Here is a 190,052-nt window from a genome sequence, read left to right on the forward strand (position 1 = left end):
CGGAGCACCCCTGGTCGAGCCCGAGGCCCCCGACCTGGCCGCCCGGGTGGGTCTGGCCACCACGCCGACGGCCGACTTCTACGACCTCGTCGTCATCGGCGGCGGCCCGGCCGGGCTCGGTTCGGCCGTCTACGGGGCCTCGGAAGGGCTGCGGACCGTACTGGTGGAGCGGTCGGCGACCGGCGGGCAGGCCGGGCAGAGCTCCCGCATCGAGAACTACCTCGGCTTCCCCGACGGCGTGTCCGGCGCCCAGCTCACCGACCGCGCCCGGCGGCAGGCCACCAAGTTCGGCGCCGAGATCCTCACCGCCCGCGAGGTGTCGGGGCTGGAGGCCAACGGCTCCGCGCGGATCGTACGGTTCTCCGACGGCTCGGCGATCGCGGCGCACAGCGTGATCCTGGCGACCGGTGTGTCGTACCGGCAGCTCGACGCGCCGGGCACCTCGGACCTGACCGGCTGCGGGGTGTTCTACGGTTCGGCGCTGACCGAGGCGGCCTCCTGCCAGGGCCACGACGTGTACATCGTCGGCGGCGCCAACTCGGCCGGACAAGCGGCGATGTACCTGTCCCGGGGCGCCAAGTCGGTCACCCTGCTGGTGCGCGGGGAATCGCTGGCGGCCTCGATGTCGCACTACCTGATCCAGCAGATCGAGGAGTCGCCCAACATCTCGGTGCGCTGCGGCACCGTCGTGGAGGCCGCGCACGGCTCGGAGCACCTGGAGCAGCTGACGCTGCGGGACGTGGCGAGCGGGCGGACCGAACTCGTCGACGCGCAGTGGCTGTTCGTGTTCATCGGCGCGGCCCCGCTGACCGGCTGGCTGGACGGCACGGTCCTGCGGGACGAGCACGGGTTCATCCTCGCCGGACCGGACCTGACCCCGGACGGGCGACCGCCCGCGGACTGGGAGCTGGACCGGCCGCCGTACCACCTGGAGACCAACATCCCCGGCGTGTTCGTCGCCGGGGACGCGCGCGCGGAGTCCGCGAAGCGGGTCGCGTCCGCCGTCGGAGAGGGAGCCATGGCCGTGATGCTCGTCCACCGGTATCTGGAGCAGTCGTGAGCGGGCAGCCGATGCCGTGCAGCCCCGCGGAGATCGGGTCGCTGTTCCTCTTCGAGAAGCTGTCGGACGAACAGCTCGGGCAGCTGTGCGCGGCGGGGCGGGTGGAGCGGTTCGAGCCCGGCCCGGTGTACGCCGAGGGCGAGCCCGCCACCTGCTTCTACGTGATGTGCGAGGGCACGGTCGTGCTGTCGCGCCGGGTCGGCGGCGACGACGTGGAGGTCAGCCGGACCTCGCAGCGCGGGGTGTACGCGGGCTCCATGCAGGCGTTTCTCGGCGACCGGGTGCGGCAGGTCTACAACAACTCCTTGCGGGTCACGGAGCCCTCGCGGTTCTTCGTGCTGCCCGCCGAGATGTTCTCGGCCTTCATGCAGGAGTGGTTCCCGATGGCGGTCCACCTGCTGGAGGGGCTGTTCTTCGGTTCGAAGAACGCGCAGCGGGCCATCGGACAGCGTGAACGGCTGCTGGCGCTGGGCTCGTTGTCCGCCGGTCTCACGCACGAGCTCAACAACCCCGCCGCGGCGGCCGTCCGGGCGACCGCGACCCTGCGGGAGCGGGTGGGCAAGATGCGGCACAAGCTCGCGCTCATCGCCCAGGGCTCCTACTCTCCCGAGGTCATCGCGAACCTGATCGACATCCAGGAACGCACCGCCGAACGCGTCGCCAAGGCGCCCGCCCTGAGCCCGCTGGAGGCCTCCGACCGCGAGGACGTCCTCAGCGACTGGCTCGACGACCACGACATCCCCGACGGCTGGCGGATCGCTCCGACCTTCGTGCAGGCCGGTCTCGACGCGGACTGGCTCGACCAGGTGGCGGCCGCCGTGGACGAGGAGATCCTGCCCAGCGCGATCGGCTGGCTCAACTACACCGTCGAGACCGAGCTGTTGATGGACGAGATCAACGACTCCACCAACCGCATCTCGCACCTCGTCGACGCCGCCAAGCAGTACTCGCAGCTCGACCGGGCGCCGTACCAGGTCGCCGACGTGCACGAACTCCTCGACAGCACCCTGCTGATGCTCTCGGGCAAGATCGGCCGGAGGATCAAGGTCGTCAAGGAGTACGACCGTACGGTGCCGAGGGTTCCGGCGTACCCGGCGGAGCTCAACCAGGTGTGGACCAACCTGATCGACAACGCCGTCCACGCCATGAACAGCACGGGCGGGGAGGGCACGCTGACCGTGCGGACGGCGCTCGACCACGACCGGCTGCTGGTGGAGTTCCGCGACACGGGGCCCGGCGTGCCGCGGGAGATCCGCGACCGGATCTTCGATCCGTTCTTCACCACCAAGCCGGTGGGCGAGGGCACGGGGCTCGGACTCGACATCTCCTGGCGGATCGTCGTCAACAAGCACCACGGGAGTCTTCAGGTCGAGTCGGAGCCGGGGGACACGCGTTTCCAGGTCCTGCTTCCGCTGACGGCGGCGGAACCCGAGGCGTCACTTGAGGAGACGGAATGACCAGCGACAGTGGAATCGACGGCCTCGACGCCGAGGCCGCCCCGAGCGGCGCCGGGTGCGTGGAGTGCGACGTGGACGGCGGGTGGTGGTTCCATCTGCGGCGCTGCGCGCAGTGCGGGCATGTGGGGTGTTGCGACTCCTCTCCGGCCAAGCACGCGACGGGGCATTTCCGGGAGACCGGGCATCCGTTGGTGCAGAGCTTCGAGCCGGGCGAGGGCTGGTACTGGAACTACGCGACGAACGAGATGTACGAGTCGGGGCCGGAGTTGGCGCCGCCGACGAGCCATCCGGTGGACCAGCCCGCGCCGGGCCCGGCGGGGCGCGTGCCGTCCGACTGGGCCCGGGTGTTGCGGGGGTGAGTGGCCAGGAGAAGCCCGGCTGCCCCGCGCTCCTCGGGTGAGGCCCCTCGCCCCTGTGGCGAAGGACTGTCGGTCTCACGTGCCAGGATGGATCCGTGCCGCAGATCTCCCGCTCCGCCCCGCTCATCGGCCGCGATGACGAACTCGTCCGTCTCACCGGTGTGCTGGAGCGTGCCCGGGACGGGGTGGCGCGGGCCGTCCTGGTCGCCGGGGACGCCGGCGTCGGGAAGACCCGGGTGCTGGACGAGGTGGCGGGGGTGGCGTCGCGGGCCGGGATGACCGTGCTCGCCGGGCACTGCGTCGATCTGGGCGACGTGGGTCTGCCCTATCTCCCGTTCACCGAGGCCTTGGGGGTGCTCGCGGCCGACGGCCGGTTCGCGCAGGTGCTGGCCGCGCATCCGGTGGTGGAGCGGCTGTTGGGCGGCGGTACCGACGCGACGCGGGACGTGGGTGGGCGGCTGCGGTTGTTCGAGGGGATGGCGGGGCTGCTGGCCGACATCGCCGACATCGCGCCCCTGCTGCTGGTCCTGGAGGATCTGCACTGGGCGGACCAGTCCTCCCGCGATCTGCTGCGGTTCCTGCTCAGCCGGGGAATCCTCCAGCGGCCCGCCGGCGGGGCACCGACGCATCCGCTCGCGGTGTTCGCCTCCTACCGGGCGGACGACCTGCACCGCCGCCATCCCCTGCGCCCGCTGCTGGCCGAGCTGGTGCGGCTGCCCTCGGTGGAACGGCTGGAGCTGCGGCCCATGGCCGACCCGGAGGTGGCCCGCCTGGTGCGGGCCCTGGGCGGCGCTCCCCTGCCGGACACCACGGTCCGGCGGATCGTGGAGCGGGCGGAGGGCAACGCCTTCTACGCGGAAGAACTGCTGGCGGCCACGGACACCGAGGCGGGAGGCGTGCCCAGCGGCCTGGCCGACGTGCTGCTGATCCGTTTCGAGCAACTGTCGGACACCGCTCAGCAGGTGCTGCGCACGGCCGCCGTCGCCGGACGCCGGGTGGAGCACGACCTGCTGCGGGACGCGGTCGGGATCCCCGAGGACGAACTGGAGTCGGCGCTGCGCGAGGCCGTGGGGCGGCAGTTGCTCGTCCCGGGCGACGGCGACACGTACGCCTTCCGGCACGCCCTGGCCCGTGAGGCGGTGTACGCCGATCTGCTCCCGGGTGAACGGGCCCGACTGCACGGCGCGTTCGCACGGCTGCTCGACGGGCGGGGCCATCGGGCCGAGGGCGCGGCGGAGCGGGCGCACCACTACCGGGAGAGCCATGACCTGGCCGAGGCGCTCGCCGCCTCGCTGGAGGCCGCGGACCACGCCCACCGGGTGGGCGCGCCGGCCGAGGAGCTACGGCATCTCGAAGCGGCCCTCGATCTGTGGTCGGCGGTGGAGTCCGCGGCGCGTCCCGCCGGCGAGGGCGTCGACCAGGTGACGCTCACCCTGCGGGCCTCGGCCGCCGCCGCGCACGCCGGGGAGGCGCACCGGGCCGTCTCCCTCGCCCGGGCCGCGCTCGCGGGGGTCGGCCAGGACGCGGACTCGGAGCTGGCCGCCCGGGTGCGGTACACGCTCGCCGGGAACCTGCTGGGCGTCGACAACCTGATGGCCGCGTTCTCCTACAGCAGCGAGGCGCTCGCCATGATCCCGGCCGAGCCCGCGTCGCGTACATGGGTGTGGGCGGCGGCCACCCACGTCCTGACGGCGCGCCAGGTCGGCGAGAACGCCACCGCGCTCAAGGTCGCCCGGCAGGCCCTGCGCGTCGCCGAGCAGCTGGAGGTGCCCGACGCCCGGGCCGACCTCCTCGTCTCGCTGGCCACCCTCGAAGGGGGCGGCCGTCGGACGACCGAGGGGCGCAAGCGGCTGCAGGAGGCCCGCGAGATCGCGCGTGGCGCGGGCAACGCCCTGGTGGAGCTGCGCGCCCTGTTCAACCTGGCCATCGGCTGCTACGAGTCCGGCCGCCTGGACGAGTGCCTACCCTGGCTCACCGAGGGTCTGGACCGGGCGCGTCGCGCGGGACTGCTGTCGTCGCTGTATCCGCTGGAGATGCGCTACCTGCGGCTGCTGGTGCTGTACACGCTGGGCCGCTGGGACGAGTGCCTGCACGCGGCGCGAGCCGATGCCGACGTGCTGCCCGTGGCCGGCGGATACACGGCGGCACCGGCGTGGTACGCGCAGCTGGCGCGCGGTGACCTCACGGCGGCCGACCGTGCCGCGGCCTTGCTGGAGAAGCCGTTCGACTGGATGGCCACGCTCGTGGCGGGTGTCGTGCTGACCGACGCGGCGGCGCAGCGGGGTGAGCCGGAGGCCGCCGTGGCGCGGGTGCGGTCCACCGTCGCGGCCCTCACCGACGAGGCCGGTCTGGTCCCGGACATCACGGTCCGGCTGGCCGCTCTGGCGCTGGCCCCCGTCGCCGACCGGGCCGTCGAACGCCGTCTCGTCGGCGACGAGGCCGAGGCCGGCCGCTGGGCGCGGACCGCGACCGAACTGCGGGACCTGGCCCGGGCCACCGCCGCGCACGGCGAGAGCGGCGTGCCGCAGGGGCCCGAGGGCCAGGCGTGGCTGGCGCGGGCCGAGGCGGAGTGGGTGCGAGCCGTGTCGGGGCCGGACGCGGAGGCCTGGGGCCGCACGGTCGCCGCGTTCGACTTCGGTGACGTGTACGAGCGGGCGCGCTGCCGACTGCGTTTCGCGGAGGCCCTGTTGGCGGCCGACCGGCGCAAGGAGGCCGCCGCCGAGGCCCGCGCCGCCCGGGAGACGGCCGCCGGGCTCGCCGCCACACCCCTGCTGGAGCAGATCGACGCCCTGATCCGCCGCGGCCGCCTGGCCGACACCGCGCCCTCCGATCCCCGCCCCACCGTCCTCACCGCCCGTGAGCAGGAGGTCCTGCGCCTGCTCGCCCTCGGCCGCAGCAACCGGCAGATCGGCGAGGAACTCTTCATCACCGGCAAGACGGCCAGCGTCCACGTCTCCAACATCCTCGCCAAACTGTCCGCCACCAGCCGCACCGAAGCGGTGGCCATCGCCTACCGCCAGGGCCTGATCACCACCGGGCAGAACGGCTCGGGCGTCGGCTGAGCCGTCCGGACCCGGGCTCGGAGCGTCAAGGAGACGGCGGACCCGCGCAGTCCAGGCTCTTCAGGTCGACGGCGTCGGCCATGGCCTGCATGCCCTTGTCGTTGGGGTGGAGGTGGTCGCCCCCGTCGAAGACGGGGAGGATGCGGGCGGGGTCGTAGGGGCTGCGGAGGATGCGGTCGAAGTCGGTGACGGCGTCGAATTCGCCGCTGTCGCGGATGAAGGCGTTGACGTCCTGGCGGACGGCTTCGGCGGCCGGGCTCCACTCGGACCAGCCCTTGAAGGGGGCGACGGTGGCCGCGACGACGCACTTGCCGGCGGCGTGGGCGCGTTCGGCGATCCTCCGGTAGCCGTCGATGAGGTCCTCGGCGGTGATGCCGGGGGCGGCCTTGATGTCGTTCACGCCCTCGAAGAGGAAGACCGTGCGCAGGCCAGGCTGGGAGAGGACATCGCGGTCGAGGCGGTTCAGGGCGCTCTGCCCGCCGCCGTCGGTGAGGACCTTGTTGCTGGAGATGCCGGCGTTGGCGACGCCCTTGATGTCGGTGTCCGCGCGCTTCAGGCGCCGGGCGAGATAGTCGGGCCAACGGCGGTTGGTGTCGGTGGTGGACTGCCAGCCGTCCGTGATGGAGTCGCCGAGGGCGACGACCGCGCCGGTGCCGGGTTCCGCCCGGACGGAGACCGCGTCGAGGTAGAACCAGGACCCCGTGGTCCGCGTCCAGGCCGCGGCGCCCTCCTCGGCGGTGTGGCCCACCTCGCCGAGGTACGAGGTCTGCATGGCCATCCAGTGGCCGGAGACCGGGCCGGTCGCCTCCGGAGTGTCGAAGCTGATCACCAGGTCGGTCGCGGCGGGCAGCCGGCCGGGCAGCGGATCGCTGAGGACGGTCCGCCCGGCGGGGACGGTGACGGAGCGGGCGCCGTCGAAGGTCAGCGGCCGATTGCTGCCGGGCATCAGAGCGGCTCCCTCCTTCCGGAGTCCGGCGTGGACCCCGTCGAAGGTCACGGCCCGGTCCCCGAAGGCGTTGGTCAGCCGGATCCGCAGATCGCTGCCGCCGACGCTGGTGCGCACGACGAGCCGGTGGCCGCGCTCGGATGCCTCCTCGTCCATGCGGGCGGCGCTCGCTGCCCAGGTGACGACTCCGTCGGGTCGGGTGGGCGCCTCGGCCGGTGCGGCCGGGGACCTGGTCTGGCAGGCGGGGAGTGCCGCCAGCACCACGGCGGCCACCGGGGCCGCGAGCGCCGTCCGCGCCCTCACCGGGTGAAGTCCTTCAGCGTCACGGACTCGCCGGGCGTCAGGCGCACGGTCCGGGTCGTACCGCCGTACGCGACCGTCGTGGTCCGGCCGCCCACGCTGCGGATCCGTGCCCGGGTGGGCCGGCCGTCCTGCCAGTGCAGGTCCACGACGAAGCCGCCGCGGGCACCGGCCCCGGTGAGAAACCCGGAGTGGGCCCAGGCCTCGGGGAGAGCGGGGAGGAGTTCGACATGGCCGGGGCGGGAGTACAGGAGCATCTCGATCGCCGCGGCGGGGGTGCCGAAGTTGGCGTCGATCTGGAAGACGCCGTTGCCCTCGCCCAGTTCGTAGATGTCGAACAGGTTGAAGGCGGTGCCGTTGCCGCCGTCGGTGGAGGGGCGCAGGTTGTTCACGATCAACTGGTAGGCCTTCTCCGGGTTCTTCAGACGGGCCCAGCACAGACTGCGCCAGGCGTTGGCCCAGCCGAAGCTCTCCGTGCCGCGGGCGGTCAGGAGGGCGGTGGCGCCGGCGACGACGTCGGCGGGGGTGGAGCCGTCGGGCCGGATGCGGTCTCCGGGGAAGAGGCCGACGAGCGGGGACAGGTGCCGGTGGGTGGTCTCGCCGAGGTTGTCCGGGGACATCCACTCCTCCAGCCAGCCGGTCGTCGGGCTCACCCGCGGCAGGTGGAGCTTCTTGCGCAGGGCGGCGACGGTGTCGGCGTAGGCGCTGTCCCGCTTCAGCTCCGCCGCGGCTACGCAGTAGTTGCCGAAGAGCGTCCACACCAGCTCCTGGGCGTAGGTGATGCCCTTGGCGTCGAGCGGGCCGTGCTCGGGCGACCAGTCGCTGTCGGCGATCAGGACCTCCCGCGTGGTGCCCGGCAGCGTGGTGGTGAGCAACCGCGCCTCCCAGAACTCGCACGCGCCCTTCAGCAGCGGGTAGATCCTCTCCAGGTGGGATGACGACCGGGTGAACTCGTAGTGTTCCCACAGCGTGTTGCACATCCAGGCATTGCCCGCGGGGTGCCACCACCAGCCGTTGCCGCCGTGCGGGTTGGTGGAGATGGCGAGGGTCCATCCGGCGTTCCCGCCGCTGGAGTTGCGGTAGCGGTTGCGGGGGTCGTTGAAGAGTCTGCGGGTGAGGTCCGTCCAGGACGGCAGTTGGGCGAGGCAGTAGTCGGTGAGGGTGTCGAAGCAGGCGGACAGGCCCGCGCGGTCGGCCATCCAGTAGTTCATCTGGATGTTGATGTCGGTGTGGTAATCACCCATCCAGGCCGGGTCGTTGCCGTCGAGCCACAGTCCCTGGAGGTTGAGCGGCAGGCTGCCCCGGGAGCCGGCGATCATCAGGTAGCGGCCGAACTGGAGGTAGGCGGCCTCCAGTTCGGGATCGGGTACGCCGTCCCGGGAGCGTGCCTTGAGCCGCTCCCAGGTGTCCAGGGAGCGCTGTTCGTCGGTGGACTCGCCCAGGGAGAGGTCCAGTTGCCCGAACAGGGCGCGGTGGTCGGCGACATGGGTGCGCAGGAGGGTCGCCGCCGGGTGCGCGGCGGCGGCTCGGACCTTGGCGCGGGCCAGCCGTTCGGGGTCGAGGGACGGGTCGCGGTAGCCGGTCGAGGCATCGGGGGCGTAGTTGGTGCCGCCGCTGACCACGACGGTGAGTTCGGCGCATCCGGCGAAGGAGATCCGCGGGCCGTCCACCGCGACCCGGCCGCCCTCGCCGCGCGCGGTGACCGCGGCGCCGTAGCGCAGTCCGTTGGGGAAGGCGGCGCCGAAGGAGACCGCGGGATCCTCGCCGTGGGTGCCGGCCAGGGTGACGGTGCCGGTGTACCGGCCGCCGCCGCTCTGGGTGAAGTGCAGCACGATGACGTCGTCGGGGTGGCTGGCGAACATCCGGCGTCGGTACGTCACCCCGGAGCGGACGTACGACGTCGTCACCACGCCCCGGTCGAGGTCGAGGGTGCGGCGGTAGCCGGAGACGGCCGACAGGTCGTGGTCGGGGAGGTCGACGGTGAGGCGGGAGAGCAGGGTGAAGGAGCCGAAGTCGTCGCGGCCGTAGGGGAACTGGCCGTCGGCGTCCAGGGAGTCGTTCGGGCCGCCGGTCCACATCGTGGCGTCGGTGATCAGCAGGACCTCGCGGCCGGGGTCGTTGCCCGCGAGGGCGCCGAGCCGGCCGTTGCCGAGGGGCAGGCCCTGTTCGATCATCGACCGGTCGTCGGCGGGGGCCTGCCACCACAGTCGGTGGCGGGGCTCGCCGGTGGACTCGGCTCCGGCGTCGGGCCGTCGAGGTGCGGCGGTGGCCGTGAACGCCGGCAGACCGGCGAGGGCTCCGGTGGTCGCCGCGAGGGCGAGGAGGCGGCGTCTGTCGATCCGGGCTGCGGGGTCAGTGGCCATGGCGGGCTCCGGGGGCTCGGTCGGTCAGGACGACTTCAGGACCGGGGGACGTCGATGCGGTCGATGTCGGGGGCGTAGCCCGTGCCGCTGTCGAAGGTGATCGTGTTGGCGCCCTTCCTCAAGGTGACCGGAATGCTGACCGTCCCGACGGTTCCCCAGTCCCCGGTGGCGGGGAACTTGTGGCGCTCGGGGCCACCGGAGTTGGCGAGGACGTCGACGGAGCGGGCGTCGCCGCTGACGTAGGCGACCTTGATCCAGTGGGTGCCCGCCCTGGTCGCGGTGATGTCGTTGAAGCGGAGCTTGCCGCCGAGGTAGAGGTTGCCGACCTTCCTGCCCTCGGAGCAGGCCGGGCAGTCGGCGACGGAGGCGTTGCCGTAGAGGGTGTTCGTGGCGGACTCCGCCTCGTGGGCGGTCCAGTCGAGGGCGGCGCCGCGCGGGGTGACGGTGAACAGGCGGGAGCCGTGGGCCGGCAGGGCCTGTGTGATGCCGTTGCGGTGGGTGCCGAGGTTCTCGTGGTTCCACAGGTCCCGCACGGCCGCCGCGCCGGTGAAGCCGAGCGTGGACCAGTCGGCGGTGACGGCGGCGGGGGCGTCGGCGAGGTTGAACAGGGCGACGGTGTAGGTGCCGTCGGGGTTCTTCGCGGCCCACACCTGCTGGGGGTCGGAGGCGGTGACGGGGCGTGCGGGCGGGGTGTCGCCCTGGTTGAGGGCGATGACCTCGCGGTTGGTCAGCAGGGACAGGCCGTAGGAGTCGAGGCGGGTGAGGTCGTCGCCGGTGTAGAGCGGGGACTTGGCGATGGCCCACAAGGTGGCGTAGCTCTGCCGCTCGGCCTTGGTGAGGCCGTCCATCTCACCGTTGCCGACATCGAGGGAGTCGAGGTCGTTCCAGCCGCCGGGGCCGGCGTGCCGGGTCCAGGCGGGGGTGTCGTCCCAGCGGTCGTCGACGGAGTTCTCCCAGCTGACGAGGGTGTTGCAGTAGCACTCGACGTCGGTGTCGACGCGCCAGCCCTGGGAGTACCTCTTCCAGTCGGCGGCATGCCCGATGTCGAGGGACCAGGACAGTTCGAGATGGATGGGGCGGCCGGTGGCGGCGATCGCGCGGTTCCAGGCGGCCACATCCGCGACGTTGTCGTACTGGTCGCCGTTCTTGCCCGAGCCGGGGCCGACGCCGTCGAGCTTGAGGAAGTCATAGCCCCAGTCGGCGATCAGCCGGGCCTGGGAGTCGATGTACCGGGCGGTGCAGGGGCGGGAGAAGTCGAGCTTGTAGGCGCTGTCCCAGCCGTTGGTGGTACGCAGGTCGTCGTGGACGATGTCGGCGGTGGTGCAGCCGTCGGCGTCCAGGATCGGCGAGCGGCCGTCGTTGTACGCCTCCTTCTCCAGGCCCGCGGGCAGGTAGATGCCGGCCTTGAGGCCCTTGGCGTGAATGCGGTCGGCGACGGCCTTCATGCCGCTGGGGAAGCGGGCCGGGTCGGCCTTCTGGCGGGCGTACCGGTCGAACCCGGGCTTCCAGGCGTGGTCGCGCCACCAGCCGGCGTCGATGTTGACGTACTCGTAGCCGTATTTCTTGAGCTTGGCGGCCATCGCGTCGGCCTGCTTGAGGACGTTCGCCTCGGTCAGGTAGCTGTAGTCGCCGTCGGGATTGAGGCCCGGGTACTTGGACGACTGCATGCTCCAGCTCGACCAGCCCATGTAGGGCTTCGCCGCGAGAGCCGGGGTGGCGGCCCCAGCAGAGACGGCGGCGGTCTCGGTGCGGGCGGCGGGAACAGAGGGTGCGGTGTCGCTGTGGGCGGCCGGGCCGAGCGTGGCGAACCCGGCGGTGAGGGCCAGGACCACCACGGCTCCGAGGGAGCGTGCGGGCAGGACGGAGTACGAGGATGACCGCATGGGTCGTACCTCCTGGGGTCGGCTCTGCGGGCGGGATGGCTAAGTGGTGTCGGCTCGAATGAAGGACTGGATGGCGGTGGCGGCGGCGCCGCGGGCCCATTCGGTGAAGGGCAGCGGCCGGGTGCGGACGTCGCAGCGGGCGGCGGAGCCGAAGGCGGCCGCGGTGAAGGCGTCACGGATCTGCTCGGCGAAGAGGTCGTGGGCGGCGAGCCCCTCACCGGAGATGATCACGAGTTCGGGCCCGAGCAGGTTGGCCACGGTGGCGATGCCCCGCCCGATGGCCTCGCCCGCCCGCGCGTACGCCTCGCGTGCTCCGCTCACCCCGTTGTGGGCGAGGCGGACGGCCTCCGCGGAGTCGGTGACCTCCAGGCCCGTGGTCTCGCGGATCCGCCGGAGGATCGCGGCGTCCCCCGCGATCGCCTCGACGCAGCCGCGGTTGCCGCAGTGGCAGGGCGGTCCGGCCGGGTCGACGGTGACATGGCCGATCTCGCCGGCCACCCCGTGCGCGCCGGAGACCACCCGGCCGTGCACGACGAGACCGCAGCCGATGCCCGCGCCGACGGTCACCACGGCGAAGTCGGACAGGCCCGCGCCGGCGCCGAACCACTGCTCGGCCACGGTCAGGGCGCGCACGTCGTTGTCCACGGTGACCGGCAATCCCGTGGCGGTGGCCGCGAGTTCGGCCAGTGGTACGTCGCGCCACTCCAGGAAGGGCGAGTAGCGGACGATGCCCTCGGCCCGGTCGACGTCACCGGAGACGGCGATGCCGAGGCCGTGCACACCGGCTCCTGCCTCGTCGGCCTCGGCGCGGAGTGCGTGCACCAGGTCCGCGACGGCCGTGAGCACCGCCCCGAGGTCACGGTCCGTCAGCGGCACATGGCGGACGAGACGGATCCGGCAGCACAGGTCGGTGACCACGCCGATGATCTCGTCGCCGGTCACCTTGACGCCGACGAACAGCGCCCGCCCGCCGTCGACCCGTACGAGCGTCGCCGGCCGGCCGAGTGCGGGACGCGCCTCCTCGTCCGCGCCCTCCACCAGATATCCGGCCTCGATCAGCGGCCGGACCGCCTTGGTGACGGCGGCCGGGGACAGCCCGGCGCGCCGGGCCACCTCCAGACGGGTGAGAGGGCCCTGCGACAGCACGGTGGTGAAGATCTGCGAGGCGGCAGGCGTGTTGACCGGGAACCGCTCGGTCCGTGGCGTCGGGAGCATGGTCGGGAACCTAGGGCTCTTCTTTTCCGCCGTCAATAAAAGAAACAGGATTCGCGTGACGGGCTCACAGGCGACTCGGGTGACCCACCGTCACGGACGGCCGAAATAACCAGATTTGAGGAATTTCGCCGCCATACTGTCCGGATCCGCGACAGAACAGGAGAAGAGCCGGATGGTCTCAGCAACGGCACGCAGAGGGACGGTGGTCGGGGCGGTGCTGCTGTCCCTGCTGGCGGTACCGGCGCACGCGGCGGCACCCAGGGACTCGACACTCGCCACGGGCGAGGTGGCACTGCCGAAACCCGACCTGGACGGACTGCGCGCCGACCTGCGCACCGCACGGCGGCAGGGAGCGCCCGGCGCGGCGGCACGGATCGACGCCCAGGGCAGCACCTTCCGTACGGCCACGGGCGTCGCCGACCGGGCGACGGGCCGGGCGCTCGGCAACGCCGACCGCTTCCGCGTCGGCAGCGTCACCAAGATCTTCACGGCCACGGTGCTGCTGCAGCTGGTGGACGAGAGGAAGCTGAGGCTCGACGCGCCGGTCAACCGCTATCTGCCGGGGCTGCTGCCCGACGGCCGGATCACGGTGCGGCACGTGCTCAGCCACCGCAGCGGGCTGTACGACTACACCAACGACATGTTCGCCAGGACGGTTCCCGGCTTCGAGGCGGTCCGCGACAAGGTCTTCACCTACCGCCAGCTGGTCGACCGCTCGCTGCGGCGGCCGCGCACCAACACGCCGGGGGCCGTCTACGCGTACTCCAACACCAACTTCGTGGTCGCGGGGATGCTGGTGGAGAAGCTGACCGGCCACTCGGTACGGACCGAGTACCAGGACCGCATCATCGAGCCGCTCAAACTGCGCGACACCTTCTACGTGCATCCCTCGACGCGGATTCCCGGCCGCCACGCCAGCGGCTACCTCACCCCCGACCGGGCGGGGGCCCCGCTGGTCGACGCCACCCGGCAGACGGCGTCCTGGGCGCAGAGCGCAGGCGCGATCGTCTCCACCACCCGTGACCTCAACACCTTCCTCCGCGCACTGCTCGGCGGCCGGCTGACCTCGGCCGCGCAGCTCGCGCAGATGCGGCGCTGGGTGCCCGCGGGCGCCAACCAGGCGTACGGCCTCGGCCTGCGCCGCCGCGACCTGTCCTGCGGTGTCTCCGTGTACGGGCACACCGGCGCCGTGCAGGGCTACTACACGTACGCTTTCGCCTCGAAGAGCGGCGGGCGCAGCCTCGCCGCGTTCGTCAACACCTCCAACAACGGCACGGTCCACGCCACGATGCTGGGCACCCTGGAGTCCGCGTTCTGCGGGAAGCGCGCGAAGGCGCCGCGCGGCCGGACCGCCCTTGCCGAACGGCACGAGGACATCGCCGCGGGGGCCGCCCGGGACTGAGCCCGCGCAGCTGCTCCTCCTGGGGCCCTGTCCCGTTCGGGAACCCGTGCGCCCTGGTGGACGTTGTCCGGACGACCCCGCGGGGTCCCGTACGACGACATCAGGGCGGCGCGATGAGCGAGTTGGTCCCCGGGGGCAATCTGCCCCTCCCGGGCGGTGCGGTGGCTGTCCGGGTCCCCGGCCCGTTCGACGTGTCGGCCCTCATCACGGACGACGGCGGCAAGGTGCGGGGGGACGCCGACTTCGTCTTCTACAACCAGCCGGACGCGCCGGGCGCCCGTCTGCACGGCGACACGCTCACCGTCGATCCGGTACGCCTGCGCGCGGGAGCGGCCCGTGTGACGGTGGTGGTCAGCGCCTCCGACCCCACCACTCCCCTGGGCCGACTGCCCGCGCCCACCCTGCATGTCACCGGTGCGGGCGGCCGCGCCCTCGCCCGGTTCGCCCCGCCCCGGCCCCGGCAGGAGACCGTACTGCTCCTCGCGGAGATCTACCGGCGCGGCGACGGCTGGAAACTCCGGGCCCTGGGCCAGGGGTACGCGGACGGGCTGGCGGGGCTGGCCCGCGACTTCGGGGTGGAGGTCCTCGACGAACCGGCGGTACCGGCACCGGCGTGGGCACCGGGTACGGCCTCTCCCCCACGCTCCGCGCCGCGCATCCCGTCACCGGCGCCCGCCTCGGCCCCGCTTCCGTCCCCCGACCCCGACGGTTTCCTCGGGCTGGTCAACCCCGCCCGCGCCACGGCCGGTTCACCCCCGGTCGCGCTCGACGCGCGCCTGTCCGCCGCGGCGCGCGCCCACGCGTCCGCCATGGCCTCGGCGGGGCGCCTGGACGCGGAGGGCGGGGACGGTGTCTCCGCCTACCAACGGGTCACGGCCACCGGGTTCTCGTACATCACCGTCGACCTCCACCTGGTCTCCGGGCCGCGCACGCCCGGGCAGTTCGTGGACTACTGCCTGAGCTCCGAGCAGCCCCGGCGGACCCTGCGTGACCCGGCCTTCACCCACGTCGGCCTCGCGCACGTCCCCGACGGCCGCTCGGGGCAGACGTACTGGACTGCTGTGTGGGCCAGACCCTTCAGCCCTGCCGAACTGGAGCGGACACAGTCCGACGTCGTCGGCCTGACCAACGGGGAGCGCGCCCGGGCGGGGCTGCCGCCGCTCACCGTGGATCCGCTGCTCACCCGGGCCGCGCAGACGTACAGCACGGACATGGCGGCGCGCGCGTTCTACTCGCACACCTCGCCCGAGGGCACCCAGCCCTGGGACCGGGCCGCCGCCGCGGGTTCCCGTCACCGTTCGATCGGCGAGAACATCGCCTGCGGCCAGCGCTCCCCCGCCGAGGTCGTGGAGGGCTGGATGAACAGCCCCGGTCACCGCGCCAACATCCTCAAGCCCGGCTTCACGCACATCGGCATCGGCTTCGCGGGCGGCGGCCCCAGAGGGACGTACTGGACCCAGCTCTTCGGCGCCTGAAGAAGGCCGAGATGAGCTGGGAGCGTCCTGCGCGGGGGCAGGGGGCAGGAAGTCGGCGCCACGCGTCGCGCGATCTTGGCGGAGGGCATCGCTCCGGGCCACGATGCCTGCATGAAGGGTGACCTCTTTTCCAGCGAGCACATGGTCCAGCCGGCCACACAGGCGGGCATGACGGTCGAGAACGCCAAGTGCATCAGGTACACGGTCAACGGCGAGATGCTCGCCCGACAGGGAGCGATGGTCGCCTACCGCGGCGATCTCCAGTTCGAGCGCAAGGGCCAGGGCGTCGGGGGCATGCTCAAGCGGGCGGTCACCGGCGAGGGTCTGCCGTTGATGGCGGTGCGCGGGCAGGGCGACGCCTGGTTCGCGCACGAGGCGCAGAACTGTTTCATCGTGGACGTCGACCCGGGCGACGAGTTCACCGTCAACGGCCGCAACGTCCTGTGTTTCGACGCCTCGTTGGCGTACCGGATCTCGACCGTCAAGGGCGCGGGCATCGCCGGGGGCGGGCTGTTCAACAGCGTGTTCACCGGGCAGGGCCGGCTGGGCCTGGTCTGCGACGGCAACCCGCTGGTCATTCCGGTCTCGCCGCAGTATCCGGTGTACGTCGACACGGACGCGATCGTCGGCTGGACGGCGGGCCTGTCGACCTCGCTGCACCGTTCGCAGTCCATCGGCTCGATGCTGCGCGGCGGCTCCGGTGAGGCCGTCCAACTGATGCTCCAGGGCGAGGGATACGCCGTCGTACGGCCGAGCGAGGTGACTCCGCAGAAGGCGCAGCAGCACTGAGACGCCCCGTGAAGTGATCTGCGCCTCACGGGCAACCCGATCGGTTCCGTCGACGTCTTGACCAGCAACAGGTGACGCCCCGGCCCTGTGGGCCGGGGCCAGTTTTCGACGCACTATACACAGCGCGTATACATGCCATGTATACGCAACATGTATAGATGGCGTGCATACGGACCGAAAGGCATGCATGTACGGCAAGGCATTCGCCCCGGAGTACCAGGGCGCCCTCACCACCCTGTCCGTGAACTCCTCGCTGACCGAGGTACTGGCCGCCGGTACCGAGCAGTTGAGGACCGCCGAGCGGGCCGGCCGGCACGGGGAGGCGGCCCGTTCCGGGCTCGCCGTCGCCGAGGCGCACCGGCGGCTGGGCAGCATCGCGGAGGCGGACCGGGCATGGAAGGCGAGCTATCGCGCGGCCCGGCAGGCCGGGGACACCGCGGCGATGGCCTGGGCGCTGTGGAGCGGCGGCACCCTGGCCCGGCAGCGTGGCGCCTTCGCCCTGGCCCGGCGGCTGCTGGAACTCGCCGCCGACCTCGGTGAGCGCGGCGGGGATGTCGTCGTCCGCGGCTACTCCCTGGCGGGCCTGGCCGAGACCGGCCGTATCCAGGGCGACTACGAGGCCGTCGGCCGGCTGCACGAGCAACTGCTCGCCGAGGCCCGGCGACGCGGCGAGGCCCGCCACACCGTGTGGGCCCTGGAGGGCATCGCGCAGATGCACCGCAACACCGGCCGCCACGACACGGCGTACGCCCTGTTCGAGGAGGCGGCGGAGATAGCCGCGCGGGCCGACGACCGGCGTGGGCACGCCTGGGCGCTGCGCGGGCTCGCGGACGTCGTCTCCGTGCGCGACGGCGACACCGGCCGGGCGCTCGCGCTGCTGTCGCAGGCGGAGGAGTCCTGCCGCGCGATGAAACTCTCCAGCGCGCTGGCCTACAACCACAAGATGCGCGGCAACGTCCTCTACCGCGCGGGCCGTTACGAGGAGGCCCGGGGACTGTACGAGCAGGCGCTCGCGGAGTTCCGCACCATGAGCGAGCCGCGCGGCGAGGCGCTCGCCCGGCTGGGCCTGGCCAAGTCCCTGGCCCGGCTGGGCCGCGACCGCGCGGAGACCGAGGCCGAACTCGCCGATCTGGCCCGCACGCTGGAGCGGCTCGGGCTGCGGCACGCGCGCGAGATGGTGTCGCGCGCCCAGCAGGAGCTCGGCACGCGGGCGGAGGCCGTACGGTGACGGCGCTGACGTCGGCCCTCGCCGCCCCCGAAGTCCTGGACCGCTGCCGGACGTTGGTGCGGCCCGCGCTGGAGGAGGCGGTGGGGCGGCTGCATCCGTGGGTGGGCGAGATGGCCGGGTACGCGTTCGGCTGGTGCGAGGTGGGCGGCGCGCCCGCCACGGCGTCCGGCGGGAAGGGCGTCCGGCAGGCGCTGGCCGTGCTCGGCGCCGAGGCGGCCGGTGCCCCCGGGCGGGCCGGTGTGCCCGCGGCGGTCGCGGTCGAGCTGGTGCACACCTTCTCCCTGCTGCACGACGACATCATGGACGGCGATCCGGCCCGGCGCCGTCGGCCCACCGTGTGGAAGGCGTACGGCACGGGTCCGGCGGTCCTGGCGGGCGACGGCCTGTTCGCGCTGGCCGTGCAGACCCTCGCCGTCCCGTCGGCGGGCCCCGAGGCCCTGCGCCTGCTGTCCGTGGCGCTCGGCGATCTGGTGCGAGGCCAGGCGGACGACCTGCTGTACGCCGGACGGCCGTGGACGGGGCCGGGGCGGGTGCGGCCCGGCGAGTACCGTGCGCTGGCCGAACACAAGACCGGGGCCCTGCTGGGCTGCGCGGCCGCGCTCGGCGCCCGGCTCGGCGGCGCGCCGCACGCCACGGTCAGCGCGCTGGACCGCGCCGGACGCCATCTGGGGATCGCGTTCCAGGTCGTCGACGACGTGCTGGGCATCTGGGGCGATCCCGCCGTCACCGGCAAGCCCGTGCACGGCGATCTGCGGGAGCGCAAGAAGACGTTCCCGGTCCTGGCGGCCCTCGACTCCCCCAGTCCCGCGGCCGGGCGACTCGCCGTGGTCCTGGAATCCGGCGGGGCGCCCGAGGAGGCGGCCGCGCTGATCGAGCGGGCCGGGGGGCGAGAGGCCGCGCTCGCCGAGGCGCGCCGGCACATCGCCGCCGTGGAGGCCGTGCTCACCGACGTACCGTTGGCGGCAGGGGCGTCCGACGAGCTGCGCTCGCTGCTGGACTTCCTCGTCCGGCGGGATCTTTGACGTCTCGCGGCGCGTTCACCGGCACCGTGTTGACCTGCGTCGCGCCGCACGTCAGGGTGCGAGACGGCACGGATCACCGCCCCGTGCCGGAAAGGGTGAACACCTTGATCGGGATCACGGACATCGAGCAGGCCGCCGAACTCGTCGCCGGACATGTCGTCCGCACTCCGACCGTGCCGAGCCCCGGCCTGTCCACGCTGCTCGGTGTGCCGGTCACCGTGAAGCTGGAACTCCTCCAGCGCACCGGCTCGTTCAAGGTGCGCGGGGCGACGGCCCGGCTGCTGTCGCTCACCGAGGCCGAGCGGGCCGCGGGGGTGGCGGCGGTCAGCGGCGGCAACCACGGCATCGCCCTCGCGGTCATGGCCGCGGCCCTGGACGTGAAGGCCACGGTGGTCATGCCGCGTTCGGCGCCCGCCCGGTCCGTGGAGATCGTCGAGTCGGCCGGTGCCGCCCTGCGGCTGACCGACGACATGGACGGCGCGTTCGCTCTCGTGAACCGTCTGCGGGACGAGGGGCTGACGCTGGTCCATCCGTTCGACGACCCCGTGGTGGTCGCCGGACAGGGCACCGTGGGCCTGGAGTTCGCCGAGGACGCCGATGATCTCACCGACGTCCTCGTCAGCGTCGGGGGCGGCGGACTGATCGCCGGGGTGGCGGCCGCGCTGCGCGCCCGCCGGCCGGACCTGCGGATCTGGGGTGTGGAGACCGAGGGCGCCGAGGCCATGTCCCGGGCGCTGGCGGCGGGCGGCCCGGTGCCGGTCGAGCTCTCCTCGATCGTGTCCACCCTGAGCGCGCCGTCCGTCTCGCGGCTGACGTACGCCCCTGTGTCCGCGCTGGTCACCGAGGTGCTCGTGGTCTCCGACCGGGAGGCCGTCCGGGGCACGCTGGACCTCGCCGACCATGCCAAGGTGTGGACCGAACCGGCCGCCGGCTGTCTGCTCCCCGCGGCCCGCCGGGTCCTGGAGCGGGTCGGCGACGGGGCCCGGCTGGGACTGGTGGTGTGCGGGGGCAACGCGACGACCGCCGACGTCATGGCCTGGTCGCAGCGGTTCGGTCTGCGCTGATGCGGGTCAACTCCGGTCGGAGGTCGGACAGTTGGTGCCGACCCGTCGTACAGCGGATGAACAAGGGAAAACAGGCGCTCTTCAGTTGAGGATTCATTGAACATTTCCCGCTGTGGGCCCCGTACCTCTGTGAAAGGTGAGAGCCAGGGGTTCAGCGAGGGATGACCATGGTCAAGGCGCACGTCTCCACACACGAGTTGGTCGCCGGAAGGTACCGGCTCCTGGAGGTCCTCCATCGCGAGACGAACCGCGTCTGCTGGTACGCCGAGGACGTGGCGGCCGGTCGCCCGCGCCTGATCACCCAGATCGGGCTGCCGGACGACCCGGGCGGGGAGACCGCGCGTCGGGCCACCGCCCGGGTCCTGCGGATGGCCGAGACGATGGGGCTGCTCTGTCCGGGCCGGGTCGCCACAGTTCTCGACGCCGCCGTGGAGTCCGGCACCCTGTGGGTCGTCACCGAGTGGATCGACGGCACCCCCCTGGGCGAACTCCTCACCCATCAGGGCGCGTTCAACTATGTGCGGGCGGCCCGCATCGGCCTGGAGGTGCTCGACATCCTGGAGGCCGCGCACGGCGAGGGGATCACCCACGGCGAGCTCAGTCCCGGTCAGGTGTTCGTGCGGGACCAGGGCTCCGTCGTCCTGACCGGGTTCGGACTCACCGGCACCACCCTCGTGCCCCGGGTCACCGCCCCGTCGTACGCCTCCCCCGAACAGGCACGGGACGAGCGGATCGGGCCGGCCGCCGACCTGTGGGCGCTGGGGGCGATCCTGTACACGATGGTCGAGGGCCGTCCGCCGTTCCGGGACCGGGACCGTCCGGAGTCCACCCTGCGGGGCGTGGACCGACTGCCCCTGCGTACACCCGTGCACGCCGGACCGCTCGCCCAGACCATCCAGGGGCTGCTCCGCAAGAACTCCGTCGAGCGGCTGACCCGGCCGGTGGTCCGCGAATCGCTCGTCCGAGTCCTGAGAGAGGACCCGGACCAGGCCCTGCGCGCCCTGCCCACGCCCCGGCTGCGCGGCCTGTACCAGTCGGGCCCGAAGTGGAGCAGACGCACCATGGTCGTCGGGACCGCCCTGGCGGTCGTCACGGTGTCGGTCGCCGTCCTGGCCGTGACCCGGCAGCTGCCGGGCACCGAGGACACCGCCGGCGGCGAGCCGGAACCCCGGCCGAGCGCCTCCGCCCCGGCCACCGACGACGGCATCGGCGGACAGCCCGCCGCCCCGCCGCAGTCACCGTCGCCCGCCCCGACGACCCCCGCGGCGCCGACGCCCACTCCTACCCCGACCCCGACTCCCACGCCGACGACGAGTGCTCCCGCCGGCAAGGGGCTGCCCTCCGGATTCCGCACCTACCACTCGCCGGAGGGCTTCTCCGTCGCCCTCCCCGACGGCTGGAAGCCACTGCGCACCACGCGCGCGAGCGACCTCGCCTACCGGGTGATCCTCGGCAACGAGGACGACCCGCGCACGCTCGCCGTCACCTACAGCGAGCGCGTGGGCCCGGACCCCGTCGCCGTCTGGCGCGACGACGTCGAGCCGAACCTGAAGCAGGGTCCGGGCGACTACCAGCGGATCGGCGAGATCCGCGCCACGACGTATCAGGGAGGCAAGGCCGCCGACATCGAGTGGCTCGTCGACGATTCCCACGGCACCCGGGTGCGCACCTTCGGCCGCGGTTTCCTCATCGGGGAGGGCCGCAGTTTCTCGCTGCGCTGGACGACACCGGCCGAGGACTGGGACAAGACCGCGAACAAGGAGGCGCTGGAGACCTTCCTGAAGACGTTCCGGCGGCCCTCAGACTGATCCACGGGGCGCGCGCAGCGATCCGAGCGACCGGGCGTGCAGCGGCCGGGTGCTCCAGCGCGCCGAGAAGGTGGCGTCCGGAAGCGAGCAGGTCACCACCAGGTGGTGGGGCGTCTCCAGGCAGGCCACGTCCACGACGAGGGTGTCCGGGTCCGTCCATCCCCCGCTCACCGCGACGGGCATGGGCTCCTCGACGACGGTCCAACCGCCCTGCCCCAGCGGCAGTTCCAGTCGCAGATCGTCCTCCACGAGCGTCACGTGCCAGGTCTCCCCGGTCACCGAGACCCGGACCGCGGTCGCGGCCGGACGGTCCTCGGGCATCGTCGGGTCCGGCGCGAACTCCGCTCCGGCCCAGGCTTCCGCGTGCTCGGGCGGGGCGGCCTTGCCCGGGGCCGCCGGCAGGGTGAGCCGCACCAGCCGCTCGGCGAGGGCCGCGTCGTCGTCCTCCCGCCCGGGGAGCGGCCGCGGCCCGAAGGCCGGCAGCACATGCTCCCACGCCAGGTCCAGCACCTTCTGCATGTTCTCGGTCTGCGCGGTTATCGCGATCACGGCGTCGTGCTCGGGCAGCACCAGGCAGAACTGGCCGTACGCCCCGTCCCCGCGGTAGCCGTGCCGGGACATCCAGAACTGGAAGCCGTAGCCCTGCTGCCAGTCGGACCACGCCGCGTCGGGAGCGCCGCTCGCGGTCTCGACGTGCGCGCGGCCGGCCTCGGCGACCCATCCCTCGGGCAGCAGCCGCTCGCCTTCCCACACCCCGTCCCGCAGATGGAGCTGACCCAGCCGCGCCACGGCGTCGGTAGCGGCGTGCAGCCCGCTGAAGCCCAGCTCGCCGCCCGTCCGGTAGCGGATCCACGCCGTCTCGCCGATGCCGAGGGGGTCCAGCAGGCGCGGGCGCAGGTACTCGGTGAGGGTCTGGCCGGTGACCTTCTGGAGGATCGCGGCCAGCGTGTACGTGGCGAGCTGGTCGTACGCGAAGACGGTGCCCGGATCCCGCTCCGGTGGCAGCAGCAGGAAGCCGCGGACCAGGTTCTCGGCGTCGAGCGCGCGGGCCCGGTCGAAGGTCTCCTCCAGGTGTCCGCTGGACATGGACGCCACGTGCCGCACCAGCATCGCGCGGCTGCGCGGGTCGGTGATGTCGGCCTCGAACTCCGGGAAGTACGAGATCACCGGGTCGTCGAGCCGGATCAGCCCCTCGGCGACGGCGATACCCGCGGCCGTCGCGGTGAAGCTCTTGCTGAGCGAGTACAGAAGGTGAATGCGCTGCGGGCTGTACGGCGCCCACCAGCCGGACACCACGACGTGGTCGTGCCGGAGGATCATCAGGCTGTGCGGTTCGATGTCGGCGGCGGCTTCGAGGCCGTCGAGGAAGGCGTGCACGCCCGACGCGGCGACGCCCTGGGCGGCGGGGGAACTCATGGGCAAGGCGGTCATGGGGGCATCCTGCCCCGGATCTCCGCCGTGATCGAGAGGACGCCGATCGGGCCGTTTTCCCTCCCGTCGACCGGGGACTCGACGTTTATGGTGCAAATCGGATACACAATGATGACCGAGCAGGCCGGCCCCCGCGAGCTCGTCGACCATGTGGTCCAGGCCGAGGAGGCAGGCTTCGACTTCTCGGTGACCTCCGACCACTACTTTCCCTGGCTGCGCGCGCAGGGCCACTCGCCCTACGCGTGGAGCGTGCTGGGCGCGGCCGCCCAGGCGACGTCGCGGATTCCGCTGATGACGTACGTGACGTGTCCGACGTTCCGCTACCACCCGGCGATCGTCGCGCAGAAGGCGGCGACCCTGCAGCTGCTGTCCGAGGGGCGGTTCCGGCTCGGGCTCGGCTCCGGCGAGAACCTCAACGAGCATGTGGTGGGCGGCGGCTGGCCGTCCGTGGACGTCCGGCACGAGATGCTCGAAGAGGCGGTGGAGATCATCCGGGCGCTCTTCGAGGGCGGCCATGTGAACCACCGCGGCACGCACTTCGACGTCGAGTCGGCCCGTCTGTGGGACCTTCCGGACCAGCCGCCGCCCATCGGGATCGCCGTCTCCGGCGAGCGGTCCTGCTCCCTGGCGGGCCGACTCGCCGACCTGGCGATCGCCACCGAACCCAAGGCCGGCCTCCTCGACGCCTTCGACCGCCACGGCGGCGCGGGCAAGCCGCGGGTGGGCCAGCTCCCGGTCTGCTACGACCCGGACCGGGACACCGCGATCAAGCGCGCCCACTCCCAGTTCCGCTGGTTCGGCAGCGGCTGGAAGGTCAACTCCGAGCTGCCGCACCCGGATTCCTTCGAGGGCGCCACCCAGTTCGTCACGCCGGACGACGTCGCCGACTCCATCCCGTGCGGCGACGACCCGGAGGAGTTCGTCGAGGCGGTACGGCCGTACGCCGAGGCGGGGTTCACCGAGATCGCCCTGGTGCAGATCGGCGGGGAGTCCCAGCCCGCGTACCTGGACTGGTCGGAGAAGACCCTGCTGCCGGCGCTGCGCGACGCGCTGGACTGACACCGCCGCGGGCGCGCCGCGGGGGCTGCCGGAGCGGTGCCCCAGGGTGCAATAGGCTTCCGACCTGCACATAGTGCGGTCCGACCAGCCTGCCCAGGAGAAGCACCCGTGACCCTAGCGATCGCTCCGTCCGAGACGTCCCCCGTGCCCCTGTCCGACCTCGTGGCGCGGGACGCGCGCGAGTTCGGCGTCTATGCCCGGACCGGCGGCTGGACCTTCGGCCTGATGGTGGCGCGCAGCGTCCGGCCCGGCGGCCAGAGCGCGGACGAGACCCCGAAGGTGTCCGCCAAGGAGTTCGCCGACCTGGCCGGGTGCTCGCCCGAGCGCGTCATGCGCTACTACAAGGCCTGGGACCGGGCCGCCGACGACGGTCTCGTCCCGCAGTTCGAGGCGCTCGCACCCGGCCAGGAGGTGGAGCTGCCGGACGCCGACGTGTGGCTCACCTACTACGTCTCGCGCAGCAGCGCCGCCTCCGAGCGCGGCACCGCCATCGCGGAGGCCGCCGAGGCCGAGGGCATCCGCCCGACCAAGGCGCTGGAGGTCGCGGAGAACCCAACCGCGCTGCGCGCCGCGATCCTCGCCGACCCCTCCACCGCCCGCGCGGCCCGCCAGGCGCTCCTGGACCGCGTGCGCGAGGACCCGGAGCTCCAGGCCGAGTTGGCCCGGGACGTCGTACGCACCGACGATCTGAAGAAGGCCGTCGCCACTGAGAGCCGCTCGGCCGACCGCATCGGCTACGTCCGTCAGATCGCCGAGTCCGGCCAGATCAAGACGCCCGCCGGGCAGATGCTCGACGCGCCCGTCGACATCCGCCAGGAGGCCGAACGGCACCTGTCGCTCCTGGACGAGCTGGAGGAGGACGAGGACACCGGCGAGTGGGCCTCGGAGGCCTACGACACCATGAAGTCCCTCGTCGTCGAGGCCGTGGAGGCCGATCCCGACCTGCGCGTGCAGGAACGGCGGACGAAGTTCTACAGCAGCCTCCAGAGGGCCACGAAGGTCTTCGAGGAACTCACCTTCGACGACGTCGATCCCCAGGAGTTCTACGAGGACGACATGGTCCAGCGGCTGGAGGAGCTGCAGAGCGCGATCGCCTCGTGCATCACGGCGCTGCGCGGAGCACGCGGGAATCACCCGGAGGGCTGAGCATCTTGCGCGTGACAGGGGTACTAGAGGTCTCTACGCCTGTTCTCCCCGGAGGCCCTCTCGTGAACTCCTTCGTGCACAAGACCTTGGTCGTGCAACTCCAGTCGGGTGCCGTGGACCGCTGTCCGGTACTCGCCCATCTGAGCTACGACCCGACGGACCCCTTCGCCGTCACCGCGGTGTTCAGCCATGACGGCCGGGTGCTCGCGCGATGGCGGCTGGACCGCGAGATGCTCACGCTCGGACTGGAACGCCGGGTGGGGGTGGGGGACGTCCGTATGCAGCCGGTGTCCACGGGCATGTGGGAGGAACTGCGGATCGAGTTCTACGGCGACGCCCGCCCCGACGGGGGCCGCCAGCGGGCCGTGGTGTTCGCCTGGGCCCCGGCGCTCGCGGCCTTCCTGCGGGAGACGCGGGAGGCCGTGCCGCCGGGGCGGGAGGAACTGCGGATCGACGACTTCCTGCAGGAGGTCATCGCCGGAGGCTGACACCCGGCCGGGTCCACCGGCCGACCGCCTTCGGGTGGCCGGCCGGTGGACCCGGCCGGTGCTATGTCGTCCGGTGCTATGTCGTCCGGTGCTATTTCGTCGTGTGACGGATCCGCACGAGCATCGGCACGAGGAACCAGCACAGCAGGTACCAGCCGACCACTCCGGCGACCAGCCAGGGCACGTAGCCGTCGTGGGTGGCGACCCGCAGGATCAGCAGCAGCGCGGCCGTCATGGTGGCGAGCAGTAGCACCAGTCCCACGAAGGTCAGCCGGGAGGCCCATTCGACCGCCTGGGGCTTGACCCGCCGGCCGGAGACCAGGCGGTGCAGGGACACCGGGCCGATCAGCGCGCCGGTGGCGGCGGCGCCCAGCACGACGGTCACGATGTAGATGGTCCTGTCGGTGTCGCCCAGATCCGCGTAGCGGGGCGTGAACACGACGGTGAGCAGGAAGCCGAACAGGATCTGTACGCCGGTCTGGGCGACCCTGACCTCCTGGATGAGTTCGTTCCACTTGCGGTCGGCTCTCTCCTCCTCGGTCTCGTTGCGTCCGTTGCTGGTCGTCTCCGCCGCGGTGTGGTTGACCGTCAAGGTTCTTCCCTGCCTCTCGACCCCGTTGTCCCTTTCTGCCCGTGTTCCCCGATTTCCGCGAACGGAGCGGTCGTGACGGTGACGGACACGCGGATGACACCGCGTGTTTGCGAGCCGGTCGAGCGGCAAACCGGATCCCATGACGGAATCGGACAAGGAAACGAACAAGAACACAGCAGCAGCCTCGGCCGCGGGGTCGAAGGCACGGCAGAACGTGGACCGGGCGACCGCCCCGGCGGGGCGGACCGCGCGGGCGGCGGCCTCGAAGACCGAGGAGACGGCGCAGGCCGCCAAGGCGGGCGCGGAGCGGGCGGCCGACACGACGAGCCAGGCCGCGCACACCGCGGCCAGGAGCGTCGAGGCGGGCCGTCAGGCGATCGCCTCGGCCTCGGGTCAGGTCGCGGCCGGCGCGAAGACCGCGTGGACCGTACTCAGCCACCGCAAGCTCGTGGCCGCGGGCGTCGGGGCGGGCCTGACCGCGCTGGGCGCCGCCTCCTACGCGGCGGGCCGCCGGGCCGAGCGTCACACCCAGGGGCCGATCACCCGGATGATCGGCGGCCGCATCTGACCCTGCCCGCCCGGACCGGCCGTTTCAGCGATCACCGGACGGTTACACGGAGCGGACAGACCTACGGCGTGGCGGCCGCGGACGTCACGCCGTACCCGAAGACGTCGTCCACCGAGGAGTCCCGTTGACCATGTCCGGCACCGAGCTCACCATCACGCTCAGCGGCGGCAGCGCCACCGACGCCCTGAAGGTCGTACGGGCACTCGAGCCCGTCTTCGGCGCCGCGGACGGGCTGCCCGCCGACGACCGGGCCACCGTGCACACGGCCACGTTCACCGGGGCCGGCTCCGCACTGCCGGAGCGGCTGCCGCAGCACGCCGTCGGACATCTGTCCGCGCCGGTCTCCGTCACCGTGCAGGGCACACCGGAGAGCGTTGAGAAGGCGAGCGACACCTTGGCGCTCGCCTTCTCCGCGCACGACCGGGGCGCCGCGTCCGGTGACCAGGAACGGGAACGTCAGCTGATCCTGGGACCCTGACGGATCCGGAGCGCTACCAGCGGCTCTCCACCTGCTCCTTGATCCGCCGGTCGTACAGGTCACGGATCGCGGTGAGCGTCTGCTCGGAGAGCTCCGGCAGCGTGGCGGCGGCCGCGTTGGCGCGGGCCTGCTCGGGCGAGCGGGCGCCGGGGATCACGGAGGTCACACCGGGCTGCTGGACGATCCAGCGCAGGGCGAGCTGGGCCGGGGTGTACCCCTCGGGGGCGAGCGCGGCGAACTCGGCGGCGGCCTCGACGCCGGTCGTGTAGTCGACGCCGGAGAAGGTCTCGCCGACGTCGAAGGACTCGCCGTGCCGGTTGTAGGTGCGGTGGTCGTTCTCGGGGAAGACCGTGTCCTTGGTGTACTTGCCCGACAGCAGGCCGGAGGCGAGCGGGACCCGGGCGATGATGCCGACCCCGGCCTCGCGGGCCGCGGGGAGCACCTCGCGCAGGGGCTTCATGCGGAACGGGTTGAGGATGATCTGGACACTCGCCACCCCGGGGCGGGCGATCGCGGTCAGCGCCTCCTGGCAGGTCTCCACGCTGACGCCGTAGGCGGCGATGCGCTCCTCCTCGACCAGGGTGTCGAGGGCGTCGAACACCTCGTCCGTGGAGTACACGGGCGTGGGCGGGCAGTGCAGCTGGACCAGGTCGATGCGGTCGACGCCGAGGTTGCGGCGCGAACGGTCGTTCCAGGCACGGAAGTTGTCCAGGACGTAGTTCTCCGGGATCTGGTCCACCCGGCGGCCCATCTTCGTGGCGACCAGTACATGCAGGTCGGGGCGGCCGCTGAGGAAGGCGGCGATGGTCTGTTCGCTGCGTCCGTCGCCGTACACGTCGGCCGTGTCGAAGAAGGTGACCCCCGATTCGGCCGCGGCCTCCAGCACGGCCAGGGCTTCCTTGTCGTCGACGTCTCCCCAGTCGGCACCCAGCTGCCAGGTGCCGAGTCCGACGACGGATGCGTGCTGCTGAGACCTGTCGAATGTGCGCTCGTCCATGGCGTCAGTCTGTCATCCGTCACGCCCCTGCGCGGAACCGATTGCTCCGGTGGGCGATCCGTCAATCGTTCACTCACACGAGTGAACGATGTCGACAGCCAGCATGCACGTGTCAACGAGGCCCCTAGCGTGAGCCCGTGACTGATCGTTCTGTGCACAACTCCCGTCCCCAGGACCCCTCAGACCCCTCGGACCTCTCGGGCTCCTCGGGCTCCTCGGGTTCCTCCTGGAGCCGTCGCGGCTTCCTCCGCTCCGCCGCCGCGCTGGCCGCCGTACCCGTGCTGCTGCCGGCGGATCCGGCGCAGGCCGCCGAGGAGCTGCCGGAGTTCCCGGCGGGGGTCGCCCTGTACCGCTCGGCGTACCGCAACTGGGTCGGCGAGATCACCGCCGACGGGTTGTGGGCCTGTGCGCCCGCGGACACCGGTGAGACGGTCGACGTCGTCAACTGGGCCCGGCGGCACGGGTGGCGGGTGCGGCCGCGGGGCTCCTCGCACGGCTGGTCACCGCTGACCATCACGGAGGGGACGCCGTCCGGCGCGCCCGTGCTCCTGGTGGACACCGCCGCCCATCTCACCGGCCTGGCCCTGGAGTCCGACACATCGGTCCGGGCCGGCACCGGCGTCACCCTGGAGGCGCTGCTCACCTACCTGGAGGGGCACGGTCTCGGGGTGACGGCGGCCCCCGCCCCCGGCGTCCTCACCCTCGGCGGCGCCCTCGCGATCGACGCGCACGGCACCGCCGTACCGGCCGAGGGGGAACGGCGGCTGCCCGGTCAGACGTACGGCTCGCTCAGCAATCGCGTCCAGTCGCTCACCGCGGTCGTATGGGACGAGGACGCCGGTGCCTACGTGGCACGGACCTTCCGGCGCGACGAGGCGGACTGCGCCGCGCTCCTGACCCATCTGGGGCGGGCCCTGGTCACCGAGGTCGTGCTGCGTGTCGGGGCGAACGGCAACCTGCGGTGCGTGAGCCGGGTGGACATCCCGGCGGGCGAACTGTTCGCGGCGCCCGGTACGGACGGGCGGACCTTCGCGAGCTTCCTGGAGGAGTCCGGGCGGGTCGAGGCTATCTGGTTCCCCTTCACCGAGTTCCCGTGGCTGAAGGTGTGGAGCGTCTCCCCCACCAAACCGCTGACCTCGCGGCGCGTGACGGGGCCGTACAACTACCCCTTCTCCGACAACGTCCCGACCCTGGTGGCGGACCTGGCCGGGCGGATGGTCTCGGACGCCGCCTGGTACCTGGCGCCGGTGCTGGGCAACGCCCAGTACGACACGGCCGCGCTCGGGCTGGTGGCGACGCTGTCCGCCGACATCTGGGGGCCGTCCAAGAACACCCTGCTCTACATCAAGCCGACCACCCTGCGGCTCGCCGCGAACGGCTACGCGGTGCACACCAGCCGGGACCGGGCGCAGCGCGTGGTCGCCGAGTTCGCCGCCTTCTACCGGGAGCGGCTCACGGTGTACGCGGCCCGGGGCCGTTTCCCGGTCAACGGCTCGGTCGAGATCCGGGTGACCGGCCTCGACGACCCGGCCCACGCGGAGCTGGACGGCGCCCGCACCCCGCTGTTGTCGGCACTGCGGCCGAGCGCGGAACACCCCGAGTGGGACACGGCGGTGTGGCTGGACATCCTCACGCTGCCCGGCACACCGCACGCGGAGACGTTCCTGCGCGAGATCGAGCGGTTCCTGCTGGACACCTACGACGGCACCCACGCGCTGACCCGGGTCGAGTGGTCCAAGGGCTGGGCGTACACGGAGGAAGCGGTGTGGGAGGACGAGGAGGTGATCGGTACGGCGGTGCCCGCCTCGTTCGGTGAGGCGGTGTGGGGGCAGGCGGCCGGGACCTTCGACCGGCTGGACCCCCACCGCGTCTTCGGGAACGGCTTCCTCGACCGGCTGTTCGGATGAGGACGTGCCGTCACGTTCGACCGGTGGCATGTCATCCCGTTCGGCCGGTGATGTGCCGCCGGGGGCCTACTTGCGGGAGGCCAGCGCCCTCGCGTGCACGGTCCTGGCCACCTTCGGGCCCAGCCAGCGCTTGAGCCTGCGCAGCGCCTCCAGTTGCCCGGCCGCCTTGTCGACGCGGTAGTACACCTGGGGCGGGACGTACGGCAGCAGGGGCGAGTGCCGCTGGCCGAGGAGGGCGAACATCTGCTCCGGGGGGAGGTCGATGTAGCGGGGCAGGTTCTCGTACCACCGGGCGCTGTAGCGGGCCGCGCTCTGGATGGACAACAGCTCCCGCCTGCGCCGCTGTTCGTAGCGGGCGAGTGCCTCCGGGAGGCTCGTGTGCCCGTGCAGCGCGTCGGCCAGGGCCATCGTGTCCTCCAGGGCGAGGGTGGTGCCGGCGCCGATGGAGTAGTGGGTGGTGTGCGCGGCGTCGCCGAGCAGGACGAGGTTGCCGCGGTGCCAGGTGCGGTTGGTGAGGGTGCGGAAGTTCAGCCAGGGGGCGCCGACCTGGGCCGAGGTGCGGCCGATGAGGGCGTGGCCGTCGAGCACCTCCGCGAAGAGCTTCTCCAGCAGGGCCGTTCCGTCGGCCTCGTTCGCCCGGTCCAGGCCGAGCCCGGTCCAGGTCTCGGGGGCGCACTCGACGACACAGGTGCTGCGCTCGGGGCTGAAGGGATAGCCGTAGCACCAGATCCAGCCGTGGTCGGTCTCGACGAAGGCGAAGGTGAAGGCGTCGAAGACCTTGGTGGTGCCGAGCCAGACGTAGTGGTTGCGGCCCGCCCGGATCTCCTCTCCGAAGTGGTCGGCGTGCCGGCCGCGCAGGCTGCTGTGCACTCCGTCCGCCGCGACGACCAGGTCGGCCTCGGGCGGGTTCTCGCCCGTGATCTCCCGCTCGAACTCCAGGCGTACGTCGAGGGAGCGGGCGCGGGCGGCGAGGATCTCCAGCAACCGGTGGCGGCCGATGCCGAAGCCCTGGTCGCCGGGGCGCCGGGTGGCCCGGTCCCGGACCAGCGCGACGCCCTCGTTCCAGGTGACCGAGTGTTCCTCGACGGCACGGGCCGACTCGGGGTCGTGCTCATGGAGTCTGTCGAGCAGGCCGCGCCAGTAGGTGACGCCCCAGCCGTAGGTCGAGCCCTCCGGATTGCGCTCATGAACGGTGATCTCGTGGGACGGGTCCTGTCGTTTCAGCAGGATCGAGAGATACAGGCCGGCGGGCCCGCCACCGACGCAGGCGACCTTCACGCACACTCCTGGGGATTACTTATCGCGGTCAATTGGCAACGCAGGGTAGCAGGCGAAGGGGTGGCCTCTCGGTGATCTCCCGGGCCGTTCGAATCGCGTCACTTTCCGCAGGTGGAGTGGGCCACACGAAGCGGGCCCGGCCGTGAGAGAGCGCCCCAAATTGGGCCGCCGCGAGAAGGAATTCCTCCTTCCGGGCCCTTACCGCATCCCGCACAGCAAGATCAACTTCGTTCAACACTGTACGACATCTCAGTAATTGTCCCGATCGGAGCCAACCGCTCTCGGGCGATTTCTCCCGCTCTCCTCCGGACGGATAGGCATGCGGAGGCGTCAACCCGACGCCCACGCCAGACGATCCCGAACGATCCGGAGGATCCCCCGTGCCAGGACTCACCCGACGCCACACCCTCACGGCCGCGGCCGCCCTCGCCGCGGGAGCCGGCACCCAGGCGGTCACCGCATCGGGCACCGCCGCCGGCCACGACTCCCCGGTTCCCCAGGCCGCCGCTCCCGCCGCCCCCGCCTCCTTCGACGAGGTCTACAAGGGCCGCCGGATACAGGGCCGCCCGTCGGCCGGGGGCGGCCACCACCACGGCGTCGGCTACACGGTGTTCGTCGACGGCATGGAACTGCACGTGATGCGCAACGCCGACGGCAGCTGGATCAGCGTCGTCAACCACTACGCCCCCGTGCCCACCCCGCGCGCCGCCGCACGCGCCGCGGTCGACGAGCTCCAGGGCGCCACGCTCGTCCCGTTCCCCGCCAACTGAACCACCCCGCACGCCACTTGGGAGATCCGCACATGACCGTCCGCAAGAACCAGGCGAACCTGACCGCCGACGAGAAGCGGCGCTTCGTCTCCGCCGTCCTGGAGCTCAAGCGCAGCGGCCGCTACGACGCCTTCGTCACCACGCACAACGCGTTCATCGTCGGCGACACCGACAACGGCGAACGCACCGGCCATCGTTCGCCCTCGTTCCTGCCCTGGCACCGCAGATTCCTGCTGGAGTTCGAACGCGCCCTGCAGTCGGTGGACGCCTCGGTGGCGCTGCCGTACTGGGACTGGAGCACCGACCGCTCGCCGCGCTCCCCGCTGTGGGCGCCGGACTTCCTCGGCGGTACGGGGCGCAGCCGGGACGGCCGGGTGACGGACGGGCCGTTCGCCGCCGACACCGGCGCCTGGCCGATCACCGTGCGTCTGGACGGGCGTACGTATCTGCGGCGGGCACTGGGCGGCGCCGGGCGGGAGCTGCCGACCCGGGCGGAGGTCGACTCGGTGCTGTCCATACCGACGTACGACATGGCTCCGTGGAACAGCGCCTCGGACGGTTTCCGCAATCATCTGGAGGGCTGGCGGGGCGTCAACCTGCACAACAGGGTGCATGTCTGGGTCGGCGGGCAGATGGCCACCGGGGTCTCGCCGAACGACCCGGTGTTCTGGCTGCACCACGCGTACGTCGACAAGCTGTGGGCCGAGTGGCAGCGGCGGCACCCTGCCTCCGGCTATGTGCCGGCCGCCGGGACGCCGGACGTGGTGGACCTCGACGAGACGATGAAGCCGTGGCGCGACACCCGCCCCTCGGACCTGCTGGACCACACCCGCCACTACACCTTCGACACCGACTGACGACCGGACCGGCGGCCGCCGGCCACGGTTTGTCCCGCAGGTCAGGGGTACCCGCGCCGGACACGCTCGAGAAGACGAAGGAGGGATTCACCCGTGTCCAAGGTCGAGGAATCCATCGAGGTCGGCGTGCCGGTGCACACCGCCTACAACCAGTGGACGCAGTTCGAGACCTTCCCCCAGTTCATGAGCGGGGTGGAGCGCATCGAACAGCGCACGGACACGCTGACCCACTGGGTGACCAGTGTGAACGGCGTGCACAAGGAGTTCGACGCCGAGATCACGGAACAGATCCCGGACGAGCGGGTCGCGTGGACCACGGTCGCCGGTGAGGCGGAGCAGGCGGGTGTCGTCACCTTCCACCGGCTCGACGACGACCACACCAAGGTGATGCTCCAGATGGACTTCCATCCGGACAGCATCACCGAGAAGGTCGGCGACAAGCTCGGCTTCGTGAAGCGTCAGACCAAGGGTGACCTGGAGCGCTTCAAGAAGTTCATCGAGGAGCGCGGCCAGGAGACCGGTGGCTGGCGCGGCGCGGTGACCTGACGCCGTATCCCGTCCCGGGGCTCGTCCGGACGACTATCCGGCCGCTTCCGTCCGGCACTCCGGATGGCCCCACCCGTGCCCGTTCTTGGTGATGGGCTCCCCCGCCGCGTAGGCGCGCCCGCACAGGCAACGGCCGGGGAACTTCGCCTTGATGGTCCGGGCCGAGCCGCCGCGTCCGCCGGACGCCTTGGTCCCGTTGGCCCCGCCCGAGCGCTTGCGCGGGGCGCGGGCCGACGGGGCGTCCGGTGCGGGCGGCGGCTCCGGTGAACCGAGACCGCTGCCCGCGGGCTCCTGGACGATCGCGGCCTGGCTGGCGGCCCGGTCGGCGAAGTCGTTGAGCCGGTCGCCGTCCACCTGGTGGGCGGGCACGTAGCGGAACTCCACCGAGCGGCCGTCGAGCAGTTCGTCGATACGGACGACCAGGTCCTGGTTGGCGACCGGCTTGCCGGCCGCCGTCTTCCAGCCGTTGCGCTTCCAGCCGGGCAGCCAGGTGGTCACGGCCTTCATGGCGTACTGGGAGTCCATCCGGATCTCCAGCGGTACGTCCGGGTCGGTCGAGGCCAACAGGCGTTCCAGCGCGGTCAGTTCGGCCACGTTGTTGGTGGCCTTTCCGAGCGGCCCCGCCTCCCAGCGGGTCGGAGTCTCCGTATCGTCCGCGACCACCCAGGCCCAGCCCGCCGGTCCGGGGTTTCCCTTCGAAGCCCCGTCGCACGCGGCCACCACACGTTCACGCATGCGCCCGATCATGCCATGGCCGCGCGGGGCGTTCGGCCACCCGTCAGGGGACGTCCGTGACCTGCGGCATCTCGCCCGCGGTCGTGGTGACGTCGATCACCGAGAAGCTGGCGCCCTGCGGGTCACTGAGGGCCGCGAAGCGACCGAAGGGCGTGTCCATCGGCCCGAACCGGAGGGTTCCGCCGAGCTTGGTGGCCCGGGCGACGGCGTCGTCGCAGTCGGCGACGGTGAAGTAGACGTTGATGTACGGCGGCACCTCGGGCGGGAACTCCTCGCCCATCTTCATCCGGCCGAGGACGGTCTCGCCGCCGACCTCGAAGAGCCGGAAGTCGACCGCGTCGTCCTGCATCTGCTTGGCGGTGTAGCCGAAGACGGCCGGGAAGAAGGTGTCCGACTTCTCGGCCTCACGGGTGAAGACCTCGGCCCAGCAGAACGCGCCGACCTGCTCGGGCGGCGCCTCGAACCCCTCGTGGACGCCCGCCTGCCACACGCCGAAGACGACGCCGGCGGGGTCGCGTGCCAGGCACATGGTGCCGAAGTCGCCGACCTGCATCGGCTCCATCACCACCTCGCCGCCGTTCTCGCGGATCTTGGCGGCGGTGGCCGCGGCGTCCGGGGAGGCGAGGTACAGGCACCACTGCGACTGTCCCTCCTGGCCGGGCATCGGCGGGACCACGGCGGCGACGGCCTTGCCGTCCGCGTACGCCTGGGTGTAGTTGCCGTACTCCGACGACGCCTCGCCGAAGGTCCAGCCGAGGACGTCACCGTAGAAGCTCTTGGCTCCCTCGACGTCACTGAACATCGCATCGGCCCAACAGGGGGTTCCCTCAGGTTGCACGGCCATGACTGCGGCCCTCTCCGAATCGGTGGATTGGTGGGACGGTCCGCTTCCTCACGCTAGTCACCGGTGCGCCGGACCGCGCGTCGAACGGCTCGCTCCGTACCAGACTGGTCGCGAGACGTCGGCGTTCTTCGGAACGGAGGGTGACATGGCGGACAGGACGATGCTCGCGTGGTCCGTGGTGGCGCCGGGCCCTCTGTCCGGCCTCGCGGTACACCGGCTGGGACGCGGACGGCGGCTACGCGCGGTACGCGACCGTGCCCGCCGCGTTCGCCCACCGGCTGCCCGACGGACTCGACGACGTCCGCGCCGCCCCGCTGCTGTGCGCGGGCATCATCGGTTTCCGCGCGCTGCGCCGGGCCGCCCTGCCGCCGGGCGGCCGGCTGAGGCTGCACGGCTTCGGAGGCAGCGCCCACCTGTGCGCGCAGGTCGCGCTCACCGGGGGGCCACCGTGCACGTCATGACGCGGGGCGCCCGGGCATCCATCTGAGCGACACGCCCCCGCTGCGCTACGAGAGCGAGCCGTTCTACGAAAAAGAGCTGCGCAGTGTCACCTCCAGCACCCGTGAGGACGCCCGCGAGTTCCTCGCCCTGGCCGGCCGGTACGGCGTGCGCGCCACCACGCACACCTACCCGCCGGCCCGGGCGGACGAGGCCCTGCGGGATCTGAAGGCGGGACGCTTCGAGGGGGCGGCGGTACTGGTGGACGACGCGGACTGATCCGCACGGCCCGTGCGACGGCCGGGCGCTCCCCGCGCCGGGAGCGCGGGCCGTGGGACCGGAGTGCGGTCACCCACCCGTCTGCCCCGACCCTCCTTCGGGTGTTTACACCTCTTGGCCCCCGTAACCGCCCCGTTCGCGCGGTTACCGGCCGCCACGCCGGCTGTTTGGCTTGGTCCTGCGACGCGCACGGCTCATCCGCCACGGCGTCGCCGCCACGAGGCTGTCGTCAGCACCGACCACTCCACTCGCCCCTGTTCACCCTCAGGGAGGGAATGTGTCCGCCCCCGAAAGCGCCAGCGGCCCCACCACCGACGACCCCGCCCCCGAACCCGTCACCCACTCCGTCTCGGACGCCGAGCTCACCAGTCTCAGTACGCGGGCCGCCCGCCAGCTCGCCACGACCACCAAGTCCGAACCGCAGATGCAGGCCATCACCTCACGATGGCTGCTGAGGATGCTGCCGTGGGTGGACGTCCGGGGCGGCTCCTACCGCGTCAACCGGCGCCTCCAGCTGAAGGTGGGCCGGGGCCGGGTGCAGTTCGACCAGAACGGCGCCGACGACGTGAAGGTCATCCCCCGGACGCTCACCGAACTCCCCGCCCTGCGCGGTTACTCCGACACCGAGGCGCTCAGGGAGATCGCCTCCCGGTTCCGGGTACGGGAGGTGCGCGCCGGGCAGATCCTCTTCGAGGCCGGCCAGCCCGTGACGGAGGCCTATCTGATCGTCCACGGCAGGTTCACCCGGTTCGCCGTCGGCAAGTACGGCGAGGAGGAGGTCATCGGGGTCGTCACCGACGGCGAGGGTCTGGGTGACGAGGCCGTCGGCCGCGCCGATCCGCTGTGGCTGACCTCGGTGCGGGCCGAGACCCCCGGGGTGGTGCTGGCGCTGTCCTGGGACACCCTGACCGAGTTCACCGGGCGCACGCCGTCGCTGGCGGCCCATCTGGAGGCCTATGCCGCCCGGCAGAGCAGGCCCATGAACCGCAAGGGCGAGGCCGATGTCCCGGTGCAGGCCGGCCATGTGGGCGAGCCGGTGCTGCCCGGCGGCTTCGTCGACTACGAACTCGCCCCGCGCGAGTACGAGTTGTCGCTCACCCAGACGGTGCTGCGGGTCCACAGCCGGGTCGCCGACCTCTACAACGACCCGATGGACCAGACCGAGCAGCAACTCCGGCTGACCATCGAGGAGATCCGCGAACGCCAGGAGTGGGAGCTCGTCAACAACCGCGAGTTCGGTCTGCTCCACAACATCGACCACGGCCAGCGCATCAGCACCTTCTCCGGGCCGCCGACCCCGGACGACCTCGACGAACTGCTCTCCATGCGCCGCAGGACCCGGCTCTTCCTCGCCCACCCGAAGGCCATCGCGGCCTTCTTCCGCCAGTGCAACCGGCGCGGCCTGGTGCCCGGCACGGTGTCCGTGGAGGGGCACGAGGTCCCCGGCTGGCGCGGCGTGCCGATCTTCCCGTGCAGCAAGATCCCGGTCGGTCCGCAGCACACCAGCAGCATCATCGCGCTGCGCACCGGCGAGGCGGACCAGGGGGTGGTGGGCCTCTTCCAGACCGGCATCCCCGAGGAGTACCAACCGGGCCTGAACGTGCGGTTCATGGGCATCGACGGCACCGCGATCATCCGCTACCTGGTCACCGCCTACTACTCGATGGCCATCCTGGTGCCCGACGCGGCGGGAATCCTGGAGAACGTCCAGATCGGCCGGACGGCCGACTGAGGAGTACGTCGATGAGCGCACCCCCCGAATCCGGCACGACCTCATCCACCGCGACCGCAGCTGCCACGACCGCATCCGCCGCGACGGCATCCACCCCTCCCCGTCGTCTGCCCGGCCCGCCGAGTCCCGTCCGTACGGTCCGGGCCCGGCGGGGCGGCCCGATCCCCGGCATCCGGTACCGGCCCGCCGTGCCCGCCGATCCCGAGAAGGTGCGGGAGGTAGACGCGCGGCTGGAGGCCTGGGCCCGCGGGCTCGACCTGTTCCCGCCGGCCTGGTCGGGGGACTTCTCGGGGTTCCAGTTCGGCCGGGCCGTGGTGCTCCAGCATCCGGGCGCGGCCGACCTGGACCGCCTCACCGCGGCCGGTGAACTACTGCTCGCCGAGAACCTGGTCGACAGCTGCTACTGCGAGGAGGACGAGGGCAGGGGCGCCTCCTCGCGCGGTCTGGGCGGCCGGCTGATCCTGGCCCAGGCGGCGCTCGACCCGTTCCACGCCACCCCCGAGCTGGAGGCCGAGTGGCGGGAGGGCGTACAGGCCGACGGGCCGCTGCGCTCCTACCACTGGGCGCTGAAGGACTACGCCGCCTTCGCCACACCCAGCCAGACGGACCGTTTCGTCCACGACATCGCCCGTCTGCACCTCGGCTATCTCGCCGAGGCGGCCTGGTCGGAGATCCGGTACACGCCCCGGGTGTGGGAGTACCTGGTGATGCGGCAGTTCAACAACTTCCGGCCCTGTCTGTCGATCGTCGACGCCGTGGACGGCTACGAACTGCCCGAGGCGCTCTACGCCCGTCCCGAGATCCAGCGGCTGACCGCCCTGGCCTGCAACGCCACCACGATCGTCAACGACCTCTACTCCTTCACCAAGGAACTCGCGAGCGATCCGACCCATCTCAACCTGCCCGTGGTCGTCGCCGCGAACGACCGGCGCGGTCTCAAGGCCGCCTATCTGCGGTCCGTGGAGATCCACAACCGGATCATGGACACCTTCGAGGAGGAGGCCGCGACCCTCTCGGCCACCTCCCCGCTCGTCGAGCGCTACGCCCGGGGCCTGGCGGCCTGGGTGTCCGGCAACCACGAATGGCACGCCACCAACACCCACCGCTACCACCTGCCGAACTACTGGTGACACAGCCCATCCTGACGTCACGTCAGACGCCCCACGAGGAGCCCCCGTTGACGACCGCCGACGCCGTCACCACGACCGCACCGGTGCCGACCCAGTCGACGTACCAGAACCGCGTCGCGGACTACTGGAACGCCGAGGAGAACCCGGTCAACCTCGAACTCGGAAAGCTCGACGACCTCTACCACCATCACTACGGCATCGGGGACGCGGACCTGGCCGTCCTCGACGAGCCCGAGCCGGTCCGCCGCCGCGAGCGGATCACCGCGGAACTGCACCGTCTGGAACACGCGCAGGCCGAGCTCCTCGCCTCCCGGCTCGGGCCCCTCTCCCCCGATGACCGCGTCTTCGACGCCGGCTGCGGGCGGGGCGGCGGCAGTGTGGTCGCGCACCTGCGGTACGGCTGCGAGGCCGACGGGGTCACGATCTCCGCCAAGCAGGCCGAGTTCGCCAACGCGCAGGCCCGCAAGCGGGGTATCGACGACCTGGTCCGCTACCACCACCGGAACATGCTGGACACCGGGTTGCCGTCCGGGGCGTTCGCCGCGTCCTGGAACAACGAGTCCACCATGTACGTCGAACTCGACCTGCTGTTCGCCGAGCACGCCCGGCTGCTGCGCCGCGGCGGCCGCTACACCGTCATCACCGGCTGCTACAACGACACCTACGGGCAGGCCTCCCGCGAGGTCTCCCTGATCAACGCCCACTACATCTGCGACATCCACCCCCGCTCGGCGTACTTCCGGGCCATGGCCAGAAACCGGCTGGTCCCCGTCCATGTGGAGGACCTCACCGCGGCGACGATCCCCTACTGGGAGTTGCGCAGGCAGGCCGACCACCTGGTCACGGGCATCGAGGACACCTTCCTGAGCGCCTATCGCAACGGCAGCTTCCAGTACCTGCTGATCGCCGCCGACCGCGTGTGAGACGGGTTCGCGGCGGGCGGCGCGCCGCGCGTCTTCCCCCTTGTGCCCGGCTGTGCTTGCCTGGGGAACCGTTTCGGGCGCCGGGGCGGGAGAGGTCGTATGCGCAGAACGTGGGTCGTGGGAGTGCTGCTCGCCGGGCTGCTGCTCGGCGCGTGCACGGATCCGGCGTCCGGCCCGGAGGCGCCGCCGCCCTCGCCGGACGTGACGGACCCGTCGGCGGCCGCCACCGAGCACCGGAGGGCGGCCGCCTCCCCGCCCGCGCCCGCGAAGGCGCCCACGATCCTGTACCTGGGGGACTCCCTGGCGATGGAGAACCAGCGGGTGCTGGGCCAGGAGCTCCGCCGGGACCTGGGCGCCCGGTACACCGCCGCCCCCTATTCGGGGACCACCCTGTGCGACTACCTGGAGGGCACCGGGGCGCGCTCGCTGGTGCCGGACCGGGACAAGGCGGCCGCGCTGGTGCGGTCGCTGCGTCCGGACGTCGTGGTCCTCCAGTTCTGGGGCAACGCATGGGGCTACACCTGGTGCATGGACGGCATCACCTACGCCGGTTCCCGCGCCCAGTACTTCCGCCGGTACACCGCCGACGCCGAGCGGCTCACCGAGCAGATCGCCGTGGCGGGCGGGGCGAAGCGCCCGCGGATCGTATGGGTGTCGCAGGGCCCGGACCCGATGACCCCGGACCGGGTCCGGTGGGTGAACGGGCTCTACGCGAAGCAGGCCGCCGCCTCGGGCGACCTCGTGGCCGACGCGGGCCGGACGGTGAGCCCCGCCGGGGCCCGGCAGACCTGGGTGCAGCACCTGCCCTGCACCTCCTACGAGCGCGAACACCCCGACTACTGCACCGACCCAGGCCGTGACCGCACCGCCCTCCACATCGACAAGGACTACCTGCACTTCTGCCTGGTGCCCACCACGTCCACGCCCCGGCCCTGCCCGGTCCGCTCCCCCGGCATCCTGCGCATGGCCCGCGAGATCACCCGCGTGATCGCCGAGGAGACGCGACGCGGGACGCCGTAGCGTCAAATTCGGCCGCAGCGTCAAATTCGATCGACAGGCGGGGCGTCAACCGCCGAAGTAGGGCAAACGCGATGTTCCGGCTCGGCGCGGACCTGCTGGTGCGGCTGCCCCGGCATCCCGGTGCGGTCGGGGACGTGGAGCACGAGCAGGTCTGGCTGCCCCGGCTGGGTCCACAGCTGCCCGTCGCCACGCCCGAGCCGGCCGGTGTCGGCGTGCCCGGCACGGGATTCGCGTGGCCCTGGTCCGTGTACCGGTGGCTGGACGGCCGCAATCCGGTCGACGGCGCCCTGGCGGAGCCCGAACTGCTCGCCGAGGACCTCGCGGAGTTCATCGGCGCCCTGCGCCGGATCGAGCCCGGCGACGGGCCGACCGGATACCGAGGGGTGCCGCTGGTGGACCGCGACCCCTACCTGCGCGAGGCCCTCGCCCGGTTGGCGGGACGGGCGGACACCACGGCGATCACGGCCGTCTGGGAACAGGCGCTGGGCCTGCCCGCGTACGGCGGGCCGCCCGTGTGGGCGCACGGTGATCTCATGGCGGGCAATCTGCTGGTGGACGGCGGGCGGCTCAGCGGGGTGATCGACTTCGGGACCGTCGGTGTGGGCGATCCGGCCGTCGATCTGATCGTCGCCTGGTGCGCGCTGCCCGCGGAGGTCCGTGACGTCTTTCGCGAGGCGGTGGGTGCCGATGCGGCCGAGTGGGCGCGCGGCCGGGCGTGGGCGCTGTCGATCGCGGTCGTCGCGCTGCCGTTCTACTGGCACACCAATCAGCCGGTCGCGGAGAACTCACGCCATGTGATCGCGGAGATCCTGGCGGAGACGCGATGACGGCGGGGGCCACGGTGCCTGTGGTGGACCGTGGCCGGCCGCCGCACACGCGGGTCATTCGCCGGCGTAGGCCTTCTCCAGGGCCGCGATGTCGAACTTGCCCATCGCCATGAAGGCCTTGGTCACGCGGGCCACCTTCGCCGGGTCCGGGTCGGAGATCATGTCGTCGAGCCGGGCGGGGTTGACCTGCCAGGAGAGCCCGTACTTGTCCTTGAGCCAGCCGCAGGGGCCGGGCTCGCCGCCGTTCTCGGTGAGCTTGGTCCAGTAGTAGTCGATCTCCTCCTGGTTCTCGCAGGAGATCATGAAGGAGACGGCCTCGGTGAACTTGAACTGCGGGCCGCCGTTGAGCCCGACGAACTTGTGACCGTTGGCCGTGAACTCGACGGTCATCACCCCGCCGGCGGGCTGCATCGCCCCCTCCGGGTAGCGCACGACCTTGCCGACGCTGGAGTTCTTGAAGATCGAGACGTAGAAGTGGGCCGCCTCCTCGGCCTGACCGTCGAACCAGAGACACGTGGTGAAACCGTCGGACGCCATGGGTACCTCCTGGGCTTGCCTGGGCTTGCGGAACGCTGTCATCTGTGTCGACCGATCCTCGCCGCGAAACTCATCGCTCGCACGGCCGCTTAATCCAGGTGGCCGCTACACCCTTCGGAACTAGCATCGCGGTCATGACGTCTCCGCCCGCCGACCGCGGCCTTCATCCCTTCCGCATCGACGTACCGCAGAGTGACCTGGACGACCTCCACGACCGTCTCGACCGCATCCGCTGGCCCGACGAACTGCCCGGGGTCGGCTGGGCGTACGGCGTGCCGTCGGCGTACCTGCGCGAGCTGGTGCGGTACTGGCGGCACGAGTACGACTGGCGGGCGGCCGAGGCACGGCTGAACGCCTGGCCGCAGTTCACGACCGAGATCGACGGCGCGCGCGTGCACTTCGCGCACATCCGCTCTCCCGAGCCCGACGCCACCCCGCTGATCGTCACCCACGGCTGGCCGGGCTCGATCGTCGAATTCCTCGACGTCGTCGGGCCGTTGACGGACCCGGCCGCTCACGGCGGGGATCCCGCCGACGCCTTCCACGTCGTGCTGCCGAGCATTCCCGGCTTCGGGTTCTCCGGGCCCACCCGGGAGACCGGCTGGGAGGCCCGCCGGATCGCCGACGCCTGGGTGGAGCTGATGACACGCCTCGGCTACGACCGGTTCGGCGCCCAGGGCGGCGACTGGGGCGCGGGCATCTCCCGGGAGCTGGGCCGCGTCCATCCTGGCCGGGCCATCGGCATCCACCTCAACCTGCTGCCCGGCGGTATCGCGACCACCGAGCCGACCGCCGAGGAGCTGGCGGCGCTCAGTCCTGAAGAGCGGGAGCGCGCGCGGATCTCCTGGCACCGGTGGGCCGAGTGGTCCCGCGACGGGACGGGCTACTTCCACATCCAGTCCACCCGGCCGCAGACCCTGTCGTACGCGCTGACCGACTCGCCCGTCGGCCAACTCGCCTGGATCGTCGAGAAGTTCCAGGAGTGGACGGACTCCGAGCTGCTGCCCGAGGAGGCCGTCGACCGGGACCTGATGCTCACGAACGTGATGCTGTACTGGCTGACGGGCACGGCGGGTTCGTCCGCCCGGGTCTACTACGAGCGCGCCCACGCCCGGGGGGACCGGATCGCCGCTCCGCGCGAGCCCTCGGCCGCCCCGACCGCGGTGGCGTCGTTCTTCGGCGACGTGCAGATCCCGCTGCGCCACAAGGCGGAGCGGACGGAGAACATCGTGCGCTGGACGGAGTTCGACCGGGGCGGGCACTTCGCGGCGATGGAGCAGCCCGAGCTGCTGGTGGCCGACGTGCGGGCGTTCTTCCGGCAGCTGCGCGAGAAGGCCTGACCACCCCCTCCCCGCGTCCTCTCTGCCCGTGGCGAATCTGCCACGGGCAGAGAAACGACATGCGGGCGTCGTCCGGGGCCAAGAGTGGAGTCGACGGCACCACCTCCGTGACGAGGAGAACCCATGACTGCATTCACCCCGCTGCTGCCGCGGGCCGAGGACGGCGACACCCCGCCCGGCCGCCTCGACGACCATCTGGCCGCCCAACTGCTCGACCAGCGCATCGTCCTGCTGGGCACCCAGGTCGACGAGGTCTCCGCGAACCGGGTCTGCACCCAGCTGCTGATCCTGTCCGCGGCGGACCCGCGCACCGACATCAGCCTGTACATCAACAGCCCCGGCGGCTCGGTGCACGCGGGCCTGGCGATCTACGACACGATGCGGCTCATCCCGAACGACGTCTCGACACTCGCCATGGGCTTCGCGGCCAGCATGGGCCAGTTCCTGCTCTGCGGCGGCACACCCGGCAAGCGGTACGCCCTGCCCAACGCGCGCATCATGATGCACCAGGGGTCGGCGGGCATCGGCGGAACCACCGCCGACATCGAGATCCAGGCGGAGAACCTGGAGCACACCAAGCGGACCATGGAGCGGCTCATCGCCGAGAACACGGGCCAGAGTCCGGAGACCATCGCCCGGGACGGCGACCGCGACCGCTGGTTCACGGCCGAGGAGGCCAGGGAGTACGGCATGGTGGACCGGGTGCTGGAGTCGCTCGCCGACGTCCGCCCGGCCGCGTCGAAGCGACGGATGGGGCTGTGACATGGCGAACTACACGATTCCGTACGTCGTCGAGCGGACCGCGCACGGCGAGCGGTCCTCCGACGTGTTCAGCCGGCTGCTCTCCGAACGGATCATCTTCCTCGGCACCGAGATCGACGACGGGGTGGCCAACGTCGTGATCGCGCAACTGCTGCATCTGGAGTCGTCGGCGCCGGAGAGCGAGATCTCGGTGTACATCAACTCCCCCGGCGGCTCGTTCACCTCGCTGATGGCGATCTACGACACGATGTCGTACGTGAAGGCGCCGATCTCGACGTGCTGCGTCGGCCAGGCGGCCTCCACGGCGGCCGTCCTGCTGGCCGGCGGGGATCCGGGGCGGCGGTTCGTCCTGGAACACGCGCGGGTGCTGCTCGGCCAGCCGGCCAGCGGCGGCAGCCGCGGCATGATCTCCGACCTCGCCCTCCAGGCCAAGGAGATGGTGCGGATCCGCGGTCAGGTCGAGGAGGTGCTCGCCCGCCACACCCACCACGACATCGCCACGCTGCGCGCGGACATGGACCGCGACAAGGTGTTCACCGCGCAGGACGCGGTGGCGTACGGGCTGGCCGACGAGGTGCTCAGCCGGCGCCTGGTGATGGTCTGAGGCGCCGGCCGGGCGGGGCTCGTCAGGCGGCGACCAGGCAGAGTCCGTTGTACGGCGCCGTGGACCGGCCGCGGCTGACGGTGGCCCGGCGGGTGAGCTCACCCTGGGCCAGCGACAGCAGCTCTCCCAGTCCCAGGCCGAGGGCGTGGGCGGCGGCCGCGAGCACCTCGGACGAGGCCTCCTTGCGGCCGCGCTCCACCTCCGACAGATACGGCATGGAGATCCGGGCCGCGTCGGCGACCTCCTTCAACGTGCGCTCCTGGGCGAGGCGTTCGCGCCGCAGGACGTCTCCGACCAGGTCCCGCCAGAGGGGTTCCTTCGGCGCGCGCGGCTCGCCGGGAGCGGGGGCCGCGGGCACCGGGCGGGGCGGAGCGGTGGTGGGGCGTTCGGACGCTGGGCGGGCGGTCCCCGGGCGGCCGGCGGGCGGGCGCAGGGGGATGACGCGGGCTTCGTTCGGCGCTTGGCTGCTCACCCCCTCAGACTAAATTCCCTGGACCGCAGGGGAAGGGCTCGGCATTCTGCCCTCGGTGGAATCACGATCGCGAAGGGGTGCGTGAACGATGTTGCGCGAGACGTTCGACGAGGTCGCCGAGTTGTACGACCGGGTGCGTCCGCGCTACCCCGACGCCCTGGTCCGGGACCTGGCGCGGGTGGCCGGCCTCGGCCCGGACAGCCAGGTCCTGGAAGTGGCCCCCGGGACCGGCCAACTCACCGTCCCGCTGGCCGGGTTCGGCTGCCGGGTCACCGCCGTGGAGCTGGGACCCGCCATGGCGGCCGTGGCCCGGCGGCGACTGCGACGGTTTCCGCTGGTGGACGTGGAGGTCGCGGACTTCGAGCGGTGGCCGCTGCCGGACGAGCCGTTCGACCTGGTCGTGTGCGCCACCGCGTTCCACTGGCTGGATCCGGTCGTGCGGGTGACCAAGACGGCGCAGACGCTGCGCCCGGGCGGCCGTCTCGCCGTCGTCACCACGGACCATGTGGCGGGCGGCACCACCGAGTTCTTCCATCGCTCCCAGCCGTACTACCGGCGTTGGGATCCGGCCACACCGCCCGGCCTGATGCTGCGGGACGAGTCGGAGGTTCACGCGGACACCGGTGATCTGGAGCGGGCCGAGGCCTTCCGGGACGTCGCGGTCACCAGGTACTTCCAGGACGTCACCTACACCGCCGACGAGTACATCGACGTACTGCTCACGTACTCGGGCCATCGCGCCCTCGACGACGGCGCCCGGCACGGACTGCTGGGCGATCTGCGCGGACTGATCGAGTCGGACTTCGGGGGCACGGTCACCAAGCGCTACCTGCACGAGGTGATCGTCGCCACGCGCGGCTGAGCGTCCGGCGATTTTGCGCCGCGCCGCCACCCGACGGGCATGCTCAGTCACCGTGCGGGTACGCGCTGAGCAGGAGGGTCCGGGGGCAGCTCGCTGCTCGGTGGGCGACGTGCATACGTCGCCGCCGTCCGGGTACTCGCAGGCCGCACACGTGGAGCAGGACCCGAAGAACAACCGAGGCCGAAGAGGCAGACGTCGCGCCGTGACTTTCGTGGGAGAGGTAATGGACACCGCCGTGATCCGGTCGGAGGCACAGGTCGTCGCGCAGACCGCCGGGACCAGGACGACGGGTGACGGACCGCTGCCCGGAGTCGGGGACCCGAAGACCGTGGCCCCCAGGGACGCCCGTGAGCTGTCCCGTCAGTTCTTCCAGCGCATGGCCGTACTCGAGGAAGGCACGCACGAGTACCAGTACGCCCGCAACACGCTCATCGAGATGAACATGTCCCTCGTGCGGTTCGCGGCAGGCCGGTTCCGCGGCCGCGGCGACGACATGGAGGACATCGTCCAGACCGGGATGATCGGCCTGATCAAGGCCATCGACCGCTTCGAGCTGGCACGCGAGGTCGAGTTCACCTCGTTCGCGCTGCCCTACATCGTCGGCGAGATCAAGCGGTTCTTCCGGGACACCACCTGGGCCGTGCACGTGCCGCGCCGGCTCCAGGAGTTGCGTGTGGAGCTGGCCAAGGCCCGTGAGGAGCTGGCCAGCCGGCTGGACCGGGAGCCGACGGTCGCCGAGCTCGCCACGCTGATGAACATCTCCGAGAACGAGGTGATCGAGGCGCAGATCGCCTCCAACGGCTACAACTCCTCGTCCCTGGACGCCGCGCTCACCGGTGACGGCCCCGAGGGCGGCGAGGCGGTCCTCGCCGACTTCATCGGCGTCGAGGAGGACGGGCTGCGGCTCGTGGAGGACTTCCAGTCCCTCGCCCCGCTCATGGCGGAGCTGAGCGACCGCGACCGGCAGATCATCCATATGCGGTTCGTGGAGGAGGCCACCCAGGCGGAGATCGGTGAGCGGCTCGGCTGCTCGCAGATGCATGTCTCCCGGCTGATCAAGCGGATCATCACACGGCTGCGCGAGGGGATGCTGGGCGAGCTGGGCTGCGCCTGAGCCGGCCGGGGCCGCACAGGGGCCACACAGGCGGGTGCCGCCCCGCGGTCCGATCCGGGACACGGTCGGATCCGGGACGGCGCCCGCGCCTCGTCACTCCCCTGCGCCGGCGGTCCGCGCACGCGGCGCACTCGGTCCGGGCGCGCGGCTCACCGGCCGCCGGTCAGGCCCACGACGGCGCGGACCCGCTTGCCGACCGGTACGCGCTCCACGGCGACCTCGGCGGCCAGCGCGTGGACGATCTCCAGTCCGTGCCGGCCGACCCGCTCGGGATCACGCGGGAAGCGCCGGGGCAGGGCGGCGCTGCTGTCGTAGACGACGACGGCCACGGCGAGGTCCGTGCCCTCCAGCTCCAGGATGTACGGCCCGTTGCTGTGCCGGTCGGCGTTGGTGACCAGTTCGCTGACCACCAGGAGGACCTCGTCCTGGGCACGGCGGCCCACCTCGGCGCACCACTCGGTCCTGAGCTGGTCCAGAAAACCCGCGGCGAAGGCTCTCGCCTCGGCGATGCATCCCGGGTCACCGGTGTAGTGCTCCGCCCGCCGGAGCGGTTCCACGGGCACGTCGAAACCAGTCGGTACCACTGCCCCGTCCAGGTGCTCGATCATGCGTTTCTCTCTCGGAAGCCGGACTGGCCGGACGCTGTTGCACCAGTGCTCGTACCCCGAGCCGCGCCCCGCAGTCCCCGGGCCTTCGTGACGGCCCTTACGTCGTCAGCGGGCCCGGGGTTCCCGGCGTGGACGCCGACTGTGTGGTTCCCGTTTCCGTGGTGTCCGATGCCAGTGGGGGCGACGGGGCCGACGATTCGGGCGAATCCGGCTCCGTGGTCCCCGGGTCGGAGCTGTCGGGGGAGGGCGATTCCGGGCTGACGAGCGGCGCGGAGGGGGCGGTGGAGGTCGGCGGGCACGGGGAGGCCGATCCGGTGGGCGTCTCCGTGACACCGGGCGTGAGACCGGGTGTGGCGTCCTCGCTCGTGGAGACGCACGGCACGGGAGAGCTCGGCGGGGGCGATGTCGGCGTGGACACGCTCACCGACGGGGAGGGGTGGTGCTTGGGCGGGTCGGTCTTGTGGTCCTTGCCCCCGGTGTCCCCGCGGTGCCGGCCGATCCAGTGGTCGCCGTCGGGGTCGTAGATGACGAAGATGTTGATCACCGTCGTCGAGGGCGCGACCACCACGACGTTCGCGGGGCGGTACGACGACCAGGTGTCGCCGGTGTGCCTCGGGGTGGTCTGCTGGGCGACCGGCGGGGTCAGCGGGTTGCCGCAGGCGCAGCGCACCCGGGGCACTCCGCGCTCGTCGACCAGGACCGCGGTCCCGGACTGGAGAACGGCCTGGTAGCTGGTGGCGGACCCGTCGCGGTAGCCGTGGTTGGTGACGCGGGTGTCCATGCGCAGCTGCACCGGAGTCAGCGCGCGCAGGTGGGCGGGGACCTGGGACGGGGCGATGCCGGCGACCGAGGCGAACGCCCGGTTCTTCGCGGGGGCCGCCTTCAGGGCCGTGATCTGCTTCTCCACGTCGCAACTGGCAATGTTGCGTGTGCCGCCGTAGAGGCCGGGGGCGCCGCCGTCGACGCCGCGCACCGCGTTCGTGGGTGCCTCGGAGGTCGGGGAGGCCGAGATCGGCGGGGCGGAGCTGTCCGTCGCCGTGGACTCCGTGAAGGGGTCGGGTCCCGCCTTGCCCGCGGCCTGGAGGAAGACCTCGCCGCCCGAGCCCGCGCCCGAGCCGCCTCCGCCGTCGGAGCGGGTGAAGACGACCGCCAGGACCACGGCGGCCACCACCGCGGTGGCCACCACCGCGATCCGGGGGACGGACCGCCACCACGGGCGGTGCGGCTCGGGCGGGGGTGCGCCGCCGCCGCTCGGGGGCTGTGAGGGCGGGCCGTCGCCGCCCGGAGGCGGCTGCGAGGGGCCCGACAGGGGGCCGGAGGGCGGTCCGGTGGGGCGGCCGGAGGACGGAGGTTCGGCGCTCACGAGGCCCTTCTTCCCGGCGCGGGGAGCCCTCGCGCCTTTTACTCCATTTAGCCGCTTATGTCCACGACCTTCTCATTGTGTGCTCCGGTCCCGCCCCGCCCGCAAGCCGAATCGGACGGACCTCCCGGCGGGCGCCCGGCCCGCAGGCTGCTTAGCGTGGCAGCGTGAGTGTCCGAACCCCCTCCGACCAGGCCGTCGTCGCCCGTCACGGCTGGCTGCACGCCCTGGCGACCGTGCTGGCCGCGCTGATCGCCATGGGGGTGTCCGCCGCGCTGGGACTGTGGGCGGCGGGCGCGGCAGACCTGCCGGACAACGCCTTTCCCCGGGTGGTCGCGGCGACCGTCGTCACCGCCGTCGGCGGCACGGTCGAGCTGGCGGGGGACGCCGGAGCGCTGGCCGACACCCGGGGCGGACTCACGGTGATCCCACTGTCGGTCACGCTCGCGGGTGCGCTGGCGCTCGCCGCGGGTTTCCTGCGCCCGCTGCGGCACCGGGCCGTCGCCGGCGCCTCGGAGCTGGCGGGCTGGGCCGCCCGTATCCTCGTGCTCTGGCTGCTCGCGCTGCTCGCCCTGGCCTACGCGTCCCGGAAGATGTTCACGCTCTCGGTCGGGGACTCCTCGCTCGGCGACATCACGGACCTGTTCGGGGTCACGCCGAGGGTGGGCTTCACCACCGACGTGCCCTCGACCCTGCTGTTCGGCCTGTTCTGGGCGGCCGGGGTGCTGGTGCTGGCCCTGCTGGTGTCGCGCGGGGCGCCGCTGCCGGCCGGGCTGCTGCGGTTCCAGGAGTCGGTACGGCCCGCCGCCTACGCCATGGTCGTCCTGCTGCTCGCCTGGGTCACCCTCGGCACGCTCGTCGCGCTCGTGGTCGCGGCGACCCGCGGCCACGCGGCCGAGACCCTGGCGGTGGTGCTGCTCGGCATGCCGAACCTCGTGTGGCTCACGCTCACCGTCGGTCTCGGGGCGACCTGGAACGGCCGCGTGGAGGGACCGTTCGGGCTGCCCATGCCGCATGTGCTGGACCAGGTGCTGCGTTCCTCGGACACCGCCGCGCTCGATCTGGGCAGCCTGGCCGAGTACGACGGCCGGGTGTGGTGGCTGGTGGTCGTCGACGCGCTCCTGCTGCTCGCGGCCGCGTTCGTGATGGCGGCCCGCTCGCCCGCCCGGATGCGCGCCTGGCAGCACGCGGTGCACATGGCGGTCGCCCTCGCCCTCACGGTGCTCATGGTCTGCCTGGTCGGCCGCATCTCCGCCCGCTACGGCCTGTCGGTGCTCGGCATCGGCGACCTGGGCGGCCTCGGCGGGCAGTTGTTCCTGAAGCCGGAGCTGTGGACCGCGGTGGGCCTGGCCGTGCCGTGGGGGCTGGTCACCGGCTTTCTCGGGGCGCTGCTGGCACGGCCGGTGCGACGGCGGGGTGCGGCCGGAAACGGCTGGAAACGGTGACCTCGATCATGGGAGGGTGCCTCCGGTCGAGGAAGGGGCAGCAGATGGCGTTGGCACTCGAAGACCGGCTGGCCGTCACGGAGTTGATCGCGTTGCACGGGCACCTGGTCGACGGCGGCGAGCTGGAGCGCTCGGGCGAGGTCTTCACTCCGGACGTCGTGTACGACCTGTCCGATTTCGGCCAGGGCGAGATCACCGGGCTCGACGCGCTCACCGCGGCGGCCCTCGCCCTGGGGGCGGCGAACCCCGTCGCCCACCACGTGACCAACGTGGTCGTCGAGGAGGTGGCCGAGGACGAGGTGCGGGCCCGTTCCAAGGGCCTGGGAGTCATGGCGGACGGCTCGTGCGGGTCCGTGACGTACGAGGACACCGTGGTGCGGACCGCCGACGGCTGGCGCGTCTCCCACCGCAGGGTGCTGGTCCGGCGGGTGCCCCTGGGCGGCCTCGGCCAGGGCTGACGGCTCAATGCTCCCGGAGGCTGACGGCTCAGCGTTCCCGGAAGACCGGCTCGGCCCACCGCGGTGGCGGTTTCGCCCGCCCCTCCCCCGCCGCCACGACGTCCAGGGCGACCTCGGTGGCCGGGTGACCACCCGCCGGGGCGCCGCGCAGGGCGGCGACGAACGCGAGGCAGGAGTCGTACCGGTCGTCGGGGCTCTTGGCGAGGGCCCGGGCGAAGACCGCGTCGAGGTGCGGGGCGAGGCCGGGGCGGGACTCGGACAGGGGCGGCGGCTCGTCGTACTGGTGGGCCCACAGCAGGGCCATGTCGTCGTCGCGGCGGAAGGGCGGGCGGCCCGCCAGGACCTCGTAGACGACGCAGGCGAAGCCGTAGACGTCGCAGCGGCCGTCGACCGGGCGGCCGGAGATCTGCTCGGGGGCCACGTAGTCGAGGGTGCCGACGAACTGGCCGACCGTCGTGAAGCCGGTCAGGGACAGGGACTTCTTCGTCAGGCCGAAGTCGGTGAGGTAGACGTGCTCGGGGTGGTCGCTGTCGGTGCCGCGGGCCACCAGGATGTTGCCGGGCTTGACGTCCCGGTGGACCAGGCCGTGCTCGTGGGCCGCGTCCAGCGCGGAACCGACCTGGGCGGCGATCCGGACCGCGGTCGCCAGGGGCAGGGGGCCGTCGCGGTCCAGGAGGTGGCGCAGGTCGCTGCCGGGGACGTAGCGCATCGCGATGTACAGGACGCCGTCCGTCTCGCCCGCCTCGAAGACCGGCACGATGTTGGGGTGGTCGATCGCGGCGGCCACATGGGACTCGTGGGTGAAGCGGCGGCGGAAGGTGTCGTTGCGGGCGAGTTCCGGCGCGAGCAGCTTGAGCGCGACGGCGCGGTCCAGGCGCAGGTCCCGGGCCCGGTAGACGACGGCCATGCCGCCGCGGCCGATCTCGCGCTCGATGCGGTAGCCGGCGACCTGCTGCCCGACCAGTTCGGAGGGGCGGCCCGAGAACAGGCTCGTCTCACGCGCCATCGGGCGTCACGACCTGGGTCGGCGGGTGGCCGGGAGCCGCGGGGGCCGGTGCGGCGGTGCGCGGGCCGTCGTCGCGGCCGGGATCCGCGGTGGCGCGGGGTGCCTCGTCGGTGGCGTAGGTGCTCAGCCGGGTGCCGTCCGCGTACACCCAGCGGGCCTGGTCGGTGTCGTAGAGCCACAGGGACTCCCCGTCCACGACGACACCGATCCGCAGGCCCCGGGTGCGGACGTGGAAGGCCTCGCCCTCCAGGGTGCCGGTCATGAGTTGCTCGACCGCGGCCCGGTAGCGGGCCAGGGTCTGTTCGGTGCGGACGAGCAGGGGGCGGGGGTCGGCGGCGTGGGTGAGAGGGGCGCCGGTGAGCGGCGGGTCCTGGGGGACGGTGACCAGGTGGCGGCCGTCGACCCAGGCGGACCAGCCGTTGGCGCACAGGACACGGGCCCAGTCGCCGAGCCGCTCGACGAGCTGGACCGGCAGCAGGGCGTCGAGGGGGACGGTGGGCCGGGCGGGGTCGGGCGCCTCCCAGGCGGGCATGCCGTGCTGGGGGACGACGTGGGTGGGCCGGAAGCCGGGGGTCGTCATCGCGGCCCTACTTCCGCATCACGGCGGGCTCGTGCCGGCGCAGCAGCCGGGCGACGACGTAGCCGAAGACCGCCGAGAGCACGATCAGCATGGCGATGTTCAGCAGCCACACCCCGGCCGAGTGCCGGAAGAGGGGATCGCCGGTCAGTTCGCCGGGGACGATCCGGGCCAGGCCGATGGTGCCGGCCATCGCGCCGAGCGCCCACCGCGAGGGCACCAGCCAGGACAGCTGCTCAAGACCCGGCACGCCGTCGAGCTTCAACAGGGCGCCGCAGAACACCACTTGGACGATGGCGAGGAGCACCAGCAGCGGCATCGTCACCTCCTCCTTGCGCACCAGCGCGGAGACCAGCAGGCCGAGCATCATCGCCGTGAACGCCAGCAGGGCGACGCCGACGGTGATCTCGGCAAGGGGCGGCATCACCACGCCCTCGCCGCCGGGCGCGTTGAGATCGACGCCCAGGAGCGCGACCAGGGTGAGCACCACGGCCTGCACCACGGTGATCGTGCCGAGGACCACGACCTTGGACATCAGGTACGCCGATCTGGACAGCCCGACGGCCCGTTCACGCCGGTAGATCACCCGTTCCTTGACCAGTTCGCGTACGGCGTTGGCCGCGCCGGTGAGGACTCCGCCGACGCACAGGATGAGCAGCGCGTTCATCGCCGTCTCCTGGGTCAGCCTGCTGCCGGCCAGGGCGCGGGCCATGGCGCCCATCACGAACGGCAGTGCGATCATGATGGCGAGGAAGGTGCGGTCGGCGCTCAGCGCGGCCGCGTACCTCCGGACCAGCGTGCGGAGCTGGGCGGAGCGGCTGCGGGGGCGGGCCGGGGGTGTGATGACCACCGGTCCCTCGCGCGGCCGGCGGGGCTGGGCGGTGGCGTCCTGGACGTAGCGGCGGCGGGCGGCGGAGGTGTGGAACTCCCCCGCCCAGTCCCGGTCGCGGTCCCGTTCGAAGGCCTCGAAGGCCTCCGGCCACTCGGTGAAGCCGAAGTAGGACAGGGCGTCCTCGGGCGGTCCGTAGTAGGCGATCCGCCCGCCGGGGGCGAGGACCAGGAGCCGGTCGCAGACGTCGAGGCTCATGACGCTGTGGGTGACGACGATGACCGTGCGGCCGTCGTCGGCGAGGCCGCGCAGCATGTGCATCACCGAGCGGTCCATGCCGGGGTCCAGGCCGGAGGTCGGCTCGTCGAGGAAGAGCAGGGACGGTTTCGTCAGCAGCTCCAGGGCCACGCTGACCCGCTTGCGCTGTCCGCCCGACAGGCTGTGCACGGGCTGTCCGGCGCGCTGCTCCAGGCCGAGTTCCCCGATCACCTCGTCGACCCTGGCCCGGCGCTCGGCCTTGGCGGTGTCCTGCGGGAAGCGCAGTTCGGCGGCGTAGGACAGGGCGCTGCGGACGGTCAGCTGGGCGTGCAGGATGTCGTCCTGGGGGACCAGGCCGATGCGCTGGCGCAGCTCGGCGTAGTCGCGGTAGAGGTCGCGGCCGTCGTAGAGGACCGTGCCGTGGTCGGCGGGGCGCTGGCCGGTGAGGGCGTTGAGGAGCGTGGACTTGCCCGCGCCGCTCGGGCCGACGACCGCGAGCAGGCACTTCTCCCCCACCGGGAACGACACACCGTCGAGCAGCGTCTTGCGGCCGTGGTCGACGGCGACGGTGAGGTCCTGCACGTCGAGGGAGACCTCGCCGGTGTCGACGTACTCCTGCAGCTGGTCGCCGACCAGGCTGAACGCGGAGTGGCCGATGCCGACGATGTCGCCGGGGCCGACCGGGGCGCGGGTGACGGACAGGCCGTTGAGGAAGGTGCCGTTGTGGCTGCCGAGGTCGACGATCTCGTACGTCCCGTCGGGCAGGGCGCGCAGTTCCGCGTGCCGGCGGGAGACCACCAGGTCGTCGATGACCAGGTCGTTGTCGTCGGCCCGGCCGATGCGGACGGTCCGGGTGGGCAGCGGGCGTACGGTCGTGGGCTGCCGGAAGGTACCGGTCAGGCCGGGCATCGAGACCGCCGAGGGGCGTTCCGGGGCCGGGGGCGGGAGGTTCGCCAGGACGGCGCACGGGCCGTCGGCGGGGCTGCCGAAGCGGATCACGCTGCCGGGTCCGACGTCCCACTCGTGGACGCGGCGGCCGTCGGCGTAGGTGCCGTTGGTGCTGTTCTCGTCCTCCAGCGTCCAGTGGTCGGCCTCGGGTCGCAGCACCGCGTGGTGCCACGAGACCCGGACATCGTCGATGACGATGTCGCTCGAGGGGTCGCGCCCCACGTGGTAGTCGTGGCCCGGGCTCATCACCGTGGAGCCGGAATCGGTCTCCAGGACGAGTTCGGGCGCCGTGGGTGCGACCGGCCGCTCCGCCATGCCAGAATTCTACCGATTAGTCCATATGTGCGCCTGGTGCGGCGCTTCCGAACCGGTCAGGCGACGGGGGTGAAGAGGGCCGAGGCCATCCGCTGCATCCGCAGCGCGTCCACGGACTCGGCCAACAGCTCGTACTCGGTGGTGTCGTCGCACGCGGCGATCCGCACCAGCCGACCGGCGGCCAACTCGTCGGCCACCAGCTCCTGTTGGGCCATGTCGGCGCACCAGACGCGCAGTACGGCGGGCACGTCGAGCACGGTGTCGGCCACCGGGACGAGGGCTCCGGCCGGGTAGTGCGGAGCCTCGGGCAGGGGGTCCAGGCGGTCGGCGATCCACGAGGCCCGGTCACGCAGCCACCACAGGGCGAGGGCGAGGGTCGGGGCCCGGTACGTGCCGAGGGGGACACCGATGCGCCGGCCGTCGCAGGTGCCGTACCCCGTGACGTGGCATAAGAACTCGTCGTGCACGATCCACTCCCCCGTTGCTCCGCCGGCCGGTCGGCCGGGCCTCGCTTTCGGTGCGGCTCGTCTGCTGTGCGCGCGGCTCATGCGCTGTGGGTGACGGAGCCTTCGCCGGCAGTGAAGGCCCTAGCAGACGAGTATGTTCACTACTGAAACACTGTCACCACATCTTTCCGGCCAGTCTCCTGGCATATTCACCACCAGGCTTGGCCGAAAAATGGCGAGAGCATGTCACCACCGTCATTACCTGAGCGGTAATCGACCGTCCGGGGCGCCGCGGGCATGGTTGCGGTACCGGGTCGCCAAAAGCACGGATCCGGGGTCCGACCAGCAGTTGTGTCCTCGATGGAGGTTGATCGCCCATGCCCGCGAACACCGATCGTTACGACAGTGCCGTCGCCCGCTACTTCGAGGCGTGGAACGCCCGGGAGCCCCAGGCGCGGGCCAAGGCGGTCGCGGCGGCCTGGACCATGGACGGCACCTACACCGACCCCCTGGCCGACGTCACCGGCCATGACGGGCTCGCCGCCGTGATCGCCGCCGCTCACGAGCAGTTCCCGGGCTTCGTCTTCCGGCTCGCCGGCCGGGTCGACGGCCACCACGACACGGCCCGCTTCTCCTGGGAACTGGTGAACGAAACCGACGGATCGGCGCCGGTGGCCGGCTCCGACGTGATCACGCTGGACGCGGACGGCCGGATCGTGACCGTGCTCGGCTTCCTGGACCGGGTCCCGGCCGGGGCCGCCTGAGCGGTGGGGCCCGGCGATGAGTTCCGCCGCTCGCGGCGGTCTCTTGAGCAGGGGGACCACCACGAGCGGAGGACGTCATGGCTACGACCGGAGAACAGCACGCGCCCGGAGAAGTGGACGCGGAGTTCACCGCGGTCCTGAGCAAGAACGAAGGCAAGGGCGGCTGGACCTGTGTCCGCTGGCCGGCCTCCGTGGAGTACTTCGGCACCCGGGGACTGGTCAAGGTCCGCGGGACGATCGACGGGCACCCCTTCCAGAGCTCCTTCATGGCTCTCGGAGACGGCACCCACATGCTGCCGGTGAAGGCGGAGGTGCGCCGGGCCATCGGCAAGGAGGCCGGCGACGAGGTGACCGTGCGGCTCCAGGAGCGGATCGGCTGACGCACCGCGGCGGGGCCGCCGAGCGCAGTGCTCGGCGGCCCCGCCGCGGTCGTCCGTGGGCCGGGGAGCCCCCGTGGATCAGACCCTGACGATCGCGTCGATCCGGGCCAGCTCCTCCTCGTCGAAGTCCAGGTTGCGGGTGGCGCCGACGCTGTCCTCGATCTGCTGCGCGCTGCTCGCGCCGACCAGCGCGGAGGTCACGCGGCCGCCGCGGAGCACCCACGCCAGCGCCAGCTGGGCCAGCGTCTGCCCGCGGGACTTGGCGATGTCGTCCAGGGAGCGCAGCCGGCCCACCAGTTCCTCGGTGACGGCCTCCGAGTTCAGGAAGGGGCTGTCGCTCGCCGCCCGGGAGTCCTCCGGGATGCCGTCGAGGTAGCGGCCGGTCAGCAGACCCTGCTCCAGCGGGGAGAAGACGATGGAGCCGGCCTGGAGCTCGTCCAGCGCGTCCAGCAGGCCCTCGTCCTCGGGACGGCGGTCGAGCATCGAGTAGCGCGGCTGGTGGATGAGCAGCGGGGTGCCCAGCTCGCCGAGGATGCGGGCGGCCTCACGGGTCTGCTCGGCGGAGTAGTTGGAGATGCCGACGTAGAGCGCCTTGCCCTGCTGGACCGCGGAGTGCAGGGCACCCATCGTCTCCTCCAGCGGAGTCTCCGGGTCGGGGCGGTGCGAGTAGAAGATGTCGACGTAGTCCAGGCCCATGCGGGTGAGGCTCTGGTCCAACGAGGACAGCAGGTACTTGCGGGAGCCCCACTCGCCGTACGGGCCGGGCCACATCAGGTAGCCGGCCTTGGACGAGATGATCAGCTCGTCGCGGTACGGCGCGAAGTCGGCCTTCAGGGCCTCGCCGAGCGCGGACTCGGCGGCGCCGGGGGGCGGGCCGTAGTTGTTGGCGAGGTCGAAGTGGGTGACACCGAGGTCGAAGGCGCGGCGCAGGATGGCCCGCTGGGTCTCGACGGTACGGTCCGCCGGGCCGAAGTTGTGCCACAGGCCGAGCGAGATCGCGGGAAGTTTCAGGCCGCTGCGTCCGGTGCGCCGGTAGGGCATGTCCGCGTAGCGGTCGGTGTGTGCGGTGTACAACGCGACTCCAGAGGGGTTGACACGATTGGTGCCCACTCTTTCGCGACCTGGGGGCATTGGTCCAACAGAAGAATCCGATGGAATTGAGCGGATAAGCTTCTCAATCATGGAACTGCGCCATCTTCAGCACTTCGTGGCGGTCGCCGAGGACCAGCACTTCACCCGGGCCGCCGAGCGGCTGATGGTGTCCCAGTCCGGTCTGTCCGCCTCCATCCGGGCCTTGGAGCGGGAGCTCCAGACGCCCCTGTTCGTACGGACCACCCGCCGGGTGACGCTCACCCCGGCCGGCCGGGCCCTGCTGACCGAGGCGGAACGGATCCTCGCACAGGTGCGCTCGGCCCACGAGGCGGTGGCCGCGGTGCAGGGGGTGCTGCGGGGCATGCTCGCCGTCGGGTCCGAGCAGTGCATCGCCGGGGTGCACGTGGCGGGGCTGCTGGCCGCGTTCCGGCGACAGCACCCCGACGTGGAGATCTGTCTGCGGCAGGCGGGCTCGGGCGCGCTCGCGGAGGAGGTCGCGGCCGGCCGCCTCGACCTGGCCTTCGCCGTGCGGGGGGCCCGGGAGAACGCCGACCAGCTGCGCGCCGTACCGCTGAGCAGCGAGCCGATGACCGTGCTGTGCCATCCCAGCCACCGGCTCGCGGCGGCCGGGGCCGCCGTGACGCCCGAGGACCTGGGCGACGAGGTGTTCGTCGACTTCCACCCCGACTGGGGGCCGCGCCGCACCACGGACGCCGCCTTCGCCGTGGCGGGCGTGCACCGCGGTGTGGCCCTGGAGGTCAACGACGTGCACAGTCTGCTGGACCTGGTGGACGAGAACCTCGGCATCGCCGTCGTACCGCGGCACTTCAGGGACAAGCGGCGGTCGCTGACCGCCCTCCCGGTCAAGGGCACCGGCGAGACCGTGTACGAGACGGTCGCCCTGCTGCCGCCCGCCCAGGCCACCAGCCCGGCGGCGCGGGCGCTCATGGCGCTTCTGGAGACGGAGGGCGCATAACCGGCCCGGATGCGCGAAGGTGGGGTGCATGCATGCCAAGGACATCCTCATCGACGCGTACAACCGCATCCAGGAAGAGGTCCACGCCACCGTCGAGGGCCTGGACCCCGACGGCCTCAACGCCCGGCCCGAGAGCGACGCCAACTCCATCGCCTGGCTGGTCTGGCACCTCACCCGGATCCAGGACGACCACGTGGCCGACGCCTCCGGGCTCGACCAGGTGTGGCTGTCCCAGGGCTGGGAGAAGCGCTTCGGCCTCGACCTGCCCGCCCGGGACACCGGCTACGGACACACCGCGGCGCAGGTCGCCAAGGTGCGGGTCGACTCCGGGGACCTGCTGACCGGGTACTACGACGCGGTGCACGAGCAGACCCTCGGGTATCTGCGCGGGCTGACCGCGAAGGACTACGAGCGCATCGTCGACGAGGGCTGGGATCCGCCGGTCAGCCTCGGCGTCCGGCTGGTCAGCGTCCTGTCCGACGATCTTGAGCACATCGGACAGGCCGCCTATGTCCGGGGGCTGCTTCAGAGCGCGTAGCCCGGCAGGACGACGTCCTTGATGAGGGCCTTGCGCTCGTCGTACGGGAGGAAGGCGCTCTTGAGGGCGTTCACCGTGACCGTGCGCAGGTCCTCGACGGTCCAGCCCGCCTCCTGAACCAGCAGGGACATCTCCCGGGTCATCGTGGTGCCCGACACCAGCCGGTTGTCGGTGTTGAGGGTGACCCGGAAGCCCAGGTCCTTCAGGGCGGTGATCGGGTGCTCGGCGATCGAAGTGGCCGCACCCGTCTGGAGGTTGGAGGTCGGGCACATCTCCAGCGCGACACGGTGGTCGCGCACCCAGCCCGCCAGCCGGCCGAGCTTGCCCGCCGCGAGGTCGGGGATGTCCTCGGTGATGCGGACCCCGTGGCCGATGCGCTGGGCGCCGCACACCTGGAGGGCCTGGTGGATGCTGGGCAGACCGTGCGCCTCGCCGGCGTGGATGGTGAACGGCACGTTCTCGCGGCGCAGGTGCTCGAAGGCGGCGAGGTGGTCGGCGGGCGGGAAGCCGTCCTCGGCGCCGGCGATGTCGAAGCCGACGACACCGGCGTCGCGGAAGGCGACGGCGAGGTCGGCGGCCTCGCGCACCCGGTCGAACATCCGCATGCCGCACAGCAGGGTGCCGACCCGGACCGGGGTGCCCGCGGCCGCCGCCTTCGCCATACCGGCGGCGAGGCCCTCCTGCACGGTCTCCACGACCTCGCTCATGGTCAGCCCGCCCCGGGTGTTCAGCTCGGGGGCGTAGCGCACCTCGCCGTAGACGACACCGTCGGCGGCCAGGTCCAGGACGTACTCCTCGGCCGCGCGCAGCAGGCCCTCGCGGGTCTGCAGCACGGCGAGGGTGTGCTCGAAGGTGGCTATGTAGCGCACCAGGTCGCCGGAGTTCGCGGCCTCCACGTACCAGGCGGCGAGCTCGTCCGGGTCGGTGGTGGGCAGGGGGTGGCCGACCGCGTCCGCGAGGTCCACCAGGGTGGCGGGGCGCAGACCGCCGTCGAGGTGGTCGTGCAGGACGGCCTTGGGGAGGCGGCGGATCACATCGGCGTCTACGCGCGTAGCAGTCATGGGTGGAGCTTTCCTTGGACGGGTGGTTCGGAGCGGGAGGGTCAGTCTGCGGGCTGGAGCAGGTCCCAGCGGTTGCCGTACAGGTCCTGGAAGACGGCGACCGAGCCGTAGGGCTCGTGACGGGGCTCCTCCAGGAAGGTCACACCGGCGGCGAGCATGCGGGCGTGGTCGCGGGCGAAGTCGTCGGTGTGCAGGAAGAAGCCGACGCGCCCGCCGGTCTGGTCGCCGACGCGGGTCCGCTGGTCCTCGTCCTTGGCGCGGGCCAGCAGCAGGTCGGTGCCGGCCCGACGGGCGTCCGGGCGGACCACGACCCAGCGGGAGCCGTCGGGGCGCGGGGCATCCTCGACCAGGTGGAAACCGAGGGCTTCGGTGTAGAAGCGGATCGCCTCGTCGTAGTCGTCGACGACAAGGGTGACCAGGGCGAGGCGTCTCATCGAAACCTTTCGGACCGGGTGGTTGACGGGAGAGGTTATACGTAAAACTTCGGGGGCGCCAGTCCGGGGCGGGAGGTGTCCTCGGGGGTGCCGTCGGCGGCGCGCGCGGGGCGTGACAGGGTGGTGATCACTGCCGGGGTCCCGGCCCCGGCGCACCCATCACCGGACTGCCGCACAGGAGTCGAGCGCCATGACCGAACGGCCGAAGTCGACCGGAGCCCCCGCCCACCAGAACGTCACCTTCCCCAGCGGCGGAACCACCGCCCACGGCTATCTGGCGCTGCCGCCCTCGGGACGCGGTCCGGGTGTCATCGTCATCCAGGAGTGGTGGGGTCTGACCGACCACATCGCCGACGTCGCCGACCGGCTCGCGCGGGAGGGCTTCGTCGCCCTCGCCCCCGACCTCTACGGCGGCAACGTGGCCCACGAGAGCCAGGAGGCCCTGCGGATGATGCGGGACCTGCCGGTGGCCCGCGGGGTCGAGCTGCTCTCCGGCGCCGTCGACCATCTGCTGTCGCTGCCCGAGGTCACCTCGGAGACCGTCGGCGCGGTGGGCTTCTGCATGGGCGGCGGCTTCGTCCTGTACCTCGCCGCGGCCGACCCCCGGGTGAGCGCCGCCGTGCCCTTCTACGGCGTGATCCAGGGCGAGGCGCCCGACTTCTCGGGGCTGAAGGCCCAGGTCCTGGGGCACTTCGGCGAGCTCGACCAGAGCATCCCGAAGGAGACCGTGGAGCAGCTGGCCGAGACGATCGAGCGGCAGTCGGGCATCGCCCCGGACTTCCGCCTCTACCCGGCCGACCACGCCTTCTTCAACGACGGCCGCCCGGTCTACCACGCCGAGTCGGCCGCCCGCGCCTGGGAGAGCACCGTGCCCTTCCTGCGCGAGCGGCTGGCCTGAACCGTCCCTGGGCCTAAGCGAGCGTTCCGTCGCGGAGTACGGCGAACACCTCGCGCTCGCGGGTGCCGTCCGGTGCGTCCCAGGCTCCGGAGACCTGTCCGGTGGTGCCGGGCGTGGTGTCCGGGGCGGGGCGCAGAACGCGGTGCACGCGGAGCGTCGTGCCCTGCGGGAAGGACAGCTCGGTGGTCTTCTCGTCGTCGGTGACCGCGGCGGGGAGGCCGGAGGGGGCGGGGCCGTCGCAGGAGTGGGTGACCTCCCGGTCGGGGGTGTCGGTGATGCTCTGGGCCTGCGCCTCGGCCCGGCCCTCGAACAGGGCGAGCAGCTGGGCCACCAGCACCGGGTCGTGGCAGCCGTCGTAGACCCAGCGCGGGCCGAGCACCCCGTGCTCCATGGTGCCGATCAGGGCGTGCTCGGCTCCCTCCAGCGGGGCGCCGCGATAGGTGAGCGGCACCAGGTGGGCGGACGGCCCGGTGCCGGAGGTGTCGGTGCCGGAGGTGTCGGTGACCACCATGAACTCGATCCCCACCTCGCCCTCCGGGTCGTCCAGCCGGAAGCCGCCGGCCTTGTTCAACTCGGGGGTGGCGCCGCCGGAGTACCAGGAGCGGGTGGGCAGCCAGGGGGTGAGCAGTTCGAGCTTGGTGGGCTTGAGGGTGGTGCGGTAGATGAAGGCCATGGGGGCGATTCTCCTTCCTCGGGCGGACGCGGGCGCCGGGTTCGCGCGGCTCAGCCCGCCTGCCCGTGCAGGGTGTTGAGCGTGTCCAGTTCCTCGTCGGTGAGCCGGACGGCGCCCGCGGCGACGTTCTCGACGAGGTGGTCGGGGTTGCCCGTGCCCGGGATGGCCAGGACGTGGGGGCCCTGGTGGAGGGTCCAGGCGAGGCGGATCTGGGCGGGGCTCGCGTCGTGCGCCCGGGCCACGGCGAGGACCGCGTCGTCATGGGTGCCGGTGGCGCCCTGGGCGGCGCCCTCCCCGGCGATGGCGTAGAACGGCACGAAGGCGATGCCCTGTTCGCCGCAGATCCGCAGGAGTTCGTCGGTGGCGGGGTCCCGGCGGTCGAGCCCGAACCGGTTCTGCACGCACACCACCGGCGCGATGGCCTGCGCCTCCTCCAGGTGGCGGGGTTCGACGTCGGAGAGGCCGAGGTGCCGGATCAGGCCCTCCTCGCGCAGCTCCGCCAGGGCGCCGAAGTGCTCGGCGATCGAGTCCTGCCGCATCCGGCGGAGGTTGACGACGTCGAGGTGGTCGCGGCCGAGCTGGCGCAGGTTCTCCTCGACGTGGCCGCGCAGGTCGTCGGGGCGGGCGGAGGCGCCCCAGTCCCCGGAGTAGTTCCGGAAGGGGCCGACCTTGGTGACGATCAGGAGGTCGTCGGGGTACGGGGCCAGCGCACTGTTGATGATCTCGTTGGCGGAGCGCAGCGAGGAGAAGTAGAAGGCGGCCGTGTCGATGTGGTTGACGCCGAGTTCGATCGCCCTGCGCAGTACGGCGATCGACCGTTCCCGGTCGCTCGCGGTGCCGAGGTGGAAGGCGGCACTGCCCGTCAGCCGCATCGCGCCGAAGCCGATACGGCTGACGGTGTGGTCGCCGAGTTTGAAGGTGCCCGCGGCGTCCGCGGTGATCGTTTCGGAGCTCATCGGCGGAGTCTGACACATGCCCGACCTGCCGCTGAACGCCTTTTGCGAACTTCTGTACGGCCGTCAGCAGTACAGGTTGGCCCCGGTGCTCGTCCCGAGTATCTGGGTGAAGCGGCGGTAGGCGTCCACACGGCTCTGGACCTGTGCCGGGTTCTTGCCGTCGCACTCCAGGGAGCCGTTGATGGAGCGGATGGTCTGTCCGAAGCCGGCCTGGTTCACCATCGCGTTGTGCGGGGTCATCGTGCCGGGCCCGCTCTGGGTGTTCCAGTACCACAGGGCCGTCTTCCAGGCCACGGCCGCGTCGTTCTGCACCAGCCACGGGTTGTTCAGGAGGTCGATGCCGAGGGCGTCGCCCGCGGCCTTGTAGTTGAAGTTCCAGCTGAGCTGGATCGGTCCGCGCCCGTAGTAGGCGGCCTGTCCGGCCGGGCAGCCGTACCACTGGCTCCAGTCGCAGTAGTGCGGGTAGTTGGCGGTGTTCTGCTCGACCACGTGGACCAGTCCGCCGGTCTCGTGGCTGACGTTGGCGAGGAAGGCGGCCGCCTCCTGCTTCTTCACGGTGTCGCTTCCGGTGGTGGCGAAGCCGGGGTAGGCGCCGAGCGCGGCGGTGAGACCGCGGTAGGTGTAGAAGGAATTCCGGTTCGGGAACATCTGGTTGAACTGCGCCTCGGTGACCACGAAGCTCGCGGCGGGCGCCACGGCGGCGGACGCGGGAGGGGCGGCCGGCAGCAGCACCGGCGCGGCGGCGCCGAGGAGGAGAGCGGTGACCACGGCGGAGATACGGCGTCTCGACACAGGATCAACTCCTTTGTGGAGCACGGCCGCACCCGGGGCAGGGCAGGGCTGAGCCGGGCCTGGTCCGCACGTGCCGGCGGGGCCGGTCACGGCGTGGGCGCGGCCGTGGTGGGGGGTGGTGCCGCACACTCAACTCTTTTGGTCTGTACCAGTCAAGGGTGTAGACCAGTCAACTCCCTCGGGCCCGGGGAATTGCGGGCACCGAGGGGGTCGGGGAAGGTGACGTGGTGACCGAGAAGCACTTCGACGTGTGGTCGGCCGGCGACGCCTACGAGCGCTACATGGGCCGGTGGAGCCGTCTCGTCGCGGACGGTTTCGTGTCGTGGCTCGACTGCGGGGCCGGTGCGCGCTGGCTGGACGTGGGCTGCGGCCCGGGGGCGCTGACCTCGGCCGTGGCCGCCCGGTGCCGCCCCCGGACGCTGCTCGGTGTGGAGCGGTCTCCCGGGTTCGCGGCCACCGCTCACGCCTCGGCTCCTGCCCCGGCGCGCTTCGTCGTGGCCGACGCGCAGGCCCTGCCGGTGCCCGACGCCGCCTTCGACGTGGCCGTCGGCGGGCTCGTCGTGAACTTCCTGCCCGAGCCGGGTGTCGCGGTGGCCGAGTGGGCGCGCGCGGTGCGGCCGGGCGGGCTGGTCGCGGCCTATGTGTGGGACTACGCCGGGGGCATGGGGTTCCTGCGCCACTTCTGGGACGCGGCGGTCGAGGTGGATCCCGCGTCGGCGGCGCTGGACGAGGGCGGCCGGTTCCCGCTGTGCGCCCCGGAGCCCCTGCGTGCGCTCTGGGAGGGGGCGGGGCTCGTGGAGACGGCCGTCGCCCCGCTCACGGTCCCGACCCTCTTCGCCGACTTCGACGACCTGTGGGAGCCGTTCCTGGCGGGCCAGGGCCCGGCTCCCGCATATGCGGCGGCACTGCCCTCGGCCGTACGGGCCCGGTTGCGGGAGACGCTGCGGGCGGCGGTGCCGACCCGGCCGGACGGCACGATCGCGCTCGCGGCGCGCGCCTGGGCCGTGCGGGGTCGCAGGCCCACCGCGGCGGCATGAGCCCGTCACCGTGAGCCCGACGGCGTGAGTCCGACACCGTGAGCCCGACGGCGTGGGTCCAGGGCGTCCTCTCAGCCGAGCGGCTTCTCCAGGACCGCCTTGCGGTGGCTGAACGTCTCGATCGAGTAGCGGCCGTGGTAGCTGCCCATGCCGCTCTCCCCCACCCCGCCGAACGGCAGGTCGGAGACGGTGAGATGGGCGAGGGGCAGGCCGTACCCGATCGCGCCGGAGGACGTCTCGGCGGCGATCCGCGCCCGGGCGCCGTCGGACTCGGTGAAGACGTACAGGGCGAGCGGCTTGTCGCGGTCGTTGATGAAGTCGATCGCCTCGTCCAGGCCGGGGACGGTCACGATCGGCAGGATCGGCCCGAAGATCTCCTCCCGCATGACGGGCGACTCGGGGGCGACGTCGGCGAGGACGGTGGGCGCGAGGTACTTCACCGTACGGTCGCTGTCGCCGCCCACGACCGTGCGGCCGGAGTCGAGGAGCCCGGTCAGCCGGTCGAAGTGCCGCTCGTTGACGATGCGGCCGTACTCGCCGGACGCCGACGGGTCGGTGCCGAAGACCGCCTCGACCGCGCGGACGAGGGCGGGTTCGAGGGCCGCGGCGGTGGCGGGGTCGGTCAGGACGTAGTCGGGGGCGACGCAGGTCTGCCCGGCGTTGAGGAACTTGCCGCGGACCAGCCGGTCCGCGACGACGTCGAGGTCGGTGTCGCGGTCCACGAACGCCGGGGACTTGCCGCCCAGTTCGAGGGCGACCGGCGTGAGGTGCTCGGCGGCGGCGCGCATGACGATGCGGCCCACGGTGCCGTTGCCGGTGTAGAAGATGTGGTCGAAGCGCTCGGCCAGCAGGGCCGTGGTCTCGGGGATGCCGCCCTCGACGACGGCGACCGCGTCGGTGTCCAGGTAGGAGGGCAGCAGGCGGGCCACGGCGGCGGAGGTGGCGGGGGCCAGCTCGCTCGGCTTGGCGACCACGGCGTTGCCCGAGGCCAGGGCGCCGACCACGGGGGCCAGCAGGAGCTGGAGGGGGTAGTTCCAGGGGGCGATCACGAGCACGACGCCGAGCGGATCGTACTGCGTCCAGGCCCGCGCGTCGCCCCCGAGGTGGGCCGGGACCGGGGCGGACTCGGGGCGCAGCCAGTCGGCGAGGTGGTCCAGGGTGTGGTCGATCTCGCGGACGGTGAAGTCGATCTCGGTGCGGAAGGCCTCGGCGGAGCTCTTCCCCAGGTCGGCGTGGAGGGCGGCGGCCAGGTCCGCGCCGTTCTCCGTGAGCATCTCGCGGAGCCTGCGCAGTTGGGTCGTACGCCACTCGACGGGCTTGGTGCGGCCGGTGCGGAAGGTGGCGCGCAGCCGGGCGACGACGTCGGCGGGCTGCTCGGGGCCGGGGTGGTTCACGGTGCCTCACTGGGAGAAGCGCGGGCCTGTCGGCCGGCGGGCGGGTCTCGGGTCTCGCTCTCGGGTCTGACGATCGGAGCAGATGTATATTGCAACCTTTCAGGTGCCAAAACAAATTCCGCCGCGCCCGAACTACTTTCCGTGGCCGGTCCGTCACAGAGGTGCCGCCTTCCCCACCCCGGCCCGTGCTCTCGCGAGAATCACCCTCATGACCAGCGCTCGCCACCCCCTCGTCGCCCGCGCCCGCCGCCTCGCCGACGATCTGCTCGCCCCGCACTCCGAACGCGTCGACCAGGAGGGAGTCCCCGTCGGTCACATCGACGCGGTGAAACGGTCCGGGCTGCTCGCGGTGAGCGCGCCCGAGGAGTACGGCGGCGTCCCTGCCGCGGTCGCGCGGGAGACCGCGGAGATCCTGGCCGGGGCGTGCTGCTCGACCTGGTTCGTGCAGACCCAGCACCACACACCGGTGGCGATGCTGGCGAAGAGCGGGTCCCCGGCCCGGGACCGGCTGCTGGGCCCGCTGACCCGCGGCGAGCTGCTCGCCGGGGTGGCCTACGCCCATCTGCGGGCCCACCCGCGCATCCCCGTGCGTGCCGTCCGGACCCGCGACGGTTGGCGCTTCGAGGGGACGGTGCCCTGGTTCACCGGCTGGGGCCTCAACGACGTGATGCTGCTCGCCGGTGTCACCGAGTCCGACGAGGTCCTCTTCGCCTTCACCGAGGCCCGCGAACAGCCCGGCCTGCGCGCGTCCCCGCCGATGCGCCTGGCCGCCCTGACCGCCGCCCGCACGGTCTCCCTGGAGCTGGACGGGCTGTGGCTGCCGGAGGAGGCGGTCATCCTCCGGCAGCCGTACGAGGAGTGGGCCGCGGCGGACGGGCCGAAGACGGTGAACGCCTCCCCGGCGGTCTTCGGAGTCGCCGAGGCGGCGCTCGCCCTCCTGGACGACGCGACGGCCGGACCCTTCCGCGCCCGCCTCACCGCCGTGCGCGACCAGGCGTACGCCCTCGCCGACCACTGCGCCCCGCACGAGCGCCTGGAGGACCGCCTGGCCCTGCGCACCCAGTCCTACACGGTCCTCCAAGCGGCCACCACCGCGGCGGTGGTGGCCGGGGGCGGCCGCGCGATGAGTCTCACCGGCAAGCCCCAACGCCTGGCCAGGGAAGCCCTGTTCCTCATGGTCCAGGGCCAGACGAAGGAGTCACGCGAGGCCCATCTGCGGGCTCTGGGAGGCGGCCTCGCCCAGCTCGGACACTCGCGCGGCGCCTGACCGCCGGGCTCAGGGCGGAATCCCGCCATGCCCCGGCAGCCGTTTCATATCCGACATGCCCATGCCATAAAGGTGCTGAGCGACCGGTGAAGTGAAGACGTGCCGCTCCGGTTCCTCACAGACGGTCGACCATCCGGCGCCGGCTCGACATCAGTTGGCTGCCGGTCGCCGTACCGTCGGGAAAACTCCCTGCTCGGATACCCGCGACACCGTTACCGGTCAGGCGTAGCGGAGCGTCACCTCCCAGTCCCGCATTGGCGCGTACATGACTAACTGGGCCGACTCGTGCCCGTTAGCGTCTTTCACGCTGGATATCCCAGCAGAACAACTGCAACAGGGGGACTCATCTCGTGCATATGAGAGCCAAGGTCATCACGACGATCGCGGCAGGGCTGCTGGCCGCCGCGGGGATGTCCGCGCCCGCCGCGGCGGCAGCGCCCACCGACCGGGGCGCCCGGGCAGCGGACTCCGACCGGATCGCCGCCAACACCTGGGTCTATACATGGACCACCGCGAACGTCCGCAGTTGTGCGTCCACCCAGTGCGACATCAACTACACGGTTGGCCCCGACTACCGGTTCAGCGCCATCTGCTGGGACTACGGCGAGACGGTGAGCCAGCATGGCTACACCCACAACAAGTGGGTACTTCTCGGCTCGGGTTCGAGCTGGGTGTGGGGCGGCCTGCTGAAGGGGAGCCAGACGGGCAACGTGCCCAACAAGTGCTGAACTCCGTCTGAGTCATGAAGGCCACCAGCTGCGCCCGCGCCCGAGGGGGCTTGGCTGGTGGCCTCTCCCCTCTCACCTCGCGAACGGCACCAGCACGGACCCATCAGCCAGGGCATCGTGGGGATGCCGCCACAGCCCGTCCGCGGCGAGCCTCGGCAGCACCCCTTCCCCGAACCAGTACGCCTCCTCCAGGTGCGGATAGCCGGAGAACACGAACTCCTCGATGCCCAGGGCCGCGTACTCCTTGATCCGCTCGGCGACCTCCTCGTGGCTGCCGACGAGCGCGGTTCCCGCGCCGCCCCGCACCAGTCCGATCCCGGCCCACAGGTTCGGGTGGATCTCCAGCCCGTCGCGGCTGCCGCCCCCGTGCAGGGCGAGCATCCGCCGCTGCCCCTCGGACTCGCTGCGGGCGAGCCCCGCCTGTACGGACTTCACGGTCTCGGGGTCGAAGCCCTTCAGGAGCCGCTCCGCCTCGGCCCACGCCTGCGCGGAGGTGTCCCGGGTGATCACGTGCAGCCGGATGCCGAACCGCAGCCTCCGCCCCTGCCGCGCGGCGAGCCCCCGCACCCAGTCGATCTTCTCGGCGACCTGGGCCGGCGGCTCCCCCCAGGTGAGGTACACGTCGACGTGCCGCGCGGCGATCTCCCCGGCGATCGGCGAGGACCCGCCGAAGTACACCTCGGGCACCGGCTCGGGCACCCGGGCCAGTTCGGCGCCCTCGACCCGGAGGTGTTCGCCGTGCAGGTCGACGGTCTTGCCCTCCCACAACCCCCGTACGATCTCCAGGAATTCACCGGTACGGCGGTAGCGGTCGTCCTTGCCGAGGAAGTCGCCGTAGGCGCGCTGCTCCTGGCCCTCGCCGCCGGTCACCACGTTCAGGAGCAGCCGTCCGCCGGTCTGCCGCTGGAAGGTGGAGGCCATCTGCGCGGCGAGGGTCGGGGAGACTGAGCCGGGCCGGAAGGCGACCAGGAACTTCAGCCGCTCGCTGTGCTGGGCGACCATCGCGGTGGTCAGCCAGGCGTCCTCGCACCAGGCGCCGGTGGGGGTGAGCGCGCCCACGAAGCCAAGGTCCTCCGCGGCGCGGGCGATCTGGCTCAGATAGGCGACCGTCGGCGGCCGGTCCCGTCCCGAGGCGGTGGCGGGGGTGCCGTGACCGCCGCCGACGACATGGCGGCTGTCGCCGTTGGTGGGCAGGAACCAGTGGAAGGTGAGGGACATGGGGTGCTCCGATCCGGTGGTGGGGTGCTGTCAGAGGAGGCCGTGGCGGGGCGGCCTGGTGCCGCTCAGGACGTAGCGGCCGATGTGCTGGACCTTCCAGCGGGCCGGGTCGTGCAGGGTGTGGGTGCGGGCGTCGCGCCAGTGGCGGTGCAGGTTGAGGGAGGCGAGCGCGGAACGGGTGCCCGCGACCTCGAACAGCGCGCCCGCGACCTCCACGGCCGTCCGCGCCGCGTGCGCCTTGGCCGCGGCGACCGCGACGGAGGCCTCGGCGGCGGACTCGTCGGTGAGGTCGGCGCGGGCCGCGTCGACGGACCGGGCCGCCTCGCGCAGCAGCGCCTCGGACGCCTTCGTCTCGACGGCGAGTTCACCGAACCGCTGGATCAGCAGCGGGTCCTCGGCGGCGGTCTCGAAGCCGCTCTCGAACCACGGGCGGCTCTTGGTGCGCACGAACTCCGCGGCCTCCGCCAGCGCTCCGCCGGCGATGCCGGTGTCGATGGCGGCGTGCAGCAACTGGGCGACGGCTCCGTGGAGTTGCGGTCCCCGGAAGGTGAGGTGGTGCGGCAGGACCCGGTCGGCGGGGACGGGGACGCCGTCCAGGCGGACGGTGCCGCTGGCCGTGGTCCGCTGCCCCATGCCGTCCCAGTCGTCGATCACCGTCAGGCCCGGGGCGTCCCGGGGTACGTAGGCGACGTGCAGGGTGTCGTCCCCGGCGCGGGCCAGCACCGGGATCCAGTCGGCGAAGAGGGCGCCGGTGGCGTAGTGCTTGACGCCGGTCAGCGTGTACGAGCCGTCGGGGCGGGGTTCCAGGCGGGTGCGGATGTCCTGCACGTGCCGGGTGCCCGCCTCCGACTGGGCGTTGCCGAAGCGGCGCCCGGCGAGCACCTCGCCGTGGAAGAACTCCCGCTGTTCCGCGGTGCCCTGACGGCGGATCACATTGACGTAGACGAAGTGGCTCTGCGGGATCTGGGCGAGGCTCGCGTCGGCGGTGGCGAGCAGGCGGAAGATCTCGGCGAGGGTCTCCTGGCGTACGTCGGCGCCGCCGTGCTCGGCGGGCACGGTGACGGCGAGGAGCCCGGAGGCGGACAGGCGCTCCACCTCCTCGCGGGGCAGCCTGCGTTCGGCGTCGCGCTCGGGCGCGCCGGCGCGGAACTCGGCGGCGAGGGCCTCGGCCACGGTCAGGGCCTCGACGTCGTCGGCGATGACTTTCGCGGTCATGTGTCTCAGCCCGCCGCGGCCAGCAGAGGCGTGCGGCCCAGGGCCGTGGAGAACTGGTCGAGGACGTGGGTGAGGTTCTCGGCCGCGGTCGGGGCGATGCCGATCGTGCCGTCCTCGTGGGCGGTGATGTCCTTGTCGAGGGTGAACCAGCCCTGCACGATGTGGGCCGCGCCCATCGAGCTCAGGACGGGGCGCAGGGCGTAGTCGATGGCGAGGACATGGGCGGTGGTGCCGCCGGTGGCCAGCGGCAGGACGGTCTTGCCGGCGAGGGCGTACTGCGGGAGCAGGTCCAGGAGGGCCTTGAGGACGCCGGAGTAGGCGGCCTTGTAGACGGGGGTGCCGATCACCACACCGTCGGCGCGCTCGAACAACTCGGTGGCCTCGACGATCGCGGGGTGACGGAAGTCGGCGCCGAGCAGCGCCTCGGCCGGGATCGTGCGCACGTCGAGCGGGACGACCTCGTGGCCCTGGGCGGCCAGGCGGGCGTCGAGGTGGCGCAGGAGCCTGCCGGTGCGGGAGGAGGCGGAGGGACTGCCGGAGACGGACAGGACGGTGGCCATGCGGTCCTCTTTCCGAGAGGGGAGGCGGGGCGCCCCCTGTTCAGGAGGGGGCGCCCCGGGGGAAGCGGTCAGGAGTACCAGGTGGGTTCGGGCAGGTCGCCTTCGAGGACCCAGCGGCCGACCTCGCGCCGCTTGTAGGAGACGGGGTCGTGGAGGGTGTGGGTGCGGACGTTGCGCCAGAAGCGGTCCAGGCCCTCGGCGGTGGCGGTGGAGCGGGCGCCGGTGACCTCGAAGATCCGCTGGGAGATCTCCAGGGAGACGTCGGTGGCGCGGGCCTTGACCGCGGCCACGCGGACCTCGAAGTCGCCGCGGGCCTGTTCGGTGACCGCGTCGGGGTCGTCGTGCAGTGCCTGGCCCTCGGCGGCGACGGCGTCGGCGAGGGCCTCGACCGCCCAGAGCTTGGCGGTGAGGTCGCCGTAGGTGTCGATGACGTACGGCTCGTCGACGGCGCGCTCGTGGCCGCCGTGCAGCCAGGAGCGGGACTTCTCGCGGGTGTAGACGGCGGCCGTCTCCAGGGCGCCGCCCGCGATGCCGAGGTAGAAGTTGACGAAGACCAGCTGGATGGTGGGGACGTTGAGGGTGTTGTAGACGCGCGGCCGGAACACCTTGTCGACGTAGCCGGCCGCCGACGACCAGGGGGTGCGGACGCCGTCGAGGGTGACGCCACCGCTCTCGGTGAGCCGCTGGCCGATGTTGTCCCAGTCGTCGTGGAAGGTCAGCCCCTCGGAGTCGGAGGGCACGATCGCGAAGACGTGGTCGTCGGTGCCTTCGAGGACGCCCTCCAGGACGGTGACGTCACTGACCTTGCTGCCGGTGGAGAAGGACTTGCGGCCGGTGAAGACGAGGTCGTCGCCGTCCTCGGTGACCACGACGTCCTTGTCGCGCGGGTTGACCGCGCCGCCGAAGAACCAGCGGTTGCGGGCGGCCTCGGCCTCGACGCGCTCCCACTGCTCGCGGGTGCCGACCAGGCGGGCGGCCCAGTTCCACAGGTAGTGGTAGCCGAGCAGCTGGCCGATGGAGCCGTCGGCCTTGGCGACCTCGCGGACCACCCGGTAGGCGGTGGTCCAGTCCTGGCCCGCGCCGCCGTGCTCCGTGGGGCCGAGCAGGGTGACGAGGCCGGAGTCCTTCAGCAGCCGGACCTCGGCGTGGGGGGTGGCGCCGGCGCGGTCGCGGGCGGCGGCGTCGGTGGCGAGGACGGCGGCGACCTCGGCGGCGCGGGCGATCCAGTCCTGGGCGGTGCGCGGGGCGGGGCGGGTCTGCCAGTCGGTGTGCGTGGCGATGCTCATGCGGATGGCCTCTTTCGCGGGTGGGGGGTCAGGCGTCGGAGTCGGGGAGTCGGGCTTCCAGCTCCCGCACGAGCGGCAGCACACGGGTGCCGAAGTACTCGACCTCCTCGTGGTAGTGCAGGAAGCCGAGCAGGAGGAGGTCCACGCCGAGCTTCTTGTAGGCGACGATCCGCTCCGCGATCTGCTCCGGGGTGCCGATCAGGCCGGTGCGGAAGCCGTCGTTGTACTGGACGAGGTCCTCGAAGGAGGAGTCCTGCCACATGCCCTTCTTGTCGCCGGTGGACTGGCCCGCCTGCTTCACCGCGGCACCGAATCCCTCGACGGCCTCGGTGTCGGCCCTGGCGACGATCTCGCGGAGCGTCTCGCGGGCCTCGGCCTCGGTGTCCCGGGCGATGAGGAAGCCGTTGAGGCCGAACTTCGGGGCCCTGCGGCCGACTTCGGCGGCGGACTTGCGGACGTCGGTGAGCTGCTCGACGACTCCGTCGAAGTCCTTGCCGTTGGAGAAGTACCAGTCGGAGACCCGGCCGGCCATGGCGCGCGCGGCGGTGGAGTTGCCGCCCTGGAAGATCTCCGGGTGCGGCCGCTCGGGGGTGTTGAGCGGCTTGGGCTTCAGCGAGAAGTCACGCAACCGGTAGAAGTCACCGGCGAGTTCGGCGTGGTCCTCGGTCCAGATCCGGCGCAGGGCGGTGATGAACTCCTCGGAGCGGCGGTAGCGCTCGTCGTGCTCCAGCCAGGGCTCGCCGAGGGCGGTGAACTCGCCCTTGAACCAGCCCGACACGACGTTCACGGCGAACCGGCCGCCCGAGAGGTGGTCGGCGGTGGCGCCGAGCTTGGCGAGGACACCGGGGTGCCACAGGCCGGGGTGGACGGCGGCGATGACCTTCAGGCGCTGGGTGGCGAGCAGCAGGGCGAGACTGAAGCTGGTCGACTCGTGCTGGTACTCGGCGCCGTAGCTGGCCATGTAGCGGACCTGGCTGAGGGCGTACTCGAAGCCGTTGTTCTCGGCGAGGACGGCGAGTTCGCGGTTGTAGTCGTAGCCCCAGTCGGTGCGCTGCTCGATCGTGCTGGTGACGAGACCGCCACTGACGTTGGGCACCCAGTAGGCGAATTTCACGGGCTTCGCGGGATGGGCGGGGTTCGCGGGCATGCGGAACTCCTGTTGCGGAGAATGTTTTCGGGCGCGCCGAATTCAGGGGTGTGCGCGGGCTCTCAGAGGGAGCGCGGGCGCGGTGAATTCAGGCGGGAAAAGGGAAAATCGCGGCGGATCGTGGAGTGGTGATCAGGCCGCGGGGCAACAGGAGGCGCTGGAGACGCGCGCGAGGTCGACATGGCGTCGCCGCGTGAGGTCCAGTCGCATCTTCATGCCGTCGATGGTGGCAGTCGGCCGCGAGAACCGTCAAGGAAAACCCGACCGGTCTCGCATCGCGGACCATTGAATTTCACGAACGTGTGACAGGGAAACCCTTGAACGGGCCAAGAATCCGCCCGCATTCTGCTGGGCGTGCGAACCGAACAGCTGGAATACATCGCCGCGGTCACGCGCCTGGGATCCCTGCGCCGGGCCGCGGAGGAACTGCGCCTGTCGCAGCCCGCGTTGAGCGAGACCGTGCGCAATCTGGAGCGCGAACTGGGGGTGGATCTCCTGGAGCGCAAGCGGACCGGGGCGACGATGAGCGCCGAGGGCCGCGATCTGCTGCCGTACATCGTCCATGTGCTGGAGGCGGTGGACCGGCTGCGGTCGGCGGCGGGTGAACGGCACCGCGTCAGCCGCATGGTACGGGTGGGTACGGTGAACGCGGCGACGGTGCCGCTGCTGGTCCCGGCCGTGCGGGACTTCCGGGCGGCGCACGCCCGTACCCAGGTCGAGGTGGTGGGCGCGCGGCAGAGCGAGATCCACCGGGCGCTGTCCGAGGGCGGTCTCGACCTCGGTCTGGTCAACCATCTGGACGGCGACGACCCGCCGGCCGGCTTCGACTCCGTACAACTGCTGCACGGGCGGCCGGTGGTGTGCCTGCGCCCGGACAGCCCGCTCGCCTCACGGCCGTACGTCTCGGCGGACGATCTGCTCGGCGAGCCGCTGATCGCGATGCGCACCGGCTATGTCATGCACCGCTATGTGCACCGGCTCCTGGCGGGCCGGGAGGCGTCGTTCGCGTACTCCACCGACGGTGCCGAGATGGGGAAGCTGATGGTCGCCGAGGGGCTGGGGGTGACCGTGCTGCCCGACTTCAGTGTGGTCGGGGATCCGCTGGAGCGGCTGGGCACGATCACCCACCGGCCGATCGCGGGGGACGCGACCCGGGTGCTGCTGACGCTGCGGCGCCGCAGGGCCGAGTCGGTCCCGCAGGCGGCCCGGCATCTGCACGAGGCGTTCGTGCGCCGGGCCAGCGAGCTGGGCGGGACGCTCACCGTGTCCCGTTGAGAGGGCGGGTCAGTCCTCGTCGACCGGGCGGGTCAGTCCTCGTCGCGTGCCGGGACCACCACGAGGAACGCGTCCGACTTGAGATCCATCACGACGGTCGCCGGCTCACCCTCGGCGCGCCGCCTCGCCGCGTACTCCTCCGCCGGCCACGATCCGCGCGGAGCCCCCGCAGGAAACCGCTCCAACACCTTCGCGCCCATAGCGGCAGACACCTCCACCATCGTTCGTCCACTCGGCCTGTCTCGTATCTGTCCGCCTGCCCGCGAATGGTCAGGTCATGTCCACGTCTTCGGGTGCTCGCCGACGGATGCCGGCCACCACACCTGTGCGCCGATGTCCCGCGCAGAAGCGCCACCTCCCGAAGAACCCCGCCGCATCCGAAGCGGCCCCGACGGTGGAAGTGATCACAGGGGGCCGACAGAAAGGACCGGGTTGGGATGGACCACGACGACACACGGACGGGGCTGCGCTGCCTGGTGACCGGGGCCACCGGCTATGTCGGCGGCCGCCTCGTCCCCGAGCTGCTCGCCGCGGGACACCGGGTGCGGTGCCTGGCCCGCTCCCCCGAGCGGCTGCGCGACCACCCATGGGCCGGCGAGGCCGACGTGGTGCGCGGCGACGTCACCGACGCGGACTCCGTCGCCCGCGCCCTGGAGGGCGTCGACGTCGCGTACTACCTGGTGCACGCGCTGCATTCCGGCAAGGGCTTCGAGGCGAGCGACCGGCAGGCCGCGCGTGTCTTCGCCGGGGCGGCCCGGTCCGCGGGCGTGCGGCGCATCGTCTATCTGGGCGGCCTCACCCCGGCGGGCGTGCCCGAGGCGGAGCTCTCGCCGCATCTGCGCTCGCGCGCCGAGGTGGGCCGCATCCTGCTGGACTCGGGCGTGCCGACCACCGTCCTGCGGGCCGCCGTCGTCATCGGCTCGGGCTCCGCCTCCTTCGAGATGCTGCGCTACCTCACCGAGCGCCTGCCGGTGATGGTCACCCCGAGCTGGGTGCACACCCGTATCCAGCCCGTGGCGATCCGGGACGTGCTGCGCGCCCTCGTGGGCAGCGCCCGGATGCCCGACGAGGTCAACCGCGCCTTCGACCTCGGGGGCCCCGAGGTGCTGACGTACCGGCAGATGATGCTCCGGTACGCGGCGGTCGCCGGACTGCCCCGCCGGGTCATCCTCCCGGTGCCGGTCCTCACCCCCGGTCTGTCCAGCCACTGGGTCGGTCTGGTGACACCGGTGCCCGCCTCCATCGCCCGGCCCCTCGCCGAGTCGCTGCGCCACGAAGTGGTCTGCCACGAACACGACATCGCCCGCCACGTGCCCGACCCGCCGGGACATCCCCTCGGTTTCGACGAGGCCCTACGCCTGGCGCTGCGGCGGGTGCGGGAGGCCCGGGTGACGACCCGGTGGTCCTCGGCCTCGGTGCCGGGCGCGCCCAGCGACCCGCTGCCCACCGACCCCGACTGGGCCGGCGGCAGCCTCTACACCGACCACCGGGAGCTGACCGTCGACGCCACGCCCGAGGCGCTGTGGCGGGTCGTCGAGGGCATCGGAGGCGAGAACGGCTGGTACTCCTTCCCGCTCGCCTGGGCGGTGCGCGGGTGGCTGGACCGGCTGGTGGGCGGGGTGGGGCTGCGGCGGGGCCGCCGGGACACCGAACGGCTGCGGGTCGGCGACTCGCTGGACTTCTGGCGGGTCGAGGAGATCGAGCCGGGCCGGCTGCTGCGGCTGCGGGCCGAGATGCGGCTGCCGGGCCTGGCCTGGCTGGAGATGCGGGCCGAAACCGACGAGGAGGGCCGCACCCGCTACCGGCAGCGGGCCCTGTTCCATCCGCACGGGCTGCTGGGCCAGGCCTACTGGTGGGGCGTCACGCCCTTCCACGCCGTCGTGTTCGGCGGCATGGCCCGCAACATCGCACGGGCCGCGGCGGGTGCCTCCGCCGACCCCTCGCACCCCGACCCTTTCACTGGAGCGGCACGATGACCATCTCCGTCGTCCTGTTCACGTGCGACCTGCGGCTGCACGACCATCCGCCGCTCCGTGCGGCGCTCGACGGTACCGACCGGGTGGTCCCGCTGTTCGTGCGGGACCGGGCCGTGGACGACGCCGGTTTCGCCGTGCCCAACCGGCTCGCCTTCCTCGCCGACTGCCTGCGCGATCTGGACGCCGGACTGCGCGCCCGGGGCGGCCGGCTGATCGTGCGCGGCGGCGATCTCGTCGACCAGGTGTGCAAGGTGGCCGCCGAGGCGGACGCCGACGAGGTGCACATGGCGGCCGACGTCAGCGCCCACGCGCGCCGACGGGAGGACCGGCTGCGCCGGGCCCTGGAGGCGGAGGGGGTACGGCTGCACGTGCACGACACGGTGACCACGGCCGTCGCGCCCGGTGCCGTGCTCCCGGCCTCCTCGGACCACTTCGCCGTCTTCACGCCGTACTTCCGGCACTGGTCGCGGCAGCCGTTGCGCCCGCCGCTCGGTGCCCCGCGCGTGGTGCGGGTCCCCGACGCGGTGGGGTCCGAACCGCTGCCCTCGCGCGAGGGCCTGTCCGGGATCTCCGAAGGGCTCGCCGACGGGGGTGAGACGGTGGGCCGCGAGCGGCTGGCCTCATGGCTGCGCGGCGGCCTGCCCGCCTACGCGGACCGGCACGACGATCTGGCGGGCGACGCCACCTCCCGCCTCTCTCCCCACCTGCACTTCGGCACCCTCTCCCCCGTCGAACTCGTCCACCGGGCCCGCCGCGCGGGCGGCCCGGGAGCGGAGGCGTTCGTACGGCAGCTCGCCTGGCGCGACTTCCACCGCCAGGTCCTCGCCGCGCGCCCGACGGCGGCCCGCGCCGACTACCGCCCCCGGCACGACCGTTGGCGGTCCGGGCGGGCCGCGGACGAGGACGCGGCGGCGTGGCGGGAGGGCCGCACCGGCTATCCGGTCGTCGACGCGGCCATGCGCCAGCTGCGCCACGAGGGCTGGATGCACAACCGCGGGCGCCTGCTGACCGCGAGCTTCCTCGCCAAGACGCTGTACGTCGACTGGCGCGTCGGCGCCCGCCACTTCCTGGACCTGCTGGTGGACGGCGACGTCGCCAACAACCAGCTCAACTGGCAGTGGACGGCCGGCACCGGCACCGACACCCGCCCCCACCGGGTCCTCAATCCCGTCACCCAGGCCAAGCGGTACGACCCCGACGGCGCCTACGTCCGCCGCTGGGTACCGGAGCTGCGGGAGCTGGCGGGTCCCGCGGTGCACGAGCCGTGGAAGCTCCAGGGGCTGGACCGGGCGGGGATCGACTATCCGGACCCGATCGTCGATCTGTCCGACGGGCTCGCCCGTTTCCGGCGGGCCCGGGGCCGCGACTGACGTACGGAGGCCGGGGCACACAACGTGCGCCGACCGGGCGGGGCGGATCAGGGGCCGCGGCGGGACGTCAGAGGTGTCCGGCCGCGGCCTCGCCGGCCGGTCCGGTCAGCAGGTCCAGGGCGTCCTGGAGGGTGGCCGGCCGGGGCATTCCCCGGCCGGAGTGCCCGATCCAGCCCGGGCCGCCGAGCATCACGACCGGCTGGTGGCGGGCGCCCTTCACGCCCCACCGGGCGCCGGCCACGTGCCGGGCCAGCGGCAGGCTCGCCGAGGAACGCGTCTGGGCCCACAGGAAGACCACGGACGGGCCGATCCGGTCCACCGCGGCGACGAGGGCCTCGGCGGGCACGGCGGCGCCGAACATCCTGGTGGGCAGGCCCCGTTCGCCCAGCGCGGCGTTGAGCGCCTCCAGCGGCAGGGTGTGCTGCTCCCCGGGGACGCAGGCCAGCACCGTCGGCCCAGGCGCCGGGGCGTCGCCATGGGCGACCGGAGGAGGGGTGAGGCGTCGGAGTGCGGTGGACACGTGCCAGGACAGCAGGTGCTCGACCTCGACGTAACGGTCGCCCGACGAGGCCCACTTGCGGCCGACCGCGTGCAGGGTGGGCACCATGACCTCCTGCCAGGCGACGGTGAGGCCGTGGGTCTCCACGGCGGCGGCCAGCTGTGCCTCGACCGCCGGCGCGTCGAGGCGGACCGCGGCGCGGGCGAGGCCGCGGCACTCCTGGCGGACGTCGCCCAGCGGGAGGGTTCCGGCCGCCCGGGACCGCGCCGTGGGCGCGGGCTCGGGAGCGGCGCGCGGCCCCCGCTCGCTCTCCGAGGTCTCCCGTGCCACCCGGGCGGCCTCGGCGGGCGGCACTCCGGCGGACGTCAGACGGCACATCGTCTCCAGCACGGCGACGTCCCGCGGGGTCCAGCGGCGGTGCCGTCCGTCGGTGCGGACCGCGGGACCGATGCCGTAGCGGCGGTCCCAGGAGCGCAGCGTGGTGGGCGACACGCCGAGCCGGCGGGCCAGCGCGCCGGTGGTGAGGCTCGTCGCGGTGTCCCGGGGGGCCTGTCCCCGCCCGGCCTCCTCGCCCGCTCCGGCGTCCGGTGTCCCCGTCATGGTTCGACCATACGATGCACAACCGATGCGAGTTGATCGCTCTGCCGCCCGGCTCGGAGGATGACCGCACCGGCCGACACGGTCCCCGGCAGCACCGAGCCCGGCCGCCGGACCCACCGCACGTGAGGAACCGCCGCCATGAACTCCTTGCCGAGCACACGCACGCACCGCCGGGCGAACAACGTGCGCGACCGGGTTCCCGCCGGGGACCGGCTGACCGAGGAGGAGCTCGCCCGCGGGCTGGTGGCCGGGGACGAGGCCTGCCTGACAGCCGCGTACCGCCGCTGGTCCGCCCTCGTGCACACGCTGGCCTGGCGCTCCCTGGGCGATCCCAGGGAGGCGGAGGACGTCACGCAGCAGGTCTTCCTCGGGGTGTGGTGCGGGCGGCAGGGCTATCGGCCCGAGCGCGGCACGCTCGCCGGCTGGATCGTGGGCATCACCCGCCGCAAGACCGCCGACGCGCTCGCCGCGCGCAGCCGCCGCGCCGACCTGGTCGCCCGCGCGGGCGCCCGTCTCGCGCGGACCGAGCCCTTCGGTGACCGTACGGACACCACCCTGGACCAGGTGGTGGTCCGCGCCGAACTCGCCAGACTGCCCTCCGCGCAGCAGCGGGTGCTGCGTCTGACGTTCTACGAGGATTTGAGCCAGACCCAGATCGCCGAGCGGACGGGGTGGCCGCTGGGCACGGTCAAGAGCCACGCGCGACGCGGACTGCACCGGCTCCACCGCAGCCTCGCGTTCGTTTTCGATGCGGGTGCATCCGCGACAGCGCCTCCGTCGGAAGTGATGGGCACGGCGCACACGCACGCGCCGTAAAGGGGAGTCCCCTCGCTCCCTGTCCGCTCCTCGGGGAGAGTCGGTGCTCCCCGAGGGGCGGACCTGAGCCGTCGCCGGGCCACGGGCGCCTCCCTGCCCCCTACGCACACCTCCCTGACCACTACACATAAGGGAGAAATAAGCGCAGAATGGACCTGCGCGGCGCTAACCGCACACCGCACCAGACGCGGTCAGGCCAGCAAGTCAAAGGAGACGAGTCATGGCCAATGTCTCGCCCACCCGAGGTGACATCTCCAGCCACCCCGACGTCAACGAAATGCGGGACCGCTACGCCCGCATGCTCGGCGGTCGCGATGTGGCGCTCGTGGACGGACCGGTGTTCCTTCTCGGTCTGTACTGTGCCGCATCCCCGTGGATAGTCCACTACACGACGAGCCAGCCCGACCTCGTGGTCCACAACCTCATCGTGGGCATCGCGATCGGTCTGCTCGCCCTCGGGTTCACCCGGGCTCCGGAGCGCATGTACGGCCTGAGCTGGGCCATGTGCGCGCTGGGCGTGTGGATGATCGTCTCGCCGTGGATCGTCGGCGAGAGCCCGGACGCGGGAGTCGTGTGGAACAACATCATCATCGGCGCCCTGGCTCTGATCCTGGGGCTGCTGTGCATCGGTACGGCGGCGAAGAGCGCCCCCAAGCCATAGGCGACCCCGCCTGAAGGGAACACCGGCACGCCCTGCCCGAAGGGAACAGGCACGAGGGCCGGCCCGCTCTATCGCGGACCGGCCCCCGCACGTCCGTCGCCCCGTCGGCAGGCCGGCACCCCCACGGCTCCTGCCGCAGCGGACTGCCGGTCTCCGCCCACCGTCACCGCAACAGGGCCCCCAGCTCCCGCCGGTGACCGGCCACCCACTCCCGGGCCGCCCGTACCTCGTCGACGGCGCCCGATGCGCGCAGACCGACCATGGCCGGTTCGCCGCGTGCCGCCCCGGCCTCGATCCCGCGCCGACAGCGGTCCTGCCACCACAGGATCGTGTCGATGAGATCCTCACGCCCGTCGAGGCCGTAGGCGTCGCAGACCAGACGGATCCGGCGCGCCGCCTCGGACACGTCGCTCACTCCCGGTCCCAGATCGAGGTACTGCCAGCACAGGTGGGCGAGGTCGTGCACCCGCTCCCCGGGGGCGGCCAGATCCCAGTCGACGAAGGCGAGCGGGTGCCAGTGCTCGCCCCGGACGGCGTACACGGTGTTCTTCGGGGCGAGGTCGTTGTGGCACACGACGTCCCGGCCGCCGGCCGACGGTGTGCCGTGGGTGAGGTCGTGGAAGGCGCGGACGAGCCGGGCCACCTGTTCGAGAGCGGTGTCGGTACGGGCGGCGACCCGCTCGTCCGGCGTCAGGGCCGCCCGGCCCTCGATGTACCCGAACGTCTCCCTGCCCCGCTCGTCCGTCCCGAGGAACCGCGGCGCGCCCGGCCAGCCGCTCCGCTCGAACAGCGCGAGCAGGTCCCGTACGTAGTCCGACCGCGGTGACGCGGTTCGCCGTACGGTCGCGCCGACCCGCACGACCTCGTTGACCGCGCCCCCGCCGAGCACCGATTCCTCCACCTGGGATCCGCCTTCCCTCGCCCGTCCCTCGCCGCCGAGAGAGGCAGGGTACGCGAGGGAAATCCGGTCGCCCGCCGCGGTGCGCGACTGGCACGCTGACGCCATGGCTGACGCGGAAGCACTGCTCATCGGTGGCCGGGCCGGGGTCGGGAAGACGACGGTGGGGTGGGAGGTCTCGGCCCGCCTGCGGGCGGCCGAGGTCGGGCACGCCGTGATCGACGGGGACTTCATGGGGCAGGTGCATCCGGCGCCGGAGGGCGATCCGCACCGGGCCGCCATCACCGAGCGCAATCTGACCGCCGTCTGGGGCAACTACGCCGCCCTGGGCTGTCGACGCCTGGTGTACGTGAACACCGTGAGCGTCCTGGCGGAGGCGGAGGGCATCTTCCGCGGGGCGATGGGCGACGGCGTACGGCTGGTACGGGTGCTGCTCACCGCCACCGACCGGACGGCGGAACTCCGGCTGCGCGGGCGGGAGATCGGCTCCGAGTTCGAGCACGAGCTGCGGGGCAGCGCCCGCAAGGCCCGGATGCTGGACGAGCGGGCATCCGCGGACACCCTGCGGGTCGCGACCGACGGACGCACCGTGATCGACATCGCGGACGAGGTGGTCCGCGCCACCGGCTGGACCGCCTCGTGAACCGTCGGACGGGCCCGCCGTGACCCGGCTCCGGCCGACGGTTGCGGCCGGAGCGGACTGTCCGCGCCTCCTGGGGGCACACGCACTGGTGCGGGGGTCTTGACAGAAGAGGGGCGGAGATGGAAGTCGACGGCATCATCAGTGCCATCGTGATCGGCATCGTCATCGGTGTCCTGGGCCGGCTCGTGGTCCCGGGGCGCCAGCGCATCGGGATCCTGTGGACGATCCTCGTCGGCATCGTTGCCGCGCTGATCGGCTCGGCGATCGCCGGCGCCTTCGACGTGGCCGACACCAAGGGCGTGGACTGGGTCGAGTGGCTCATCCAGATCGGTCTCGCCGCACTGGGCGTGGCCGCGCTGGACCGGTCGAAGGCACGCCGCTGACGGCGGGCTGACAGCATTCCGGGTGGCCCTCGGCGAGGGCCGACCCACGCACGTGCGCGGCGCGTCGACAGGGGTCGGCGCGCCGTGCGCATACGCCGGCACCGGCAGGGCGGCGCGCCGTGCCCGTACGGCGGCCCGGCGCAGGGCTACGGCACGTACACGTACGGCGTCGTCGTGGTCAGCGCCTCGAAGCCCAGGCGTTCGAGGACCGGGCGGCTCGTGCTCAGGGCGTCGACCTGGAGATAGCGGTAACCGCGGTCCACGGCGGCGCGGGCCCGGTGGGCGACGAGCGCACGGTAGATGCCACGGCCGCGCCACTCCTCCAGCGTGCCGCCGCCCCACAGTCCGGCGAAGCGGGTACCGGGGACCATTTCCATCCGGGCCGCGCTGACCGGGGTGTCGCCGGCGAGCGCGACGACGGCGACGACGCTGTCCGGGTCGTCCGTCAGCCGGGCCAGGAGCTGGTGCCGCAGCCGTGAGCCGTCGGTGCCGAACGCCTTCTCGTGCACGTCCGCGACGAGGTCCACGCCCGCGCGGTCGGTGACGGGCAGGACACGGATCCCCTCCGGTGGATCGGCGTCCAGGGTGAGATCGGCGACCTCGCCGATCATCAGCGTCTCCTCGGGTTGGGGCGTGAACCCGGCGGCCCTGAGCCGCTTGCCCAGGTCCACCGGCAGGTCGTGGCCGTAGACCTTCCACTCGAACTCGCGGCCTAGCGCCGTGAAGTGGGCGATCTGTTCGGCGATCGCCGCGTCCGCGCCCGCCGCGTCCAGGTCGGACCACACGACGCCGTTCCAGCCGTGGGCCGAGGAGACCTGGCGGACCACGCCCCCGGTCCGCTCGACGCGGGCGTCGGGGCCGTCCGGCTGTGCGCCCTCGCGCATGTCCCGGTCGAACAGGGCGAGTACCGCGGCATGATCCATGCGCTCACTTCACCACCCGCACGCCCCCGAGGGCAACGGCGTTTACGGTGTTCACCGCGTTCTACGACGTTTGTGGCCGTCCGGTGTCCGGCCGGACCGCGGCGAGGTACGCGCTGAGCCGGTCGCGGTTGCGGGCCAGGCAGTCGATACGGGCCTGGATGCGGTCGAGGTGGGCGCTCAGCAGGGCGGCCGTCTCCGGGGTGAGGTGCTCCGGGGGCAGCAGGATCTCCTCGGGTCCGGAGAGGTAGGGCAGGATCGCCCGGATCATCTCCGTGGTCAGGCCGGAGTCGAGCAGGCCGCGGATCTGCTGGACGTCCCGGACGGCGGCCTCGTCGTAGTCGCGGTAGCCGTTCCCGGTCCGGGCCGGGTGCAGCAGGTCCTGTTCCTCGTAGTACCGCAGCAGACGGGTGGGGACGCCGGTCCGGTGGGACAGTTCGCCGATCTTCATCAGGCCGCCTCGCCGATCGTCGTGACGTGCTCCGGGTCACCCTTGCCTTCACACTGATGTGAGGGTCCGAGCATGGTCGCATGTCCACCGCATCCCAGGTCAAGGGCACTGCCCTGCCCACGTCCCTGCCGTGGTCGGGGCTGCTCGCCCTGTCCACGGCCGCCTTCACCGCCGTGATGACCGAGCTGCTCCCGGCGGGCCTGCTCCCGCGCATGGCGCCGGCGCTGGGCGTCTCCGAGGCGCGCGTCGGCTTTCTGGTGACCGGGTACGCGCTCGCCTCCTTCGTGGCGGCCATCCCGCTGACGGCGTTGCTGCGCGGGCTGCCGCGTCGGCCGGTGCTGGTCGGGGCGCTGCTCGGGTTCGCGGTGAGCAATCTGGTGGTCGCGCTGTCGTCGTCGTACCCGCTCACCTTCGCCGCCCGGCTGGTCGCCGGGGGCATGGGCGGCACGCTGTGGGCGATGCTCGTCGGGTACGCGGCCCGGATGGTGCCCGCCGAGCGGCGCGGGCGGGCCATCGCGATCGTCCTCGCGGGGATCACGCTCGCGCTGTCCCTGGGGGTGCCGGCCGGGACCGCGCTGGCCGGGGTGCTCGGCTGGCGCGCGGTCTTCGGCGTGCTGGCCGGGCTCGCGGTGCTGCTGGTGGTCTGGGTACTCCGGTGGGTTCCCGGCTTCCCCGGCGAGCCGGCCGGAGCGCGGGTGCCGCTCGGCCGGGTGGCGACCCTGCCGGGCATCCCGGTGGTCCTGTCGGTGACGCTGTTCCTGCTGCTGGGGCATCAGGTGATGTACACGTACGTGGCCCCGTTCGCGGCGCACTCCGGGTTCGGACGTACGGGCCTGGTGCTGCTGGTGTTCGGGACGGCCACGGTCGCCGGGATCTGGATCACGGGCGCACTGGTCGACCGACGGCTGCGGCCCACGCTGCTCGGCGCGCTCGGCCTGTGCACGGTGGTCATGCTCGCGCTCGGCCTCTCCGCCCGCTCTCCGGCGGTGCTGGTCGTGGCGGTCGCGCTGTGGGGCCTGGCCTTCGGCGGGGCGCCGACGCTGATCCAGACCGCGCTGGTCGACGCTTCGGGTCCGGCCGCGGCGGACGTGGCCACGTCCTTGCAGACCACCGTCTACAACGCGGGGATCGCGGCGGGCTCGCTCACCGGCGGGCTCGCCCTGGACCACCTGGGCGCCGGGGCGCTGCCCTGGACCGCGTTCCCGCTGATCGCGGCCGCGCTCGTCACGGTGGCCGTCGGCCGACGGCACGCCTTCCCGGCCGGCCGGACACGCGTCTAGGGGGTGTGGTGGTGGGTTGCGGTGCGCGATGCCTGCGGCGCGCTGTGCGGCTTCGGTGGGGGCGTGCGTAGCGCCTGCGGTCCGGTGGGTGGGTCGGGGCCGGGGCGGGGGGTCTCCGTCCTCGGTCCGGCGGAACTGTGTCTCCGGGTTGTGCTGCGTGTCGGACGCCGGCCGCTGCGGGCGGACACCCCCCGCCCCGTCCCCTTCCCGCCGTGGGCGGCTACGACGCCAACGGCCGACGGTGCTTCACGTCCCAGGGCGACTGCAGGTGCTTTTAGGGGCGCGGGGAACTGCGCGATCAGCCACAACGCACCCGCAGCCGCCCCACGACCGCACCCGGCACCCCCGCTCCTCAGGCGTCTCCGCCGCCTTGACGTACGGGAACGAGAGGCGCAGAGTCGTACATATACGTCGTAAACATACGAAGTCCGTGTACAGCGCACTGCACCCCACGGTGGGAGCGTCGCCCATGACGCACAGCGAGTCGGTCCGCACTCCGGCGGATCCGGTCCAGGTGGAACGCCCTCTGGCGGCCGTCCCGGACGGCACGGTCGTCCGGGTGACCGCGAGCGGTCCGCTGTTGCAGCTCACTGCCGAGCGGACACAGGGGCCGCGGCCGCCGCTCGCACGGCTGATCCTCCCGTTCGCGGCGATCGCCGCGGCCCTCTCCGGTGTCGCCCTCGTGCTGGGCCGGTGAGCACCATGGACACCAGGTCGCCGTACCCCAGGCCACCCTCCACGGTCCTGGTGACCGGCGGGGCCGGCTTCATCGGCAGCCACGCCTGCGTGGAACTCCTCGACCACGGCTACGAGGTGATCGTCGTCGACGACTACTCCAACAGCGCACCCCAGGTCCTGTCCCGGGTGGAACGGATCGCCGGCCGTTTCGTCGGCGCCGTCTACGAGCTGGACATCCGTGATCGGCGCGCCCTCTCGGCCGTCTTCGACCGACACCCCGTGGACGCCGTCGTGCACTTCGCCGCGCACAAGGCCGTGGGCGAGTCGACACGGATGCCCGTGCGGTACTACGACACCAATGTCGGCGGCACCACCTCCCTGCTGTCCGCCATGCAGGAACACCAGGTCCAGCGGCTGGTGTTCTCCTCCTCCTGCTCCGTCTACGGCAGCGCGGGCACCGGCCTGCTCGACGAGTCGACGCCGGCCTCGCCCACCAACCCGTACGCGTCCTCGAAGTGGATGTGCGAGAAGATCCTCGACGACGTCTGTCTGCGCCTGCCGCAGCTCTCCGTGCTGTGCCTGCGCTACTTCAACCCCACCGGCGCCCACCCGAGCGGACTGCTCGGCGAGGACCCGAGCGGGGAACCCGACAACCTCATGCCCTACGTCGCCCAGGTCGCCGTCGGCCGCCGGGAGCGTCTGCGAGTCTTCGGCGGCGACTATCCGACCACCGACGGCACCGCGGTCCGCGACTACCTCCATGTGATGGACACCGTGGAGGCGCACCGCGTGGCGCTGGACCACTTCGGCGACGCGCCGGGCATGCGGGTCTTCAATCTCGGGACCGGAAGCGGCAGTTCGGTCCTGGACGTGGTCACCGCGTTCGGCAGAGCCTGCGGCCGGACGATCCCGTACGAGATCGTCGCGCGCCGGCCAGGGGACGTGCCGGCACTGGTCGCGGACGCGAGCGCGGTGGCCCGGGCCTGGGGCTGGCGCCCCACCCGGGACCTGGCCGCGATGTGCCGGGACGCCTGGCACTTCCAGCAGCTCAACCCGCACGGCTACGCCGGATCGGCCCGGCGGTCGGGCACGAAGGAGTGACGGTCCGATCCCGGCCGCGCCGCACGCCCGAGATGCAGGCGGTGACCCGTGATGCCTAGGATCGATGTGGATCCGGACCAGGTGGACGGCCCGGTCTCCTCCAGCGGGAGGAGGCGCTCGCCCTTGGCGCCCGCACATCGGCTCATGGCCGCTCACATCGCGCTGGTCACGGCCGCCACGAGCCTGTACATGACGGTGCCCGCCACGCGCACCCCGCTGTGGGCGGTCATCGGACTCGCGGGTGTGGCCGCCGTCCTGACGGGTGTTCAGCTGCACCGGCCCGCACACCGCCTGCCCTGGTGGCTCCTGGCGGCCGGACTGCTCACCTTCATCGCGGGCGACACCTACTACAACGTGATGGAGGAGTACTTCCACGCCTCCAACCCCTTCCCCTCCCCCGCGGACGCCAGCTATCTGGCCACGTATCCGCTGTTCGCCGCCGGGCTCTACGGCCTGGTCCGGTACCGCTGGGCGGCGCACGACCTGCCCAGCCTGCTCGACGCGCTGATCGTCACCGCCGGTCTGGCGCTGCCGGTGTGGGTGTACCTGGTGCATCCGCTCACCGAGGTCGAGGGGCTGACCTGGCAGCAACGGGCCATCAGCATCGCCTACCCGCTCGGTGACGTGCTCGTCCTCGCGCTGCTGGCCCGGCTGCTGACGCCGAGACCGCTGGACGGGCACAACCGGTCCGTGCGGCTGCTGGTGCTCGGCACGGTGACCCTGCTCGTCTTCGACATCGCGTACGGCATCCTCCAGCTCAACGAGATGTGGCAGGCGGGCACGCTGCTGGACGCCGGGTGGATCGTCTTCTACACGGCCTGGGGCCTGGCCGCGCTGCACCCCTCGATGGTGGAGCTGACGGCCTCCGTACCGGTGCGGGGCTCCCTGCTCCCGCCGCCGCGCCGCCTGGTCGTGCTGGCCGCGGCCACGCTCATCGCCCCGGGGATCCTGCTGTACGAGGGGCTGACCCGCGCCGCGCACGACGCCCCGGTGATCGCCGCCTTCTCGGCCGGGCTCTTCCTGCTGGTCATCCTGCGGCTGACGGGCATGGTGGTGGCCCATCGCCGGGCGGTCACCCGGGAGCTGGCCCTGCGCGAGGTGGCGGCCTCGCTGGTGTCGGCCCTCCGGCGGGAGGAGGTGGCCGCGTCGTGCGAGGCGGCCGTGGACACACTGCTCGGGCCCGGTGTCCCGCACCGCACGGTGCTGCTGTCGGCCGAGCGGGCGGCCGACCTGTCCCCGGCCCGGTGCCGGCTCATGGCCGCCGACTCCCTGGGCCCCGATCTCGCGGCCGAGGTGGCGGGGGTGGACGGGTCGCCGTCCGTCCTGCTGTGTCCCATGACGCGTCCCGACCACCCCGCCACGGAGGTACCGGGCGTCCTGCTGGTCGCCGGTCCGGCCGGGGCGCTCTCCGAGACCTTCGGCTCCCTGGAGATCCTCGCCTCGCACGCGGGACTCGCGCTGGACCGCATCGCGCTGCGCCAGAAGGTCGTGCGCCGGGAGAGCGAGGCCTACTTCGGCACCCTCGTGCGCAACGCCTCGGACGTCATCCTGATCCTGGAGGACGACGACACGATCCGGTACGCGAGCCCGTCCGCGGCCACCGTGTTCGGCACCGCCGATCTGGTCGGGGTTCCGCTGCCGGACCTGGTGGACCCGCGCGACCGGCAGCGGGCCGCCCGTGAGCTGACCGCCGTACGGGACCACGGGCCGCGGGCGACCCACGACCACTGGTGGGTGCGCCGCCGGGACGGGCGGGCGGAGGTGGACGTGCGGTGCAGCGACTTCCGCGACGAGCCCACGGTGGGTGGGCTGGTGATCACCCTGCGGGACGTGACCGAGCAACGGCGGCTGGAGCACGAACTGACCCAGCGGGCGTTCCACGACTCGCTGACCGGGCTGCCCAACCGGACCCTGCTGCTGGAACGGATCGAGCGCGCCCTGCTGCGCGGCCGGCGCGAGTCGTCGCTGACGTGTCTGCTCTTCATCGACCTGGACGACTTCAAGCTGGTCAACGACACGCTGGGGCACTCGACGGGCGACCATCTGCTGACGGCCGTGGGCCGGCGCCTGTCCGGGGCGCTGCGGCGCACCGACACCGCGGCCCGGCTGGGCGGCGACGAGTTCGCCGTCCTGATGGAGGACGCGCGGGAACCGTTGGACGCCGAACTGCTCGCGGCGCAGGTGATCCAGACGCTGACCAGGCCGTTCGGCCTGGGGGACGAGGCGGTGACGGTGACCGCCAGCGTGGGGGTGGCCACCGCGCGCGACAGTGCGAACGCCGAGGAGCTGCTGAGCCATGCCGACCTCGCGCTGTACGCGGCGAAGGCGGCCGGCAAGCGGCAGTGGCGGCGGTTCCGGCCGCTGCTGCACGAGCGGGTGGTGGAGCGGCACGATCTCCAGACCCGGCTGGCGCGGGCGGTCGCCGGGCGGGAGTTCACGCTGCGCTACCAGCCGGTGGTGGACATCACCGCCGGCGAGATCGTCGGGTTCGAGGCGCTGGTGCGCTGGCCGCACGCCCCGCTCCAGGCGGTGCCGCCGGAGCAGTTCATCTCGCTGGCCGAGGAGACCGGGCACATCGCGCCGCTGGGGTCGTGGGTCCTGCACCACGCGACCCACGACATGGCGGAGCTGCAGCGGCTGCCCGAGGCGGGCGGGCCGCCGTACGTCAGTGTGAACGTGTCCGCCCGCCAGTTCCGGGACGTCGGGTTCGTGGACCAGGTCGGCCAGGCGCTGCGGACCCCGGGGCTGGCTCCCGGTTCGCTGCAGCTGGAGCTGACGGAGACGGTGCTGCTGCGGCGGGACGAGGGGATCGAGGAGGTGCTGCGTGCCCTCAAGGACCTGGGGGTGCACATCGCCGTCGACGACTTCGGCACGGGCTTCTCCTCGCTGCGCTATCTGCGGGACTTCCCGATCGACGTGCTGAAGATCGACAAGACCTTCATCGACGACATCCCCCACGACCCGCGGCAGGTGGCGCTGGTCGAGGGCATCGTGCACATCGCCGAGACCCTGGGGCTGCAGGTGATCGCCGAGGGGATCGAGGAGCCGGCCCAGCGGGATCTGCTGGCGGGCATGGGCTGTCGGTTCGGGCAGGGCTATCTGTTCGCCCGGCCGATGACGGTGGAACAGAGTGGGCAGGTGCTGCGGAACGGCCATGGGAAGGGCGGAAGGGCGCTGGGGCCGCGCTCCGGAAACGGCCGGCCGGTGCCGGCCGTCCCCCGCGCGGACCGCTGGGCCGACCTGGAGCACCTGCGCCGCACCAGTCCGATGAGCGACGCGGTGTTCGACGAGGTGCGCGGCCGGCGTGTCCGCAGCCGCGGGCACTGGCTGATCGACTTCGCGTCCTGCAACTACCTGGGGTTCGACTGGGATCCGGAGATCGCCGCCCGGATCGAGCCCGCGGTCCGCCGCTGGGGCACGCACCCGAGCTGGTCACGGCTGCTGGGCAGTCCGGCGCTGTACCCCGAGATCGAGGAACGGCTCGCCGCCCTGCTGGGCGCTCCCGACACGCTGCTGCTGCCGACACTGACCCTCATCCACGCCTCGGTGATCCCGGTCCTCGCGGCCGGCGGTCAGGTCTTCGTCGAGGCCAGGGCGCATCGCACGGTCTACGACGGCTGCGTCGTCGCCCGCGGCCAGGGCGCCACCCTGCGCCGCTTCCACGCGGAACGGCCCGAGGAACTCGCCGCGTTGCTGGCCTCGGCACCCACGACGGCGCCCCGCCTGGTCTGTCTGGACGGCGTCGACAGCATGAGCGGCAACATCCCCGACCTGGCCGCGCTGGCCCTGGTCTGCCGGGAGCACGGTGCGACGCTGTACGTGGACGACGCGCACGGCTTCGGCGTACTCGGGGAGCGCGGCCCGCACGAACTCTGCCCGTACGGCTCGCGCGGCAACGGCGCGGTGCGGCACACCGGGCAGAGCTACGACGGGATCGTCGTCGCCGCCGGTTTCTCCAAGGCGTACTCGTCGCTGCTGGCGTTCCTGGCGCTGCCCACCGAGCTGAAGAACCGGCTGAAGACGGCGGCGGCGCCCTACCTGTACTCCGGGCCGTCCCCCACCGCCTCGCTGGCCACCGCGCTGGCCGGCCTGGACGTCAACGAGCGGCGCGGCGACGTCCTGCGCGCCGACCTGTACCGCAAGACGGTCCGGGTGCTGGACCATCTGGAGGGACTGGACGTGGACACTCTCAACACCGACCGGCTGCCCATCGTGGAGATCCCGCTGAAGAACCCGGACGACCTCGACGCCGTCGCCGCGTTCCTGTGGGAAGAGGGCATCCATGTGACGCTGGCCGCCTATCCCCTCGTCCCGCGCGACCGGGTGGGCTTCCGGATCCAGATCACGGCGCTGAACTCCGACGAGGAGATCGAGCGGCTGACCGGCACGCTGACCCGGCTGGCGGCCCGGTTCCCGTTGCGGCAGCGGAGCTGAGCGGCGATGACCACGCACAACGACGACGTGGACTGGGACCGCTGGCCGGTCGCCGACTACCTCGCGGAGAACTACCGGGAGGTGCATCCCTCGGACGCCGCGGTCATCGCCCACCACTCGGCGTTCTACCGCCGGCTCGCTCCGGGAGGCGTCGGCCGCTCGGTGGAGTTCGGGGCCGGACCGAACCTGTACCCGCTGATCCTGGCGTCCGCGGCGAGCCGCCACATCGACGCCGTGGAGGCGGGCCGGAGCAATGTCGCCTATCTGGAACGGCAGATCGTGTGCGGGCCCGAGGCCAGCTGGCTGCCGTTCCACGCGCTGTGCCGGCGGCTGAACCCGGATCTGCCGGCGACCCTGGCGGGGTCCTTGGCGCGGGTGCGGGTGGTGCACGCCGATGTCCGGGAGCTGGCGCCGCGCGGGTACGACCTGGCGTCCATGCACTTCGTCGCGGAGGGCGCGACCGAGGACTTCGCCGAATTCGCCGCCTTCTGCCGGGCGTTCGTGCGCTGCGTGGTGCCGGGCGGACTGCTGGTGGCGGCCTTCATGGAGAACATGCCGACCTATCGGATCGGGCCCGCCTCGCGCTGGCCGGGCTGCCCGGTCGATCCGGAGACGGTCCGGGCGGTGTTCGCGCCGCTCACCCGGGAGGTGACGGTGACCCGTATCGACGCCGATCCGACCCTGCCGGACTACGGCGACTCGGGGATGGTGCTGCTCACCGGGGTGGCCGCGGAGCGTCCCGCAGCGCGAACGCCGTCTCGACCAGCGCGAGGTGGCTGAACGCCTGCGGCGCGTTGCCGAGTTGGCGGTGCCGGTCGGGGTCCCACTGCTCGGCCAGCAGGCCGACATCGTTGCGGATCGACAACACCCGTTCGAAGGCGTCCCGGGCGCGTCCGGGCTCCCCCACGGCCGCGAGCGCCTCGGCGTACCACAGGGAACACGCCACGGACGCGCCCTCGGGACCGGTCGGCGAGCCGTCGGACGTGCGGTGCAGGAATCCGCCGTGGACCAGGGCGGCCATCGCCCGCACGGTGTCCCGCACCCGCGGGTCGCGGGCCGGCAGGAAGCCCAGGCCGGGCAGGAGCAGGGCGGATGCGTCGAGCCGGGAGGAGCCGTAGGCCTGGACGAAGGACCGCGCGCCGGCGTCCCAGCCGTAGCGGCACACCTGGCCGTGCACCTGGTCGCGCATGGTGCCCCAGGAGCCCGGGACCTCCGCGCCGAGGAGGCCGCCCAGGCGCAGGGCGCGGTCGGCGGCGACCCAGGCCATGACCTTGGAGTGCACGAACTGCCGGGCGGGGCCGCGTACCTGCCACAGCCCCTGGTCGGGCTCCCGCCAGTGCGCCTGGAGGTGTCCCATCAGGGATGTGGCGAGGCTCCACACGTGCGGGGGCACGTCGATGCCCGCGCGCAGCGACAGGCACAGGGTGTCCAGCACCTCGCCGTGCACGTCGAGCTGGCTCTGACTCATCGCCGCGTTGCCGAAACGCACCGGGCGCGAGCCCTCGTACCCGGGCAGCCAGGGCGCCTCCGTCTCGGGCAGCAGCCGCTGTCCGGCCACGCCGTAGACGGCCTGGAGGTGGGCGGGGTCGCCGGCGACGGCGCGCACCAGCCAGCCCAGCCAGGCGGTGGCCTCCTCGCGGTAGCCGCTGCGCAGGAGGCAGGACAGGGTGAGGGTGGAGTCGCGCAGCCAGCAGTAGCGGTGGTCCCAGTTGCGCGCTCCGCCGATGCGCTGGGGCAGTGAAGTGGTGGGTGCGGCCACGACGCCGCCGGTGGGGGCGTAGGTGAGCGCCTTGAGCGTGATGAGGGAGCGCACCACGGCCTCGCGCCAGGGTCCCTGGTAGCGGCACTGGGCGGTCCAGTGCCTCCAGAAGTCGCCGGTCTCCTTCAGCGCGGTCTCGGCGGGCACGTCGAGCGGCGCGGGCGGGCCGGAGCGGTGGGACGGGGCCCAGACAAGGGTCAGGGTGAGCCGCCGGCCCGCGGTGACGGTGAAGTCCGACACCGTGGAGCCGTCCGCGCCGCGGTCCGTGACCGGGCCGTCGGTGCCCAGCCACACGGCGTCCGGACCGGCGACGGCGACACTGCGTCGTTCGGAACGGCGGGTCCAGGGGATGATCCGGCCCTGGTGGAAACGCAGCCGCAGCTCGCTGCGCACGGTCACGGCGCCGGAGATCCCCTCGACCACCCTGACCAGGCAGGGGTGCTGGGAGCGGGGCGGCATGAGGTCGGTGACCCGCACGGTTCCCGCCCCGGTCTCCCACTCCGTGTCCAGCACGAGGGTGTCGCGGCGGTAGGAGCGGCGCGTGCACACACCGGTGGCGCCGAGCGGTGCCACGCGCCAGAAGCCGTTGTCCGCCGTGCCCACCAGGGCCGCCAGACACGCGGGAGAGTCGAAGCGGGGCAGGCACAGCCAGTCGACGGACCCGTCCCTGCCGAGCATCGCGGCGGTTTCCAGGTCGCTGAGGAGGGCGTAGTCCTCAATCAGGCTGCTCATGATCGAACCCACGCCGACGTGCGCTTCGCTGCTCTTCCAGAGTACGCCGCCGGGCGCCGGCCGTGCCCGGCGAAGGCAGGTGGGGAGGGCCCGGGGGGCGGTGCGACCGTGCACCGGGTACGGCGGAGGCCCCGCCGGCTGCCCGTCCGGTGGGGCCTTCGGTGCCGCGCCGGGGGTGCGGTCAGCGCGCCGCCCGTGGCCGGAAGCGCCGGTACATGGCGGCTCCGCCGAGGACCAGTGCCGCGCTGCCCACGGCGGCGGGCAGGGTCTGGTCGGTTCCGGTGTGGGCGAGGACGCCCGGGGTGTGGTGCGGGGCATGTCGCGGGCCGGGGTGGGGGTTCGCCGGGTCCGGTTCCGGCGTCGGCCGTACGGGCCGCTCGGGGCTGCCAGGGCCGTCGGGGCCCTCGGGGCGGCCGCCGGGGGTGTTCACGGACTCGTTGCCGACGGCCGCGTTGCCGACGCCCACCACGCTCACGCCGTTGCCGCTGACGTTCACCGGCAGGTGGACCGGGAGGCGCACCCCGTTGCCGGAGAGCACGCCCGGGGAGCCCGTGCCGTCGCCGACGGCGCTCGCACCGCCGCCCGCGGTCGTTCCGCCGGGGGCCGTGGGCTCGTCGCCGGCGGTGTCCTGGTCCACGTTCGCGCAGCTGTTGCCCGCGGCGGGGTTGAGGACCCCCACCACGTTCACGGTGTTGCCGCACACGTTCACCGGGACGTGCACGGGGAGTTGCACCGTGTTCCCGGCGATCAGCCCGGGCGAGCCGGCCGCGCTCCCGTCCGCCGCGGAGTCCGCGTACACGGGCGCGCTCAACGCCATCGCGCCGGAGGCCGCGGCGACGGCGATCACACCATTTCGGGTAACCCGTCTCATGGGGTCCCTGCCTTCCAGACATGGTCACGGGCACTCGCCCGCACCGGATAGAACGCGGGCGAACCATCCGAGTTATGGCTTATCTGCCTTTCACCCCATCGAGCGTCACGCTGGTCGAACGGGCGGCAAAGGACCGTCGTCCGGGCGTGGGACGGGGCGCAGGGTAGGGCGTCCGCGGCGATCCCGCCCGTCCGGAGGCGGGCCCCGCGGAGGCCGCCTATCGTGATCGGGGCGCCGATTCCCGGTCCGCGACGGGCGCCCTTGGAGGCATCGGATGCTGGCCAGGATGTCGACGCGGTCCGTGTTCCGGCACCGCGCGATCACGGTGGCGACGGGGCTGGCCCTGGCCGCCGCGGGGCTTCCGGCGGTGGCGGCGGACGGTTCCGAGCCGGATCTGTCCCGCTTCTACCGCCAGAAGGTGGCGTGGGCGCGCTGCGCGGGCGTGGAGATGCCCGAGGATCTCCAGTGCGGCAAGGTCACCGTGCCCCTCGACTACACCGAGCCGCGCGCGGGCACGCTCGATCTGGCGCTGGCCCGCTACCGGGCGACGGGGACCTCGCGCGGTTCGCTGCTGCTGAACTTCGGCGGCCCCGGCGGCGCGGGGGTGGCCGAACTCGCCGCCGGGGGCGATGAGTTCATGGGTCTGACCGACGGCTACGACGTGGTGGGCTTCGACCCCCGCGGGGTCGGCAGATCCTCCCCGGTGAGTTGCGGGGACGCCTCGACGGATCTGGACGAGGACACCGACCTCCAGGCCGATCCGCACGCCGTGCTCCGGCAGGTGCGGCGGGCGGCCGACATATGCGCCGAGCACTCCGGGCCCGTCCTGCCGCACATCGGCACGGTGAACGCCTCACGCGACCTGGACGTGATGCGCCAGGCGCTCGGCGACAAGAAGCTCAACTACCTCGGCTTCTCCTACGGAACACGGCTGGGTGCGGTGTACGCGGCCCAGTTCCCCGAGCGGGTGGGCCGCCTGGTGCTCGACGGCGTGGACACCCTCACCGAGCCGTTGTCCGAGCAGGGGGTGGTGGGCGCCGCGGGACAGCAGAGGGCGCTGGAGGACTTCGTCACCTGGTGCGTGAAGGACATCGCCTGTCCCTTCGGTACGGACGCCCGCTCGGCCCGGGAGGACGTCGCACGGTTGGTCGAGTCGCTCGACTCGGACCCGGTGGCGACGGACTTCGGTGAGGACTTCACCGGGCAGGATCTCGTGGGGGCCATCAGCCAGGCGCTGTACAGCAGGGAGTTGTGGCCCGCGCTGGAGCGGGCGCTCGCCTCGCTGGTGGAGGACGGCGACACCCGGGCGCTGCTCGGCTTCACCGGCGGCATGTCGGCACCGGGCGGTGGGGTGCCCGGATTGCGCGCCGCCGGCACCGGGACGGACGGTGGTCTCGTCGACCAGGACGAGGTGCCGATCGACAATCTTCCGGCGGCGCTGATGGCGATCAACTGCGCGGACGATCCCGACCGCCCCGGCGCCGACCGGATCGCCCGGGACCTCGGCCGGCTGCGCGCCGCGTACGAGGAGGCCTCCCCGGTCTTCGGCCGCTACCGGCTCACCGAGTACCTGATGTGCTACGGCCGTCCCAGGGGCACCGACTTCATCCGCGAGAAGGTGCGTGACGTGCGCACCCCGAAGATGCTCCTGGTGGGCACGCGCGGCGACCCGGCGACGCCGTACCGCTGGACCGTGGAGACGGCGGAGCGGCTCGGTGACTCGGCCGTGGTGCTCGACAACAGGAGCGAGGGACACACCGGTTACGCCTCCTCCCGGTGCGTGCACCGCAAGGTGGACGCGTTCCTGCTGTACGGCTCGCTGCCACCCGACGGCAGTTCCTGCGGGTCCGAGGAGGACCGGGACTGACGGCTGGCCGAAGGGTGCCGGTGGCGCGAAGTGGCGGCTGCGCGGCTCCCTCCGCCTTCCTAGGGTGTCGTCGCCCGAGGAGCTCCGGGGAGGGGACGCGCATGCGCCGGACGGCGGTCTGCGAAGTGGTCGACGGCGGTGCGGGTCCGCGGCGCCCTCCCGGGGTGGTCGGCTGTCGGGGGCTGCGGCTGAGCGGTCGCGGGCCGCGCCGTGGGCTGGAGTTGCCCGACGGGTGCGTGACGGTGCTGCTGCTGTTCGACGGCGAGGTGCGCGTGGCGCCGGTCACCGAGCGCCGGGCCGCCGTGTCCGCGCGGCGGGTGCTGGTCTCCGGGCCGAGCACCACCGCGTACGTCGGCGAGCACTCGGCCGAGCTGCACGGCGTGGAGATGCTGCTCCAGCCCTGGCTCGCGCACAGTGTGTTCGGGGTTCCGATGTCCGGCCTGACCGGGATCCGCGCGGACGCCGGCGCCGACCGACGGCTCACCGCGCTGGCCGGCGAACTGGCGGCTCAAGCAGGCTGGCGGGAGCGGTTCGCGGTGCTGGACGAGGCCCTCGGTGCCTGGTCGGCCGCGGGTCCCGCGCCCGCGCCGCAGGTGGTCGCCGCCTGGTCCGACCTGGTGGCGGGCGAGGGGCTGGTCTCCGTCGGTGACCTCGCGGCGGGGGTCGGCTGGGGGCGACGGCGGCTCCAGAGCGGCTTCCGGGAACAGATCGGGCTGTCTCCCAAGGCCGCCGCCCGGGTGCTGCGGCTGCACAAGGCCGTACGACTGCTGTCGCGGCGCGCCGGATTCAGTCAGGTGGCGACCGCCTGCGGTTTCTGCGACCAGGCCCATTTCTCCCGCGATTTCAAGCAACTCACCGGCGTGACGCCCGGCGCTTACCTTGCCGGAGGCATTCGGACATTCTCCGGGCGGTGCGCTTTTCTTCAATACGGCGGCACGGGCGGCTGACAGTGTTCCGGTGTTCCGTGAACGCGGGGCGACTTCCGGGGCCGAGAGGCTCGGAAACTTTAGTTCAAAACAGAGGGGAAACCGTGAGGAAGAAACTCGCAGCCGTCGTGGGCGCGTCCGCGCTGTGTCTGAGCCTGGCACCCCTGGCCCAGGCGTCCAGCGGCGGCGCCGGGGCTCCGGCGCCGGGCCCGGACGTGGCCGCCTCCTGTCCCGCCGGCTACGCCTGTTTCTGGCCGGGCAAGAACTTCGCCGGCAACCGGGGGCAGGTCGCGGGCAACAACCCCAACTTCCGGGAGCTGCACAACTCGCAGCAGTCCTGCGGCAGTCGGGGCTGGGAGGACTGCGTCAGCTCGATCCGCAACAGCGGCCGGGAGTGCACCGTCTACTTCTACTCGAACCGCAACTACAACAAGAGCGGCCGCTGGCACAGCCTCAGCCGGGGCGACGAGGTCCCCGACTTCGGGCGGCCCTCGCCGGTGGGCTACGACGACCCCGGCTTCGACAACACCATCAGCTCCAACAAGTGGTGTTCCTCGTAGTGCAGCCCTCCAGGACGGGGACGCGTCTGACCACCGCGTCCCTGGCGACGGCCGTGCTGGCCGGCTGCGTCTCCGCGCAGCCGGCGGCACGGCCCGCCGTCCCCCCGCCCCTGCCCCGGCCACCGGCGTTCACGGGGCGGCCGAGTCCCTCCGCGGTCGACCTCGCGACCCACTCCGGCGACTGGCCGGACACCGAGCGGATCCTGCGTACGGCCCTGAACCGGCTCGTCGGCGACTGCATGGCGGAGCACGGCTTCCGCCACCCGGCGGGCTCGGCCGACTCCCCCGCCCCGCGCGCCCCGGAGGACGAGCGGGCCGCCGTGGACCTGCCCGGACGGCGTCGCACGGGCTACGGCATCGCCGCGCCCTCGGCCCTGCGCCCACGGCAGCCGTCGAGCCCCGTCGACGCCTACTACCGCGGCCTGACGCCCGACCGGCGGCGCCGCTTCGACGAGGCGCTGAACGGCCCGCCCGGCAGCCGGCACCGCGTCGGCGGCACCCACTGGGGAGACGTCCTCGTCCCGCGGGAGGGCTGCGAGGCCCGGGGCCGCTCCGCCCTCGCCGGGGACGGCGTCCTGTGGGCCCGGATCACCTATGTCCCGGAGAAATACGACAACGATCTGGCCGCGCGCATATCCGCGCACCCCGCGTACCGCGGGGTTCTGGAGACCTGGCGCACCTGTATGCAGGCGCGCGGGTACCGCTATTCCGATCCGGACGACATCGTCCCCGCCCTGGAAAGGAGATTCCGGACGGCGGGACCTTCCCCGGAATTCAACAAGCTGGAGAAGGCCACCGCCGTCGCCGACGGGGAATGCGCCCTGAAATCCCATGTGCCGGCGGTCGCGCTCACCGTCCAGCGCGCGCTGGTCCCCGAGCTTCCCCGGAGAGACCTGCGCACGCTGGCGGAGCTGGCCCACTACCGGGACGAGGCGGTACGGCGGGCCCGTGCGGTCCTGGAGGAGACGGCTCAGTCCTCCAGCAGCAGCTCGGGCTCGTAGAGGTCGAGCCACAGGGCCAGGTCGAGGGTGCGCTCCAGGCCGCGCCGCGCCGCCTGCGTGCTGACGGGGGCGTCGTGGTGGGCGGCCCGCCGGAGCCGTTCCCGGTCGACGAGGTCGAAGACGCGGTGGTCGGGCCGGGCCAGGAGGTCCTTGGCGTGGTCCTGGAGGGCGAGCGCGTACTTGGGGTCCTGGGTGGAGGGGTAGGGGCTCTTGACCCTGTCGTACACGGACTTCGGGATCAGGTCCGCGGTCGCCTCCCTGAGCAGGCTCTTCTCCCGGCCGTCGAAGGACTTCAGCGCCCAGGGCGTGTTGTACACGTACTCGACGAGCCGGTGGTCGCAGAACGGCACGCGGACCTCCAGGCCGACGGCCATGCTGGCCCGGTCCTTGCGGTCGAGCAGGATGCGCACGAAGCGGGTCAGGTGGAGGTGGCAGATCCGGCGCATCCGGTACTCGAAGTCGCTCTCGCCGTCGAGACGGCGGATGCCGGCCACGGCGGTGCGGTAGCCGTCGGCGACGTAGGACCCGAGGTCCAGCTTCTCCATCAGGTCCGGGCGCAGGACCTGGGCGTCGTCACCGAAGTGCCGGCCGAACTGCACCAGCCAGGGGAAGGTGTCGGCGTTCCTGGCCTCCTCGTCGAAGAACTGGAGGTAGCCGCCGAAGACCTCGTCGGCGGACTCGCCGGACAGGGCGACCGTGGACTGTTCGCGGATGGCCCGGAACAGCAGGTACAGCGAGGCGTCCATGTCGCCCAGGCCCATGGGCAGGTCGCGGGCGCGGATCACCTTCGCGCGGATCTCGGGATCGGCGAGGGCCTGGGCGTCGAGCACGATGTCCTGGTGCTCGGTGCCGGAGGCGCGGGCCACGTCGTGGACGAAGGGCGTGTCGGGGGTGCCGCGCAGTTCGTCGGCGACGAAGTGGTCGCTCTGGCCGACGAAGTCGACGGCGAAGCTGCGGACCTTCTCGCCGTGCTCGCCGAGTTGCTGGGCGGCCAGCGCCGTCATCGCGGAGGAGTCGAGGCCGCCGGAGAGCAGCGTGCAGCGGGGCACGTCGGCGACGAGCTGGCGGCGCACGATGTCGTCGAGCAGGTCACGGACCGTGGCGATGGTGGTGGTGCGGTCGTCGGTGTGGGGCCGGGTCTCCAGCTCCCAGTAGACGCGGCGGCGCAGGCCGGAGCGGTCGACGGTGACGACGGTGCCGGGCTCGACCTCGCGCATGCCGTCCCAGACGGCGTGACCGGGTGTCTTGACCATCGTGAACAGCTCGCGCAGACCGTCGAGGCGTACCCGGGCGGCGGCCAGCGGGTTGGCGAGGACGGCCTTGGGCTCGGAGCCGAACAGGACGCCGTCGGGGGTCGGGTAGAAGTAGAAGGGCTTGATGCCCATGCGGTCGCGGATCATGACGAGCTTGTCGGCGCGGCCGTCCCAGACGGCGAAGGCGTACATGCCGTTGAGCCGTTCGGCCACGGCGTCGCCCCATTCGAGGTAGCCGCGCAGGACGACCTCGGTGTCGGAGTCGGTGGTGAAGTGGTGGCCGCGTCCGGCGAGTTCGCGGCGCAGCTCGGTGAAGTTGTAGGTCTCCCCCGAGTACACGAGCGCGACCGTGCCGTGCGGGGTGGCGGCGGTCATCGGCTGCCTGCCGCCGGGCAGGTCGATGATCGCGAGCCTGCGGTGCCCGAGCGCGGCCGGCCCTTCGGCCCACACCCCGCGGTCGTCCGGGCCACGGCAGGACATCGTCTCCGTCATCGCATCCAATGTCGCGCCCTCGGCGCGCAGGTCACGGTCGTAGGAGACCCAGCCGGTGATGCCACACATGTGTACCTCCCGCATCCGGTGCACCGTGAGAGACCCCCGTCCACCTGCGGCTCTGTGCAGGGGAGCACACTCTCCGGCAAACCAGTTGTATCTAGCACCTATGTGACGAGCGTGTGCCACACCCCGGACGCCGGTCAACACGGACGTAACACGAGGGGCCCCGCCACCCCCGCACTTTCAGCCGGGCTTTGCGTGTGCGATATACGGGAACCCGCTCCCCGCCGGGCATGCCCGGTCAGGAATCGGCCAAGGACAAAGACTTCCCCAAGATGTGCGCCCCTCAGGGCTCCCAGCGGGCGATCCGCCCCAGGGAGCGCGCCGCGCCGGTGAACCCGTCGTCACCGAGAAGCTCACGCAGTTCGGCGTTGAAGCGGTCGATCTCCGGCTGGGCGGCACGCAGAGCGGCTGCCCCGGGGTCGGTCAACTCCAGCACCACGGCCCGGTGTTCGCGGGGATGGGCCCGCTTGGCCAGCAGTCCGGCCCCCGTGAGCCGTCCCACCAGGCCGGTGACGGCGGACTCCCTGAGCCCGAGCGCGCGGGCCAGCCGCTGCTGGGTGAGGCCCGGTTCGTCACGCACCGCGAACAGCGCGCCGAGCTGCGCCGTGGTGATCCCGGCGGCGGCCAGCATCCGGCGGTCGGCCGTGGTGCGCAGCCGGTGCGCCGCCCGCTGGAGCAGGAAGTACAGGCGCTGGTCGTCGGAGTCGGACATGGGCCGATGTTGACAGACGGGAGCACCCCGCGCCACCCTCACTTCACTACTGAAGTGAAGGTGGCGCATGAACCCGACCCTGGATGTCACGCTCGCCCGCAAGACCCTGGCGGCACAGCCTTTCAGTGCCCTGCTCGGCGCCCGCCTGACGGCGTTCGGCGGCGGCGAGGCGACGCTCGAACTGGACATCCGCGAGGAGCTGCTCCAGCAGCACGGCACGCTGCACGGCGGCGTCCTCGGCTATGCCGCGGACAACGCGCTCTCCTTCGCCGCGGGCTCCGTGGCCGGTCCCGGGCTGCTCGCGGCCGGTCTCACCATCGACTTCCTGCGGCCGGCCCGGGGCGCGGTCCTGCGCGCACGCGCCCAGGTCGTACGGGCCGGCCGCACCCGCGTCGTGTGCCGCTGCGACCTCAGCACGGTCGACGGCGACGGCGGCGAGACCCTGTGCGCGGTGGCCCAGGGCTCACTCGCCGTGGTCGAGGGGCTGGCCGGAGCCGGGCGGCCCTCCGGGTGAGACGGCGGCACCGGCGGGCGCGCGGGCGCTGTCGGGCCAGGTGCGCGAGGTGCCGCCGCCACCGACCGAATATCCCGAATGTCCACACCGGTTGCCCCTAATGCCCCATCCCGGAAACGGTCCTATGGTGCTGATATGGAGCACGCACTCAGCCCCGCGACCCTCACCGAACTGCGCCGCCCGCGGCCCTACCCCGCGGTGTCGGTGCTGACGCCCACGCACCGCCGCGAACCGGACAACGCCCAGGACCGGGTCCGGCTGCGCAATGTGGTGGCCGAGGCCAAGCGGCAGCTGGAGGCGGATCCCGCGGTGCCCCGGGAACGCCGCGTCGACGTCGCCCGGCAGCTCGACGCGGCCCTCACCGAGGTCGACCTGGCCCACACCGAGGACGGTCTGGTGATCTTCGCCGCTCCGGGTGAGCACCAGGTGTGGTCGCTCGCCCGGGCCGTACCGGAACGCGTGGTCCTCTCGGACACCTTCCTCACCCGCAACCTGGTCTCCGCGCAGGCCGCCGAACGGCCGTTCTGGGTGCTGTCGGTCTCCGCCGACCGCGTCACGCTGTGGAGTGGCGGCGCGGACCGGGTCGCGCAGGTGCGCGTCGGCGGCTTCCCGCTGACCAGGAGCCGCGACAACTTCGACGCCGAGCGCCAGGAGCGGATCGGCGATCTGCCCAGCACCTTCCGGGACGAGGACACCCGCCACTTCCTGCGCGACGCCGACACCGCGATGGGCCAGATCCTGCGCCATGACGAGCGGCCGCTGTACGTCACCGGCGAGACGGCCGCGCTGTCCTGCCTGGACGAGCTCGGCGGTGTCACCAGGAACGCCGTCCACGTACCGCACGGAGGTCTGGCGCACGGCACTCCCGAGGCCGTGTGGCAGGCGGTCCGCCCCCTGGTCGCCGCCGAGGCGCGCCGCAGCACGGACTCGGTGACCCGCGAGCTCGAATCGGCGCGGAGCCGCCGGGCGTTCGCGGCCGGCGTCGACGAGGTCTGGCAGAACGCCCGCGAGGGCCGGGTACGCCTGCTCGCCGTCGAGGAGAACTACCGGGTGACGGTGCGCGACACCGGCGGCGACCATCTGGCCCCGGCCGCGAGCGGCGATCTCGACGCCCGCGAGGACATCGTGGACGAGATCGTCGAACAGTGCCTGGAGACCGGCGCCGACGTCCGGTTCGTACCGGACGGGACGCTCGGCGACGCCGACGGGATCGCGGGCGTCCTGCGGTACTGAGGCACCGGGGCGGTACTGGGGGCACCGGGTGCGCACGCCGGTCAGACGTTCCCGAAGAGCGAGTTCAGCCCGCGCTCCACGGCCGCGCCGACGTCCTCCGCCCCGGCGCCCACCACCGCGTAGCTGCGCAGCAGAAAGCGGCGCAGCTCGGGGGTGTCGAACCGGAGCAGGGCCAGGCCGTACGGGGAATGCAGCTCCAGTACGGTCGCGGCCCGGCCGCACGGCCACAGATGCACGTCACCGCTCCCGGCCGGACCGCCCAGTCCCTCCGCCAGCAGGGCGCGCCCGAAGGTCCAGGTGACCTCCTCGCCGTCCAGGGCGACCTCGGGCGGGAAGTCGACGTGCACCGCCAGCGGGTCCGCGGAGACGTAACGGAACGTGGCGGGAACGGACAGCTCCTGGTCCTCGGCGGTGATCAGACGGGCGCGTACGGGCTGCTCCAGAGTGATGTCCATGCGGTCTCCACAGCGGGTGAGGGTCGGCCGGTTGTGCCGGTGTCTCTTTACGACCCCGCAGAGGCCGTTCGGATTACGCGGACCCGGGTTGTTTTACCGTGACCTGAGTCACATCGACCGCCGGCGCCGAGCCGGTCCGGGCGATCTGGCACGGCCCGTTCCACCTGTGCCACACTCCCTAGAACACACAGCCGTCGAACACACTCCTGAACGTCGGGTCGGCCAGTCCCGCGACCCGTCAAGTCACGTACGCCGACTACGACTTGACCTGCCGGAGGGCGTACACCAGATGCGTGGCGCGACCGCTCCGTGAAGACTGTGGCATATGCCAGAAGCACCACCGAATCGTGTGTCGCCGAATCCCTTACAGGGCGTCGCGGGCTGTGCAACAGTCGTAACGGTCCTTCCGTCCGCCCAGGTCGAACCGTCCCGCATCGGAGTGCGTCATGCCGTCCCATCTCTCTGCGGACCGCCCAGCCGCTCAGCCGCCCCAAGGCGGCTCGGTCGACGCGTTGATATCGCAGGCACGGCGGCTCAAGGGCGACGTGGACGCGGTACGGCGGGACACGCCGAGCGACGGTACGGACCCGCAGGACCGGTGGCAGCGCGCGCTGTACGACCTCGCGCTGCACCAACTCGACGACCTGGACGGGCACTTGGCGCAGCTGCGGGACGGCCCGTTGCCCGACCCGGGGTCCCCGGAGGCGACACCCGTCGTCCGAGCCGTGCCGCCCGCTCCCCGGCGCGGCTCGCTCCTGAGCCGGGTGGGCAGCGCCGAGTGGAACCTGCTGACGGACGAGGCCGGCTGGTCCGGCGAGCTCTACCAGATCCTGGGCCGCGACCCCGCCGCTCCACCGCTGACACTCGACGAGCTGCCCTCCGTGGTGCTCGACGAGGACCGGCCGAAGCTCACGTCGATGGTCACCGGCTGTCTCGTCGACGCCCAGCCCATCGACGGCGAGTTCCGCATCGTGCGCCCGGACGGCGAGGTACGGACCGTGCACATGATGGGCGAGCCCGTGCTCGACACCGACGGCAGCACCGCGTCGATGTGGGCGGTCCTGCGGGACGTCAGCGAACTGCGGCGCAGCCAGCGGGTGGTGAGCGAGACCCGTGACTCGTTACAACGCGACCGGGACCGCGCGCACACCGAGCACCGGCTCGCGGTCGAGTTGCAGGAGGCCGTACTGCCGCCGTGGCGCGGCTCCCTGCGACTGCCGCACCAGGGCCCCGAGTCGCTCGACCTGGCCGCCCACTATCTGCCCTCCTCGACGAGCGCGCTGATCGGCGGCGACTGGTACGACGCGCTGGAGCTCGCCGACGGCGAGACCCTGCTCAGCGTCGGGGACCTCACCGGACACGGCGTCGCGGTGACCTCGGGCATGGCGACCCTGCTGGGCGCCGTACGCGGCATGGCGATGGCCGGCACCCGGCCGAGCCAGCTGATGACCTGGCTCAACCAGTTGCTCGACGCCACCGTGCAGCCGGCCCTCGGCAGCGCGGTGTGCTGCCGCTACCGGCCCGACACCCGCACGCTGGTGTGGGCGCAGGCCGGACACCCCGCCCCGCTGCTGTTCCGCGACGGGACGGGGCGCGCGCTGCGCGCACCGGCCGGCGTCCTGCTCGGCGCCACCTCCGGTGCCGTGTACGAGCAGGCCGAGGAGACCCTCGAACCAGGTGATCTGCTCCTGCTGCACACCGACGGGCTGGTGCCCGGGCACGGCGGTACGGCTGCCGTGGACCGGCTCCTCGACCTCGCCCCGCGCTTCGACGCGGCGCGCACCGCACAGGACTGCGTACGGATGGTCGTGGAGGAGTTCGGCGAGGCCGAGCGCGAGGACGACGGCTGTGTGCTCGTCGCCAGGGTCACGTCCTGGCCGAGTTGCCCCTCGTCTTCGGCAGGGCCTGCCTGATCTCCTCCCGCAGCTCGTTGATCCTGGGATAGCCGGAGTACTCCGCGGTGAGCCGGTACATCTGGCCCAGCCGGTCCCAGGTACGGCGCGAGGAGTTCGACCCCATCGCCATCAGCGCCAGCCGTGCGTACCGGTCCGCCTGTTCGGGGTCGTCCGCGATGAAGCAGGCGGAGGCCATGGACAAATGGTCGAAGATCTTCGACCGCTCCCGTCCGTCGGTGCGCAGGGCCAGGGCCTTCTCCGCGTAGTGCTGGGCGTGCACGGCCGCGCCCGGCTCGTGCTCGGCCAGCGTGCGGTAGGCCAGGGCCTGCATGCCGTACAGATCCTCCTCCTTGAAGGTCTGCATCCAGCTCGGTGGCGGCACGTCCCCCTTGTCGGAGACGAAGAGGTCCTCCGCCTGACCGAGGGTGCGGCGCATGGCCTGGCCCTTGCCCATGGAGGCCTGTGCCCAGGCCTCGATGGTGTGGAGCATCGCCCGGGTGCGGGGCAGCACCTGTTCGCCGGAGCCGGACTGGGCGAGCTTCATCAGGTCGAGCGCGTCGTCGGGCCGGCCCAGGTGCACCATCTGGCGAGCCGCTCGGGAGAGCGCCTCACCGGCGCGGGGCCGGTCGCCGCCCTCTCTCGCGGCATGGGCGGCGATGACGAAGTACTTCTGGGCCGTGGGTTCGAGGCCGACGTCGTGCGACATCCAGCCCGCGAGGACGGCGAGGTTGGCGGCGACGCCCCACAGGCGCCGCTGGAGATGGTCGGGGTGGCGGTAGGCGAGCATGCCGCCCACCTCGTTGAGTTGGCCCACGACTGCCTTGCGTTGCAGCCCGCCGCCGCGGGCCGCGTCCCAGGCCCGGAACACTTCGACGGAGCGCTCCAGTTCCTCGATCTCCTGCGACCCGATGGGGGCGGCCTCGTAGCGGTCGAACCCGGCGGGGTCGGCGTGCAGGGGGTCGTCGAACTGGGGAGCGTCGGCGGTCAGGGCCGGATCGGTGTGCAGCCAGTCGTACATGGCACTGCTGAGTGCTGATCCCGCGGCGAGCACGGCACCCGCGCCCACCAAGCCGCGTCGGTTGAGCATGAGGTCCATTCCCGTGAATTCGGTGAGGACCGCAGCAGTCCGCTCGGGCGCCCACGGCACTCCGTCGGGATGTTCCGCACTCCCGTCGCGTGGCCGTTTCCCCGCACGCCCGTGCCGGACCAGACCGAGGTCCTCGATGGTCACGACACGGCCGAGACGCTCGGTGAACAGGGCCGCCAGCACCCGCGGCACCGGATCGCGCGGGATCTCTCCCATGTCGATCCACCGCCGCACCCGGGAGGTGTCGGTCGCCAGCTGGGGGTGGCCCATGGCCGCCGCCTGCCGATTGACCAGTCTCGCGAGTTCGCCCTTGGACCAGCCGGCCAGGCCGAACAGGTCCGTCAGACGGGTGTTGGGTTGTCCGCTCACGTAAGCCCCCAGGTACTCGGCTGAGTTGACAGTAGCCCGGTGGGAGGTGCCGGGCGACTATTCGCCAGGGTTCGCCAGGGTGCGCCAGATGGTGTGCCACTGGGCATCGGGTGTCAGGTAGGAACGCGCCACCCCGACCCGGTCGCCTTCTCCAACCGACGGGTGCATTCCCCAGGGTGCACCCGGGGCGCCGGGCCGGGTAGCGCACTGACGTCGCAGGCACACGAAGGGATCTGTCTCGCCCATGTACGCAGCATCGTCCTCCGTGTCCGCCCCGCCCCGGCCGCTGCATCCCCGCCCGGCGGGCAACGGCCCCTATCTCGACCCCGTGCGCCCGGCGCCCCCCGTGCTCGGCGCGGGCAGGACACGGCGCGTGCCGGGGCTCGGCACCCAACCGCTCAGCGGGAGACTCGACTTGTCCGGCCCTCAGGGCGCCCAGCTGCGCACGGCGATCGCGTCGGTGCATCGGATCTGCCCGGAGTTCGCCCCGGTGCAGGTGCTGCGCCGCAGCGGCCGCTCCGTGCTCCTGGTCGGCACGACAGGACGCAGCACCGCCGTCGCCAAGGTTTTACTGGACCACTCCCCCGTGTGGGCCGAGCGGGTCCGTCACGAGATAGCCGCATACCGCTCGTTCGTCCGGCACCGCCCTCCGGTGCGGGTGCCGAGACTGATCGCGGCGGACCCGGACAACTGCACCCTCGTGATCGAGCGGATGCCGGGTCGGGTGGCGGCACTGCACCGGCATCCCGCGGAGGCGCCGCCCCGCGCGGACATCAGGACGGCGCTCGGCGCGGTCTGCCGGCTGAACGCCTGGCGGCCGCCGGCGGGCACCTTCGACGCCCCGCTGGACTACGCGACCCGCATCAACCGCTACCACGAGCTGGGGCTGCTCACCGACCGGGATCTGGGCGATCTCCAGAAGCTGCTGCACGGCATCTCGGCATCCGCCGGCCGCGGCGGCATGGGCCAGTTCTGCCACGGCGACGCGTTGTTGTCGAACATTCTCCTGTCACCGGCCGGTCCAGTGCTGGTGGACTGGGAGCACGCGGGCTGGTACCTGCCGGGCTACGACCTGGCGACGCTGTGGGCGGTGCTCGGCGACGCGCCGGTGGCCCGGCGCCAGATCAGCCAGATCGCCCAGTCGGCGGGGCCGGCCTCGCGCGACGCGTTCCTGGTGAATCTGATGCTCGTCCTGACGCGGGAGATCCGTACCTACGAGACGGCCGTGCAGCGTTCGATGCACGACACGACCCCGGCGGCACCGGGAGTGGCCCACCCGGGCGCTGCGCCGTCCGGCGAGGAACAGCGGCTGCTGCTGAGGCGGCTGCACGACGACTGCCAGCTGGCCCGCCGGGCCGTACGCGCGGCGGTCGGAACTCGCTGACGGGGACGAAGGCCCGCGGTGCGCACGGGGAAACGGCGCACCGCGGGCTTCCGTATGCCCGACCGGGGACCGGCCTGCGCCTGCCCCTGCCCCTGCCCCTGCGTCGGCCGCTGCGCCACGAAACTCCTGCGAACCCTCGATGACGTGGGAAATCACCTGCCTCTGGGCATGATTGACGGATCGTCGGCAAGCCGGTACCTCAGACACACGTCCGGCCCCGTCCCGCTTCTCGCCCGATCGTGCCAGGAGGCTGCTTTGCTCAGGAGCGACAGACGTATCCGAAGAACCGCGGGCGCGCTGGCCTCGGCCGCCCTCTTCCTGCCCCTGCTCGGCGCGGCGCCGTCCGACGCCCGGGCCTCCGCGAGCCGCCTCCAGCTGGCGTTCGCCTCCGCCGCGGCGGAGTACCACGTGCCGCAGAGCGTCCTGCTGGGCGTCTCCTATCTCCAGTCCCGCTGGGACGCGCACGACGGTGCGCCCAGCGTGACCGGTGGCTACGGCCCGATGCACCTGACCGACGCCCGCACCGCCCTCGCCGACGCCCCGCCGCACCACGCCGAGGGCACGGAGGATCCCCGCGGCGACAGCGCCCGCCCGCCGTTGCTGCCGACCGCCGAGGTGCCCGGGAACCCCGAACTCCCCGCGCGTCTGAAGACGTTGTCGAAGGCGGCGGAACTGACCGGTGTCCCCGCCGAGCGGCTGCGGACCGATCCGGCCGCCAACGTGGCCGGCGGCGCCGCGCTCCTGGCCGCCGCGCAGAAGGACCTCGGCGAGCCGCTGAGCGAGGACCCGGCCGCCTGGTACGGGGCGGTGGCCCGCTTCTCCGGCGCGGACGACCGCGCGACGGGGGCCGCCTACGCCGACGACGTGTACGACGTCCTGCGCACCGGCGCGGAGCGCACCACCGACGCCGGCCAGCGGATCGCCCTGGCCGCCCAGCCCGGTCTGGCCCCCGACTCCGCGCAGCTCACGCGGACGGGACTGCGGACAGTGAGCGCCGATGGCACGGAGTGCCCGAAGACGGTGTCCTGCGAGTGGATCCCGGCGCCGTACGAACAGTTCGGCGACAACGACTACGGCAACCACGACCTCGGTGACCGTCCGGCGTCCCAGAGCATCGACTACATCGTCATCCACGACACCGAGGGCGCCTGGGAAGGAGTCCTCAACCTGGTGCAGGACCCGACCTATGTGTCGTGGCACTACTCGTTGCGCTCCACCGACGGTCACATCGCCCAGCACGTGAAGGCCAAGGACGTGGCCTGGCACGCGGGCAACTGGTACGTCAACGCCAAGTCGATCGGTCTGGAGCACGAGGGCTTCCTGGCGAATCCGGACGCCTGGTACACGGAGGCGATGTACCGGACCTCGGCACGGCTGGTGCGGTACCTGTCCGAGAAGTACGACATCCCGCTGGACCGGCAGCACATCCTCGGTCACGACACCGTGCCGGGGCCGACGACGGCCACCGTCTCCGGGATGCACACCGACCCCGGCCCGTACTGGGACTGGCGCCACTACTTCGAGCTGCTCGGGCGGCCCCTGGTACCGACGGCGAACGCGCACGGCGGGCTGGTGACCATCCGCCCGGACTACGCCACCAACCGGCCCGTGTACACGGGCTGCGTCACCAAGGGCGAGCCCTGCGCGGAGCACGGCTCCAGCGAGGTGCGGCTGTACTCCGACCACAGCGAGAAGTCCGCGCTGATCACGGACATCGGCCTGGGCAAGGCCCCGACGACCGACGTGAACGACCTGTCCTCACGGGTCTCCACCGGCCAGCAATACGCGGTCGCCGGCCGGTACGGCGACTGGACGGCGATCTGGTATCTGGGGCAGAAGGCCTGGTTCAGGAACCCGAAGGCCAACCCGACCGCGGTGCACGCCGAGGGCCGGGTGGTGACACCCCGGGACGGCCTCAAGAGCGTCCCCGTGTACGGCCGCGCCTACCCGGAGGCCTCCGCCTACCCGGCGGGAGTGCCCGCCCAGGAGGTGTCGCCGCTGCCGTACAAGCTGCCCGCGGGGCAGAAGTACGTGATCGGCGACGCACAGCCGGGCCAGTACTACTACGCGGTCACCTTCGACACGGGCGGGCACCGGGTGGTGACCGGGAAGGACCTCTACTACGAGATCCAGTACGGCCACCGGGTGGCGTTCGTGCGGGCCGCGGACGTACGGGTGGAGCGCTCGGGCTCGTAGCCGGCTCAGCCCTGCTGGAACAGCTCCGCCGGGAGCGGTTTCAGCAGGGCGTACAGGTCGTCGGTGATGGGGCGGTCCCAGGCGGCGATGGTCACCAGGACGTTGTCGCTGCGGTCGAACTGGACGCAGGAGATCCGGCTCTCGGAGAGCTTCAGGCGGCGCACGATCAGGAGGTTGTCGCCCTGCATCACCGGCATGTCCTCGGTGCTGGTCACCGTCACCTCCTCGTCGTTCCCCAGGGCCAGCAGGAGCTGTGCCACCTCGAAGGGGACCTCGCCCTCGGCGACGTCACGGGCCGGGGAGCCCTCCGGCAGATTGCCGATGATCATCGCGGGGCCACGGCCGCCGAACAGGTCGTAGCGCAGGTACAGGCCCTGGCAGCTGCCGTCGGGGGCGGGCAGCAGGCCGGCGTTGAGATTCCCGGGCCAGTCGCTCGGGTCCATGGCCAGGACGTCGAAGTCGGGCCCGGCGGGGGTGGCGCTGCGGCGGCGGAGGAACGACATGACGCCAATGGTACGTGGCCTGACCGGGTACGTGGCGTGCGGGCGGCCCTATTCGCTGCCGCGATGACGTGCGGGGCGGCGGGCTGCCCGGAGGCGGTCGCCGCAGCGGGGCCAGCCCCCTTCGTGGCGGAGGGGCTCCTTCGGGAAGTACCGCGCGCACGGCGGCGCGTGGCCGGTGCGCAGGCGACGCCGGTCGGGTCCCGGCGGCTTCCGTCGAATCGCGGCCGCTCACGCCTCCGGGGGCGCCGGTGGCGGCCCACGACGAGCAGGTCGGCGTCCTTGGAGGCGGCGACGAGGTGTCCGGCCGCGTCGCCCGGGGCCACGTACGGTTCGGCCCGGACGTCGGGGTGGCGGGCGCGGTGCGGGGCGAGGAAGCCCTCGGCGAGGGTCCGGGTCTCGCTCTCGACGGCATCCTGGTCGATCATCGGCAGGACGAGGTCGCCGGGGGCCGCCCAAGGTCGTTGGATCCCGGCAGCAGGCCGGCGAACCCGCCGCGTCCTCGCGAACCGAGGACCAACAGCTGGGCGGTGGCGCCCAGTTCGGGCAGCAGGACGCCGGGGGCGCCCTCCAGGGTGAGGTACTCGGCCACCGGCCGGTCGGACAGCCCCGCCAGGCGGGTGCGTACCTGGTCCATCACCGGGTCGAGGGCCCGGTCGAGGGCGCGCAGGCTGTCGTCCGAACCGGCGACCGCCACGATCACCGGCAGCGTGCTCGTGCGTTCCTCACCTCCGGGGTACGACCTTCCGCTTCCTGGGGCCGGCCTCGCTCAGGTCGGGGCCAGGAAGAGCGCTCGGGGTCGCGTGTCCGGAGAATCGGTCGGAACACCGCCGGATCGGTCCGTGATCCAGGCCGGACCACGGACCGGGGGGCGCACGTCCGGGCGCGGGCTCAGGTCAGGTCGAACTCTCCTTCCCTCGCTCCCGACACGAACGCGCCCCACTCCGCGGGTGTGAAGATCAGGGAAGGGCTCTCGGGCCGGCCGCTGTTGCGCATCGCGATGAATCCCTCGACAAAGGCGATCTGGACATCCCCCAGGCCACGGCTGCTGGAGTGCCAGTCGGCGGTGCTGAGGTCCAGCTCGGGCTTGTCCCAGCCCATGAGCGGCTGCTGCTGGATGGTGGTCTCGGCCACGTCCGTGCTCCTCCCGATTGCGTCGTCCGCGGCCAGCCTAGCGATCGGCCCCGGACGCCGACAGGCCACGTGAGGGGGACCTTTCCTCAGCCGGGGGGCTCGGACCCCACGAGCCACATGGAGAAGAACTGGGATCCGCCGCCGTAGGCGTGCCCGAGCACCCGCCGGGCCCCGTCCACCTGGTGCTCTCCGGCCTGTCCGCGTACCTGGAGCGCCGCCTCCGCGAAGCGGATCATGCCCGAGGCGCCGATGGGATTGCTCGACAGGACGCCTCCGGACATGTCGACGGGCAGGTCTCCGTCCAGCTCGGTGACCCCGGCCTCGGTGAGCTTCCAGCCCTCGCCCTCGTCGGCGAAGCCCAGGTTCTCCAGCCACATGGGCTCGTACCAGGAGAACGGCACGTACATCTCGACGGCGTCGATCTCCCGGCGCGGGTCGGTGATCCCGGCCTGGCGGTAGACGTCGGCCGCGCAGTCCTTGCCCGCCTGCGGTGACACGCAGTCCTTGCCGGCGAACAGGGTGGGCTCGCTGCGCATGGCGCCGCCGTGCATCCAGGCGGGCGGGCGGGGCGCGCGGGCGGCTCCGGCGCGGTCGGTGAGGACCATCGCGCAGGCGCCGTCGGAGGAGGGGCAGGTCTCGGAGTAGCGGATCGGGTCCCAGAGCATGGGCGAGGCCTGGACCTTCTCCAGCGTGATGTCGTGTTCGTGCAGGTGGGCGTAGGGGTTCTTGAGGGCGTTGCGCCGGTTCTTGTAGGCGACGAGGGAGCCGACCGTGTCGGGGGCGCCGCTGCGCCGCATGTACGCGCGCACGTGCGGGGCGAAGAAGCCGCCCGCCCCGGCCAGCAGGGGCTGCTGGAAGGGGATGGGCAGGGACAGCCCCCACATGGCGTTGGACTCGGACTGTTTTTCGAAGGCCAACGTCAGCACCGTGCCGTGGACGCGGGCGGCGACCAGGCTCGCGGCGACCAGTGCGGTGGAGCCGCCGACGGAGCCCGCGGTGTGCACGCGCAGCATCGGCTTGCCCACCGCGCCCAGGGCGTCGGCGAGGTAGAGCTCGGGCATCATCACGCCCTCGAAGAAGTCGGGCGCCTTGCCGATGACCACGGCGTCGATGTCCGCCCAGTCCAACTCGGCGTCGTCCAGGGCCCGTCGGGCGGCCTCCCGGACGAGCCCGGCGATCGACACGTCCCGGCGCGCCGCCACGTGCTTGGTCTGGCCGACGCCTACGACGGCCACGGGCTCCTTGCTCATCGGGGATCCCCTTCGAGTACGGCGACCAGGTTCTGTTGCAGACAGGGGCCGGACGTGGCGTGGGCGAGCGCCCGGTCGGACTCGCCGCGGTGGATGCGGGCGGCGGCCTCACCGAGGCGGACGAGGCCGGCGGCCATGACCGGGTTGGCCGCGAGGGCTCCGCCGGAGGGGTTGACGCGCACGCTGTCGTCCAGGCCGAGCGCCTTGCGCAGGACGACCTCCTGCGAACTGAAGGGCGCGTGCAACTCGGCGGTGTCGACGGGCCGTTCGAAGACGCCGGCCTTCTCGGCGGCGAGGCGGGCGGAGGGCGAGTCGGTCAGGTCGCGGACGCCGAGCGCGTGGGCCTCGATGCGGTGGTCGATGCCACGGATCCAGGCGGGGCGCGCGCACAGCTCCCGGGCCCGTTCCCCGGCCGCGAGGATCACGGCGGCGGCGCCGTCTCCGACGGGCGGGCAGTCGCCGCGGCGCAAGGGGCGTACGACGTAGTCCCCCTGACCCTCGCTGTCGGCGCCCCGGCTGCGGGCTCCGACCGCGGCCAGTGCGGGCTCGTCGGTCTCGCCCGCGTCGATGAGGGCCTGGGCCTGGAGGGCGGCGAGCGAGACGGAGTCGGGCCACAGGGGTGCCACGTAGTACGGGTCGAGCTGGCGGGTGAGGACGTCCCGGAGCGGGCCGGGCGTCGACTTGCCGTAGGAGTACACCAGGGCGGTGTCGGCGTCGCCGGTGCGCAGCTTGACCCATGCCTCGTACAGCGCCCAGGCGCCGTCCATCTCGACGTGCGACTCGGAGATCGGCGGCCAGGCGCCCACGCCGTCCAGGGCGAGGGTGAAGGAGAAGGCGCGGCCGGCGAGGTAGTCGCTGGAGCCGGAGCAGGTGAAGTCGATGTCGGCGGTCTTCAGGCCGGTCCGGTCCAGCACCTGGTGCAGGACCGGCATCAGCATCTCCACCTCGGAGAGCTCGGTCATGCTCCGCCGGTGGTCGGTCTGCGCGAAGGCGACGACCGCGATCTCACGCGTCACAGCAACTCCTTGTAGGTGTCGTAGTCCGCGTCGGGCTCGTCGGTCGGCCGGTAGTGGTCGGGATAGCGGGAGTCGTCTGCCCAGACCGCCTCGACGCGCAGGCCCATGCGCACCTGGTCGTAGGGGATGCCGCCGATGCGTCCGTGCAGGGCCAGGTCGGCGCCGTCGAGGGCGATGTGGGCGTAGACGTAGGGGACCTCGATGTCGAGGTTCTTCGCCTTGATGTTGACGATGCAGAAGGTGGTGACCGTGCCGCGGGGACCCACTTCCACCTGTTCCGATGTGGCCAGGCCACAGGTGGGACAGGCGCCCCTGGGCGGGACGTACACCTTGCGGCAGGACGGGCAGCGCTCGCCGACAAGTTTCCGGTCGGTGAGGGCGGTGATGAAGGCGGTCTGGGCGCGGCCGGGCGAGTAGGTGTAGTCGAGCCGGGCGGCGGCGACGATGCCGGTGACCGGGTCCTCGAACTCGCCCGCGTGGACGGTGACCTGGGAGTCGTCCCCGTCGTCGGCGGCATACGGCTCGAAGCAGGCGATGTCCGTGATGGCGCCGGAGCGTTCGGCGGCCCAGCGGACGCGGACCCGCATGCCGGAGTGGACGGCGTCGGGGCCGGGGGCGTCGAGGGCGTGCAGCAGGGCGGTGTCGGCGCCGTCGAGGCGGACCAGGACCCAGGCGAAGGGGGTGTCCAGCGGCTGGCCGCGGCGCGGGGCGGGGTTCCATGCCCAGGTGGTGACGGTGCCGGTGGAGCCGACGTGCACGAGGTCGCGGATCTCCTCGGCGGTGACGGGGTCGTACTCGACGGGCGGGACGAGGGTGCGGCCGTCGGCGGTGCGCACGCCAAGGACGACGCGCTCGCGCAGGCCGGTGAGGAAGGCGCTCTGGACCGGGCCGAGGGAGCGGGTGAAGGGGAATTCGACGACCAGGGGTGCGGTGAGGACTTCGGGCACGGTGACTCCTCGCTAGGCGCGCTTGTAGTCGGGCGGTCGTTTCTCCGCGAAGGCGCGGGCGCCCTCCTTGGCGTCGGCGGTGTCGAAGATGGGCCAGCCCCGCTTCAGTTCGGAGGCGAGTCCGTCGGCCTCGGTCATCTCGGCGGTCTCGTACACGGAGGCCTTCACGGCCTCGACGGCCAGCGGACCGCAGGCGTTGATCTGTTCGGCGATCCGCAGGGCCTTGTCCAGTGCCGTGCCGTCGGGGACGACGTGGCCGATCAGGCCGATGTCGGCGGCCTCGCGAGCGCTGTACGGGCGGCCGGTGAGCAGCATCTCCAGGGCGTGGGTGCGCGGGATCTGGCGTTGCAGCCGGACCGTGGAGCCGCCGATCGGGAACAGGCCCCGCCTGACCTCGAACAGGCCGAAGGTCGCGGACTCGCCGGCTACGCGGATGTCGGTGCCCTGGAGGATCTCGGTGCCGCCGGCCACGCAGTACCCCTCGACGGCGGCGACGACCGGCTTGCGGGGGCGGTGGTGGCGCAGCATCGCCTTCCAGTGCAGGTCCGGGTCGGCCTTGAGACGGTCCCGGTGGTGCTCGCCCTCCATGCCCTTCCCGGCGAGGGCCTTGAGATCCATGCCCGCGCAGAACGCGCCGCCCGCGCCGGTGAGCACGATCGAGCGGATCTCGTCGTCGGCGTCGGCCGCGAGCCAGCCGTCGTACAGGCCGACCAGCATGGACAACGAGAGCGCGTTCCTGGCGTCGGGCCTGTTGAGCGTGAGCACCAGGGTGGCGCCCCGACGCTCCACGGTGAGGTGTTCCGTCCCAGCCATGGGCCATCTCCCCTCTGACAGAACGAGAACAGGTTGCAGGAGGGGCCGGGGCACTTCAAGAGTTTTCTGACACCCAGTCAGATTTCTTCCGCGCGGACCCTTCACAGTTACGGCGCCCTTTGCTCTGATGACCGGCGAACCGACCGGAAAGCCAGGCCCGTTCGAGGTCAGGAGGAGCGGTGGAGTACAACCTTGCCGACCTGTTCGAGTCGGTCGTCGACGTGGTCCCGGACCGCGAGGCACTCGTGTACATCGACATCCCCGGTACGGGAGCGGAACGCCGGCTGTCGTACGCGGAGCTGGACGCGGCGGCCAACCGTGTCGGTCACCATCTGCTGGACAGCGGGGTACGTCCCGGCGAGCATGTCGGGCTGCATCTCTACAACGGCGTCGAGTACCTCCAGACAGTGCTGGGCTGCCTGAAGGCGCGGATCGTGCCGGTGAACGTCAACTACCGATACGTAGAGGACGAGTTGGTCTACCTCTACCGGGACGCCGATCTGGTGGGCCTGGTGTTCGACGCGGAGTTCACGGACCGGGTGACCGCCGCCCTGCCCCGGGCCGAGGCGCTCAGGCATCTGGTGCGGGTCGGCACCCCGGCGCCCGGGGCGGCCGAGGTGGACGCGGTGGCGTTCACGGAGGCGGAGGCGGCCGGGTCCCCGGAGCGCGCCTTCCCGGCGCGGTCGGGCGACGACCAGTTCATCATCTACACCGGTGGCACCACGGGCATGCCCAAGGGGGTCATGTGGCGCCAGGAGGACCTGTTCTTCTCGGGGCTCGGCGGGGGCGCGCCGACCGGGGAGCCGGTGAAGTCGCCCGAGGAGCTGGCCGAGCGGGTCGCGGCCGGCGGTGACGGGATCACCTTCCTGCCCGCTCCCCCGCTGATGCACGGCACGTCCACGCTCACGGCGTTCATCGGGTTCAACTTCGGCCAACGGGTCGTGCTGCACCGCCGGTTCGTGCCCGAGGAGGTGCTGCGGACCGTCGAGAAGGAGAAGGTCACCAGCATGTCCCTGGTCGGCGACGCGATGCTGCGGCCGCTGATCGACGCGCTCGAAGGGCCGATGAAGGGCACCGACATGTCGTCGATGTTCAGCGTGTCCTCGTCGGGGGCGATCATGTCGGACACGGTGCGCCGGCAGTTCCAGGCCCTCGTCCCCAACGTCATGCTGCTCAACAACTTCGGCTCCTCCGAGTCCGGCTTCAACGGCACGGCGACGGAGGACTCCGGGCCCGAGCGCGGCTTCCGCATCCGGGTCAACTCCCGTACCCAGGTGGTCGATCCGGCCACCTACGAACCGGTCGCCGTCGGCGAGGTGGGCCGGATCGCGCAGTGCGGCCATGTCCCGCTCGGCTACTACAACGACCCGCACAAGACCGCCGAGACCTTCTTCGAGAAGGACGGCGAGCGGTGGGTGCTGCTCGGCGACATGGCGACCGTCGACGAGGACGGCGTGGTCACCGTCCTCGGCCGGGGCTCGCAGTGCATCAACACGGGCGGCGAGAAGGTGTACCCGGAGGAGGTCGAGCAGGCCCTCAAGTCCCATCCGGACGTCTACGACGCGCTGGTCGCCGGCGTGCCGGACGCGAAGTGGGGCCACCACGTGGCGGCCGTGGTGCAGGTGCGCGGCGGCGCGGCGCGGCCCTCGCTGGAGGACATCCAGACCCACTGCCGGACCCGTCTGGCCGGGTACAAGATCCCTCGCCAGCTGGTGATCGCGGACGAGCTCAGGCGGTCGCCGAGCGGCAAGGCGGACTACCGGTGGGCGCGGCAGGTGGCGGCCGCCGCGGACGGGTGAATTCCGGGGCCGTCCGGTTGAACCGAAGCTGACGTGCGGACGTACTGGTGGTGGCAGGCTGGGCCTTCGGGCCCCGTTTGCCATGCCATCGCACGACCGCACGGAAGGACCACCGGGTGTCGCTCTTCACTCGCTCTCGCCAACTGCCCGACGCCGAGAGCGGGGCGGTCCCGGACGGCGACCACTCCGACGAGACCTCTGCGGCGGACGGGACGAGAGAGGGCGACGCGGCGGCGGAGACGGTGGCGGGCGAGGACGAGGTCGCGGGCACGGGCGGCGAGACGGAGGGGACGGGGGACGAGGCGGAGGGTGCCTCTGACCGGGGCGGCACGGCAGAGCGGGAGGCCGCCACCGAGCCGGAAGCCGCCGCGGACCCGGACGGCACGGCACACGCCGACGGCACCGCAGAGCCGGAAACCCCCGCAGACCCGGACGGCACGGCACACGCCCACGGCACCGCAGAGCCGGAGGCCGCCGCCGTCGAGGCGACCGAGGAGACCCCCGACTCCCCCGCCCCCGGCTGGTTCGGCTGGCGGCGGCGTTTCCCCCGTACCGCGCGTGGCGTGGCCGTGGGGTCGAGTGTGCTGGCCGGCGCGGTGGTCCTCGGTGTGCTCCTCGTGCCGAACCGCCTCGAACGGGTCAACGTCGAGGCGTTCCTCCGGCTCCCGGTCGAGGCGATCCTGCTCGCGGTCGTGCTGCTCGCCCTGCCGCCGAGGCCGCGCAGGGTCGCGGCGGTCGCGGCGGGGGTGTTCCTCGGGCTGTTCGCCACGCTCAAGTTCCTCGACATGGGCTTCTACCAGTTCCTGGCACGCCCCTTCGACCTCGTCTTCGACTGGATCCTGCTGAACGACGCGACGGACTTCCTCCGGGAGTCCTTCGGCCGCACGGGCCAGGTGCTCGCGGTGGTCGGTGTGATCGTCCTGTTCGCGGCCGTCCTCGCGCTGAGCACGCTCGCGGTGGTGCGGCTGACGAACGTCATGGCCCGGCATCGTCCGGCCGCCGTCCGCACCACCCTGGTCCTCGGCACCGCGTGGATCACCTGCTTCACGCTGGGCGCGCAGGTCGGCGGGGTCACGATCGCCACCAAGGGCAACTCCGAGTTCCTCGCCAACCGTGTGCAGAACGTCTACAACGGCCTGGGCGACGCCAAGGTCTTCGAGAAGGAGGCCGGTGCCGACGCCTTCGCCGACACTCCGCCCGACCAGCTGCTGACCGGGCTGCGCGGCAAGGACGTCCTGTTCACCTTCATCGAGAGCTACGGCCGTGTCGCCCTCGACGACCCGGAGATGGCGCCGGAGATGGACGCGGCCCTGAAGGAGGGCACGAGCAGTCTCAAGGCGGCCGGTTTCCAGTCGCGCAGCGGCTGGCTGCGGTCGCCCGTGGCGGGCGCGGGCAGCTGGCTCGCCCACTCCACGTTCCTGTCCGGACTGTGGGTCAAGAACCAGCAGCGCTACCGGAGTCTGACCACCGGGGACCGTGCGACCCTCACCAGCTACTTCCAGAAGACCGGCGCCTGGCGCACGGTCGGCATCGTCCCGGGGGTGCGCAAGACCTGGCCGGAGGGCAAGTACTTCGGCCTCGACAACATCTACGACTCCGAGCACCTCGGCTACCACGGTCCGTACTTCAGCTGGACGCCCGTGCCCGACCAGTTCAGCATGGAGGCCTTCCAGCGTCTGGAGCACGGCAAGAAGGACCGGGACCCGATCATGGCGGAGATCATCCTGGCCTCCAGCCACAGTCCCTGGTCCCCCGTCGCCCACATGATCGACTGGGACGACCTCGGCGACGGCTCGGTCTTCCATCGGATCAAGAAGGAGGGCACGAATCCCACGGAGGTCTGGAAGGACCCGAAGCGGGTGCGCACCGAGTACCGGAAGGCCGTCGAGTACTCCCTGCACAGCGTGATCGAGTGGCTCCAGCGCTACGGCGACGACAACACGGTCCTCGTCTTCCTCGGCGACCACCAGCCCGTGCCCACCGTCACCCGGAACAGCCCGAACAAGGACGTCCCGATCACGATCGTCGCCCGCGACCAGAAGGTCCTGGACCGGATCTCCGGCTGGGGCTGGACGGACGGCCTCCGACCGGCCGACAACGCGCCGACCTGGGGCATGGACCAGTTCCGCGACCGCTTCATGACGGCATACGCGAAGTGACGTCGCCGTACTCCGGGAAGTCCGGGACACCGTCCTCCGGGAAGGCACCCAGGAAGTCCTCCACGACGGCCAGGAACTCCTCCGGCCTGGCCTCGTGCACCAGATGACCGCCTCCGACGGTCACCAGCCGCGCGTCGGGGATCGCCTCGGCGAGCTCCGCCAGTTGCTCCTGCGGGATCGGGCTGGTGGGGCCGCCGCCGATCAGCAGCGTCGGCATGGTGATCCGCCCCATGTGGTCCCACCACACGGGGTCGGGGGCGTTCCGCTGCCGGTCCGTCGCGAGCACCATGGCCCAGTCGAACGGCAGCTCCCCGTCGGGCCGTTCGGCGGGCGGCCGGGGCGGGTCGAGCGGAAACGGCGCCGGCACGTCCTCCAGGACCAGACGGCGAACACGATCGGGCGCGCACTGTGCCACCAGGTAGGCGACGGCACCACCCAGCGAGTGCCCCACCACGTCGACGCGTCCGACACCGAGGACGTCCAGGAAGCCGAGGACGTCGTCCCGCATCACCTCCTGCCCGTAGACCTCCGGACCGGCTCCCGGTTCGGTGCCCGGCCAGTCACTGCGGCCGTGCCCGCGCAGATCGACGGCGTACACGCGACGCGGACGCTCCCCTGAGGCGACCTTTGCGGCGATCTCCGCCCAGTCCGTGCCATCGGCGCCCCTGCAGTGCAGCAGAAGCACCGGGGGCGCGCCCTCGGGCCCCCAGACGCGATACGCGAGGGTGATGCCGTTGGCCTTGACGGTGCGCGGTTCGCTGTCCATGCCGGTCAAGCTAGCGGGAGGGATGTCACGCCCGGCCGGTGCTCTGCCGAGGGCAGAACGGCGCCCTGTCTCACGGCTTCTCTCAGGTTCGCCACCGGGGGAAGCTGTACCGCGACACGGTGAGAAGGTGCTGTTCCACCTTTCGTTTGCGGTTGCTAGGGAGAGTGTCCCCATGGCGGATGGGACGGACCTGCTGGACTCGGGGGAACGCCTGGGCGCGGAGGCGTTGCGGGGGTTGCAGTTGGAGCGGCTGCGGGCCTCGCTGCGGCACGCGTACGAGAACGTGCCCTTCTATCGGGAGTCCTTCGACAAGGCCGGTGTCGGTCCGGACGACTGTCGGTCACTGGACGATCTGGCCCGTTTCCCGTTCACCACCAAGGCGGACCTCCGGGAGAACTACCCGTACGGGATGTTCGCCGTGCCCCAGGAGCGGATCCGGCGGCTGCACGCTTCCAGCGGCACCACGGGGCGCCCGACGGTGGTCGGCTACACCGAGGGCGACCTGTCCCTGTGGGCCGACCTGGTGGCCCGGTCGCTGCGTGCGGCGGGTGGGCGCCCCGGGGACAAGGTCCATGTGGCGTACGGCTACGGGCTGTTCACCGGAGGTCTCGGCGCGCACTACGGGGCCGAGCGGCTCGGTTGTACGGTCATCCCGGCGTCGGGCGGGATGACGGCCCGCCAGGTCCAGTTGATCCAGGACCTCGGGCCCGAGGTCATCATGGTGACGCCGTCGTACATGCTGACGATCCTCGACGAGTTCGAGCGGCAGGGAGTGGACCCGCGGGGCACGTCCCTGCGGGTGGGTGTCTTCGGGGCCGAGCCGTGGACGGAGGAGATGCGGCGTGAGATCGAGGAGCGGTTCGCGATCGACGCCGTGGACATATACGGGCTGTCGGAGGTGATCGGCCCGGGCGTGGCGCAGGAGTGCGTGGAGACCAAGGACGGGCTGCACATCTGGGAGGACCACTTCTACCCGGAGGTCGTCGACCCGTTCACCGGTGAGGTGCTGCCGGACGGTGAGCGGGGCGAGTTGGTCTTCACCTCGCTCACCAAGGAGGCCATGCCGGTCGTCCGCTACCGGACACGGGACCTGACGCGGCTGCTGCCGGGGACGGCGCGGGTCTTCCGGCGGATGGAGAAGGTGACCGGCCGCAGTGACGACATGGTGATCCTGCGCGGGGTGAACCTCTTCCCCACCCAGGTCGAGGAGATCGTCCTGCGCACCCCCGGCGTCGCGCCGCACTTCCAGCTCCGCCTCACCCGCGAGGGCCGCCTCGACGCCCTCACCGTGCGCGCGGAAGCCCGCCCCGACGCGACACCCGAGGACCGGGAGACGGCGGCTCGGGCCATCACCATGGCGGTGAAGGACGGCATCGGGGTGTCGGTCGCCGTCGAGATCGTCGATCCGGAGACGCTGGAGCGGTCGGTGGGCAAGATCCGGCGGATCGAGGACCTGCGCCCGCGTTAGCGGGCCACCTACGGGGCGGCCTCGCGGAAGAGGGCCAGGAGGGCGTGCGCCTGTGGGGCGCCCGCGTCGAAGAACTGCGTGGCCGGTGCGGGTGGCACGGCGGTTCCCTGCATGCGGACTTCATGGCAGCTGAAGCAGAACGCCGCCTCGAACAGCGCCAGGTCGAGAGTGTCCGCGTAGGCGCGGACACTCCAGCCCGGCGAGAAGCCGCAGCGGTGCTGCTCGCCGGCGGGCAGGCTCCCGATCAAGGCCAGGGCGTCGGCGGCCTCGCTCCCGACCCAGTGGGCACCCGCCCTGCCGGGATACGGGGCGCCCCGCTGTGCGGGGAGTTCGGAGATCCTTACGACCTCCAGCAACACAGCGGTGGCTACGGCTTCGGCGGGGAGCTGCATGTGCGCAGTCTGCCCCGGCCGCCCCTGACCGGTCACACCATACGAATCAGTGCCCCGCGCAGTACGAGCCCCGCTCCCCCTCAGGCGAACCGGTCCCTCAGCTCCCGCTTGAGGATCTTCCCGCTCGCGTTGCGCGGCAGCTCGTCCACGAACACCACCCGCTTCGGTGCCTTGAAGTGGGCGAGGTGCTCGCGGGCGTGGGTGAGGAGTTCGGCTTCGCTCACCTCGCCGCGGGGGACGACGACCGCGGTGACGGCCTCGATCCAGCGTTCGTCGGGGAGGCCGATCACGGCGACCTCGGCGACGGCCTCGTGGGTGTAGAGGACGTCCTCGACCTGGCGTGAAGCGACCAGGACACCACCGGAGTTGATGACGTCCTTGACCCGGTCGACGATGGTGAAGTAGCCGTGGGCGTCGCGCACGGCGAGGTCGCCGGAGTGGAACCAGCCGTCGCGGAAGGCCTCGGCGGTCTCCTCGGGCTTGTCCCAGTAGCCCTCGCACAGCTGCGGGGAGCGGTAGACGATCTCGCCGGGTGTGCCGTCGGGCACGTCCTTGCCGTCCTCGTCGACCACGCGGGCGTCCACGAACAGGACGGGCCGGCCGCAGGAGTCCATCCGGCCCTTGTGCTCGTCGGGGGCCAGGACGGTGGCGAGGGGGCCGATCTCGCTCTGACCGAAGCAGTTGTAGAAGGCGAGTTTCGGCAGACGTGCGCGCAGGCGCTCCAGGACGGGCACCGGCATGATCGACGCGCCGTAGTACGCCTTGCGCAGGCCGCCGAGGTCACGGGTGGCGAAGTCGGGGCGGTTGGCCAGGGCGATCCACACCGTCGGCGGGGCGAACAGGCTGTCCGCGCGGCCGGCCTCGATCAGGTCGAAGAGGCGGTCGCCGTCCGGTGCGTCGAGGATGACGTTGGTCGCTCCGACCGCGAGGTAGGGCAGCAGGAACACGTGCATCTGCGCCGAGTGGTACAGCGGCAGCGAGTGCACCGGGCGGTCGCCCGCGCTCAGGTCGAGGGCGGTGATGGCGCTCAGGTACTCGTGCACCAGGGCGCGGTGGGTCATCATCGCGCCCTTGGGCAGGGCCGTCGTACCGGAGGTGTACAGCAGCTGGACGAGGTCCTCGGCGCGTGCTTCCGGGCCGTCGTGGGCGGGCGCGGCGGCCAGCCGGGCGAGCAGCGAGTCGTCCGCGTCGCGCAGGGGCAGCGTACGGATTCCGTCCGGGAGCCGGCCGCCGAGGGCCGGGTCGGCGAGGACCAGGGTGCTGCCGGACTGGGTGAGGATGTACGCGAGGTCGTCACCGGTCAGGTTCTGGTTGACCGGCACGTGCACCAGGCCCGCGCGGGCGCAGGCGAGGAAGCCGATCAGATAGGCGTCGGAGTTGTGGCCGTAGGCGCCGACCCGGGCGCCGGGTGCGAGGCCCTGGTCCAGGAGGACACTCGCCGCGCGGGAGACGGCCGCGTCGAGTTCCTCGTACGTCCACGATCGGTCGCCGTACTCCACCGCGACGCGCGCGGGAGTGCGTCGGGCGGTGCGTCGCAGCACCCCGTCAACCGTACTGCCGTGTCCAGGCGTCATACGGGACAACCTACCGGTTGGTACGCTCAACCGCTCCTTCCCTCAATGACGTTGGGAGGCACGATGCGCACCCGCCTGAGACGCGCCGTGGTCACGGCCGTCGCCCTGTTCACCGCCGGCACGGCACTGCCGGCATCCGCAGCACAGAGCGCACAGAGCCCGCAGAGCTCACGTCAGGACCATCCGTCCCACGGTCGGCTGTCCGCCACCATCCGCTACACGGAGTACGGCATTCCGCACATCGTCGCGAAGGACTACGCGAGCCTCGGTTTCGGTACGGGCTGGGCGCAGGCCGCCGACCAGGTGTGCACGCTCGCCGACGGTTTCGTGACCGTGCGCGGCGAGCGTTCGCGGTTCTTCGGGCCGGACGCGCAGGCCGACTCGCTGTCCTCCGCCGCCAAGAACCTCTCCAGCGACCAGTACTTCGGCGGGGTGCGGGCGGCCGGCACCGTGGAGAGGCTGCTCGCCGAACCGGCGCCGCGCGGTCCGAGCCGGCAGTCGAAGGATGTGATGCGGGGCTTCGCGGCGGGCTACAACGCCTGGCTGAGGCAGAACCGCATCACCGACCCCGCGTGCCGGGGCGCCGCCTGGGTGCGCCCGGTGACCGCCCTCGACGTGGCCGCGCGGGGCTTCGCCCTGGCCGTGCTCGGCGGTCAGGGCCGGGCGGTGGACGGGATCACGGCGGCGCGGCCACCGGGCACCGCCGCGGCCGCCCCGGTGCGGCCGGACGCCCGGGACACCGCCCGGGCCGCCCGTGAGCTCTTCGCCTCCGACTCCGCCGGCATGGGGTCCAACGCGGTCGCCTTCCGGGGCACCACGACGGCGAACGGCCGCGGTCTGCTGCTGGGCAATCCGCACTACCCCTGGCAGGGCGGGCGCCGCTTCTGGCAGGCGCAGCAGACCATCCCCGGCGAACTGAACGTCTCCGGCGCCGCGCTGCTCGGCACTCCCACCGTGTCCATAGGGCACACCGCACATGTGGCCTGGAGCCATACCGTCGCGACCGGTGTCCCCCTCAACCTCCACCAGCTCACGCTGGACCCGTCCGACCCGACCGTCCACCTCGTCGACGGCCGACCGGAGCGGATGACGCGCCGCTCCGTCACCGTCGCCGTGCAGGACGGCCCGCCCGTGACACGCACCCAGTGGTGGACGCGCTACGGCCCCGTGGTCACCTCGCTCGGCGCCTCGCTGCCGCTGCCCTGGACGCGTACGACGGCGTACGCGCTGAACGACCCCAACGCGGCCAACCTGCGCGCCTCCGACACCGCGCTCGGCTTCGCCAGGGCCCGCACCACGGCCGACGTCCTCGGCTCGCTGCGGCGCACCCAGGGCATCCCGTGGGTGAACACGGTCGCCGCGGACTCGGGCGGCCACACCCTGTTCACGCAGTCGCAGGTGCTCCCCCGGATCACCGACGACCTGGCCCGGCGCTGCTCCACTCCCCTGGGCCAGGTCACCTATCCCGCCTCGGGGGTGGCGGTCCTCGACGGCTCTCGGGGTGACTGCACGCTCGGCAGCGACCCGGACGCCGTGCAGCCGGGGGTCTTCGGCCCGGCGAGGATGCCGACCCTCGTCGACGCCCCGTACGCGGAGAACTCCAACGACAGCGCCTGGCTGGCCAACGCGGACCGGCCGCTGACCGGCTACGAGCGGGTCTTCGGCACCGTCGGCACCCAGCGCACGCTGCGCACGCGCGGCGCCATCGAGGACGTGGCCGCGATGGCGCGGAAGGGCGGCCTGACCGTACGGGATCTCCAGGCGCAGCAGTTCGCCAACCGGGCGCCGGCCGGTGACCTGGCGGCGGCGGACGCGGCGAAGGCATGCGCCGCGCTTCCCGGTGGGAGAGCAACGGGCAGCGACGGAACGGTCGTCGATGTCGCCGGGGCCTGCGAGGTGCTCGCGGGCTGGGACCGTTCCATGGACACCGGCAGCAGGGGCGCGCTGCTCTTCGACCGGCTGTGGCGCAGGATTCCGGCGTCCCAGCTGTGGAAGGTGCCGTTCTCGGCGGCCGATCCGGTGCGCACCCCGAACACGCTCAACACCGACACGCCCGCCTTCACCACGGCCCTGGCGGACACGGTCGCCGAACTGCGGGCGGCGGGCATCCCGCTCGGCTCCCGGCTCGGCGAGCACCAGTTCGTCGTACGGAACGGGCAGCGCCTTCCCGTCTCCGGAGGCACGGAGTCGCTGGGCGTGTGGAACAAGATCGAGCCCGTGTGGGATCCGGCGGGCGGCGGCTACACGGAGGTGACGACCGGGTCCAGCTACCTCCAGGCGGTGGGCTGGGACGGCGGCCGGTGCCCGGTGGCCCGCACGCTGCTGGCGTACTCCCAGTCCTCGAACCCGAACTCGCCGCACTTCAGCGATCAGACGCGGCTGTTCTCGGGTGAGAGATGGGTGACCTCGCGGTTCTGCGAGAAGGACATCCTGTCCTCGCCCGCGCTGAGGATCGTCCGGGTGCGCGAGCGGTGAGTGTGTGGTCCCGCCCCATGGGGCGGGACCATATTCCGCGGCCCGTCACACCGGTCGGGTGCGGCCCTCCCAGTACGGGTCCCGCAGCCGTCGCTTGTAGAGCTTGCCGTTGGGGTCGCGGGGCATGTCGGCGATGAAGTCGACGCTGCGGGGCCGCTTGTAGCCGGCGAGGCGCTCGGCGCAGTGGCCGAGGATCTCGGCAGCGAGGTCGGGGCCGGGTTCGTGGCCGGGGGCCGGTTCGACGACCGCCTTGACCTCCTCGCCCCAGTCGTCGTGCGGGATGCCGAAGACGGCGGCGTCGGCGACGGCGGGATGGGAGAGCAGGACCGACTCGATCTCGGCCGGGTAGATGTTGACCCCGCCCGAGATGATCATGTCGATCTTGCGGTCGCGGAGGAAGAGATAGCCGTCCTCGTCCAGGACACCGAGGTCGCCGACGGTGAAGAAGTCGCCGATGCGGTTCCTCCGGGTCTTGGTCTCGTCCTTGTGGTACGAGAAGCCGCCGGTGTTCATCTTGAGGTAGACGGTGCCGAGTTCGCCGGGCGGGAGCCGGTTGCCGTCGTCGTCGAAGACCGCGATCTCGCTGATGGGCCAGGCCTTGCCGACCGTGCCGGGCTTCTTCAGCCAGTCCTCGGCGGTCGCGAAGGCGCCGCCGCCCTCACTGGCCGCGTAGTACTCCTCCACGCAGGGGCCCCACCAGTCGAGCATCGCCCGCTTCACGTGCTCGGGGCAGGGTGCGGCGCCGTGGATCGCGTGCCGCATGGAGGAGACGTCGTAGCGGGCCCTGACCTCCTCCGGCAGGGCCAGCAGACGGTGGAACTGGGTCGGGACCATGTGTGTGTGGGTGCACTTCTCCCGGTCGATCAGCCGGAGCATCTCCTCCGGTGTCCACTTGTCCATCAGGACGAGACGGTGGCCGATGTGCAGGGACGCGCCCGCGAACTGGAGGACGGCGGTGTGGTAGAGCGGCGAGCAGACGAGGTGGACGTTGTCGTCGAACGGCAGGATGCCGAAGATGCCGAGGAATCCGCCGAGGTAGGCCTCCTCGGGCGCCTTGCCGGGCAGCGGGCGCCGGATGCCGCGCGGGCGGCCGGTGGTGCCCGAGGTGTAGTTCATGACCCAGCCGAGCGTGCGGTCGGAGGGCGCCGACTCCGGTTGTCCGTCGAGGAGTTCGGCGTACGGCCGGAAGCCCTCGACCGTGCCGACCGCGTACCGGTGGGTGGCCGGCAGGCCCGCCTCGTCGGCGGCGTGGCGGGCGGGGCCGGCGAAGCGCTCGTGGGCGAGGAGCACCTTGGATCCGGAGTCGGCGACGATCCAGGCGATCTCGGGGCCGACGAAGTGGTGGTTGACCGGGACGAGATAGAAGCCGGCCTGGCTGGCGGCGAGGTAGGCGGTCAGCATCTCGACGCCGTTGGGCAGGACGACCGCGAAGGCGTCGCCGCGTCGTAGTCCGGCCGCGCGCAGGCCGTGGACGAGGCGGTTGGTGGCGGCGTGCAGACGGCCGGCGGTCCACTGCTCGCCGTCCGGCGCGGTCAGCACCGTGCGGCCGGGGTCGGCCATGGCCTGGGCCCAGAAACCCGCGGGAGGTGTGCCCGTGCCCGTGCCCGTACTCGTGTTCGTACTCGTCACTGGGCGCTCCTTCCGGCGATGCGGTTGATGCGGTCGACCGCCCGCTCGAAGCCGCGGGTGAGGTCGTCGAAGACGGCCTGGACGCTGCGTTCGCTCGTCATGCGGCCGACGATCTGGCCGACGGGCGTGCCCAGCAGGGGTTCGACCTCGTACTTCTGGATGCGGGAGACGGCCTCGGCGACGAGCAGGCCCTGGAGGGGCATGGGGAGGGTGCCGGGTCCGTCCGGGTCGTCCCAGGCGTCGGTCCACTCGGTGCGCAGTTGGCGGGCCGGTTTTCCGGTGAGGGAGCGGGAGCGGACGGTGTCGCCGGAGCCGGCGTCGAGGAGCTTCCGGATGAGTTTCGGCGAGGGGAGTTCGGCTTCGGTGGTGGTCAGCCACAGGGAGCCCAGCCACACGCCCTGGGCGCCGAGCGCCAGCGCGGCCGCCACCTGTTGCCCGCTGCCGATGCCCCCGGCGGCCAGGACGGGCAGGGGGTCGACGGCGTCGACGACCTCGGGGGTCAGCACCATGGAGGCGATCTCGCCGGTGTGCCCGCCGGCCTCGTAGCCCTGGGCGACCACGATGTCGATGCCCGCCTCCTGGTGCTTGCGGGCGTGCCGGGCGCTGCCCGCGAGCGCGGCGACGAGGACGTCCTGGTCGTGGGCGCGGGCCACCACGTCGGCGGGCGGGGAGCCGAGCGCGTTGGCGAGCAGCTTGATCGGGTAGTCGAAGGCGACGTCGAGCTGGTTGCGGGCGACCTGCTCCATCCATCCGGTGATGCGCCAGCCGGAGGCCTCGCCCTCGGCGAGTTCGGGCACGCCGTGCTTGGCGAGGGTGTCCTGGACGAACTGCCGGTGCCCCTCCGGGATCATCGCCTCGATGTCGGCCTCGGTCAGGGTCCGGTTTCCCGGGGCCTCGACCTTCTTCGCGGGCATGACGACGTCCAGGCCGTAGGGCATGCCCTCCACATGCGCCTCGATCCAGTCGAGGTCGCGTTTGAGGTCGTCGGGCGCGGTGTAGCGGACCGCGCCGAGCACACCGAAGCCGCCGGCCCGGCTGATGGCCGCGGCGACGGCGGGGAACGGCGTGAAGCCGAAGACGGCGTACTCGATTCCCAGTTTCCTGCTCAGCTCCGTCTGCATGGGCGCAGGATGCCGCAGCCCTCCGGCCGACGGAAGAGCTTTTCTGATACTCCGTCAGATTTCTGGACGCCCGCCCGCCCCGTTGACACACGGCACCACTGACACGAAAGTTTCATCGCACACAGTGATCCCGGAAAGATACTTTCAGCCCGTGGGGCGGGGAGGCCTTGATGAGTGCGGACACGGCGGACGGCGGCAGACTGACCCGGCGTCAACTGGGGCGCGGAACCCTCGCGTTGGGCGGTGCGCTGATCATCGCCCCGCTGTCGGCGGCGGCCTCGGCGACCGGTGGCGCCACCACCCTGCGCCACGGCTCACCCGAACGCGCCGGCCTCCTCCCGGCGTCGCTGCGCCAACTGGTCACCGACGCACAGGCGTTCCTCGGCCCCTCCCCCGCCCACCCCTGGTACGCGGGCGCCGTCCTGCTCGCCGGGCGCGGTGGCATCGTGGCCCTCCACGAGCCCATCGGCATGGCGGTGCGCTATCGGGCGTACGACGAGAAGACCGACACCGGTGTCGAGTTCCCGGCCGAGGAGCAGATCCCCATGGCCGAGGACACCGTCTTCGACCTCGCCTCGGTGTCGAAGCTGTTCACCTCGATCCTCGCCGTGCAGCAGATCGAGCGGGGCGCGCTGGAGCTGGAGGGACGGGTCGCCTCCTACCTGCCGGAGTTCGGCGGCGCGGGCAAACAGGACATCACCGTCCGCCACCTCCTCACCCACACCTCGGGATTCCGCGCCTGGATCCCGCTCTACACGGCACCGACGCACGAGGAGAAGCTGCGCCTCATCTGGAACGAGGCCCCCCTCAACCCACCCGGCTCGGCCTATCTGTACTCGGACCTCAACCTGATCTCGCTCCAGCTGGTACTGGAGAGGATTACGGGCCGCGGCCTGGACGCCCTCCTCCGCGACGAGATCACCGCACCCCTCGGCATGCGCCGCACCCGCTACAACCCGCCCGCCTCGTGGCGGCCCAAGGTCGCGGCCACCGAGGACGCCCGCAAGCCGTGGTCCGGCCTCGACCGCGGGCTGGTGTGGGGCGAGGTCCACGACGAGAACGCCTACAGCCTCGGCGGGATCGCGGGCCACGCGGGCGTGTTCTCCACCGCCTGGGACCTGGCCGTGCTCGGCCGGACGCTGCTCAACGGCGGCGTCTACGGCAGGGCACGCATCCTGCGGCCGGAGTCGGTGGAGCTGATGTTCACCGACTTCAACACCGCCTTCCCCGGCGACGAGCACGGCCTCGGCTTCGAGCTCTACCAGCACTGGTACATGGGCGCGATGGCCACCCCGCGCACCGCCGGGCACACCGGCTTCACCGGCACCTCGCTGGTCCTCGACCCGACGACCGACTCCTTCCTGATCGTCCTCGGCAACTCGGTGCACCCGGTGCGCAGTTGGCGCTCGGGGTCCGCTCCACGGGTCGCCACCGCCAATGCCCTGGCCCGCGCCGTTCCGGTCCGGCCACGGCACGGACGTACCGCCTGGTTCTCCGGGATGGCGACCTCCACCGCCGCCACGCTCGCGCTGCCCGCGCTCGACACGTCCGCGGGCGGTGCGCGCCTGCGCTGCGCGCTGTGGTGGGACACCGAACCCCGGGCGGACGTGCTGACCCTGGAGGCCACGACGGACGGCGGCACGACCTGGAGCCCCGTGCCGTTCACGACCACGCGCCTCGGCGACCGACCGCAGGACCATCCGGCGGGCACGGTCACCGGCTGGTCGGGCCGCGTCTGGCACCGGCTCACCGCCGACCTCCCGGCCGAACGACAGCTCACCGTGCGCTGGCGGTACACCACCGACCGGCTGTACGTCGGGCGGGGCGTCTACGTCGACGGGCCGCGCGTGGAGTCCACGTCCGGTGTCCTCTTCGACGAGGCGCGCCCGGCGGACGCCGCGCGGATCGAGGCGAAGGGCTGGTCACCGTCGGCGGACTGACGACTCAGCCGGGGACGTCCAGCCGCTGGGTGCCCACGACCGACAGCAGCCGCAGCGCCTCCTCGGACGGCGAACCCGGGACGGCGGTGTAGATCACGACCCGCTGGTCGCGGTCGGCGATGTCGAGGACGTCGCAGTTGACCGCGACGGGGCCGACCACGGGGTGGTCGAAGGTCTTGCAGAGCGTGGGGTGCGCGGTGACGTCGTGGGCGGCCCACAGCTCGGCGAACTCCTCGCTCCCGGCCTGGAGTTCGGCCACCAGGCCGGTCAGTTCGGGGTCGTCGGGGTAGCGGGCGGAGGCCGCGCGGAGCTGCTGGACCGAGGAGCGGGCGAACTCCTCCCCGTCCGACACGCCGTACAGGCGCCGGCCTTCCGGGTGCGGTCCGAGGAAGGCGCGCCGGACGAGGTTGCGGTCGCGGCGGGACAGGGCGGAGAAGTCCTCCATGAGTGCCGCGGCCAGATCGTTCCAGGCGATGACCTCGTGGGTCGCCGAGATGACGAACGCGGCGGCCTGCGGCAGCCGGTGCAGCAGGTCGACGATGCTCTGCCGCACCTCGCGCGAGGGGCCGGGAGGCGGGCCCGGCGGGGTGCCGGCGAGGTGGTGGAGGTGATCGCGTTCGGCGTCCGACAGCCGTAGCGCGCGGGCGAGCTGGGCGAGCACCTCGCGGGACGGGTGCGGGGCGCGGGCCTGCTCCAGGCGGGTGTAGTACTCGGTGGAGATGTACGCCAGCTGCGCCACCTCCTCGCGGCGCAGCCCCGGGGTGCGACGGCGTGGCCCGGCGGGCAGCCCGATGTCGGCGGGGGTGATGCGCTCGCGCCTGCTGCGCAGGAAGTCGGCCAGTTCTCGTCGGTCCACACCTCCAGTGTGCGGGCGGGCCGGTGTGCCCAGCCAGGTACCGCCGGTGCCTGGATGAGCCCCGGCGCCGGGCGCAGGCTCGACGGCATGACCAACGCAACCACCCCCGCTCTGCTCGTCGACAAGGTCGCCTTCGTCACGGGCGCCGGACGCGGCATCGGCGCGGCGGCCGCCCGGCTGTTCGCCCGCGAAGGCGCTCGTGTGCTCCTGGCGGCCCGCACCGAGAGCCAGCTCAAGGCCGTGACCGAGGAGATCCGCGCGGCGGGCGGCACCGCCGACCACGTCCGGTGCGACCTGGCCGACCCGGAGAGCGTCCGAGCCGCCGTCGACCGGGCCGTCGAGCTGTACGGCAGGCTCGACGTGGCCTTCAACAACGGGGCGACCATCCAGCGCCCCGGACCGATGGACGAGCTGCCCGAGTCCGACTTCGACCACGTCCTCGCGGTCAACCTCAAGGGCCCCTGGCTGGCCATGAACGCCGAGATCGCCGCGATCCGGGCCACCGCCGGCACCGGCGCGATCGTCAACAACTCCAGCGTCGGCAGCCTGATGGCCAACCCCTGGCTGCCGGTCTACGGCGCGGCCAAGCGGGCGGTGAACAGCCTGACCGCGTCGGCCGCCGCCACGTACGGCCCGGAGGGCATCCGCGTCAACGCCATCGCGCCCGGCACCACCATGACCGAGATGATCGACGCGTGGGAGACCAGCACCCCCGGCATCGTCGACCAACTCGTCGCCCGGACCCCCCTGGGCCGCGCCGCCACCCCGGAGGAGATCGCCCAGGCCGCGGCCTGGCTGCTCAGCGACCGCGCCTCCTACGTCACCGGGACGGTGCTGCGCGTGGACGGCGGCAGCCAGGCGTAGGCGCCGGAGGCCGCTGATCCGATGGACCCCGGCCCCACCGTCGCGGCGGCGCTCATCGCGGGCAACCACACGAGTGGTCCCCCGGGCCCCGCCGCCCGACTGAGAGCGGTCGTGCGGCGGGGGACGGTGTTCGGGCGTGCTGAGGGTTACTTGCCGACGACGGATCCGAAGTAGTGGTTGTCCTGCTGCACACCGAGTGCGGTGGCACCGAATGACCAGGAGCCGGCGGCCGTCAGGCCCGACTTGTTCGCGTCGAGGACCCAGGCGAAGCCCGCGGCGTCGTTCTCGTACGGAGCCGTGGTGACGAGCTCGGCGTGTCCGTCGCGGTCGGCGTCGACGAGCCGGACCTGCGCGCCGAAGCGGTCCATCTCCTCGGACGCGCCCGGCACGTCGGCCGTGTTCTGGTTGAAGTTCTGCACGCCGGCCGACCGCAGGCCCTGTGCCGAACCCCGCAGCAGCCACACCGCGCCCGCGTCCTGGAGTTCACCGATGCTCTCGCCCGGTGAGCCGATCGCGAGGTCGAGATAGCCGTCGCCGTTCACATCGCCGAGGCTGAGGTCGGCGCCGAAGTCGTCGCCGACCTCGGAGCTGCCGGGGATGCCGCCCTGCCCCTGCAGGAAGACCTGCGCGGGCTTGGCGAACGGGCCGTCCGGGCTGCCGTAGTGCACGAGGACGGCTCCCGCGGACAGGTCCCACTCGCCGTGTTCCAGGGTGCGGGGCGCGCCCAGCACGAGGTCCGGGTATCCGTCCTTGTTGATGTCGCCGGAGACGCCGGTCCAACCGCCACCGGCCGAGCCGTCCACGGCGAGTCCGTCCGCGGAGCCGCGCAGCAGCACCGCGTGGCCTTCCACCAGCTCCAGGTTCGGCGCGGTGCCGGTGACCACGAGATCGGCGTAGCCGTCCTTGTCGTAGTCGGCGCCGGTCAGCCCGTTGGGCCTGAAGCCGTTCTCGGTGGGCACGCCGTGGGACTGCTCGGGGCTCCCCGGCGTACGGGACTCACTGAAGTCGTGAACGTAGACGGCGTCCACCGCGGTGACGTGGGCGAGTTCCGGGCGCCCGTCGCCGTCGACGTCGGCGGCGGCGAGCCCGGTTCCGTACGCCTCCCGCGCGACGGGCGCGCCCAGGGTGTTGTTCTCCAGCCACGAGCTCGTCCCGGTCAGCCCACGGGCCGAACCCCACAGGACGGTGACGCTGCCCGCGTCGACGGCGCCGTCGATGTCCTCACCGGGGGCGCCGACAGCCAGGTCGGCGTAACCGTCGCCGTCGAGGTCCGCCGACGTGACGGCCGCGCCGAAGGCGTCGTGGGCCTCCGGGCTTCCGGGCACACCCGCGGAACTCTGCGACAGGACCACTCTCTTGGCGGTGTCGACGCCCTTGGACGAGCCGTAGAGCACGGAGACGAATCCGGCTCCGGTCTTGCCGCCCACCGATCCGGCGGGTGCCGCCATCACGACGTCCGGGAAGCCGTCGCCGTTGAAGTCGTCGTGGGCCACGGTGGCGGCGCGCGGAGTGTCCGCCGCCCAGGCCGGAGCGCCGGCGATGGCGGTGCCGGAGATGGCGGTGCCGGTGATGGCCAGCAGGGCCACCGCCAGGACGGCGGCGCGCGTGGAGCGTGTCGAGCGTGTCGAGCGCATGAGAATCCCCCTGTGTGTCGCTGCGTCAAAACCGCAGCCTCGTGAATCGGGCAGCATGCCGAGCCGGTCACGCACGGCCTGCCGTCCTTGCGGGAGAGGAGACCCGGGAACCCGAACCGGGGTTGTACTCACCGGAGTTGAAACAGTGGCCTGTGGCACGGCTGTGACAGTGGCCACAGCTTCGTGACACAGCTACGCGCGGTCGCCCGCCGACGAGGGACGCGGGTCGGTGCTCTCCAGTACGGCCATCGCCGCGTTGTGCCCCGGCACCCCGCTCACCCCTCCCCCTCGCACCGCGCCCGCCCCGCACAGCAGGACGTTGGCGTGCCCGGTCTCCACGCCCCAGCGGCCGGTGCCGTCCTGGGTGTGGGGCCAGGCCAGGTCGCGGTGGAAGATGTTGCCGCCGGGCAGCCGCAGGTCGCGCTCCAGGTCGAGCGGGGACTTCGCCTCGATGCAGGGCCGTCCGTCGGCGTCGGTGGCCAGGCAGTCGGCGAGCGGTTCGGCGAGGTGGGCGTCGAGTTGCGCGAGGGTCGACTTCAGGAGTTCCTCGCGTACGGCGTCGTTGTCCCGTTCGAACAGCCGGGCGGGGGTGTGCAGGCCGAACAGCGTGAGTGTCTGGTAGCCCGCGTCGACGAGGTCCGGGCCGAGGATGGTCGGGTCGGTGAGCGAGTGGCAGTAGATCTCGGAGGGCGGGGCAGCGGGCAGTTCGCCGGCGGCGGCCTGGGCGTGGGCGGTGGCCAACTGCTCGTAGCCCTCGGCGATGTGGAAGGTGCCGGCGAAGGCCTCGCGCGGGTCGACGGAGCTGTCCTTGAGGCGTGGGAGCCGGGTGAGGAGCATGTTCACCTTGAGCTGGGCGCCCTCGGCGGGCGTCGGCGGCCGGTCTCCGGTGAGGGCCGCGAGCTCCCGCGGAGAGGCGTTGACCAGGACGTGCCGGGCGACGGCGACGGCCTCCCCGTCGGCGGTGCGGTACGTGACCTCGGCGGTGCGGCCGTCCGTGTCGATCCGCAGGGCCTCGTGGCCGGTGGCGATCACGGCGCCCGCCGCGCGTGCCGTCGCGGCCAGCGCGTCGGTGAGGGCGCCCATGCCTCCGACGGGCACGTCCCAGGCGCCGGTGCCGCCGCCGATGACGTGGTAGAGGAAGCAGCGGTTCTGCTTCAGGGAGGGGTCGTGGGCGTCGGCGAAGGTGCCGATGAGGGCGTCGGTGAGGACGACGCCCCGCACCAGGTCGTCGGCGAAGCGTTCCTCGATCGCGGTGCCGATCGGCTCCTCGAAGAGGGTCCGCCAGGCCTCCTCGTCGTCGATCCGGCGGCGCAGTTCGTCCCGCGTGGGCAGCGGTTCGGTGAGCGTGGGGAAGACGCCGCGGGCCACGCGGCCGGTCATGTCGTAGAAGCGCTGCCAGGCCGCGTACTCCCCCTCGCCGCCGGTGAGCCGGGCGAACGCCTCCCGGGTGCGCCGCTCGCCCCCGCCGACCAGGAGTCCGGTGGGCCGGCCGTCGCGTTCGACGGGGGTGTACGAGGAGACCGTGCGCGTGCGGACGCGGAAGTCGAGGCCGAGGTCCCGGACGATCTTCTTCGGCAGCAGGCTGACGAGGTAGGAGTAGCGCGACAGCCGCGCGTCCACCCCGGCGAACGGCCGCGTGGAGACCGCCGCCCCGCCGGTGTTCTCCAGCCGCTCCAGCACCAGCACGGACCGTCCGGCCCGGGCCAGATAGGCGGCGGCGACCAGACCGTTGTGCCCACCGCCGACGACGACGGCGTCATAGCTGCGGTGTCCCTCGTGTGCAGGCATGGTTCTTCGTAACACGGGATGATCGACATCGGCCAGAGGGGGGGCGGCGTCGGTGCGTACGACGCCTCGGGGCTCGGGGACGTGGCCGCGCGCGCCGCGCAGTCCGACGGACCGCAGGATCTGCTCGGCGGGCCGGTTCGGGGAGAGCGTCCATGCCGCCGTTCGGCGGATGGTCCCGGACCGGCTCGGTCGGAGCGTTGCCGGACGCGGTGCGGCCGCCGTCGACGCGCTCGGCAAGAGGGCCTGTCAACGGAGTTGTGCGTGAGGACGATGAGCGTCGGGCGCGTGTGTCACCGGCCGCCCGACGCCTGCTGCTGTCGTAGCACCGCGACCCTGCGGTACAGCTCGACCGCCTCCGCGCCCCGGCCGAGTTGTTCGAGGCAGTGGGCCTCGTCGTTGCGGCTGGCGAGGGTGTCGGGGTGGGCGGGGCCGAGGACGCGTTCGCGGGCGGTGGCGACGCGGCGGTATTCGGTGAGGGCGTCGGGCCAGCGGCCGAGCCAGCCGAGGCCGACGGCGACCTCGCGGCGGCTGACCAGGGTGTCGGGGTGGTCGGGGCCCAGGACGCGTTCGCGGATGGCGCAGACGTCGCGGGACTCGGCGAGGGCCTCCTCCCAGCGGCCGAGGCGGCCGAGGTTGACGCCGAGGCCGTGGCGGGCGCGGAGGGTCTCGGGGTGGGCGGGGCCGTGGACGCGGGTGCGGTGGTCGATGAGGTCGCGGTAGAGCTGGAGGGCCTCGGCGCTGCGGCCCAGGCGGCCGAGGCTGATGCCGACCTCGTAGCGGGCGGCGAGGGTGTCGGGGTGGTCGGGGCCGAGGGCCTGGGCGCGGGCCTCGGCGACCTCGCGGTAGGTCTGGAGGGCTTCGGGCCAGCGGCCCAGCTGGCCGAGGGCGTAGGCGACCTCGTAGCGGGTGACCAGGGTGTCGGGGTGGTGCGGTCCCAGGACGCGGGCGCGGGCGTCGGCCACCTCGCAGGCCATGCGGTAGGAGTCCTCCAGGCGGCCGAGTCTGCTGAGGTTGAAGGCGAGGTTGTGGCGGCAGCGCAGGGTGTCGGGGTGGTCGGGCCCCATGCCGTGTTCCCGTGCGGTGAGGACGGACGTGTACACCTGGTGCGCGTCGAAGTGGCGGCCCAACTGGCCCAGGACGTAGGCCATTTCCTGGCGGGCGGCGAGGGTGTCGGGGTGGTCCGGGCCGAGTGCCACGCTCCGGGCGCGGGCGACGTGCTTGTACTCGCGCAGGGAGTCGGCGGCGCGGCCGGTGCGGCTGTAGGTGAAGGCGACCTCGTAGCGGCTGGCGAGGGTGTCGGGGTGCTCGGGTCCCAGGAGGTGTTCGCGTTCGGCGGCGACCGCGCGGTGCACCTCGCCGGCCTCGGCCCAGCGGCCGAGCCGGCCCAGGCTGAGCCCGGCGTTGTGCCGTCCGGCCAGGGCGGTGACCACTTCGGGGGACGGGGTGGGCGGTCCCTCGGGCGCGGGTTCCTCGGGGCGGCCGCCCGCCGGGCGCGCGATCCACTCCCCGGTCAGGCCTGCCCCGGCGTCCGGCGGTGTGGTGCTCAGGCCCGCGCCGGCGGCCTTGTGGCCGGTGGTCATGCCCCGCGTCCAGGAGGGCAGGCGAGGCTCGCGGGAGGAGGCCACCGGCTCGGGCGGGCGGAACTCCGGTTGCGGGGTCACCACGGTCGGCACATACGTCGGCGTGGTGCGGCCCAGTCCGATGCGGCGTCCCAACTCGCGGGCGTCGCGAGGGCGTTGTTCGGGGCGCTTGGCCAGCAGGTCGAGGATCACCTTCTCCAGGTACTCGGGCAGCTCGGAGCGGTGGCTGCGGGGCGGGCGCGGCGGGGTGTCGCGGTGGCCGACGAGGATCGCCCAGGCGTCGTCGAGGTCGAAGGGCGGGGCCCCGGTGGCGATCTCGTAGAGCACGCAGCCCAGCGAGTACAGATCGCTGCGGTGGTCGACCTCGGAGCCGCCGATCTGCTCCGGGGACATGTAGTGCGGGGTGCCCATGGCGATGCCGGTGCCGGTCAGGCGGGAGGTGAAGCCGATGTCGTGGCCGAGGCGGGCGATGCCGAAGTCGCAGATCTTCACGGTGCCGTCGGTGAGCCGCACGATGTTCGCGGGCTTCAGATCGCGGTGCACGATGCCCTGCTGGTGGGTGTAGGCGAGCGCGGCGGCGACCTGGTCGGCGATCTCGATCACCTCGGCCACCGGCAGCGGGTGCTGCTTGTTGTCCTCCAGGAGCTGGCTGAGGTTGCGGCCCTCCAGGAGCTCCATCACCAGGTAGAGGACGCCGTCGGACTCGCCGAAGTCATGGACGACGGTCACCCCGCGGTGGCTGAGCGCGGCGGCCACCCGGGCCTCGCGCCGGAACCGCTCCCTCAGTACCCGGGTGAAGGCCTGGTCGTGGTCCGTGCCGAGCGGCTTGAGGCACTTGACGGCGACGTGCCGGCCCAGCGACTCGTCGCGCGCCCGCCACACCTCGCCCATACCGCCGCGCCCGATCAGGTCGAGCAGCCGGTACCGGCCCTGGATCAGCCTGCTGTCCCCCATCTCCTGCGACCGCCCCCGTTCGCCCCGCCACACCCGGCTCGTCGCGCCGCCACCCCTGGCTCGTCCAGTATGGCGAGCTATCGTCCGAGTTTGTACGGTGCCGGGCGGGAGCCCGGGCCGAGGCGGGCCATGGCGCGCAGGATGTGTTTGGGCGGGAGTTGCCAGCGCAGACGTGCGGGAACGCAGCGCAGCAGGGTGCCCGTGGCGCGCAACTGACGGGTGACGACCGCTGGTTCGGGAGCCCGTCTGCCGTACAACTCGTGGGCGTACGGCGGCAGAGCGGCGTACGCCAAATGCGCCACGCGCCGCCACAGCAGTGCGCGCGCCGGGACGAGGAGGGGATGCGTCGGCGGGCGGAGGAGGAAGTCGTCCACCTCGCGTGCCTCTTCTCCCACGGCGAGTTCCGGCCGCACCTTCTCGAAGTAGGCGTTCATCTCCGCCTGATTGCCCGGCACGGCCTCGGGATCGAGTCCCACCAGGCGGGCGCTCGCGCGGTGTTCGCCGATGTACCGGTCGGCCTGGGCGTCGGTGAGGCGCAGGCCGGAGCGGCGGGCGACGTGCAGATAGGAGTCGATCTCGGCGCAGTGCACCCACAGCAGCAGCTCGGGTTCGTCGACGCCGTAGCGCTCACCGGTGTCGGGGTCGGTCGCCCCGAGCATGCTGTGGATCTTCCGCACGCGGGCGCCCGCCTTCTCGGCGGCCTCGGTGGTGCCGTAGGTCGTGGTGCCGACGAAGTTCGCGGTGCGCAGCAGCCGGCCCCAGGCGTCGTGCCGGAAGTCGGAGTTCTGCGTGACGCCGCGCACGGCGCGCGGGTGCAGCGCCTGGAGGTAGAGGGCGCGGACGCCGGCCACCCACATCATCGGGTCGGCGTGCATCTGCCAGGTCACGGAGGAGGGCCCGAACAGCCCCGGGTCGGCCTCGCTCATGGGCCTCACCCTGCCATGCACGGCTCGCCGGGTCGATACCGCGGGTAAGGCCCGTCCGTTTGTTGAGATTTCACCCACCCGAGTGAAGTTCGGTAAGGCTCCCCTTATAAGCTGGCGCCCGCTCGTTCACTCGTACGACAGGACAGACATGCGCGCCACGTCCCGCGGCCTGATCGCCGCGCTCGCCCTCACCCCCTTGCTGACCGGCTGCTTCGCCCAGAGCGACGGCGGCGGCGAGGGGACCGCCGAGGGGACCGGGGGCAGGCTGCGGGTCGCGCTGGCCGTGCCGCCGGTGCAGGCCCTGTCGCCGTACAGCAACGACGCCACCGTGCTGAGCAAGCTCTCGGTCGCCGAGGGTCTGACCGCGCTGAGCAAGGAAGGCACCGCCGCCCCGGCCCTGGCCAGATCGTGGACGCAGAAGAACCCCACCACCTGGACCTTCGAGCTGCGCAAGGCCACCTTCCAGGACGGCACCGCGGTCACCGCCGAGTCGGTCGTCAACGCCCTCGACCACGCCAACAGCGCCGCGACCAAGCCGCGCGTCCTCAGCGATGTCACGCTGACCGCGAAGGCCGACGACGCCGACACCGTCACCCTCACCACCAAGGCGGCCGACCCCGTGCTGCCGCTGCGGCTGGCGAGCCCGGCGCTCGCGATCCTCTCCGCGAAGGCCTACGCCGAGGACGGCACCGTCAGCCCGGTCGGCACCGGCACCGGCACCTTCCGGATCACCAGGCTGACCGGGAAGACCAAGGCCACTCTCGACCGCTACGACGGCTACTGGGGCGGCAAGGCCAAGGCGCCCGGCATCGACGTCACCTGGATCGCCGACGGCACCGCCCGGGCCAACGCGCTGCGCGGCGGCGACGTCGACATCGCCGAGTGGATCCCGACCGCCCAGGCCAAGCTGCTGGCCGCCGACACCCGGCACGAGGTGCCCTCGGTCCGCACCGACAGCCTGATCCTCAACACCGGCGGCGGCCTCTTCACCGACCCCGCGCTGCGTGCCGCGGCCCGTGAGTCCGTGAACGGCTCCGCCCTCGTCGACTCCGTCTTCGGCGGCTACGCCGATCCCGCGCAGGGCCTGTTCGGTCCCGCCGTCCCCTGGGCCGCCGAGGACCGCGTGCCGGTGACCGGCCGTGCCAAGGCCGCCACCGCGGCCGAGGTGAAGGCGAAGACCAAGGGCAGGACCCTGCGCCTGGCCAGTTACACCAACCGCGCCGAGCTTCCGGAGGCGGCGACCGTCCTCCAGCAGCAGCTGGAGAAGGCCGGGTTCACGGTGAAGCAGGACGTGCGCGAGTACACGCAGATGGAGGCCGACCTCCTGGCCGGCAAGTACGACGCGCTGGTCTTCTCCCGGGTGACGCTCCTCGACACCGGCGACGCGGTCGCCTACCTGGCCAGCGACTTCATGAGCGACGGCGTCTACAACATCGCGGGCCTGAAGGACCCGGCCGTGGACAAGGCCGTCAAGGCCGCCGCCGAGGAGGGCGGCACGCAGGAGCGCCGGAAGAAGATCATGCAGGCCGAGGCAGCGATCCTGCGCACCGACGCCGTGCTCCCGCTGGTGCACGAGCAGGCCGTGCAGGGCATCGCCACCGATGTCGAGGGCGTACTCCTCGACCCCCGCGAGCGCTCCCTCGTCGACGTCGACACGCACCTGAAGTAGCCCCGGATGACGGCCCTTCACGGCAGTGCCGCCCGCCGCTTCCCGTGGCAGGCGGCGCTCGGTCGCCTGGTCGCCGGGGCCGCCCTCCTGACGGCGGTGGGCGTGCTGCCCTGGCTGTCCGGCACCGACCCGGCGCTGACGGTCCTGCGCGCCCGCTCCGCCGACCAGGATCCGACACCGCAGCAACTGGACGCCGTACGCGCACAGCTGGACCTGGACCAGGGGCCGTTGGCGCATCTTCTGCACTGGCTGGGCGGTGACGCGGGCGTCTCCTGGGTGTCCGGTGACGCGGTCCTGCCGCAGATCACCAGCGCCCTGTCGGTGTCGCTGACACTGATGCTGGGCGCGCTCGTGGTCACCCTGCTGGTGGCCGCCCTGGTCTGCGTCCCCACGCTCGTCCTCGGCTCCCGGCGGCGGCTGGCCCGGGACCGGGCGGGCACGGGTGCCGCCGTCCTCGCCTCGCTCCCGAAGTTCCTGCTGGCCTCCGTCCTGGCGACGGTGTGCGGGGTGTGGTGGGGCTGGTTCCCCTCCAGCGGCTGGGAAGGCCCGCAGTGGATGGTGCTGCCCTCACTCGCGCTCGGCATCCCGTCCGGCGCGATGATCGGCGGAATGCTCGACCAGTCCCTGCCGGCCGCCTTCCACGAACCGTGGGCGCGGTCGGCGCACGCCTGCGGCCTGCCACCCTCCTACCTCGCCCGCAACGCGCTGCGGCGGACCCTGCCGGGCGTACTGCCGCAGTTCCTGCCGACCGTCGTGGCGCTGGTCGGCGGAGCGGTCGCGGTGGAGAAGATCTTCAACATCCCGGGACTCGGCCGGCTCGCGCTGGACTCCGCGATCGCCCAGGACCTCCCGGTGCTCCAGAGCACGACACTGGCCCTGGTGCTGCTCGGCGTGGCCGCGGGTGTCGTCGTACGACTGCTGCGCCACGCCCTGCTCGGCCGGCCCCTGCGGGACGGCGCCCTGCCCACCCTGCACCGGCCCCGGCTCGTACCGCCCCGCTCGCTGCGCTGGATCGCCGGAGGCTGTGCGCTGGTCCTGCTCGCCCTCGTGGTGGCCGGGCTGCTGCGCGACCCCCTGCACGTGGACACGGCGGCACGGCTGTCCTCGCCGTCCGGCGCCCATCCCCTGGGCACCGACTCGCTCGGCCGCGATCTGCTGGCCCGGCTGGGGCACGGGGCGCTGCGCACGGCGGGCGTGGCCTTCGCGGTGACGGCGGTCAGCGCCCTGACCGGGCTGCTGCTCGGGATGGTGCCGCGGGCGAGCGCCGGGCTGACGGAGGTGACGGCGACCCTGCCGGCCGTTCTCGCCGGACTGCTGATCGCGGGCGTCACCGGACCCTCGGTGTGGGGTGCCGCCTGCGCGGTGTGCGTGGTCGGATGGACGCCGTACGCCGCCCAGACCGCCGCGCTGCTCGAACAGGAGCGTGCGAGCGGGCACATCGCCGCGGCCGTCTCCCTGGGCGCGGGCCGGGCGCACCTGCTGCGCCGGCACCTCCTGCCCGCCGTCGGCCCGGCCCTCCTGCGCAACGCCCTCCTACGGCTGCCCACCACCGTCCTCGTGCTGGCCTCCCTGGGCTTCCTCGGCCTGGGTGAGCAGCCGCCCACACCCGAGTGGGGACGGCTGCTGTCCGAGAACCAGCCGTACGTCGAACTCGCGCCCTGGACGGTACTGGGTCCCGCCGGGGCACTGGTCCTGCTGTCGGTGCTCGCGGTGACGGGGAGCGCGCTGGGGCGACGGGCCTGACCCCGGCCCGGCCGCTCAGCTCACTCCGGCGACCTCATACGGAAGGCCGGGCCGGGGACGCTCTCGATGTCCTCCGCCTGCACCGGGTGGCCTCGTTCGCAGCGAATCTCGACGTCGACCCGCGCGCCACACTCATGGTGCCGCGCCAGTACCGCCGGCCCTTCGGGATCGGCACGGTAACGGTCACCCCACTGCAGCAGTCCCATCACGGCCGGCACCAGATCCATGCCCTTGGGGGTGATCACATACTTCGGCCGGCTCCGCGAACCGGGCTCCTTGTACGTCTCGGTCGCCAGGATTCCCTCCTCCACCAGCATCCGGAGCCGCGCCGCGAGGAGGTTGCGAGGACAGCCCAGGACGCGTTCGAAGTCACCGAAGCGGGACGAGCCGTACCAGACCTCGCGCAGGATCAGGATCGTCCACTTCTCGCCCACGACCTCGAGGGTCCGGGCGATCGAGCAGTTGGACGTGTCCCGGTCGAGCCGAGGGTTCATGCCGGTGTCCTGAAGGACTTTGGTCCACGCATCCATGGGAGCAATGCTAGCCGAGTTTGGTTTACTTTTACATACCCAGCCCGGCGTCCAGCAGGGCGAGGCCGTTGACCACTCCCTGTTCGAGGAGTTCGTGGGCGAGTTGACGGTCGGTCAGGGCACGGGCGAGCTGCAGGGTCCCCGCCATCAGGCCGAGGAGGCTGAGCGCCTTCACGCGCGCGGAGGACGGATCCTCGGGCGCCAGGCGGGAGGCGATGCCGTCGATGAGGATCAGCACCCCGTCGGTGTACGCCTGCCTGGTCATGTCGCCGCAGCGCCCGATCTCGTCGAGGAGCGCGGCATTGGGGCAGCCGTCGCCGATGTCGTCGCGGTGCTGGGGCGACAGGTATCCCCGCACGATCTGTTCGATTCCGGCACGGCCAGGCATGGCGCGCGCGACGACGTTCTCGGCCTGGGCCTTCAGCTGGTCGGCGATGGCCGTGGCGACGAGGTCGTCCTTGGATGCGAAGTGAGCGTAGAAGGCCCCATTGGTCAGCCCCGCGTCCTTCATGAGCGTCGAGACCCCGGAGCCGTCGATACCGTCCTGCTTGAAACGACGGCCCGCCGTCTCGATGATCCGGCGCCTCGTCTCCGCCTTGTGCTCTTTTCCGTACCGCACCACAGCACATACTCCTTCACCGGAAGGACCGGGTTGCCCTTCACCGGCTTCACCACTCTATGATATTACGAACATACTCCAACAGGGTGGCGGCGGTGATGTGGGGTGAGCGTCGGGCTTGCCGACGCTCACTTCCGCGCGGGAGGTACCGGGAAGAGCATGCAGCTACTGGTGGCGTGGGCGAGCAGTCGGTCCCTGCCGTCGACCAACTGCGCTTGGGCGAGGGCTGTTTGGCGTCCCTGGCTGATCACCGTGCCGATGGCGCGCACCGTGCCGGTATCGACGGTGATCCGTCGCAGGAACTTCACCGTCAGGTCGAGCGAGGTGTAGGCCATGCCCTGCGGAAGGGTCGACTGGACGGCACAGCCCGCCGCCGAGTCGAGCAGGGTGGCGAAGATGCCACCGTGCACACTGCCGATCGGGTTGTAGTGCTCCTCCCCCGACGTCAGGGAGAAGACCGCCCTGCCGGGCTCCACCTCGTCCAGGGTGAAGTCGATGGAGTAATTGATGGGCGGCGCCGGCAGTCGCCCCTCCTTCAGCTCGCGCAGGAAGTCGATGCCGGCCATGCGTCCGGCGGCCTCCGCCAGGATCGCGGGATCTTCCCACTGGTACGTACGCGTGCGTCCCACGACCGGGCACCTTCCCGTCTGACTTTTGCAAGTGAAGCTAGCCACCCACTCACCTGACTGCCAATAACGAAGCCAGATGCCTACGATGACGGGATGGAGTGGCTTGAGGCGAGCACGGAGAACTGCCCCGTCCAGCGCACGCTCGACGTGGTCGGAGAGAAGTGGACCCTGCTGATCCTGCGGGACGCCGTCAACGGAGTCCGCCGCTTCGACGACTTCCACCGCCACATCGGCCTGTCGGAAGCCGTCCTCAGCGACCGCCTCCGGAAACTGATCGCGGCCGGCGTCCTGAAGACCGTCCCATACCAGGAGCCGGGCAGCCGCTCCCGCAACGAGTACCACCTCACTCGCAAGGGCTGGGACCTGTGGCCCGTCCTCATGGCGCTGAGCCAGTGGGGCGAGACGTACGCACTCGGCCCGGAGGGCCCCGTACTGGACGTCCGCCACAGCGACTGCGACGCCCCGGTCCGCGTCGTCGTCGAGTGCTCCGCGGAGCACTCGGCCCTCACCCCGCGCGACGTCACGGCCCGCCTCGGACCCGGCGCCCGCCTTCGGACATGACCCTTCGGACCTGAACGGTCACGCGCCCCGTCGGCTGCGGGCCGGACGCCCCTGTTGACCGGGCTCACCGGCTGACACCAGGCCACATTCACTCGGCGGTCGTCAGATCCACCGCGGGCGAACAGCCGCCGCCCGGCGACCCCATGCCGCCGCACCTGCCGGTCGACCACTCACCCCCGAAGCGCCCGCTCGTCGTCGCGGGCTGCGAAGCCACGACTTCCCAGGACCCGCACTTGACACGATCACCTTATCGGCAACAGTGTATCCATTATGAGCACCTGGTCTGAGCCGCAGCCCGATTCCCGGTTCGTCGTGGTGGGGGGATTGCGGATCCACTACAAACGCGCCGGCGGCGGCCCGGCACTCGTCCTGCTGCACGGCAGCGCGTCGTCGCTTCAGCACTTCGACCGTGCGGCGGACCTGCTGTCGGAGTCGTTCGACGTCATCCGCCCCGACCTGCCGGGGTTCGGCCTGACAGGCCCTCGCGCGGACCGCGACTACCGCATCCCCGCCTATGCCGCGACGGTGGCGGACTTCCTGGAGGCCCTGAGCGTGCCGCGCTACGCGGTGGCGGGCAACTCACTGGGCGGCAACATCGCCTGGAACCTCGCGCTGGACCACCCGGAGCGGCTGACCGGCCTGGTGCTGGTCAACGCCACCGGATACCCGGAGAAAGAGATACCGGCAGGCATGCGCCTGACACGCAACCCACTGCTGCGCCCCCTGCTGCGGCGGGTGATGCCGCGCGGTGCCATCGAGCGCAACCTGCGCTCGAACGTCGGCTCGCGCTCCACGATCGTGGACGACGCCATGGTGGACCGCGCCCACCAGCTCATGAACCGGCCCGGGAACCGCTCGGCCTTCGTCGACTTCTGCAACACGGACCAGCCCGACCGCAGCGCGCAGATCCCCCGCATCGCGGTGCCCACGCTCGTGCTGCGCAGCGCGGGCATCGACGGCCAGCACTTCACCCGTGACATCCCCGGTGCCACGGAGCTGGTGCACCTCCACGGCGGTCACCTGCTGCCCGAAGAGGAGCCCCAGTGGGTCTCGGACGCGATCGCGGAGTTCCTGCGCTCCTCCACCGACACCCCCACGCACTGAGGCCGAGGAGGCCCGTTCCATGAAGTACTTCGTCGCACCGGGCGAGGACCGACGGCTCACCGCCGCATCGCGGCAAGCCCTGCGCGGCAGTTTCGTCGAGCTCTCCGACGGCGTCACGCACTACGAACTGAAGGGCCCCGAGGACGGCGAACTGGTCGTGATGGCGGGCGGCCTGACCATCCCGCTCTTCTACTGGGACGGCCTCGTCACCGAGCTGAACGCCCGCGGGCTGCGGACTCTGACCTGCAGCGCGTACGGCCGCGGCTACTCGGACCGGGTGCGGGCGCGATACGACGAAACCCTCTTCACGCGACAGCTGGCCGAGCTGACCGAACGGCTCGGCCTGACCACGCGGCCACTGCACCTCGTCGGCACCTCCATGGGCGCACTCGTCGCCATGAACCACGCCGCCCAGTACCGCTCGCAGGTGTCCACCCTCACCATCGTCGGCCCCGCCGGTCTCGCGAAACCGCGGCCGACCTCCCCTCACCGGATACTGCGCAACGATCTGCTGGCCGGTGTCGTCGCCCGGCGGCGCGGCCGCCGGATACTCCAGGGACACCTCGGGCACAACGTCCGCGACCCCGGGCTCGGCGCGAAACTGACGGACATGGTCCTTGACGCCTTCCGCTTCGAGGGTTCGCTGTACGCGGTCTTCGACACGCTGCAGCACCTACCGGTCTCCGGCCGTGACGAGCTCTTCCGGCAGACGGGCGCGCTGGGCATTCCCACGCTGCTCCTGTGGGGCGACGAGGACGCCGTCACGCCCCTGGCCCACCTCGACACGGCTCGCGCCCTGCTGAAGCCGCTGCATCGTCATGTCATTCCCGAGTGCGGGCACATGGCCCCATTCGAACGCCCGCGCCACGTCGCCGACCAGCTCGTCCCGTTCGTGGCCGCACCCGCCGAAAGGCTCGACCGATGAACAACCCTCAGGTCATCGACGTACTGGTCATCGGTGCGGGCCCTTCGGGCTCCGCCGTGGCGATCGACCTCGTACGGCGGGGACTCGACGTACGGATCGTCGACAGGTCTCCCCATGCCTTCGACGGCTCCCGCGCCAAGGGCGTCCAGCCCCGCAGTCTCGAAGTCCTCGAAGACCTCGGTGCCCTCGACGAGGTGCTGGCCGGCGGCAGCATCTACCCCAAGCTCGGGGTCCACGCGGGCCCCCTCGCCGTGCCCTGGAAGATGTTCCCCCACCGGGAGGCGACCCCGGACGTCCCCTACCCGAACACCTGGCTGATCCCTCAGTTCCGCACGGACCGCGCCCTGCACGCCCGGCTCGGCGAGCTCGGCCGTGAGATCGAGTTCGGCAGCGAACTGACCGAGCTGACGCAGGACGAGGACACGGTGGTCGCCAAGGTGGCGGGCGCGGACGGCACCGAGGAGATCGTCGCCCGGTACGTCGTAGGCGCCGACGGCGGTTCCAGTGCGGTGCGCAAGCAGCTCGGCATCGGGTTCGTCGGGACGACGCACGAGAGCGACCGGATGCTCATCGTCGATGCCACCGTGACCGGGCTGGCCCGCAACCGGTGGCACATGTGGCCCGGCCGCGGCGGCAGGCGCATCGGCGCCTGTCCGCTCCCCGGCAGCGGCATGTTCCAGTGGATGATCAGCCTCGGGCCCGACGAGGCAGCGCCCTCCGACAAGGACGACATCCTCCGGCGGATCCACGCCCACACCCGCGACCGGCGCATTCAGCTGCACGACATCCACTGGACGTCGGTGTTCCGACCGAACATCCGCTTGGCGGAGAACTACGGCCGGGGACGCGCCTTCCTCGTCGGTGACGCCGCGCACGTCCACACCCCGGCCGGCGCCCAGGGCCTGAACACCGGTATCCAGGACGGCTACAACCTCGGCTGGAAGATCAGTCAGGTCCTCGCCGGGGCGAGCGCGGCACTGCTGGACACCTACGAGGCGGAAAGGCAGCCGATCGCCGCCGGGGTGCTTGGCCTGTCCACGGAGAAGTGGGGCGGCATGTCCAAGCTCGACCCGTCGAGCATGAAGCGGGGCAAGGACGAGCAGCAACTCGCCCTGACCTACTACGGCGGTCCGCTCGCTCCCGCCGACGGCATGCGCACCTCGACGCTGCGCGTGGGCGACCGCGCCCCGGACGCCGGGCTGCTCCGCGCCGACGGGACCGGGACCCGGCTGTTCGACGCCTTCCGCGGGCCGCACTTCACCGCCATCGCCTACGGCGCGGGCGCCGCCCGGGATCTCGACGTGCTCGCCTGGCAGACGTCCGGCGCTCGGCTGGAGCGGCTGAAGGTCGGGGCGAGAGCCGCCGACGGTCTCGCCTTCTCCGACCCCGAGAACACGTTGAAGAGCGCTTACGGCCTTGACGGCGACACGCTGCTGCTGATCCGTCCCGACGGCTACATCGGGCACATCGCCACCCGGGACTTCCTCACCACCACTCAATCCGCCGCGCGGGCCATGACGCCATGAGCAAGGAGCCGCACCATGTCCCAGCACAGCCGCACCTCCCCCGGCCGGAGGTCCACCGTATGAGCCGCGTACTGCTGCGCGGGGCGCAGGTCATCACGATGGTGCCGGGCCGTCCGGACGCCGAGCACGCCGATGTCCTCGTCGACGGTGACCGCATCGCCGCCGTCGGCGACAACATCGAGGCACCCGACGCCGAAGTCGTCGACTTCTCCGGCCGGATCGTCATCCCCGGCCTGGTCAACGCCCACCTGCACACCTGGCAGACCGCTCTGCGCTCCGCGGGCGCCGACTGGACACTGATGGAGTACCTCACCCACCTCCACGGCGAGTGCGTCGGGCACTACACCCCGGCCGACATGCACATCAGTAATCTCGCCGGCGCACTGAACCAGCTCAACTGCGGTACGACCACCCTCGGCGACTGGTGTCACAACGTCCTGTCGCCCGAACATGCCGACGCCGCCGTCCAAGGCCTGGCCCAGGCGGGGATCCGCGCCGTCTTCCTGCACGGCACGCCCTACCGTGCGCCGGACGTCCCCCACCCCCTCACCGAGATCGACCGGCTGCTCGACGGCCCCGTCCGCGACCACGCCCTCCTCACCCTGGGCATGGCCCTGCAGGGACCTCAGTACTCCTCGCCCGAGACGGCGGTGGCCGACTTCCGGGCCGGCTCGGAACGCGGCCTCGTCGTTTCCCTGCACCAGAGCGGCGGAGAGCCCGCACCCGGCTGGGAAGCCGTGCGCGCCGCCCAACTGTTCAGCCCTCTGACCAACATCGCGCACGGGATCGACCTGCCCGACGACTGGCTCAAGATGCTCCTCGAAGCGGGCGTCACCTTCACCACCACCCCGGAGAACGAACTGGGCCAAGGACACGGCACACCCGTCACCGGGTCCCTGCTGCGCCTGCACGGGGCGCCCTCCCTGGGCACCGACATCGACACCGCCGTACCCGGCAAGGTCCTCACCGCGGCCCGCATCGCCCTGGCCCACCAGCGTGGCCTGGACCATGCCCGACACCGGCAGGAGACCGGCATGCACGCCGGCACCGCTTCGGTGACCGCCAGACAGGCACTGGCCTGGGCCACGGTCGAGGGGGCGAAGGCGCTGGGCCTGGCCGACCGGGTGGGCCGGATCGAGGCGGGCATGCAAGCCGACCTGGTCGCCGTGGACGCCCGGGCAGTCAACCTGTGGCCGGCACACGACCCGGTCGCCACGGTCCTGCACGCCGACATCGCCAACATCGAAGCGGTGATGGTCGCCGGCACCTGGCGCAAACGCGATCACGCCCTGCTCACGACCCGACTCGACGACGTCAAGGACCAGCTCCGCGAATCCGGAGAGCGGCTGCTGCACAGCATCGGGCCCGCAGGCCCTCGGACCTGACTCGTCCGAGTGATCACGTCGCTCGGTCAGACCTCGTCGCGCAGGCGGGCGAGCCCGCTGAGAAGCAGGTCGAGGCCGAAGGAGAACTCGTCCTCGATCGGAACCGGCATCACCCCGGCCACGGCGACGGTGGCCGGGAACAGGTCCGGATCCACGCTCCGAAAGGCGGCCTCCGCCCGGGTGTCGTCGGGTCGTCCCGCGCCGCCGTGCCCGTTGGCCTGTACGGCGAACCCGAGGACGTAGCGGGCCAGAGTCGCGTACGCGTACGCGGCGACCCGCGGCGGGAAACCACTGCCGAGCAACACCGCGACACAGCGCTCCCGCAGCGCCATGGCGTTCGGCCCCAGCGGAATCTGCTCGACCATCAGACCCGCCGCGTTCCGGTGCCGGGCCAAGGCGTCGAACATGGCGTGCGCGACCGTCCGCAGCGCCCGTTCCCAGCCCATCGCGAGGAGCTCGTCGCCCTTCAGCTCCACGACGCCGAACATGCGGTCCACGACATGAGCGATGAGGTCCGCCCGGTTGTCGAAGTGCCGGTACAGCGTCGCCGTGCCCGAGCCCAGACGCTGAGCCAGCGTCCGCATCGACAGAGCGTCGGAGCCGTCCTCGTCCACGATCCGCAGTGCTGTGGCGACGATGCGCTCCAACGGCACCGGCGGCCGTCCCGGAGAACGCCGAGCCGACGCCGCGCCCGCCCGCGCGGGAACAGGTTCTGCCACGGAACGTCCCACCTCCTCAAACAGCCGTAACAGCAACACCGTAACCGATATGAAGACCGGTGATCGGACGAGTGCCGGAGGTGGTCGCGTTCCCTGTGACCACAGACGCTAGGTGTCTCCGGAGCACTACGCTGACCTGCACTTTTGCCAACCACATTCAGCAGTATGGGGAGCTGTCTGCCGAGGATTCTTGGCACATCGGTACAGATTCGAAGGCCTCCCTGCCTGCACCGACGACGCCCCTTCCTCCTCCGGTTGCCTCCAATGGCCCATCCCCAACCACGACGTCACGTCGGCGTCCTTCCCAGAGGGCCGCTGGATCACTCCCTCGAAAACGGGGCGGCGGTCTTCTATCTGCCGACGACGCTGCTCGGGTGAGCGTGTCGCGGAGGCCTCCGCTCTTCCCCGCTCAGATCACTGCCATATGGCGACTCACCTCCGGCCTACGCGCCCCCTGGTTGGACCGTCAGCCTTTGCTGGACTTGGTCAGTGGGGGGCTCAGCACCTCGGGACATCTCCCTGAGACCGCCCAGCAAGGGTGCTGCGTGATGACCGTGGGAGGCGCACCCCTGGTATCACGGTGCGATGAGGCGTTACGAAGATCCAGAGGCCCTTAAGATGATCTTCGTAATTTCCATCGCACTCTTGGCATGTAAGGCGGAGACGTGGCTCCCCAGCCCCCGCTGCTCGATCACTCGCCAGTTGGCGCATCGAGCGCTACTGTCCCCTGGTCGGACACATCGACATTGCACGATCTCGCCCGAATGCATGCCATCTCAGCTGACGCCGTCAGTCAACTGGCCATGCCGTCGGACTGGACTGCCCGGTGGACTACGGCGTGGCGTTTCGGACGGACGCTCGTCGGTTGCACCGTCAGGAACCTGGGCGAGGTCGACGTGCTCTCAAGTGTTCCTGTGCGCCGCTTCACTTGGCGTACCGATCAGTGGCATCGCCCCGGCCTTGGAATATCTGGTCAGTACCGACCGTCACCACGGTTTCGAGAGTTTCGAGGAGGAACTCCTCCTTCTGGCAGCTGACTTCTCAGGATCTCTTGTGGAGGCGCTGACTCAACCGTTCCGTCTGCGCTTCCAGAGCGTCAACGGCAGCGTCGAGCACATCCCGGACTATCTTCTGCTGACCGACGACACGCCGTGGCTCATCGATGTGCGGCCTTCAGCACGGATAGAACCTGAGGACGAGGTCAAGTTCGCCGCTGCGGCCGAGGTCGCCCTGATTGCTGGGTGGAACTACGCGGTGGTTGCTGGTTGGCACGACCATGTAGTAGGCCTGATCGATACGCTGTCCGCCGGACGAAGGCACTTGACCGACCCACTGCGGCTACAGGAGCAGCTGCTTCTGGCGGCAGAAGACGGTCCACAACCGTTCGGGACCCTGGTAAGGCGCTGCAGCCTGGAAGCCGTTGCCCGGGCTCATGCGATCCATCTGTTGTGGCATCGCCAATTGGGCCTGCAGATTTCTGGCCCTCTGACCGACGCGAGCACGATCCGCCTGTCCCTCTCTCGCCGCCCGGCGAGTGGGAGTTGGTGACAGTGACCGCTGCAGTTGCCTGGGACCTCTCGCCGGGAAACGAGTTCGTCGTGAACGGCGTGCCGTGGACAGTGGAGGCATTTCAACCCCAAGTCGGAAAGGTGGTGCTGGTCCGGCCCGAGCATGAGGCTTGGAAGACGTCGGTGCGGCAGTTGATGCACCATCCGAACATCAGGCCGTCGACACGAACGAGGAAGGACCTTCCGGCCGCCAGCCGCGGGCGGCAGCCAAAGGGCGTTCTCGATCTGCCGCCGAGCAAGCGGCCACTCGTGATGTTGCGGGTGGACCATTTGCGGGAGGTGGAGACCGGGTTTCGCAGCGGTGATCCGCTGAACGCGCTCCCCGGAGAGCCGAAGCCGCAATACGATCCGAACTCCACCACGTTGACCGAGCGCCGTCATGCCAAGGTGCGGGAGCTGCGGCAGGACACGATACGCAACCCGGATCTGACCGCCGCCCACTGCTTGGACAAGGTCAGCTACCGCACTCTGATCCGCTGGGATCTGGACCGCCGCCGCTTCGGTCCGGTGGGATGTGCGGACGACCGGTGGCTGCGGGAGGCGACCGGCCGTCAGATCTCAGCCGCGGTACGTGAGGCGATCTTTGCGGTACGCCACGAGACCCTGCACCGCTCCAAGCTGACAGCAAAAGACCGTGAACGGCTGATCCATCAGTACGTACGCGAGGAGTTCGGGAAGGACGAGCCGGTACCCAGTTACGAAACCCTCCGGGTCGTGTGGAAGGAGTGGTTCGGATCAACCGGAGCCCGTCAGCGCTATGCCGTTTCAGCTGCACGGGCTCAAGCGGTGGCGACAGGTAGGCACGTGGTGGTCAGTCGGCCCGGGCAAGTAGTGGCGCTCGACACGACGGTACTCCCGGTCAAAGTCCGTGGGCAGGTCTTTGGCGACCCGGTGTCAGTGCATCTGACGCTGGCTCTGGACGTATACACGCATTCGATCGTGGCTTTCCGACTCACGTTGGTCTCGGACACCTCAGTAGACGTCGCCATGATCTTGCGGGACGTCATGATGCCGCTGCCCATGCGCCCGGACTGGGGCGAGGAGATGGAGTGGGCCTATCCCGGGGTTCCCGGCAGCGTGATCGCGGAATTCACTGATGTCAAGGTCGCTGGGCTACCGTTCTTCGCCCCGGAGACCGTGACCACCGACCACGGCTCGGTGTACAAGAATCACCACCTGATCGAGGTTCAGCGGGTGATCGGCGCGACGATCCGGCCGAGTCGGGTGCTGCGGCCGACCGACAAGCAGGCGGTGGAGCGAGCCTTCGGCGCGATCCAGTCCCTGCTGTTCCGGATTCTTCCGGGCTACCAGGGCGTCGACAGCTCAGATCGCGGCATCGATCCGGAAAGTGACGCATGCATCACCGTGGCGGAGATGGAGCACTTGATTGCCACCTGGGTCGTCAGGATCTGGCAGAACCGCAGGTTCGGTTCCTACGCACCCAGTTGGGATCCTGCTGGTGATCACAGTCCGAATACCCTGTTCGCGGCGTCCATGGCCCAGGGCGGCTTTGCACTGCAGATCCCGCCGGCGGAGTTGTACTACCAACTGCTTCCTACTCATCGGGTGATGATTCACGGCCGACGCGGCGTAAAAATCAGAAATCTCTGGTACGACGGGGAGGCACTGAACGAGTGGCGTTTCCGTCCGTCTGGCCGGGGCGGGGCGGCGAAGAACAAGTACGTGTTCCACCGGGATCCACGTGATCCATGTTTCGTTTTCTTCCAAGATCCGCTCACTCATGAATGGCATCAGTTGCGTTGGGTGGGCCTTCCGGACGAGGGCCGAATGCCCGCGTTCAGTGACGCCCGCGTACGGCAGGTAATGCGCGAGCTGCGCAATCAGGGGCTGAAGCCGAAGTCCGACAAAGATCTACTGCCCCTGTTGCTGGACTTGATCGGGAGCAATGTCCCCGTGGACCAATGGCCCACCCGTATGACCAAGGCCCAGCGAACCGAGCACGCCCGCGAAGAGGCCCAGGCCACAGCGGCGGCAGCCGACCGACCGAAGCCCTCCCCTGCCCCTGCATACGGCCCGGCAAGCCGACTTCACCATAACCGGGGCATAGCGCTATACCTCGGGGCGATCCCCTAGAGCCGTTAAGCCCGTTTCCCACCGTTCTGCTCCCGGACGGTGTCGAACAGGGACGTCAGAGTGGGACTTGCCGCGAGACTGCCCAGCAGGACGTGAAGCGACTGCCGTTCCGTGGCACCCAGGTCTGCGAGGATTTCGCCGTCGAGATCTACGAGTGTGTGGTTGAGGCGGGCCAGGACCTTGCGCCCTTCGGTGGTGATGTCCACGGCGTAGCGGCGACGATCCTGCGGATCTCGTGTCCGCTCCGCGTATCCGGCGCGCTCCAGGTCGTCGAGACTCGTCACCATCGTCGCGGGGTCGATGCGCAGGAACGAGCCAAGTGCCAGTTGCGGCATCGCACCGTTGTCCACCAAAGCCTGCAGGACGCTGTAATGCCGCACCCGCAGGCCGGTCCCGCCAATGCCGTCCTCGGCGATCCTGAACGCCACCTGCCCGAGTTTGACCAGCAGGCAGATGGTGTGTTCGGCCACTGTCCCCGGAACCAGCGGAGCCTCGGACATCGTTTATCCCGCCCATGGTTAGTCGTACGTATGGTCCTGTCCATCGTACGAGAAGGCCCGAGGCACCAGGACCGCTGCAGGCCGGCGAGATTCCCCACCTTCCGCCGGCTTACGGCCGGTGCGTCCTGGGTGCTCAGCCGACGATGGCCCGACCGAAGATCTGCCGGGCTATGACCCACTTCTGGATCTCGTTGGTGCCCTCATAGATCTCGCCGATCTTGCTGTCCCGGTAGATCGCCTCGACGGGGCCGGGGCTGCCGTCGGCACCCAGTTCGCGCGCGAAGCCGAGGCCTCCGAAGGCCTGGACGGCGTCGCGCGCCATGTCCACCGACAGTTTGGTGGCGTAGTACTTCGCCATCGCGGCCTCGGGCTCCGGGGACGGGTTGCCCGCGTCCAGGCGCAGGGCGGCCTTGGTGTAGAGGGTGCGGGCGTTCTCGATCTCGGTGGCCCGTTCGGCGAGCAGGAACTGCCAGTGCTGGTTGGCGGCCACCGGCTTGCCGAAGGCGTGTCGCGTCGACAGGTGGGCCACGGTGTGGTCGAAGGCGGCCTGCGCCATGCCGACCCCGGCAGCCGCGATGCCGATCCGGCCGTAGGTCAGAGTGGACAGTGCATGGCGCAGTCCGTGTCCCTCGGCGCCACCGAGGAGATCGTCGTCGGTCAGGTGCACATCCGTGAAGCGGACGTCCGCGGTGAGCTGGCCGCGGTTGCCCATCTTGCGGTCGGGAAGGCCGACCTCCACTCCGGGAAGCGCCGTGTCGACGATGAACATGCTCAGCCGGGTGCCGGTGCGGGCGAGAACCACCACGAACCCGGCGACGGGCGAGTTGGAGATCCACCGCTTGTGGCCGTTCAGCACCCAGCCGGCCTCGGTGCGTATCGCCTCGGTCTGAACCGCCTGCGGGGACAGGTCACTTGAGGCATCCGGCTCGGTGGTGGCGAACGCGCCGACCACCGAGCCCTCCGCGACCTTTCGCAGCCATCGCTGCTGCTGCTCCTCGGTGCCCTGCCGCAGGGCGTTGCCCGCCAGGATGCAGTGCACATCGAAGACGGCCGCGACGCTGCTGGAGTAGTAGGCCAGTTCCTCGATGGCCGCGGCGGTGGCGCTCGCCGGGTGGGTCAGACCGTCGCCGCCGACCTCGCTGGGGAAGGGGATCCGGAAGACCCCCGCCGACGCAAGCCCGTCAAACACCTGCCGGGGGAAGCCGTCCGTGCGCTCGTCGCCGCCCGCGATCGCCACGGCGTGCGGAGCCACTTCGTGCTCTGCGATCCGGCGCACGGCAGCGCGAACGGACTGTGTCTCTTTGGGGGCCAGGAGCTCGTGGTAGAGCCGGTCGATCTGGCGTGCGGGAGTGGAAGTCATACGCGGAAGATACCATTAGCATCGCGTACGATTAGCTCGGCAATCTATTTTGGAGGTTCGACCATGACACAGACGCTGACCGACAAGACCATCCTGATGTCGGGAGGCAGCCGCGGCATCGGACTCGCCATCGCTCTGCGCGCGGCCCGCGACGGTGCGAACGTGGTGATGCTCGCCAAGACCGCCGTGCCGCATCCGAAGCTCGAAGGCACGGTCCACACCGCCGTTGACGAGATTGAGCGCGCGGGCGGCAAGGGGCTGGCCGTCGTCGGTGACGTCCGCGACGAGGACGATGTGCGCACCGCTGTCGACGCGGCGGTCAGCGCCTTCGGTGGCATCGACATCGTGGTGAACAACGCCAGCGCGATCGACCTGTCGTCGTCGGAGCAGCTGGAGATGAAGCGGTACGACCTGATGCAGGACATCAACACGCGTGGCACGTTCCTGCTGAGCAAGGCCGCTATCCCGCACCTGCGCAAGGCGGGCAACCCGCACATCCTCACGCTCTCCCCGCCGTTGAACCTCGCGCCGCACTGGGTGGGGAAGCACCTCGGTTACACGCTGTCGAAGTACGGCATGAGTCTGTGCGCCATCGGGCTCGCCGAGGAGCTCGCCGCCGACGGCATCGCCGCCAACTCGTTGTGGCCGAGGACCCTGATCGACACGGCCGCCGTGCGCAACGTGGTCGGCGGCGCCGGACAAGCCCGTAGTCCGCGGATCATGGCTGACGCCGCGTACGCCATCCTCACGCGTGACGCGCGGAAGTGCACCGCCAACCTGTTCATCGACGACGAGGTCCTGTCGGACGAGGGCGTCACCGACCTGTCCGTCTACAGCCCTGCCGACTTCGAAGGCGATCTCGCGCTCGACATATTCGTCGATCCGGCCTGATCCCACACTGCTCAGTCGATGAACGCGAGGGCGTTCTCGATGCCCTTCTCGAGGACCTCATCGGCGAGCTTCGAGTCGAAGGCGGCGCGGGACAGCTGCAGCGACCCAGGCCTTCGCAGCGGTCGAACTAGTCGATCAGGGCGCGGAGGGACATCCGACGCCGCACTGGTCCCGGTGCTCGGGCGACAGATAGCCGAGAACGAGATCCTCGAAGCTGGGCAGCCGGGCCGCAGAGTGCCGTGCCGCGCCGCCTGCATGCGTAGCTCCTCTACGACGACGTTGGCGACGAGGTCGGCCCCTTCATGCCACAGGATCCTCCGTTCATTCCGCAGGGCCATTGCCTTGCACGTCATCCCGAGCCTATGGTCTGTCGAATGTAATGTTATGACTCACATTTGATGGCGCCGTCAGAGTCAGAGATGAGGCATGCCGTGAGTGACGTCCCCTTCCAGCCCGCAGTGGAGCAGTCACGCGCGCTGGCCGCGGGTGAGATCTCGAGCCGGGAACTCGTCGAGCTCTATCTTGAGCGGATCGCCACCCATAACACCGTGTTGAACGCGGTGGTGACCCTTGACCCCGAGCGGGCCCGTCGCGAGGCCGGGGAAGCGGACGCCGCGCGGGCGGCCGGGCAAGACCTCGGTCCTCTGCACGGTGTGCCGATCACGGTCAAGGACAGCTTCGAGACAGCCGGGATGCGCACCGTCTGCGGGCGAACAGACCTCAAGGACTACGTGCCCGACCACGACGCCGAGGCGGTCAAGCGGCTGCGTTCGGCCGGTGCCGTGATCATGGGGAAGAGCAACATGCCTCCGGGCAACCAGGACGTCCAGGCCGACAACCCGGTGTTCGGTCCTTCATCGAACCCGTGGGACACGACCCGTACCTCGGGCGGATCCGCCGGGGGCGGCGCCGTCGCCACCGCCGCGGGCCTCACGGCGTTCGACTTCGGCTCGGAGATCGGCGGATCGACCAGGATCCCGTCCCACTTCAACGGCCTGTACGGGCACAAGTCGACCTGGCGGTCCATACCCCTCATCGGGCATGTGCCCTACGGCCCGGGCCCGGGACGATGGACCGAGGCCGACATGGGCTGCGGCGGCGCGCAGGTCCGCGACGCCCGTGACCTCGTCCCGATCCTGCGGGCAACGGTCGGGCCCGCCGACTACGACGGCGGTTTCAGCTACACACTCGCACCGCCGCGCGCGACCAAGCTCGCCGACTTCCGGGTCGCCGTCTGGAGCGAGGATCCCTCGTGTCCGGTCGACAGCGACGTCGCGGCTGCCGTTGACGACGCGGTCGCTGTGCTGCGGACGGCCGGCGCGAAGATCACGGTGCAGCCCGCCGGCCTCCCTGTCGACATCGCGACGAATCACGAGAAGGCCTTCCAGCCCCTGCTCTTCGGCGCGGGCGACCGCACCGGCCTCGCTCCTGCCTCCAGCGCCGCGGTGCTGGCCCGGTTCGTCCAGCACCCGCGGGGTGACGCCGGTCCCGCCCTGCTCGGAACCTTCCAGTCCCACTATCACTGGCTGCAGGCCCACATGGTGCGCAATGAGATCCGGCAGCGATGGTTCGAGTTCTTCCAGGACTTCGACATCGTGCTCATGCCGGTCACCCCGACGGCCGCCCCCGCCCACCACAACAAGCTGATCGACTGGTTCGGGCGGCCATTCGAAGTCGAAGGTGTGCGACGCCCTTACTGGGACCAGGTCAAGTGGAACGCCGTCGCCAACGTCTCCGGAGGCCCGGCGACGACCATCCCGGTGCGCAAAGGCAGGAGCGGACTGCCCATCGGTCTGCAGGCCATGGGCCCGACCGGAGGCGATCTCACCACCATCGAGTTCGCCGCCCTGCTGGGCCGGGAAGTAGACGGCTTCGTGCCGCCTCCGGCCTTCGTCCAGACCCCCACCACTGGACCCTGACCACCCGCCCGAAAACCCCGAAGAACGACGATGCACAGCTTGAGCCGCAACGCGTCACGACTGCGGACGGATTCCGCGTCACGACTGCGGACGGATTCCGCGTCACGACTGCGGACGGATTCCGCGTCACGCTACCCGGAACGCACCGCGATCGTCTTCGTGCTCGTCTCGCGCGGGATCCAGCCCGGGGACAAGGTCGCGCTGTCCTGCCCCGATTCTCCAGCATCTACTTCGGCATCCTCAAGGCCGGCGCCGCGGTCGTGCCGCTGAACGTGCTGTTGCAGGGCCGCGAGGTCGCCTACCACCTCACCGACTCCGACGCGAAGGGCGTATTTCGCCTTCGAGGGCACCCCGGAGCTGCCGATCGGAAAGGCCGCCTGGAAGGGATTCCGCGAGAGCGCGGACTGCACCGAGTTCTTCCTGATCGAGAGCGGCGGCGCGCCGTAGTCCGGGGACGAGACGCCGGAGTCCTACACCTCGGTCGTAGCCGAGCAGCCCGTGACGTTCCGGACGATCGAACGCGACGAAGACGACACAGCGGTGGTCCCCTACACGTCCGGCACCACCGGCCACCCCAAGGGCGCGGAGCTGCGTCACCGCAACGTGTATGACAACGCGCTCGCCGGCATCGACCTGTTCGTTTCGAGGGGGCAGCGCCCTGCTACATGTTGATCATGTGGCCGGCGAGGCCGTGGACGGCTTCCTTGACCGCTTCGCCGAGGGTGGGGTGGGCGTGGACGTTGCGGGCGACCTCGTGGACGGTGAGGTCCCACTGCTGGGCCAGGGTCAGTTCGGGGAGGAGTTCGGTGACGTCGGGGCCGATGAGGTGGCCGCCGAGGAGTTCGCCGTACTTGCCGTCGCTGATCAGCTTCACGAACCCGCTCGCGTCCCCCAGGCCGTGGGCCTTGGCGTTCGCGGTGAAGGGGAACTTGGCGACCTGGACGTCGTAGCCCTTCTCCCTGGCCTGTGCCTCGGTGTAGCCGAAGCTGGCGATCTGCGGCTGGCAGAAGGTGGAGCGCGGGATCATCACGTAGTCCAGCTCCATGGTCTCCGCGTCCGCGATCGTCTCGGCGGCGACCACGCCCATCGCCTCGGCGGCGTGCGCGAGCATCAGCTTCGCGGTGACGTCGCCGATGGCGTAGATGTGCGGTACGGAGGTGCGGCAGCGGCCGTCGACGTCGATCGCGCCGCGCTCGGTGACGCGGACGCCGGTGTTCTCCAGGCCGTATCCGGTGACGTTCGGGGCGAAGCCGATCGCCTGGAGGACCTTGTCGGCCTCCAGGACCTGCTGGGTGCCGTCCTTGCCGGTGACCGTGACACGGACCTGCGGGCCGGACTCGTCGATCGACTCGACGCGGGTCGAGGTCAGCACCTGGATCCCCAACTTCCGGTACTGCTTGGCCAGTTCGGCGGAGACCTCGGCGTCCTCCAGCGGGGCGATACGGTCCAGGAACTCCACGATCGTGACCTTGACGCCGTAGTTGTGCAGGACATACGCGAACTCGACGCCGATCGCGCCGGCGCCCGCGATGACGATCGACTGCGGGAGGTCCTCGGCGAGGATCTGCTCCTCGTACGTCACCACGCGCGCGCTGCGCTTGGTGCCGGGCAGCAGCTTGGGGCTCGCCCCGGCGGCGATGATGCAGTTCTCGAAGCCGATGGTGCGGGTGTTGCCGTCGTAGTCGGCCACCTGGAGTGTGTGCGGGTCGAGGAAGGTGCCGCGTCCGCTGATTTCGGTGATCTTGTTCTTCTTCATCAGGTAGTGGACGCCCTTGACCCGGCCGTCCGCGACCTTCCGGCTGCGGCGGAAGGCCTCCCCGTAGTCGAAGGAGACCTCACCCTCGACCTTGATGCCGAAGGTCTTCGCCTCGCGCGTGAAGATGTGCGCGAGCTCGGCGTTGCGCAGCAGGGCCTTGGTGGGGATACAGCCCACGTTCAGGCAGACGCCGCCCCAGTACTTCTCCTCGACCACCGCGACGCGCTTGCCCAGTTGGGCGGCCCGGATGGCGGCTACGTATCCGCCGGGGCCCGCGCCGAGTACGACGACGTCGAAGTGCTCACTCTGCTCGTCCATGGACCTTTCCTTTCCACTGGGACGGTCGACTCCACGTCAGTGGCCGACTCGCTCCCGATCGCACAACCTGTTCATCAACTCAGTCGCTGGTTCAACGCCCCGGTGCCGTGATCCATACCCACGCAGCGATCACCGACGGGCCAACGCCCCGTCGACTTCATGTACTCCCGCCTCGGCGGCACCGAGCCTGAGGGTGTCAAGCCCGAAGACCGCGACCGGACCGTGCACACCGGGCTTGAGGACGGCATCCGGCGCCGCCGCACGGACTGCGCCCCACGCCAGGAGGGAGCCCGTCATCTCGTAGGGATCGGGTCCGGCGAGGGCCGTCGCGGCCAGGGGACGACCCTGGCCGTCGCGGGCGACCGCGATCACCAGGGAACGGCCGTCGGTGTCCGGCTCACGATGTGCTCCCGGGAGCCGCCCGGACCACCGCGTCAGAGTAGCCCGCACCTTCGCCGACCTCAGCAAGGGCGCCTGGAGCATGGCGGCGATCTGCACCGGACGCGTCCACCGCCCGAGCCAGCCCATCCCCACCTCGACGCTCTCCAGCCGAGGGAAGACCTCAGGCAGGCCGAGATGCTCCGTGCCCGGGACGGTTATGGCCGGGCGTCGCACACCGGCGTAGCGGAAGGTGAGGACACGCTTGGCGGCCCGCTCGTCGACCAGTCGGGAAGAGGCTCCAGGACGTGGGGAGCGGTAGGCGAACCCGTCCTCGGCCGCCGCGGCGACCAGCGTCTGGCGCGTGCCACCCGTGGTCAGGTCCCAGGAGTCGCGCAGGGTGCTCCGGTAATGCAGCTCACTCCCGCGCCCCGAACGGGTGATGAAGTAGCCGATCTCGACATGGCATGCGCGCTCGCCCGCCTGTTCCAGGGCCAGGGCGCCGGCGAGGTTGCCGGGCACGTAGTCGTAGCCGAACGCGGGCACGAGAGTCGCTCCCCGGGCGGCCGCGACGGAGTCCAGTTCAAGGAGGACCCGGCGGGCGAAGGGGCCCTCCCCCGTGGAGTCGAAGTAGCGCGCTCCCGCCCGCGCGGCGGCCGTGACCGTGGCCATGCCCAGTTGCATGAACGGCCCGACCGTGGAGACGACCACATCGCTGGGGCCCAGAAGGCGCGTGAGGCGGGCGGAAGAGGTGACGTCCACTTCCGCCACCGGCAGTTCCGCCTCGAAGCGGTCGGCCAGGGTCAGCATCTTCGTTCGGCTTCGCCCGACCAAGGTCGGCTTCTCACCTCGTGCGAGCAGTTCCCTGAGAACCCGCCGCCCCGTGTACCCCGTCGCACCCAGCAACAGGATTCTGCGCTTTTCCACGGCTACGTCTGCCTTCCGGAGGGCACTGTCACGACGACCACTGACCGACCACGAGTCATTCACTGACTTCAGGTCATTGAATATACAATGGTCAACATGAGAGGGCCAAACCGACGACAGCTGTATGCGGAGCAGACCCGGGCGGACCTGGTGGCGGCCGCGCGCAAACTCTTCGTCGACAACGGGTTCGCGGACACGTCGGTCGAGGCCATCACCGCGGCGGCGCAAGTGAGCAAGGGCACCTTCTACCACCACTTCCCGGACAAGAAGGCGATGTTCGCCGAGCTCTACACGGAGTTGCTCCAGCCGGTCGGAGCGCTCGCCGACGCGGCGTCCGAGGCGATCCGTGCGACACCGGGCAAGCCTGCGTTGACCGCCGTGTCGAACCTCACGCACGCCTTCTTGCGGCGGACCATCGACGATGCCCTGCATCGAGAGCTCATGGCCCAGGCGCCCTCGGTGCTGGTGGAGCAGTACCGGCACATCAACGACACGGTGGCCCAACCGCCGATCGAACGGCTATTGACCGTCCTGGCCGAACGCGGTGACGTGGAACCGGACGTTCCGGTCGCCACCGTCGCCCGGCTGCTGTTGGCCGTCCTGTGCGAGGGCAACCAGATCATCGCCGCCGCGGCGGACCGGGAGGACGCCCTGGCCAGGACGTTCCACACGATCACCCTGCTGATGTCAGGCCTGGCGGCGGACGGCGTCAGCGCGCACGGTTGACGTCGACCAACGCCTGCAACAGCACTCCTCGACCGCACCCGGCCGTGCCGCTACCGTGCCGCCTCGTCCTCGATGTCACGGACCAGGTCGATGGCCCGGCCGAGAGTGGTGAGCCGAGCGTCGAGGGTCTCTCCGGCCGGATAGAAACGTACGGTGTCCACACCGGCGTCGCGCCACACACGCAGCCGTTGGCGCACCATGCCGTCGGTTCCGATCAGAGTGGTCGCCAGCACCATTTCGTCGGTGACCAGGCCGGCCGCGCCGTCCCGGTCCCCGGCCTGCCAACGTGTGCGGACTTCGGCCGCCACTTCGGCCCAACCCTGGCGGCTGTAGGCGTTGTTGTAGTAGTTCGTGGTCGCGGAACCCATGCCGCCGAGGCTGAAGGCAAGTTCCTTCTTGCGTCCGGCCACCATCGCGCTCAGCGCGTCCTCGTCGTCCGCGAAGGCGACCTCGGCGCCTTGGCAGATGTCGAGGTCGGCACGGGCGCGACCGGCAGCGGCAAGGCCCTGGTCCAGGTGGTCGAAGTACGCCTCCTTGGCGCCCTCGGGCACGAAACTGGTGCCCAGCCACCCATCGGCGATCTCACCGGTCAGGTGCAGCATCTTCGGCGAGAGAGTGGCGAGGTAGACCGGAATGTCATGCTCGGCACGCATCGACAGACGCATGGGCTTCGCCTGCCCGCCCGGCAGCGGAATCCGGAACTCCTTTCCTGAGTAGGAGACTTTGCCGCCCGCGGCGGCCTCCCGCACGATCTCGACGGTCTCCCGCATCCGCACCAGCGGCCGGGCGAAGGGCACGCCGTGCAGCCCCTCGATCACCTGCGGCCCGGAGGGGCCCAGGCCGAGAAGGAAGCGCCCCTCGGAGATCTGCGACAGTGTGATCGCGGCGCGGGCGATGGCCATCGGCGTGCGGGTGCCGAGTTGGATGATTCCGGATCCGAGGAGCATGCGCTCGGTCTTCGCCGCGAGGTAGCCCAACGGCGAGGGGGCCTCGGAGCCCCACGCCTCCGCCACCCAGCAGATGTCAAGACCGAGCTTCTCCGCCTCGGTGACATAGGCGACGATCTCCCGCCAGTCGCCCCCGGAAGCCTCGATCGTGGTGGAGGTACGCATCAGAGCCTCGCCTCGCCCGTGGGCCGGGCCCTCTCGGCCAGCTTCTTGATCTCTTCGAGGGTGATGGTCATGTTGGCCTCGAACTCCCGCATGCGCACGAAGACGATCTTCTGCTCCTTCTCCGGCATGCGATCGATGGCGAAGGAGAGGCCCGAACGGGCCGGCCCCATCTGCATCCATTCGCTCAGCAGAGTGCCACCGCCCTGCGGCTCCAACGTGAACCGCCAGATCGCCGTCGGGTTCTGCGGGTTCTCGACGGCCCAGGCAAGCAGCCTCGGCGGCTCGCACTCGACGATGTGGGAGGTGGTGGCCCACTCCCCGAGTGCCTCGTGCTTGCTCCGGCCGATGAACCGGGCTCCCAGGGCAGGGGCGGTCCTGCCGTCCAGCCATTCGACGGACTGCAGTTCGGAGCTCATACGCGGCATCAACTCGATGTCGGACACGAGCGTCCACACCTGTTCGGGCGGAGCAGCGATCCAGGTGCGGACCTCCACCGTCGGCTTGTCCGCATAGCGCGCGCCTGTCCACTCCATGTTCCTGCAGCCTCCATGCCGATCCGAGAACTCCCATGACCAGATGTGACCAGTAAAGTTGCGTAGATAGACTCACATGTCAAGGGAAAGCGCAGCCCCGGCAGAGCCGCTGAGTCAGCCGGCGAAACGCTCCCGCACATCCGGCCGTTCGGCCAGGTGTGGCGGATAGCCGGGGCCCATCCGAGGACTGGTGTTCTCCGCGGTCATCTGCTCACCGCAGGAAGAACACACCACCTCGGCGTGGGCTTCCTGTCCGCAGGCCTCGTGCCGCATGACTACCGGCGGGCCCTGTTCACCGGACAGCCAGCGGTCCCCCCACCGGTTCATCACCAGCAGCACACCGTAGAAGTCGCGCCCCTTCTCCGTGAGCACGTAGTCGTACCGAACCGGCTCCGTCTGGTACGGCCGTTTCTCCAGCAGCCCCTCGTCCACCAGCCGACGCAACCGGTCCGTCAATGTGTTGCGCGCGATCCCCAGTGACACCTGGAACGCGTCGAACCGCCGGATCCCGTAGAACGCCTCACGCAGCACCAACGGCGTCCACCAGTCCCCGAGCAGGTCCATGGTGCGCGCGATCGAACAGGGCCAGTGCGCAAAGGATGTCCGCCTCATGACCGTCAGCATAGGTTCGTCCAGTCGTAAGACCCAGCAGGTGGAGCGGTGACAATTCATCCGCGCGACATCTTGCGCTCAATAAATAACGAAGTTATGTTGCGGCCATGAAACGTGACTTGCTGGGCAGAAAACTGGTTGTCACCGGAGCGGCGCGCGGCATCGGCGAGAAGGCGGCCCGCCTGGCCATCGCCCGAGGCGCTCAGGTGGCCTTGATCGGACTGGAACCCGATCGGCTCCGTGACCTCGCCCGCGAGCTGGGCCCCGCCGCTTCCTGGCGTGAGGCCGATGTGCGCGACGGCACCGTCCTGCGGTCAGCGATCGACGAGGCCGCGGGGGTCATGGGCGGCATCGATCTGGTCGTCGCCAATGCCGGGGTCGTGGCGTACGGGACCGTGCGACAGACGGACGAGGCGTCGTTCGAGCGGGTCCTGGACATCAATCTGAACGGTGTCTTCCGAACCCTCAAGTACGTGACGCCCCATCTGGAGCGCAGCCGGGGACACGTACTGGTCGTGGCGTCCGCGCTGTCCTTCATGCCGCTGGCGGCGATGGCCTCCTACGGCGCCAGCAAGGCCGCGGCCGAGCTGCTCGCCCTGACCTACCGCCAGGAGGTGGCGCACCTCGGCGTCACGGTCGGCCTGGTGCACCCCTCCTGGATCGACACGGATCTCGTCCGGGGCGCCGAGGCGGACCTTCCCTCGTTCCAGGGCCTGCGCAACCGGCTTCCCTACCCGGGCAATGTCACCACGAGTGCCGACCGGGCGGCTGCCGCGATCGTCGACGGGCTCGTCCGCCGCCGCAGCCGCGTGTACGTCCCCCGCGCGGTCGTCGTGGCCAACTGGGCCAAGGCAGCGCTGAATTCGCCACTGGCCTGGCCATGGGCGAGGCGCTTCGCGGCCCGTGCCGTTCCGTCCCTCGAACGGGAGGTCGCGGCGCTGGGGAGGCATGACCAGCTCACCCCGGGCACCGGTACCTCTACCGCGGAGACCAAGTCGCCCTAGCCGCACATGGGTGGTCCCGCCCGGGACGGCGTCCTGCCCTACCGACTTTCACCGACCTTGAACGATCGAGTCGTAAAGGCGCGCGCCCGCCTCGTGCGAGGCTTCGGCCCGTTCCCGCTCGTCGCCCAGACCGACAGAGAAGTTCACGCCCATCGGCCGCATCACCTGCGTCACGGGGTCCTCGAACTCGCCGAAGTGCTCGGCCAGCTCGAGGGTGATGTACCCGTGGACCAGACTCCACAACTGGGCGGCTATGACTTCAGGTTTCTGCCGCTCGGCCCTGCCCGAGTCCACGAGCCGTTGACATGCCGCGGTGATATGGACGTGGGCATCCCTGAAGGCCGGCGAATGGCCGCTCAAGCGAAGGTCCGCGTCCGACAGCGGCCGGTACGTCGCACGAGTGGACAGGCCGAACATCAGGTCATACAGGTGAGGGTTCTCGTGGGCCACTCGGCGGCAGGTCAAAGCCATGGCGAAGAGATCCGCGATCGGATCATCCGTCACCGGCACCTGGGCGAACGCCCCGGCGAGCTCCCTGAAGCCGTGGTCGGCGACGGCGCGCATCAGCTCGGGGATCCCACCGAAGTGGCCGTAGACGACCATCGTCGACAGCCCGCTCGCGGACGCCACCGTACGCGCCTTGATGGCCGACGGCCCCTGTTCGGCCAGCAGGCCGACAGCGGCTCGCACCAGCCGCTCCGGTGCGTCATCGAGCTTCGGCCGCCCTGCCATGCCTCTCGCGCCTCCACCATTGACACTCTTGAAATAACTTGGTTATGTAACTCGTCACGGCAATAGTACACATCTCGAGCGACGTGCCGTTTCGGACACGGGCGCGCCTCCCCGGACGGGCTTCCACGCACTGTCCCAGATTCCTGGCGCCGGCAGCCCCTCCCTCACTCGCTTTGCACTCCCCCATGAACCCAGCACGGGAGCAGAATCCATGCCATACAAAGACAAGGGTCATCTGGAGATCGAGGACCGCGGAGCCGTCCTTGTCGTCCGGGTCGACGGCGGCCCGCACCAGTTGTTCGGCCTCGACATCGCCCGGCAGCTGGACAAGCTGGTGACCCGGGTCGACCGCGATCCGAGCGTCCGTGCCGTCGTCTTCACCGGGGCACATCCCGAGCGGTTCGTCAGCCATGCCGCGGTCCAGTGGCTGCAGGAAGAGGGCGCCGCGAGCCCTACGGTCGGCCGGCGCGGTGCCGCCGCCGTCGTACGCATGGCCAAGCACGTGGACCGGTCCCGTCTCCTCGGGCCCGTGATGCGCAGGACCCCGATGCGCGGAGCCCTCCAGCTGGAGCGCCTGCACACGACCTTCCTCCGGATGAACGCCAGCGGTGTCCTCTTCGTCGCCGCCCTCAATGGTTCGGCTCTCGGCCTCGGCGCCGAGTTCGCCTGGGCCTGCGATTTGCGGGTCATGGCCGACGGGGACTTCTTCATCGGCCAGCCCGAAATCCTCCTCGGCATCATCCCGGGCGGAGGCGGCACCCAGCGGCTGACCCGCCTGATCGGCACCCACCGGTCCCTGGCCGCGATCCTCGAAGGCAAGCCGTTCACGCCCGCGGAGGCGCTCGCCAACGGGGCGGTCGACAAGGTCGTACCCCAGGACAAGGTCGTCGCGCAGGCGGTCGAACTCGCGGAGCACTTCGGCCGACGGTCGAAGGGGTCGGTCGCGGCCGCCAAGAGGTCGGTGTACTTCGGCGGCTCGATGTCCCTGGAGGACGGACTCCACGTCGAACGCGCCGAGTTCTTCACCAGAGTCATGTCGAAGGACGGTCAGGAACTGATGCTCGACTACATGAAGACGACGGACGCCACCGGCGAGCTCCCGCTCTACGCCCCGGACACCTACGCCCAGGCGCTCGCCTCGGGCAGCGTGCCCGGGCACCGCTCGACGAAGACGACGCGGCGGTGAGCCGACGATGACCACTGCGCACCCCGTCACCCGCCACGACATCACCTTCCCCTCCGGCGACAGCACCTGTGCCGGATGGCTCTACCTCCCGACCGGCGTCACCTCCCCGCCCATCGTCATCCTCGGGCACGGCCTCGGCGCCACCCGCGAGATGCGCCTGGACGCCTTCGCCGAGCGTTTCGCCCAGGCCGGCATCGCCGCCGTGGCCTTCACCTACCGGCACTTCGGCGACAGCGGCGGCCACCCGCGCCAGCTCCTGTCGATCAAGCGTCAGCTCGCCGACTGGGACTCCGCCATCGCCTACGTCAAGGCCCGCCCTGACATCGACCGCTCCCGCATCGCGGTGTGGGGCAGCTCCTTCGGCGGAGGCCACGCCATCACCGTCGCCTCTCGGCATCCCGAACTGCGCGCGGCCGTGTCCCAGTGCCCGTTCACCGATGGCCTCGCCTCCGCGCTCGCACTCGGCCCGGTCGCCTCGCTCAGGATGACCCCCGTGCTCGCCCGGGACATGGCGGCCAGACTGCGCGGCAAGGCACCCGCGATGGTTCCCATCGCCTCCGCCCCCGGTTCGCCGGCCCTCATGAACGCTCCGGACGCCCTGCCCGGATATCAGGCGCTGCAACCGCCGGGGACGACGTTCCGCAACGAGGTGGCGGCACGGGTCATTCCGACCATCGCCACCTACCGGCCCGGGCGTGCGGCGAAGAAGGTCGCCATGCCGATCCTCTTCTGCGTCAGCAACACCGACTCCGTCACGCCTCCCGCCCAGACCCTCAGGTACGCGCGCACCGCACCCCGGGGAGAGATCAAGAGGTACGACGCCGGCCACTTCGACTTCTACACCGGCGAGACCTTCGAGGCCCTGGTCCGCGACCAGATCGAGTTCCTCACCCGGCAGCTGCGCCCCGCGCCGGCATCGACTCCTTGACCGGATCGCACAACACCGAGACAGGTACGCCCGCCATGAACTTCGCTTCACTGCCCGACCGCCGCGCCGCTCACGACCCCGATGGGGCAGCGGTCTCGGACGGGCGCCAGTCACTCACCAACACCCAGTTGCTGGACCGCGTCCGTGCCGCAGCGCTTCAGCTCCAGGACCTCGGCATCGGTCCCGGCGATGTCGTGGCCCTCAAGCTGACGAACCGCATCGAGTTCGTGCTGCTGTTGTTCGCCGCCTGGCGGATCGGCGCCACCATCACGCCGGTCAACCCGAGCATGACCGACGTCGAGGTGGACCGACAGGTCAAGGACTCCGGTGCGCGTCTGCTGGTGGTCGAAGACCGCGAGGCGCCCGTCACGGACGGTACTGCCGTACTCGCCGTCGGCGCACTGCACAAGGAAGGGGCGAGTTCGGATCACGCACCGCATGTGGACCCATCCGCGCTGGCTCTCCTCATATACACCAGCGGCACCACCGGGACGCCCAAGGGCGTGATGCTGGACCACGCCAACATCGACGCCATGACGGAGATGGGCCGCCTGTCCCTGGACATCGGGCCCGCCGACCGGTGCCTGCTGATCCTGCCGCTCTTCCACGTCAACGGCATCGTGGTCAGCATTCTCACGCCTCTTCTCGCGGGGGCGAGCGTCGTCATCGCGGGCGGCCGGTTCGACCCACACAGCTTCTTCGACCTCGTCGAGCAGGAGCGCCCCACCTTCTTCAGCGCCGTGCCGACGATCTACGGCATGCTCGCTGCACTCCCGGACGACGTGCGGCCCGACACATCGTCGCTGAGGTTCGGAGTCTGTGGCGCCGCACCTGCCTCCGCCGAGCTGCTGAACCGGTTCGAAGCCCGCTACGGGTTCCCTCTTGTCGAGGGGTACGGCCTGTCCGAAGGAACCTGCGGGTCCACCGTCAACCCCGTCGCGGGCCCTCGACGTGCCGGCACCGTGGGACTTCCCTTCCCCGGCCAGCAGATTCGGATCGTCGACGCCGAAGGTACCGAGGTGGGGCCGGGCACGGACGGTGAGGTCCTTGTGAAGGGCCCCAACGTCATGCGTGGCTACCTCGGCCGCCCCGAGGAAACGGCCAGAGTCATCGTCGACGGCTGGTTGCACACGGGCGATGTGGGTCACCTCGACGCCGAGGGCTACCTGACCCTGGTCGGGCGCTCGAAAGACATGATCATCCGTGGCGGGGAGAACATCTACCCCAAGGAGATCGAGGACGTCCTCACAGGCGACCCATCGGTGCTCGAAGCCGCCGTGATCGGCGTACCCGACGAGAAGTGGGGAGAGGTGGTCGTGGCCTACATACAGCCGCGACCAGGCCTGACCGTCGATCTGACGGCGCTGCGGGAGCTCTGTGCGCGCAACCTCACCGGCTTCAAGCGTCCGACCGAGTTCTTCGTGGTGGAGGCCATAGCGAAGAACGCGGTCGGGAAGATCGACAAGGCCTCCTTGCGCGCTGCCCACGTCGCGGTTTCCTGAGCTTCACCGCGCGCCGAGCCTGGACGCCCAGGCAGCGCATATCCGACAGCGCGGCCGTGGGGGACGCTTCGGCGGGTGTCCCGGTCTCGGCCCGGATCTGACTGCGTGGCGGCCCAACCGGAAGCAACTGGGCCGCCCCTCGGTCCGGGAGGCGGCTCGGACGACTTGCCCCGGCCGGCCAGTGAGACTGTGGACCCGCAGGGGCGCCGCTCTCGTCGTGGTGGCTGGGTCACCGACTCGCCTCGTGGGCCAGGAACGACCGCAAATGGCCCAGCAGTGCATCCGGTTGCTCTTCCGGGATGAAGTGGCCGCACTCCGGGATTTCTGCTCCGGTGACGTCGTCCGCGTAGGCGCGCCAGATCTCCAGCGTCGGCAGGCGGGAGGGCAGCCCTGCGGAACCCCAGAGCGCCAGTACCGGCATGGTGAGGCGGCGGCCCTCAGCGGCATCGATGTCGTCGAGGGCGACGTCCTGCTCCATGGCGCGGTAGTCGTCGAAACTCGCGCGCATGGCACCAGGGCGGGAGAAGGCTCGGACATATCTGTCGACCGCTTCGGGTGTCAGCCCGTGCCGGTTATAGGTCCACCGCTCGAAGAAGTACTCGAGATACCCGCGTACGTCGTGCCCCACGAGCCGCTCGGGAAGGTCGGGCTGCATCTGGAACAGCCAGTGCCAGTACCCGGAGGCGAGTGAGGCGTCCAGCCGGCGGAACATCTCCCGGGTCGGCACGATGTCGAGCACAGCCAGCCGTTCCACCTGATCGGGGCGGTCCAGCGCCCAGCGGTGCCCCACGCGGGCGCCCCGGTCGTGACCCACGACGGCGGTCGTCTCGAAGCCGAGTGCTTCGACGAGGCCCGCCATGTCGGCGGCCATCCGCCGCTTGTCGTATCCGGTCGAGGGCTTGTCGCTCAGGCCGTAGCCACGCAGGTCGGGTGCCACCACGGTGTGGTCGGCGGCAAGATCCGCCAGTACCGGCTGCCAGCAGTCGGAGGTCTGCGGCCAGCCGTGGAGCAGGACGAGCAGAGGACCGGATCCCGCTCGGAGGTAGTGCAGGCGGACCCCGTCCACCTGCGTCACGCCTGTGGTCACAGTGGGCTGTCCCATGGATGCGCCTCCCCGGCATGAACTAACCCTCTTAGAGGGTTAAAGCTAACGTGCAGAATGAAGGCGTGGCAACGGACGACACGTGGATCTGGGACGGCGGGCGGGCCTGTCTGGACTTCACCAACACCCTCCGCCACCGGTGGCGACCCACGCCGGGGGAGACGCTCCGGAACCCGGGCGATCTCACCCTCTGGCTTCAGCGGGCCGGACTGCTCACACCGGGCATCCCGGATCCCGTGGATGCCGCCGTCCTGGCATCGGGCCGACGGCTGCGCGAGGCGGTCGACCGGGCCGTAATCGCGGTCTCCGACGGCCGACTGCCCTCCTCCAGCGACGTCGTGCTGCTCAACGGATCGGCAGCACAGGCGCCCCGGCCGGCGCCGCAAATCACCATCAAAGGCGGTCACTTGGAGCCCGCCGGCACCACGACCATGGCACCTGATTCCGCGACCGCGCTGGCACTGATCGCGCAGGACGCCGTAGACCTGCTCCTGTCGACCGAGATCCGGCGCGTACGCGTGTGCAGCGCGGACATGTGCGCCCTGCGCTTCCTGGACCGCTCGCCCGCCCACAACCGCCGCTGGTGCTCGATGTCCCGCTGCGGCAACCGCACCAAAGTCCGCCTCCACCAGGCCCGAGCCAGACGGAGTGAGCGCACCCCGGCGGACTGAGCCCACCTGGACCCCTGCCGCCACCGCGCTCAGCTCACTCCGCGGGCCTCAGACGAAATGCGGGGCCGGGGACACTCTCGATGTCCTCCGCCTGCACGGCGTGGCCGCGTTCGCAGCGGATCTGGGCATCGACGTGCGCACCGCATCCGCGGTGTCGCGTCAGTACGGCCGGGCCCTCCGGGTCGGCGCGGTAGCGGTCGCCCCACTGCAGGAGCCCCATCACGGCCGGGACCAGATCCACGCCCTTGGGGGTGATCACATACTTCGGCCGACTCCGCGAACCCGGCTCCTTGTAGGTCTCGGTGGCCAGGATCCCTTCCTCGACAAGCATCCGGAGCCGGGCAGCGAGAAGGTTGCGGGGACAGCCCAGAACCCGTTCGAAGTCACTGAAGCGGGACGAGCCGTACCAGACCTCGCGCAGGATCAGGATCGTCCACTTCTCCCCCACGACCTCAAGGGTCCGGGCGATCGAGCAGTTCGACATGTCCCGGTCGAGTCGGGTGTCCATGCCGGCGTCCTGAAGAGCTTCCGTCCTCGCATCCATGGGGGTGATTCTAACCCGACCTGAGTTTACTTTTCCATACTCAACAAGTAGCGTCATGACCACACGCAGACGACCGAGAAGATCACATGGAAAGGCGGCCGACATGAAGGCGTTCGTCGTCGAAAAGTACGGCAAGGACGGCGTGCGCGCCGCCGAGGTATCCGAGCCCAGCGTCGGTGACCGCGATGTTCTGGTCAGGGTGAGCGCCGCGAGCATCAACCCGCTGGACAAGATGGTCCGCAACGGGGAGTTCAAACAGCTGTTGAAGTACAAGCCTCCGTTCGTGCTCGGTCACGACGTGGCCGGCGTCGTGACGCGGGTCGGTTCCGCCGTGCGCGGCTTCGAAGTCGGCGACGAGGTCTACGCCCGTCCGCGCGACCTGCGGATCGGAGGCTTCGCGGAGTACATCGCGATCGACATGGACGACGTCGCGCCCAAGCCGGTCTCGCTCACCCCGCAGGAGGCGGCCGCGGTCCCGCTGGTGGCCCTGGCCGCCTGGCAGGTCCTCGTGGACCAGGCCCATGTGAAGCCGGGTCAGAAAGTGCTCGTCCACGCCGGTGCCGGCGGTCTCGGATCGACGGTCATCCAGCTCGCCAAACACCTCGGTGCCACCGTGGCGACGACCGCGAGCGCTCATTCCGAGAAGCTGGTCAGAAGCCTCGGTGCCGACATCGTCGTCGACTACAAGACGGAGGACTTCTCCAAGGTGCTGTCCGGCTACGACCTGGTGCTGGACGCCGTGGGCGGGGCGAACCTGGAGAAGTCGCTGACCGTGCTGAAGCCCGGCGGCCTGGCTGTGAGCGTCGTGGGCCCGCCGGACGCCGGGTTCGCCGGGCAGCTCGGCGCTCCCTCCTTCCTGGGGCTGGTCATGAACGTGCTCAGTCGCAAGATCCGCAAGCAGGCGAAGGCCCTGGGCGTTCGCTACCAGTTCTTCTTCATGCAGGCCAATGGCTCCCAGTTGCGCGAGCTCGGCGCCCTCTACGACAGCGGGAAGCTCCGCCCGGTCATCGACAGCACCTTCCCGTTCGATCAGACGCTCGAGGCGATGGCTTACGTCGAGCAGGGTCGCACCACGGCCGGCAAGGTCGTGGTCTCGATGACGCCCGACAGCAACTGAGATCAGGCCGGTCACACGGCATCCTCCTGGCATGATCACGCGGGGCCGACGACGCGACGGCACGGGGCGAGAGGCGCTCGCCGCGTCGGGAGGAACACCATCGACGGCTCGCGTGTCCCGACGCTCATGACGGACACGGGAGTTGTCCAACGGCGTCCTCTGCTCCGGCCCCGAATCCGAGGGCTGCCGGCGGCCGCAACAGTCTGCGGAGCCCCGTGCCCCGAGTGCCTTGGATTGCATCCAGGGAAGTGGTGTACGGGTTCGATCTGATCCGGGGTTTGCTCCGGCATCGGGTCGGTGCCCGCATAGATGAACGGCCATCGGCTGATCTTCGAGGTGTCGAAGCCCGAAGGACGTCAGCACGATGACCGCACCTGCCAGTGCGCCCGCACGCCCTCGCCGAGGACTACCTCGCCGCGCCGAGTCCCGATCTGCTGCGCGCGACGGGCTGAACGTTCGCCGACACGCTCATGCCCGGGACCTGCGCACATACGTGGCATTCCTGTGGTTCACGCGACGCAGGCGGGACCGGCGTGACGCGTCCATGGACCACCGAGCGGCGTTCGAGTGGCGGCGGCGTCGTGATGAGCGTGGCCCTCGTTCGGAAAAGGAGAGTTGGGACCGGGAGGTGTCCACGGTCAACGAGTTCTACCTGTGGGCAGGACGTCGTGAGGGCCGATCCCATCCGTCAGCGCGCGGGCTTCGGTGTGGTCGCCGTGGCGGGACGGGGCTGGCGGCACGATGGTGCGGCAAGTGCCGGCCGCGGCACTACGCCGCCCTGGTCGACGTGCGCTTCCGGCCCCGCATCCCGGCGCCGGCCCGGCCTGCGACGCCGACGGAACCCTCCGGATCCGACGTACGTACGGAAGCCAACCTGAGCCGGCCACGGAAGGAGAACACCGACCTGCGCGCACTCTGGCTCTGTACGAGGAGGCCATCCGCCGGCCGGCTCTCGAAATCGGCGCACTGCACAGCGGCGGCACCGTTCTTCCACTGCCAACCGCAGCAGGCCCGCGCCGCCCGGGCCCTCCTGAATCCGACACCCCCCAGGCGCCTGGCGTGCGAAAGGACGTCGGGCGTGGCGCGCAGCCGACTACCGATGATCAAGGAATCACCTCCTGGACGGCGGACGAGATCCAGAGGCGTTGCGCTGATGACCGAGCTCGGGCAGTTCGGCGGCGGCGGTCAGGCCCTGTACGACCCCGTCTCGGCGAGCGGAGCCTCAGGGACCGGTCCGGCGACTATCCCCGCCGCCCCCGGGCCGACTCGCCCAGCGGACCGTCCCGGGGCACGCTGGAAGGAGCGGCGTCGCCCACGTCGTCAAGGCCAGCAGCGAGGGCGTCGAGTGGCTCTGCCCGGATACCACGATCGAGCGGATCGCCGCCCAGTGGCTGGACCTCAGGCGCTCCTCGTCGTGGTCACCGACGGAGCGGCCGGCGCCCACGTCTTCGACGCCCGTGCGGCACGTATCAGCCGTCCCGGCCGGAGGGTCGCGGCGGTGGACACCGTGGGAGCGGGCAGGGCAGCCGGGCGACGGCGCACCCCGCCTCGCTCACGGAGGATGCGCCTACCTCGGCCAGCCGCTCCGGCGGCCGGGGTCCGGCCTGCCGGATTCTCGCGCACGGACCAGGCGTCAGCGACTGCACCGAAGCCCTGCAGGCGTTACTCGTCGAGGAACTGAACGGCGTGCTTCAGAAACCGCTCGGGATACTGGAACTGCGCTCCATGCCCGGCATCGGGGTAGATCAGCAGTTGCGCGTTGGGGATGTTCTGGGCGAGGTGCCAGGAGTTGATCGAGGCGATCATCACGTCGTTCTCGCCGTTGAGGACCAGCGTCGGCTGGGTGATCGCGTTCAGGTGGGCGTAGGGGTTCTCGCCCGGCAGCGGTTCCGCGTAGGCCATAGTCGCTTCGAACTGCGCCTGTGCGACCGCGGGCGAGCTCGGCGGGTCCTGGTCGACCCGCTGGTGACGGCGCTCCCAGAAGGCCTTGCCCGCTTGCTTCGCGGCTTCCGAGCGGCCGAAGAACAGGAAGAGGAAGTCCTCCAGGGTGGGGACCGGGTTCAGGGCGTACTGAGGCACCTGGGGGTCACTTGTCGGGTCCCCGCCTCGGAGGCCGGTGCCGAGCAGGAGGAGCTTGCGCACCAGCTGGGGGTGGCGCAGCGTGACTTCCTGCGCCTGGAAACCGCCGAGCGAGAAGCCGAGCAGGTCGACCTGCTCCAGCCCCAGTGCCCGGATGACCGCGGCGATGTCGTCGGCCATGTCCTCGATCCGATTACGGGGCGTGCCCGATGACGAGGCGACGCCGCGGCCGTTGAACAGGATGACCTCACGGCCTTCCGCCAAGCCGTCGGTGAGCAGCGGGTCCCAGTTGTCCATCCCTCCACGGAAGTGCTGGACCAGGAAGATCGGGACGCCCGAGGGCTTGCCCCAGCGCCGGTAGGCGAACCGGTCGCCGTCAACCTCGATGTACTGAGTCGGTGCGGTCACATGCGTGTCACTCATGGCCTGAGCCTTTCTGGAGGGGGTGAGCAATACGATGACGATCGTAATCTAAAAAGTCAACCTCTTCGATGTCGATCGACATCTATGTATGCTGGACCGTCGAGCGCCGATCGACGAAGGGACGGCTGGACATGCGGGTCACCAAGGCACAGGCAGAGCAGAACCGTGCCCACATCGTCGCGACAGCCTCCAGGCTGTTCCGTGAGCGCGGCTATGACGGTGTCGGTGTGGCAGAGCTGATGGCGGCCGCCGGGTTCACCCACGGCGGGTTCTACAAGCACTTCCGCTCCAAGGCCGACCTGATGGCCGAAGCGTCCGCGAGCGGGCTCTCGCAGACCGTGGCACGGGCACAAGGTCTGGACCCTGCCGAGTTCGTCGAGCGCTACGTCTCGCGGGAGCATCGCGACGGGCGCAGCGACGGTTGCACCATCGCGGCCCTCGGCGGCGACGCCGCACGTCAGCCGGCGGACATCAGAACAGAGTTCGCAGCCGGGATCGAGAACCTGCTGACGGCCCTTCAGTCCCAAGGCGATACACCGGGAGATGCGGACCAGCGCGCGGCCCGCATGATGGTGATCGACATGCTCGCCCATTCGGTCGGCGCGATCATGTTGTCGCGGGCATGCCCGGACGGCTCTCCGCTGGCGGACGAGATCCTCGATGTCTGCCGCAAGGAGATTCTCGCGTCACTGGCACAGGTCAACAGCGACCAGCTGGCGGCAAGCAGTCCGGAGACCTGACCGCAGCCGACCGACGCAAGCCCAGCCCAATACCTTGAACAGCACGAGGCCAGCTCCCAATTACCTCAGCACTAACACCGGCAGCACCACCCCGCCGCCCTTTCGGGCGACCATTTTCAACGCGGTCCAGGCGCGGGGTGGGAGTGGGACCCGACGCCGTACAGGTGGGCAATCTCGGGAATTCCAGCAGCACGCGGTGGCGGTAGCCCTCCGGCCGGCCGCCCCAGCCGTCCAGTCGTACCGGTATGGGCAGCAACGGCCGGATGACCTGCCATTCGGGGATTCGGGCCATACCGCAACCGAGGACTGCCCGGATGGTCACCCGGGCCGCACTTCAGCGAGGCAGCAGGACCTCGACCTGCCCCCGGATGTCCTGCACGATCTCCTCCACGCTCAAGGCGATGTTCACGCTCACCGCCATGCTGAGGAACATCACGGCGGACACGATGTGTGCCAGCGTCGCGGCGTCGCCCTCGGTGACCCGCTCGTCTCGGCGCAGCACGGCGGCGACGGCCTCCTCGGTCTGCGCGACGATGGCGAGTGCCGCGCCGCGCCGGGGCTCCTCGGGGTCGCCGAAGACCATCTCTCGCAGGTAGGTGCGTCCGTTGTCGATCTGGACGCGGTTGCACTCGACGATCGGCCGGACGATCGCCAGCACCGCGTCCAGCACGCCTGGGACGGTCTCGGCGTCCGCCCGGCCCCGCTCAAGTGCTTCGACGTACTTGGCGTTCTGGACAAGGAGGAGGAGTTCGCCCTTGGTCTTGGCATAAAGGAACAGGGTCCCGGTGCCGATGTCGGCCTTGTCCGCGATCTGCTGGGTCGTGACCTCATCGACGCCGTGCTCGGCGAACAGATCACTGGCGGCAGCGACAATGCGGTCGAGTTTCTCCTGCTTGTTCCGCTCGCGCCGGCCGAGAGGCATGGCGGTGTCCTCCAGGAATAGATTCTGACTGTAATCAGTTATGATTGTACTCAATGTCATGTGGGCTCGAATGTGGCTCCGCTCATTCTCCCATCGCTGTGCGATGTGTCCTTGCCCCATCCGTGCGCAGCCACGTACTTCACATCCCCCGCGGAAAGAAGGAACCCATGCCCTCCCTCGATGGAGCAGTCGTCCTCGTCACCGGCGCCAATGGCGGTATCGGCACCCACTTCGTCCACGACGCCCTGGCGCGCGGCGCCGTCAAGGTCTACGCCACCGCCCGCTCCCCCCGCGCCTGGGACGACGACCGCATCGTCCCCCTGACCCTTGACGTGACCGACCGCACGTCGATCGACGCGGCCGTGGCCGCCGCAGCGGATGTCACCGTGCTCGTCAACAACGCTGGCGCCACCCCGCCGAGCGCGAGCCTGCTGGACGTCACCGAGGCAGACATCCGGGCGAACATGGAGACGAACTTCTTCGGACCGGTCTTCCTCGCCCGCGCCTTCGCACCGATCCTCGCCGCCAACAAGGGGTCAGTCCTCATCGACGTGCACTCCGTTGCCAGCTGGTATGCCTTCGGCGGCGCCTACAGCGCCTCCAAGGCCGCACTGTGGTCGGCCACCAACTCGTTGCGCATCGAGTTCGCACCCATGGGCGTCCACGTGACGGGGGTGCACATGGGCTACGTCGACACCGATATGGCCGCGCACGCCGACGGCCCCAAGATGCTGCCGACACAGCTGGTGACGACGGTCTACGACGCCGTCGAGGCCGGAGAATACGAGGTCCTGGCCGACGACTTGACCAAGGGGGTCAAGGCGGCTCTGAGCGGCCCGGTCGAGGCGCTTTACCCGGACCTGCACAGCACGGAAGCCTGAGCTTGTTGTTCGGTCCCGACGCGATCTCTTCACGTCGGGGACCCAGTGATCCCTGGCGTGCGAACGGTCGGCCGACCGGTGTCCAGAAGCGGTGCACCGTCGCGGCCGTCGAGCGGTGGAGGACATCGGCGGTCGATCCGGCAGCAGCCCGATCCGACCATCGTGCCGAAGACGTCGGAAATCAGGTGGGCCCCGCGGCAAATGAGGACGGACGCAGCATCCGCTGCATCCGTGCTCACTTTCTGATGGGTGTCAGCTTTGCTGGTTGGCGATGCCGATGTAGTGCCCGAGACGGTACTCGAAGTCGATGCCGGCCTGTTCGACGACGGCCTGCGTGCCTGCGGCCCGGGTGAGGAAACCGGGAAGGGTGAGGGAGTGGGCGAACTCGCCGTACGCGGCGACCAGGTCCCCGTCCGGGGGCAGGGTTGCCCGGTTGATCTGGGCTTTGGCCGAGGCGAGTGAGGCGCGGTCGAAGGAGGCGAGTCGGGCGGCGACGGTGCCGACGAAGGCGTCGAGTTCGCTGTCGGGGAGGGCGCGGGTGATCCAGCCCCAGCGTTCGGCGGTGTCGGCGTCGTAGTCGTCGCTGGTGAGGATGGCTTCCAGGGCGCGGTCGCGTCCGATGGCCCGGGGCAGGCGTTCGCTGCCACCACCGCCGGGCAGCAGTCCGCTGCCGACCTCGGGCTGTCCGAAGATCGCCTTCTCACGACTGGCGTAGCGCAGATCGAGGGCGAGGGCGAGCTCGTTCCCGCCGCCGCGGGTGCGTCCACGGATGACCGCGATCGTGATGTACGGCGCTTTGGAGAGTTCCAGGACCAGATTCGTCCATGCCGGCACCGCGTCCGGGTCCTCGGGGGCGGGGAAGTCGGCGGCGGCGGCCAGGTCGAAGTGGTTGTAGAAGAAGTCGGGGGTGGCGCTGTCGAACAGCACGACCTGGATGTCCGGGTCGGTGGCCAGTTCGGTGACGATCTCGATGAGGCGCAGGACCGTCTCGCCGACGATGAGGTTGACGGGCGGATTGGCGAAGGTGATCTTCGCGATCTGCGGTGAGGTGCGCTCGTAGTGGATGGTGCTCTGCTGCTCGCTCATGGCTGCTCCGGATGCGTGGTGGGTATCAGACGGCGATTGGGGTGCGAGGAGGGCAAGGAAGCCGGGGCGGATGGATGTGCCGAGCAGATCCGGCGGAACCGCTTCCCGTCTGCGCTGCTCACTCCTGGTAGTGCGGGAGGATCTCGCCGTTCCTGACGTAGGTGAGGGCGGCGGCGACGTCGTAGGCGTGGATCGCGGAGACCTGCGGTGCCAGCCGGTTGGACAGGTCCTCGATCACGTGGCCGGTGAAGAAGGCGTCCCGTGCTGCGGTGTCGGTGAACCCGAGGCTGACGGAGGCGTGGAAGTGCTGGTCGTGGGGGTTGTCGTGGGCGACGTCCGGGGTGTCCCAGAGCTTTTCGATCCAGGGCAGGAACGTCTGCGTGCGCAGTTCCTTCAGCACTCCGGTTTCGGCGAGCGCGGGTGCGAGCTGCTCGTTGACGAACTTCCGGAAGGCGCCGGCGCCGACCCCGTGTCTGCGGCGAAGGTAGATCAGCGCGCGGGCACCGACCGTCTCTCCGGGGCCTGCGACGTCGTACCAGCGGGATGAGTTCGGCGGGCCGGCGTAGAGCAGGGTGCGGCGGAACACGTTGATCTCGTCGGCGTAGGCCAGCTTCGTCTGCTCGCGCCCTTTCAGGGGTGCAAGCACCGATTGGAAGGTGACTTCCGCGACGCCGTCGATCTTCCGGTCGGCGGGGATCGCGGTCTGGACCCCGTCGATGGCCGGCCACAGGCCCTTGTTGTGCTCGGCGAGGTGGATCTGCCGGTACTCCTCCAGGCCCGGGGTGGCGGAGATGATCCCTGAGTGCGGGCCCTTCCAGTGGTCCATGCCGGTCTGGCGGGGCTGGTCGGTGCGCACCCACAGCAGGATCGAGGAGGTGAGAGGCTTCTTCACTTCCGGGGGCGCGGCGACCGGTGACGTGCTCATGATGTTGCCCTTTTTCCTGGTCAGGTGGTGGTCATCGAGCCAGGAACTCGACCGCGACGGGGGCGAACTCCTGGTGGTACTGGAAGATGCCGCCGTGCCCGGAGTCGGGGTAGATGATCAGCTCGCTGCCCTTGATGCGGTGGTGCAGGTCCTCCGACAGGACCGACGGCACCATGCGGTCGTTGTCGCCGTTGGCGATCAGGGTGGGCTGCGTGATCGACGACAGGTCGTCGGGAGCGGAGCGCCCCCACTTCTTGATGGCCTTCAGCTGCGTCTGGAACGCCTTGGTCTTGATGTCCACGTCGCGGTCGACGGTGCGCTCCTTGAGCCGGTTGACGAACGCGCGTGCGGCGGGCTTGCCGGTGGCATTGCGGTTGAAGAACAGGAACTCCTTGGGGTCCGAACGGGTCAACGTGGCACGCAGGATGTCCCAGTAGGTGACTCTGGCGACCTTGTCCATGTCCTTGCCACCCTTGGGCCCGGTGCCGGTGAGGACCAGCTTGCGGACGAGCTCGGGGTGCTTCACCACCAGGGCCTGGGCGACCATGCCGCCGAGGGAGAAGGAGAAGACGTCGATCTTGTCGTACCCGAGCGCCCTGATGAAGGTGTAGGCGTCGTCGGCCATCGCCTCGACACTGTCCGGCACCTGACCGGTGGATGCCCCGACACCGCGGTTGTCGAAGGCGATGACGTGACGGCCCTTCGCGATGGGATCGATGATGCGGGGGTCCCAGTTGTCCAGGGTCGCGGCGAGGTGGACGAAGAAGACGACGGGGATACCGCCCTTCGGGCCCAGCTCGCGGTAGGCGTAGGTGACGCCACCGGCGTTGACGGTGCGGGCCGGGGCCTTCGCGTAGGAGGTGATGACGGCTTCGTTCGGGGTGTCGGTGCTACTCATGACGGATTCTCCTTGCGTGTTCTGTGTCGCTGCGTGTTTCGTGTCGCCCGTCGCGGTTGCGGCGGGTCAGCTGCTGCCGATGACGGCCTTGCCGCGGATGCCGCCCTGGGACAGGGACTGCAGCGCGTGCGGGGTCTGGTCGAAGGGGAACACCTTTCCCACGACCGGGCGCACCGCGCCCTGGTCGATGAGGGTGGTGATCTGGCGGAGCTGGTCGCCGCCGGCGTGCATGAACAGGAACTCGTACGTCACGCCGAGCTTCTTGGCCTGCTTGCGGATCTTGCGGCTCAGGGCTGTGACCGCCAGGCGCAGCAGCGGATTCAGGCCGGCCTGGCGGGCGAACGCGGGGTCCGGGGGACCGGCGATTCCGATGGCCTTGCCGCCGGGCCTGAGCACCCGCAGGGACTTCTCGAGGGTCTCCCCACCGAGGCTGTCCAGCACCAGGTCGTAGCCGGTCAGGAGCTGCTCGAAGTCCTGGGTGCGGTAATCGATCACCGTGTCCGCGCCGAGCGCGCGCACGTAGTCCGCGTTGGACCCGCTGGCGGTCGTGGCGACGCTCGCACCGAGGTGCGCGGCGAGCTGGATCGCGATCGAACCGACCCCGCCGGCCCCGGCGTGGATGAGAACCTTCTGCCCGGGCCGCACCTTCCCGCGCTCCACCAGTGCCTGCCACGCCGTGAGCGCCGCCAGCGGCAGCGAGCCGGCCTCTTCCATGCTGATCGATGCGGGCTTGAGCGCCAAGTCGTCCTCCGCTACGGCGATGCGCTCGGCGAACGTGCCGATGCGGTCCTGGTGGGGCCGGGCGTAGACCTCGTCTCCGGGCTGGAAGCCGCGAACCGCCGTCCCGACGCGGATGACGGTGCCCGCGACGTCGTTGCCCAGGATCAGCGGCAGCTTGTAGGGCAGGATCTGCTTGAACTCACCGGCGCGGATCTTCTCATCCAGCGGGTTCAGCCCGGCGGCCTCCACTCGCACAAGCACGTCGTGCTCCCCCACGGTGGGCTCGGGGACCTCCGCCTCTTGCAGCGGCTCCTTGTACTTGGTGACGACGAACGCTCGCATGGGGCGCCACTCCTAATACTTGTCCTATTTATCCAGTTCTGAGACTGGATCGGCAAACCCGGCGCGACATCCGGGGGCCTCACAACCTCGCCCCATCCGGTCAATCCGAGTACACTCAACTATGAGTCCACTCATAATTATTGTCAAGGGGGTCCCCATGGGAAGCGATCACATGCCGATCGGGCGCCGCGAGAGGGCCAAACAGGACAAGCGCGAGCGCATCATGACCGCCGCCCGCGAGCTGTTCGCCGAACACGGCGTGGACAGGGTCACGACGCAGCAGGTCGCCCGCCGGGCCGATGTCGCCATCGGGACGCTCTACCTGTACGCGTCCACGAAGGCCGAGCTGCTGATCATGGTGCAGAACGAGAAGTTCGCCGCCGCCGTCGATTCCGGCCTCGCCGCCGCCGACGCCGCCGTCGGACAGGGCGCGCTGGAGCGGGTCATCGCTCTCATCCGCCCCCTGGTGGAGTGCGTGCGGGAGCACATGGAGAACGGCCGCACCTATCTGCGCGAACTTGTCTTCGGCGACCCGGCCGAGCCATACCGGCAAGTGGGTCTGACCCTTGCCGGCCGCGTCGAGGACGGCATCACCGGCCTGCTCACGCGCAACGAGGACATCGGCGCCGCCGACGCGGCAACGCTGGCGCGGGTGATCACCGCGATCATCCACATCAGCACCACCGCCACCGTGTGCCCGCACCGCAGCGACGAGGCCGTGCTCGCCGACATCCGCGACCAGATCCACGCCACCCTGGCGCAGCACATCCGCGCCGCATGACCGCTCGCTCCACGAGCCGACCATGTCCCCGGAACGGGGACACTTCGTGAGCCGCGCTACGGCGTGATCACCATCGGCGGCGGAACCGCGGGCACGTCACCGCGATCCGCGCCGCGCAACTCGGCAGGAACGTCCCTGTCCGGCAGTGCGGCAGTCCGGTTCGGCAGTCCGGACAACGGACAGCCGCAAACCCTGTCCGTAACCCTGCACTCCCGGTCAGGCCGGCGGCGTCTGTCCGCCCTGCGCCTCACGTTCCCAGATGGGACTGCGGTCCTTGTCGACCAAGGCCGCTCGGACGCCCTCCAGGAAGTCCGGCGTGCGGATGGTCGTGCGCGTGAGAGTGAGTTCGGCGTCAAGGCACTCGCGCAACGTCTGCTGTCTGCCCCGGGCCAGCAGGTCGTGAGTGATCTCCAAGCTCTGCGGCGAGGCGGACTCCAAAGCGATCAACGCGTCCGACGCCCAGGCGGTGTCGAGGTGACGCAGGCGTTTCTCGATCTCGCCGAGGGTCGGCGCGCCGAACGCCCAGTCCATCTCCCCGCGTACCTCCGCCAGCCTGCTCTCCCCCACCGGAGAACGGTCGGCAAGGCGGTTCAGGACGACGTCCACCGGGGCGCCTGGGCTGTCCGCCAGGGCGTCTGTGACCGCACCGAGCCTGTCCGTGGGGACGAAGTGCGTGGCCAGCCCCGTGTACAGGGCGTCGGCAGCGTCGAGACGGTGCCCGGTCAGTCCCAGGTACATGCCTATCGCGCCGGGCAGCCGCGGCAGAAAGTGGCTGGCCCCGATGTCGGGGAAGAAACCGATCCCGGTCTCGGGCATCGCCAGCACCGCACGCTGGGTGACGACGCGGAAGGTGCCGTGGACCGACAGACCGAGACCACCGCCCATGCACATGCCGTCGATGAGCGACACGACCGGCACGGGATACTCAGCGATCCGGGCGTTGAGCCGGTACTCGGAGGCGAAGAACCGCTCACTGGCCTCGGCATCCCCAGCGAGGCTGTGCTCGCGGATCGTGCGGATGTCGCCGCCGGCGCAGAAGGCCTTCACACTGGTGCTGGCGATCACCACAGCGGCCAGCGGTGTGTGCTCCCATGCGGCGAGCGCACCGTCAATGGCCGCGACCATGCCTGTCGTCAGGGCGTTGAGCGCCTTGGGTCGGTTCAGAAGGATCCGGCCGACGCCCCGGTGCACATCGGTGAGAACCTCGCCCTCAGCAATGTCAGTCATGCGTCTCATCTCGTACTCCGCGCGGACCTGGCTGTTGTGCCATCACCGTTCCTCCGTCGCCGAATGTCGCCCCTCATGGCTGAGCAGGCGCTCGTGTCCGGATCCCCCGCCAACAACCCCGTTGTGCCCACCGTGGACGAGATCCAGGACCTCTACGCGCAGATCTACGGCTGAAGGTCAAGATCCTCGCACAGGTCGCGGAGCGCCTCCACGAACCTCCCGGCCGCCAGGGCATCGCCGTCGCCGTCGGCGGCAACTCCGAACGCGCGGGCGCAGTCGGCGTACCGGCTCTCGGCGGCCGGTACGGAGAACGCCGTCACCGCGGGGAGGAGCATCGCGTTCGACAGACCATGAGCGACGTGGAAGTGCGCGCCGATCGGGCGGCTCATGCCGTGCCATGGTCGACTCGCCCCACGCCATCTACCCCGGCACGGACGAGAGCGTTCAGCGCGAGGCCGCCGGAGAGCGGATTTGCCTTGCGGCTCACGTACGCCTCGACGGCACGACTGAGCGCGTCGACGACGGCGACCGACAGGAACGCCGGTCCCGAACAGATTCATCTTCTCGTCCGTGGCGCTGTCGTGATGCTGAGGTTCGTGTGCGGAGCCTTGTAGTCCCGCATCCGGCCGCCCTGTACGCCCCACAGGCAGGCCGGCGCCAAGCGAATCGGTCGTCGGATCCGGGACGGTCCCGGCAGACAGACACGGCTGCAGTCCGGCGTCCTCACGCATCACCATCAGGCGTTCCGCCGCACCGGCCCAGGCGACGGGGGGACTGCTCCTCCCAGACAGTCGGACCTCAGACCGCTGATCCGCAACGGCAGAGATTCTGGAGCGTTGATCACCCTCGGCCGCCCGCACTGCGCCGCCGCGCCCGCAGCCAGAGGTGCTCCTTACTCTTCTGGGTTTACTTTCTTATACTCAGCAAGTAGCGTCTGGACCAGCACATCAACCTGGCTGCACGCGGGACGTGGGCGTGGCAGCAACCTGCGAAGGAGCACCACCATGGGCGTAAGCCGAGAGGCACACGAGTTCGCGGAGTTCCTCGCGAGCGTGAGCGCGAAGTCGTCGACACCCGGCCTCGACCTGGCCGTCATCCGCGACATCGTCGACTCCAACCACAAGGCGTCGACCGAGCCGGAAGGCGTCACGTACGCCGAGGTGGACGCGGGCGGCGTCCCCGCCCTCTGGGCCATCCCCGAGGGCGCCGACCCCGACAAGGCACTGCTCCACTTCCACTTCGGCGGATCCGTCACCGCCTCCATGCACTCGGACCGCAAGGCCGCAGGCCACATCGCCAAGGCAGCCGGAGCCCGCTCACTCGTCGTGGACTTCCGCCTGGCGCCCGAACACCCCTACCCGGCGCAGCTCGACGACGCCGAGACGGCGTACCGGTGGCTGCTCTCGCAGGGCTACGAGCCGCGGAACATCGGCAGCACGGGCCACTCGATCGGCGGCACCCTCGCGGTGATGCTCCCGCTGCGCCTGCTCGCGAAGGGCGAGGCGACGCCGGGCGCGATCGTCAGCGTCTCGCCGTGGACCGACCTCACCATCCAGAACGCGTCGGTGGACGAGAACGAGGACAACGACAAGATGCTCAGCAGGAGCACCCTCGAACTCTTCCGAGGAGCCTGGCTGCAGGATCCCGCCGTGGACTTCACCGACCCCGCGATCAGCATCGCGAACGCCGATCTGACCGGCCTGCCGCCCACGACTGTCCACTACGGCGAGTACGAGACCCTCGCCGACGACGGCGCCGAACTCGGCCGACGCCTCGCGGACTTCAAGGTCACCTCAGAGGTCCACCCGATGCCCGAAGGGCAGCACTCGTTCATCCTGGGCGCCGGGCGCGTACCCGAGGTGGACCAGGCGATCCAGCAGATGGGCCAATGGCTGCGCAAGCACCTCGGCGCGTGAGCTGAAGGCACACTGGGCGGAGCGGCCCTTCGGCCGGACCGCCGCACCACCGCGATGCCGGTGACCGGTTCCCGCCGGTCGCCGGCATCCTGCCAGACCATGTCGGCCGGCATGCGGTGCCTGTGTCCGACACGGTTCCGCACCCAGCCACATCACCGTCCCTTGATGCCACAAAGGAGTGCGCGATGGGAACATACGAAGATGTCTTCCGCGCCAGTACCGAGGACCCGGAGAGCTTCTGGCTGAAGGCGGCGGAGGGCATCGACTGGGATGTCACTCCGCACCGCGCCCTGGACTCCTCGGGCGCACCCTTCTACCGCTGGTTTCCCGACGGACGGCTCAACGTCTGCTTCAACGCGCTCGACCGGCACATCGAAGCCGGCCGGGGCGAGCAACCCGCGCTCGTCCACGACTCCCCCGTGACGGGCACCCGGCGCACCTACACCTACGAACAGCTGAGGGACGAGGTGGCGGCCTTCGCCGGAGCACTCGCACAGCTCGGCGTGGGACACGGCGACCGCGTGGTCATCTACATGCCGATGGTCCCCGAGGCCGCCGTCGCGATGCTGGCCTGCGCACGCATCGGCGCGGTCCACTCCGTCGTCTTCGGCGGATTCGCCGCACGCGAACTCGCCCTTCGCATCGACGACGCCGCCCCCAAAGTGGTCGTCTCCGCCTCCTGCGGCATCGAGGGCAAGCGCGTCATCGCGTACAAGCCCCTGCTCGACCAGGCGATCGAACTCGCGGCCCACAAGCCGCAGAAGAGTGTCATCCTGCAACGCCCACAGGAGACGGCCGAGTTGGGGCCTCACGATCTCGACTGGGCCGACCTGGTGGCTACCGCGCCACCGGCCGACTGTGTTCCCGTCCCCGCAACCGACCCCCTCTACATCCTCTACACCTCCGGAACGACCGGAAAGCCCAAGGGAGTCGTGCGTGACTGCGGCGGCTACGCGGTCGCGCTCCAGTGGTCGATGGGGGCCGTGTACGACGTGGGCCCGGGCGAGACCATGTTCACCGGCTCCGATGTCGGCTGGGTCGTCGGGCACTCGTACATCGTCTACGCGCCCTTGCTGGTCGGCGCGACCACGGTGCTGTACGAGGGCAAACCGGTCGGCACCCCGGACGCGGGCCAGTTCTGGCGGGTGGCCGCCGAGTACCGGGTCAAGACCATGTTCACGGCGCCCACCGCCTTCCGGGCGATCAGGAAGGAGGACCCGAAGGGGACGCTCACCGCCGGCTACGACCTCTCCCACCTGCGCTATCTCTTCCTGGCCGGTGAACGCCTCGACCCCGAGACCTATCACTGGGCGAGCGCCCTGCTGGGCATCCCGGTGATCGACCACTGGTGGCAGACCGAGACCGGCTGGCCCATCGTCGCCAACCCGGTGGGCATCGAGACCGCTCCCCTCAAGCCCGGCTCCCCCACCCTCCCGCTGCCCGGA

At 71.3% G+C, this 190,052-nt stretch carries 172 protein-coding genes and 2 pseudogenes; 93 read left to right on the forward strand and 81 right to left on the reverse strand.

The window, feature by feature from the left end; translation table 11 throughout:
• From K4B79_RS40985 to K4B79_RS41000, 4 genes are all read left to right on the forward strand, one after another.
• Positions 1-1,060 (forward strand): NAD(P)/FAD-dependent oxidoreductase (locus K4B79_RS40985; protein ID WP_232032528.1); only part of this gene is annotated, 1,060 nt, incomplete at its 5' end.
• Positions 1,057-2,517 (forward strand): ATP-binding protein, encoded by a 1,461-nt coding sequence (locus K4B79_RS40990; protein ID WP_232032529.1) that lies wholly within the window; start codon positions 1,057-1,059, stop codon positions 2,515-2,517. The genes K4B79_RS40985 and K4B79_RS40990, both read left to right, overlap by 4 nt.
• The gene (locus K4B79_RS40995; RefSeq protein WP_232032530.1) at positions 2,514-2,876 is read left to right on the forward strand and encodes a UBP-type zinc finger domain-containing protein; all 363 of its coding nucleotides are present in this window, start codon (positions 2,514-2,516) and stop codon (positions 2,874-2,876) included. Before K4B79_RS40990 ends, K4B79_RS40995 begins: the two co-directional genes overlap by 4 nt.
• Positions 2,877-2,971: 95 nt before the next feature.
• Positions 2,972-5,938 (forward strand): helix-turn-helix transcriptional regulator, encoded by a 2,967-nt coding sequence (locus tag K4B79_RS41000; RefSeq protein WP_232032531.1) that lies wholly within the window; start codon positions 2,972-2,974, stop codon positions 5,936-5,938.
• 25 nt (positions 5,939-5,963) lie between these two features.
• On the opposite strand, the gene K4B79_RS41005 is transcribed toward K4B79_RS41000, so the two are convergent.
• From K4B79_RS41005 to K4B79_RS41020, 4 genes are read right to left on the reverse strand one after another with little or no spacing between them, the layout of a single operon-like run.
• On the reverse strand, positions 5,964-7,187 hold the full coding sequence (locus K4B79_RS41005) for an SGNH/GDSL hydrolase family protein (RefSeq protein WP_232032532.1): 1,224 nt from the start codon (positions 7,185-7,187) through the stop codon (positions 5,964-5,966).
• Entirely contained in the window at positions 7,184-9,547 is a 2,364-nt protein-coding gene (locus K4B79_RS41010; RefSeq protein ID WP_232032533.1) for a glycosyl hydrolase family 95 catalytic domain-containing protein, read from the reverse strand. Before K4B79_RS41010 ends, K4B79_RS41005 begins: the two co-directional genes overlap by 4 nt.
• A 35-nt stretch (positions 9,548-9,582) precedes the next feature.
• Complete coding sequence (locus K4B79_RS41015; RefSeq protein WP_232032534.1) at positions 9,583-11,430, reverse strand: alpha-galactosidase D; 1,848 nt, start codon at positions 11,428-11,430, stop codon at positions 9,583-9,585.
• A gap of 39 nt (positions 11,431-11,469) precedes the next feature.
• The gene (locus K4B79_RS41020) at positions 11,470-12,645 is read right to left on the reverse strand and encodes an ROK family transcriptional regulator (RefSeq protein WP_232032535.1); all 1,176 of its coding nucleotides are present in this window, start codon (positions 12,643-12,645) and stop codon (positions 11,470-11,472) included.
• Positions 12,646-12,817: 172 nt separating this feature from the next.
• Between K4B79_RS41020 and K4B79_RS41025 the strand changes: the two genes are divergently transcribed.
• The 7 genes from K4B79_RS41025 to K4B79_RS41055 all read left to right on the forward strand — a co-directional run bounded on the left by K4B79_RS41025 (position 12,818) and on the right by K4B79_RS41055 (position 21,433).
• Positions 12,818-14,047: a serine hydrolase domain-containing protein gene (locus K4B79_RS41025; RefSeq protein WP_232032536.1), complete on the forward strand. Its 1,230-nt coding sequence runs from the start codon at positions 12,818-12,820 to the stop codon at positions 14,045-14,047.
• Between the two features lie 113 nt (positions 14,048-14,160).
• Positions 14,161-15,522, forward strand: coding sequence for a CAP domain-containing protein (locus K4B79_RS41030; protein WP_232032537.1), 1,362 nt, complete (start codon positions 14,161-14,163; stop codon positions 15,520-15,522).
• 111 nt (positions 15,523-15,633) lie between these two features.
• Positions 15,634-16,311, forward strand: a complete 678-nt coding sequence (locus K4B79_RS41035) for an AIM24 family protein (protein ID WP_232032538.1) — start codon at positions 15,634-15,636, stop codon at positions 16,309-16,311.
• 187 nt (positions 16,312-16,498) lie between these two features.
• Positions 16,499-17,539, forward strand: a complete 1,041-nt coding sequence (locus tag K4B79_RS41040; protein WP_232032539.1) for a tetratricopeptide repeat protein — start codon at positions 16,499-16,501, stop codon at positions 17,537-17,539.
• Complete coding sequence (locus K4B79_RS41045) at positions 17,536-18,561, forward strand: polyprenyl synthetase family protein (RefSeq protein WP_232032540.1); 1,026 nt, start codon at positions 17,536-17,538, stop codon at positions 18,559-18,561. Before K4B79_RS41040 ends, K4B79_RS41045 begins: the two co-directional genes overlap by 4 nt.
• Before the next feature lie 104 nt (positions 18,562-18,665).
• Positions 18,666-19,625, forward strand: a complete 960-nt coding sequence (locus K4B79_RS41050; protein ID WP_232032541.1) for a threonine/serine dehydratase — start codon at positions 18,666-18,668, stop codon at positions 19,623-19,625.
• Positions 19,626-19,786: 161 nt separating this feature from the next.
• A complete protein-coding gene (locus tag K4B79_RS41055; protein ID WP_232032542.1) occupies positions 19,787-21,433 on the forward strand; it encodes a serine/threonine protein kinase in 1,647 nt (548 codons plus the stop codon).
• On the opposite strand, the gene K4B79_RS41060 is transcribed toward K4B79_RS41055, so the two are convergent.
• Positions 21,425-22,864, reverse strand: coding sequence for a serine hydrolase domain-containing protein (locus K4B79_RS41060; RefSeq protein ID WP_232032543.1), 1,440 nt, complete (start codon positions 22,862-22,864; stop codon positions 21,425-21,427). The genes K4B79_RS41055 and K4B79_RS41060 overlap by 9 nt on opposite strands.
• A gap of 87 nt (positions 22,865-22,951) precedes the next feature.
• Here K4B79_RS41060 and K4B79_RS41065 point away from each other — a divergent pair, with 87 nt between their 5' ends.
• The 3 genes from K4B79_RS41065 (at position 22,952) to K4B79_RS41075 (ending at position 25,557) form a co-directional block, all read left to right on the forward strand.
• Positions 22,952-23,923: an LLM class F420-dependent oxidoreductase gene (locus K4B79_RS41065; RefSeq protein ID WP_232032544.1), complete on the forward strand. Its 972-nt coding sequence runs from the start codon at positions 22,952-22,954 to the stop codon at positions 23,921-23,923.
• A gap of 108 nt (positions 23,924-24,031) precedes the next feature.
• On the forward strand, positions 24,032-25,069 hold the full coding sequence (locus K4B79_RS41070) for a hypothetical protein (RefSeq protein WP_232032545.1): 1,038 nt from the start codon (positions 24,032-24,034) through the stop codon (positions 25,067-25,069).
• Positions 25,070-25,131: 62 nt separating this feature from the next.
• On the forward strand, positions 25,132-25,557 hold the full coding sequence (locus K4B79_RS41075) for an SsgA family sporulation/cell division regulator (RefSeq protein WP_232032546.1): 426 nt from the start codon (positions 25,132-25,134) through the stop codon (positions 25,555-25,557).
• A 91-nt stretch (positions 25,558-25,648) separates the two neighbouring features.
• On the opposite strand, the gene K4B79_RS41080 is transcribed toward K4B79_RS41075, so the two are convergent.
• On the reverse strand, positions 25,649-26,149 hold the full coding sequence (locus K4B79_RS41080) for a DUF6328 family protein (protein ID WP_232032547.1): 501 nt from the start codon (positions 26,147-26,149) through the stop codon (positions 25,649-25,651).
• 139 nt (positions 26,150-26,288) lie between these two features.
• On the opposite strand from K4B79_RS41080, the gene K4B79_RS41085 reads away from it, so the two are divergent.
• Entirely contained in the window at positions 26,289-26,717 is a 429-nt protein-coding gene (locus K4B79_RS41085) for a hypothetical protein (protein WP_232032548.1), read from the forward strand.
• A gap of 130 nt (positions 26,718-26,847) precedes the next feature.
• Entirely contained in the window at positions 26,848-27,195 is a 348-nt protein-coding gene (locus tag K4B79_RS41090; protein ID WP_232032549.1) for a hypothetical protein, read from the forward strand.
• 13 nt (positions 27,196-27,208) lie between these two features.
• Here the strand turns inward: K4B79_RS41090 and K4B79_RS41095 are convergent, their stop codons facing one another.
• Positions 27,209-28,192, reverse strand: a complete 984-nt coding sequence (locus K4B79_RS41095) for an aldo/keto reductase (protein ID WP_232032550.1) — start codon at positions 28,190-28,192, stop codon at positions 27,209-27,211.
• A 263-nt stretch (positions 28,193-28,455) separates the two neighbouring features.
• On the opposite strand from K4B79_RS41095, the gene K4B79_RS41100 reads away from it, so the two are divergent.
• On the forward strand, positions 28,456-30,099 hold the full coding sequence (locus K4B79_RS41100) for a cholesterol oxidase substrate-binding domain-containing protein (RefSeq protein ID WP_232032685.1): 1,644 nt from the start codon (positions 28,456-28,458) through the stop codon (positions 30,097-30,099).
• 66 nt (positions 30,100-30,165) lie between these two features.
• On the opposite strand, the gene K4B79_RS41105 is transcribed toward K4B79_RS41100, so the two are convergent.
• Positions 30,166-31,383, reverse strand: coding sequence for an FAD-dependent monooxygenase (locus K4B79_RS41105; RefSeq protein ID WP_232032551.1), 1,218 nt, complete (start codon positions 31,381-31,383; stop codon positions 30,166-30,168).
• Between the two features lie 374 nt (positions 31,384-31,757).
• Here K4B79_RS41105 and melC1 point away from each other — a divergent pair, with 374 nt between their 5' ends.
• The 3 genes from melC1 to K4B79_RS41120 all read left to right on the forward strand — a co-directional run bounded on the left by melC1 (position 31,758) and on the right by K4B79_RS41120 (position 33,550).
• The gene (melC1, locus tag K4B79_RS41110; protein WP_232032552.1) at positions 31,758-32,147 is read left to right on the forward strand and encodes an apotyrosinase chaperone MelC1; all 390 of its coding nucleotides are present in this window, start codon (positions 31,758-31,760) and stop codon (positions 32,145-32,147) included.
• A gap of 32 nt (positions 32,148-32,179) precedes the next feature.
• Positions 32,180-33,004 carry a tyrosinase MelC2 gene (gene melC2 / locus K4B79_RS41115; protein ID WP_232032553.1) on the forward strand — a complete coding sequence of 275 codons (825 nt, stop codon included), beginning with the start codon at positions 32,180-32,182 and terminating at the stop codon, positions 33,002-33,004.
• 93 nt (positions 33,005-33,097) lie between these two features.
• Entirely contained in the window at positions 33,098-33,550 is a 453-nt protein-coding gene (locus K4B79_RS41120) for an SRPBCC family protein (protein ID WP_232032554.1), read from the forward strand.
• A gap of 33 nt (positions 33,551-33,583) precedes the next feature.
• Here the strand turns inward: K4B79_RS41120 and K4B79_RS41125 are convergent, their stop codons facing one another.
• Entirely contained in the window at positions 33,584-34,297 is a 714-nt protein-coding gene (locus K4B79_RS41125) for a ribonuclease H family protein (protein ID WP_232032555.1), read from the reverse strand.
• 31 nt (positions 34,298-34,328) lie between these two features.
• Positions 34,329-35,129: a VOC family protein gene (locus K4B79_RS41130; protein WP_232032556.1), complete on the reverse strand. Its 801-nt coding sequence runs from the start codon at positions 35,127-35,129 to the stop codon at positions 34,329-34,331.
• 140 nt (positions 35,130-35,269) lie between these two features.
• Between K4B79_RS41130 and K4B79_RS48755 the strand changes: the two genes are divergently transcribed.
• From K4B79_RS48755 to K4B79_RS41160, 6 genes are all read left to right on the forward strand, one after another.
• Positions 35,270-35,590: a hypothetical protein gene (locus K4B79_RS48755; protein WP_374208579.1), complete on the forward strand. Its 321-nt coding sequence runs from the start codon at positions 35,270-35,272 to the stop codon at positions 35,588-35,590.
• A gap of 533 nt (positions 35,591-36,123) precedes the next feature.
• On the forward strand, positions 36,124-37,578 hold the full coding sequence (locus K4B79_RS41140) for a family 2B encapsulin nanocompartment shell protein (RefSeq protein WP_232032557.1): 1,455 nt from the start codon (positions 36,124-36,126) through the stop codon (positions 37,576-37,578).
• Between the two features lie 11 nt (positions 37,579-37,589).
• Positions 37,590-38,708 (forward strand): family 2 encapsulin nanocompartment cargo protein terpene cyclase, encoded by a 1,119-nt coding sequence (locus tag K4B79_RS41145; RefSeq protein ID WP_232032558.1) that lies wholly within the window; start codon positions 37,590-37,592, stop codon positions 38,706-38,708.
• Positions 38,709-38,755: 47 nt separating this feature from the next.
• Positions 38,756-39,631, forward strand: coding sequence for a geranyl diphosphate 2-C-methyltransferase (locus K4B79_RS41150; protein ID WP_232032559.1), 876 nt, complete (start codon positions 38,756-38,758; stop codon positions 39,629-39,631).
• 99 nt (positions 39,632-39,730) lie between these two features.
• On the forward strand, positions 39,731-40,651 hold the full coding sequence (locus tag K4B79_RS41155; protein WP_232032560.1) for an SGNH/GDSL hydrolase family protein: 921 nt from the start codon (positions 39,731-39,733) through the stop codon (positions 40,649-40,651).
• Between the two features lie 71 nt (positions 40,652-40,722).
• A complete protein-coding gene (locus tag K4B79_RS41160; RefSeq protein ID WP_308280609.1) occupies positions 40,723-41,478 on the forward strand; it encodes an aminoglycoside phosphotransferase family protein in 756 nt (251 codons plus the stop codon).
• Positions 41,479-41,532: 54 nt separating this feature from the next.
• On the opposite strand, the gene K4B79_RS41165 is transcribed toward K4B79_RS41160, so the two are convergent.
• Positions 41,533-42,015 carry a VOC family protein gene (locus K4B79_RS41165; protein ID WP_232032561.1) on the reverse strand — a complete coding sequence of 161 codons (483 nt, stop codon included), beginning with the start codon at positions 42,013-42,015 and terminating at the stop codon, positions 41,533-41,535.
• 134 nt (positions 42,016-42,149) lie between these two features.
• Between K4B79_RS41165 and K4B79_RS41170 the strand changes: the two genes are divergently transcribed.
• The 3 genes from K4B79_RS41170 (at position 42,150) to K4B79_RS41180 (ending at position 44,721) form a co-directional block, all read left to right on the forward strand.
• The gene (locus K4B79_RS41170) at positions 42,150-43,355 is read left to right on the forward strand and encodes an epoxide hydrolase family protein (protein WP_232032562.1); all 1,206 of its coding nucleotides are present in this window, start codon (positions 42,150-42,152) and stop codon (positions 43,353-43,355) included.
• 123 nt (positions 43,356-43,478) lie between these two features.
• Positions 43,479-44,117, forward strand: a complete 639-nt coding sequence (locus tag K4B79_RS41175) for an ATP-dependent Clp protease proteolytic subunit (protein WP_232032563.1) — start codon at positions 43,479-43,481, stop codon at positions 44,115-44,117.
• A 1-nt stretch (position 44,118) separates the two neighbouring features.
• Complete coding sequence (locus K4B79_RS41180) at positions 44,119-44,721, forward strand: ClpP family protease (RefSeq protein ID WP_232032564.1); 603 nt, start codon at positions 44,119-44,121, stop codon at positions 44,719-44,721.
• 22 nt (positions 44,722-44,743) lie between these two features.
• On the opposite strand, the gene K4B79_RS41185 is transcribed toward K4B79_RS41180, so the two are convergent.
• Positions 44,744-45,193: a helix-turn-helix domain-containing protein gene (locus K4B79_RS41185; RefSeq protein WP_232032565.1), complete on the reverse strand. Its 450-nt coding sequence runs from the start codon at positions 45,191-45,193 to the stop codon at positions 44,744-44,746.
• 88 nt (positions 45,194-45,281) lie between these two features.
• Here K4B79_RS41185 and K4B79_RS41190 point away from each other — a divergent pair, with 88 nt between their 5' ends.
• Positions 45,282-46,055: a class I SAM-dependent methyltransferase gene (locus K4B79_RS41190; RefSeq protein ID WP_232032566.1), complete on the forward strand. Its 774-nt coding sequence runs from the start codon at positions 45,282-45,284 to the stop codon at positions 46,053-46,055.
• A gap of 223 nt (positions 46,056-46,278) precedes the next feature.
• The gene (locus K4B79_RS41195) at positions 46,279-47,169 is read left to right on the forward strand and encodes an RNA polymerase sigma factor SigF (RefSeq protein WP_232032567.1); all 891 of its coding nucleotides are present in this window, start codon (positions 46,279-46,281) and stop codon (positions 47,167-47,169) included.
• Positions 47,170-47,318: 149 nt separating this feature from the next.
• On the opposite strand, the gene K4B79_RS41200 is transcribed toward K4B79_RS41195, so the two are convergent.
• Complete coding sequence (locus tag K4B79_RS41200) at positions 47,319-47,777, reverse strand: ATP-binding protein (protein WP_232032568.1); 459 nt, start codon at positions 47,775-47,777, stop codon at positions 47,319-47,321.
• Positions 47,778-47,874: 97 nt separating this feature from the next.
• The gene (locus tag K4B79_RS41205) at positions 47,875-49,140 is read right to left on the reverse strand and encodes a DUF6777 domain-containing protein (protein ID WP_232032569.1); all 1,266 of its coding nucleotides are present in this window, start codon (positions 49,138-49,140) and stop codon (positions 47,875-47,877) included.
• Between the two features lie 164 nt (positions 49,141-49,304).
• On the opposite strand from K4B79_RS41205, the gene K4B79_RS41210 reads away from it, so the two are divergent.
• Both K4B79_RS41210 and K4B79_RS41215 read left to right on the forward strand, forming a co-directional pair.
• Positions 49,305-50,582 carry a streptophobe family protein gene (locus K4B79_RS41210; protein WP_232032570.1) on the forward strand — a complete coding sequence of 426 codons (1,278 nt, stop codon included), beginning with the start codon at positions 49,305-49,307 and terminating at the stop codon, positions 50,580-50,582.
• Positions 50,583-50,626: 44 nt separating this feature from the next.
• Positions 50,627-51,040 carry a nuclear transport factor 2 family protein gene (locus K4B79_RS41215; RefSeq protein WP_232032571.1) on the forward strand — a complete coding sequence of 138 codons (414 nt, stop codon included), beginning with the start codon at positions 50,627-50,629 and terminating at the stop codon, positions 51,038-51,040.
• A 28-nt stretch (positions 51,041-51,068) separates the two neighbouring features.
• Here K4B79_RS41215 and K4B79_RS41220 read toward each other — a convergent pair whose 3' ends face one another.
• The 4 genes from K4B79_RS41220 to K4B79_RS41235 are packed head-to-tail and all read right to left on the reverse strand — an operon-like array spanning position 51,069 to position 55,440.
• Positions 51,069-52,046: a serine/threonine-protein kinase gene (locus K4B79_RS41220; protein WP_232032572.1), complete on the reverse strand. Its 978-nt coding sequence runs from the start codon at positions 52,044-52,046 to the stop codon at positions 51,069-51,071.
• Complete coding sequence (locus K4B79_RS41225) at positions 52,036-52,626, reverse strand: hypothetical protein (RefSeq protein WP_232032573.1); 591 nt, start codon at positions 52,624-52,626, stop codon at positions 52,036-52,038. Before K4B79_RS41225 ends, K4B79_RS41220 begins: the two co-directional genes overlap by 11 nt.
• A gap of 7 nt (positions 52,627-52,633) precedes the next feature.
• Positions 52,634-54,973: an ABC transporter ATP-binding protein/permease gene (locus K4B79_RS41230; RefSeq protein ID WP_232032574.1), complete on the reverse strand. Its 2,340-nt coding sequence runs from the start codon at positions 54,971-54,973 to the stop codon at positions 52,634-52,636.
• Positions 54,974-55,029: 56 nt separating this feature from the next.
• On the reverse strand, positions 55,030-55,440 hold the full coding sequence (locus tag K4B79_RS41235) for a hypothetical protein (protein ID WP_232032575.1): 411 nt from the start codon (positions 55,438-55,440) through the stop codon (positions 55,030-55,032).
• 356 nt (positions 55,441-55,796) lie between these two features.
• On the opposite strand from K4B79_RS41235, the gene K4B79_RS41240 reads away from it, so the two are divergent.
• Together K4B79_RS41240 and K4B79_RS41245 are read left to right on the forward strand one after the other, a co-directional pair.
• The gene (locus K4B79_RS41240) at positions 55,797-56,183 is read left to right on the forward strand and encodes a nuclear transport factor 2 family protein (RefSeq protein WP_232032576.1); all 387 of its coding nucleotides are present in this window, start codon (positions 55,797-55,799) and stop codon (positions 56,181-56,183) included.
• Between the two features lie 77 nt (positions 56,184-56,260).
• A complete protein-coding gene (locus K4B79_RS41245; protein ID WP_232032577.1) occupies positions 56,261-56,563 on the forward strand; it encodes a DUF1905 domain-containing protein in 303 nt (100 codons plus the stop codon).
• Positions 56,564-56,641: 78 nt separating this feature from the next.
• On the opposite strand, the gene mgrA is transcribed toward K4B79_RS41245, so the two are convergent.
• The gene (gene mgrA / locus K4B79_RS41250; RefSeq protein ID WP_232032578.1) at positions 56,642-57,637 is read right to left on the reverse strand and encodes an L-glyceraldehyde 3-phosphate reductase; all 996 of its coding nucleotides are present in this window, start codon (positions 57,635-57,637) and stop codon (positions 56,642-56,644) included.
• A 106-nt stretch (positions 57,638-57,743) separates the two neighbouring features.
• Between mgrA and K4B79_RS41255 the strand changes: the two genes are divergently transcribed.
• Both K4B79_RS41255 and K4B79_RS41260 read left to right on the forward strand, forming a co-directional pair.
• A complete protein-coding gene (locus K4B79_RS41255; RefSeq protein ID WP_232032579.1) occupies positions 57,744-58,631 on the forward strand; it encodes a LysR substrate-binding domain-containing protein in 888 nt (295 codons plus the stop codon).
• A 28-nt stretch (positions 58,632-58,659) separates the two neighbouring features.
• Positions 58,660-59,169 carry a mycothiol transferase gene (locus K4B79_RS41260; RefSeq protein WP_232032580.1) on the forward strand — a complete coding sequence of 170 codons (510 nt, stop codon included), beginning with the start codon at positions 58,660-58,662 and terminating at the stop codon, positions 59,167-59,169.
• On the opposite strand, the gene K4B79_RS41265 is transcribed toward K4B79_RS41260, so the two are convergent.
• On the reverse strand, positions 59,157-60,230 hold the full coding sequence (locus tag K4B79_RS41265; RefSeq protein WP_232032581.1) for an adenosine deaminase: 1,074 nt from the start codon (positions 60,228-60,230) through the stop codon (positions 59,157-59,159). The two genes, K4B79_RS41260 and K4B79_RS41265, sit on opposite strands and share 13 nt — an antisense overlap.
• A gap of 41 nt (positions 60,231-60,271) precedes the next feature.
• Positions 60,272-60,664, reverse strand: a complete 393-nt coding sequence (locus K4B79_RS41270; RefSeq protein WP_232032582.1) for a VOC family protein — start codon at positions 60,662-60,664, stop codon at positions 60,272-60,274.
• Positions 60,665-60,854: 190 nt separating this feature from the next.
• On the opposite strand from K4B79_RS41270, the gene K4B79_RS41275 reads away from it, so the two are divergent.
• A complete protein-coding gene (locus tag K4B79_RS41275) occupies positions 60,855-61,562 on the forward strand; it encodes a dienelactone hydrolase family protein (RefSeq protein WP_232032583.1) in 708 nt (235 codons plus the stop codon).
• A 13-nt stretch (positions 61,563-61,575) separates the two neighbouring features.
• On the opposite strand, the gene K4B79_RS41280 is transcribed toward K4B79_RS41275, so the two are convergent.
• From K4B79_RS41280 to K4B79_RS41290, 3 genes are all read right to left on the reverse strand, one after another.
• On the reverse strand, positions 61,576-62,235 hold the full coding sequence (locus K4B79_RS41280; RefSeq protein ID WP_232032584.1) for a maltokinase N-terminal cap-like domain-containing protein: 660 nt from the start codon (positions 62,233-62,235) through the stop codon (positions 61,576-61,578).
• 50 nt (positions 62,236-62,285) lie between these two features.
• The gene (locus tag K4B79_RS41285) at positions 62,286-63,191 is read right to left on the reverse strand and encodes an oxidoreductase (protein WP_232032585.1); all 906 of its coding nucleotides are present in this window, start codon (positions 63,189-63,191) and stop codon (positions 62,286-62,288) included.
• 63 nt (positions 63,192-63,254) lie between these two features.
• Positions 63,255-63,983, reverse strand: a complete 729-nt coding sequence (locus K4B79_RS41290) for a chitinase (RefSeq protein WP_232032586.1) — start codon at positions 63,981-63,983, stop codon at positions 63,255-63,257.
• 227 nt (positions 63,984-64,210) lie between these two features.
• Between K4B79_RS41290 and K4B79_RS41295 the strand changes: the two genes are divergently transcribed.
• A complete protein-coding gene (locus tag K4B79_RS41295; RefSeq protein WP_232032587.1) occupies positions 64,211-65,020 on the forward strand; it encodes a class I SAM-dependent methyltransferase in 810 nt (269 codons plus the stop codon).
• 71 nt (positions 65,021-65,091) lie between these two features.
• On the opposite strand, the gene K4B79_RS41300 is transcribed toward K4B79_RS41295, so the two are convergent.
• Positions 65,092-66,414: an aldehyde dehydrogenase family protein gene (locus tag K4B79_RS41300; protein ID WP_232032588.1), complete on the reverse strand. Its 1,323-nt coding sequence runs from the start codon at positions 66,412-66,414 to the stop codon at positions 65,092-65,094.
• Between the two features lie 208 nt (positions 66,415-66,622).
• On the opposite strand from K4B79_RS41300, the gene K4B79_RS41305 reads away from it, so the two are divergent.
• Positions 66,623-67,681, forward strand: coding sequence for an acyl-CoA dehydrogenase family protein (locus K4B79_RS41305; protein WP_232032589.1), 1,059 nt, complete (start codon positions 66,623-66,625; stop codon positions 67,679-67,681).
• A 356-nt stretch (positions 67,682-68,037) separates the two neighbouring features.
• Positions 68,038-68,409, forward strand: coding sequence for a hypothetical protein (locus tag K4B79_RS41310; protein WP_232032590.1), 372 nt, complete (start codon positions 68,038-68,040; stop codon positions 68,407-68,409).
• Positions 68,410-68,481: 72 nt separating this feature from the next.
• Here the strand turns inward: K4B79_RS41310 and K4B79_RS41315 are convergent, their stop codons facing one another.
• From K4B79_RS41315 to K4B79_RS48760, 6 genes are all read right to left on the reverse strand, one after another.
• Positions 68,482-69,627, reverse strand: coding sequence for an LLM class flavin-dependent oxidoreductase (locus K4B79_RS41315; RefSeq protein WP_232032591.1), 1,146 nt, complete (start codon positions 69,625-69,627; stop codon positions 68,482-68,484).
• 30 nt (positions 69,628-69,657) lie between these two features.
• Complete coding sequence (locus K4B79_RS41320) at positions 69,658-70,842, reverse strand: SfnB family sulfur acquisition oxidoreductase (protein ID WP_232032592.1); 1,185 nt, start codon at positions 70,840-70,842, stop codon at positions 69,658-69,660.
• 5 nt (positions 70,843-70,847) lie between these two features.
• Positions 70,848-71,402, reverse strand: a complete 555-nt coding sequence (ssuE, locus tag K4B79_RS41325; protein ID WP_232032593.1) for an NADPH-dependent FMN reductase — start codon at positions 71,400-71,402, stop codon at positions 70,848-70,850.
• A gap of 68 nt (positions 71,403-71,470) precedes the next feature.
• The gene (locus tag K4B79_RS41330; RefSeq protein WP_232032594.1) at positions 71,471-72,688 is read right to left on the reverse strand and encodes an acyl-CoA dehydrogenase family protein; all 1,218 of its coding nucleotides are present in this window, start codon (positions 72,686-72,688) and stop codon (positions 71,471-71,473) included.
• Positions 72,689-72,716: 28 nt separating this feature from the next.
• The gene (gene sfnG / locus K4B79_RS41335; protein WP_232032595.1) at positions 72,717-73,835 is read right to left on the reverse strand and encodes a dimethylsulfone monooxygenase SfnG; all 1,119 of its coding nucleotides are present in this window, start codon (positions 73,833-73,835) and stop codon (positions 72,717-72,719) included.
• A 132-nt stretch (positions 73,836-73,967) separates the two neighbouring features.
• The gene (locus tag K4B79_RS48760; RefSeq protein WP_356352894.1) at positions 73,968-74,051 is read right to left on the reverse strand and encodes a putative leader peptide; all 84 of its coding nucleotides are present in this window, start codon (positions 74,049-74,051) and stop codon (positions 73,968-73,970) included.
• Between the two features lie 138 nt (positions 74,052-74,189).
• On the opposite strand from K4B79_RS48760, the gene K4B79_RS41340 reads away from it, so the two are divergent.
• Positions 74,190-75,110: a LysR family transcriptional regulator gene (locus K4B79_RS41340; protein WP_232032596.1), complete on the forward strand. Its 921-nt coding sequence runs from the start codon at positions 74,190-74,192 to the stop codon at positions 75,108-75,110.
• Between the two features lie 32 nt (positions 75,111-75,142).
• Here the strand turns inward: K4B79_RS41340 and K4B79_RS41345 are convergent, their stop codons facing one another.
• Positions 75,143-75,331 carry a hypothetical protein gene (locus K4B79_RS41345; protein ID WP_232032597.1) on the reverse strand — a complete coding sequence of 63 codons (189 nt, stop codon included), beginning with the start codon at positions 75,329-75,331 and terminating at the stop codon, positions 75,143-75,145.
• Between the two features lie 216 nt (positions 75,332-75,547).
• Here K4B79_RS41345 and K4B79_RS41350 point away from each other — a divergent pair, with 216 nt between their 5' ends.
• Positions 75,548-77,086: an SDR family oxidoreductase gene (locus K4B79_RS41350; protein ID WP_232032598.1), complete on the forward strand. Its 1,539-nt coding sequence runs from the start codon at positions 75,548-75,550 to the stop codon at positions 77,084-77,086.
• A complete protein-coding gene (locus K4B79_RS41355; RefSeq protein ID WP_232032599.1) occupies positions 77,083-78,456 on the forward strand; it encodes a cryptochrome/photolyase family protein in 1,374 nt (457 codons plus the stop codon). The genes K4B79_RS41350 and K4B79_RS41355 overlap by 4 nt, the downstream gene beginning before the upstream one ends.
• A 67-nt stretch (positions 78,457-78,523) precedes the next feature.
• Here K4B79_RS41355 and K4B79_RS41360 read toward each other — a convergent pair whose 3' ends face one another.
• Positions 78,524-79,555 (reverse strand): MerR family transcriptional regulator, encoded by a 1,032-nt coding sequence (locus K4B79_RS41360; RefSeq protein ID WP_232032600.1) that lies wholly within the window; start codon positions 79,553-79,555, stop codon positions 78,524-78,526.
• Between the two features lie 138 nt (positions 79,556-79,693).
• Between K4B79_RS41360 and K4B79_RS41365 the strand changes: the two genes are divergently transcribed.
• Complete coding sequence (locus K4B79_RS41365; protein WP_232032601.1) at positions 79,694-80,371, forward strand: sigma-70 family RNA polymerase sigma factor; 678 nt, start codon at positions 79,694-79,696, stop codon at positions 80,369-80,371.
• Between the two features lie 220 nt (positions 80,372-80,591).
• Positions 80,592-81,032: an SPW repeat protein gene (locus K4B79_RS41370; RefSeq protein WP_232032602.1), complete on the forward strand. Its 441-nt coding sequence runs from the start codon at positions 80,592-80,594 to the stop codon at positions 81,030-81,032.
• Positions 81,033-81,195: 163 nt separating this feature from the next.
• Here the strand turns inward: K4B79_RS41370 and K4B79_RS41375 are convergent, their stop codons facing one another.
• Positions 81,196-81,933 (reverse strand): phosphotransferase, encoded by a 738-nt coding sequence (locus K4B79_RS41375; protein ID WP_232032603.1) that lies wholly within the window; start codon positions 81,931-81,933, stop codon positions 81,196-81,198.
• A 103-nt stretch (positions 81,934-82,036) separates the two neighbouring features.
• Between K4B79_RS41375 and K4B79_RS41380 the strand changes: the two genes are divergently transcribed.
• Both K4B79_RS41380 and K4B79_RS41385 read left to right on the forward strand, forming a co-directional pair.
• The gene (locus tag K4B79_RS41380; RefSeq protein WP_232032604.1) at positions 82,037-82,573 is read left to right on the forward strand and encodes a hypothetical protein; all 537 of its coding nucleotides are present in this window, start codon (positions 82,037-82,039) and stop codon (positions 82,571-82,573) included.
• Positions 82,574-82,692: 119 nt separating this feature from the next.
• Entirely contained in the window at positions 82,693-82,956 is a 264-nt protein-coding gene (locus K4B79_RS41385; RefSeq protein WP_057611480.1) for a GlsB/YeaQ/YmgE family stress response membrane protein, read from the forward strand.
• A 146-nt stretch (positions 82,957-83,102) separates the two neighbouring features.
• On the opposite strand, the gene K4B79_RS41390 is transcribed toward K4B79_RS41385, so the two are convergent.
• A complete protein-coding gene (locus tag K4B79_RS41390; RefSeq protein WP_232032605.1) occupies positions 83,103-83,879 on the reverse strand; it encodes a GNAT family N-acetyltransferase in 777 nt (258 codons plus the stop codon).
• Between the two features lie 61 nt (positions 83,880-83,940).
• Positions 83,941-84,327 (reverse strand): MerR family transcriptional regulator, encoded by a 387-nt coding sequence (locus K4B79_RS41395; protein ID WP_232032606.1) that lies wholly within the window; start codon positions 84,325-84,327, stop codon positions 83,941-83,943.
• 80 nt (positions 84,328-84,407) lie between these two features.
• Between K4B79_RS41395 and K4B79_RS41400 the strand changes: the two genes are divergently transcribed.
• The 5 genes from K4B79_RS41400 to K4B79_RS41420 all read left to right on the forward strand — a co-directional run bounded on the left by K4B79_RS41400 (position 84,408) and on the right by K4B79_RS41420 (position 92,600).
• A complete protein-coding gene (locus K4B79_RS41400; protein WP_232032607.1) occupies positions 84,408-85,607 on the forward strand; it encodes an MFS transporter in 1,200 nt (399 codons plus the stop codon).
• Between the two features lie 469 nt (positions 85,608-86,076).
• Entirely contained in the window at positions 86,077-86,304 is a 228-nt protein-coding gene (locus tag K4B79_RS41405; protein ID WP_232032608.1) for a hypothetical protein, read from the forward strand.
• A 5-nt stretch (positions 86,305-86,309) separates the two neighbouring features.
• A complete protein-coding gene (galE, locus tag K4B79_RS41410; RefSeq protein ID WP_232032609.1) occupies positions 86,310-87,386 on the forward strand; it encodes a UDP-glucose 4-epimerase GalE in 1,077 nt (358 codons plus the stop codon).
• Positions 87,387-87,530: 144 nt separating this feature from the next.
• On the forward strand, positions 87,531-91,820 hold the full coding sequence (locus K4B79_RS41415; RefSeq protein ID WP_232032610.1) for an aminotransferase class I/II-fold pyridoxal phosphate-dependent enzyme: 4,290 nt from the start codon (positions 87,531-87,533) through the stop codon (positions 91,818-91,820).
• 6 nt (positions 91,821-91,826) lie between these two features.
• On the forward strand, positions 91,827-92,600 hold the full coding sequence (locus K4B79_RS41420) for an NNMT/PNMT/TEMT family class I SAM-dependent methyltransferase (RefSeq protein WP_232032611.1): 774 nt from the start codon (positions 91,827-91,829) through the stop codon (positions 92,598-92,600).
• Here the strand turns inward: K4B79_RS41420 and K4B79_RS41425 are convergent.
• Together K4B79_RS41425 and K4B79_RS41430 are read right to left on the reverse strand one after the other, a co-directional pair.
• The gene (locus tag K4B79_RS41425) at positions 92,536-94,311 is read right to left on the reverse strand and encodes a glycoside hydrolase family 15 protein (RefSeq protein WP_232032612.1); all 1,776 of its coding nucleotides are present in this window, start codon (positions 94,309-94,311) and stop codon (positions 92,536-92,538) included. The genes K4B79_RS41420 and K4B79_RS41425 overlap by 65 nt on opposite strands.
• A gap of 181 nt (positions 94,312-94,492) precedes the next feature.
• Positions 94,493-95,182, reverse strand: a complete 690-nt coding sequence (locus K4B79_RS41430) for a chaplin family protein (RefSeq protein ID WP_232032613.1) — start codon at positions 95,180-95,182, stop codon at positions 94,493-94,495.
• A 274-nt stretch (positions 95,183-95,456) separates the two neighbouring features.
• Here K4B79_RS41430 and K4B79_RS41435 point away from each other — a divergent pair, with 274 nt between their 5' ends.
• From K4B79_RS41435 to K4B79_RS41450, 4 genes are all read left to right on the forward strand, one after another.
• On the forward strand, positions 95,457-97,049 hold the full coding sequence (locus K4B79_RS41435; protein ID WP_232032614.1) for an alpha/beta hydrolase: 1,593 nt from the start codon (positions 95,457-95,459) through the stop codon (positions 97,047-97,049).
• Between the two features lie 101 nt (positions 97,050-97,150).
• A complete protein-coding gene (locus K4B79_RS41440) occupies positions 97,151-97,996 on the forward strand; it encodes a helix-turn-helix domain-containing protein (protein WP_232032615.1) in 846 nt (281 codons plus the stop codon).
• Positions 97,997-98,079: 83 nt separating this feature from the next.
• A complete protein-coding gene (locus K4B79_RS41445) occupies positions 98,080-98,535 on the forward strand; it encodes a peptidase inhibitor family I36 protein (protein WP_232032616.1) in 456 nt (151 codons plus the stop codon).
• Complete coding sequence (locus tag K4B79_RS41450) at positions 98,520-99,536, forward strand: hypothetical protein (RefSeq protein WP_232032617.1); 1,017 nt, start codon at positions 98,520-98,522, stop codon at positions 99,534-99,536. The genes K4B79_RS41445 and K4B79_RS41450 overlap by 16 nt, the downstream gene beginning before the upstream one ends.
• Here the strand turns inward: K4B79_RS41450 and asnB are convergent.
• Positions 99,506-101,350, reverse strand: a complete 1,845-nt coding sequence (asnB, locus tag K4B79_RS41455) for an asparagine synthase (glutamine-hydrolyzing) (RefSeq protein WP_232032618.1) — start codon at positions 101,348-101,350, stop codon at positions 99,506-99,508. The genes K4B79_RS41450 and asnB overlap by 31 nt on opposite strands.
• Positions 101,351-101,630: 280 nt before the next feature.
• Positions 101,631-102,059, reverse strand: a complete 429-nt coding sequence (locus K4B79_RS41460) for a MarR family winged helix-turn-helix transcriptional regulator (protein WP_232032619.1) — start codon at positions 102,057-102,059, stop codon at positions 101,631-101,633.
• Positions 102,060-102,126: 67 nt separating this feature from the next.
• On the opposite strand from K4B79_RS41460, the gene K4B79_RS41465 reads away from it, so the two are divergent.
• Complete coding sequence (locus K4B79_RS41465) at positions 102,127-102,573, forward strand: PaaI family thioesterase (protein ID WP_232032620.1); 447 nt, start codon at positions 102,127-102,129, stop codon at positions 102,571-102,573.
• Between the two features lie 135 nt (positions 102,574-102,708).
• On the forward strand, positions 102,709-103,806 hold the full coding sequence (locus K4B79_RS41470) for a baeRF3 domain-containing protein (protein WP_232032621.1): 1,098 nt from the start codon (positions 102,709-102,711) through the stop codon (positions 103,804-103,806).
• A 41-nt stretch (positions 103,807-103,847) separates the two neighbouring features.
• Here the strand turns inward: K4B79_RS41470 and K4B79_RS41475 are convergent, their stop codons facing one another.
• Positions 103,848-104,261, reverse strand: coding sequence for an SsgA family sporulation/cell division regulator (locus K4B79_RS41475; protein ID WP_232032622.1), 414 nt, complete (start codon positions 104,259-104,261; stop codon positions 103,848-103,850).
• Between the two features lie 446 nt (positions 104,262-104,707).
• Between K4B79_RS41475 and K4B79_RS41480 the strand changes: the two genes are divergently transcribed.
• Positions 104,708-106,174, forward strand: a complete 1,467-nt coding sequence (locus K4B79_RS41480) for a PP2C family protein-serine/threonine phosphatase (RefSeq protein ID WP_232032623.1) — start codon at positions 104,708-104,710, stop codon at positions 106,172-106,174.
• On the opposite strand, the gene K4B79_RS41485 is transcribed toward K4B79_RS41480, so the two are convergent.
• Positions 106,128-107,612, reverse strand: a complete 1,485-nt coding sequence (locus tag K4B79_RS41485; protein ID WP_232032624.1) for a DNA-binding protein NsdB — start codon at positions 107,610-107,612, stop codon at positions 106,128-106,130. The two genes, K4B79_RS41480 and K4B79_RS41485, sit on opposite strands and share 47 nt — an antisense overlap.
• 244 nt (positions 107,613-107,856) lie before the next feature.
• On the opposite strand from K4B79_RS41485, the gene K4B79_RS41490 reads away from it, so the two are divergent.
• Both K4B79_RS41490 and K4B79_RS41495 read left to right on the forward strand, forming a co-directional pair.
• A complete protein-coding gene (locus K4B79_RS41490; RefSeq protein WP_232032625.1) occupies positions 107,857-108,996 on the forward strand; it encodes an aminoglycoside phosphotransferase family protein in 1,140 nt (379 codons plus the stop codon).
• 255 nt (positions 108,997-109,251) lie between these two features.
• Positions 109,252-111,192: a peptidoglycan recognition protein family protein gene (locus K4B79_RS41495; RefSeq protein ID WP_232032626.1), complete on the forward strand. Its 1,941-nt coding sequence runs from the start codon at positions 109,252-109,254 to the stop codon at positions 111,190-111,192.
• Positions 111,193-111,197: 5 nt separating this feature from the next.
• Here K4B79_RS41495 and K4B79_RS41500 read toward each other — a convergent pair whose 3' ends face one another.
• The 7 genes and pseudogenes from K4B79_RS41500 to K4B79_RS41530 all read right to left on the reverse strand — a co-directional run bounded on the left by K4B79_RS41500 (position 111,198) and on the right by K4B79_RS41530 (position 116,852).
• A complete protein-coding gene (locus K4B79_RS41500) occupies positions 111,198-111,695 on the reverse strand; it encodes a hypothetical protein (protein ID WP_232032627.1) in 498 nt (165 codons plus the stop codon).
• Between the two features lie 242 nt (positions 111,696-111,937).
• Positions 111,938-112,329 (reverse strand): annotated as a pseudogene (locus K4B79_RS41505) (universal stress protein); the annotation flags it as partial.
• Positions 112,330-112,583: 254 nt separating this feature from the next.
• Positions 112,584-112,826 (reverse strand): DUF397 domain-containing protein, encoded by a 243-nt coding sequence (locus K4B79_RS41510; RefSeq protein WP_067444878.1) that lies wholly within the window; start codon positions 112,824-112,826, stop codon positions 112,584-112,586.
• An 86-nt stretch (positions 112,827-112,912) separates the two neighbouring features.
• Positions 112,913-114,076 carry a thiolase domain-containing protein gene (locus K4B79_RS41515; protein ID WP_232032628.1) on the reverse strand — a complete coding sequence of 388 codons (1,164 nt, stop codon included), beginning with the start codon at positions 114,074-114,076 and terminating at the stop codon, positions 112,913-112,915.
• Positions 114,073-115,092 (reverse strand): thiolase domain-containing protein, encoded by a 1,020-nt coding sequence (locus tag K4B79_RS41520; protein WP_232032629.1) that lies wholly within the window; start codon positions 115,090-115,092, stop codon positions 114,073-114,075. Before K4B79_RS41520 ends, K4B79_RS41515 begins: the two co-directional genes overlap by 4 nt.
• Positions 115,089-116,039 carry a Zn-ribbon domain-containing OB-fold protein gene (locus K4B79_RS41525; RefSeq protein ID WP_232032630.1) on the reverse strand — a complete coding sequence of 317 codons (951 nt, stop codon included), beginning with the start codon at positions 116,037-116,039 and terminating at the stop codon, positions 115,089-115,091. The genes K4B79_RS41520 and K4B79_RS41525 overlap by 4 nt, the downstream gene beginning before the upstream one ends.
• Before the next feature lie 12 nt (positions 116,040-116,051).
• Positions 116,052-116,852, reverse strand: coding sequence for a crotonase/enoyl-CoA hydratase family protein (locus K4B79_RS41530; protein WP_232032631.1), 801 nt, complete (start codon positions 116,850-116,852; stop codon positions 116,052-116,054).
• A 179-nt stretch (positions 116,853-117,031) separates the two neighbouring features.
• On the opposite strand from K4B79_RS41530, the gene K4B79_RS41535 reads away from it, so the two are divergent.
• Together K4B79_RS41535 and K4B79_RS41540 are read left to right on the forward strand one after the other, a co-directional pair.
• Positions 117,032-118,651 carry an acyl-CoA synthetase gene (locus tag K4B79_RS41535; protein ID WP_232032632.1) on the forward strand — a complete coding sequence of 540 codons (1,620 nt, stop codon included), beginning with the start codon at positions 117,032-117,034 and terminating at the stop codon, positions 118,649-118,651.
• A gap of 116 nt (positions 118,652-118,767) precedes the next feature.
• A complete protein-coding gene (locus tag K4B79_RS41540) occupies positions 118,768-120,810 on the forward strand; it encodes a sulfatase (protein WP_232032633.1) in 2,043 nt (680 codons plus the stop codon).
• On the opposite strand, the gene K4B79_RS41545 is transcribed toward K4B79_RS41540, so the two are convergent.
• Positions 120,788-121,576 (reverse strand): alpha/beta fold hydrolase, encoded by a 789-nt coding sequence (locus K4B79_RS41545; protein WP_232032634.1) that lies wholly within the window; start codon positions 121,574-121,576, stop codon positions 120,788-120,790. The genes K4B79_RS41540 and K4B79_RS41545 overlap by 23 nt on opposite strands.
• A gap of 172 nt (positions 121,577-121,748) precedes the next feature.
• Here K4B79_RS41545 and paaK point away from each other — a divergent pair, with 172 nt between their 5' ends.
• Positions 121,749-123,044: a phenylacetate--CoA ligase PaaK gene (paaK, locus tag K4B79_RS41550; protein ID WP_232032635.1), complete on the forward strand. Its 1,296-nt coding sequence runs from the start codon at positions 121,749-121,751 to the stop codon at positions 123,042-123,044.
• An 8-nt stretch (positions 123,045-123,052) separates the two neighbouring features.
• Here paaK and K4B79_RS41555 read toward each other — a convergent pair whose 3' ends face one another.
• Both K4B79_RS41555 and K4B79_RS41560 read right to left on the reverse strand, forming a co-directional pair.
• The gene (locus K4B79_RS41555) at positions 123,053-123,436 is read right to left on the reverse strand and encodes a hypothetical protein (protein ID WP_232032636.1); all 384 of its coding nucleotides are present in this window, start codon (positions 123,434-123,436) and stop codon (positions 123,053-123,055) included.
• A gap of 80 nt (positions 123,437-123,516) precedes the next feature.
• Complete coding sequence (locus tag K4B79_RS41560) at positions 123,517-125,010, reverse strand: acyl-CoA synthetase (protein WP_232032637.1); 1,494 nt, start codon at positions 125,008-125,010, stop codon at positions 123,517-123,519.
• Positions 125,011-125,073: 63 nt separating this feature from the next.
• On the opposite strand from K4B79_RS41560, the gene K4B79_RS41565 reads away from it, so the two are divergent.
• A complete protein-coding gene (locus K4B79_RS41565; protein ID WP_232032638.1) occupies positions 125,074-127,485 on the forward strand; it encodes a penicillin acylase family protein in 2,412 nt (803 codons plus the stop codon).
• A 45-nt stretch (positions 127,486-127,530) separates the two neighbouring features.
• Here K4B79_RS41565 and K4B79_RS41570 read toward each other — a convergent pair whose 3' ends face one another.
• Both K4B79_RS41570 and K4B79_RS41575 read right to left on the reverse strand, forming a co-directional pair.
• Entirely contained in the window at positions 127,531-129,114 is a 1,584-nt protein-coding gene (locus tag K4B79_RS41570) for an acyl-CoA synthetase (RefSeq protein ID WP_308280612.1), read from the reverse strand.
• Positions 129,111-130,235, reverse strand: coding sequence for an NAD(P)H-dependent flavin oxidoreductase (locus tag K4B79_RS41575; protein ID WP_232032639.1), 1,125 nt, complete (start codon positions 130,233-130,235; stop codon positions 129,111-129,113). Before K4B79_RS41575 ends, K4B79_RS41570 begins: the two co-directional genes overlap by 4 nt.
• A gap of 170 nt (positions 130,236-130,405) precedes the next feature.
• On the opposite strand from K4B79_RS41575, the gene K4B79_RS41580 reads away from it, so the two are divergent.
• On the forward strand, positions 130,406-132,175 hold the full coding sequence (locus tag K4B79_RS41580; RefSeq protein WP_232032640.1) for a serine hydrolase domain-containing protein: 1,770 nt from the start codon (positions 130,406-130,408) through the stop codon (positions 132,173-132,175).
• 4 nt (positions 132,176-132,179) lie between these two features.
• Here K4B79_RS41580 and K4B79_RS41585 read toward each other — a convergent pair whose 3' ends face one another.
• Positions 132,180-133,031, reverse strand: a complete 852-nt coding sequence (locus K4B79_RS41585; protein WP_232032641.1) for a helix-turn-helix transcriptional regulator — start codon at positions 133,029-133,031, stop codon at positions 132,180-132,182.
• Between the two features lie 54 nt (positions 133,032-133,085).
• Between K4B79_RS41585 and K4B79_RS41590 the strand changes: the two genes are divergently transcribed.
• Complete coding sequence (locus K4B79_RS41590; protein WP_232032642.1) at positions 133,086-133,895, forward strand: SDR family NAD(P)-dependent oxidoreductase; 810 nt, start codon at positions 133,086-133,088, stop codon at positions 133,893-133,895.
• Positions 133,896-134,041: 146 nt separating this feature from the next.
• Here the strand turns inward: K4B79_RS41590 and K4B79_RS41595 are convergent, their stop codons facing one another.
• The 4 genes from K4B79_RS41595 to K4B79_RS41610 all read right to left on the reverse strand — a co-directional run bounded on the left by K4B79_RS41595 (position 134,042) and on the right by K4B79_RS41610 (position 140,777).
• Positions 134,042-135,529, reverse strand: a complete 1,488-nt coding sequence (locus tag K4B79_RS41595) for an FG-GAP-like repeat-containing protein (protein ID WP_232032643.1) — start codon at positions 135,527-135,529, stop codon at positions 134,042-134,044.
• A gap of 192 nt (positions 135,530-135,721) precedes the next feature.
• Positions 135,722-137,317: a phytoene desaturase family protein gene (locus tag K4B79_RS41600; RefSeq protein WP_232032644.1), complete on the reverse strand. Its 1,596-nt coding sequence runs from the start codon at positions 137,315-137,317 to the stop codon at positions 135,722-135,724.
• A gap of 290 nt (positions 137,318-137,607) precedes the next feature.
• Positions 137,608-139,851, reverse strand: coding sequence for a serine/threonine-protein kinase (locus tag K4B79_RS41605; RefSeq protein WP_232032645.1), 2,244 nt, complete (start codon positions 139,849-139,851; stop codon positions 137,608-137,610).
• A 77-nt stretch (positions 139,852-139,928) separates the two neighbouring features.
• Positions 139,929-140,777: an oxygenase MpaB family protein gene (locus K4B79_RS41610; RefSeq protein WP_232032646.1), complete on the reverse strand. Its 849-nt coding sequence runs from the start codon at positions 140,775-140,777 to the stop codon at positions 139,929-139,931.
• Between the two features lie 148 nt (positions 140,778-140,925).
• On the opposite strand from K4B79_RS41610, the gene K4B79_RS41615 reads away from it, so the two are divergent.
• Positions 140,926-142,446, forward strand: coding sequence for an ABC transporter substrate-binding protein (locus K4B79_RS41615; protein ID WP_232032647.1), 1,521 nt, complete (start codon positions 140,926-140,928; stop codon positions 142,444-142,446).
• A gap of 6 nt (positions 142,447-142,452) precedes the next feature.
• Complete coding sequence (locus tag K4B79_RS41620) at positions 142,453-144,189, forward strand: ABC transporter permease subunit (protein WP_232032648.1); 1,737 nt, start codon at positions 142,453-142,455, stop codon at positions 144,187-144,189.
• 20 nt (positions 144,190-144,209) lie between these two features.
• On the opposite strand, the gene K4B79_RS41625 is transcribed toward K4B79_RS41620, so the two are convergent.
• The 3 genes from K4B79_RS41625 to K4B79_RS41635 form a co-directional block, all read right to left on the reverse strand.
• Positions 144,210-144,683, reverse strand: a complete 474-nt coding sequence (locus K4B79_RS41625; protein WP_308280620.1) for a winged helix-turn-helix transcriptional regulator — start codon at positions 144,681-144,683, stop codon at positions 144,210-144,212.
• Between the two features lie 67 nt (positions 144,684-144,750).
• Positions 144,751-145,341: a TetR/AcrR family transcriptional regulator gene (locus tag K4B79_RS41630; protein ID WP_232032650.1), complete on the reverse strand. Its 591-nt coding sequence runs from the start codon at positions 145,339-145,341 to the stop codon at positions 144,751-144,753.
• 125 nt (positions 145,342-145,466) lie between these two features.
• The gene (locus K4B79_RS41635) at positions 145,467-145,967 is read right to left on the reverse strand and encodes a PaaI family thioesterase (protein ID WP_232032651.1); all 501 of its coding nucleotides are present in this window, start codon (positions 145,965-145,967) and stop codon (positions 145,467-145,469) included.
• A 93-nt stretch (positions 145,968-146,060) separates the two neighbouring features.
• On the opposite strand from K4B79_RS41635, the gene K4B79_RS41640 reads away from it, so the two are divergent.
• The 5 genes from K4B79_RS41640 (at position 146,061) to K4B79_RS41660 (ending at position 151,468) form a co-directional block, all read left to right on the forward strand.
• The gene (locus K4B79_RS41640) at positions 146,061-146,528 is read left to right on the forward strand and encodes a winged helix-turn-helix transcriptional regulator (RefSeq protein WP_232032652.1); all 468 of its coding nucleotides are present in this window, start codon (positions 146,061-146,063) and stop codon (positions 146,526-146,528) included.
• Positions 146,529-146,798: 270 nt separating this feature from the next.
• Positions 146,799-147,632 carry an alpha/beta fold hydrolase gene (locus K4B79_RS41645; protein WP_232032653.1) on the forward strand — a complete coding sequence of 278 codons (834 nt, stop codon included), beginning with the start codon at positions 146,799-146,801 and terminating at the stop codon, positions 147,630-147,632.
• Positions 147,633-147,651: 19 nt separating this feature from the next.
• Complete coding sequence (locus tag K4B79_RS41650; RefSeq protein ID WP_232032654.1) at positions 147,652-148,557, forward strand: alpha/beta fold hydrolase; 906 nt, start codon at positions 147,652-147,654, stop codon at positions 148,555-148,557.
• Positions 148,554-150,083, forward strand: coding sequence for an FAD-dependent oxidoreductase (locus K4B79_RS41655; RefSeq protein ID WP_232032655.1), 1,530 nt, complete (start codon positions 148,554-148,556; stop codon positions 150,081-150,083). Before K4B79_RS41650 ends, K4B79_RS41655 begins: the two co-directional genes overlap by 4 nt.
• Positions 150,084-150,142: 59 nt before the next feature.
• Positions 150,143-151,468 carry an amidohydrolase family protein gene (locus tag K4B79_RS41660; RefSeq protein ID WP_232032656.1) on the forward strand — a complete coding sequence of 442 codons (1,326 nt, stop codon included), beginning with the start codon at positions 150,143-150,145 and terminating at the stop codon, positions 151,466-151,468.
• 26 nt (positions 151,469-151,494) lie between these two features.
• On the opposite strand, the gene K4B79_RS41665 is transcribed toward K4B79_RS41660, so the two are convergent.
• Positions 151,495-152,121: a TetR/AcrR family transcriptional regulator gene (locus K4B79_RS41665; protein ID WP_232032687.1), complete on the reverse strand. Its 627-nt coding sequence runs from the start codon at positions 152,119-152,121 to the stop codon at positions 151,495-151,497.
• 972 nt (positions 152,122-153,093) lie between these two features.
• Here K4B79_RS41665 and K4B79_RS41670 point away from each other — a divergent pair.
• Together K4B79_RS41670 and K4B79_RS41675 are read left to right on the forward strand one after the other, a co-directional pair.
• Positions 153,094-153,735: a hypothetical protein gene (locus K4B79_RS41670; RefSeq protein ID WP_232032657.1), complete on the forward strand. Its 642-nt coding sequence runs from the start codon at positions 153,094-153,096 to the stop codon at positions 153,733-153,735.
• Positions 153,736-153,737: 2 nt separating this feature from the next.
• Positions 153,738-155,849 carry a transposase gene (locus K4B79_RS41675; protein WP_232032658.1) on the forward strand — a complete coding sequence of 704 codons (2,112 nt, stop codon included), beginning with the start codon at positions 153,738-153,740 and terminating at the stop codon, positions 155,847-155,849.
• Between the two features lie 5 nt (positions 155,850-155,854).
• Here K4B79_RS41675 and K4B79_RS41680 read toward each other — a convergent pair whose 3' ends face one another.
• Both K4B79_RS41680 and K4B79_RS41685 read right to left on the reverse strand, forming a co-directional pair.
• Entirely contained in the window at positions 155,855-156,349 is a 495-nt protein-coding gene (locus tag K4B79_RS41680; RefSeq protein ID WP_232032659.1) for a MarR family winged helix-turn-helix transcriptional regulator, read from the reverse strand.
• A 133-nt stretch (positions 156,350-156,482) separates the two neighbouring features.
• Positions 156,483-157,709, reverse strand: coding sequence for an acyl-CoA dehydrogenase family protein (locus tag K4B79_RS41685; protein WP_067257809.1), 1,227 nt, complete (start codon positions 157,707-157,709; stop codon positions 156,483-156,485).
• A 63-nt stretch (positions 157,710-157,772) separates the two neighbouring features.
• Between K4B79_RS41685 and K4B79_RS41690 the strand changes: the two genes are divergently transcribed.
• From K4B79_RS41690 to K4B79_RS48080, 4 genes and pseudogenes are all read left to right on the forward strand, one after another.
• Positions 157,773-158,600 carry an SDR family oxidoreductase gene (locus K4B79_RS41690; RefSeq protein ID WP_232032660.1) on the forward strand — a complete coding sequence of 276 codons (828 nt, stop codon included), beginning with the start codon at positions 157,773-157,775 and terminating at the stop codon, positions 158,598-158,600.
• 431 nt (positions 158,601-159,031) lie between these two features.
• Positions 159,032-160,519: an amidase gene (locus K4B79_RS41700; RefSeq protein ID WP_232032661.1), complete on the forward strand. Its 1,488-nt coding sequence runs from the start codon at positions 159,032-159,034 to the stop codon at positions 160,517-160,519.
• Positions 160,520-160,779: 260 nt separating this feature from the next.
• Positions 160,780-160,824: pseudogene (locus K4B79_RS48765) on the forward strand (hypothetical protein); the annotation flags it as partial.
• A gap of 193 nt (positions 160,825-161,017) precedes the next feature.
• Positions 161,018-161,191: an AMP-binding protein gene (locus K4B79_RS48080; protein ID WP_308280615.1), complete on the forward strand. Its 174-nt coding sequence runs from the start codon at positions 161,018-161,020 to the stop codon at positions 161,189-161,191.
• On the opposite strand, the gene lpdA is transcribed toward K4B79_RS48080, so the two are convergent.
• Together lpdA and K4B79_RS41720 are read right to left on the reverse strand one after the other, a co-directional pair.
• The gene (gene lpdA / locus K4B79_RS41715; protein ID WP_232032663.1) at positions 161,181-162,593 is read right to left on the reverse strand and encodes a dihydrolipoyl dehydrogenase; all 1,413 of its coding nucleotides are present in this window, start codon (positions 162,591-162,593) and stop codon (positions 161,181-161,183) included. The genes K4B79_RS48080 and lpdA overlap by 11 nt on opposite strands.
• Before the next feature lie 129 nt (positions 162,594-162,722).
• Positions 162,723-163,961, reverse strand: a complete 1,239-nt coding sequence (locus K4B79_RS41720) for a saccharopine dehydrogenase NADP-binding domain-containing protein (RefSeq protein ID WP_232032664.1) — start codon at positions 163,959-163,961, stop codon at positions 162,723-162,725.
• 33 nt (positions 163,962-163,994) lie between these two features.
• On the opposite strand from K4B79_RS41720, the gene K4B79_RS41725 reads away from it, so the two are divergent.
• Complete coding sequence (locus tag K4B79_RS41725) at positions 163,995-164,624, forward strand: TetR/AcrR family transcriptional regulator (RefSeq protein ID WP_232032665.1); 630 nt, start codon at positions 163,995-163,997, stop codon at positions 164,622-164,624.
• A 50-nt stretch (positions 164,625-164,674) separates the two neighbouring features.
• Here K4B79_RS41725 and K4B79_RS41730 read toward each other — a convergent pair whose 3' ends face one another.
• From K4B79_RS41730 to K4B79_RS41740, 3 genes are all read right to left on the reverse strand, one after another.
• Entirely contained in the window at positions 164,675-165,736 is a 1,062-nt protein-coding gene (locus K4B79_RS41730) for an LLM class flavin-dependent oxidoreductase (RefSeq protein WP_232032666.1), read from the reverse strand.
• The gene (locus tag K4B79_RS41735) at positions 165,736-166,269 is read right to left on the reverse strand and encodes an SRPBCC family protein (protein ID WP_232032667.1); all 534 of its coding nucleotides are present in this window, start codon (positions 166,267-166,269) and stop codon (positions 165,736-165,738) included. The genes K4B79_RS41730 and K4B79_RS41735 overlap by 1 nt, the downstream gene beginning before the upstream one ends.
• Before the next feature lie 114 nt (positions 166,270-166,383).
• The gene (locus tag K4B79_RS41740; protein WP_055705466.1) at positions 166,384-166,881 is read right to left on the reverse strand and encodes a winged helix-turn-helix transcriptional regulator; all 498 of its coding nucleotides are present in this window, start codon (positions 166,879-166,881) and stop codon (positions 166,384-166,386) included.
• Positions 166,882-166,988: 107 nt separating this feature from the next.
• Here K4B79_RS41740 and K4B79_RS41745 point away from each other — a divergent pair, with 107 nt between their 5' ends.
• Entirely contained in the window at positions 166,989-167,885 is an 897-nt protein-coding gene (locus tag K4B79_RS41745) for an SDR family oxidoreductase (protein ID WP_232032668.1), read from the forward strand.
• 48 nt (positions 167,886-167,933) lie between these two features.
• On the opposite strand, the gene K4B79_RS41750 is transcribed toward K4B79_RS41745, so the two are convergent.
• On the reverse strand, positions 167,934-168,617 hold the full coding sequence (locus K4B79_RS41750; protein WP_232032669.1) for a TetR/AcrR family transcriptional regulator: 684 nt from the start codon (positions 168,615-168,617) through the stop codon (positions 167,934-167,936).
• Positions 168,618-168,828: 211 nt separating this feature from the next.
• Between K4B79_RS41750 and K4B79_RS48085 the strand changes: the two genes are divergently transcribed.
• From K4B79_RS48085 to K4B79_RS41765, 3 genes are read left to right on the forward strand one after another with little or no spacing between them, the layout of a single operon-like run.
• Complete coding sequence (locus K4B79_RS48085) at positions 168,829-169,803, forward strand: enoyl-CoA hydratase/isomerase family protein (protein WP_269464576.1); 975 nt, start codon at positions 168,829-168,831, stop codon at positions 169,801-169,803.
• Between the two features lie 7 nt (positions 169,804-169,810).
• Positions 169,811-170,731 carry an alpha/beta hydrolase gene (locus K4B79_RS41760; protein ID WP_232032670.1) on the forward strand — a complete coding sequence of 307 codons (921 nt, stop codon included), beginning with the start codon at positions 169,811-169,813 and terminating at the stop codon, positions 170,729-170,731.
• A 35-nt stretch (positions 170,732-170,766) separates the two neighbouring features.
• On the forward strand, positions 170,767-172,233 hold the full coding sequence (locus tag K4B79_RS41765; protein WP_232032671.1) for a class I adenylate-forming enzyme family protein: 1,467 nt from the start codon (positions 170,767-170,769) through the stop codon (positions 172,231-172,233).
• A 229-nt stretch (positions 172,234-172,462) separates the two neighbouring features.
• Here the strand turns inward: K4B79_RS41765 and K4B79_RS41770 are convergent, their stop codons facing one another.
• Positions 172,463-173,335 (reverse strand): alpha/beta fold hydrolase, encoded by an 873-nt coding sequence (locus tag K4B79_RS41770; protein ID WP_232032672.1) that lies wholly within the window; start codon positions 173,333-173,335, stop codon positions 172,463-172,465.
• 65 nt (positions 173,336-173,400) lie between these two features.
• Here K4B79_RS41770 and K4B79_RS41775 point away from each other — a divergent pair, with 65 nt between their 5' ends.
• The gene (locus tag K4B79_RS41775; protein ID WP_232032673.1) at positions 173,401-174,006 is read left to right on the forward strand and encodes a CGNR zinc finger domain-containing protein; all 606 of its coding nucleotides are present in this window, start codon (positions 173,401-173,403) and stop codon (positions 174,004-174,006) included.
• 34 nt (positions 174,007-174,040) lie between these two features.
• On the opposite strand, the gene K4B79_RS41780 is transcribed toward K4B79_RS41775, so the two are convergent.
• On the reverse strand, positions 174,041-174,514 hold the full coding sequence (locus tag K4B79_RS41780; protein ID WP_031143657.1) for a winged helix-turn-helix transcriptional regulator: 474 nt from the start codon (positions 174,512-174,514) through the stop codon (positions 174,041-174,043).
• A gap of 139 nt (positions 174,515-174,653) precedes the next feature.
• Here K4B79_RS41780 and K4B79_RS41785 point away from each other — a divergent pair, with 139 nt between their 5' ends.
• On the forward strand, positions 174,654-175,667 hold the full coding sequence (locus tag K4B79_RS41785) for an NADP-dependent oxidoreductase (protein ID WP_232032675.1): 1,014 nt from the start codon (positions 174,654-174,656) through the stop codon (positions 175,665-175,667).
• A gap of 1,662 nt (positions 175,668-177,329) precedes the next feature.
• Here the strand turns inward: K4B79_RS41785 and K4B79_RS41790 are convergent.
• The gene (locus tag K4B79_RS41790; protein WP_067257768.1) at positions 177,330-178,169 is read right to left on the reverse strand and encodes an alpha/beta fold hydrolase; all 840 of its coding nucleotides are present in this window, start codon (positions 178,167-178,169) and stop codon (positions 177,330-177,332) included.
• 68 nt (positions 178,170-178,237) lie between these two features.
• Between K4B79_RS41790 and K4B79_RS41795 the strand changes: the two genes are divergently transcribed.
• The gene (locus K4B79_RS41795) at positions 178,238-178,909 is read left to right on the forward strand and encodes a TetR/AcrR family transcriptional regulator (RefSeq protein WP_232032676.1); all 672 of its coding nucleotides are present in this window, start codon (positions 178,238-178,240) and stop codon (positions 178,907-178,909) included.
• 334 nt (positions 178,910-179,243) lie between these two features.
• On the opposite strand, the gene K4B79_RS41800 is transcribed toward K4B79_RS41795, so the two are convergent.
• The gene (locus tag K4B79_RS41800; protein WP_232032677.1) at positions 179,244-179,831 is read right to left on the reverse strand and encodes a TetR/AcrR family transcriptional regulator; all 588 of its coding nucleotides are present in this window, start codon (positions 179,829-179,831) and stop codon (positions 179,244-179,246) included.
• A gap of 167 nt (positions 179,832-179,998) precedes the next feature.
• On the opposite strand from K4B79_RS41800, the gene K4B79_RS41805 reads away from it, so the two are divergent.
• Positions 179,999-180,712: an SDR family oxidoreductase gene (locus tag K4B79_RS41805; RefSeq protein WP_055705478.1), complete on the forward strand. Its 714-nt coding sequence runs from the start codon at positions 179,999-180,001 to the stop codon at positions 180,710-180,712.
• Between the two features lie 252 nt (positions 180,713-180,964).
• Here the strand turns inward: K4B79_RS41805 and K4B79_RS41810 are convergent, their stop codons facing one another.
• The 4 genes from K4B79_RS41810 to K4B79_RS41825 all read right to left on the reverse strand — a co-directional run bounded on the left by K4B79_RS41810 (position 180,965) and on the right by K4B79_RS41825 (position 184,683).
• Positions 180,965-181,798, reverse strand: coding sequence for an enoyl-CoA hydratase/isomerase family protein (locus K4B79_RS41810; RefSeq protein ID WP_055705479.1), 834 nt, complete (start codon positions 181,796-181,798; stop codon positions 180,965-180,967).
• 118 nt (positions 181,799-181,916) lie between these two features.
• Complete coding sequence (locus tag K4B79_RS41815) at positions 181,917-182,723, reverse strand: strictosidine synthase (protein WP_232032678.1); 807 nt, start codon at positions 182,721-182,723, stop codon at positions 181,917-181,919.
• Between the two features lie 31 nt (positions 182,724-182,754).
• Positions 182,755-183,621 (reverse strand): alpha/beta fold hydrolase, encoded by an 867-nt coding sequence (locus K4B79_RS41820; RefSeq protein ID WP_232032679.1) that lies wholly within the window; start codon positions 183,619-183,621, stop codon positions 182,755-182,757.
• A gap of 66 nt (positions 183,622-183,687) precedes the next feature.
• The gene (locus K4B79_RS41825) at positions 183,688-184,683 is read right to left on the reverse strand and encodes an NADP-dependent oxidoreductase (protein ID WP_232032680.1); all 996 of its coding nucleotides are present in this window, start codon (positions 184,681-184,683) and stop codon (positions 183,688-183,690) included.
• A 157-nt stretch (positions 184,684-184,840) separates the two neighbouring features.
• Here K4B79_RS41825 and K4B79_RS41830 point away from each other — a divergent pair, with 157 nt between their 5' ends.
• Positions 184,841-185,464, forward strand: a complete 624-nt coding sequence (locus K4B79_RS41830; protein ID WP_232032681.1) for a TetR/AcrR family transcriptional regulator — start codon at positions 184,841-184,843, stop codon at positions 185,462-185,464.
• A 216-nt stretch (positions 185,465-185,680) separates the two neighbouring features.
• Here the strand turns inward: K4B79_RS41830 and K4B79_RS41835 are convergent, their stop codons facing one another.
• Both K4B79_RS41835 and K4B79_RS41840 read right to left on the reverse strand, forming a co-directional pair.
• Positions 185,681-186,700: an enoyl-CoA hydratase/isomerase family protein gene (locus tag K4B79_RS41835; RefSeq protein WP_308280619.1), complete on the reverse strand. Its 1,020-nt coding sequence runs from the start codon at positions 186,698-186,700 to the stop codon at positions 185,681-185,683.
• Positions 186,701-186,855: 155 nt separating this feature from the next.
• Entirely contained in the window at positions 186,856-187,080 is a 225-nt protein-coding gene (locus K4B79_RS41840) for an iron-containing alcohol dehydrogenase (RefSeq protein WP_232032683.1), read from the reverse strand.
• Between the two features lie 615 nt (positions 187,081-187,695).
• On the opposite strand from K4B79_RS41840, the gene K4B79_RS41845 reads away from it, so the two are divergent.
• Positions 187,696-188,607: an alpha/beta hydrolase gene (locus K4B79_RS41845; protein ID WP_055705486.1), complete on the forward strand. Its 912-nt coding sequence runs from the start codon at positions 187,696-187,698 to the stop codon at positions 188,605-188,607.
• Positions 188,608-188,792: 185 nt separating this feature from the next.
• Positions 188,793-190,052 (forward strand): AMP-binding protein (locus K4B79_RS41850; protein WP_232032684.1); only part of this gene is annotated, 1,260 nt, incomplete at its 3' end.

It is taken from the genome of Streptomyces lincolnensis (assembly GCF_021173675.1).
Lineage (GTDB): Bacteria > Actinomycetota > Actinomycetes > Streptomycetales > Streptomycetaceae > Streptomyces > Streptomyces lincolnensis_B.

Excerpts from the sequence above, each read along its gene's own strand:
- K4B79_RS40995 (WP_232032530.1), top strand. The coding sequence starts at position 2,514 with ATGACCAGCGACAGTGGAATCGACGGCCTCGACGCCGAGGCCGCCCCG.
- K4B79_RS41010 (WP_232032533.1), bottom strand. The coding sequence starts at position 9,547 with ATGGCCACTGACCCCGCAGCCCGGATCGACAGACGCCGCCTCCTCGCC.
- K4B79_RS41015 (WP_232032534.1), bottom strand. The coding sequence starts at position 11,430 with ATGCGGTCATCCTCGTACTCCGTCCTGCCCGCACGCTCCCTCGGAGCC.
- K4B79_RS41020 (WP_232032535.1), bottom strand. The coding sequence starts at position 12,645 with ATGCTCCCGACGCCACGGACCGAGCGGTTCCCGGTCAACACGCCTGCC.
- K4B79_RS41025 (WP_232032536.1), top strand. The coding sequence starts at position 12,818 with ATGGTCTCAGCAACGGCACGCAGAGGGACGGTGGTCGGGGCGGTGCTG.
- K4B79_RS41030 (WP_232032537.1), top strand. The coding sequence starts at position 14,161 with ATGAGCGAGTTGGTCCCCGGGGGCAATCTGCCCCTCCCGGGCGGTGCG.
- K4B79_RS41035 (WP_232032538.1), top strand. The coding sequence starts at position 15,634 with ATGAAGGGTGACCTCTTTTCCAGCGAGCACATGGTCCAGCCGGCCACA.
- K4B79_RS41040 (WP_232032539.1), top strand. The coding sequence starts at position 16,499 with ATGTACGGCAAGGCATTCGCCCCGGAGTACCAGGGCGCCCTCACCACC.
- K4B79_RS41055 (WP_232032542.1), top strand. The coding sequence starts at position 19,787 with ATGACCATGGTCAAGGCGCACGTCTCCACACACGAGTTGGTCGCCGGA.
- K4B79_RS41060 (WP_232032543.1), bottom strand. The coding sequence starts at position 22,864 with ATGACCGCCTTGCCCATGAGTTCCCCCGCCGCCCAGGGCGTCGCCGCG.
- K4B79_RS41065 (WP_232032544.1), top strand. The coding sequence starts at position 22,952 with ATGGTGCAAATCGGATACACAATGATGACCGAGCAGGCCGGCCCCCGC.
- K4B79_RS41085 (WP_232032548.1), top strand. The coding sequence starts at position 26,289 with ATGACGGAATCGGACAAGGAAACGAACAAGAACACAGCAGCAGCCTCG.
- K4B79_RS41090 (WP_232032549.1), top strand. The coding sequence starts at position 26,848 with ATGTCCGGCACCGAGCTCACCATCACGCTCAGCGGCGGCAGCGCCACC.
- K4B79_RS41095 (WP_232032550.1), bottom strand. The coding sequence starts at position 28,192 with ATGGACGAGCGCACATTCGACAGGTCTCAGCAGCACGCATCCGTCGTC.
- melC2 (WP_232032553.1), top strand. The coding sequence starts at position 32,180 with ATGACCGTCCGCAAGAACCAGGCGAACCTGACCGCCGACGAGAAGCGG.
- K4B79_RS41125 (WP_232032555.1), bottom strand. The coding sequence starts at position 34,297 with ATGATCGGGCGCATGCGTGAACGTGTGGTGGCCGCGTGCGACGGGGCT.
- K4B79_RS41130 (WP_232032556.1), bottom strand. The coding sequence starts at position 35,129 with ATGGCCGTGCAACCTGAGGGAACCCCCTGTTGGGCCGATGCGATGTTC.
- K4B79_RS41145 (WP_232032558.1), top strand. The coding sequence starts at position 37,590 with ATGAGCGCACCCCCCGAATCCGGCACGACCTCATCCACCGCGACCGCA.
- K4B79_RS41155 (WP_232032560.1), top strand. The coding sequence starts at position 39,731 with ATGCGCAGAACGTGGGTCGTGGGAGTGCTGCTCGCCGGGCTGCTGCTC.
- K4B79_RS41160 (WP_308280609.1), top strand. The coding sequence starts at position 40,723 with ATGTTCCGGCTCGGCGCGGACCTGCTGGTGCGGCTGCCCCGGCATCCC.
- K4B79_RS41165 (WP_232032561.1), bottom strand. The coding sequence starts at position 42,015 with ATGGCGTCCGACGGTTTCACCACGTGTCTCTGGTTCGACGGTCAGGCC.
- K4B79_RS41170 (WP_232032562.1), top strand. The coding sequence starts at position 42,150 with ATGACGTCTCCGCCCGCCGACCGCGGCCTTCATCCCTTCCGCATCGAC.
- K4B79_RS41175 (WP_232032563.1), top strand. The coding sequence starts at position 43,479 with ATGACTGCATTCACCCCGCTGCTGCCGCGGGCCGAGGACGGCGACACC.
- K4B79_RS41180 (WP_232032564.1), top strand. The coding sequence starts at position 44,119 with ATGGCGAACTACACGATTCCGTACGTCGTCGAGCGGACCGCGCACGGC.
- K4B79_RS41190 (WP_232032566.1), top strand. The coding sequence starts at position 45,282 with ATGTTGCGCGAGACGTTCGACGAGGTCGCCGAGTTGTACGACCGGGTG.
- K4B79_RS41195 (WP_232032567.1), top strand. The coding sequence starts at position 46,279 with ATGGACACCGCCGTGATCCGGTCGGAGGCACAGGTCGTCGCGCAGACC.
- K4B79_RS41200 (WP_232032568.1), bottom strand. The coding sequence starts at position 47,777 with ATGATCGAGCACCTGGACGGGGCAGTGGTACCGACTGGTTTCGACGTG.
- K4B79_RS41215 (WP_232032571.1), top strand. The coding sequence starts at position 50,627 with ATGGCGTTGGCACTCGAAGACCGGCTGGCCGTCACGGAGTTGATCGCG.
- K4B79_RS41220 (WP_232032572.1), bottom strand. The coding sequence starts at position 52,046 with ATGGCGCGTGAGACGAGCCTGTTCTCGGGCCGCCCCTCCGAACTGGTC.
- K4B79_RS41225 (WP_232032573.1), bottom strand. The coding sequence starts at position 52,626 with ATGACGACCCCCGGCTTCCGGCCCACCCACGTCGTCCCCCAGCACGGC.
- K4B79_RS41230 (WP_232032574.1), bottom strand. The coding sequence starts at position 54,973 with ATGGCGGAGCGGCCGGTCGCACCCACGGCGCCCGAACTCGTCCTGGAG.
- K4B79_RS41240 (WP_232032576.1), top strand. The coding sequence starts at position 55,797 with ATGCCCGCGAACACCGATCGTTACGACAGTGCCGTCGCCCGCTACTTC.
- K4B79_RS41245 (WP_232032577.1), top strand. The coding sequence starts at position 56,261 with ATGGCTACGACCGGAGAACAGCACGCGCCCGGAGAAGTGGACGCGGAG.
- K4B79_RS41255 (WP_232032579.1), top strand. The coding sequence starts at position 57,744 with ATGGAACTGCGCCATCTTCAGCACTTCGTGGCGGTCGCCGAGGACCAG.
- K4B79_RS41260 (WP_232032580.1), top strand. The coding sequence starts at position 58,660 with ATGCATGCCAAGGACATCCTCATCGACGCGTACAACCGCATCCAGGAA.
- K4B79_RS41265 (WP_232032581.1), bottom strand. The coding sequence starts at position 60,230 with ATGACTGCTACGCGCGTAGACGCCGATGTGATCCGCCGCCTCCCCAAG.
- K4B79_RS41270 (WP_232032582.1), bottom strand. The coding sequence starts at position 60,664 with ATGAGACGCCTCGCCCTGGTCACCCTTGTCGTCGACGACTACGACGAG.
- K4B79_RS41275 (WP_232032583.1), top strand. The coding sequence starts at position 60,855 with ATGACCGAACGGCCGAAGTCGACCGGAGCCCCCGCCCACCAGAACGTC.
- K4B79_RS41280 (WP_232032584.1), bottom strand. The coding sequence starts at position 62,235 with ATGGCCTTCATCTACCGCACCACCCTCAAGCCCACCAAGCTCGAACTG.
- K4B79_RS41285 (WP_232032585.1), bottom strand. The coding sequence starts at position 63,191 with ATGAGCTCCGAAACGATCACCGCGGACGCCGCGGGCACCTTCAAACTC.
- K4B79_RS41305 (WP_232032589.1), top strand. The coding sequence starts at position 66,623 with ATGACCAGCGCTCGCCACCCCCTCGTCGCCCGCGCCCGCCGCCTCGCC.
- K4B79_RS41310 (WP_232032590.1), top strand. The coding sequence starts at position 68,038 with ATGAGAGCCAAGGTCATCACGACGATCGCGGCAGGGCTGCTGGCCGCC.
- K4B79_RS41315 (WP_232032591.1), bottom strand. The coding sequence starts at position 69,627 with ATGTCCCTCACCTTCCACTGGTTCCTGCCCACCAACGGCGACAGCCGC.
- K4B79_RS41320 (WP_232032592.1), bottom strand. The coding sequence starts at position 70,842 with ATGACCGCGAAAGTCATCGCCGACGACGTCGAGGCCCTGACCGTGGCC.
- ssuE (WP_232032593.1), bottom strand. The coding sequence starts at position 71,402 with ATGGCCACCGTCCTGTCCGTCTCCGGCAGTCCCTCCGCCTCCTCCCGC.
- K4B79_RS41330 (WP_232032594.1), bottom strand. The coding sequence starts at position 72,688 with ATGAGCATCGCCACGCACACCGACTGGCAGACCCGCCCCGCCCCGCGC.
- sfnG (WP_232032595.1), bottom strand. The coding sequence starts at position 73,835 with ATGCCCGCGAACCCCGCCCATCCCGCGAAGCCCGTGAAATTCGCCTAC.
- K4B79_RS48760 (WP_356352894.1), bottom strand. The coding sequence starts at position 74,051 with ATGAAGATGCGACTGGACCTCACGCGGCGACGCCATGTCGACCTCGCG.
- K4B79_RS41345 (WP_232032597.1), bottom strand. The coding sequence starts at position 75,331 with ATGGTGGAGGTGTCTGCCGCTATGGGCGCGAAGGTGTTGGAGCGGTTT.
- K4B79_RS41350 (WP_232032598.1), top strand. The coding sequence starts at position 75,548 with ATGGACCACGACGACACACGGACGGGGCTGCGCTGCCTGGTGACCGGG.
- K4B79_RS41355 (WP_232032599.1), top strand. The coding sequence starts at position 77,083 with ATGACCATCTCCGTCGTCCTGTTCACGTGCGACCTGCGGCTGCACGAC.
- K4B79_RS41360 (WP_232032600.1), bottom strand. The coding sequence starts at position 79,555 with ATGACGGGGACACCGGACGCCGGAGCGGGCGAGGAGGCCGGGCGGGGA.
- K4B79_RS41365 (WP_232032601.1), top strand. The coding sequence starts at position 79,694 with ATGAACTCCTTGCCGAGCACACGCACGCACCGCCGGGCGAACAACGTG.
- K4B79_RS41370 (WP_232032602.1), top strand. The coding sequence starts at position 80,592 with ATGGCCAATGTCTCGCCCACCCGAGGTGACATCTCCAGCCACCCCGAC.
- K4B79_RS41380 (WP_232032604.1), top strand. The coding sequence starts at position 82,037 with ATGGCTGACGCGGAAGCACTGCTCATCGGTGGCCGGGCCGGGGTCGGG.
- K4B79_RS41385 (WP_057611480.1), top strand. The coding sequence starts at position 82,693 with ATGGAAGTCGACGGCATCATCAGTGCCATCGTGATCGGCATCGTCATC.
- K4B79_RS41390 (WP_232032605.1), bottom strand. The coding sequence starts at position 83,879 with ATGGATCATGCCGCGGTACTCGCCCTGTTCGACCGGGACATGCGCGAG.
- K4B79_RS41395 (WP_232032606.1), bottom strand. The coding sequence starts at position 84,327 with ATGAAGATCGGCGAACTGTCCCACCGGACCGGCGTCCCCACCCGTCTG.
- K4B79_RS41400 (WP_232032607.1), top strand. The coding sequence starts at position 84,408 with ATGTCCACCGCATCCCAGGTCAAGGGCACTGCCCTGCCCACGTCCCTG.
- K4B79_RS41405 (WP_232032608.1), top strand. The coding sequence starts at position 86,077 with ATGACGCACAGCGAGTCGGTCCGCACTCCGGCGGATCCGGTCCAGGTG.
- galE (WP_232032609.1), top strand. The coding sequence starts at position 86,310 with ATGGACACCAGGTCGCCGTACCCCAGGCCACCCTCCACGGTCCTGGTG.
- K4B79_RS41415 (WP_232032610.1), top strand. The coding sequence starts at position 87,531 with ATGGCCGCTCACATCGCGCTGGTCACGGCCGCCACGAGCCTGTACATG.
- K4B79_RS41420 (WP_232032611.1), top strand. The coding sequence starts at position 91,827 with ATGACCACGCACAACGACGACGTGGACTGGGACCGCTGGCCGGTCGCC.
- K4B79_RS41425 (WP_232032612.1), bottom strand. The coding sequence starts at position 94,311 with ATGAGCAGCCTGATTGAGGACTACGCCCTCCTCAGCGACCTGGAAACC.
- K4B79_RS41430 (WP_232032613.1), bottom strand. The coding sequence starts at position 95,182 with ATGAGACGGGTTACCCGAAATGGTGTGATCGCCGTCGCCGCGGCCTCC.
- K4B79_RS41435 (WP_232032614.1), top strand. The coding sequence starts at position 95,457 with ATGCTGGCCAGGATGTCGACGCGGTCCGTGTTCCGGCACCGCGCGATC.
- K4B79_RS41440 (WP_232032615.1), top strand. The coding sequence starts at position 97,151 with ATGCGCCGGACGGCGGTCTGCGAAGTGGTCGACGGCGGTGCGGGTCCG.
- asnB (WP_232032618.1), bottom strand. The coding sequence starts at position 101,350 with ATGTGTGGCATCACCGGCTGGGTCTCCTACGACCGTGACCTGCGCGCC.
- K4B79_RS41460 (WP_232032619.1), bottom strand. The coding sequence starts at position 102,059 with ATGTCCGACTCCGACGACCAGCGCCTGTACTTCCTGCTCCAGCGGGCG.
- K4B79_RS41465 (WP_232032620.1), top strand. The coding sequence starts at position 102,127 with ATGAACCCGACCCTGGATGTCACGCTCGCCCGCAAGACCCTGGCGGCA.
- K4B79_RS41470 (WP_232032621.1), top strand. The coding sequence starts at position 102,709 with ATGGAGCACGCACTCAGCCCCGCGACCCTCACCGAACTGCGCCGCCCG.
- K4B79_RS41475 (WP_232032622.1), bottom strand. The coding sequence starts at position 104,261 with ATGGACATCACTCTGGAGCAGCCCGTACGCGCCCGTCTGATCACCGCC.
- K4B79_RS41480 (WP_232032623.1), top strand. The coding sequence starts at position 104,708 with ATGCCGTCCCATCTCTCTGCGGACCGCCCAGCCGCTCAGCCGCCCCAA.
- K4B79_RS41490 (WP_232032625.1), top strand. The coding sequence starts at position 107,857 with ATGTACGCAGCATCGTCCTCCGTGTCCGCCCCGCCCCGGCCGCTGCAT.
- K4B79_RS41500 (WP_232032627.1), bottom strand. The coding sequence starts at position 111,695 with ATGTCGTTCCTCCGCCGCCGCAGCGCCACCCCCGCCGGGCCCGACTTC.
- K4B79_RS41515 (WP_232032628.1), bottom strand. The coding sequence starts at position 114,076 with ATGAGCAAGGAGCCCGTGGCCGTCGTAGGCGTCGGCCAGACCAAGCAC.
- K4B79_RS41530 (WP_232032631.1), bottom strand. The coding sequence starts at position 116,852 with ATGGCTGGGACGGAACACCTCACCGTGGAGCGTCGGGGCGCCACCCTG.
- K4B79_RS41545 (WP_232032634.1), bottom strand. The coding sequence starts at position 121,576 with ATGGACAGCGAACCGCGCACCGTCAAGGCCAACGGCATCACCCTCGCG.
- paaK (WP_232032635.1), top strand. The coding sequence starts at position 121,749 with ATGGCGGATGGGACGGACCTGCTGGACTCGGGGGAACGCCTGGGCGCG.
- K4B79_RS41555 (WP_232032636.1), bottom strand. The coding sequence starts at position 123,436 with ATGCAGCTCCCCGCCGAAGCCGTAGCCACCGCTGTGTTGCTGGAGGTC.
- K4B79_RS41560 (WP_232032637.1), bottom strand. The coding sequence starts at position 125,010 with ATGACGCCTGGACACGGCAGTACGGTTGACGGGGTGCTGCGACGCACC.
- K4B79_RS41565 (WP_232032638.1), top strand. The coding sequence starts at position 125,074 with ATGCGCACCCGCCTGAGACGCGCCGTGGTCACGGCCGTCGCCCTGTTC.
- K4B79_RS41575 (WP_232032639.1), bottom strand. The coding sequence starts at position 130,235 with ATGCAGACGGAGCTGAGCAGGAAACTGGGAATCGAGTACGCCGTCTTC.
- K4B79_RS41580 (WP_232032640.1), top strand. The coding sequence starts at position 130,406 with ATGAGTGCGGACACGGCGGACGGCGGCAGACTGACCCGGCGTCAACTG.
- K4B79_RS41590 (WP_232032642.1), top strand. The coding sequence starts at position 133,086 with ATGAGCCCCGGCGCCGGGCGCAGGCTCGACGGCATGACCAACGCAACC.
- K4B79_RS41595 (WP_232032643.1), bottom strand. The coding sequence starts at position 135,529 with ATGCGCTCGACACGCTCGACACGCTCCACGCGCGCCGCCGTCCTGGCG.
- K4B79_RS41600 (WP_232032644.1), bottom strand. The coding sequence starts at position 137,317 with ATGCCTGCACACGAGGGACACCGCAGCTATGACGCCGTCGTCGTCGGC.
- K4B79_RS41605 (WP_232032645.1), bottom strand. The coding sequence starts at position 139,851 with ATGGGGGACAGCAGGCTGATCCAGGGCCGGTACCGGCTGCTCGACCTG.
- K4B79_RS41610 (WP_232032646.1), bottom strand. The coding sequence starts at position 140,777 with ATGAGCGAGGCCGACCCGGGGCTGTTCGGGCCCTCCTCCGTGACCTGG.
- K4B79_RS41615 (WP_232032647.1), top strand. The coding sequence starts at position 140,926 with ATGCGCGCCACGTCCCGCGGCCTGATCGCCGCGCTCGCCCTCACCCCC.
- K4B79_RS41620 (WP_232032648.1), top strand. The coding sequence starts at position 142,453 with ATGACGGCCCTTCACGGCAGTGCCGCCCGCCGCTTCCCGTGGCAGGCG.
- K4B79_RS41625 (WP_308280620.1), bottom strand. The coding sequence starts at position 144,683 with ATGAACCCTCGGCTCGACCGGGACACGTCCAACTGCTCGATCGCCCGG.
- K4B79_RS41640 (WP_232032652.1), top strand. The coding sequence starts at position 146,061 with ATGGAGTGGCTTGAGGCGAGCACGGAGAACTGCCCCGTCCAGCGCACG.
- K4B79_RS41645 (WP_232032653.1), top strand. The coding sequence starts at position 146,799 with ATGAGCACCTGGTCTGAGCCGCAGCCCGATTCCCGGTTCGTCGTGGTG.
- K4B79_RS41650 (WP_232032654.1), top strand. The coding sequence starts at position 147,652 with ATGAAGTACTTCGTCGCACCGGGCGAGGACCGACGGCTCACCGCCGCA.
- K4B79_RS41655 (WP_232032655.1), top strand. The coding sequence starts at position 148,554 with ATGAACAACCCTCAGGTCATCGACGTACTGGTCATCGGTGCGGGCCCT.
- K4B79_RS41660 (WP_232032656.1), top strand. The coding sequence starts at position 150,143 with ATGAGCCGCGTACTGCTGCGCGGGGCGCAGGTCATCACGATGGTGCCG.
- K4B79_RS41680 (WP_232032659.1), bottom strand. The coding sequence starts at position 156,349 with ATGTCCGAGGCTCCGCTGGTTCCGGGGACAGTGGCCGAACACACCATC.
- K4B79_RS41685 (WP_067257809.1), bottom strand. The coding sequence starts at position 157,709 with ATGACTTCCACTCCCGCACGCCAGATCGACCGGCTCTACCACGAGCTC.
- K4B79_RS41690 (WP_232032660.1), top strand. The coding sequence starts at position 157,773 with ATGACACAGACGCTGACCGACAAGACCATCCTGATGTCGGGAGGCAGC.
- lpdA (WP_232032663.1), bottom strand. The coding sequence starts at position 162,593 with ATGGACGAGCAGAGTGAGCACTTCGACGTCGTCGTACTCGGCGCGGGC.
- K4B79_RS41725 (WP_232032665.1), top strand. The coding sequence starts at position 163,995 with ATGAGAGGGCCAAACCGACGACAGCTGTATGCGGAGCAGACCCGGGCG.
- K4B79_RS41730 (WP_232032666.1), bottom strand. The coding sequence starts at position 165,736 with ATGCGTACCTCCACCACGATCGAGGCTTCCGGGGGCGACTGGCGGGAG.
- K4B79_RS41735 (WP_232032667.1), bottom strand. The coding sequence starts at position 166,269 with ATGGAGTGGACAGGCGCGCGCTATGCGGACAAGCCGACGGTGGAGGTC.
- K4B79_RS41740 (WP_055705466.1), bottom strand. The coding sequence starts at position 166,881 with ATGAGGCGGACATCCTTTGCGCACTGGCCCTGTTCGATCGCGCGCACC.
- K4B79_RS41745 (WP_232032668.1), top strand. The coding sequence starts at position 166,989 with ATGAAACGTGACTTGCTGGGCAGAAAACTGGTTGTCACCGGAGCGGCG.
- K4B79_RS41750 (WP_232032669.1), bottom strand. The coding sequence starts at position 168,617 with ATGGCAGGGCGGCCGAAGCTCGATGACGCACCGGAGCGGCTGGTGCGA.
- K4B79_RS48085 (WP_269464576.1), top strand. The coding sequence starts at position 168,829 with ATGCCATACAAAGACAAGGGTCATCTGGAGATCGAGGACCGCGGAGCC.
- K4B79_RS41760 (WP_232032670.1), top strand. The coding sequence starts at position 169,811 with ATGACCACTGCGCACCCCGTCACCCGCCACGACATCACCTTCCCCTCC.
- K4B79_RS41765 (WP_232032671.1), top strand. The coding sequence starts at position 170,767 with ATGAACTTCGCTTCACTGCCCGACCGCCGCGCCGCTCACGACCCCGAT.
- K4B79_RS41770 (WP_232032672.1), bottom strand. The coding sequence starts at position 173,335 with ATGGGACAGCCCACTGTGACCACAGGCGTGACGCAGGTGGACGGGGTC.
- K4B79_RS41780 (WP_031143657.1), bottom strand. The coding sequence starts at position 174,514 with ATGGACACCCGACTCGACCGGGACATGTCGAACTGCTCGATCGCCCGG.
- K4B79_RS41785 (WP_232032675.1), top strand. The coding sequence starts at position 174,654 with ATGAAGGCGTTCGTCGTCGAAAAGTACGGCAAGGACGGCGTGCGCGCC.
- K4B79_RS41790 (WP_067257768.1), bottom strand. The coding sequence starts at position 178,169 with ATGAGTGACACGCATGTGACCGCACCGACTCAGTACATCGAGGTTGAC.
- K4B79_RS41795 (WP_232032676.1), top strand. The coding sequence starts at position 178,238 with ATGTCGATCGACATCTATGTATGCTGGACCGTCGAGCGCCGATCGACG.
- K4B79_RS41800 (WP_232032677.1), bottom strand. The coding sequence starts at position 179,831 with ATGCCTCTCGGCCGGCGCGAGCGGAACAAGCAGGAGAAACTCGACCGC.
- K4B79_RS41805 (WP_055705478.1), top strand. The coding sequence starts at position 179,999 with ATGCCCTCCCTCGATGGAGCAGTCGTCCTCGTCACCGGCGCCAATGGC.
- K4B79_RS41810 (WP_055705479.1), bottom strand. The coding sequence starts at position 181,798 with ATGAGCGAGCAGCAGAGCACCATCCACTACGAGCGCACCTCACCGCAG.
- K4B79_RS41815 (WP_232032678.1), bottom strand. The coding sequence starts at position 182,723 with ATGAGCACGTCACCGGTCGCCGCGCCCCCGGAAGTGAAGAAGCCTCTC.
- K4B79_RS41820 (WP_232032679.1), bottom strand. The coding sequence starts at position 183,621 with ATGAGTAGCACCGACACCCCGAACGAAGCCGTCATCACCTCCTACGCG.
- K4B79_RS41825 (WP_232032680.1), bottom strand. The coding sequence starts at position 184,683 with ATGCGAGCGTTCGTCGTCACCAAGTACAAGGAGCCGCTGCAAGAGGCG.
- K4B79_RS41830 (WP_232032681.1), top strand. The coding sequence starts at position 184,841 with ATGGGAAGCGATCACATGCCGATCGGGCGCCGCGAGAGGGCCAAACAG.
- K4B79_RS41835 (WP_308280619.1), bottom strand. The coding sequence starts at position 186,700 with ATGAGACGCATGACTGACATTGCTGAGGGCGAGGTTCTCACCGATGTG.
- K4B79_RS41840 (WP_232032683.1), bottom strand. The coding sequence starts at position 187,080 with ATGAGCCGCCCGATCGGCGCGCACTTCCACGTCGCTCATGGTCTGTCG.
- K4B79_RS41845 (WP_055705486.1), top strand. The coding sequence starts at position 187,696 with ATGGGCGTAAGCCGAGAGGCACACGAGTTCGCGGAGTTCCTCGCGAGC.